Origin of the sequence: Rhodobacter sp. Har01 (genome assembly GCF_020564565.1) — a bacterium.
Classification (GTDB): Bacteria; Pseudomonadota; Alphaproteobacteria; order Rhodobacterales; family Rhodobacteraceae; genus Pseudogemmobacter.
In genome coordinates this window covers 110748-331987 of record NZ_JAJCTD010000002.1, presented here as the reverse complement: position 1 = coordinate 331987, position 221240 = coordinate 110748, and the positions used below count along the sequence as shown (strand labels likewise).

The window sequence follows — 221240 nt, the reverse complement described above, 5'->3', positions numbered from 1 at the left end:
CATGATGCACATGACCCGAACCGCCTATGCGCAGCCGGCCGCCCCGGTCCGCACGCCGCGCGCCATCGAATACGAGGTGATCGCCCGGATCACCCAGCGCCTGAACGCTGCCATCCGCAGCCGCAAGGAGAACTACCCCGCCTTCGTCGCGGCGCTGTCCGCCAACGAACAGCTTTGGTCCATGCTGGGCGCCGACGTCGCGCTGCCGGAAAACGGCCTGCCCCAGACCCTGCGGGCGCGGCTTTTCTATCTCTATCGCTTCACCTTCGAGCACAGCCGCAAGGTGCTGGCGGGCTCCGCCAATCCCGAGGTCCTGGTCGAAATCAACACCGCAGTCCTCAAGGGCCTGCGCGGCAACGGGGGGGCGGGCGCATGAGCGGTCTTGTCCTAAAGCTGGGTCCGCACGAACGGGTGCTGATCAACGGCGCGGTGATCGAGAACGGCGACAAGCGCTCGAAGCTGGCGATCATGACGCCGAATGCCAACATCCTGCGCCTGCGCGATGCCATCCACCCGGAAGAGGCAAACACGCCGGTCCGTCGGGTCTGCTACATCGCACAGCTGGTGCTTTCGGGCGACACGGATCCGACCGACGCACGCCACCAGCTTCTGCGCAGTATCGAGCAGCTGAGCCAGGTCCTGACCGACCCCGACAGCCGCCGCCTTCTGGCCGAGGCTAGCCGGGCCGTCCTGGCCGAGCAGCACTATCAGGTTCTGAAATCGCTGCGCGGCCTGCTTCCGCGCGAGGAGCGCCTGTTCGCGGCGGGCCGCGCATGAGCTTCCAGCCGGTCATACCGCTTGGCGGCTATGCCGGCTGGACCTTTCTCAAGCGGACCATGGCCACGCAGCAGGCCGCCTTGCAGGCTTCGCCCGCGAACCAGCGTGATGAGGCCTATTTCCGCGCCAACATCGGCAAGGTGAACAGCGCGAAAGAGCTGGTGGCCGACCGCCGCCTTCTGAAGGTGGCGCTCACCGCCTATGGGCTGGAATCCGACATCGACAGCAAGGCTTTCATCCAGAAGGTATTGCAGGACGGCACGCTGAAGACTGACGCGCTGGCGAACAAGCTGACCGATAAGCGATACCGCGATTTCTCGGCTGCCTTCGGCTTCGGCGATTTCTCCACGCCGCGTTCGAAGATGTCGGACTTCGCCGACAAGGTGTTGAAGCTCTACATCACCAAGACCTTCGAGACTGCCGTCGGCGAACAGGACGATACGATGCGGCTGGCCCTGAACGCCGAGCGGGAGCTGGGCAGCCTGGCCGCCAAGTCCTCCAGCGAGGACGTGAAGTGGTACACGATCCTCGGCAACAAGCCGTTGCGCAGCGCGATGCAAACGGCATTGGGCCTGCCGACCAGCATCGCCTATCTCGACATCGACAAGCAGCTGACCATGTTCAAGGCCAAGGCCCGCAGCACTTTTGGCAGCGACACGGTCAGCCAATTCGCCGACGCCGACAAGATGGCGAAACTTGTCCGCACCTACCTGGTGCGCAGCGAGATCGCGACGCAGGGCTCTGGCATGTCGGCCGCAAGCACGGCACTGCAGTTGCTGAGCCGATAGGGCGCGTCGCGCGCATCAGGCCCCCGGATCACGCTCCCAGACAGGCCCGCAGCCGCACGAAGCTGGCCTCGGGGCCACCTGCCGGCGCATCTTCGGCCAGGAATCCGTCCAGTACCGGAAACAGCCGGATCGACCGGTCGATGGCATGGTCGCTGCCGGAAACATACAGCCCCGCCTGGATCATCATCTCGGCCCGGTCATAGGCTGACAGCACCCGCCGCGCGTCGGCGATCAGCCCGTTCTCGGCCGATGAGGCCGCCTCGGGCAGGCTGCGCGAGACCGACCGCAAGAGATCGATCGCCGGATACCGGCCCCGCTCGGCAATCTTGCGGTCCAGCACCACATGCCCATCCAGCGTGCCGCGCACGATGTCGGCCACCGGCTCCTCCATGTCGGACCCCGCGACCAGGACGGTGAACACGGCGGTAATGTCTCCCGTCTCGCCGGCGCCCGGGCCGGCCCGTTCGGCCAGCGCCATGATCGCGTGGCTGACCGAGGGCGGATAGCCCCGCAGGCTCGCCTTTTCGCCCGAGGCCAGCGCCACCTCGCGGTGCGCTTCGGCAAAGCGGGTGACCGAGTCCAGCAAGAGCAGCACATGAAGGCCCTGGTTGCGGAAATGCTCGGCCACCGTCATTGCTGAAAGAGCGCAGCGCCGGCGCATCAAGGGCGACTGGTCCGAGGTCGCGGTGACCACGACCGAGCGCGCCATCCCGGCCGGACCCAGCACCCGGTCGGTGAAGTCGCGCAACTCGCGTCCGCGTTCGCCCACCAGGCCGATGACCACCACATCCGCCGCCACGCCACGCGCGAACTTGGCCAGAAGCGAGGATTTTCCGACGCCAGACCCCGCGAACAGACCGATCCGCTGGCCGCGCACCAGGGGCAGCAGCGTGTCGAAGACGGCCACCCCGGTCGACAGACGCTCACCCAGCGGTCGGCGGTCGGCGGGCGCCGGGGGCGGGGCATTCATCGAGGTGCGCTCGGTGCCGGGCAACAGCGGCCGCCCGTCCAGCGGTCGACCCAGCGGATCGACGATGCGGCCCAGCCAGCTGCGGTCCGGCGCCAGGGTCACCGGCCCGATCAGCTCGACCCGGGCATTGATTCCCAGACCCTCGGGATCGTCCTCTGGCAGCACGATGGCGCCGCGCGACGACATCTGCACGATCTCGCCGCCCAGGGGGCCGGCGCCGGTTTCGGCCGCCACGCGGTCGCCCAGCGCGGCCTCGGCCAGGCCGCGGACCAGGAAGGTGCCGCGCGAGCTTTCCGCCACCCGCCCGACGGCACGGGTGGGCTGGATCGTCTCGATCTCGGCCTGCAGGGATTCGAAGACTCCGGGCACGGCGATCTCACTTTGTTCTCTGAATACGGTTTCTAAAGGAATCGGTCTTAAGCCTTGGTGAAGCAGATCGAGGGAGAAGCCCCGATGTTCGAGAAACTGGAACTTACCCGCATGGCTCAGGGCCTCGCCGCCCATGCCGGCAGCCGCATGGGCGTGATCGCGAAGAACGTCGCGAACGCCGACACGCCTGGCTTCAAGGCCCAGGACATTCCTGATTTCGCCTCGGTCTATGCCGATCGCGGCCTGCCGCTGAAGACCACGCGCGCCGGCCACATCGCAGACCCCGCCCGTGCCACTGACCCGCGCCCGTTCACCGCTCCGGGCGCCGAATCGCCCAACGGCAACAGCGTCTCGCTGGAGCAGGAGATGGTGAAATCGGTCGAAGCCAGGCAAGAGCATGAGATGGCGCTGGCAGTCTATCGCGCCACCTCGGACGTGATCCGCGCCTCGTTGGGCCGGGCAAGGTAACGGGGGCACATCATGAATGATCTCACCACGTCGCTGTCCTTCGCCGCCTCGGGCATGCAGGCCCAGGCCAACCGCCTGCGCCATGTCTCGGAGAACATCGCCAATGCCGATACGCCGGGATACCACCGCAAGACCATCAGCTTCCACGAAGAGATGGACAGCGGTCTGGTCGAGGCCGGGCCGGTGCGGCTGGACAATGCCGATCTGGTGCGCATCTACGATCCCGGCAATCCGCTGGCAGACGAGACGGGCTTCTATGACGGCTCGAACGTCGATCTGGTGATCGAGATCGCGGACGCGCGCGAAGCCCAGCGCAGCTACGAAGCCAATCTCCGCATGTTCGACCAGGCGCGTCAGATGACGCAAAGCCTGTTCGATCTGTTGCGCCGCTGAAGGGGGCCGCCTGAATGGACGTGAGAACCTCCTTTGCGACGCAGACCTACGCGCAGGCCAGAACGGCCGCAGCGCCCAAGCCTTCCGAGGGGGAAGGCATCAACTTCGGCAAGCTGGCGGGAAACGTCGCCGAATCGCTTGTCCGGCACGAACAGACGGCCCGCGCTGCCATGACCGGCGGCGCGGACCCGCATGCCCTGGTCGAGGCGCTGGCCTCGTCGCAGCTGGCCGTGGAAACCGTGGCCACGGTCCGCGACAAGGTGGTCGAGGCCTACCAGGAAATCCTGAGGATGCCGATATGACCGATGCCGCGCTGTATGACGTGATGCGACACGGCCTTTGGGTCGCAGTGACGATCTCGGCCCCGCTTCTGCTGGTGGCGTTGGTGGCCGGCGTGGTGATCGGGCTGTTCCAGGCGCTGACCTCGGTGCAGGAAATGACGCTGACCTTCGTGCCCAAGGTCGGCGCGATGATGGCGGTCTTCTGGGTCTCGATGAGCTTCATGACCGGGTCGCTGGTCACCTTCTTCACCGACATGGTGATTCCGATGATCGCCGGAGGCTGAGCATGGATTCCGCAGGATATGTGGCGCTCAGCCGACAGTCGGGCCTGATGCGCGAGATGCAGGTGGTGGCCAACAACATCGCCAACGTCTCGACCAACGGGTTCCGGCGTGAAGGCGTGGTCTTCGCCGAACACGTCGCCCGGCTGGACCAGGAGCCATCGTTGTCGATGACCCATGGAAATGCCCGGATCGTCGATCTGTCCCAGGCCGGACTGACGCCCACCGGCGGCACCTTCGACCTTGGCATTCAGGGCGAAGGCTTCTTCCTTGTCGAAACCCCGCAAGGCAACCGACTGACCCGCGCCGGCGTCTTCACGCCCTCGGCCGAGGGCGAGCTGGTCACCGCCGACGGGTTCCGGTTGCTTGATGCCGGGGGAGCTCCGGTCTTCGTGCCGCCGGGTGGCGGCCAGGTGGCGGTGGCAGAGGACGGCACGATGTCGGCGAACGGCGTGCCGATCGCCCAAGTCGGTCTCTGGCGCCCGGTCGACCCGCTGGCGCTGCGCCACCAGTCCGGCACGCTGTTCGACGGCGGTGAGGTGGAGCCGGCCGAGACCGGCATCATCCGGCAGGGCTTCCTTGAGGAAAGCAACGTGCAGCCGGTGACCGAGATTGCCCGGATGATCGAGGTCCAGCGCGCCTACGAGATGGGACAGAAGTTCATGGAGGCCGAGGATGCCCGCGTGCGCGGCGTCATCCAGGCCCTTGGCCGGTGAGGAAACAGATGAAAGCGCTTCACATCGCAGCAACCGGCATGGCGGCCCAGCAAATGAAGGTCGACGTGGTCTCGAACAACCTCGCGAACATGTCGACCACCGGCTACAACGCCCGCCGCGCCGATTTCGCCGACTTGCACTACCAGCAGCTTGCCCGGCCCGGCACGATCTCGGCCCAGGACGGCACCATGCTGCCCACCGGCGTGCAGATCGGTCTGGGCGTGCGCCCGTCGTCCGTTTCCGTGGTGCTTGAGCAGGGCTCGCTTGCGTTGACCCATGGTGATCTTGACGTCGCCGTCGAGGGTGGCGGCTACCTTGAGGTCACTCTGCCTTCGGGCATGTCCGGATACACCCGCGACGGGGCGCTGAAGCGCTCGGCCGAAGGGCAGATCGTCACCGCCGACGGCTATCCGGTGGTGCCCGACATCACCATTCCCTCCGACGCGCGGTCGATCTCGATCAACGCCGCTGGCGAAGTCTATGCCTATTTCAGCGACCGGGTCGAACCCGAGCTTCTGGGCCAGTTCAGCCTGACCAACTTCACCAACGAAAAGGGCCTGGAAGCGATCGGTTCGAACCTCTTCCTCGAGACTGCCGCCTCGGGACCGCCGGTAGTGGGTACCCCAGGCACCGACGGTCTGGGCACTTTGCGGCAAGGCTATCTTGAGGAAAGCTCGGTTGATGCCGTGCGCGAAGTGACCGACCTGATCAAGGCGCAGCGCGGCTATGAGCTGAACGCCAAGGTCATCACCGCCGCCGACCAGATGCTGGCCGCCACCACGCAGGTCCGCTGATGCTGTTCCGGGTGCTCGCCCTGCTGATCCTGCCGATGGCCGCCCAGGCCGAAAGCCTGGTCGCGGCGCGCACCCTGCCGGCCGGCTCGGTTCTCGGCAAGGGCGACATCATGCTTGTCGATGCCGAAATTCCCGGCGCCTTGACCGACCTCGAGCCTGCACTTGGCCAACAGACCCGGATCGCGCTTTATGCCGGCCGCCCCTTGCATGCCAGCGACATCGCCGCACCGGCCCTGGTCGAGCGCAACGCCACCATCACGCTGGTCTATCGGGCCGGTGGCCTGACCATAACCGCCGAGGGCCGCGCCCTTGACCGCGCCGCCGAGGGCGAAGTCGCTCGCGCCCTCAACCTTTCGTCCAAATCCACCGTCTCCGGCCTTGTCGCCGCGGACGGCACCATCATCGTCGGAGGCTCCCCTTGATCCGCAGACTGCTGCTGGCCGCGCCCGGCCTCGCCCTTGTCCTCACCGCGTGCGGCGACCTCAGCCAGGTCGGTCGTGCGCCGGAATTCTCGCCTCTGGAAGGCAGCTACCAGCACCATGCGATGTATTCGACCCCGATGCCCGAGGTGTCTGATCCTTCGGGGCCCACCGATGCCTCATCGCTGTGGACGGCCGGCAGCGATTCGCTTCTGGGCGACCGTCGCGCCGCGCAGCGGGGCGACATCCTGACCGTGGTGATCGAGATCGACGACAGCGCCAAGATCTCGAATTCTTCCGACCGCTCGCGCACGGGGGCGCAAAGCATGGGCATCCCGTCGCTGTTCGGCATCCCGCAGCGGCTTGACGATGCAGTCATGCCCGAAGGGGCAAGCATGGCCGAGGCGGTGAAGACCCAGTCCTCTTCGACCTTCGCCGGGGAAGGCAACGTCACCCGGGCCGAGAAGCTGACCCTGCGGGTTGCCGCGACCGTGGTCGAGGAACTGCCGAACGGCGTCCTGCGGATCGAGGGCCAGCAGGAGGTGCGCGTCAACTACGAGTTGCGCGAACTGATCATCACCGGCTACGTGCGGCCCTCCGACATCTCGCGGCAGAACGAGATCACCTACGACAAGATCGCCGGCGCCCGGATCGCCTATGGCGGCCGCGGCCAGATCACCGAGGTGCAGCAGCCGCGCTATGGCCAGCAGGCCGCCGACATCCTGCTTCCGTTCTGATCATGATCCGCAAGCTTTTCCCCGTGCTGCTCGCGCTGCTCGGCCTTGGCCTCGGGCTTGCCGGCGGGCTGTTCCTGCGGCCGCCGCCAGAGGCACCGGCGGCCGTCGCAGACGAAGGCCACGCGCCGGCGGCCGAGGAATCGCCGCCTGACTATGTCAAGCTCAACAACCAGTTCGTCGTGCCGATCCTTGAGGGCGGCAAGGTGACGGCGATGGTCGTCTTGTCGCTCAGCCTCGAGGTGACGGCCGGCAACACCAATACGGTCTACGACCGCGAACCGAAAATCCGCGACGCCTTCCTGCAGGTCCTGTTCGACCACGCCAACACCGGCGGGTTCCGCGGGTCGTTCACCGACGGCTCGAACCTCGTCGTGCTGCGTGAGGCGCTGACGGAAAAGGCGATCGGCGTGCTTGGCCCGATCGTCACTGACGTCCTGATCACCGAAATCGCGCGCCAGGACAGCTGAGCGCGGGTTCAGCCGGACCTGCGGTTCCGCGTCGCCTGAAGCATCCGGTCCAGAACCTGAGCCCGGCCAAAGGCCTGGCGTGTCTCGTCCAGGTGCGACAGCCATTCCGCATGTTTCGCGGCGATCTTCAGGTTCAGCTCGGCCCGGCGTCGGCTGGCCCAGGTTTCGTAGTCGAACCGGACCTGGGCCGCCGCGGCCGGAGCAAGGCCCTCGGTCGCCCGGGGCGCATTGAGGGCGGCCAGTTGCGCCTTGAGGGCGTCGCGCTCGGCTGCAAGCCGGGACAGCGCGGCAGAGCGGACATCCAGCACCATGCCGGCCATCGCCGAAAGACGGAGCAGCTTTTCGTCGCCGCTCATCGGCCCATCCGCTTGCGGGCGCGCTTGCGCATGGCCTCGGCAAACCGGATGGCGGCAGCCACGGCTGCATAGTGTTCGGGCCGGACCTCCTGCCCGATCTCCAGCGTTGCGTGCAGGACACGGGCGGTGGGCGGGTCGCGACGGATCGGAACACCGGCCTCTTGCGCACGCTCACGGATGCGGGCGGCGATTTCGTCCACCCCTTTGGCCACGCAGACCGGCGCGCGGCCCTTGCCGCGCTCCCACTTCAGGGCCACGGCATAGTGGCTCGGGTTGACGATCACCACGTCGGCCTTGGGAACATCGGTCAGCATCCGCCGCGTCGCCACTTCCTGCGCCCGCCGCCGGCGGTCGGCCTTGAGATGCGGATCGCCTTCGCTATCCTTCATTTCGTCGGTCAGTTCCTTGCGGCTCATCCGGTTGCGCCGGGCGAATTCGAACCGCTGCCACAGGAAATCGGCGGCGCCGAAGGCCAGGCTGATCGCCAGGATCACGGTCAGGAAGCGCAGGGTTTCCTCGGCGACCAAGGCTGCCACCTGCCCGGCACCCAGGGCCGAGGCGAGGTTCAGCCGGGGCAGCTCGGCCTGCAGGTAAAGCCCCAGGATCAGCGCGACGACGATCAGCTTTGCCGTCTTGCGGGCGAAGTCCACCCAGGCCGCGCGGTTGAACTTCTGTCGGAAATTGGCGAGGATCGACAGCCGGGCCGGGTTCAGCGCAAGCTTTGAAGGGGCGAAGACCAGCGACCGTGTCGCCACGAGGTAGGCGACCACGAGACTGGCCGGGGCGACCAGCAGCAGCAGGAACGGGGCGGCCATGGCAACGGCCTGGCTGGCGACCCGGGCGATGGTGCTGCCGTCTTCCGAGCTTCTCGGCGCCAGGCCCTCAAGCAGGACCATGCCTGCCGTTCCGGAAACCGAAACCGCCCAGGGTCCAAGCGCAAGAGCCGCGAGCAGGAAACCGCCATAGGCGACGGCGGCCTGAAGGTCTTCGGATCGGGCGACGTCGCCTTGTTCGCGCGCCTGGTCAAGCTTGCGCTGTGACGGGTCGAATTCCTTGTCGGCTTCGTCGTCGTCGCGCCCGTCCATGTCTCAGCCTCCGTACGGCAAGGCCATGGCCTGCCGCATCGCGTCCAGCCAGATCGCCAGAAGCGCGGGCGACGCCAGCGCCAGCAATGCCAGGCCGCCCAACGTCAGCGCCGGAGCCCCGATCAACGCCACCATCAGTTGCGGCATCGCGCGGTTCATCACCCCAAGGGCCAGGTTGTACAGCAGAGCGGCAAGCACGAAGGGCGCCGCAAGCGAGAATCCCAGCGCAAAGACCATGGCCACGCGGTCCAACCCCCATTGCGACAGCAGCGACGCATCGGGAATCTGCCCGGGGGGCATAAGCTCATAGGACAGCACCAGAAGTTCGACCGAGCGGACCAGCCCGCCCATGGCCAGGAACAGGACAATCCCTGCCAGGGTGAACAGGTTGGCCACGATGGGTTGCGGTTCCGGTCCGGTGCCGTTGAACATCTGCGCCAGCGAGATGGATTGTGCGGCAATGGTCCCGGCCGTCTGCAGGCCCAGGATCATCAACCGCAAGCCGACGCCCAGAACCAGACCCGCCGCCGCCTCGATGGCGAGCGCGCCGAAGCCGGTTCCGGTCGGCGCCGGCACGGCGGGCACCACGATCGCCGTCAGCGCCAGCGCGACTGCAAGGCGGATGCGCTGCGGAACCATCTGCTCGCCCAGCCCCGGCAGCAGCGAAACCGCCGCGCCGACCCGCACGAAGACCAGTGCCACCTGCAGGATCAGGCTTTCGGCCACGCCCAGAAGCTGCGCCAGCGGGGCGGCAAAGTCCATCATGCCGCGACCTGGCCCAGCAGGGCGGGACGCACGTCCATCCCCAGCTCCTCATAGGACAGCACCGGCACCTGCAGGCCCTTGGCCATGACCACGGTGCGCAGGAACCGACGCCGCGGGGCCGAGGCGATCAGGGCCGGAAACGCGCCGTTTTCGGCGGCCTGGTTCATCCGCTCGGCGATGCCGTTCGCCAGCTTGGCGAAAAGGTCGGGCGGCAGGGCGACGTCGCGCAGGCCGCGGTCGCCGTCCATCTGGTGCGCCTGGAAGTTGCGCTCCCATTCCGGCGCAAGCTGGATCAGCGGAATCGAGCCATCCGGCCGCCGGAACTCGGCCACGATCTGGAAGCCCAGCCGCTGGCGGACATGCTCGGTGACCGTCTCGGGCGAGCCGAGACCCCGCGCCTCGGCCACGGCTTCCAGGATCAGCGGCAGGTTGCGGATCGACACACGTTCTTCCAGCAACAGCCGCAGAACGGCGTGCAGCAGGTCGAGCGGCACCTTGTCTGGGACCAGGTCGTCCAGCAGACGGCGATTGGCCTCGGCGCGGGCACGGTCGGAAAGCTGGGTGAATTCGTCCAGCAGGCGCCGCAGGCCGCGCAGGCTGAGCAGCCGGGAGAGGTTGCCCTTCAGCACCTCAAGGAGATGGGTCGCCAGAACCTCGGCCGGCGAGACCACGGTCAGGCCCGACAGCACCGCGTCTTCCTGAAGGTCCGGGCGCGTCCACCGGGCCGGAGCGCCGTAGACCGGTTCGCGGACATCCTCGCCCTCCGGCGCGGGCACGCCTTCGGCCAGAAGAACCAGCACCTTGTCGGGCACCAGGCGGTTGCTGACCCGCTCCACCCCCTGGATCCGGATGCGGTACTGGCCAGGCGGCATCGCGGCTTCGTCGGTCAGGCGGATTTCCGGCAGGATCACGCCAAAGCTCGCGGCGATGTGGTTGCGCATGTTGCCGATGCGGCCGTCAAGGCCGGTGGCCGGGTCCAGCGCCATTCCCACCAGGTTCGGCGCGAATTCGATGTGGATCTCGTCGAAGTCCAGAACGTCGCCGATCTGCCTGCGCGCCGGCAGATCGGCTGTCTGGGCCGGATCGACCGCCACTTCGACCTTGTGTCGCGCGCCGTACCAGGCCGCCGCGGCAAGTCCGATGGCGGCGGCGATGAACGGCAGGAAGGGCATTCCGGGCACCACTGCGAACAGCGCCATGAGCGATGCAACAGTGCCCAAGGCCGCCGGATAGCGGCCCAGCTGAGCAAAGAACGACACGTCGGCCGCCCCTTTCGCCCCGCCGCGCGACAACAGCAGCGCCGCCGCAACCGAGATCACGACCGCCGGAATCTGGCTGACTAGGCCGTCGCCGACCGTCAGGATCGAATAGGTCTCGAAGGCGCGCTGCAAGGGCAGGCCGTGCATGCCAACCCCGACCGCCAGGCCGACGATCAGGTTCAGCGCGGTGATCAAGAGGCCCGCCACCGCGTCGCCCTTGACGAATTTCGACGCCCCGTCGAGCGAGCCGAAGAAGTTTGTCTCGGCCAGTTCCACCTCGCGCCGGCGCTTCGCCTCTTCATGGGTGATCGCGCCGGCCGACATGTCGGCGTCAATCGCCAGCTGGCGGCCGGGCATCCCGTCCAGCGCGAAGCGCGCGCCCACCTCGGCCATCCGGCCGGCGCCCTTGGTGATGACGATGAAGTTGACGATCAGCAGGACGACAAAGACCACCAGGCCCAGCACGATGTTGCCGCCCATGATGAACTCGGCAAAGCCTTCGATCACGTGGCCGGCGGCGTCGGTGCCGGTGTGACCCTCACCGATGATCAGCTTGGTGGACGAGACGTTCAGCGACAGCCGCAACAGCAGCGAGGCGAGCAGGATCGTCGGGAAGGCCGAAAAGTCGAGCGGGCGTTCGATGAACAGCGCCACCGTCAGCATCAGGATCGCCAGCGCGAAGGACAGCGCAAGGCCAATGTCCAGAACGCTGGCGGGCACCGGCAGGATCATCATCGCGATGATGGCCATCAACGCCAGCGCCAGCAGGATCGTCGGTCGGAACAGCGCCTTCATGGTCATTGTGGGCACGGTTCAGGGCCCCCCGATCAGCGGAATTCCGGCGCCCGACATCGGCACCAGCGAGCCCGCGCTTTGCGGCGTCCCCGCCAGCAGCAGGGGGAAGCGGTTCTCGCGGACCGGGTCGGGCGCGCGGTCTTCGGGAAGCCGGCCATCCAGGGCGGCATAGATCGGCTCGAACCGGGCGAGATAGCGTTCGGCATATTCCGGCGTTCCGGAATGATAGGCTGCGGCCGCTTCGGTCCAGTCGCCGGTGTCCTGATACAGCCGGAACACGTAGCGGGCGGCGTAAAGCGCATTCTCTTCTGGGTCGAGCATGGCGGTCAGGCTGTCGAAGGATTGCGCATGCCAACGATGGTTCAGCTGGAAGCAGCCGACGTCGACATTCGTCGCGCCCTCGGCCAGAGCGGTTTCCAGGTGCGCCAGAGCGGTGTCACGGCTGTCGAACCACAGGCCCTCGCCGCCCTTGTTCAGGGTCCAGGGCCAGGGCAAGAGGGCGCCGTCACCGTCGGCCCGGCCGGTTTCGGTCAGCGTCAGGGCCAGAAGCACGCGCAGCGGAACCCCGGTTTCCGCCGCAGCGGACCTGGCGGCCGCAAGACAAAGATCGGCCGGAGATGCGCCCGCCGTGCCGGGGGCGGCAAGGACGCCAACAAGCGCGGCAGCCAGGCAAAGGCGATGGGGTTCGAGCAAGATCATTCTGATCCCGAATTGATGAGCCCGGCAGCTGGCCGGGGCCTCCTGCAGTTCTAGAGCCCGGACCGTTGAGAAAGCGTTACGGCCCGGCCTCGGCCTCGGCTGCGGCTGTGGCGTCGAGCAATGCCTCGATCGTGGCGCGGGCGCGGGCACTTTCTTCGACCAGCGCGGTGCCCTGTGCGATCGGGCCGGCAGGAGGCTCGGCGTCCGGGTCGGCAAGAGCAGGAACGACCAATGCCGCCGCCGCCTTCCAGGGGTCGGGTCCGGTTTCGGCGATGCGGGGCCAATCTGTGGTCCAGACATCGGCGCGGTCGCGGGCCTCGGTGTCGCCGGCACGATCCAGGGCTTCTGCCGCCCCGGCCGGATCGCCCAGCTGCAGAATGGCGGCCGCCCGCAGCGTTTCCGCCTCGGGGCTTGCAAGCCCCGACAAGACGGAAATCGCGGCGCGGGCGTCGCGCAGCCGCAACCTGGCACGGGCTGCCAGCAACCGGGTCGCTTCCGGCGCGGCCGCATCGACCGGCCCAAGCCAGGCCAGCGCTTCGCGGGCAAATCCGAGGGCTTCCAGCCGGGTGGCCACCTCAAGGGCCACCTCGTCCTTGACCGAAGGCGGCGAACTGGCGGCTGCGGCGACGGCCTGTTCCAGGAAGATCCCGTCGTCGGCCCCTTCGACCGCCAGGGTCCACAGGTCGGCCGCAGTCTCTTGCGCCTCCGGAAGCGTGGCAAAGGCGGTCACGAAGTCGCCGGCCATGGCAGTGCCAAGAATCAGCGCGCGGGTCAGCGCGGCCTCGCGCGTGCTGTCGCGGGCATCCTGGCGAAAGGCAGCCAGGGCCTCGGGAAGGTCGGCCGGGATCGAGAGGTCGCCGGAAAAGGCCGCCTCGACCAGGGTGATCGCCGCATCCTCCCGTCCCGGCCCGTTTTCCTTGCGAACCGTGTCGGCCAATGTGCCGGCCTCTGCCTCCTTGCCGGTGGCAAGGTGATAGTCCGCGTCCATCAACGTGACTTCGTGGCCGGCCTCGCCGGGCGCGCGCAGGGTGGCATCGCGCAGCAGGCGCGCCGTCGAGTCGTCCCCCTGGGCCAGGAACAGGTCGACCAGCGCCGGCCCCAGGTGACGGCGCAGGTGCACCGGCAGGGCCGAGAAGCTGCGGGCGACGGCGGCCTTGTTCAGCATGCCGAAATCCGCGTCCGAAACCGTGGTGGCCGCGGCCATGGCCACGGCCGCCCAAAGCGCCGCGGTGGTGTCGCAGGCCTCAAGCCCCGCAAAGGGATTTGGCTCGGCGGGCTCAAGGTCGATCAGGTGGGTCAGCGCAAGCAGGATGGCACGCCCGGGATCGTCGTCCGGTTCCAGGAACGCAAGGAACTGTCGGGCTTCGGCCCCGAATCCCAGCGAGACGTACAGCCGGGCGGCACGCAGCACCGCGGCCTCGACCGGAACGTCGAACTCTGCCAGAAGGCCCGACCGGCCGGGACCCAACTGTTCCGCCGGTGGCCCCGACAAGCCCCAGTCCTGCACGGCCAGGGTCTTCTCCGGCGGGCAGGCGGCGCCGCTTGCGGCCAGGGCAACGTCGGGGTCGCGCACGGTGGCGGCCTTGATCCCCGGCAATTCGCCCAGCGAGATGCGGACCCCGTCCTCCTCGACCCGTTTGGCCGTGCCGGCGCCGGGCAGATTGCCCGGCTCGGCAATCTCCAGCACGCCTTCGGCGACACCCTGGCTGATCTGACGCAGCAGGGCATCGCGCAGCGGGTCCAGTCCGGGGTCGGTTGCCGCCTCGGCCAGCGGGCTGTCGGGCTCCACCGCAATCGCGGGTCCGCCGCCGGGTCCTGGAACGGCGGCCTGACCGGCGCGGATCGCCAGCCAGTCATAGGCCGGAAGGGCCGGATCGGGCACCGCTGCCTTGGTCTCGGCATACGGGTCCGGCGCCGGCGCGGTGTCCTGAGTCGTCTGGGGGGTCGCCTCGGGGGCCACCTCGGGGGGCGACATGTCGGGTGGGACGGAGTCGCCCGCGACGGCAGTGCTGTCCGCAGTCTTGGCGGGCGGGTCGATCGGGGCTTCGAAGGCGGTGCTTTCGGGTGGGGCTCCGGTCTTGATGTCAACGACGACGATGCCTGGACGGAATTCGAAGGCGATGGCATGGCAGGCGCAGGACAGCGACAGCCGCAGCCGCCCGCTGTCCGGGTCGCGCCAGAGGCCCGAGACCCGGTCGCGCGGGATCTTCTCGAACGCCTGGCTCAGGTCGTATCCGGTCACCTCGGGGCCCAGCGCCAGTTCGTAGCCGTCCTCCGTGCGGCCAAAGCGCCAGTCGCCGGTGCCGCGCGCCTCGATCACGATGCGGGTGAACTCCGGATGCTCGCCGCCCTGCACCCGGGCAACTTCTGCCGAAGCTGCGCCGGTGGTCAGGATCAGGGCCAGAAGAGCGGTGCGGTTCATGCGGCATCCTGTTTCAGGGCGCGCAGCGCCTCTTCCAGGTCACTGAAACCGGGGCGGACCTGGTGCGGTGTATTCTGGCGGCCCACCTCGATGCAGATATTTGCCGGGTGGCGGTGCAGGTTCGCCACCAGCACCTCGCGGATCAGCTGGTAGAAATGTGCATCTTCATCCACCACCTGCTTGACCCGTGCCGAAAACGGACCGACCAGGCCATAGGCCAGGAACACGCCCAGAAAGGTGCCGACCAGCGCCGAGCCGATCATCGCGCCCAGCACTTCCGGCGGCTGGTCGATCGAGCCCATGGTCTTGATCACCCCCAGCACGGCCGCCACGATGCCCAGCGCGGGCAGGCCGTCAGCCACCGATTGCAGGGCATGGCTGGAGTGCATGGCGTGCTCCATCTGCGCCTCCATCCGCTTGTCCAGGACCTCTTCGACCTGATGCGGGTCGTCGTAGTTCATCGAGGCCGCGCGCAGGGTGTCGCAAATCAGTTCGACGGCGTCGTGATCCTTCTGGATCTTCGGGTATTTGCTGAAGATCGAGGAGCTTTCGGGGTTCTCGACATGCTCTTCCAGGCCGACCGGATTCGATTTCGACAGCCGGACCAACTCGAACAGCAGGCACAGAAGATCGCGGTAGTCGGCGGGCTTCCACTTCGTGCCCTTGAACACCTTGCCCACGTCCTTGAGCGTGTGTTTCACCGAGGCGAAGTCGTTCGAGATCAGGAACGCTCCGACTGCCGCGCCGCCGATCATGATCATCTCGAACGGCAGGGCGTGCAGGATGGGGCCGAGGTGGCCACCATGGATGGTGTAGCCGCCGAAAACCATGACGAGGATGACAACGATACCGATGATGCCGAACATCTTGCCTGTTCCGTCTTTTCCAGGGGCGGCAGTCTCGCCCGTTCCGTTGATTCGGCGCCGAAGTCAGTTCTTCGGCACCGAAGCGTTGCGTCCGGCCAGGATGGCGCTGACGGCATAGGCCTTCTCGGGGGCCATGCCGGCCAGAATGGCGGCGGCGGCGTCAGGTCGCATCCGGCCCAGGAAGCCGGCTGCGAATTCGGCGTCCATCGCGTCGAACAGCGGGGCCGCGCTCTTGGGTTTCATCGCCTCGTAGACCGTGGTTAGCCGCGCGAGGTCGTCCTCTGCGGCGCCGTCGGCCAGGGCGAGCGTCTTCTTCAGTTCGGCCTCTGCGGCCGCAAGTTCGACCAGGCGCGCGGTGATGGCCTGGTCGGCCAGGTCCAGCGCGGCGGTGCGGTCGGCGAGGGTGGCTTCCTGTGCCGCCAGCCGGTCCTCACGCTCATTCAGGGCGCGGGCCAGTTCTTCCGGTGCCGGCGGGCAGTCGGCAGGGGCCGACCCGGACGCAGGGTCGGTTTCGCCGGCCAGAGTGCCCTCGGCCGCGCGGGCCAGGCTGGCGCCAAACCCGTCGCCCAGCCGCAAGGCCCCGGACGAGGCGAACAGAAGCGCGATCACGATCAGCGCCCCGCGACTGCCCTGGCGTTTCATTCCGCCGCCTCCATCGGTTCACGCGGGCTCCGGCGCCGGACAAAGCGCAGCCGCCGAGGATCTTCCTCGGGCGCAGGCTCGGGTTCGGGGTCCTCGACCCGGCGCGGCGCGGCGGGGCCGGCTTCCGGCAGGTCGTGCAACGATGCCACCAGCAGCTCCAGCCGCTTGGCCATCACATCGGCGCGCGCGGTCAGGTCCTCCAGCCGTTTCTCAGAGCTTCCGGCCACGCCCTGCGCCTTTTCCAGCGCCTTGGTCATGTCGTCGACCTGGGCTGAAAGCACGGCAATGGCACCGCCCATGCCGTCCTCGAGCGTGGTGAACTTGCGCAGCCGCGACGCCAGGACATAGCAGTAGACCGCTGCGCCGACCGAGGCGGCCAGAAGCAGGGCGTCCGAGATCAGATCCATCGCGACCTCCTCAATCCAGCACGAATTCGGTGACCAGCAGGTCGCGCACGCGGCCCTCGCCGGTAACGATCTGCACCCGCCGCAGCATCTGCGCCCGCAGCCGCGCCATGGCCGCCGGATCCTCGATCTCGGCCACTTCGATCGCGCGCAGGTAGCTGTTCAGCACGTCCAGGATGCGCGGCATCAGCAGCGTCACCTCGTCGGCATAGGCCTTCGCCACCTCAAGCTGGGCGGTGAACTTCAGGTGCCGGCTGCCGGCGTCGGCGCCCAGCGTTACCACCACCGGATCGACCGCGACGAAGGCGATGTCAGGCAGCGGATCGGCCGCCTTGTCCTCTGCCGCATGCGAATCGGCTTCGGGTGCGGGCCCGAACAGCAGGCCCGAGAAGGTGGCATAGAATCCGCCCCCGCCCAGCAGCAGCGCCAGGACAAGCCCGATCAGCAGGGGCTTCTTGGATTTCTTCGGTGTCGGCTCCGCATCCTGCGGCGCATCGGCGGCTTCGGCCACGGCATCCTCCGTTCCGGTACAAGAACGAAACTAGACCGAAGGTCACTAACCGATTGTTAATCCAAGCCCTCCCATTGTGGGCCAAGGAGAAGGATTCTCCGCCGGAGTGGTGATGCTGCAGAATGTGATCTCGATCTGGACCGGCCTTTCACCCCGTCGCCGGCTTATCGTCGCCGGTGCGACGGTGGCCATGTTCCTGGCCGTCCTGGCCCTTGCCCGCATGGCGGGCGGCCCGCAGCTGGTGCTGCTTTACGCCGGACTCGACGGCCGCTCTGCCGGCGAGATCGTCAGCGCGCTGGACCAGCGCGGCGTCGCCTATGAGGTGCGGGGCGATTCGATCTATGTCGATGTCAACGCCCGCGATGCCCTGCGCATGTCGCTGGCCGGCGAAGGCCTGCCCGCGGCCGGCGGCCAGGGCTATGAGCTGCTCGATTCGCTGACCGGTTTCGGCACCACCTCGCAGATGTTCGACGCCGCCTACTGGCGCGCGAAAGAGGGTGAACTGGCCCGCACCATCCTGGCAGTCCCGGAAGTCCGGGCAGCCCGGGTGCATATCTCGCAAGGTCCGACCGACGCCTTCCGCCGTGACCAGACGCCCACCGCAAGCGTCACCGTCACCACTGCCTCGGGCAACCTGTCCGACGCCCAGGCGCGCGCGTTGAAGCATCTGGTGGCCTCGGCCATCACCGGCATGGCACCCGAGGATGTGCAGATCATCGACACCGTGGGCGGTCTGATTGCCGCCGGAGAGGATTCGGACGGCACCGCCGGCACCGCCGCTTCCGACCGGGCGGCCGAAATCCGCAGCAACGTCGAACGCCTGCTCGAGGCGAGGGTCGGCCCCGGCAAGGCCGTGGTCGAGGTTGCCGTCGATCTGGTGACCGAGCGCGAGTCGATCACCGAGCGCAAGATCGACCCAGAGGGCCGCGTCGCGATTTCATCCGAAACCGAAGAACGCAGCCAGCAGGCCACCGAACCGGGCGGCGACGTCACCGTGGCCTCGAACCTGCCCGAGGGCGATGCCGGCAACGGCGCGAACGGCCAGTCGCAATCCAGCGAGACGCGCGAGCGGGTGAACTACGAAGTCTCCGAGACCCAGCGCGAACTGACCCGTGGCCCCGGTGGCATCCGCCGGCTGACCGTGGCGGTGCTGGTGGACGGCCAGATGATCACCGCACCCGACGGCACCGTGACCTGGCAGCCGCGGACCGATGAGGAACTGACCGCGCTGCGTGAGTTGGTCGGTTCGGCCGTCGGTCTGGATGAGGCGCGCGGCGATGTGCTGACGCTGAAGTCGATGGAGTTCACCCTGCCGCCGGTCGAGGGGACCGAGGCGCCGACCAGCCTGATCCCGCCGCTGGGGCCGATCGACGTGATGTCGGCCATCCAGATCGCCGCACTTGCACTGGTGTCGCTGATCCTGGGGCTTTTCGTCGTCCGGCCGATCCTGGCTTCGGGCCGCGCGGCCGGGCAGCTGCCCGCGCCCGGCGGAACCCTCGCCCTGCCCGGCGCGGCTGGGGGGGCCTCAAACGCGCTGAACGGCGAGATTCAGGACGGCTTCTCGCTGCCCGACCTGCCGATGGTCGATTTCACTGCCGAGGGCGTCGAGGCAGAGCCGGCCGAAGACCCCGCCACCCGCCTGCGCCGTCTGATCGCAGAGCGCCAGACCGAGACCATCGAGATCCTGCGCGGCTGGCTTGAACCGGAAGAGGAGCGTGCCTGATGGCAATTCCGAGACTCGAAGTGTTCGAGCCGACCGGGCCGCTGAAGCGCGCGTCGACCATGGTGACGACCGAGATCGGCGCCATCGAAGAGGCCAAGCTTGCCGCCTACGAGACCGGCTACAAGGCCGGCTGGGACGATGCCGCCGCTGCGCAGTCGGAAGACCAGACCCGGGTGCGCGCCGACCTGGCGCGGAACCTGCAGCAGCTGTCGTTCACCTATCAGGAGGCGCGGTCGCATATCCTCAAGGCGCTTGAGCCGCTGCTGAGCGAGATGGTCAACCGCCTGCTGCCCGAGACCGCGCGAGAGACCCTGGCGCCGCTGGTGCTGGAACGGATCATGCCGATGGCCGAAGACCTGGCCGACCAGCCGGTGACCCTGGTGCTGAACCCTGCGGTCCGCCCGGCCGTCGAAGGCCTGATCGAACAGGCCACCGGCCTGCCGCTGACCATCGAGGAAGAGCCGACGCTGTCCGACGGCCAGGTCTATCTGCGCCTTGGCGGGACCGAGGCCAAGGTCGATCTCACCCGCGTCACCGCCGAAATCTCTGCCGCGGTGCGCGGCTTCTTCCAGCTGTCCGAGGAGACCCCGTCCAATGGATGACCTGACCGAATCCAGTCCCTTCGCCCAGGTCCCGATCGAGATCACCATCTCGGTCGGCCGCGCCCGCCCGATGGTGCGCGACCTGTTGCGTCTCAGCCGCGATGCCGTTCTGCCGCTGGATCGGCGGGTCGATGACCCGGTCGAGCTGTATGTCGGCGACCGCCTGATCGCCCGCGGCGAGCTGACCGAGCTTGAGGGCGACCAGTCCGGCCAACTGGCCGTGCGGTTGACCGAGGTCGCCAACCTGAAGGGCGGGCTGTGAAACACCGCGTCCTTCTTGCGGCCGTTGCGGCCCTGGCCCTGCTGGCCCTTCCGGCCGCGGCCCAGGACCTGACACTCAGCCTGGGTGACGGAGATTCCCTTGCCGCCCGGTCGATCCAGCTTCTGCTGTTGGTCACCGTGCTGTCCGTGGTGCCTGGCCTGGCGGTGATGGTCACCTGCTTTCCCTTCATCGTCACCGTGCTGTCGATCCTGCGCCAGGGCATCGGGCTGCAACAGGCCCCGCCGAACATGCTGATCATCAGCCTGGCGATGTTCCTGACCTGGTATGTCATGGACCCGGTCTTCACCGAGGCCTGGACGGCGGGCCTTGGCCCCTTCAGCCGCAATGAACTGGACATCGCCACCGCCTTCACCGAGGCGGCAAAGCCGTTTCGCCTGTTCATGTCGGCCCGGATCGACCCGGAAACCTTCGCCACCCTAGATGCCCTGCGCCCCCGTGCCGCCACCCCCATCCCCGACGCGCCGCTTTCGGTGCTGGTCCCCTCGTTCCTGCTGTCGGAAATCCAGCGGGCGTTCGAGATCGGCTTTCTGGTCTTCCTGCCCTTCCTGATCATCGACCTGGTGGTGTCCGCCATCCTGATGTCGATGGGCATGATGATGGTGCCGCCGGCGGTGGTCTCGCTGCCCTTCAAGCTGGCCTTCTTCGTGGTCGCCGACGGCTGGAGCCTGATCGCCAGCGCGCTGGTGCGCAGCTACACCGGCTGAGGCTTGTCCTTGGCCGTCGCTTGCGGCTAGCTGGGTCGAAACCCAGCGGCCCCGAGGTTCCCATGCCCTTCAACCAGCCCCTTGGCGGCAACGAGATGCCCCGCTTCGGCGGCCCCGCCAGCTTCATGCGCCTGCCCGTGGCCGCCACGGCAAAGGGGCTGGACGTGGCCATCGTCGGAATTCCGCTGGACATCGGCACCTCGAACCGGCCCGGCACCAGGCTGGGGCCGCGGCAGATCAGGGATGAAAGCCGGATGCTGCGGCCCTACAACATGGCCACCGGCGCGGCCCCGTTCGACCATTTGCAGATCGCCGACATCGGCGATGTGCCGATCAACACCTTCGACCTGAAGAAATCGGTCGACATCATCACCGCCTTCTATGACGGCGTGCTGGCTCAGGGTGCCCTGCCGCTGACGCTGGGCGGCGACCACACTCTGACCTGGCCGATCCTGCGCGCCATCAAGCAGAAGCACGGCCCTGTCGCGCTGATCCATGTCGACGCCCACGCCGACATCAACGACACCATGTTCGGCGAAAAGGTCGCCCACGGCTGCCCCTTCCGCCGCGCCTGGGAAGACGGCTGCCTGCTGAACGACAAGGTGTTCCAGATCGGCCTGCGCGGCACCGGCTATTCCCCCGACGATTTCGACTGGGGCCGCCGCAACGGCTGGACCGTGATCCAGGCCGAGGCGTGCTGGCACAAATCCCTGACCCCGCTGATGGCCGAAATCCGGGCCCGGATCGGCGATGCGCCGGTCTACCTCAGCTATGACATCGACAGCCTTGACCCCGCCTTCGCCCCCGGCACCGGCACCGTTGAACCCGGCGGGCTGACCATCTGGCAGGGGCTGGAGATCATCCGCGGCTGCGCCGGGCTGACCCTGGTCGGCGGCGACCTGGTCGAGGTCTCGCCCCCCTATGACCCCAGCGGCAACACCGCCCTGATCGGCGCCAATCTGATTTACGAGATGCTTTGCGTCCTGCCCGGCGTGCCGCAGGGCATCCGCCGCTAGCGCAGGCGCTGCCCCTCGGCGTCGAAATGGAAGGCGCGGGCGGCGACGGGCGTCAGGTACACCGTCTCATCCACCGCGAAATCCTGCTCGCCGAACAGCCGCGTGGTCAGCAGGCCGTGAACGTCCGAGCGGGCATAGACCAGCGTCTCGCCGCCCAGCTTCTCGACGTGGGTCACCTGTGCCGCGATCTGTCCCGATTGGCGGGAAATCTCCAGATGCTCGGGCCGGATGCCCAACGTCTGCCCCCGTTCGCCCAGCGCAGCGGCCTTGAGGAAATTCATCTGCGGGCTGCCGATGAAACCTGCGACAAAGACGTTGTCGGGATCATTGTACAGCGCCATCGGCGCCCCCACCTGCTCAACCCGGCCATCGCGCAACACCACGATCCGGGTCGCGAGTGTCATCGCCTCGACCTGGTCATGGGTGACGTAGATCATCGTCGCCCCCAACTCGCGGTGCAGCCGCGCGATCTCGATCCGCGTCGCCACCCGCAGTGCGGCGTCCAGGTTCGACAGCGGTTCGTCGAACAGGAACAGCTTCGGCCGCCGCACGATGGCGCGCCCGATGGCCACACGCTGCCGCTGCCCGCCCGACAGCTCGGCCGGCCGCCGGTCCATCAGTGGCCCCAGCGACAGCATCTCGGCCGCCTTGTCCGATGCGGCCTTGATCTCGGCCCGGCTCTTGCCTGCCTGCTTCAAGGCCAGCCCCATGTTGTCGCGCACCGTCAGGTGCGGGTACAGGGCATAGCTCTGGAATACCATCGCCAGTTCCCGTTTGGCTGGCGCCACGTCGTTCATCCGCTGCCCGTCCAGCACGATGTCGCCGGCCGAGGCATCCTCAAGCCCCGCGATGATGCGCAGAAGCGTGCTTTTCCCGCAGCCCGAGGGGCCGACGAAGACGCAGAACTCGCCGTCCTCGACCGTCAGGTCGACGTTGCGGATCACCTCGGTCTTGCCGAAGCTCTTCGAGACGCCCTTCAACTCCAGCGCGCGCATCATCCCCTCACAGCCTGACCGGTTGGCCAGAGCGGACGCTCTCATCCGCTGCCAGGCACACCGCCAGCGACCGCACCGCATCTTCCATGTGGCGCGTCAGGTCCAGATCCTCGGCAATCGCCCGGGCCATGAAGGCCTGCTCGCGCTCGCACAGCTCCTGGTGGCCCGGCTCATCGGCCATGCTCAGGTCTTCGTCCGGCTGGCCCACCCGATGCACCCGCAGCATGGACGTCTTCGTATGTGTGTCGTGGTCATCCGATTTCGCCGTCTCCGGCATCCGGATCGACACCGCCCCCCGGGGCGAGACCACATCCTTCACGAAAAAGGCAGTGTCGCTCATCATCGGCCCCCAGCCGGCTTCATACCAGCCCACGCTGCCATCCGCGAACAGCACCTGGAAGTGGCCGTAATTGTACATCCCCTCGGCAATCTCGTCCGACAGCCGCAGCCCCATGCCGCGCACTTCTACCGGGCGCGCATCGGTGATCTGGCACATCACATCGACATAATGCACCCCGCAATCGACCAGCGGAGAAGTCGTCTGCATCAGCGCCTTGTGCACCTCCCAGGTCGGGCCCAACGACTGCTGGTTCAGGTTCAGCCGGAACACATAAGGCCCGCCCAAGCTGCGCGCCTCGGCGATCAGCCGCATCCAGCTGGGGTGATGCCGCAGGATGTAGCCCACGACCACCTTGCGCCCGTTCGCCTTCGCACAATCCACCACCCGCCGGGCATCGGCCACCGAGGTCGCCAGCGGCTTTTCCACGAAAACATGTGCGCCCTGCTCCATCGCCGCGCAGGCATAGTCGGCATGGCTGTCCGAGTAGGTGGAGACGCAGACCAGACCCGGTTTCAGCCTTTTCAGAGCCTCATGGAAATCCGCCGTGATGGCGTAGCCGTCCAGTGCCGGGTCCAGCCGCGGCGCCGAGCGGTTCACCAGCCCCACCACCTCGAACGCCGGGTTGCGGTGATAGGCCAGCGCATGGCTGCGCCCCATGTTGCCCAGTCCCGCGACCAAAACCCTGATCATTTGACCGCTCCTGCCGTGATGCCGCGGATCAACTGCCGCGAGAAGACAAGGTACAGCACCAGAACCGGTACGATCGCCAGGCTCAACGACGCCAGCACCGCGTTCCAGTTCGTCACGAACTGCCCGATGAACACCTGCGCGCCCAGCGTCACCGTCTTGGTGTGCTCGGCCGGCGCCAGGATCAGCGGGAACCACAGGTCATTCCAGATCGGAATCATGGTGAACACCGCCACCGTCGCCATCGCCGGCCGCACCAAGGGCAGGACCAGCCGGAAGAAGATGGCGTATTCGCTCAACCCATCGATCCGCCCGGCGTTCTTCAGGTCGTTCGAGACCGACTTCATGAACTCGCTCAGGATGAAGATGCTCAGCGGCAGACCCTGCGCGGTATAAACCAGGATCAGCGCCGTCAGCGTGTTCACCAGCCCGCTCGCCACCATGATTTCAAGGATCGCCACCGTGCCCAGCCGGATCGGGATCATGATCCCCAGCGCCAGGTAAAGTCCCATCAGGCTGTTGCCGCGAAAGCGGTATTCACTCAACGCAAAGGCCGCCATGGCGCCGAACAGCAGCACGCAGAACAGGCTGGCGCAGGTCACCACCAGGCTGTTCTGGAAATACAGGAAGAAATCGCCCTGTTTCAGCACGGTCTGGTATCCCACCAGGTCGAAGTTCCCAGGCAAGGGCAGCGCCAGCGGATCGGCGAAAATCGCCTTGCGGCTTTTGAAGCTGTTGATGACGATCACAAAGACCGGAAACAGCGCGATCACCGTATAGGCGATCAGCACCGCATGCGCCGCCACCGTCCGCCCCCAGGATGCCCGTGCGGTGGCCATCAGAACTGATACCTCCGCAGCCGGGTCTGGATGCCGAACAGATACAGGCACACCCCCACCAGGATGATCCCGAACATGGCCCCCGCAATGGCCGACCCCATGTAGGGATCACCGATCTGCAACTGGAAACCGAAAAAGGTGCGGTAGAGGAACGTCCCCAGGATATCGGTGCTGAAATCCGGCCCCGCCAGCGCCCCCTGCGCCACATAGATCAGGTCGAAGGCATTGAAATTGCCGACGAAGGTCAGGATCGAGATGATCCCGATGCTTGGCAGGATCAGCGGCAGCTTGATCTTCCAGAACTGCGCGCCGCCGGTGATCCCGTCCATCTCGGCCGCCTCCAGCACCTCGTCGGGAATGCTCAGAAGCGCTGCATAGATCAGCATCATCGGAATGCCCACGAACTGCCAGACGCTGACCAACGCAAGCGCCGTCAAGGCATATTCCTCCTTGCCCAGCCAAGGCGCGAACAGGCTTTTCAGCCCCACCATGTCCAGCAGGCCCGGCGCAATGCCCCAGATCGGCGACAGGATCAGCTTCCAGACAAAGCCCACGATGACGAAGGACAGGATCGTCGGAATGAAGATCGCCGTCCGGTAGAACGCCGCCATCCGCAGGTTCGGAGACGACAGGATCGCCGCCAGCGCCACCCCGATCGGGTTCTGCACCAGCATGTGAATGACAAAGAACCACAGGTTGTTGCCCAGAGCGTTCCAGAAGGCATCCGACCAAAGCGCATCGCCGAACAGCGTCGCGAAATTCCGCAGGCCCACAAAGACCCGCGCCCCCGCCGCGTCCTCGTTGAACAGGGACTGCACCAGCGTCCCGAACAGCGGGATGATCATCAGCGCCGTATAGACCAGCACCGCCGGGGCCAGGAACACCGCGATATGCCAGCGAACCGGCCGCACAGATGCCATGCCTTTACCCCTTCATCTTGGTGAAAATACCCTGCAGGGGGTCCGGGGGGCGCAAAGCCCCCCGGTCCTGTCGGTTCAGATCACTTCTGCGGCTCGTACCAGCTGGCCAGGCCCTCCTGCAGCCGCTTGCCCGCGTCTTCCGGCGTCTCGGTGCCCTTGATCACGTTGGCGCTGGCGTTCCAGGTCTCGTTCTCCAGGTTCGGCGTCCCGCGCGACAGGATCTGATAGGTCGAGCGGATCGTCGACTGGCACTTCTGCCGCCAGGACACGAATTCCTGCGCCAGCGGGTCCTTCATCTCGACCGGGGTCGAGTTCAGGCTGAAGAACCCCGGCAAGGCGTTCGCATACAGCGTGGCGAACTCGGGCGAGCCCACCCATTCCAGGAACACCTTCGCCGCCTCGGCATTGGGCGAGGCCGCGTTCATCCCGATCGCAATGTCGGTGTGGTCGCTGATATAGCAGGTGTCCCCCGCCGCCGCGACCGGCGGCGCAAAGGCCCCCATCTTGAACCCCGCCTGCGCGTTGAAGCCCGAGATTTCCCACGACCCGGCCGGATAGATCGCCGCCCGGCCCAGGGTGAACAGGTTCTGGCTGTCGGGGTAGGTCTGCGCCTCGAAACCGTCGCCGAGATAGTCCTTCCACTTCGCCAGTTCCGCGTAAGGCGCAACCCAGCCTTCATCGGTCAGCTTCTGCTCGCCCTTGATCAGCGCCAGCCGGCCCTCTTCGCCCTTCCAGTAGTTCGGCCCGATGTTGTTGTAGCCCATCGTGGCCGCTTCCCACTGGTCGTTCGTCCCCATCGCCATGGGAATGTAGGTGCCGTCCGCCTTGATCTTGTCCAGCGCGGCAAAGAACTCGTCCCGCGTCGTCGGCACGGCAATGCCCAGCGCCTCGAAGGCATCGGCGTTGTAGATGAAGCCATGGATCACGCTTGCCATCGGCACGCAGAACGTCGCCGCCGCGTCATCGGTCTGCCAGGCGCTCTTCGCGACCGGGCTGAAGTTGGCCATCGCCGCCAGCCCCGACAGGTCGGCCAGATAGCCCTTGTTGTACAGCTCAAGACTGGCGTCGAAGGGCCGGCAGGTGATCAGGTCGCCGGCGCTCCCCGCCTCCAGCTTGCTGTTCAGCGAGGCGTTGTATTCGGTCGGCGCGCTGGGCGCGAAGACCACGGTGATATCGGGGTGTGCCGCGTTGAAGGCCGGAATCAGCACGTCCTGCCAGATCGTCAGGTCGTCGTTGCGCCAGCTTTCGATGGTCAGCGTGGTCTCCGCCAGCGCCGGCCCGGCCAGCAGGGTGCTGGCCAGCAGCGCCATCCGAACAGTCTTCTTCATCACTCATCTCCCTGGTTTCGGGCCACGTTAGACCCTGTTTCCGTCACTTCAGATGCGGCGCCAGATGCCCCGCACTCCGCTTCAAATCCGCTGCGGCCTCGACGGCGCTGCGGCCTTGTGCGACCAGCACCGCCAGCTTCACCGCCCCGCCCGACACCGCCAGCGCCGCTTGGGCGTCCGTCATCCCGACGCCGGCCAGCGCACAGATGATCCGCGCCGCCCGGTCTCTCAGTTTGGCATTGTCGGCGGTCACATTCACCATGAATCCGTCGTGCACATGGCCCAGCAGGATTCCCATCCGAACCGAGATCAGGTTCAGCGCCACCTTCTGCGCCGTCCCCGCCCCCAGTCGGGTCGATCCGGCCACCACCTCCGGGCCGGTATCCAGCAGCACCGGAATATCGGCCAGCTCCAGCAAGGCAGACCTGGCGACATTGGCGATCCCTGCCACCGTCACCCCCGCCGCCCGGGCCGCCCGGGCCACCTCCATAGCATAGGGCGTGGACCCAGAGGCCGAGACGCAGATCATCGCATCCCCCACCCGCAACCCCGCCGCCGCGAAATCCCTTGCGGCCAGCGCCGGGTCGTCCTCGACCGCACCCGTCATGTGCAACAACGCCGCTGCGCCGCCCGCGAACAGGACCGGCGTCCGCTCTGGCGCGATCCCGAAGGTTCCGGGCAGTTCCAGGCAATCCGCCAGCGCCATCAGTCCGGAAGACCCCGCCCCGGCATAGGCCAGCTTGCCGCCCCCGGCCAAAGCCGCCGCCACCGCCTCTGCCACCTTTTCCAATTGGGGAATCGCCGCCCGAACCGCCGCCAGGGCCGCCATTTGCGCATCCAGAAGCCCGCCCATCGCTTCGACGCCTGCCAGACGGTGCAGCCCGGCAGACAGCTCATGCAGCCCTTCCGTGGACCTTGCGGCCATCCCGACTCCCCCCGGTTGGCTCGATAATGCCAAACCAATACCAATTGTAAAGGAAGTTCTTTCCAAGGCCGCGAAAGGCGCCGAAAACCAAAGACCACTTTGCAAATGGTATTATCTTGGTATCCTTCTTCCCGAGGGGATTCGACATGGACACTGGGATCACAGTCACACGGGGCAAGGCCGCATGATGCAGCGCCTGTTCTCTCCCGACGGCTTTGACGACCCCCGCGCCGGCCCGCTGTACCTGCAACTCCAGCGCCGCATCGCCGAGGCGATGGCAACCGGCCGCCTGGCCCCCGGCGACAGCTTGCCGGCTGAGCGGGACATGGCCGCCATGACCGGGCTTTCCCGCGTTACCATCCGCAAGGCCATTCAGGCCCTTGTCGCCTCGGGCCAGCTGACCCAGCGCCGCGGCTCGGGCACTTTCGTCGCTCAGCGCGTGGAACGCCTGGAACAGGCTCTGTCCCTTCTCACCTCGTTCACCGAGGACATGGCCCGCCGTGGCCGTCGCGGTGACAGTCTCTGGCTGTCGCGCAGCATCGCCGCCCCGGTCCCCGAGGAAATCATGGCCCTTGGCCTGGGCGCCGGCGACCGTGTCGCCCGGCTGGAACGGGTCCGCCGCTCGGACGGCATCCCGCTGGCCATCGAGCGCGCCTCGCTGCCGCTGTCCGCCTTGCCAGACCCTGAATCGGTGGAAACCAGCCTTTACGCCGCCCTTCAGGCCCGCGGCCAGCGCCCGGTTCGCGCCGTGCAGCGCATCTCGGCCGCCAACCTGTCGCCGCGCGATGCCGAGCTTCTGGCCGTTCCCCCGGGCGCGGCTGGATTGCGGATCGAAAGGATCGGCTACCTGCCCGACGGCCGCGTCGTCGAATACACCCGGTCGCTCTATCGCGGTGACGCCTATGATTTCGCCGTCGAACTGAAACTCGCCCCGGAAGGAGGCCTGCCGTGACCAGCCACATGGCCCGCGAAGTGGCCGAGATCCCCGAAGCCGCCGCCCGCTTTCTGTCCCAAAGCGCGGCCGAGGTTGAAAAAGCGGCTCTGACATTGCGGAGAGCGAACCCGGGCCTGGTCGTCACCGTGGCCCGCGGATCATCCGACCACGCGGCGAACTACCTGAAATACGCCATCGAACTGCTTGCCGGCATCCCCGTGGCCAGCGTCGGCCCTTCGGTCGCCTCGATCTACGGGCGCCCGCTGCACCTCAAGGGCGCGGCCTGCCTGGGCATCTCGCAGTCGGGCCGCAGCCCCGACATTGTCGAGATGATGCGCGCCGCGGGGGCCGGTGGGGCAATCCCGATCGCCATCACCAACGATGCCGACAGCCCCATGGCCCGGGCCAGCGCCCACACCCTGCCGCTGAATGCCGGCGAAGAGAAAAGCGTTGCGGCGACCAAGACCTTTGTCTGTTCCGTCCTGGCCGGCCTGTGCCTTCTGGCCGAATGGCAGGACGATGCGCCCCTTCGCGCCGCCCTGCAAAAGGTGCCCGAATCCTTTGCGGCCGCCCTGGCGCTGGACTGGTCGCCGCTGGCGAACCGCCTGTCCCGTGCCAGTCAGGCCTATGTGCTGGGCCGCGGCCCGGCCTTCGCCATTGCCGCCGAGGCCGCGCTGAAGCTCAAGGAGACCTGCGGCCTGCACGCCGAAAGCTATTCCGCGGCCGAGGTGCTGCACGGCCCCTCGGCCATCGTCGCGGCCCACTTCCCCGTCCTCGCGCTGGGCGTTCAGGACGCCGCCCTGCCGCACGTCGCCGCCACCGCCGAGCGGCTTGCGGGACAGGGGGCCGATGTCTTCCTGACCGGCACCACCGCGCCCGGCGCGACGATGCTACCTTCGGTGCCCGACCTGCACCCCCTGGTCGCGCCTCTTGTTCTGATCGTCAGCTTCTATGCCTTTGCCGAGGCGCTGTCGCGGCGCCGCGGCTTCGACCCGGATACGCCGCCGCACCTTCGCAAGGTCACGGAGACCACCTGATGCCCACCACCTACACCGGTGCCACCGTCTTTGACGGCACCACTCTTCGGCCTGGCGCAAGCCTGACGGTGGATGGTGACCGGATCACCGATTCCGCAGGAACAGAGACGTTTTCGCTGCAAGGGGGATACCTTCTTCCCGGCCTTCTGGACCTGCAGGTGAACGGCGCCGGGGGCCAGATGGTCTCGGGCCGCACCACGGCGCAGGATCTGCGCGCCTTCTGCGACACCCACGCAAGGCTGGGCGCGACCGGAGTCCTTCCGACCCTGATCACCGACACGCCCGAAGCGACGGCCAGCCTGATCGACGCCGCCGTCCGGGCCGCGGGCACGCCGGGCCTGCTGGGCCTGCATCTGGAAGGCCCGCACCTGGACCCCCGCCGCAAGGGCGCGCATGACGCCGCACTGATCCGGCCGATGACCGATGAAGACTTGAACAGTCTCTGCGAAGGCCGAACACGCCTGCCAGCGCTGCTGGTCACCGTCGCCCCTGCCTCGGTCACCCCCGAGCAGATCGCCACCCTGACCCGCGCTGGCATCGTCGTGAGCCTTGGCCACGCCGACTGCACCCATGCCGAGGCCACCCGGGCCTTTGCCGCCGGGGCCACCTGCGTGACCCACCTCTTCAATGCCATGAGCCAGCTGACCAACCGCGAGCCCGGCCTTGCCGGGGCGGCGATGACCCCGGGCATCCACGCCGGTCTGATCGCGGATGGCCTCCACGTCCATCCCGCGGCCATGCGCATTGCCATGGCGGCGAACCCCGACGGTCTGTACCTGGTCTCCGACGCCATGGCCCCCGCGGGCAGCCCGATCACTGAATTCACTCTGGGCGGCCGGCGCATCCTGCGCCGCAACGGACGCCTGACGCTGGAAGACGGCACCCTGGCCGGGGCCGACCTGACCCTGCCGCAGGCGATCAGGACCCTGGTCGCCACCACGGGCACGCGCCTTGAGACCGCCTTCGCCATGGCGTCCAGCCGCCCCGCGGCAATCCTCAGCCGCCCCGACCTGGGCCACCTGCGCCCCGGCGCCCCGGCGGACTTCATCCACCTGGGCCGGGATTTCAGCCTGCAAGGCGTCTGGCGGGCCGGAGCGCGCCTGCTTTAGTGCGGCTGCGCGGTCTGGGCGCGGCGGGCCAGTTCCTGACGGTAAAGCGACAGGAAATCGACGTTGTCCACGTTCAGCGGCGGGAAGCCGCCGTCGCGCGTCACGTCCGAAATGATCCGGCGGACAAACGGGAACAGCATCCGCGGGCATTCGATCAGCAGGAAGGGGTGCATCTGGTCTTCCGGCACGCCCTCGATCAGGAACGTGCCGCCGTATTCCAGCTCAAGCAGGAACAGCATGTCGCCTGACACCTTGTTCTTGTTGGCGATCTTGAACTTCAACAGCACGTCATACTGGTTCTCGACCGACCGCTTGCGAGCGTCCAGGCTGACCGCCACCTGCACGTCGGGCTGGATCTCGGCCTGGCCCGCGCCTTTCTGGACCAGCACGTTCTCGAAGCTGAGGTCGCGCACATATTGCGCCAGCACCTGCATGCGCGGAGCGAATTGCGCGCCGGGTCCGGGGCTGGGTTGGGCGGGGGCTTGCTCGGCCATGTCTTCACTCCTGGGCAGCGGGCCGCATCCGGCGCCGCGCGAAACCTGCATCGCCGCCGTGCCTAGCAGAGCCGTGCCCGGCGCTCAATGACCCTCGTCGGTCCAGCCCGAGCGGCCCGGGCCGCGACCGGAGGGCGGCGGAACCTCTTCCCACTCGGCCTCGATCACCTCGGCCTCATGGTGTCCGGCGCGCGTGCCGGTCTGCACCACCTTGACCCGCGCCATCATCCGCGCGGACAACAGGTCTTGCAGCGGAGGAATCAGCAGAATCAGCCCCAGCGCGTCGGTCAGGAACCCGGGCAGGATCAACAGCAGCCCGGCCATCATCCGGAACATGCCTCGACCCATCCCGTCCTGAGGCCGGCCCAGCGCCGACAATCCTTCGCGCAGGCGCACCTGGTTCCGTGCCGCCTCGGCCCGCAGCACAAGCACCCCGGCAAACCCGGTCAGGATCACCCAGGCCAGGGTATTCAACAGCCCGATGCGCCCGCCGATCACAACGAACAGCCCGATTTCGATCATAGGCCAGGCCAGAATGGCCAACATGCCCCACATGAGACGGCCTCCTTTGCAGCCGTGAACCGCCCCAAGGTTTACTTGGCGCCGGCTCCTCCCTACATAGAGGCAAACGCGCGCCGACCCAAGGCGCATCGCGGAAGGGTATCTGATGAATTCGTCGCTGATCCAGCTTCTGGTTCTGGCCGGGATCGCCATCTTCCTGATCCTGAAATTGCGCTCGGTCCTTGGCACGAGGGACGGTTTCGAAAAACCTCCCTTGCCCCTGGACGATGTGAAACCCCGCGTCCGCCGGGACTTCGAAGTGATCGAAGGCGGGCCGGACCGTGACATCACCGATCATGTCCCCGACGGCTCCACCTCGGCCAAGGCGCTTGCCGCGATGAAGCAGGCCGAGCCATCCTTCACGGTCGGCCCCTTCCTGCAGGGCGCCCGTGGGGCCTATGAGATGATCCTGACCGCCTTCGAAAAGGGCGAGCTGGACCGCATCCGCCCGTTCCTGTCGGATGATGTCGAGGCGAGCTTCGCCGAAGGCATCGCCGCGCGCGAACGCGAAGGGCTGACGATCGAGTCGAACTTCGTCGGGCTGAAGGAAATGGTCTTGCAGGAGGCGACCTTCGACCGCGTCTCCGGCTTTGCCGAGATCACCGTCCGCTTCGTGGGCGAACTGACCTCGGTCGTGCGCAACAAGGCGGGCGAGGTGGTCGAGGGCGACCTAAAGTCGATCAAGCGCCAGCGCGACGTCTGGACCTTCGCCCGCAAGATGGGCGAGTCCGACCCGAACTGGCAGCTTGTGGCCACCGGCGACTGACCCTTGGCATGGCCGGCCTTCTCCGCAGCCTCGCGTTTCTGGTGGCGGTGATGGCCGCCGGGCCCACCCGGGCCGAGATTGTCGATTTCGAATCCCTTGCGGGCTGGCAGCAGGATGGCCAGGCGCAGGCGCTTGCGGCCTTTCTGGACACCTGTGACGGGCTGGACGCCCCCGACTGGCGCCCGCTCTGCGCGCTGGCCCGCGACGTGCCGGCCGACGACGACTCGGCCCGCGCCTTTTTCGAGCTGTTCTTCAAGCCGGTGATCCTGGGCGACCCGCCCGCCCTGTTCACCGGCTATTATGAACCCGAACTGACCGGCTCGCCTGTCCGCACCTCACGCTATGCCTGGCCGATCTACCGCCGCCCGCCCGAGTTGAAGGACGGCACCGTCTACCTGACGCGCCAGCAGATCGAATCCGGCGCGCTGCGCGGCCGCCGGCTGGAAATCGCCTGGCTGGACGATCCGGTTGAGGTGTTCTTCCTGCACATCCAGGGCTCGGGGCGCATCCGCATGCCCGACGGCGCGGTGATCCGCGTCGGCTATGCCGGGCGCAACGGCCACGCCTACCGCTCGGTCGGGCAGGAGCTGGTGCGCCGCGGGCTGATGTCCGCGCATGAGGTTTCGGCCCAGGTCATTGCCGCCTGGGTGCGCCGCAACCCGGGCCTCGGGGACGACCTTCTGAACCACAACCCGTCGTACATATTCTTCCGCAAGCTCAAGAACCTGCCGGCCGACAAGGGCCCCATCGGCGCCATGGGCCGCTCGATCACGCCGCTGCGGTCGCTGGCGGTGGACCCGGCCTTCACCCCCCTGGGCGCCCCGGTCTGGATCGAGAAGGCGGGCCGCCTGCCGCTGAACCGCCTGATGGTCGCGCAGGATACCGGCGGCGCGATCAAGGGTGCCCAGCGGGCCGACATCTTCTACGGCTTCGGTGCCGCCGCGGGTGAGGCGGCCGGCGAGGTCAAGGATGGCGGCCGCATGGTGCTGCTGCTGCCCATCGACCGCGCCTATGCCATGCTGACGGACCTTTGATCCATGCCGCGCCGGCGTCTCTTGCGGCCGGACGAAGCCGAGTTGTGGCAGGCCGTCGCCCGCACCGCGCGCCCGATGCACAACCCGCATCTGCCGCTGCCCGAGACGGCAACCCCACCCCTGGCGGCGGAGGAGCCGAAGCTTCCCGCGCAATCGCGGCTGCCGCACTTTCGTCTGGGAGAACGCGCACCGGCTGCCCGTCCGCACGACCTGGCGCCCCTTGCCACGACGCACGGCCTGAAGATGGACGCCAAGACACACGCCCGGATGACCCGCGGCAAGCTGGCCCCCGAGGCCCGGCTTGACCTGCACGGAATGACCCTGGCCGAGGCGCACCCCGAGCTGATCCGCTTCATCCTGAACGCCCAAGGCCAGGGTGTGCGCCTTGTACTGGTGATCACCGGCAAGGGCCGCGCCATGTTCGAGCCGATTCCCCGCCCGACCGGCGCGCTGCGCCACCAGGTGCCGCACTGGCTGCGCCTGCCGCCGCTGGGGCAGGCGGTGCTGCAGGTCGCCGAGGCCCACCTCAAGCACGGCGGCGAGGGTGCGTTCTACGTCTACCTCCGCCGCCGCTAGCGCCCGGTGGCCACCGCCTCGACCGGCGCCAGGATGATCCCGGTCGCGCTTCGCACCGTCAGCACCACGCCCGGCAACAGGCCCACCCGGCGGCTGGCTTCGGCCGAAAAGGCCGCGTCCAGGTTGGCGATCCCGCCCAGAAGCTTGATCAGCGCCGGCGAGGTGCCCAGGTTGAAATGCCCGGCGCCCTCGTTGTAGGCGGCCGTATCGAAATAGGTCAGTTCCAGATCGGCCAGCGGCGTCAGGTCCTTGAGGTTGCCCAACCGATCCGGCGCGCCCGCGATCTTGGACGAGATGTTCAGGATGGTGTCCTTCCGGCTGCCAAAGATCAGGAACGGCTGCGGCAGCGAACCCATCGCCCGCGCCTGGGCCCGGAACAGATCGACATCCAGATCGGGCGAGATCAGCACCACCCCGCCGATGTGGCTCATCACCCGCCTGTCGCCCCGGATGGCAGCTTGCCGCAGCGTCTCCATCGCCACAGCACCGCCCATCGAATGCGCCACGATGATGATGCGGTTCGCCCCTGCCTGTGCCACCTGGGCCATCAGGTCTTCCAGCCCGTCGCGGCCGAACAGCGCGGAATCGCGGTCATAGACATAGCCCAGCGCCGATCCGCGGCTGGGCCAGGCGTAATGCACCGCGATCCCCGGCACCTTCAGGTCATAGTGCATCTGCGCCACGCGATAGACGCTTTCGGCCATGGTGTTGTTGAAGCCGTGAACGTAGATCACCACGTCACGCTGCCCGCGCCGGGCCATGGCACCCTTCAACTCGGCCCGAAAGCCCTTGGCATCTGCGTATTCCACATCGGCCAGCGTCAGGAAGTCGGTCATCGGGTCGGCGCTGCGGGCGCTTCCGGGCCAGGTCACCTCGCCCACCGGGCGGTCGAAGGGCACCAGGATGTCATAGCGCAGGAAGCTTGCCGTATCCGACCGGCCAAAGCCGAATTCGCCGGCATCCTTCTCGCGCGAGGTTCCCACGAAGACCACTTCGCGCACCCCCGCATCCGAGGCCGTTGCGGCCTTCTCGGGCGGAATCTGGTCCAGTCGCACGAACTCTCCCCGAGGAGAGCAGGCGATCAGCGCCAGCGCGGTGAACAGCGGCAACAGCAGTCTCATGCGACCTTTCTCGCCCCGCAGCCGCCGCAAGGCAAGGCTCAGAGCACGTAGCGCGAAATATCCGCCGACCGTGACAATGCGCCGACGTTCTTTTCGACAAAGCCTTCGTCCACGACGACCTCTTCGCCGCCACGGTCGGGGGCGGTGAAGGACAACTCCTCGAACACCCGCTCCATTACCGTGTACAGCCGCCGCGCGCCGATGTTCTCGATGCTGCGGTTCACCTCGGCTGCGATCCGTGCAATCGCCGCGATGCCGCCTTCGGTGAAGGTCACCGCCACCGCTTCGGTGCCCATCAGCCCGGCGTATTGCCGGGTGAGCGCATTGTCGGTCTCGGTCAGGATGCGCACGAAATCGGCCTCGGTCAGGGGCTGCAGCTCCACCCGGATCGGCAACCGCCCCTGCAATTCCGGCAGCAGGTCCGACGGCTTGGCAATGTGGAACGCGCCGCTGGCGATGAACAGGATGTGGTCGGTCTTGACCGGCCCGTACTTGGTGGAAACCGTCGTCCCCTCGATCAGCGGCAGCAGGTCGCGCTGCACGCCTTCGCGCGACACATCCGCCCCCCGCGTCTCGGCCCGGGCACAGATCTTGTCGATCTCGTCCAGAAAGACGATGCCGTTTTCCTGCACTGCCTCCAGCGCCGCCGCGCGCACGGCCTCGTCGTCCAGAAGCTTGTCCGCCTCTTGCCCGATCAGCACGTCATAGCTTTGCGAAACCGTCATCCGCTTGCGGGTGCCGCGGTTGCCGAAGGCCTTGAACAGGTCTTGCAGGCCCTGCATCTGCATTTCCATCCCCGGCCCGCCACCGCCCATCATCGGCATCTGCGGCCCCGGCTCGATGACCTCGATCTCGATCATCGTGTCGTCCATCTCGCCGCGCTTCAGCTTGCCCCGGAACGACTCGCGCGTTCCCGGCCGCGCATCGGTGCCGGCCAGCGCTTCGATCACCCGGTCCTCGGCCGCCCGCCGCGCGCGGTCGCGCACCTCTTCGCGCATCCGGGCGCGGGTGTCGTTGATGCCGACATCCACCAGATCGCGGATGATGCTGTCCACGTCGCGGCCGACATAGCCCACCTCGGTGAACTTGGTCGCTTCCACCTTCAGGAACGGCGCGCGGGCCAGCTTGGCCAGCCGCCGGCTGATCTCGGTCTTGCCCACCCCGGTTGGTCCGATCATCAGGATGTTCTTGGGGTAAACCTCGTCGCGCAGATCGTCGCCCAGGCGCTTGCGCCGCCAGCGGTTGCGCAAGGCCACCGCGACGGCGCGCTTGGCGTCGTTCTGGCCGATGATGAACCTGTCCAGTTCCGAGACGATTTCCCGTGGCGTCAGATCAGTCATTCGGGCCTCGCATAGGGCGGCAAGCGGTCCTTGCCGGGAAAGTTCGGCAGCACCTTCATCACAAAGGCGCGCAACTGCACCCACCAGGTGCCGATGCCGGTGATCAGGGCGCCCAGCGCGATCAGGATGAAGATCCAGCTCCCGAAATCCTGCGCGTCGCCGGCAAACCAGCTGATCACCACCGCGATATAGACGATCGCCGCGGTCAGGAACGACCGACGGTCGATCACCAGCGCCAGGATGGTGATCACCACCAGCGCCAGGCTCAGCATCCCGATCCCCTGCCCGCCGCCGCTGTTGAGCAGCGTCACCGCCACCGTGTTCACCAAGGCCGGCGCCGCCAGCAGGTGGCACCAGAACGCCGTCGCCGCGTGCCGGCCCAGCCGGTGCGGATCGCGGGTGTCGAACCACATCCCCACCAGAAAGGCGCCAATCCCGAACACCAGTGTCGCCGTGGCAAAGGCCGGGCTTTCGCGCAGGTCGAACAGCCCGTCAAAGCCCGACGCCCCGCTCATCATCCCGGTCAGGTTCGCGGTGGATGCGGTGAAGGCATAGATCGCGCCCAGCACGAACCCTCCGGTCAGAAAGGCCGCAAACGGCAGCCGGAACCGCCGATACCACAGCACCATCCCGGCCGAGGGCAGCGCGAAGGCCAAGACCCCGGCCATCCGCGCGCCGACATCCATCTGCTCCAGCACCGTCACCGCAAAGATCGCCAGCCCCACGCCAAAGGCCGTGGCCAGCACCATCGACGGCAAGGTCATCCGCCGCCGCAGGGTGAAATACCCCGCCCACCACCAGGCAATGCCCGCCGTGATCAGCGGCACCGCCACCAGCAGGCCGAACCCGCCGAACCAGGCCAGCATCATCGTCACGCCCGTCAGCAGGATCACCAGGCCGATCGAGATGAAGATCTCGGAGAACCCGCGAAAGAACTCGAACGGCTCATCCTCGGACGGCATCGCCTGCCGGTGCCCCGCCCGCGCCTCGACCAGCACCCGCAGCTTTGCCGCCTGCGCCTCGTCCACGATCCCAGCCGCCACTGCGGCCCGCAGGTCTTCAGCGGTCATTTGCGGATGGTCTCCACCGTCAGATTGCCGTTGGTATAGACACAGATATCCGCCGCAATCGCCATTGCCTTGCGCGCCACCGCCTCGGCCGAAAGATCGCTCTCCATCAGCCCCCGTGCGGCCGCCAGCGCGAAATTCCCGCCCGACCCGATGGCGGCCACTTCATGCTCCGGCTCCAGCACATCGCCCGCGCCGGTGATCACGAACAGCGCCTCGCCGTCGGTGACAATCAGCATGGCCTCGAGATTGCGCAGGTACTTGTCCATCCGCCAGTCCTTGGCCAGGTCCACGCAGGCCCGCGCCAACTGCCCCGGAGCCGCCTCAAGCTTCTTTTCCAGCCGCTCCAGCAGGGTGAAGGCATCCGCCGTGCTGCCGGCAAAGCCGCAGACCACATCCTTGCCACCCGGAGACAGGCGCCGCACCTTGCGCGCCGTGCCCTTGATGACGGTCTGCCCCAGGCTCACCTGCCCGTCGCCGGCCACCACCACCTCGCCGCCCCGCCGCACCGCCAGAATCGTCGTGCCGTGCCAGCCGGGAAATTTGTCTTCGGCCATCCGCGCCTCCGTCGTTCCGCCCCTATATGGCCGGACCTTGGCCAAAACAAAAGGGCGGGCCTTCCGGACCCGCCCTTGGCACAGCCTTTGACTCGGCTCAGATCGCCGACTTGATCCAGGTCTCCAGCGCCGCCTTGGGCGCCGCACCGACCTTGTTCGAAACCACCTGGCCGTCCTTGAACAGGAACAGCGACGGGATGCCCCGCACGCCCAGCATTGCCGGGCTGTCCGGGTTCTCGTCCACGTTGACCTTCACGATCTTCACCTTGCCGGCGTATTGCTCGGCCAGTTCCTCCAGCGCCGGGCCGATCATCCGGCAGGGGCCGCACCATTCGGCCCAGAAATCCACCACCACCGGCACGTCCGATTTGCGGACCTCGGCATCGAAGGTGGCGTCGGTGACGGCGACGGTGGCAGCGCCCATGGCGGTTCTCCTGCGGGAAAGGGTCGGCTGCGAAACCTATGGACCGCCCCCGGACTCGTCAAGGGATAGCGGCTCGCCCCAGGGCCTCCCTCACGATGTCGCGATGAATGCGCATCAGTTGTGGCCCCCTGGTCCAAAGGATCGCCGTGTCGATCCGCCGCCCCGGATAGATGCCCTCCAGCGCCAGCGCATAGGCCCCCAGCTGCCTGAGATAGCTCTCTGGCACCTCCTCCGCCCGCGCCGGAATCGCCGCGTTCGACTTGAAGTCGACCACGGTCACCACGTCGGGCGTCACCACCAGCCGGTCGATGTTTCCGCTCAGCCGTGTTCCATTCCAGGGCACCAGAACCGACACCTCGGCCTGAGTCCCCGGCCCGAAAAGCCAGCACAGAGACGATTCCGACAGAATCCCCGCCGCCTCGGCCAGCACATCCTGTGCCCCGATCCGCTCGGCCAGCGCCGCCCAGTCGCCTTGCGGTCGCCCCGGCAGATGCTCCAGCAGCAGGTGCAGCAGGCTGCCGCGCAGCAACGGATCGCCCCCCGGCAGCACCGGCGGTTCCGCCGCCAGCACCTTGTCGCCCCCCAGGCCCGAGGGCGACAGCTCGACCACCCCCGCCGGTGGCGGCAAGGCCGGTCGCCCGACCCAGTCCGGCAGCGAAACGTCCTGCGGCGGTGGCGCCTCGACCCGGGCCTCTTTCGGCCAGTCGCCCACTTGCAACCGCCGCACGCCCCCGGCCCCTTCGACAAACGGCAGCATTCCGGCCGCCCTGTCGATCATCCCGTACCACGAGGGCGCGCCGCATTCCCCCGCACCGGCCACGATCAGCCAGCATTTCGGCCTTGTCAGAGCCACATAGAGCAGCCGCAGGTTCTCTTCCTCGCGCGCTGCCTTGCGGGCTTCCTTTGCGGCCGCCACCACCGGCGGATTGTCCGCCGCGCGCCCCGCCCAGACCGGCACCCCGTCCGGCAGCGTCAGGATCGCATCCCGATCCTCAAGCTTGCGGTCCGCCGTTTCGGGCAGAATCACCACCGGCGCCTCCAGCCCCTTGGCGCCATGCACCGTCATCACCCGGATCAGCCCGCCCTCGGCCTCGGGGCGCCGCTTCACCTCGACCTCGCCCGCCGCCATCCAGGCCAGGAATCCGGTCAGCGAGGGCGCCTCGGCGCGTTCATAGGCCAGCGCCTGCGCCAGCAACTCGTCCAGCGCTTCGGCTGCCTCGACGCCCATCCGCCCCAGGATCATCGGTCGCCGCCCATGCCGCGTCAGCAACCGCTCGATCAGCTCATAGGGCCGCAGGAACTCGGCCCGGTCGCGCAGGTCGTGCAGCACCGCGACGGTCTCGCCGCCGTCAGGATGGTTCCGCAGCGCCTCCCACAGCCAGCCTTTTCGACCCTGTGCAAGCTGAAACAGCCGTTTCTCCGACCAGCCGAACAGCGGAGACCGCAGCGCGGTGGCCAGCGCCAGGTCATCCTCGGGCGTGTTCAGGAACGCCAGCAGCGCCAGCACGTCGCGCACTGCCAGTTCCTTGGTCAGCACCATCCGGTCCGCCCCGGCGATCGGCAGGTCCTCGGCCTTGCAGGCCCGGATGATCTCGAAGAAGATGTCGTGCCGCCGCTGCACCAGGATCAGGAAATCCCCCGCCCGCACCGGCCGCACCGTCTCCTTGTCGGGGATCTGCACCCCCTCGCGGATCATCCGGCCGATCTCTGCCGCGATCCGCCGCGCCAGCACGACACTCGCGTCATCCTCGGCCTTCAGATCGACCGGATCGTACCAGACCCCCTTGTCCGGCTCGGCCGGCTTGGGCGCCACGGGCCAAAGGTCCACCCGCCCCGGCATCGCGTCATGGAACGCCAGATGCCGGAACGCCCCCCCCAGGGCCGCCGGGGGTGCCCCCTCGAACACCCGGTCCACCAGGCCCAGGATCGCCGAGGCCGACCGGAACGAATGCTGCAAGGGCAGTTCGACCAATGGCCCGCCCGCCGCCGCGAACCGCCCTTCGAATTCCGCCTTCACAGTGTCGAATGCGGCCACATTCGCGCCCTGGAAGGAATAGATCGACTGCTTCTTGTCGCCCACCACGAACAGCGACCGCGGGTCGCGCCGCGCGCCTTCGCCGGCGGTGAATTCCGCCGTCAGCGCCTCGACGATGCGCCATTGCCCGGGGCTGGTGTCCTGCGCCTCGTCCACCAGAACATGGTCCAGGCTGCCATCCAGCCGGTACAGCACCCAGGGCGCCACCCGTGGGTCGGTCAGCACGTCGGTCGCCCGCAGGATCAGGTCGTCAAAGTCCAGCCACCCCCGCGCCGCCTTCGCCGCCTCATATCGCCGCAGAAAGCCGCGCGCGAACCTATGCAGCCGCGCCGTGGCCCCCGCCGCCGCCAGCGCCAGCCGCAGCGGCCGCGCCGCCTCGACCCGAGTCATCAGGCCTTCCAGCGCCGCCATCCGCGCCGCGAACCGCGCCCGAGTGTCCTTTGTGGGAAAGTCCCCGATCTTGGCCGTGAAAGACTTTGCCGGGTCTTTCGTCGCCTTGAAAAGGAACGCGTCCTCAAAGGCCTGAATCGTCTCTAACGTTGCCGAAAATGGCCGAACCGGGCGCAAGACATCTGCCGCGCCCAGGTCCTTGGCCGAGCCGCCCGCAAGCACGGCGAGCAGGTCCTCGACCAGCGCCGCCTCGCCGCCCAGGAATACCTGCGCCAATAGGTCCGCCTCGCCAAACCCTGTCGGCAGGCCGAAGGCCGAGCGCAGCGCTGCCTCATCCGTCTCGCCGGCAAAGGCCACTTTCTTCCCGACGATCAGCTTCGTCAGCCGGTCGAGGTCTTCGCCAGACTCCTCCAGCACCGCGACCAGCAGCGCTGCATCGGGCCCCTCGGCCATTTCCTCCAACACATCGGCCCGCAATTGCGCGGCGCTGCGGTCCTCGATCTCCTGAAAGCCCGGGGCCACCCCGGCCTCAAGCGGAAACCGCCGCAGCAGACTGCCGGCAAAGCTGTGGATCGTCTGGATGCGAATGCCCCCCGGCGTCTCGATCGCCCGCGCGAACAATTGCCGCGCCCGCCGCAGCTGCTCTTCAGGCAATCCGCCTTCGCCCAAGGTTGCCAGACTGTCACGCAACGCGCCATCCGTGGCCATCGCCCATTCGCCCAGCCGCTTGAACAGCCGGTTCTGCATCTCGGCCGCCGCCGCCTTGGTATAGGTCAGGCACAGGATGTTCTGCGGATCCACCCCGCGCAGCAGCAGCCGCGCCACCCGGTCGGTCAGCACCCGGGTCTTGCCCGACCCCGCATTGGCCACCAGCCAGACGTTCGAGCCTGGGTCCGCCGCCGCGATCTGCGCGCGGGATGCGTCACTGGCAATGCTCAATCCACATCCTCCGGCTTGGGATCCTGGGTCGCGTCCCATTCGCCATGCCGGGCAAGATCGTCGTAGTCTCCCGGCCATTTCATGTCGAACGTCGCCCGCCGCGAGGTATATCCCTTGGCCGGGCTCTGGTAGGCCCGGATCAGCACCCGGAATTCCTCCAGGGCCGCCCTGATCAGGTCGTCGTCCAGATCCTTCGGCTCGGCCTTCAGCCCGCTTCCCAGACCCTGATAGACGATCTTCCGCACCGGACAGCCTTCCAGACCCGGAAAGCCCCCCAGGCTGGCCATCACCGCCGCCAGCAGCAGTTGCTTGGCGAAATGGTCCTGCTGCTTGGCCGATGGCGGAGCCCCGGTCTTGTAGTCAACGATCCGCAAGCCGCCGTCCGGCAACAGGTCAATCCGGTCCGGCTTGCCGACCAGCGTGAATCCCAGACCTGGCACCTCGATCCCGTGTTTCTCTTCCAGCAGAACCGGCGTGCCGCCGTCCTGCGCCAGCGCCTCGACCAGCGGCCGCGCAATCCGCGCGATCCGCGCGCGCCAGGCCGCACGCGCCACGGGAAATGGCACGGTTTCGGCAAGAACAGTGTCACAAATCGCCACCAGCCGGGCCACGGCCAGTTGCGTTTCGACGGGCAGCGGGCCGCCCTTCAGCAGGCGCTCCATCACCAGATGCATCACCTCGCCGCGCAGCCGCGCATCGGCTTCGGCCCGCAACGGGTTCAGCGGGCGCAGCCGCAGCAGGTGCTTGGCATAAATCGCGTAGGGGTCGCGGATCAGCGTTTCCACCTCGGTCAGCGACAGCTTCCTTGGCCGCAAAGGCACCGGAGGCCGTGGCGCCGGGCGATGCGCCGGTGCGCCCGGCAGCGGCCGCTCCGACGCGATGGCCAGCGCCAACAGCGCCTCGCCGCGCGCCCGCATCGCGGCCAGGGCCTGCGGCCCCTGCCCCTGCGGCAGCCCCGACAAGAGGTTCGCCACGCGGTTGAGCCAGCGTGAGGGCACCGTCTCTGCCTCGGCATCCCGCAGCGCACGGCTGAGAACCACCTGCGGCGCGGCGGCCGCCATCTGGTAGTCGTGCGCCGACAGTCCGATCCGCCGTTCCGGCAGCAACAAGCCCGCCTCGGCCCGCATCCGCCGGTTCAGCCAGGGGTCCGGCGCGGGCTGGGCGGGCCAGATGCCCTCGTTCAGCCCGGCCAGGATCACCAGGTCGGCGCCCTGCACCCGCGCCTCCTGCGGCCCCAGGATCTGCACCCTTTCATCAGCCAAAACAGTCTCTCGCACAGCCCTTTGGCCCAGCACACCGTCCAGCAGCGCCGCATAGTCGGCGGGCGTCAGCGCGCAGGCTTCCGGCGCCTCGGCCTGAAACTCCGTGATCGCCAGCAGCGCCTCGACACCGGCCGCCTTGTCCCAGGGCGAATCGCCGGCCGCCGCCCAATCCGCGCCGCGCGCCAAGGCCTCGGTTGCCGCCCGGTGGCGGGCGATCAGCAGCGGCAGCGGCGCCTCTGCGGCGTCGCGCAGCCCGTCCAGCACTGCCGCCACGGCCTCACCCCAGGCCACATCCCGCCCCGCCGCCCAGGCGCGCAGGAACCCCGCGTCGGGGAAGGCCGGGCCGTTCTGGCGCAACTCCAGTTCCAGGTCGCGGGTCAGCAGCAGGTGCGCGCCCCGCCCGGCGCCCGAAAACGCCAGCGGATGCTTGAGCAGCGCCATCAGGTCGTCGCCGCGCAACGCCCGCCCCATCGCCCGCGACACCAGCCGCAGCAAACGACCCGGAGGCGTATGCAACAGCGGCCGCCCGGCCGAATCGTCCGGCACCAGCCCCCAGCGGTCCAGCGCCGCGGCCACCCGGCGGGTCAGATCGCGGTCGGGCGAGATCAGGGCCGCGCTCTGGCCGTCTTCCACCGCCTGCCGCAGCCGCAGCGCAATCGCCTGCGCCTCGGCCCGCGGGTTCGGCGCCTCAAGCAGGGTCAGGCCGGCTGTCGCGCCCGGCAAGTCGGTCAGCCAGGCGCCTTCGGTGATCCACTGGTCGGTCACCGGTGCCGGCCGCAGGGAAAGCGAGATCAGCCGGTTCCGGGCCGGATCGGGCGCGGCGGCCTCGTCCCACGGCAAAATCCCCTGCGGCCCGATGCCCAGCGCATCCATCAGCCGCCGAAACCGGTACTGCGGGTGGTCCTCATGGCCCATCGCATCGGCCATGCCGTCCCAGACTTCGGGCGGAAGGTCGAAATCGAACCCCGGCAGCACCAGCGCCCCTTGTGGCAGCCCCGCCACCGCCCGCATCAACAAGGCCGTGGTGCCCCGAGACCCGGTAGAGCCGGCCAGGATCACCGGACCTTCGGGCGGACGGGTCTGCCATTCGGCAATCAGCGCTTCGGTCGCGGCGCGCAGACGGGCCTCGGCATCCGGCGGGCTGCCGGCCGCGAAATAGCGGTCGACCAGCGCCAGAAAGCGTTGGCTGCGGGCCCAGTGCTCGGCATGGCCTTGCACGTCCAGCCGCGCCACCGCCTCGGGCACAACGCCTTCGGCCCGCATCTCGTCCATCAGGGCGGCCAGGCTGTCGGCCAGGTCGAACATTGCCCGCCGCGGCGCCAGCGAGGCGTCGGCGCGCAGCATCCGGTCGATCAATACCACCAGCTCCAGCCGCCGCCCCAGTGACGAAACCCCCGGCGCCGTGCCGCACAGCAGCGGATCGCCGCCCAGTTCGGTGACCAGCCGCAGGCGGGGCAGGAAGGTGGCGCCCCTTGCGGCAAATGCCTCGCGCAGGCGGCGGCGCATGCGCTGGGTGTTCAGAAAGACCGTCACCCGCGCCAGCGCCTCGGGCGGCTGGCCGGCCAGGCGGCGCAGCAGGCCATCGGCCAGGCGCCGGGGAAAATCGGCGCCCGGCGGCAGGGCCAGCACATGCGGGCCATGGCCGGCGAACATCATGGCTCTCCCAGCAGGGCTTCGGCCTGCGCCAGGCCCTCGGGGCTGCCCACGTCGCACCAGTCGCCGGGATAGGGCAGGGCAAAGGCCCGGCCGGCGGCGATCATCCCGTCCCACAGGCGATTCAACGAGAAGACCTGCTCGGGGATCTCGGCTAGTCCTTCGGTCCGCAGGATCTGCGCGCCCAGGTAGACCACGCCCGTCTCATCGGCGGCGCGGGTGATCCGGCCGGTGGCGTCAACGGCGAAATCCGCCCGGCCGATGCGGCCGTGCACGGCCACCCGGTCCTTGACCATGAGCAGCGCATCCATCCGGGCGGGGTCCCAGGCCCGGCGCAGCAGGTGCAGCGGATTGGCCCCCCGCCAGACGGCATCGGGGTTCAGCGTCATCACCGGCCCGCCTCCCAGCATCGGCAGCGCGGCCCGCAGCCCGCCGCCGGTGTCCAGTATTTCGTCCCGCTCGTCGCTGATCTCCACCCCGGCCCGCCCGGCCAGGTGGTCGACGATCTGACCGCCGAGGTAATGCACGTTCACCACCACCGGCGCGCAGCCCGCCGCTTCGGCCAGATCCAGCGCCCGATCCAGCAGGGGCCGGCCGTTGACCGGGATCAGCGGTTTCGGCCGCGCAACGGTCAAAGCGCGCATCCGCGTGCCGAAACCCGCCGCGAACAGCATCAACGGAAGGCGGGACATTGCGACCTGATCCTTGCTAGGTTCTCCGGCGTGGCCGGCGGCAACAGCCGATCGCAGATCTGGCGCAGCCGGGCCAGCGCCGGATGCCCGAGGTTGCGCTGCAACTGGCCCCAGACCCGCGGCGCATGATCCAGGTACTGCGGTTTTCCCTCGGCCAGGCAAAGCCGCGCGAAGACCCCCAGAATCCGCAAGGCCCGCAGCGCGCCCAAGGCCGCATAGGCCGGCGCCAGATCGGTCACAAGGACACCTGCGCCCATGGCAAACCGGGCGATCCCTTCGGTCTCGACCGCGGGCAGGACATCGCGGCGAGCGTCCTGCAGCAGCGAGACCAGGTCATAGGCCGGCTGCCCCATCTGCGCGGCCTGGAAATCCAGCAGGCCCACCCGCGCCAGACCCCTCCGTTCTGGCAGCCAGATCAGGTTGCCGGCGTGGTAGTCGCGCAGGATCAGGATGCGGGGGCCGTCGGCCTCGGCCTGCAGAACCGCGGTCAGGGCGGCCGCAAAGGCCTCGGCTTCGGGCGCCAGGCCCAGGATGGCACCGGCATACCAGTCCAGCGCGAGGCCGGCCGACGCGGCCCAGTCCGCGGCCGCAAGATCGGCCACCGGCTGCGGCGGCGGGTGGCGCTGAAGATGCAGCAGCACCTCGACCGCCGCGGTGGCAAGTCGGGGCTCCAGCGCCGGGTCGTCTGCCAGCACGCGGGTGAAAAGGCTGTCGCCCAGGTCCTCCAGCAGCACGAAGCCCTGGTCCGGGTCGGCCGCCATCACCTTCGGCGCCGAAAGTCCGATCGACGACAGATGCGCGCCGATGCGCAGGAAATCGCGGGCGTCGTCGGCCGAACCGGGCGGGGCGTCCATCAGCACGGCCCGGCCGAGGCCGCCGGCCAGCCGTTCGTACCGCCGGGCCGAGGCATCTCCGGCCAGGTGGTGCCGCTCGGCCCGGTCCCAGCCCGCCGCGCGCAGGAAGGCCTGTTTCGCCGCGTCCCGCGCCTCGGTCATGGCCTGGCCTCCTGCATCAGGCAGGTCATCAGGCGGGCCGGCGCGCCGCTCAGCTGCGCCTCGCGGCCTTCGCCCCGCAGCACAAGCCTCAGGCGAATCGCCTCGGCCGGCTGCTCGAGGCCCAGCCGGTCGGGCCATTCGATCAGCACGATGTCGCGGCCCATGGCCTCGGCCAGGCCCAGTTCCGCGACCTCGACCGAACTGCTCAGCCGGTAAAGATCGGCATGCCAGATCTCGCAGCTTGGGCCGTCATAGGTCTGCACCAGGGTGAAGGTGGGTGACGGCACCTCGGTTGCCGCGCCGGCCAGGGCACGGATCGCGGCACGGGCGATGTGGGACTTTCCCGCGCCGACCGGGCCTTCCAGCAGCAGCGTGTCGCCCGGGCGCAGACACCGGCCCAGCCGCGCCCCGAACCGGCGCGCGGCTTCCTCGTCGTCAAGCTGGAACTCTGCAACCCCGGCCGCCGGCATGGCCGCGAGTCTAGCCGGGGCCGGGGCAAGCGCAAGACGAAAGCCTGGCCGGCGCGGCGCCCGGCCCGTCCTGAAGCCGCGCCAACGGCGGTCTGCCTCAGGCCACCATCACCGCCGTTGTGGCGCCGGTCTCGCCCAGGGCCGGCGTGGGTTGCGGCACCGTCCGGAAGGTGACCATCGTCGCCCCGTCCGGCAACGGTGCCACGCGGCATTCGACCAGCCGCCCGTCCTTGAGCCGGACTTCGCCATCCCAGGGCTCGCGCGCGCCCATCGTGCCGATATAATCGGCCAGGTCGTTCCACAGCAGCGTCGGCGCGGTCAGACTGCGCCAGGTGGCCACGGCATCGGGTTCGTGCAGGTCAAGCCCCAGGCCGTTCTGCGGCGGGCCCCACAGCGCCACCGCCGCGCGGTTTGCCATCGTCATGCTGCCGTCCTGGGCGAACACCACCACCGGCTGGTCGATCACGTCGATCACCGCGCGGCCCAGCGCGACATCGGCGCGATAGCGCCGGGTGCGGCTCATTTCCGAGGAGATGTCCTCGAACAGAAAGGCCAGCGCGCCGTTCGGGTGCGGTCGCCCGGTCACCCGGTAGGTCTGCCCCGAGGGCAGCGACCAGGTGTCCTCGAACAGACCCTTGGCGGCGGCCTCTTCCAGATCGACGATCTGCTTGCGCCAGCTGCGGTAATCCTTCGGCTCCGGCAGCATGGATTTCTCGCGCATGGCGTCCAGCAGCATCGACAGGGTGGGGCGGCCGATCAGGAATTCGGCCGGCAGGCCGGTCAGGTCGATCAGCGCGGGGTTGAAGATCTGCAGCACCCGGTTGCGGTCAAAGATCGCCAGGCCGATGGGCAGGTGGGCGAAAGTCTTGGTCAGGGTCTGCATGAAGTCGCGCAGCGACATTTCGGCCTGCACCAGCTTGTTCACCGGCTGCGCAACGTGCAGTCTGCGGCCGTCCAGCGGCGTCGTGGTCAGTTCGTACCAGCGCAACTCCTCGCCCAGACGCAGGCTGCGCCGGAACGGAGCGGCCAGGTCCTCGGTCACCGGGTCGAACAGGGCCGGCAGCGGCCAGTTCAGGTCTTGCCCCGGCTCCAGCCGTTCGATCGCGGTCTGGATATAGGCGCCGTTGGCCCAGGTCACCTGGCCGTCGGGCGCGGTATGCCAGATCAGCAGCGGCAGATGGGTCAGGGTGTCGCGCATCGAGGCGGCTTCCTCGCGCAGCGCAAGTTCGGCGGCCGCATCCGGGCCGGACTGGCGCTGCTCGGCATCGGAATCGACCAGGGTCAGCCGGGTCAGCCCGCCCAGGTTCTCGGCCCGCAGGACCAGCGGCGGTTCGATGTCCTCGCGAGAGCACAGGACGAACCGGCCTTCCCGCTGCAGGCCTTCCAGCCGCAAGGTCAGACCGGGGAACATCGGCTCCAGCCGGGCCAGCGCCTGCAGCCAGGCCTTGCCGCCCGCCAGCCCGGCGGCAAGCAAGGCGCGGCCAGAGGCGGTGGCATCGACAAGACGGTCGCCGTCGAACAGCAGGACAGTCGCCGGGGTGGCCTGGGTAAAGATCGAATCGGCCGGCTTCCGGCCTTGCCGCGAAAGCGCCGAGACGACGGTGACAGAGGCAAGCGCGACCAGGCTGGCGGTCAACACCATTCCGAAGGCAAAGGTCCAGTCAAACACGATCCGTCCGTCCCGCTAAGGCTTTCGGGCAGACTAGCCCGCGGTCGGTTAACGCATCGTTAATCCATTAACCCTGTGACACCGCAGCGGCGGTTCAGACCTCGATCCGGGCATTCTGTGCCCCGGTCGATCCGGCAGGGGCCAGCAGGTCGACGGCAAGCCAGATCGCCTCGATCACCGCGCCGCAACGTTCGGGCCGCTCGTCGGGCGCCAGGAACGGATCCGAGGCATTGGCGAAGGTCAATTGCGCGCCCGAGCGTTCCAGCAGCGTCTTGGCGATGAACAGGCCCAGGCCCATGCCTTCGTATTCCGGGCGCTTGGTCAGGTCCTGCTCGGACCGGCGCGAGCGGACAAAGGGGTCGCCGATGCGGCCGATGACGTTGGGCGGATAGCCCTCGCCGTCGTCGACGATGCGCACCAGGATGTTGCGCTCGGCCCATTCGGCGTCGATCCAGACCGTGGTGCGGGAAAAGTCCACCGCATTCTGAATCAGGTTGCGCAGGCCATGAATGATCTCGGGCCGGCGCAGCACGGTGGGCTGGCGGTCGGCGCCGCCGGGGCCGGGCTGCAGGTTGAACACCAGCGTCTTGCCACGCGCCGAATGCGGCTCGGCGGCCTCGCGCAGCACGGCCCCCAGCGGGGCCTGGCGCAGTTGCAGGTCGTCCTTCCCGGCGCGGCCCATGCTGCGCAGGATGTCGCGGCAGCGGTCGGCCTGTTCGCGGATCAGCCGGGCGTCGTCGAACAGCTCCGACCCCTCGTCCAGTTCCTCCATCAACTCGCCGCTGACCAGCTTGATGGTGGCCAGCGGCGTGCCCAGCTCATGTGCCGCCGCGGCGACCACGCCGCCCAGGTCGGTCAGCTTCTGTTCCCGCGCCAGCGCCATCTGGGTGGCCAGCAGCGCATCCGCCATCGCCCGCATCTCGGTTGCCACGCGGCGCGAATACAGGCCCAGGAACAGGATGCCGACGATGATCGCGATCCAGTAGCCGAACTCCAGGATCGGCGGAATCTCAAGCACGCTGCCGTCGGCATTGCGCAGCGGCAGGTTGAAAAAGCCGGTGACCGAGATGAACAGCACCGCCATGGCGCCCAGGAACAGCGTCGTGCGCAGGCCAAGCGCGCTGGCCGAGATCGTCACCGGCGCCAGGATCAGCAGCGCGAAGGGGTTGGTCAGCCCGCCGGAAAGGTAGATCAGCGAAGACAGCTGCGTCAGGTCGAACAGCAGCATCAACAGCGTCTCGAACTCGGTCAGGCGCTTGTTTTCCGGGAAGACAAAGACCGAAACCAGATTGGCAATGATCGAGGCCCCGACCGCCATGAAGCTCAGGCCCAGCGGCAGTTGCAGATGAAGGAACCGGTCTGCCACGGCAATCGCCGCCAGCTGGCCCACGATCGCCATCCAGCGCAACTGGATCAGCGTGCGCAGGCGCACCCCGGTGCTGCGGGCTTCGGCGAAGAGAAAGCCCTGACTGTCGTCTTGTTGCATGCACGTCCAGCCGTTAAGAGCTTGTTGGCCCTTGTTAAGGGTGCGCGGCGGCGCGATCAATGCCGGGCGGGTGCGGGGAGAGGGAAGAACGCATGTCCAGACTCTATGCTTTGGCGGCTGCCGCAGTGGCGGCGGCGGCGCTTGGGGCAATGGCCGGCTATGCCCTCTGGCCGCGCGGCGGCGACGACGCCTTTGCCCAGTGCCGCTCGGGCGCGGCCGGCGGCGATATCGGCGGACCCTTCACCCTGATCGACAAGGACGGCCGCACCGTCACTGACACCGACGTGATCACCGCGCCGACGCTGGTCTACTTCGGCTATACCTTCTGCCCCGACGTCTGCCCGCTGGACATGTCGCTGAACGCCGAGGCCGTCGATATCCTGGAAGAGCAGGGCCACAAGGTTAACCTGGTCTTCGTCTCGATCGACCCGGCCCGCGATACCGCCAAGGTGGTGGGCGATTTCGCTTCCAACATCCATCCGCGCGCCATCGGTCTGACCGGATCGGAAGCGCAGGTCGCCGCCGCCGCCAAGGCCTACCGGGCCTACTTCAAGAAGCAGGACGGTGACCCCGAGTTCTACCTGGTCGATCATTCGGCCTTCACCTACCTGGTGCTGCCGGGGCTTGGCTTCATGGATTTCTTCAAGCATGACACACCGGCCGACCAGCGTGCCGCCGGCGTCAGTTGCTTCCTGGAAGCGGCCGCGCAGTAAAATTGACCAGTCTCAATAATATCTTTACGCTTGATGCGGAATAGCAAAGGAACCGCGCCGATGGCCGAAGACCTGCAAGCCGACCTGGGCGCCGACCGGACCCTGCTCCTGGTCGATGACGACGAACCCTTCGTCAAGCGACTGGCCAAGGCGATGGAGAAGCGCGGCTTCCTGACCGAGACGGCGGAAAGCGTCGCCGCCGGCAAGCTGATCGCCCAATCCCGCCCGCCGGCCTATGCCGTGGTCGACCTGCGGCTGGAAGACGGCAACGGCCTTGACGTGGTGGAAACCCTGCGCGAGCGGCGCCCCGATTGCCGCATCGTCGTGCTGACCGGCTATGGCGCCATTGCCACCGCCGTTGCGGCCGTCAAGATCGGTGCCATCGACTATCTGTCGAAACCCGCCGATGCGAATGACGTGATGAATGCATTGCTTGCGCGCGGCGAAACCCTGCCGCCGCCACCGGAAAACCCGATGTCGGCCGACCGCGTGCGTTGGGAACACATCCAGCGCGTCTATGAAATGTGCGACCGCAACGTTTCGGAAACCGCGCGCCGTCTGAACATGCACCGCCGCACGTTGCAGCGCATTCTTGCCAAGCGCAGCCCGAAATAGGTATTTCCATTGCGCCTATTCGGCGATTGGATTATCACCTCTGCAAACCAAGCAGAGGAAGCCAAGGCATGGACATCAACCTCAACTCCCTGTCGCTGAAAGAGTTGAAGGATTTGCAATCGCAAGTGGCGAAAGCCGTTGCGTCGTTCGAAGACCGCAAGAAGAAGCAGGCCCTGGCCGAGTTGCAGGAAAAGGCCCGTGAAATGGGCTTCTCCCTGGAAGAATTGACCGGCGCTCCGGCCACGCGCAAGCGGACGCCCTCGGCGGCGAAATATGCCAATCCGGCCAACAGGTCTGACACCTGGACCGGCCGTGGCCGCAAGCCGCGCTGGTTCTCCGAGGCGCTGGCCAAGGGCAAGAAGCCCGAGGATATGGCGGTCTGATCGTCAGGCCGACAGGAACAGCCATTTGAGAAATGCCCGGGTCGCTGCCCTTTGCGGCCCGGGCGTTGTGACCACGAAATACGCCGGCAATTGCGCCCGGCTGTCGTGGATCAGCACCAGCCGGCCCTCGCGGATATCTTCCTCCATCAGCGCCAGGCTTTCGACGATCAGCCCCAGCCCCTGCCGCGCCGCCGCCAGCGACAATTCCTCGCCGGGAAACTCGCTGCGGCTCAGCGTCGCCGGTTCCAGGCCCAGGCTTGCCAGGTAATTCTCCTGCTCGGGCCAATCCCGGGTCAGCAACCAGTCCATCCCCTGCATCTCGGCCGCGGTCAGGGTCTTGCGGCCCGCCAGCAATTCCGGCGCGCAGGCCACCGCCATCCGCGCCGGGGCCAGGAATCTGGCCTCGACCCCCGGCCAATTGCCGTTGCCATAGCGCAGGCCGATATCCATTCCGTCGCGCCGCAGGTCCGACACCCGCGCGTCCGGATGCAGCGACAGCGCAATGTCGGGGTGCCGGTCCCAGAACTCCTTGAGCCGCGGCATCAGCCATTGCGTCGCAAAGCTGGGCGTCAGCGTGATCCGCACCGGCCGCGCCGCGCCGCCTGCCCGCAGCGCCTCGACCCCGGCCTGGATTGTGCCGAACCCCTCGGACAGCGCCCGCGCCAGATCGGCCCCTTCGGCCGTCAGCGCCATGCCGCGCCCCTGCCGCAGCACCAGCGCCAGGCCCAGCAGCTTTTCCAGCGACCGCACCTGTTGGGCCACCGCAGCATGGGTCACGTTCAGCGCCCGGGCGGCCTGCGAATAGCCGCCACCCTCTGCCACCGCGTGAAAGGCGCGCAGAGCGGACAGCGACGGAAGGCGGGACCAGGTGATGCTCATATGATAGCCTGTCTAACATTATGGAAGAATTGCTGATTGGGCAAGATGCCATCCTTCGGCTAGAAACAGCCTCAGAAACCGGCACCCAAAGGAGAAGGACATGTTAAGCATTTTCGCAGATGCCCTGCTCATCGCCGCCCGCGGAGTTCCGTTGCGGCCTGATGAACCGGCCCGCCGGGCCGACCCGGAACGCGACCGCGAAACGATGCGCCGCTGGATGGCCTCGATCGGCGGGCGGGACTGACCGGCCCGGTCGCTTACCCGCAGGCCGCCAGCAGGTCTGCATGACGCTGCACATACTCCGCCCGCACCACCGCGGGCGGACGCAGCCGAATCTCCAGCCCCCGCACGGTCCCTGCTTCCGGCTTGCCAAAGAACCGGTCCGCCTCGGGGATCGAAAATCCCGCGATCTGCACCGCCTCCAGCCAGGCGCTGACCTTGTCCGCCGCCTTGATCTGCTTCTTGATCGGCACCGGCAGCACCGCCGGCAGCCCGAACCGCAGGTGCACCGCCGCCGTCAGCCGTTCGTCCAGCGCGCCGTATCCCGGCCCCACCGCCGCCTTTACCGGGCTGATCATGTCGCCGATCACGTATTCCGGCGCATCATGCAGCAGCGCCGCCAGCCGCCACTTCGCCGGCACCCCGGCGTTGGCCCGGGCAAAGATCTCCTCCACCAGCAGCGAATGCTCGGCGACAGAATAGGGCCAGTCGCCCCGAGTCTGCCCGTTCCAGCGCGCCACGAACGCCAGCCCATGCGCGATGTCCTCGACCTCGATGTCCATCGGCGTGGGGTCCAAGAGGTCCAGCCGCCGCCCCGACAGCATCCTCTGCCACGCCCGCGGCTGTTTCATCCCCGTCCCCTCAGTTGTCTCGCCGCCGCTTCGATGCTATCTGCCCCGCCATCAAGGGATCAAGGAGTGCGCCGGGATGGCTGCGGATTACATCGTCAAAGACATTGCCCTTGCGGAGTTCGGCCGCAAGGAACTGACCATTGCCGAGACCGAGATGCCGGGCCTGATGGCCTGCCGTGAAGAATTCGGCGCCTCGAAGCCGCTGAAGGGCGCCCGCATCTCCGGCTCGCTCCACATGACGATCCAGACCGCCGTCCTGATCGAAACCCTCAAGGCGCTGGGCGCCGACGTGCGCTGGGCCTCGTGCAACATCTTCTCGACCCAGGACCACGCCGCCGCCGCCATCGCCGCCACTGGCACCCCGGTCTTCGCCATCAAGGGCGAGTCGCTTGAGCAATACTGGGACTACACCGACCGCATCTTCCAGTTCGGCGGCGAAGGTGGCACCTGCAACATGATCCTCGACGACGGCGGCGACGCCACCCTCTACATCCTGCTCGGCGCCCGCGTCGAAGCCGGCGAGACCGATCTGATCGCCGTGCCGACCAGCGACGAAGAGGTTTGCCTGTTCAACCAGATCCGCAAGCGCCTTGCCGCCAGCCCCGGCTGGTTCACCAAACAGCGCGCCGAGATCAGGGGCGTCTCCGAGGAAACCACCACCGGCGTCCACCGCCTCTATGACCTGCACAAGCGCGGGCTGCTGCCCTTCCCGGCGATCAACGTCAACGACAGCGTCACCAAGTCGAAGTTCGACAACAAGTACGGCTGCAAGGAATCGCTGGTCGACGGCATCCGCCGCGCCACCGACACGATGATGGCCGGCAAGGTTGCCGTGGTTTGCGGCTATGGCGACGTGGGCAAGGGCAGCGCCGCCAGCCTCCGCGGCGCCGGCGCCCGCGTGAAGGTCACCGAAGTCGACCCGATCTGCGCCCTGCAGGCCGCGATGGACGGCTACGAGGTCACCCTTCTGGAAGACGAAGTCGCCAGCGCCGACATCTTCATCACCACCACCGGCAACAAGGACGTGATCCGCATCGAGCATATGCGCGCGATGAAGGACATGGCCATCGTCGGCAACATCGGCCACTTCGACAACGAGATCCAGGTCGCCGCGCTTAAGAACCACAAGTGGACCAACATCAAGGACCAGGTGGACATGATCGAGATGCCCTCGGGCGCCCGCATCATCCTGTTGTCCGAAGGCCGCCTCCTGAACCTCGGCAACGCCACCGGCCACCCGTCCTTCGTGATGAGCGCCTCGTTCACCAACCAGGTGCTGGCCCAGATCGAGCTTTTCACCAAGGGCAAGGACTACGCCCCCGGCGTCTACATCCTGCCCAAGGCGCTGGATGAAAAGGTCGCCCGACTGCACCTCAAGAAGATCGGCGTCAAGCTGACCGAGCTGCGCAAGGACCAGGCCGATTACATCGGCGTCGCCGTCGACGGCCCGTTCAAAAGCGATCACTATCGCTACTGACCGCCCGCCTGGCGCAAATGCTTCGCTTCGGTCCGCGTCTGCCCTGACGCGGGCCGAAGGATTTTCCCCATTGCCAGACGACGCTCATGTCCTAAGCTGCCGGGCGTCCCTCCGCCGGGTGGGGGATCTGTGACAAGGAACGAGGGAAAAACATGGGCAAGCGCGACGAACTGATCGCCAGATACGCCGACGACCTTACGAACAAATGCAAAATGACGCCCGACATGGGCCTTCTGACCAAGGTCACCATCGGCTGCGGCCCGTCGATCTATGACAACGACGCGTCCACCGTCGCCGCCTCCGACAAGGATGAGCTTGAGCGCATCAAGACCAACTTCCTGATCAAGAAGCTGGGCCTCAAGGACGGCCCCGCGCTGATGGAAGGCATCAACGCCGCCATCGAGACCTACGGCAAGTCGGAACGCAGCAAGTTCCGCGCCGTGTTCTACTACATGCTGGTCAAGCATTTCGGCCGCGAAGCCGCCTACAAGTAAGCGCCGCTCCGGCCTTTCAGACGCCCGCGCCGGGCTGCGGCGCGGGCTTTCTCATGCCTGCATCACCTCGACCGCCAGCACCGTGGGCAGGTGCCGCGCGATCTCGTGCCAGGTCTCGCCCTCATCGGCGCTGTGAAAGACCGACCCGCTGTTGGTGCCGAAGAACAGCCCGGCATCCGGGGCCACCGCCATGCCCTGCCGCAGCACGGTGAAAAAGCAGCCCTCCTGCGGCAGGCCGTTGCGGCAGGCCTGCCAGCTTGCACCGCCATCGCGCGACCGCCAGACCGCGGCCGCCGCATCGGGCGGGAACCGGCCCGCCATGTCGCCGTTCAGCGGGATCACCCACAGTGTCTCGGGGTCGGTCGGATGCACCGCGACGGGAAAGCCAAACGTCGAGGGCAGGCCTTCCGTGATGTCATCCCAGTTGCGCCCGCCGTCCGGGCTGCGGAACACCCCATGGTGGTTCTGCTGGTACAGCCGACCCCCCGACCCGCGGCCCAGGTTGTGCACGCAATGGCCGATCTCGTGCCCTTGCGGGGCCGCCGGGTGGTCATGGCCGTGATGCGCCGCCGCATTCGACAGCCGGTTCCGCCTCTCCCAGGTCGCCCCGCCGTCCTCGCTGGCAAACACTCCCGCGGCAGAGATGCCCAGCCACAGATGCGCCGGGTTCCCGGGGTCGCTGACGATGGAATGCAGCACCAGTCCCGCCGCACCCGGTTGCCACTCGGGCGCGCTGGGGTGGTCGTTCAACCCGTCCAGCCGGGTCCAGCCGGCGCCGCCGTCGTCGCTGGCGTAAAGCTGCGCCGGTTTCACCCCGGCCAGCAGCCGCTTGCCGGCATGGTGCAAGGACCAGACAGATTCGACCGAGCCGGTGAACGGGGCAGGGGGATTCGGCCCATGGCCGACGAATTCGATGAAGGACGGATCGTTGGTCAGGAACTCGTCGAATTTTCCATTCGACAGCTGCGCCAGCGTCCAGCTTTCGCCGCCGTCGCCGGACCGCCAGACCCCCGCGCCGGTCCAGTCGTTGCCGCCGCCGGCCCAGATCGTGCCGGTCTGCGGGTCGCCGATCACATGGTTGATCGGCCAGCCGTCGCAGAACGGCCCGCGTGCGCGCCAGCGCCCGGCCTCTTGCACCAGCAGGAAGGTGCCCTTCGTGGTTCCCAGCAAAACCGTCGTCGCCACCATCTGGCGCCTCCTCTCCTTGCATTTGGCTCAAGTTCTTCGGGCTTCGGCTTTGCGGTGAACCGCGCAGTCGGCTATGTCTTCTCTCGTCAGGGCAGAAGCGCCCGGGACCCTTATCAGAACACGTGCGGTGCTAGGGGAGCACGTGGGGTGGATGGAGGGTCCCGTAGGGGTGCGGGACCCTCCATTTTGTTTTCCGGCTTCAGAACAGGTTCAGCACGGCGCCCATCAGGGTGCAGCCGATCACGCTGTTGACTCCGTCAATCACCGTCAGCCCCGGCTTCCGCATCGAAAAGGCATAGTTCATCGCCACCCAGGGCGTGATCAGGAAGGCGCCGATCCCCAGGCCCGCCACCGCGCCGCCGCCGACCGAGGTGACACCCGACGTCACGAAGCTGTGCCGCATCATCCCCGCCACCAGGATCATCGCCAGGATGCCCACCACGAAGGGCATCGCGCCGCCGCCCTGTGGCTTGCCATCCGGTCCGACGGGGATTTCCGCCGCCGCGATCCAGGCCCGCGACATCGACATGTACCAGACTGCGCCAAAGGCGAAGGCCGCGGCAGCGGCGGCCAGGACGCTGAGAAACTCCATTCCGGCTCTCCCTGAAATCCTTTGCGGCGAGTTTGCCGCAAATCATGGGGGCAGGATATTTCTTTTTCGGCGATCTGGGGCAAAGCGTCAACGAAACAGGAACGACAACCGGCGGCCGGTCCTGCCGAGGCCCCTTCCCGGGTCTCCTGCGGCCTGGTATTCAGGCGTCCAGGCCGCCAAGCCTGCAGATGATGTCCCATTCCGCCGCGCTGACCGGCTGTACCGAAAGCCGGGTGTTGTTGACCAGCACCATCCCTTCCAGCCCCGGCGTCACCTTGCAGTCCTCAAGGCTGATCGCCCGCTGCAACGGCCGCACCGCCCGCACCCAGACGCAATCCCAGCGCGGGTCGTCGGTGGTGCTGTCCGGCGCGCTTTCGCGGCAGACCTCGACGATGCCGACGATCTCTTTGCCGACGTTCGAGTGGTAGAAGAACCCAAGGTCCCCCAGCCGCATCGCCCGCATGTTGTTGCGGGCCTGATAGTTGCGCACCCCGTGCCATTCCTCGCCCGCATCGCCGCGGGCGACCTGATGGTCCCAGCCCCAGACGTCCGGCTCGGACTTGAACAGCCAGAAGTTCATCCGATCACCTTCTTCCACTCCCGGATCTCGACGCTCTCGAACAGCCCCGCCATCGCATAGGGGTCGGCCTCCGCCCAGTCTTCACCGTCGCTCAGCCGCGCCACGTCGAGAATCACCAGTGATCCCACCATCTCGCCCGAGGGCGACAGGAACGGCCCCGCCATCTCGACCACGCCGCTGGCCTCGATATAGGCCAGATGCGCCTCGCGCTTGGCTTTGCGCAGTTCCAGCTGCCCCGGTTTGTCGATGCAGATCAGTGCCACGTGCATGGTCTTACTCCTGTTTCAACGGGCGGGTCATCAGCGCCTTCACGGCCTCGCCCACCCCGATTTCACCTGCCACCAGTCGCGCCACCATGGCCGCGACCGGCATATCCACCCCCCGCTCGGCCGCCAGCCGACCCACCGCCCGCGCGGTGGCGATTCCCTCGACCGTCGCCTGCGGCGGAACCTTGCCGGCCCCCAGCGCCAGCCCGTGGGCAAAATTCCGCGACTGCGCGCTGGTGCAGGTCAACAGAAGATCGCCCAAGCCCGACAGCCCTGCCAGCGTTTCGGCCCGCGCCCCCAGCGCCAGGGCGAACCGCCCCATCTCGGCATAGCCGCGCGTCACCAGGGCCGCCCGCGCGCTGTCACCCAGGCCGGCGCCGATCACCACCCCGGCGCCGATGGCGACGACGTTCTTCAAGGCTCCGCCCAGTTCGGCCCCGACCACATCGTCGGTGCGGTAGATCCGCAGCGTTGCGGTGGACAGCGCCGCCTGCAACGCCTCGGCCTGCGGTCCGGCGCAAGCCAGCGTCAGCGCCGTCGGCAGCCCGCGCGCAATGTCAGCGGCAAAGCTCGGCCCGGTCAGCACCGCCATTGCCGCCCGCGCGCCCGCCGCCGCGATCACGTCGGCCGGGCCTTGCAGGGTGGCCAGGTCGATGCCCTTGCAGCAGGCGACCAGGTCTTCGCCCAGCAGCGGTTGCCCGTCGGACCCCAGGAAATCGCGCAGCGCCTGCATCGGCATTGCCAGCAGCACCGGCCCGTTTTCCGCCAGGTCAGAGACGCTTTCGACCACATCCACCGTCGCCGGCAGCGCCACGCCCGGCAGCTTGGGGCTTTCCCGCAGCGCCGCCAGCCTGGGGTCGCGGCCCCACAGCCGCACCCGCCGCCCGTCGGCGGCAAAGGCCACCGCCAGCGCCGTGCCGAAGGCGCCCCCGCCCGCAATCGCGATCATGCCTTCGCCCCCCGCTTGCCCGACCCGATCAGGGGCACCGCCGTCGCATCCAGCGGCCAGCGCGACCGCGCCGCCAACTCCGGCCCGTCGCAATGGCCCAGCCGGAACCGCTCGATCCCCGCCCAGGCGATCATCGCCGCATTGTCTGTGCACAGCTTCAGCGGCGGCGCCAGGAACTGCACCCCCGCCGCACGGGCCACGGCTTCCAGCCGCGCCCGGATCATCCCGTTCGCCGCCACGCCCCCGGCCACCGCGATCACCGGCACCGGGCACAGCGCCAGCGCGCGCCCGGTCTTCTCGGCCAGCACATCGGCCACCGCCGCCTGGAACCCGGCGCACAGATCGCGCCGGTCCTGCACCGTCAGCCCGCCCTTTGCCGCCACCACCTCGTCACGCGCCCGCAGCACCGCCGTCTTCAGCCCGCTGAACGACAGGTCGCACCCCGGCCGGTCCAGCAGCGGCCGCGGCAACCGGAACCGCAGCGGATCGCCCGCCGCCGCCTCGGCCTCGACCGCCGGCCCGCCCGGTTGCGGCAGGCCCATGAGCTTGGCCACCTTGTCAAAGGCCTCGCCCGGGGCATCGTCGATGGTGCTGCCCAGCCGGTGAAACTCTTCCGGCCCGCGCACCATCAGAAACTGGCAATGCCCGCCCGAGACCAGCAGCATCAGATAGGGAAACCCGATCCCGTCGGTCAGCCGCGGCGTCAGCGCATGGCCGGCCAGATGGTTCACCCCCACCATCGGCAACCCGGTCGCCGCGCACAGCCCCTTGGCCAGCATCAGCCCCGAGAGAATCCCCCCGATCAGCCCCGGCCCGGCGGTCACGGCGATGCCGTCCAGATCGGACAGCGTCACCAGGGCCGCAGAAAGCGCCGCCTCGATCGCATGGTCCAGCTTCTCGGCATGGGCGCGCGCGGCGATCTCGGGCACCACGCCGCCAAAGGGGGCATGCAGCGCCGCCTGGCCCTCGACCACCGAAGACAGGATCGCCCCGCTGCCATCCGGCGCCAGCCGCACGACCGCCGCTGCGGTGTCATCGCAGCTGGATTCGATCCCCAGGAATGTCAGCGCCTTGCCCATCGCAGCTTGTAGCCCCCTGCGCCCCGCAGGTAGCATCGCGCCCATGACCAGACAATCCGCAATCCCGACTGCCGTTCCCGTGCTGATCACCCGACCCGAGCCGCAAGCCAGCCGCTTTGCCGAAGACCTCTGCGCCGCGTTCGGTGCTGCGGTGACCGCGCTGAAGACGCCGCTGATGGCCGAGGTGCTGCTGACCCCCGACCTTCCGGCCGGCCCTTTCGGGGCCGTCATCCTGTCGTCGGAAACCGGTGTGCGGGCGGCCGCACGGCTGCGCGACGCCGGCCAGCCGCTGCCCGGCCGCGCCTTTTGCGTCGGCGACCGCACCGCCGAGGTGGCCCGGGCAAGCGGTTTCGACGCCATCTCGGCCGGCGGGGCGGTCGAGAATCTGGCGGCACTGATTCTCTCGCGGCCCGACGAAGGTCCGCTTCTCTGGCTTCGAGGTCAGGATCGGGCCGGCGACTTGTTGTCGCTGCTGCCGGGCCGGCAGGTCGCCGAAGCCGTGGTCTACGCGCAGAAAGAGTGTCTTCCAACCGCCGAAGCGATGGCCGTGATCGCCGCTCCGGGGCCGGTCGTCGTGCCGCTGTTTTCGCCGCGAACAGCCCGTTTGTTCGTGCAGGCATTGCCTGAAACGCGATCTGCCACGCTTTTGCCGGTGGCGATGAGCGGCAATGTCGCGGCCGCCCTGCCGCCCGATCTGGCCCGCCTTGCGGTGGTGGCCGAGCGGCCCGACGCGCCCGCCATGATTGCAGCAATCTCCCGCGCGATCTCGCTCGGCGTGCCTTGAAGCTTCCTGCGGCAAGCGGTTAGTCTAAGGGCCAGCCAAATCCGGGGATGCAAATGCCCAACGATGATCTCACGATCCCGGACTCCGGCCCCGAGTCTGCGCCAGAACCAGAGCGCAAGCCGGAGCCGATTCCCCGCAAACAGCGACCGACACCGCCGCCAAGAAAAGCTGGATTTATCGCACCTCTTTTGGGCGGCGCTCTGGCTGCCGGGCTGGGCTTTGGCCTGTCGCACTTCGACCTGCTGAAACTGCGGCCCGCGGCGGATGACGAGGCGCTGAAGCAGCAGATCGGCACCCTTGCCACGGACATCGTCACCCTGCGCACCGACCTGACGGATCGCACCGCCGCGCTGGACGGCGCCCTTGCCGCCGCCCGGACCGAGGTGGCGACGGCAACGGCGGACCTTGACGCGCGCACCACGGCGGCGCTTGCCGGCCTGACCGGCTTGCCCGACCAGATGACGGCGCTGAGCGCGCGCATCGACGCGCTCGACACCGCGCTGGCCTCGGCGGCCACGCAAAGTTCGGACGGGTCGGTGTCGCAGGCCGGCCTCGCGGCGCTGACCGCCGCGGTCGAGACGGTGAAGGCAGACCTGGCCACGCTCAAGGCCGCGCCGGTCGAAACCAGCGACCCCGAAACCCTGCGCCAGATCGCCCGCGACGAGATGGCGGCCTGGGAATCGGCCAACATGGAACGCGTGCGGGCCGAAGAGGCCGCGGCCGAAGCCGCCGTCAAGCGCGCGGCGACGCTGGCGGCGTTGCACCAGGCGGCCGAAAGCGGGGCGCCCTATGCCGCCGAACTGGCGGCGCTGGGCGATGTCGCGGTGCCCGAGATCGTCAAGAAATACGCCGACGCCGGCATGCCGACGTTGGCCCGGCTGACCGACGCCTTTGCCGAACCGGCCCGCGCGGCCCTGGATGCCTCGTTGCGGGCGCAGGGCGGCGGCGGTGGCATGGGCGACCGCCTGTGGTCCTTCCTGCGGGTGCAGACCGGCGCCCGCTCGCTGACCCCGCGCGAAGGCAGCGACCCCGACGCCGTGCTGTCGCGCGCCGAGGCCGCGCTGCGCGAGGGCCGGGTGACCGATGCTCTGACCGAACTGACCGGCCTGCCGCCCGAAGGCCAGGCCGCCTTGGCCGACTGGATGACGCTGGCCAAGGACCACCTTGCCGCGACAGACGCTCTGGCAACCCTGAAAACGCCCTGAGGAGAAGCAGATGCTCTGGTCTCTTACCAAGGTTGTCATCTTCCTCGCCGCGATTGCGGGGCTTGCGATCCTGGCCGAAACCCTGCTGGAAAGCAGCGGCGAAGTCCGCATCTGGGTCTTCGGACAGGAATTCACCCTGGGCCCGCTGCAGGCGGCAATCGCCGCCGTGGGGCTGGTGCTGGGGATCTGGCTCTTCCTTCGCCTGCTGGGCCTGCTGGTCGCGGTGTTCCGTTTTCTGAACGGCGATGAGACGGCAATCACCCGCTACTTCGACCGCAACCGCGAACGGCGCGGCTTCACCGCCCTGAGCGAGGGCATGGTGGCGCTGGCATCGGGCGAGGCGAACCTGGCGCTCAGCCGGGCGCGGACGGCGGAAAAGCTGTTGAAGAAGCCGGAACTGACCACGCTTCTCACCGCTCAGGCGGCCGAGGCCGCGGGTGACGGCAAGACGGCGATGTCGGCCTACAAGTCGATGCTGGCCTCGGACAAGACCCGCTTCGTGGCGATCCGTGGCCTGATGCGGCAGAAGCTGGCCACCGGCGACACCGCCACCGCGCTGAAGCTGGCCGAAAAGGCGCTGGCGCTGCGTCCAAGGCACAGCGAGACACAGGACGTGCTGCTGAAGCTGCAGACCGACACGGCCGACTGGAAAGGTGCGCGCGCCACGCTGAACGAAAAGCTGCGCACGGGTGAACTGCCGCGCAGCGTCTATCGCCGGCGCGACGCGCTCCTGGCGCTGCAAGAGGCCAAGACCGTGCTGGACGAGGGCAGCACGATCGAGGCCCGCGAGGCCGCGATCGAGGCCAACAAGATGTCGCCCGACCTGATCCCGGCCGCCGTCATCGCTTCGCGGGCGCTGGTCGAGAAGGGCGACAAGAAGAACGCGATGCGGGTGCTGAAAAAGGCCTGGGAGGCCCGTCCGCACCCCGATCTGGCCGCCGCCTTCGCCGCCATCGAGCCCAACGAATCCGCCTCGGCCCGCCTGCGCCGGTTCAAGCCGCTGCTCACCACCCGTACCAGCGACGAGGAAACCCGCCTTCTGCAGGCCGAACTGATGCTGTTGAACGAAGATTTCCGGGGCGCCCGCCGCATTCTGGGCAGCCTGGCCGAAAAGCATCCGACCCAGCGCACGCTGGCGATCCTGGCTGCGGCGGAACGCGGCCTGGGCACCGACGACGCCGAGGTGCGGGCGATTCTGGCCCGGGCGCTGACCGCCTCGCGCGGGCCGCAGTGGTGCTGCGACAAGTGCGAAGCCGTCCAGGCCGAATGGAACCCGGTCTGCCGGTCCTGCGGCAGCTTCGATACGCTGACCTGGCGCGAGCCGGTCGCCTCGCGGCAGTCGCATACCGCCGTGGTTGCCGACATCTCTCCGATCCTGACCGGGGCCCCGCAGCGAGCACCAACGGCGCTGCTGCCAGGCATTGCCGAGGAAGTCGTCGAGATCCGGCCAGAGGACATCACCCGAAGTCCGTCGTGAAGGCGGGCCAGAGGCAAGCCCGCGCGCCCGTCCCGGACCGGGTCTTGCGGCGACTTGCATATCCGAACGGGCCATAGTAGGGGCTTGCCGAAGAAGGTTGCCGCTGTAGCTCAGCTGGTAGAGCACGTCATTCGTAATGATGGGGTCGGGGGTTCGAGTCCCTTCAGCGGCACCAATTCCGTTCTTGGCAAGAGATCAGGCCGTCGGCAGAACCCCGCGCCATCGGTCGGCAGGGTTCTGCTCTGCTGTCCGCTCGTCGGTCGCCGTCAGCCCTTCAGCGGCAGGCAGATTTCGGTGACCAGCTTGTCGGGCGGCGTGTCCACAGGCGAGTTGAGATAGACCTCGAACGGCGGCACGTCAGCAGGTTCCTCGCCCGATTTCGGCAACCAGATCGAATAGAGCTGGTCATAGCCGGCCTGCAGCCCGGCATAGGGGCCAGTGTGTGTCAACACGGCGCGTCGGCCGGCGGGCAGGTTGACGGTCTCGATCGGCGCGGCCATCCGGGGGGCCTGCGGCGACAGCTCAAAGCCGGCATGGCTGCGCAGCTTGTCGGACGGGGTGGCCGAGGGGTCGTCGTAATAGACGGCGATCATGGCGCCGACGTAAGGGAACAACTTGCGCGTCGCCATCAGGGCCGAAAGCCTTTCGAAGGCGTGGCCGATGGCGTGGTAGGGGCCGCTGTGCGGCAGGGCGGCCAGCTTGCGGGCCGGCTCGGAACGGATCTCGACAGGAAACATGATCAGGATCTCCGGTATGGTCAGGGGGGTAAAGGGGCGCAGTTCGCCCCGGTTGCGGAAGGCCCGCGGCGTCATTCCGAAGCTTTCGCTGAAGGCCCGGGTAAAGCTGGCGAGGCTGTCGTAGCCCACATCGCGCGCAATCTGCGCCACCGGCTGGTCAGTCTGCACCAGGGCCGCCGAGGCGTGGAACATCCGCAGCCGGCGCACCGCCTGGGCCGCCGTTTCGCCGGTCAGCGCGCGGAACACGCGGTGCCAGTGGAACCGGCTCATCGCGGCAACATCGGCCAGCGCGTCCAGCGACAGATCGGCCGCCGGATTGGCGTGGATGTAGTCCAGCACCCTGAGAATGCGCTTTTCCTGTGGAGTCTTCATCGCTCTTCGGTCCTTTCGGAGGGCGTCGCGGGGCCTCCGCGCAGAACGTCGCACGGGGCCCATCCGCAAATCTTGCCGAGTTGCACTTTGTTCGGCCGGCGGCCATATAGGAACCCTGTCCGGACGAGGATGCGTGATGATCTATCTCGACTTCGAGAAGCCCCTCGCCGAGATCGAGGGCAAGGCCGAAGAACTGCGGGCGATGGCGCGGACCTCGCCGGGAATGGATGTCTCGAAAGAGGCGGAGGGTCTGGACCGCAAGGCGGAGCAAGCGCTGCGCGACCTCTACAAGAGCCTGACCGCCTGGCAGAAATGCCAGGTCGCGCGGCACCCGGACCGGCCGCACTGCAAGGACTACATCGACGGGCTGTTCACCGAATTCACCACGCTGGCCGGCGACCGCGCCTTTGCCGATGACCATTCGGTGATGGGCGGCCTCGCGCGGTTCGAGGATCGCCCGGTGGTGGTGATCGGCCACGAAAAGGGCAACGACACCAAAAGCCGGATCGAGCGCAACTTCGGCATGGCGCGGCCCGAGGGCTATCGCAAGGCCATTCGCCTGATGGACCTGGCCGACCGCTTCCGGCTGCCGGTGATCACCCTGGTCGACACCCCCGGCGCCTATCCCGGCAAGGGCGCGGAAGAACGCGGCCAGGCCGAAGCCATCGCGCGCTCGACCGAAAAGTGCCTGACCCTGGGCGTGCCGCTGATCGCCGTGGTGATCGGCGAGGGCGGCTCGGGCGGGGCGGTGGCCTTCGCCACGGCCAACCGCGTGGCGATGCTGGAGCATTCGATCTATTCCGTCATCAGCCCGGAAGGCTGCGCCTCGATCCTGTGGAAGGACGCCGAGAAGATGCGCGAGGCGGCCGAGGCCCTGCGGCTGACGGCGCAGGATCTGGCCAAGCTGGGGATCATCGACAAGGTGGTGCCCGAGCCGGTGGGCGGCGCGCAACGGTCTCCCAAGGATGCGGTTGAATCGGTCGGCAAGGCGATTGCGGCCATGCTGGCTGATCTGACAGCCAAGACCCCGGCCGAACTGATCGCGGACCGGCGGAAAAAGTTCCTGAGCATGGGGTCGAAGGGCCTGGCGGCGTGAACCCCTGGGCCATCGTCGCCATCGCCGGGCTGATGGAGACCGGCTGGGCGCTGGGGCTGAAATATTCCGACGGGTTCTCCAGGCTCTGGCCCTCGGTCGCCACGCTGGTCATGGCAGTGGCCTCGTTCTGGCTGCTGAGCATCGCCATGCGGACCCTGCCGGTGGGCACGGCCTATGCCGTCTGGGTGGGCATCGGCGCGGTCGGCACGGCGGTGGCGGCGGTGTTCCTGTTCCAGGAACCGGTGAACGCGCTGCGGGTGGCCGGGATCGGGCTGATCCTGGCCGGGATCGTGGCGCTGAAATTCGCATGATCAGGGCCGCGGTTCTGGCGGCGCTGCTGGCGCTGCCGGCAGGGGCCGGCACGCTTGAGGGCCGGCTGGTCACCTTTACCGTGATGACCTGGGACGATCCGGCGGCACCCTTCCTGCAGGCCCGGGGGCGCACGGTCACGGTCGGCGCCGGGATCGAGTTTGGGCTTGGGCCAGAGGGCCTGACCGGCGGGCTGGACGTGGTGCCGGTGACGGTCGAGATCGGGCCGTCGCGGGTTGAGATGACCTATCCCAAAGGGATGGGGCAGTTCTTCACCGCCGGGTTCAACGGCTATGTGCTGCGCTTTGAAACCGATTGCGCGCTGTTTTCCGGCTGGAAGGTGGACAAGGCGTTCACCACCATGCCCGTGACGGACGCCGACATCTTCACCGACAGAGGCGCGCTTTACATCAACGTCTCGGGCCGCGACTACGGGCCTTCGGCGCGGCTGGCGGTCGACCTTGACGTGACCGACTGCCCGCTCAGCTGACCGGCCTTTTCGGCCGCTTCGGTTTTGGCGGCGGCAGGTCGGCGGCAATGGCACGCAAGGCGCGGCTCACGCGGTCCGGGTCGTCCAGCGCATCGGTGACCAGAAGGTGCTGCTTCGCACCCGGATAGGGATGGCCGGTGGCGCAGCCCGGCAGGGCAGCAAGTGCCCCGGCGGTGGGTTTCAGGAACAGCTGGTCGTCGCAGACCAGCGCCACCACCTTGTCCTCCAGATACAGCGCGTATTCGCCGAACATCTTGCGCGACGAAAGCGGCAGGTCCGACAACAGGTCGAGCAGGTGGTCGATGGTTTCGGCGCGGGTGGCCATCAGGGCGCCCGGAACCCGGCCTCGGCCATCAGCCGGTTCGAGGCGGTCTCGATCTCGGTCTCGATCCGCCGCATGAATTCGGGCACGCGCAGGCCCGGCTCGATGGCGGGCAGGAATTCCACCACGGCAAGACCGGGCTTGCGCAGGATGCCGTGGCGGGGCCAGAACACGCCGACATTGGTGGCGGCGGGCACGCAGGGCTGGCCAAGCTGGTCGTACAGAAGGCCGGTGCCCACCTTGTAGGGTTTCTTCGCGCCCGGGGCGACGCGGGTGCCCTGCGGGTAGATGATCAGCTGGCCGGGCAGGCCGGATGTTCTCTCGACATCGGCCTTCATCTTGGCGATGGCGGCGCCGCGCTTGCCGCGATCCACCGGCACACAGCCCATGCGCAGGGCGTATTGGCCCAGGAACGGCGCGTAAAGCAGTTCCCGCTTCATGATGAACTTGCCACGGGGAACGGCGGAAAAGATCATGATGATGTCGAAAAAGCTTTGGTGCTTGGCGGCGATCACCACCTCGCCGGTGGGCGGCGTGCCGCGGATCTCGGACCGCAGGCCGCACAGCACGCGGGCGGTAAAGCGCACCCAGCGGCAGTAGGCATGCGCCGCGGCAAAGGCGCCCTCGCGCGAGACCAGCGCCCAGGGGGCAAAGGCCAGCGCGATGGCGGCCAGGGCCAGATACATCTGCACCACGAAGACCAGCGATAGCACCCAGCGGACAGCGATCATGGCAGCTCTTTCAGTTTCTGGTGGGCGGCGCGGTGGGTGGCGGCAAAGGCCACGGCCCCGGCCAGCGGCGGCAGAAGAAGGGGAAGAAGCCAGCCCCAGCCGGTGAATCCAAGGCCGGTCAGGAACCCTCCGGCGGCATCGGCGCGCGGCAACAGCGCCACCCCGATCAGCCCGGCCAAGGCGCCTGCGGCGGCCCCGGTCAGCGCCCGCAGGGTGAACCGGCGCACGAAGGCGCGGGCGATGTAGCCATCGCGTGCGCCCACCAGCCGCAAGACCCGGATCACCTGGGCATTCGCGGCCAACGAGGCATTTGCAGCCAGCGTGATCATCGCCGCCATGGTCGCGCCGATCAGCACGATCGACAGCCAGCCCAGCAGGCGCAGCCGCCCCGCCGCCTCGGCCAGGGGGCGGCGCCAGCGGGTGTGGTCATCCAGCACCGCGCCCGGTGCCTCGGCCGCCAGGCGCTGGCGCAGGCCCTCGCCGTCATAGCCGGGCTCGGCCTCGACCAGTTCGATCAGGCGTGGCAGCGGCAGGGCCTCCACCGGCAGGTCGGGGCCGAACCACGGCTCCAGCAGGGCGCGCTGCTCGTCGTCGGTCAGCGCGCGGGCGCTGGCGACACCGGGGGTGGTGGCCAGCAGCGCCAGCACGGCGTCGGTCTGGGCCTGCATCTGGTCTGGCGGAGCGGCCAGCCGGATCGTCGCTGTCCGCGCCAGCGCATCCGACCAGCGATTGGCCAGCCGCCCCGAGGCCAGCGCCAGGGCCAGCGCGAAGACGCACAGAAAGGTCATCGCGCCGGCGGTGAACGTGGTCAGCCATGCGGTATGGCCTGAAGGCGGCACCACGCGGTCGGCGTTGCGCTCGGGGTTGACGAAGGCGGTCAGGGCCAGCGGCAGCTTCACAGGTCGGCCCCCGCCAGCTGGATGCGCCGCTTCGAGATCCGCAGCACCCGGGCCGAAACCTGCGATTTCGCCTGCCGGATCAGGTTCAGGTCGTGGGTGGCAACCAGGATCGTCTTGCCCATCCGGTTCAGCTCGACCAGCAGCTTCAACAGCCGCAGCGACATCTCCCAGTCCACGTTGCCGGTCGGCTCGTCAGCCAGCACCACGTCCGGCCCCATGATGATGGCCCGCGCCAGCGCGGCCCGCTGCCGCTCTCCCCCCGACAGCGACGGCGGGCGGGCGTCCGCCAGATGCCCCAGGCCCACCCAGTCCAGCAGGTCGGTCAGGTCGCGCGGATCACCGGCCCGCCCCGAGACGGTCAGCGGCAGCTGCACATTGGCCGTCAGCGGCAGGTGGTCCAGGAACTGCACGTCCTGATGCACCACGCCGATGCGGCGGCGACTGTTGGCGATGTCGTCCCGGGTCAGCGTCCGGACCTCGCGGTCGAACAGCGTCACATGGCCCGATGTGGGCATCAGCTCGGCATAGGCCAGCTTGAGGAAGGTGGTCTTCCCCGAGCCGGACGGGCCGGTCAGGAAATGGAACGACCCCGCCGCAAGCCGCAGCGAGACTTCGGAAAGAAGCTCGCCCCCGCCATAGTTGTAGGCCACGTTCTCGAACGAAATCACTCGCGCATTCCCCGGCGCCGGCGCCCAGACCCCGCCGACGCTGGCCCGAAGCTTTCGTGCTGTCAATTGCACGCCGCCGCGGGCCTGCACAAGGGCGCGATGGCCGGCGGGCCAGTCCCGCCCGGGCGCTGCCTCGGGCTGCACGCCCGACCCGAGCGTCCTGCCTCAGCGGCAACGGGGCCGTCTGTCACACCCGCCCCCGCCTGCGCCTCAGGTGCGCCGACATCCGCGCGCGCCCCCGCAACCCCGCCTTAACCCCGCCCAAGGCCTCCTGCCCAAAACCGGAAGGCTCCCCATGCGCATCCGCCTCAGCCAGATCGACCCCGCCGCCCTCCTGCGCGACCGCTCCACCCTCGACCCCGACGCCCTCGCCGCCCTGCAAGCCTCCATCGCGGCCGAGGGCCTGCGCACCCCGATCGAGGTCTGGCGCCTCACCATCCCGCGCCCGCCCTTCCGCTACGGCCTCATCGCCGGCCTCCGCCGCCTCACCGCCTTCCGCGCCCTCGCCGCCACCAACCCCGCCTTCGCCACCATCCCCGCCACGCTCCGCACGCCCGCCACCCTCGCCGCCGCCATGGCCGCCATGGTCACCGAGAACGAGATCCGCGCCCAGATTTCCCCCTGGGAGAAGGGCCGCCTCATCACCGACGCCGTGCACGAAGGCCACTTCGACACCCCCGACGCCGCCGTCGCCGCCCTCTACCCCGCGCTCACCCGCCAGGCCCGCGCCCGCATCCGCGCCTTCGCCGCCGTGGTCGAGGCACTCGACGGCACGCTGACCACCCCCGAGGCCCTGACCACCCCGCAGGTCGAGCGCCTCGCCGCCGCCCTCCGCGCCGGCTTCGACGGGTTGATCCACGCCACCCTCGCGCCCCTGCGCCGCGAAAGCCTCGCCACCCAGTGGTCCGCCCTGGCACCCGTGCTGGCCGAGTCCCTCAGCCCCCGCCCCGAGCCGCCCGGCCCCCCCGGCCGCCCCCGCCGCCTGCTGCACCTGAAACAGGGCCTGACCATCCGCCGCGAGATGACCCGAACCGGCTGGATCCTCCGCTTCTCCGGCCCCGAAGCCCGCAGCGGAGCCCTCATCGACGACGTGCTGGACCAGGTGGAGGCGTGGTTTCAGGTGAAGGGGTGAGGGGACCGCTCCGAACTCAACTGGTGCGCACGTACGAAACCCGATCGCGAGGTTCTCGCAAAATCTTGTGGCCCGGCCCATAAGTTGCTTCTACTTCAGAAATGGCCACCATATAAGGGATTGACAAACGGCAAGGAACGAAGCAGGAACAAATGAGCAAGTATGTGCCACAGCGGGTTCGGGACCCGCTACACGACTTGATAGAGTTTCGTCCAAATGCCTTCGAGGACGCAATGTGGCGGGTCATTCAGACGCGCCCCTTCCAGAGGTTGCGGCGCGTCAAGCAGCTTGCGTTTTCTGAACTCGTCTATCCGGGTGCGACCCACACAAGGTTCATTCATAGCATCGGTGTTTTCCATACTGCCCGATTGCTGATGGCTAACATTGAGAGACAGCTTGGAAAGGAAGACGCTTACTCGGAACCCAAGGCTAAGATCGCACTTGCAGCAGCATTGGTTCACGACGTTGGCCATGGACCTTTTAGCCACTCGTTTGAGACCGTTGGAAAGCGGCTTTCGCTGCCGAATCTCAGCCATGAAGCAATTAGCGCTAAGCTAATCAAGGAAAGTGAAATTGCGGAATCTCTGAATATTTTGGGTGGTGGATTTGCAAACGATGTTGGAAACCTTATTGCTCAAGATGGTCCGACCGATATATATAGTTCGGTGGTGTCGAGCCAGTTTGATGCTGATCGCTTGGATTACATGCGTCGGGACAAATTGATGACTGGGACACAGCACAGTGAAATTGATTTCACTTGGCTCATGGCGAATTTAAAGATCGGCTCCGTTGCGTATGGAGTGGACGAAGCAAAGGTCGGCGACATTGAAACTCTAGTTTTGGATTCGAAGGCGAGATTTGCCGCTGAAACCTACGTCCTAGGACTATTTCAACTCTATCCCACCGTTTACTTTCATAAGGCCACACGAAGCGCAGAGAAGGTTTTTACGGAGCTTTTTTTAAGGGTCATTAAAATCGTCCAAGAGGGTGATTACAGAAGATCAGGACTCGCGTTAAATCATCCGATTGTCAAGTTTGCTAGAAAGCCAGAGTCGATTGACAATTTTCTGAGTCTAGACGATACTGTAATTTGGGGGGCGATACACTCGTTTTGTGACGCCAACGATAATGTGGTTGCGAACCTCGCGATCCGCCTTCGAGACCGTAAATTGCTGAAATCATATGATATTCGGAATAGATTAAGGGAAATTTGTCCCGAATTAGGCGAGGATTCGAGGGACAGAGTTGTTAAGCTTGCAGGCTCAGGAATTGAGGAGTGGTCTGATGAGAAATCAAAGGATGTTCCAAGACTTATTCTAGACGATGCAAAGCGTAGCCCATACAAGAAGCTTGAATCCAGTTCTGGACCACTGGGAAAGATGTTGATTGAAGACAACGGGCAGCTGGTTGACTTGGGGGATATTTCCGATGTGGTTCGAGCAGCTCAGGTATTTAAGCTAAATCGAGTTTACTTTGATGAGGATGACCAGGAAGCGAAGCGCCACGTTGAAGCGGCCTTGACGAAAGCAATAGCGGAGGAGAAAGAATGACACATAAGAACATCACCTCAGAAATCGATGAGATTGTTGACATCGTTGCTACCGCGAACGGAAACCTAATTGGAAGAACGCGCCTTCAGAAGACGGCCTGCCTTCTGACAATGGCAGGGCTCAGTGATCGCTTTTCGTTTATCTACAAGCATTATGGTCCATTTAGTCAGGACTTAGCAGATGCGACTGAGTTGGCGACGCTTTTTTCTAATCTTTCCGAAGAGCAAAGGCGTACGCAATGGGGCAGCACCTATTCGGTGTTTACAACCTGCACAAAGGCCACAACTAGAATCGACAGCCCTCGCGCAAGGATGATATCAATCGCGAACGCTGCAGATCCTATTGAACTGGAACTTGCCACGACTGCGGCATTTCTGGCGAAGCAAGGTTTCAATGACCCTTGGGCCGAAACGGCAAGCCGAAAGCCGGAAAAGATCGCTAACGGTCGTCTTGATCGGGCAAAATGTCTTTATAAGCGCCTCTTGGCGATAGATACTCCGAAACCGCTTCCCGCGATTTAGGAAGTGAGGCTGCAGGGAACCTCATCCGACGACTGCGGCATTGAGGGCTTGATCAGCCAGCCACAGCGCCCTGTTGCCCGGCGACGATCTCGCTCACCCGGTTGGCCGGCACCCCCAGGCTGCGGGCCAGCGCCGACGCGCTCAGGCCCAGCGGGGCCAGGAACTCCTCGCCCAGCACTTCGCCGGGGTGCACCGGGTCAATGTCCGTCACAGCTTTCAACCTCATGCCCGTCGCCCCCGTCCCATCTGAAACAGACCCCAAACCCGGCCCCACGGGGTAATCCTTTGCGGCACCCAAAACCCCCAATCCCTGAACCGGCTCTCCAACCCGGTGGAGTCCTTTGCGGCCAAAGGGTCCCCAGCGTCGCCCCGGGACCTCCCGTCACGCCACCCGTTCCTACCCACCACACCCTGACCCCAAATCGCCGCATCGGCCCGGCGCCAAGCCTTCCGCTCACACGGCCGCCGAAACCTCCGATCCTCAACAAATCCTCAGACCGGCTCTGACCCATCGGAGTCCTTCGCAGCCAATCCCGGCCTCGCCCGGACCGCCCGCCCCGCCTCCGGGTCGCAGGCTGAGGCTCCACCCCACCTCGCCCACACCCCCGAATGGCCACATCGGCCCGGCGCCAGGGCCTCCACTCACACGCCCCCCAAAACCCCCCAATCCTTAACAACTCCCTAAAACGTCCTCGTAACCCATTGGAATCCCTTGCGGCAAAAGGTGTCCCATCATGGGACACTACCCGATGGCCCCCCGCACCCCCCCGGTCTGCCCCCGGTCCAGCAGCCAGTGGTCCAAAATCACGCAGGCCATCATCGCCTCCCCCACCGGCACCGCCCGGATCCCCACGCAAGGGTCATGCCGCCCCTTGGTCACCACCTCCACCGCCTCGCCGGAGAGGTTCACCGAGGCCCGCGGCGTCAGGATCGAGGAGGTCGGCTTCACCGCGAACCGGCACACCACCGCCTGCCCCGTGGAAATCCCCCCCAGGATCCCCCCCGCGTGGTTCGACCCGAACCGCAACCCGTCCTCCCCCATCCCCATCTCGTCCGCGTTCTCCACCCCCGTCAGCCCCGCCGCCGCCATCCCCGCCCCGATCTCCACCCCCTTCACCGCGTTGATCGACATCATCGCCCCCGCCAGGTCCTGGTCCAGCTTGCCGTAAAGCGGCGCCCCCAGCCCCGCCGGCACACCCTCCGCCACGACCTCGACCACCGCCCCCACCGAATTCTGGTCCTTCCGCACCTGGTCCAGATGCTCCGCCCACTCCCCCGCCGCGACAGCATCCGGGCACCAGAACGGGTTCCTCTCGACCTCGGCCAGATCGAACCGCGACCGGTCGATCCCCAGCTTCCCCAGCTGCACCATGTAGCCGGTGATCCGCACCTCCGGCGCCAGCACCGCCAGCACCGCCCGCGCCACCCCCCCCGCCGCCACGCGGGACGCCGTTTCCCGCGCGCTGGACCGCCCGCCGCCGCGCGGGTCGCGGACACCGTATTTCAGGTGGTAGGTCACGTCGGCATGCCCCGGACGGAATGCCTGCGCGATCTCGCCATAGTCCTTGGACCGCTGGTCGGTGTTCTCGATCATCAGCGAGATCGGCGTGCCCGTCGTCACCCCTTGGTACACCCCCGACAGGATGCGCACCGCGTCCGCCTCCTGGCGCTGGGTGACGAACCGCGACCCCCCCGGCTTCCTCCGGTCCAGCCAGGGCTGCAGGTCCGCCTCGCTCAACGGCACGCCCGGCGGGCAGCCATCCACCACGCAGCCGATCGCCGGCCCGTGGCTTTCGCCCCAGGTGGTGACCCGAAACAGATGGCCGAAGGTGTTGAGGCTCATGTCACTCTCCCTGATCCCGCTTGGGTCTAGGCAAGCCCAAGGCCCGCATCAAGCCCCTCTTGAAATCCGAACTCTCGTTCCCAAGTTAGCCAAGCGGGCCGGGCCCCTCTGACGACGCTTGTCGTGATGTCGGACCGCATCGAGAACGCGCTCGATGTCCGCCCGGCACCTTGCCTTTCACGGCAGACCTCTCGGCGCCCCAAACAGAGAGGCAATTGGGGTGGAATTTCTGTACCTGCTGTTTCTGGGCAAGCCCGTGTGGATGTGGCTTGTCTTCATCGGCATCGTGATCGCCCTGTTGATCCTGGACCTTGGCGTCCTGAACAAGAAGGACCACGAGATCGGCGTTGCCGAAAGCCTCAGGCTCTCGGCCCTGTACATCACCCTCGGCGTGGCCTTCTCGGGCTTTGTCTGGTGGCAGATGGACGTCGAATCCGCAAAGCTCTATCTGACCGCCTTCGTGGTGGAAAAGACCCTGGCGATGGACAACGTCTTTGTCATTGCGCTGATCTTCACCTACTTCGCCATCCCCCGCGTCTATCAGCATCGCGTGCTGTTCTGGGGCATCCTGGGCGTGATCGTGCTGCGCGGCATCATGATCGGCGCCGGCGCGGCGCTGGTCACCAACTATCACTGGGTCCTGTATCTTTTCGCGGCTTTCCTGGTCTTCACCGGAGTCAAGATGCTGGTCACCGACGACCAGCACATCGACATCAGCCAGAACCCCATCCTCAGGTTCATTCGACGTCGTCTGAACGTGACCGACAAGCTGCACGGCAACGCCTTCTTCGTGCAGGAACCGCATCCGCGCAGCGGCAAGCTGACGACCTTTGCAACGCCGCTGTTCCTGGCCCTGGTGATGGTGGAATTCGCCGACCTGGTCTTCGCGGTCGACTCGGTGCCGGCGGTCTTTGCCATCACCACCGACCCGTTCATCGTCTACACCTCGAACATCTTCGCTATCCTGGGCCTGCGCGCGCTTTACTTCGCGCTGGCGGCGATCCTGCACCGCTTCCACTACCTGAAATACGCGCTGGCGATCCTGCTGGTGTTCATCGGGTCCAAGATCTTCGTCGCCGATGCGCTGGGCTGGGAGAAGTTCCCCGCCAACTGGTCGCTGGCCATCACGCTTGGCATCCTGGGCGCGGGCGTGGCCTGGTCGCTGTGGAAGACGCGCGGCGACAAGGCCGTGGCGGGCTGACCCCTTCGCATCGGCGGCCCTTGCATGTGCCGCCGATGCGCCTATTCTGGCCGATACCTCGGGGTGTCTGGGCAACCAGGCTGAGATGCGAAAGCGAACCCGTTGAACCTGAACCGGATCATACCGGCGGAGGGAAGGTGCATCGGATCTCTCCATGCCCGGCCACCCGTCGCCCCCATGGAGGACCCTATGAAGCCCCCCCTTCTTGCGGCGACTGTCGTTTCCCTTGCGGCCGGTGCCGCGGTTGCGGAAACGCCTGTCCTGACCGTTCTGACCTATGACAGTTTCACCAGCGAATGGGGGCCCGGCCCGGCGGTGGAACAGGCCTTCGAGGCCATCTGCGGCTGCGATCTTCGCTTCGTCACCGGCGGCGACGGTGCCGCGCTGCTGGCCCGGCTGAAGCTGGAGGGGGCGGCAAGCGAGGCCGACGTGGTGCTGGGGCTGGACACCAGCCTTGCGGCCGAGGCGGCGGCGACGGGGCTGTTCGCCCCGCACGGCCAGGCGGCCGCAAAGGGCTTGCCGGTTCCATACGACGACCCGTTGTTCCTGCCGTATGACTGGGGCTGGTTCGCCTTTGTCCACGACAAGACCAGGCTGCCCGCGCCGCCCGCGTCCTTCGAGGCGCTGGCGGCAAGCGAGGTGAAGGTGGTGATCCAGGACCCGCGCTCCTCGACCCCCGGGCTGGGGCTGCTGCTGTGGGTCAAGGCGGCCCATGGCGACAGGGCCGCCGCGCTTTGGGCGGAACTCGCCGACAACATCGTCACCGTTACCCCCGGCTGGTCGGAAGCCTATGGCCTGTTCCTTGAGGGCGAGGCAGACATGGTGCTGAGCTACACCACCTCGCCCGCCTATCACCGGATTGCCGAGCAGGACGCCGGCAAGGACTGGGCGCCGTTCGCCGAGGGGCATTACCTGCAGGTCGAGGTGTCGGGCGTGCTGGCGGCCAGCGACCAGCCCGACCTGGCGCGCGCCTTCGTGGCCTTCACGCAAGGTTCCGAGTTCCAGTCGGTGATTCCGACGACGAACTGGATGTATCCCGCGGCCGAGATGCCGCTGCCGGAAGGGTTCGAGACGTCGCGGCCGGAAGTGTCGCTGCTGATGACAGCGGATGAGGCGCAGGCGGCCCGCGGGCCGGCGCTGGCGGAATGGCAAGCGGCGCTCGGGCAATAGGGGCGCTTGCGCTTCTGCTGGTCGCCGCGCCCCTGGTGGCGGTGGCCTGGGCGGCGGGGGGCGTCAGCCTGTCCGCCGCCGACTGGGCGGCGCTGCGCTTCACCGTGCTGCAGGCCACCGTGTCGTCGGTGGTTTCGGTGCTGCTGGCGGTGCCGGTGGCCAAGGCGCTGGCGCGGCGGCGGTTTCCGGGCCGGGGGGCGCTGATCACGCTGATGGGGGCGCCGTCCCTGCTGCCGGTGATCGTGGCGGTGCTGGGGCTGGTCGCGGTCTATGGCCGGGCGGGGTGGCTGAACGACGGGCTGGCGGCGGCCGGGCTGCCCCGGGTGCAGGTCTACGGCTTGCAGGGCGTGGTGATGGCGCATGTGTTCCTGAACCTGCCGCTGGCGACGCGGATGCTGCTGCAGGGCTGGCAGGCGATCCCGGCCGAGCGGTTCCGGCTGGCCGAGAGCCTGTCGTTCCGGCCGGCGGACGTGGCGCGCCACCTTGAGCGGCCGATGCTGGCCGAGGTGGTGCCGGGTGCGCTGGCCACCGTCTTCGCGGTCTGCCTGACCTCATTCGCGGTGGCGCTGGTGCTGGGCGGGGGGCCGCGGGCCACCACACTGGAGCTGGCGATCTACCAGGCGGTGCGGTTCGACTTCGATCTTGGCCATGCCGCCGGGCTGGCGCTGGTGCAGACGGCCCTGGGCGCCGCGGCGGCGCTGGCGGCCTGGCGGATGGCGCAGGCAGCTGGGTTCGGCGCGGGGCTGGACCGGGCGCCGATGTGGCGGGGTCCGGACGGCTGGCGGCGCGGGGCGGATGTGTTGGCGCTTGGGCTGGCTGCGGCGTTCCTGCTGGTGCCGATGGTGGCAATCCTGCTTCGGGGCCTGCCGGGGCTGGCGGACCTGCCGCCCGAGGTATGGGCGGCGGCCGGGCGTTCGGTCACGGTCGCGCTGGTGTCGACGGCGGCCACGATGACCGCCGCGCTGACCCTGGCGGTGGCGGTGGCGCGCGGCGGGGCGCGGTGGCTGGACCTGGCGGCGGCGCTGCCGCTGGCGACCAGCGGGCTGGTGCTGGGGACCGGCCTTTTCCTGATCGCCCAGCCCATCGTGCCGCCGACGCGGCTGGCCCTGCCGGTGACGGTGCTGGTCAACGCGCTGCTGGCGCTGCCCTTCGCCTTCCGGCTGCTCTTGCCCGAGGCGCGGGCGCTGCACGCGGGTTACGGGCGGCTGGCGGAAAGCCTGGGGCTGCAAGGCCCCGCCCGCCTGCGCCTGCTGACGCTGCCGCGGCTGGCCCGGCCGCTGGGCTTTTCCGCCGGGCTGACGGCGGCCTTGTCGATGGGCGACCTGGGGGTGATCGCGCTGTTTGCGGCCGATCAGGGCGCCACCTTGCCGCTTATGGTGCAGCGGCTGATGGGCGCCTACCGGACCGAGGCGGCAGCGGGGGCCGCGCTGCTGCTGGTGGGCCTGAGCTTCGCTCTGTTCTGGGCCTTTGACGCAGGGGGACGCCGTGCTGCAGCTTGACCGGGTGGAACTGGCGCAGCCGGGGTTCCGGTTGACGGCGGATTGGTCCGTGCCCAAGGGCGCACGGGTGGCGCTGATCGGGCCGTCCGGCGCCGGCAAGTCGTCGCTGCTGTCGGCCATCGCCGGGTTCTTCCCGCCGGTCGCCGGCCGCATCCTTTGGGCCGGAACCGACATCGGCGCCATGCCCCCCGGCGCGCGGCCGCTGTCGATCCTGTTCCAGGACCAGAACCTGTTTCCGCACCTGACGCTGGCGCAGAATGTCGCCATGGGCCTGCGCGCCGACCTGCGGCTGTCAACCGACGAACGCGCCCGGGTCGCTGCCGCCCTGGCACGGGTGGGGCTGCAGGGCCTGGACGACCGCCGGCCCGGAGAGCTTTCGGGGGGTCAGCAGGGACGAGCGGCCTTGGCCCGCGTGCTGCTGCGCGCGCGGCCCCTGCTCTTGCTGGATGAGCCCTTTGCCGCCCTTGGCCCGGCGCTCAAGGGGCAGATGCTGGGCCTGGTGGCCGAGGTCGCCGAAGACACCGGGGCGACGGTGCTGATGGTCACCCACGACCCCGCCGACGCGCGGCGCTTTGCAGAGCTGACGGTGCTGGTGGCCGAGGGTGTGGCCCACCGCCCGCACCCGACCGAGGCGCTGTTCGCCGAGCCGCCGCCGCCGCTGGCGGACTATCTGGGAGGCGCCTGAAATGCAAAGACCCCCGCCCGGGGTGCGGGCAGGGGTCCTGGATGTCACGTCAGACTGGCGTCAGGCGTGCTTTTTCTTGTTCTTCGCCGCAGCCCAGATCTGCTTGTTGGTGAAGTAGAGCAGCACCGTCAGCACGAACAGGAAGCCGACCGCGATGAAGCCGGCCTGCTTGCGCGCCATCATCTTCGGTTCGGCCGCCCACATCAGGAAGGCGGCCACGTCTTCGGCCATCTGGTCCATGGTGGCGGCGGTGCCGTCCTCATAGGTCACCAGATCGTCGAACAGTGCCGGAGGCATCTGCACATAGCTGCCCTTGATGGTCGAGACGCCATGTTCGTCCTTGCAGCTGTCCGGGATGCCGCCCACCGCGAAGACGGTGTTGTAGTAGTAGCCGTCGATGCCGTCCGGCGCGCAGTCCGGGTTCGCCTCGGCGAAGTGGGTCAGGTACGAGTAGATATACTCAGGCCCGCCCATCCCTTTGGTCAGCTGGTTGATCCCGGAGCCATAGGGCCCGTGGAAGCCGGCGCGCGCCTTGGCCATCAGCGAAAGGTCCGGACCCATGCCGTCGCCGGCGCGGATCGGGAAGGGATCAGTCCATTCGCGGGTGCGCTCGCTGCCATCCGGCAACACGACCGAATCCAGACCGGCGGCATATTCCCGCACTTGCTCGGGCGGCAGTTGCGGGCCACCCGGATCGGCCAGCGTGCGGATCGGCACGTACCGCATGCCGTGGCAGGCCGAACAGACTTCGGAGAAGACCTGAAGCCCGCGCTGCAACTGCGCCTGGTCGAACTTGCCCATCGGCCCTTCAAAGACGAAGGCCTTGTCGATCATGTCGGATTCCGGGCCGCCCGCGGCCAAAGCCACCCCGGACGAAAGGACCAGCGCCGAGACTGCCGAGAGTGCGATTTTCCTCATCATGGTCATCACCTTTCTCACTCGGCCGGGGTCGATTTGATGCCGTAGTGGGCATTGAAGTCTTCTTCGATCGACGCCGGCAGCGGGGTCGGCTTCTCGATCACGCCCAAGAGCGGCAGGATCACCAGGAAGTAGGCGAACCAGTAGGCCGAGGCGATCAGCGAGATCGTGGCGTAGGGCTCTTCCGCGGGCATGGCGCCGCACCACATCAGGACGATGAAGTCGACCACCAGAAGCGCAAACCACCAGCGGAACATCGGCCGGTAACGGCCCGACTTGACCGAAGAGGTGTCAAGCCAGGGCGCCAGCGCCAGAACCAGGATCGAGCCGAACATCGCCAGCACGCCGAAGAACTTGGCGTCGACGATGCCGAAGGTCAGCCAGTTGGTCGCGATCACCACCCAGACGTCGGCGGTAAAGGCGCGCAGGATCGCGTAGAACGGCAGGAAGTACCATTCCGGCACAATGTGGATCGGCGTCGAAAGCGGGTTCGCCTCGATGTAGTTGTCGGGGTGGCCCAGGTAGTTGGGCATGAAGCCCACCACCGCGAAGAACAGGACCATGATGACGCCCAGGGCGAACAGGTCCTTCATCACGAAGTAGGGCCAGAACGGCAGGGTGTCGCGCTCGGCCTCTTCGCGCGAGGTGCGGCGCACCTCAACCCCGGTGGGGTTGTTGTTGCCGGTGGTGTGGAAGGCCCAGATGTGCACCGCGACCAGCGCCGCGATCACGAAGGGCAGCAGGTAGTGCAGCGAGAAGAAGCGGTTCAGCGTGGCATTGTCCACCGCAGGGCCGCCCAGCAGCCAGGCCTGGATCGGCTCGCCGATGCCGGGGATGGCGCCGAACAGGCCGGTGATCACGGTCGCGCCCCAGAACGACATCTGACCCCAGGGCAGGACATAGCCCATGAACGCGGTGGCCATCATCGCCAGGTAGATCAGCATGCCGATGATCCAGGTCACCTCGCGCGGGGCCTTGTGGCTGCCGTAGTAGAGGCCGCGGAAGATGTGCAGATACACTGCAAAGAAGAACAGCGAGGCGCCGTTGGAATGCAGGTAGCGCAGCATGTGGCCGCCGTTCACGTTGCGCATGATGTGCTCGACGCTGGCGAAGGCCAGGTCGACATGCGGCGTGTAGTGCATCGCCAGCACCACGCCGGTGACGATCTGAAGCACCAGGCAGAAGGTCAGGACGATACCCCAGATCCACATCCAGTTCAGGTTGCGGGGCGTGGGGATCATGATGGTGTCGTACAAGAGCCCGATGATCGGCAGCCGCTTGTGCAGCCAGGTTTCGGGTGCCGTTTTCGGCTCGTAATGGTCGTGCGGAATTCCTGACATGTGTCTCGACCTCAGCCCAGCAGGATGGTTGTGTTGGTTTCGTCGGTGAATTTCACCAGCGGAATGTCAAGGTTGCGCGGGGCAGGTCCTTTGCGGATGCGTCCGGCGGTATCGTAGTGCGAGCCGTGGCAGGGGCAGAACCAGCCGCCGAATTCACCCGCGCCGTTGCCCATCGGCACGCAGCCAAGGTGGGTGCAGACGCCGATCATGATCAGCCATTCGCCGGCTTCGTCCAGCGTCCGGTTCTGGTCGCTGGCATCGGCGCCGGGCTTGTTGAGGTTCTCGGCGGTCTTGTCGATCAGCGTGTTCACATCAACCGCGCGGCCGGCCTCGATCTCTTCCGGGGTGCGGCGGCGGACGAACACCGGCTTGCCGCGCCATTTCACGGTCAGTTGGGTGCCGACCTCGACCGCCGAGACGTCGACGAAGATCGAAGACATCGCCTGGACATCGGCCGAGGGGTTCATCTGGTCGATCAGCGGCCAGACGGCGGCGCCGGTCGCAACGACCCCGGCCCCGGCAGTGGCGTAGTAAAGGAAATCCCGGCGTGTGCCTTCGTTGTCTGCAGCGTGGGACACGGTCATTTCTCCCTTGCACGGCCGCCAGGGACGGGCAGCCAAAAAGACTCGGGGCCTGTGGTTACCCATAGGCCTGCGGGCGCGCTTGTAGCCAAGGGCGGGCGCAGCGTCCAGCGGACAAAGACGCACATATGCAAGATTCCGGATGGCTTCAGCGGGAAAATGCAGTCCGGGCACCACCATCAGCCAACCGGCTGGGTCGCCGTCATCGACGGCCGGGCTGAAAACTCGGCCTCCCAGGCGGCCAGATCGGGATGAGCCGCCCGCCAGGCCCGGGCCGAGTGGCGGAAATCCAGGTACCCCAGGGCGCAGGCCACCGCGACCTGACCCATGTCCAGCGGCCCTTCCAGGTGGTCCATCCAGCGTTGTTCCAGTGCGTCGAGGGCGCGGGCGATCTTGGCCCACTGGCCTTCGGTCCAGGGGTCGTAGCGGCGATCCTCGGGCCGGATGCGGGCCTCATAGACCATCAGGACCGCCGCCTCCAGGATGCCATCGGCGGTGGCCTCCAGCGTCAATGTGTCCCACAGCCTGGGCGGCGCGGGGTAAAGCCCGGCACCGGCCAGCGAATCAAGATAGCGGCAGATCACCCGGCTGTCGTAGATCGCGTGGCCGTCGTCGGTGACCAGGGCGGGGATCTTGCCCAGCGGGTTATGGTCCACCGGCATGGTGCCCGGATCGACCGGGGTGCCCGAGGCATGCACCAGCTCGACACCCGAAATCCCGGCCTCGGCGACCAGAACCATGACCTTTCGCACGTAAGGCGAGGTGGTCGAGTGATAGAGTTTCATTCCGGCACCTCCCGCAACGCATCCGCTTGCGCAAGGCCGATGGTAGGGGTGCGGTCCGGCACTGTCCATCCGGACCACCAGCCAGCTCAGGGCGTCCTTGCCGCCAACATCAGTGCGGCGATCTGCTCCGGGCGGCCTGGCTCCGGCAAGCCGGTCAGGGCCGCCGCCGCCCGGACACGTACCTCCGCGGGTTTGTTCTGGTTCAGCTTCCAGGTGCCGTCGACCTGTTCGATCTGCAACCGGAACGGCAGGATGGCCCGCATCATCCTTTGCATCGCCCCATCGCTCATCTTCGCGCTGGTCCAGGGCGTCTTGGGCCGCAGCCTGCCCTCATGCTCGGCGCTGATCGCGTCAAGATGCGGCTCCAGCGCCACGGGCGGCAGGGAGTGCAGCGTGCCGCGCAGGTGGACGGCGACGTAGTTCCAGGTCGGCACCTGATCGGGCACCTGCTCATGCGGCCCGTACCAGTCGGGCGAGACATAGGCCCAGGGCCCCTGCACCGCCAGCAGCGCCGGCACCGGCAACCCGGCCCGCGCGATCGGGTTCGACCGCGCCAGATGCACCTCGGCCGACAGCCCGTCACCGGCCAGCAGGAACGGCACATGCGCCGCCAACGGTCCTTCGCCACCGTTGACCGTCAGCATCCCGAATCCGTTGGCCCGGGCGAAAGCCAGGTTTTCCTGCGCCGATGCCTGGCGGAAGGCGGGGTTGGGGTGCACGGCGCGGCTCCTTTCCGGCAAGAGAAAGGCCGCCCCGGTGTCCCGCGGGCGGCCCTTTGGTGATCCGGCTTGCCGGAAGCGTGCTCAGCCCTGGCGGGCCTTGTAGCGCTTCTGCGTCTTGTTGATCACGTAGACCCGGCCCTTGCGGCGCACGACCTGGCAATCGCGATGACGCGTCTTCAGCGAGCGGAGCGAGTTGGCAACCTTCATGGTCGGTCCTCCCTACTTTCGCGGCGCAGCCTCGCGCCAGATGAAAACCCTTGCCCCTGCTGCCAGAGGCGGTGAATGGTGGGCGGTACTGGGATCGAACCAGTGGCCACTACGATGTCAACGTAGTGCTCTACCGCTGAGCTAACCGCCCGCCTGTCCTTGCGAATTCCCGTACGTCCCCGTCGCGCAAACGAAAAGGACGCGGGATGTCCGCGTCGGCGTGGGCGGTCTATACTGAGAGTCGCCTGCCGCCGCAAGAGGTTTTGGCTTTGCCGCGAATGCCGCTATATCATGGCTGACGAAGTCCCGGGCCGCGCTGCGACCCCGATCCCGAGGTGACCTTGCCCGCGGCCCCACCGTCCGACGTCTATGCCCTGCACCGGCCCGCGCGGCAAACCACGGCCGTGGTGTTTTCCTCGCCGCATTCCGGGTCGGACTACCGGCCCGAGTTCATTGCCCGGTCGGCCCTGGACCGGCGCACGATCCGCAGTTCGGAAGACGCCTTCGTTGACCGCCTGTTCGACATGGCGCCACAGTTGGGGGCGCCCTTGCTGGCCGCCCGGGTGCCAAGGGCCTTCATCGACCTGAACCGCGCGCCCGACGAGCTGGACCCCGCGGTGATCGAGGGGCTGGCGCGCACGCCGCACAATCCGCGGGTGTCCTCGGGGCTGGGGGTGATTCCGCGCGTGGTGGCGGGGGGCCGCGCGATCTATTCCGGCAAGTTGCCGCTGGCCGAGGCCGAGGCGCGGATCGCACGCTTCTGGCATCCCTATCACCGGGCGCTGCACGGGCTGGTCGAACAAACCCACCGGCAGTTCGGTGAGGTGCTGCTGATCGATTGCCATTCGATGCCGCACGAGGCGATCGACGCCCATGTGCGGCCGGGTCAGGCCCGCCCCGAGGTGGTGCTGGGAGACCGGTTCGGCGCCGCGGCGGGGCGCGACATGATGGACCGGGTTGAGGCGGCCTTTTCCGGCGCCGGCCTTCGGGTGGCCCGCAACGCGCCCTTTGCCGGCGCCTACATCGCCCAGGCCTACGGGCGACCGTCGCGCAATTCCCATGTGGTGCAGATCGAGATCGACCGTGCGCTTTACATGGACGAACAGCGGATCCTGCCGAGGTCGGATTTCGCAACCTTCCGGGCGTTGATGGCCGGTGTGATGGCCGAAATCACGGTCGGTCTGCGCGGCGCGATGCCGCTGGCGGCGGAATAGCGCTACCGCAGGGCACGGCCCTTGATGATGGCATCCTTGCCGAACCTTTCGCGGATGCGGTCGGTGGCACGTTCCGCCGCGGCGCGCTTGTCGGCATCGGGGTCCAGCAGGTCTGCTTCCCGGTCGGCCGCGGTTTCCGGCACGATGTCGGCGATGCCGACGCCGATCAGGCGGAACGGGCCTTTCGTCCCGGACTGGTCATAAAGGGCGCGGGCGGCGCGGTAGATCCGGTCTGCCAGCTGGGTGGCGCCCGACAGGGCGTGGCGGCGGGTGACCAGCTGGAAATCGCCGCGCTTCAGCTTCAAGGTAACGGTCCGGCCGGCCAATCCCTTGGCCTTGGCGCGGTCGGCCACCTGTTCGGCCAGCCGCCACAGGTGCCCGTCCAAGAGGTCGGGGTCAGAGGTGTCTTCGAAAAAGGTCGTCTCCTTCGAGATCGACTTCGGCCGCTCGTCGCGGTTGACTTGGCGGCTGTCCTCGCCGCGGGCGAGGTGGAACAGGCGTTCCCCCATGTGGCCGAAGCGGGCCACCAGATCGGCGCGGTCCCAGCGAAGGAGGTCGGCAATGGTCCGGATGCCGGCGGCATCGAGGGCGGATTGCGTCGCGGTGCCGACGCCCCAGATGATGCGGACCGGTTTTGAGGTGAGGAAGGCCTGCGTTTCGGCCTTTCCGATGACGGAAAAGCCGCGCGGCTTGTCCAGGTCGCTGGCGATCTTGGCGAGGAACTTGTTGTGCGACAGACCGATTGATCCGGTAAGGCCAAGTTCCGTCTCCATCGCCTTGGTCAGCCGGGCCAGCAACACGGCGGGCGGCGCGCCGTGCAGGCGGGCGGTGCCGGTCAGGTCGAGAAAGGCCTCGTCGAGGGAAAGCGGCTCGATGGCGGGGGTCAGTGCCTCCATCATCGCCCGGATCGCACGCGAGGCTTCGACATAGACCGTCATCCGGGGCTTCACCACCGCGGCGTCGGGGCAGAGCTTCAGGGCCTGAAACATCGGCATGGCCGAGCGGACGCCCTGGATGCGGGCCAGATAGCAGCAGGTGGAGACGACGCCCCGGGTGCCGCCGCCGACGATGACAGGGCGGTCGCGAAGTGCCGGGTCATCGCGTTTCTCGACGCTGGCGTAGAAGGCGTCGCAGTCCATGTGGGCGATGGAAAGGCGGTCCAGCTCGGGGTGGGCCACGATGCGGGGGGACCGGCAGGCGGGGCAGCGCGCGCCGGTCTCGAAACGGGTCAGGCAGTCGCGGCAGAGGGCGGGCATGGCGCAAGGATAGCGGTGCGCGCTTGGGTCGCAAAGGACAAAGGGCCGGGGGGCCGCGTCGCGCAAGACACGGCGCGACCCCCGGATATTGATCGGGCCGGACGGCCTGCCGCGCGCGGGTTGGCCCTTTCGCGCCGATCAGCTGCGCGGCTTCTTCGGCGGGGTGAACCGCTTCGAGGTATCCTTCGGGTCCGTCTTCGGGGCCGTCGGCTTCTTCGTCGCGAAGGGGCGTTTTTCGGCGCTGGCGTTGCTTTTCGTGCCCCAGCTCTTGCCGGCCGGCTTGGGCCCGCCCGGCTTGCGCGGGCGGTCGCCGTCTTCGGCCCGCGCCTCGCGCGGCTTCCAGTCGCCCTTGGGCGCCGGCCGGTCGCCCTCGGCGCGCGGCTTGAAGCCGGTGCCTTCGGCAGCATGGCTCTTGTAACCCGCCGCGCGGGCCGGCTTGCCGGCTGCACCACCATGCGACTTGAACCCGGTCGAGCGATAGGGCGCCTTGGCCGGGGCGCTGCCTTCGCCGCGCTCGGCCCGATCATCCGGCGTCCAGCGCGGCTTTTTCGCTGCCGCGCCTTCGGCGCCCTCGCGGGCGACCCAGGGCTTGCGCGGGGCATCGCCGTCCCGCGGCGCATAGGGCTTGCGCGGAGCATCCCCGTCTCGCGGCGCGTAAGGCTTGCGCGGGGCATCGCCATCGCGCGGCGCCCAGGGCTTGCGCGGGGCGTCAGCGTCGCGAGGCGCGTAGGGTTTGCGCGGCGCGTCGCCATCCCGCGGCGCGTAGGGCTTGCGTTCCGCGGTCGCTTCGCGCGGTTTCCACGGCTTGCGGTCCTCGCCCTCGGCCTTCTTCACCCAAGGCTTGCGCGGCGCAGCTTCCGGCGCCGCGCCCGCTTCACCCTCATCGACAAAGCGTGAAGGCTTCGGGCTGTAGGGCGGCTTTTCCCGCTCGTCCCGTCGCGGCGGACGGGCCTCGGCCCGGGGCGCGCCGCGCTCGGGGCGGGCAAGGTCCGGCTCGCCTTCGATCCGCTCCATCACCAGGCCCGGCTCGATCTCCAGGCTCTGCCCGAACCGCGGCGCCGCGGCTTCGGCGATCTGCATGAAGGTCACCTCCTGCTGCACCCGGATCGCGCCGATCGAATCCTTCGACACGCCGCCCGCCTCGCAGACCTTTGGCAAGAGCCAGCGCGCCTCGGCCCGGCCGGTGTGGCCGACCGACAGCCGGAACCACACCGCCGCCCCGAACTCGCCCCGCGGCCGCACCGGCGGCGCCGCCGCCGGCATCGGCTCGTCCGACAACACCTCGGGCGCCGCGCGACCCTTGCGCCACATCCGCACGAAGGCCGCCGCCAGCGCTTCGGGCGCGTGCTTGTCCAGGATCGCCTCGACCAGCGCCTCTTCCTCGGGCGCGGGCGCGGCCAGCACCGCATCGGACATCAGCCGCGAATCCTCGCGCGCCTGCACCTCTTCTGCCGTGGGGGCCTTGCCCCATTCCGCCGTCACCTTCGCCCCCTGCAGGATGCGGTTGGCCTTGCGGAACTCGGCCGAGGGCACCACCAGCACCGACAGGCCCTTGCGGCCCGCCCGCCCGGTGCGCCCCGACCGGTGCAGCAGGGTGTCGGGGTTGGTCGGCAGGTCGGCGTGGATCACCAGTTCCAGCCCCGGCAGGTCGATGCCGCGCGCCGCCACGTCAGTCGCGATGCAGACCCGCGCCCGGCCGTCGCGCAGCGCCTGCAGGGCATGCATCCGCTCGCCCTGGCTCAACTCGCCCGACAGCGCCACCACCTGGAAGCCCCGGTTCACCATCCGTGCGAACAGGTGGTTCACGTTGGCCCGCGTCTTGCAGAACACGATCGCCGTCTGCGCCTCATGGAAGCGCAGAAGGTTGAAGATCGCCGGTTCCTTGTCGCGGCTGGCGACGCTGACCGCCTGATATTCGATGTCAGCGTGCTGTTGTGCCTCGCCCTGTGCCACCACCCGCAGCGCCTCGCGCTGATAGGTCCGCGCCAGCTTTTCGATCTCTTTCGGCACCGTGGCCGAAAACATCAGCACCCGCTTTTCCGCAGGGGCCGAACCGAGCAGGAACTCAAGGTCCTCGGCGAACCCCATGTCCAGCATCTCGTCGGCCTCGTCCAGCACCACGGCCTTCAGCGCCGACAGGTCCAGCGACCCGCGCTCGACGTGGTCGCGCAACCGGCCCGGCGTGCCCACCACGACATGCGCCCCGCGGTCCAGCGCCCGGCGTTCGGTGCGGTAGTCCATGCCCCCCACGCAGGAGGCCAGCTGCACCCCGGCCTCGGCATACAGCCACTCGAATTCGTGCTTCACCTGCAGGGCCAGTTCGCGCGTCGGCGCGATCACCAGCGCCAGCGGCTTCTCCGCCGGCATCAGCCGCTCGACGCTGCCCAGCACCTCGGGCGCCATCGCCAGGCCAAAGGCCACCGTCTTGCCGCTGCCCGTCTGCGCCGAAACCAGCAGGTCGCGCCCCGCCGCCTCGGGCACCAGCACAGCCTCTTGCACCGAGGTCAGCGCCGCATAGCCCTTTGCCGCCAAAGCCGCGCGCAGCGGCCCGGCAATCGCCAGATCGTCCATATTCTGTCCTGTCCGGGGCCTTGCCCCGCCAATGAAGCCACAAGATCGGCCTCATCGCCCCCGCCGCGCCCCTCCCATTGGGCACGACCCGGGAATCCTCAGGCCATGCGCGGGCCCTACACCGGTTTAGCCGCCCTGTATAGCCCGCCCAGCCGACGCGGGCCACCGCCCGAAGCCGCCCGAAAGAAACTTCCCAACGTTCCCCTCGCCCTGCGCGATACTTGCCGGGCCGCCCTCGTTCTGCCGCCCCCGAGTCCCCATATGTGATCAAGCTGCAGGGTATTTCCCTATGGCATCATGGAGGACCCCGACATGGGATCCGATTCCAACAAGGCCGGCCACGACACGTCGAAGGCCCCGAACACGATGCCGCAAACCGACCCCGGCACCAATCGCGCCCCGAATGCGGACGAACCCGGGCAGCATCAGGCTGGCGACATGCCCGCCAACCTGCCCCGCGCACCCGTTCAGCGCAGCCCGTCCTGATGCCCGTCCTCATCCCGAACACATTGCCCGGCCTTCGGCCCGGTGATGGGGCGCTGGCGTCGGCTGGCATCGGTATCCTGCGCCCGCCGGACGAAGGCTGGCCGCAGGTCTTCATTCGCCTCGGCGAAGGCGCGCTGGGGACCGGCTATGCTGCCGTGCCACAGTCGACCGTGGCCTGACGATTCGATACGCGCGTGTCTCGACGCGCAAAGGTTTCCCGGCGGTAGGGACGGACAAGGCGGTTCAGCAATTGGAACGGCCGGCACCGGCTCGCATCACCCGCCGGAAAGTCAGGCGGCGGGGAAATCCCGCCGCTTTTCCCGTTTTCCTCTTGCAGGCAAGGGCCAGCGCATCATGGGCTACAACGTCTCGAAACCCCCGTTCAACCTGACCGAGTTTCTCAGCCAGAAGGCCACCAAGCGCCCCACCAAGCGCCGTTTCGCCAGCTTCACGCGGCTTGGCTCTCAGGCCGTCACCGACAAGCCGGAAGACGACCGGCCCCAAACCCCCGAGGGCCCTCTCACCGACAAGACCTGACGCGCCGACAGACGGGCGCAGTCGACTGCCCGCCGGCGCCGATGCGTTCGGGGTCAGTGCGGCCGCCCCGGACGACGCTCAAGGACCTGACCGAGACCGCGCCATCCATTTCCGGGCGCAAGGGCTGTCGCCGGCGTTGCCCGGAACGAGAGCGTTGTGCGCAATCTCCTTGCGGCCGCGACACGGGCACTGCGGCCAAAGCGCAACCTTTGCTCAAGGCTACCCTGGCTGCACGGGTTGCAGCCCGGCCAGACCCCGTTCCAGCGCCGCTTCGAACCTGCGGGCAAAGCCGGCGGAGTCGCCCAGCGTCCGGCTCCAGGCCCCGCCGGCAAGATGCGCCTTCAGCCGGGCATGCAAAGCCGGATCGGTGGCGATCCGTACGGCGCGGCTCTCATAATCGGCGGGCGAGGTGGCAATGCCTTCGGGCAGGCCCACCGCGGCCAGCAGGCTGGATGCCATCCGGGCCGAGAACGCCCGGCCCTGCAGCGTGACCAGCGGCAGCCCCATGCGCAGCGCGTCCGACGCGATGGTTCCCGCGTTGTAGGGCGAGGTGTCCAGGAACAGGTCGGCCAGCGCCAGCCGGGCGCGGTAACGGTCGGGGTCCACCCGGGGCGCGAAGACCAGCCGCTCGGGCGCCAGCCCGGCTTCGGCCCAGCGGGCGGCCAGCGTGGTGCGGCTTTCGGGGTTGTCGTCGATCAGCCACAGCACCGAGTCCGGCACCGCGGCAACGATGCGGCACCAGCTGTCCCACATCGCCGGCGTCAGCTTGTAGTGATGCGAGACGCAGGTGAAGACGAAGGCCCCCTCGGGCAGTCCCTCGGCCACGCGCGACACCGCGGGCAGCGCGGGCGGCGTGCTGTCGTTGGCCTGGTAGCAGCCCTCGATGCGCAGCGGGCGGGGGTGGTAGGCCGCTTCTTCCTTGGGCGGGATGGTGACGGCATCGCACAGGATGTAGTCCAGTTCCGGCAGCGGCACCGGGCCGATGTAGCCCAGATAGGTGGCCTGCATCGGCGCCGGCTTCCAGCGCAGGATTTCCAGCCGGGCACCCTTGGTCAGGCCGTTCAGGTCGATCAGGATGTCGATCTCGTCAGCGCGGATGCGTGCGGCGGCCTCGGCATCGGTCAGGCCATGGATCGGCACGTGGCGGTCCAGCGCCGCCAGCACGCGGGCGCGGATGTCGCTGCCATCCTCGGGCGAAGCGTCGTAGCCCCAGACCTGGAACCGGCTGCGGTCGTGCCGCTCGAGCAGTTCGGCGATCAGGAAGCTCATGGCGTGGCGGCAGAAGTCGGTGGAGAGATAGCCGATGCGGATCCGGTCGTGCCGGTAGCCGCCTGAAGGTGCCAGCGGGCCGCCCGGCAGCGGCACCTTGCGCGCGATCCACAGCGCGGCGGCGGCGGCCTGCTCGAGCGGGTCATCGAACAGAGCCAGAGCGGCGAGTGGCCCGCAGTTGCGCGCGGCGGCGGCGTCGGTCAGACCCGGAACGGCGAGGACCTCGGCCGGCCAGGCGGTCATCCGCTGGCGGGCGTGGATCAGGTGTTGCTGCACATCGGGTTGCTCGGGGGTGATCAGCAGCGAGGCACGCAATTCCACGGCCGCGGGGCCAATGCGGCCCTGGGTTTCCAGGACGCGGCCCAACTGGTTGTGCAGGATCTGGCGCAGCGCCGGCGCAGGCAGCGCGGCACGCCAGGCAGCCAGCGCGGCCTCGGCATCGCCGGCAGCCTCAAGCGCGGTGCCCAGATTGACGGCGGCTTCGGCCAGGTCGGGCTTCAGCGCCAGCGCCTTGCGGTAGGCGGTGATCGCCGAGCCAGGATCGCCCAGCCGCATCCGCAGCACGCCCAGGTTGAACCATGCCGCACAGGCCGCGGGCGCGGCGCCGTTCGCGGACAGCCAGAGGTCATAGAGCAGCGCGGCATCGCCGGGACCGGCGGCCTCGGCCAGATGGACGAGGGGCATCAGGTCAAGCCCCTGCACCGCGCGCAGGAAATGCGGGAATTCGGCAGGGGGAACGGCCGGAATGCCGCCATTTGCGGCCAGTGCCGTGGCAACCCGGTCGGCATCGCCGGGCAGCGGAAGGGAAGGCGAGAAGGGCATGTTCATCCAGGATTCTCCGGGGCCGGCGCGGGGTTGACCGCCTTGGCGACAGATCAGTCGAAGTTCCTTCAGAAAGGGTAAATTCCGCCCGGCGCCTTGGGTCCGGTGTCGCTGACGACCGGGCCAATCTTATGAGAATTTGATGAGACTTCCGCGATCATGCCGCCGTCCGGCTGCAGATGCCGGGGTATTTTTCACCGATTGCTAAGCCTCCGCTGCAAGGCTGGCGGCGAAAGAACTGGCCAGAACAGGCCGGTATTGCGCCTGCCGCTCAACCGGCGGTTTGGCGCGCACGCCGCCTTTTTCCGGAGCCAGCGATGACCACGATCTCGACCCTGACGACCGCCCAGATTGCCGCCCTGTCCACAGCCGCCATCGCGGCGCTGACAACGGCAGACATCGTCTCGCTGACCACGGCGCAGATCCCTGCGCTGACGACGACCCAGGTCGCGGTGCTGACCACGACGCAGACCGCCGTGCTGACCAGCGGGCAGGTCAAGGCGCTGACCACGGCACAGGTGGCTGCGCTGACGACGGCGCAGGTCGCGGCCTTGGCGACAAAGGCCCTGGTCGGGCTGGAATCGGCAGACCTTGTTGCGCTGTCCACCGCGCAGGCGGCGGCGCTGAACAGCGCGCAGGTGGCGGCGCTGGGCACCGCGGTGATCTCGAAGATCGAGACCGCGGACCTTGCCGCGCTGACCTCTGACGCGGTCCGCGGACTGACCTCGGCGCAGGCGGCGGCGCTGACCACCGCACAGGTGGCCGTGCTGACGACGGGCCAGATGGCGGCGCTGTCCACCGCCGCTGTCGCCAAGCTGACCACGGCCGGGATCGGCGCTTTGTCCACAGCACAGGTCGCTGCGCTGTCCACCGCCCAGATCAAGGCGCTGAACAGTGCGCAGGTGACGGCGCTGACTTCGGATCACGTCGCGGCGCTGACGACGGCACAGGTCGCCGCGATCGGAGCGACAGCCTTCGCCGGGCTGGCCTCCAACGACATTGCGGCATTGACGACGGCGCAGGCGGCGGTGCTGGGCAGCGCACAGGTGGCTGCAATCACGGCGCCCGCCTTCGCGCGGATCGAGACGGCGGATATCGCGGCGCTGACCACCACGGCGGTCGCCGGGATGACGACGGCGCAAGCCGCGGTGTTGACCAGTGCGCAGGCGGCGGCGCTGAGCACGGCGCAGATCGCCGCGCTGCAGCCCACGGCCCTGTCCAAGCTGTCCACTGCGGCGATGGCCGCCCTTTCGACGACACAGGTGGCGGCGCTGACCACCGCCCAGGTGGCGCAACTGGGCTCGGCCCAAATGGCCGCGCTGACCACGGCGCAGGCGGCGGCGCTGACCACCGCGCAGGTGGCGGCGCTGTCGGCCACAGCCATGCGCGGGCTTGAAAGCGCCGATCTTGCGGCCCTGACCACGGCGCAGGCGGCGGCGTTGACCAGTGCCCAGGTTGCGGCGATCAGCACCGCCACGATCCGGGCGATCGAGACGGCGGACCTGGCCGCGCTGGGAACGGCGGCCGTGCAGGGGCTGACCAGCGCCCAGGCCAAGGCCTTGCTTGGCACCCAGGTGGCGGCCTTGACCACGGCGCAGATCGCCGCGTTGGCGCCGGCCACGCTGGCGGGAATCGACCCGGCCGATCTTGCCAGCCTGTCCACCGCCCAGGTGGCGGCCCTGACCACCAAGCAGATCGCGGTGCTGACCAGCGCCCAGGTTGCGGCGCTGACCACGGCGCAGGTCGCGGCGCTGACCACGGCGCAGGTGACTGCGCTGACTGCAGCGGCCCTGGTTGGTCTGGAAAGCGCTGACCTTGCGGCGCTGACCACAGCACAGGCAGCCGCCTTGACCAGCGGGCAAGTGGCCGCGCTGGGAACCAACGTCATCGGAGCAATGCAGACAGCAGACCTGGCCGCGCTGGGAACGGCGGCGGTTCGCGGCTTCACGGCCGCGCAGACCAAGGCGCTGACCGGCGCACAGGTGGCGGCCCTGACCACGGCGCAAATCGCTTCGCTGCAGGCCGGAGCGGTGGCAGGCATCGACCCGACCGATCTGGCCGGACTGTCCACGGCGCAGGTGGCGGCGCTGACCACGGCACAGGTGGCGCTGCTGCGCAGTGCGCAAACGGCGGCCCTGACCACGGCGCAGATCGCGGCGCTGTCCACCGCCCAGGTCGCCGCTTTGGCCGCTGGTGCGATCACCGGCCTTGGCAGTGCCGCAATTGTCGCGCTGACCACCGCGCAGGCGGCGGTGCTGAGCAGCGCACAGGTTGCAGCACTTGGCAGTGGCGCCATTGGGGCGATGCAGACCGCCGACCTGGCCGCGCTTGCAACGGCGGCAGTCCGCGGACTTGGCAACGCACAGGCGAAGGCCCTGACCAGCGCTCAGGTGGCGGCGCTGACCACGGCGCAGATCGCCGCGCTGTCGACCTCCGCCGTCGTCGGGATCGAGGCGACGGACCTTGCTGCGATGAGCACCGCTCAGCTTGCTGCGCTGACCACGGCGCAGACGGCAGTGCTGACCAGCGCCCAGATCGCGGGATTGACCACGACGCAGATCGCGGCCCTTGGCTCGGCCCAGCTGACCGGCCTGTCGCCCGCCCAGATCGCGGGCCTTTCCACAGCGGCCATCGCGGCGCTGTCTACCGGCCAGGTGGCCGGCCTGACCACGGCGCAGGTCGCCGCGCTGACCAGCGCCCAGGTGGCGGCGCTGACCACCGCGCAGGTGGCGGCTCTGTCCACCGTGCAGGTCGCCAAGCTGTCGGCGGCGGCGCTGCCAGGCCTTGAATCGGCCGATCTTGCTGCGTTCACCACACAGCAGGCGGCGGTGCTGTCCAGCGCGCAGCTGGCTGCGCTGACGACGGCATCGCTGGCAGCGATGGAAACCTCGGACCTTGCCGCGCTGGGAACGCTGGCGCTGCGAGGGCTGACCACCGCGCAGATGGCGGCGCTGACCAGCGCGCAGGCGTCGACCTTGACCACGGCGCAGGTCGTGGCGCTTTCCAGCGCGCAATTGTCGAAGCTGTCCACCACCGCAGTGGCGGCCTTGACCGCAACGCAGGCGGCGGCGCTGACCACATCGCAGCTGGCCGGCCTGACCACCGCACAGGTTGCCGCCCTGGGCACCGGCGCCGTCGCCGCGCTGTCCACCGCGAAGCTTGCGGCACTGAACGTCTCGCAATTCGCTGCCCTGTCCTCGACCCAGCTGGCCGCGCTGACCACGGCGCAGATTGCGGCGCTGAGCACGGCACAGCTGGCCACACTCAGTTCGGCCGAGGTGGCCGCCCTGACCACAGCGCAGGTCGCGGAGCTTTCGACGGCCCAGTTCGCCGCGCTTTCGACAATGCAGATGCAGGCACTGACCTCGGATCAGGTGGCGGCGTTGACCACGGCGCAGGTCGCCTCGATCACCACCGGCGACCTTGCCGCCTTGCAGGCCGAGGATTTCACCGCCCTGACGTCGGCCCAGGTGGCGGCCCTGGGAACGGCCCAGATGGCCGGGCTTGGGACAGATGACATCGGGGCGCTGGAGGCTGCGGATCTGACGGCGCTGTCGACCGCGGCACTGCGGGCCATGACCACAGCCCAGGTGGCGGCCCTGACCCCGACCCAGGTTGCCGGATTGACCACGGCGCAGGCGGCGGCCTTGACCGCGGCGCAGGTGGGCGCGGTGTCGACCGCGGCGATCGCGGCGCTGACGACGGCGCAGGTTGCAGGGCTGACCGCAGCGCAGGTTGCAGCGCTGAGCAGCGGCCAGGTGGCCGCCCTGACCACCGATCAGGTCGCCGCACTGGCGACGACGCGCGTGCCGTCGCTGACCTCGGCCGCGCTGGCCGGTCTTGGCTCGGCGCAGGCCGTGGCGCTGACCACGGCGCAGGCCGCCGCGCTGACCAGCGGTCAGGTCGCGGCGCTGTCCACCGCGACGCTGGCCGCGCTTGAGACGGCCGACCTTGCGTCGCTGTCCTCCGCGGCGATCCGCGGGCTGACCACGGCGCAGGCCGCCGCGCTGACCAGCGGCCAGGTGGCCGCGCTGACCACGGCGCAGATCGGCGCGCTGAGCACCGCGCAGGTGGCCCGGCTGGCGGCCGAGGGCATCGGTGGGCTGACCACCGCGCAGGTTGCAACCCTGACCACGGCGCAGATGGCGGCGCTGACCAGCGCCCAGATCGCCGCGCTGACCACTGCCCAGGTGGCTGCACTGACCACTGCGCAGGTCAGCGGCCTGACCACTGCCGCCCTTGCCGGGCTTGAAACCTCCGACATCGCGGCACTGACCACCGCGCAGGCCGCCGTGCTGACCAGCGCCCAGATCGCCTCGCTCAGCCCCGCCGCTCTGGCGGCGATGGAGACGGCGGATCTTGCCGCGCTTTCCACCGCCTCGGTCCGGGGCCTGACGACGGCGCAGGTCGCCGCGCTGACCACCGCGCAGGCGGCGGCGCTGACCACGGTGCAGGTGGCCGCGCTGACCACCGCCCAGGTGGCCGCCCTGTCCACCACAGCGATCGAGGCGCTGACCACCGTCCAGGTGGCCGCCCTGACCACCGCGCAGGTGCCGGTCCTGAGCGGGCCGCAGATCGTCGCGCTGACCACCGCCCAGGTGGCTGCCCTGACCACCGCGCAGGTGACGCGGCTGTCCACGGCCGCGCTGGCGGCGCTTGAGACGGCGGATGTTGTTGCGCTGACCACCGCCCAGGCGGCCGCGCTGAGCAGCACGCAACTGGCCGCCCTGTCGCCCACGGCGGTCGCCGCGCTGGAAACGGCAGACCTTGCGGCGCTGGGCACGGCAACGATCCGGGCCCTTACGGCGGCCCAGGCCACGGCGCTGTCGTCGGCGCAGGTGGCGGCGCTGACCACTGCACAGGTCGCCGCGCTGTCGACCGCGGCGATAGCCGCGCTGGATGCGGCCGATGTCGGGGCCATGGGCACGGCGCAGCTGGCCGCACTGACCCCCGCGCAGGCGGCGGTGCTGACCAGCACCCAGCTTGATGCCTTGTCAACCACCCAGGTGGCCGCGCTGACCACGGCGCAGGTCGCCGCCTTGGACGCCGAAGCCCTGGCCGGGCTGGCCGCAGCGGATATCGTCGCGCTGACCACCGCCCAGGCGGCGGCGCTGAGCAGCACGCAACTGGCCGCGCTGGGCACCGCGCAAGTCGCCGCGTTCGAGACCGCCGATGTCGAGGCCCTGACCACTGCCGCCCTGCGCGGCCTGGGTTCCGACCAGGCGGCGGCGCTCACAACCGCTCAGGCAGCGGCGATGACCTCTGATCAGGTGGCCGCGCTCGCCACGGCGGCAGTCGAAGGCCTTGCGACGGCGGTCGTTGCCGCACTGACCACCGCGCAGGCGGCGGCGCTGACCGGCGCCCAGGTCGCGGCGCTGACCAGCGCCCAGGTCACCGCGCTGACCACCGCGCAGGTGGCCGCGCTGACCACTGCGCAGGTCGCCGCGCTGGACGCCGGCGCGCTGGCCGGGCTTGAGACGGCGGATGCCGTGGCCCTGACCACCGCACAGGCGGCGGCGCTGACCGGCACCCAGCTGGCCGGACTGACCACTGCCGCGGTGGCGGCGCTGGAGACGGCGGACCTTGCCGCCATGGGAACCGCGGCCCTTCGCGGCCTGACCACCGCGCAAGTGGCCGCGCTGACCACCGCACAGGTGGCCGCGCTGACCACCGCGCAGACGGCCGCGCTGACCACCGCACAGGTCGCCACCCTTGGCACCGCCGCGGTTGCGGCGCTGACCACCGCGCAGGCGGTGGCGCTGACCACCGCGCAGGTGGCGGCGCTGGACAGTGCCCAGGTCGCTGCGCTGACCACCGCCCAGCTGGCCGCGCTTTCGGCGGCCCAGGTTGCGGCCTTGACCGCGGCTGGCCTGGCCGGCCTTGGCTCGGCCGCGGCCGTGGCGCTGACCACGGCGCAGGCCGCGGCGCTGACCAGCGCCCAGATCGGCGCCCTGTCGCTGGATGCGGTGGGCGCGCTACAGACCGCCGACCTTGCCGCCATCACCTCGGCAGCATTGGCCGGACTGACCACCGATCAGGCAGCGGCCCTTACCTCTGACCAGGTCGCGGCGCTGACCACGGCGCAACTGACCGGCCTTGCCGCCGACCGCATCGCCGCGCTGGATGCGGCGGATGTCGCCGCCATGACCACCGCACAGGTCGCTGCGCTGACCACGGCGCAAGCCGCCGCGCTGACCTCGGCGCAGGTCGAGGCGCTGACCACCGCGCAGGCGGCGGCGCTGACCACCGCGCAGGTCGCGGCGCTCAGCCCGGCCGCGCTGGCGGGGCTGGAAACCGCCGACATCGCTGCCTTGGGCACCGCCCAGGCGGCGGCGCTCGCCAGCACTCAGATTGCAGCGATCTCGCCCACCGCCCTTGCGGCGATGGAGACGGCGGACCTTGTCGCCGTGACCACCTCGGCGCTGCGCGGCCTGACCACGGCGCAGGTTGCCGCGCTGACCACCGGCCAGGCTGTGGCGCTGACCACCGCGCAGGTCGTGGCGCTGACCACCGCTCAGGTGGCCGCTCTGGAGGCCGAGGATGTCACCGCCCTGACCACCGCGCAGGTGGCCGCGCTGACCACGGCGCAGGCGGCCGCCCTGACCTTCGACCAGATTGCCGCGCTGACCTCTGGCCAGGTGGCCGCGCTGACCACCGCGCAAGTGGCCGCACTGACGGTGTCGGCTCTGGCCGGTCTCGACTCGGCCGATGCTGCGGCGCTGACCACCGCGCAGGCGGCGGTCTTGTCTTCGGCGCAGCTGCAATCGCTGGCGGCCGAGACCTTGGCGGCGATGGAAACGGCGGACCTTGCCGCGGTGACCACGGCGGCGCTGAAGGGCCTGACCACCGCGCAGGTCGCCGCGCTGACCACCGAACAGGTGGCCGCGCTGACCACCGCCCAAGTGGCGGCGCTGACGGTGCAGCAGGTGGGTGGGCTGACCACCGACGGGATCGGCGCGCTGTCCACCGCCCATCTTGCGGCGCTGACCACCGCGCAGATCGCGGCGCTTTCGACTGACCAGATCGGTGCGATCACGGCCGCCCGGATCGGCGCCCTGACCACCGCACAACTGGCCAAGCTGACCACCGCCCAGGCCGAAGCGCTGTCCTCTGACCAGGTCGCTGCGCTGACCACGGCGCAAATAGCCGGGCTGACCACGGCGCAACTGGCCACCTTCGCCGCCGAGGACATCGCCGCGCTGACCACCGCGCAGGCGGCGGCGCTGACCACCGTGCAGCTGTCAAAGCTGACGACTGCGCAGATCGCCGCCCTTGAAACGGCGGATCTTGCCGCACTGACCACCGCGCAAGTGTCAAAGCTGACCACGGCGCAGGTCGTGGCATTGGACAGCGCCCAGGTGGCCGCCTTGACCACCGCGCAGATCGCCGCCTTGACCACCGCGCAGCTTGCCGAAGTCGAGACGTCGGACATCGCCGCGCTGTCCAGCGCGCAACTGGCCGCGCTGACCACCGCGCAGGCCGTCAAGCTGACCACGGCGCAGATCGCTGCGCTGGATTCGGCCGCGCTGGCCGGTCTGACCACCGCGCAGGCGGCGGCACTGACCACGGCCCAGATCGTTGCGCTGGACACCGCGCAGGTCGCGGCCCTGGGCACCGCGCAGGTCGCGGCGCTGACCACGGCCCAGATCGCCCGGCTGGAAACCTCCGACATCGCCGCGTTGTCCAGCGCGCAACTGGCCGCGCTGACCAATGCGCAGGTCGCGGCGCTGACCACCGATCAGGTCGCAGCGATCTCGACCGCGCAGATCGCCGGCCTGTCGACCGCCCAGGTTGCGCAGATGACTACGGCGCAGATCGTCGCCCTGTCCTCTGACCAGGTGGCCGCACTGACCACCGCCCAGCTGGCCGGCATGACCCCCGCCCAGGTGGCCAGGCTGGAGGCTGAGGATATCGCCGCTCTGGCGACCGACCGGATTGCTGCCCTGACCACGGCGCAGGCGGCGGTGCTTACCTCGGCCCAGGTCGAGGCGCTGACCTCTGACCAGATCGCGGCGCTGACCCCTGCGCAGGCGGCAGCGCTGACCGCGGCGGCGCTGCGGGGCCTTGAGGCCTCGGATGTGGCCGCGCTGACCGAAGACCTGGCGGCGGCGTTCAGTTCCGCGCAGCTCGCGGCGCTGACCACGGCGACCCTGGCAGCAATGGAGACCGCCGACCTTGCCGCGCTCACGACCGCGGCGATCCGCGGCCTGACCACGGCGCAGGTCGTGGCGCTGACCTCGGATCAGGCGGCGGCGCTGACCACCGCCCAGGTGGCTGCGCTGACCACCGCCCAGGTTACCCGGCTTGAGACCGAAGATCTGACCGCACTGACCGCCGATCAGGTCGCCGCGCTTACCACCGCCCAGGTCGTGGCGCTGACCACCGCCCAGGCGGCCGCGCTGACCACCGGCCAGGTCGCCGCGCTGACCACCGCGCAGGTGGCCCGCCTGACGACGGCGCAGATCACCGCGCTGTCGTCGGATCAGGCCGCGGCCCTGACCCTTGACCAGCTTGAGGCGCTGGGCGCCGCCCAGATCGCCGCCCTGGCGACCGAGGATGCCGCGGCGCTGACGGTGGATCAGGTCTCTGGCCTGTCGACCGGGCAACTGGTGCTGTTCTCGACCGCGCAGGTCGCGGCCCTTGGCGCCGACCGGGTGGCGGCGCTGACCACCGATCAGGTGGCCGCCCTGACCACGGCGCAGATTGCCGCGCTGACAACCGATCAGGCCGTTGCTCTGACGGCCGAGCAGGTGGCGGCGCTGACCACCGCGCAGGTGTCGCGGATCGTCACAGCCGACATTGCCGCCCTGTCCACCGGGCAACTCGCGGCGCTGACCTCGGCCCAGGTGGGCGTTCTCACCTCGGCCCAGATCCACGCGCTGACCACCGACCAGGTTGCCGGGTTGACGCCCGAGCAGATCGCGGCCCTGTCCACCGGGTCGCTGCTGGGGCTGACCACGGAAGGCGCCGTCGCACTGACCGTCGAACAGGCCGCGGCGCTGACCACCGCGCAGGCGGGCAACCTGACCACTGCCATTCTTGCGGCGATCGAGGCGCAGGATGTGGCCGCCCTCTCGACGGCGGCGATCCAGGCGCTCACCACCGCGCAGGTGGTGACGCTGACCACCGCGCAGGTTGCCGCCCTGACGGCCGAGCAGCTTGCCGCGCTGACCACCGCGCAGATCGGCGCCGTGGAAACGGCCGATCTTGCGGCGCTGACCACCGACCAGCTGGCGGCGCTGACCACGGCGCAGGTGGCGGTCCTGGGCTCGACCCAGGTCGCGGCGCTGGGCTCTGACCAGATCGCCGGGCTGACACCCGACCAGGTCGCGGCGCTGACCACGGCCGCCATGCAGGGTCTGGGCAGCGATGACGTCGTCGCGCTGACCTCGGACCAGGCGGCAGCGCTGACCGCCGCTCAGGTCGCGTCGCTCTCCACTGGCCACATTTCGGTGCTGGAGGCCGAGGATTTGGCCGCAATGACCACTGATGCTGTGCAGGGCCTGACCACCGCGCAGGTGGTGGCGCTGACCACCGCGCAGGTGGCGGGGCTGACGCCCGACCAGCTGGCGGCCTTGACCACCGCGCAGGTCATCCGGCTGGAAACCGCGGACTATGCGGCGCTCAGCACCGACCAGATCGCCGCGCTGACCACCGCGCAGGTGGCGGCGCTGGGCTCGGCCCAGGTCGCAGCCCTCTCCAGCGACCAGGTGGTTGGCCTGACCACCGCACAGGTGGCGGCGCTGACGGCGGCGGCCATCCTTGGCCTTGGCACCGATGACGTCGTGGCGCTGACGGCCGACCAGGCCGGCGCGCTGGGCTCAGCCCAGGTGGCGGTGCTGTCCACCGCTGCCATCGCTGCGATGGAGACCGAGGATCTGGCCGCGCTGGCCACCTCGGCGGTGCGCGGTCTGACCACGGCGCAGATCGCTGCCCTGACCTCGACCCAGACGGCGGCGCTGACCTCGGATCAGGTGGCGGCGCTGACCACCACGCAGATCGCCCGCCTGTCCACAGCGCAGATCGGCGCGCTGTCGAATGATGCGATCACCGCCTTGACCACGGCGCAGATGACGGCGCTGACCACGGCGCAGATCGCAGGGCTGACGCTGGACCAGATCCCGGCGTTGGAGACCGAGGATATCGTGGCGCTCAGCACTGCGCAGACCTCGGCTTTCACCACGGCGCAGGTTGCGGTGATGAGCACCTCGCAGATCTCGGCGCTGTTCCTCTGATCGGTCCGGGCGCGGGGCGGTTGCCCCGCGCCCCACCCCTGCACGAAAATCAAAAGGCCCGCCGGAAAGGCGGGCCTATCGTTTCGGCCACGTCGTGCCCGGCTCAGGCCGGCTTGACCGCGGTGGCCCAAAGCGCATAGCCGCCGTCGCGCTGAACCCGGACATCGGCAAAGCCCGCCGCCTGCAGGTGCGCGGTCAGAGAGACGGCGGTAAAGCCGCAACGGTGGCCCATGAAGGCATTTCCCTCCGCCAGTGCGGGGCGAAAGCCGTACAGCATGTCGATGGCCGCGATCGGCCCAAGCGCCGACATGTAGGCCGGGCCTTCAAGGTTGCCCTCGGCCACCAGCGCCGCCACCTGCTGCAGGTCGGGCATGGTCACCAGCGCAAAGCCGCCGGGCCGCAGCACCCGCAGGAACTCGGCCAGGGCGAGGCGCACTTCATGCGCCCAGAGGTGTTCCAGGTTGTGCGCCGACCAGACCGCATCGACCGAAGCCGTGGGCACCACCGCCATGTCGGTGATCGAGGCCACGATGTCGGGCGCGACGCCCGGGTCGATGTCGAGGCGGACCTCGGCCCAGACGCCGCGCGGAAAGAACGCCTCGGGCAGCTTGTCGGGGTGGGCCGCGCCGCAACCCACATGGAGGACGCGGGGCTGCGCGACCGGGCTGGCGGCGGCGGTCGAGATATCGGTGGCAAGGGTCATGCTGGGGGCCTTTCTGGCAGTGGTGTCGGGTCAGGGTTCGCGAAGGGATTCGGTCAGCCCGCGCAGCAGCGGGTCGAGGAAGAACTGCAGCACCGTGCGGGTGCCGGTCCGGATTTCCGCTGTCAGCGTCATGCCGGGCAACAGTGCCGCGCCTTGGGGCAGGGCATCGGGCGCCGTGGCCAGGGTCACCCGCGCCGGGTGGCTGGCGGCGGTGCCTGCCGCGGCGGCCAGCGTCGCCGGGCTGATGCTGTCCAGCCGTCCCGTCGCCTCGCCGTTGCGGCGCCAGGGAAAGGCGTCGATCTTGAGCGCCACGCGGTCGCCCGGGGCAACGCGGCCGACCTCGGAGGAGGGAATCTCGATCTCGGCGATCAGCGTGGCGTCGCTGGGGATCAGCGCGATCAGCGGTTCGCCCTCGGCGATCACCGCGCCCACGCCGCCGGGTGCGACCGAGATCACCACCGCATCGCGCGGCGCCAGAATGGTCGACAGCTCCATCAGCCGGTTGGCCTTGGACAGAGCGTCATCCAGCTGCGCCAACTGCAGGCGCAAGGGCGGCAGGGCCTCGGTCGCCTCTTGCCGCAGCGATAGGTCGAACTCGGCCACCTGGCCGCGGGCATCGGTCAAGGCGCGGCGAATCTCGGCCAGCCGGGCGTGATGTGCGGCCAGCTCGCCCTCGGCGGCCAGCCGGGCCGAGCGGGCGGCCAGGGCCTCGGTGGCGGGTGCCAACTGGCGGGCGGCCAGATCCTCACGGCCCGCCTCCAGCTCGCGCGCGATGGCAAGCCGGTCTTCCAGCGCCGAGGTCTGGGCCTCGAACGCCGCCAGCGTTTCCTCAAGTGCCAGGACCGCCTCGGCCAGCCGCGCTCGCCGCGCCCGGGCCACGTCGGCCCGGCTGGCCAGCACCGGCCCCTGCAAGGAGTCCTCGGCGCTGCCCTCTGCCAGCGGGGTGCCGGCCAGTTCCGCCTCAAGCCGTGCAATCCGGGCGGCAACATCGTCGCGTTCCACCTGTAGCGTAGCGCGGTCGGCGTCGGGCAGCGTCGGGTCCAGCCGGGCCAGCACCTGGCCCTCTCGCACCCGGTCGCCGGGGCGGACCAGGAGTTCGGCCAGCACTGCGCGTGCCATCGGCTTCAGCACCACCGGAGGCGCGTCGGCGGCCAGCTCGCCACTGGCGCTGACCACGATGTCCAGCGGCAGCAGCGCCGACAGGCCGACCAGCGCCGCCAGCAGCCCGGCGCTCAGCACCGGCCAGGCGCGCAACGCCCGCGGCGGCGGCTCGACGATCAGCCGGTCCAGGTCGCCCTGGAAGGCCAGCGCCTCGGGGGCCACGCGCGGCGGGCGGAAGGCGGCACTCATCCCATGTGCTCCGTCTGCGCGGCCCAAAGCTGGCGGTAGACGTCGCAGCGCGTCAGCAGCACGTCATGCGGGGCGATGTCCAGCACGCGGCCCTGGTCCATCACCACGATCCGGTCGGACCGCACCAACGACGACAGCCGGTGCGACACCACGATCACCGTGCGGCCGCGCGCGATGGCGGCCAGGTTGCGGTTCACCACCTGCTCGGATTCCGGGTCCAGTGCCGAGGTGGCTTCGTCGAAGATCAGCACCCGCGGCGCGCTCATCAGCGCCCGCGCGATGGCGATACGCTGGCGCTGCCCGCCCGAGAAATTCGACCCGCCCTCCTCGATCTTCGTCTCGAAACCCAAGGGCAGGCGGCGGATGAAATCCTCGGCCCCGGCCAGGCGGGCCGACAGCGCCACCTCCTCGGGCGCGGCGCTGGGGCGGGCCATGGCAATGTTGTCGCGGATGGTGCCGCGGAACAGCAGATTCTCCTGCAGCACGACGCCGATGTTGCGGCGCAGGTGGTCCAGGTCGATCTGGCGGATGTCCACCCCGTCCACCCGCAAGAGCCCGGTCGAGGGCGTCTCGATGCCCTGGATCAGCCGCGTCAGCGTGGTCTTGCCCGACCCCGACCGACCGACCACGCCGACAATCTCGCCCGGCTGGATGTCCAGCGAAACGCGGTCCAGCGCCGGGCTTGTGGTTCCCGGATAGCTGAAGGTCACCTGGTCAAAGGCGATCCGGCCGGTGATCTCATGCCGGGCGGGGCGATTGTGGGCGCCCTTTTCGGGACGGTGGTCCATCACGCCTTTCAGCATCCGCACCGAAAGCGCGGCCTCCTGGTATTCGTTGATCAGCCCGACGATCTGCACCAGCGGCCCCGAGACGCGGCCCGCCAGCATCAGAAACGCCACCAGCCCCCCCACCGTCAGCGCGCCGTCCAGCACCTGCACGGCGCCGTAAGCCACGACCGAGATCTGCATCAGCTTTTCCAGCCAGCCCGTCGCCGCGCCAGCCAGTGCACCTATCGCCCCCACGTCCCATTGCCGCCGCAGCGACCCGGCAAGGCTGTCTTCCCAGACCTTGCGGCGGGCGCCCTCCAGTACCAGCGACTTGACGGCGCGCATGTTGTGCAACGTCTCGACCAGATGCGCCTGCCGTTCGGCTTCGGCCGCGTAAAGCGCATTCAGGCGTTTGCGGAACACCGGCAGCAGCGCCCCGATGCAGCCCGCGATGGCCAGCGCGAAGCCCAGTACGATGGCGGTCAGCGTGGGCGAGATCATCGCCAGCAGCAGCAAGAGCAGCGGCAGAAAGGCCGCGTCCAGAACGGTCTGAAACAGCCGCCCGGTCAGAAAGGCGCGAATCTTCTCTGTCTGCTGGATGTGGCGGGTCAGCACCCCGGCCGGGATGGTCTCGAACACCGACAGCGGCAGCGACAGGAGGTGCGCGAAGGTGCGCCCGCCGACAATGGCATCGACCTTGCCGCCCGCGATCAGCATCAGGCGCTGGCGGACATAGGTGAAACCGGCGTCAAAGCTGGCCAGCACCACGAAGACGGCGGTGATGGTCCACAGCGTGTTCCAGGCCGAATGCGCGATGACCCGGTCGACGATCGACTGGAACAGGAGCGGCAGCCCGAACGAGATCAGGTTGCCCGCAAGCACCGCGACCGCCACCCCCGCCAGCGCCGCCTTCTGCGCGGCCAGGGCAGGCAGGAACCACGCCAGACCGAACGGCCGCTCGTCGCTGGCGGGCGGCGGGGCGGGCTGCACCAGCACCAGCCGGTATTGCCACAATGCCAGGAACTCGGCCCGCGGGATCAGGCGAATGCCCTCGGCCTCACGCGCGGGGTCCAGCACGGCGGCCATCGGCGCGCCGTCCTTGCTGACCACCAGGACCAGGATCAGCCAACTGTCATCGTCCAGCGGCACCAGCGCCGGGTAGGCAGTGCCCAGATCGGCCGCGGTGTCCCAGGTGCAATCCTCGATCACGCGGGTGCGGAACCCTGCCTTGCGCAGCGCCGTGACGACGCTAGTCTCCATGTCGTCGGTCAGGTCGGGCAAGTCTTCCGGGCGCAGCGCCACGCCGTGATGGCTGGCCACCAGAAAGGTGGCCCGCAGCGCGCTGAGCCTGCGGCCCTGCGCCCCCATCGCGCGCATCTGCTTCGGGTTCTCGGCGGTCATGCCGGACCCTAGCCGCAGCAGGATTAACGCGCGGTGAAGGCCGTCGCCTGGGCCGCGAAGCGTGCCAGCATTGCCGGCATCCCTGGAAGGTCGCTGTCGGTTTCTAGCCCAGCATCGGGGCGGGCGCGACCCACCAGTCGGGCTGGGCGGCCTGGATCGCCAGGGCAGCGGACCGCGCCGGGGCTTCGGTGGCGAAAAGGCCGAAGCAGGTGGCGCCCGAGCCGGACATGCGGGCGACCAGGCAACCGGCTTGCGCGGCGAGCGCGACCTTGACCCTGGCGATGACCGGGGCAAGCGCGATGGCCGGCTCTTCCAGGTCGTTGCGCTGGGTGGAAAGGAAAGCCGCAAGGGATTGCGCGTCGGGCAACGGCGGCAGGGGGGTCGGCATTGCCGGGTTGTCGCGGCGGGTCAGGGCGCGAAACACTGCCGGGGTCGAGACGGCGACACCGGGGTTGACCAGAACCAGCCAGGCGGCGGGGACTGGGACGCGCATCAATCCCTCACCCACGCCGGTCATCCGCACGGCCCGGCCGGCCAGGCAGACCGGCACGTCTGCCCCCATGTTCACCACCGCTTCCGCATCGGGCAGCGGCCGGCCCATCCGGGCCAGCGCGCGCAGCGTCGCTGCGGCGTCGGCCGAGCCGCCGCCGATGCCCGAGGCGACGGGCAGCACCTTTTCCAGCGTGACCGCGACGCCCCCGCCCATGGCACGGGCGGCCCGCAGGCACAGGTTGTCATCCGAAGCGGGCAGCGCGGCGGCTTGCGGCCCGGTGACCACGAACCCCTCGCCGGGCGAGACGCTGACGTGGTCACCCACACCTGCAAACACGACAAGGCTGTCCAGCAGGTGATAGCCATCGTCGCGCCGCCCGGTGACGTGCAGCGTGAGGTTGACCTTGGCCGGGGCGAATTCGGTCTCAGTTGCCATTTGCGGCGGCTTCGACCTCTTCCAGGGGCTTGGCGCCTTCCTCGGCCAGCACCGCATCAAGGCCGACCTCAAGCTTGCGGCGAATGCGGATGGCGTCCTTTTCCTGCGGCCCGAACGACAGCGCGCGGCGCCACTGGAATTCGGCCTCGCGCTGGCGCCCCACCGCCCAGTAGACATCGCCCAGGTGGTCGGTGACGATGGGATCGACCGGCTCCAGCAGCGAGGCTTTCTCCATCGGCGCCAGCGCATCGGCATAGCGGCCCAGGCGGAAATAGACCCAGGCCAGGCTGTCGATGATGTAGCCCGACTCCGGTTCGGCCTTGACCGCGCGTTCGATCATCGACAGCGCCTCGTCCAGGTTCACGCCGCGGTCGACAAAGCTGTAGCCAAGGTAGTTCAGCACCTGCGGCTGGTTCGGGTTCAGTTCCAGCGCCTTGCGGAAATCGGCCTCGGCCTTGTCCCAGTTCTTGAGGCTGTCCTCGCAGACGGCGCGGCTGAAGAACAGCGGCCAGTGCTCTGTCCGCACCTCGGGCAGAAGCGCGATGGCGGCGTCATAGGCCGGTATGGCCTCGGCCCAGCGCTCCTCGCGGCGAAGCATGTCGCCCAGCGCACTTTGTACCAGCACGATCTGGCCATGGCTGCGCGCCAGCACCTGAAGCGCCTCGATGGCGGCATCCTTCTTGCCAGCGGCATGAAGTGCGTCCGCGCGGCCGATCTCGGCGCTGTAATAGTTGGGGTTGTCGGGCGCGAAAGTGGCGTAGGTCTCCACCGCCAGATCGTATTGCTCAGTGTTTTCCAGCATCGCCGCGGTCAGCAGAAGCGCCTCGGCGTGGTCTGGGCGCAGGATGGTGGCAATACGGGCATGCAGCAGCGTGTAGATCGGATCGCTTTCCGAATTCAGCACGGTGGCGACCGAGAAGAACACTTCGGCAATGCCGTCTCGGGCAGTGCGGGCGGTGTCGAAGGCCAGCGGCTCGCCAGCCTTCAGCCTGGCGCGGATGCTGTCGAGGTAGGGTTCCGGCTCGGTTCCGAAGGCCTGGTCGATCAACGCCAGAGCTTCCGGATTGCGCTCCAGTTGGCTGAGAATCTGCACATGGGCCAGGATGCCGCGGCGGTTTAGGTTGATCGGCCCGGCCACCTTGCCAGAGAGGATCGCGTCAGCGCCTTCGAAATCGCCCGCCTGCGCCAGGGCCAGGGCCTTGTGATAATAGCCGAAGGCCTCGAACCCCTTGGTGGCGGCGACCTTGTCGAAATCGGCCAGCGCGTCGGACATGCGGCCTTCGCCCAGCTTGGCCCAGGCCAGCGCAAGTTCGTCAAGCAGCGGGCCGACGCTGCGGCCATTTTCGCCGGCGGCGACAAGGGCGGTGTAGTCTTCCCGCAGCGCTTCGTCCGCGACCAGCGCCATGGCGGCCACGGCGCTTTCCACGCCGCCGGCTTGCAGTCTGGCGGCGACCTGGGCCGCAAGATCCACCTTGCCGAGGCTGAGGTTGGCGAACATCGAGCCTTCCAGGATGCGAAGGTTCGACGGATCGGCCAGCGCGGCGCGGGCATACCAAGCGGCGGCCGCACGGAAATCTCCGTTGGCCTCGGCATTGCGGGCGGCAAGATAGGCACCGGGATCGCCGTCATCATCGGCCGCCTCGGCCAGCACGGCGGGCGCGGAAAGGCCCAGCGACAGGGCGGTCAGGGCGGCAGTCAGCAACAGGCGGGGCATCGGCGGGCTTCTCCTCGGGGCAGCCTTGGCCGACAAGCTAGCGGCCCCGGCGTCCACAGGCAATGCGGGCCGCCGACGCCCTTCGCCACGGCGCTGAAATCTTCGTGATGCAGCCGGCCGCGCCCTCCGTCACCTGGCAGCGCCCAAGAAATGGGCAATCGCGAGGGCATAGGCTGGAAAACGTGCAGGCCGGCCTTGCCAGCCGGCAAGGCGAAGGCTCAAGATCAGGCCATGAGCGAGACTGCGATCTTTGACGAGATGCATGGGCACGACGGTGCGCTGCGCCCGCCTTATGCCGCCTTCGATGGTTGGCTGAAGGATGAGGACGCCGCCCGGCTGCGGAAAAAGCAGCGCGAGGCGGAGGAGATCTTTCGCCTGACCGGCATCACCTTCAACGTTTATGGCCGGGCCGAGGCGGCCGAGCGGCTGATCCCCTTTGACATCATCCCGCGCATCATATCGGGCCGCGAATGGAGCCGGCTGAGCCGCGGGATCGAGCAGCGGGTGCGGGCGCTGAACGCCTTTCTGCACGACATCTATCACCGGCAGGAAATCCTGCGGGCCGGGCGGATTCCGGTCGAGATGATCGCCAAGAACGCGGTCTTTCTGCCGCAGATGATGGGCGTAGCGCCGCCGGGGGGCGTCTACACCCACATCGTCGGCATCGACATCGTGCGCACCGGCGAAGACGAATTCTTTGTGCTGGAAGACAACGCCCGGACGCCCAGCGGGGTCAGCTACATGCTGGAAAACCGCGAGACCATGCTGCAGATGTTCCCCGAACTGTTCGCCAAGAACCGCGTGCAGCCGGTGTCGAACTATCCGCAGGCGCTGCGCCGCAGCCTTGCGGCCTGCGCGCCGGCCTGTGCGGCGGATGAGCCGGTGGTGGCGGTGCTGACGCCGGGGCTGTTCAACAGCGCCTATTACGAGCACAGCTTCCTGGCCGACAAGATGGGGGTCGAGCTGGTGGAAGGCCACGACCTGCGGGTGGTGGATGGCAAGGTGGCGATGCGGACGACCCAAGGCTATCGGCCGATCGATGTGCTGTATCGCCGGGTGGACGACGATTACCTGGACCCGCTGAATTTCCGCGCCGACAGCGCCTTGGGCGTGCCGGGCATCTTTGACGTCTACCGCGGGGGCGGGATCACCATCGCCAACGCCCCCGGCACCGGGATCGCCGACGACAAGGCGATTTACAGCTACATGCCGGAAATCGTGGAATTCTACACCGGCGAAAAGGCGCTGCTGCAGAACGTGCCGACCTGGCGCTGCAACGACCCCGAGTCGCTGAAATATGTCTGCGACAACCTTTGCGACCTAGTGGTCAAGGAGGTGCATGGCTCTGGCGGCTACGGGATGCTGGTGGGGCCGACGGCCAGCAAGCGCGAGATCGCCGAGTTCCGCACCAAGCTGGAGGCGAAGCCCGCGAACTATATCGCCCAGCCGACGCTGGCGCTGTCGACGGTGCCGATCTTTACCAACGCCGGGCTGGCGCCGCGGCATGTGGACTTGCGGCCCTATGTTCTGGTGTCGCCCGAAGGGGTGACGATCACGCCAGGGGGGCTGACCCGGGTGGCGCTGAAGAAGGGGTCTCTGGTGGTGAACTCGTCGCAGGGCGGGGGCACCAAGGACACCTGGGTGCTGGACGAATGACCATGCTGGGCAAGACGGCGGGCGGGCTGTACTGGATGTTCCGCTACCTTGAGCGCAGCGAGAACACCGCGCGGCTGGTCGAGGCCGGGCAGCGCATCGCGCTGACGCGCAGCCGGTCGGACGACGAATGGCAAAGCGTGCTGATGACGGCGGCCAGCCTGAACAGCTATGGCGCCAAGTATCCCACGGTGACCAAGGAAGCCGCCATCGACTGGATGCTGCGCGACCGCGACAACCCGTCGTCGGTGCTGTCGGTGGTGGAAGCGGCGCGCAACAACGCGCGGCTGGTCCGCACCGCGCTGACGCGCGAGGTCTGGGAAAGCGTCAACGAAAGCTGGATGCAGTTGAAGGAAGCGCTGGCCCGCCGGGTGCCGGAACGCGACCTGCCGCAGGTGCTGACCGGCATCCGCCAGCGCAGCGCGCATGTGCGCGGCGCCATGGCCGGCACCATGCTGCGCAATGAGATCTACAACTTTGCCCGCATCGGCAGTTTCGTCGAACGCGCCGACAACACGGCGCGGCTCTTGGACGTGAAATATTACGTCCTGCTGCCCTCGGCCCTGTCGGTGGGGTCTTCGCTGGACAACGTGCAGTGGGAATCGCTGCTGCGGTCGGTCAGCGCCGAGGGCGGGTTCCGCATGACCCACGGCCAGACGGTGCGGCCCTTGGAAATAGCGCAGTTCCTGATCCTGGACCGGCGGATGCCGCGCAGCCTGGCCTTCTGTGTGGACAAGATCGCCGACAACCTGCGCTATCTGGCGGTTGACTACGGCGCGCGGTCGCAGACGCTGGAACTGACCGAGGCGCTGATCGAGAAGCGCCTGTCGCGGCCGATCCAGACGATCTTTGACGCCGGCCTGCATGAGTACATCCAGGATTTCCTGCGCGAGATCTTTGCCGTCGGCCGGCAATGCGAGATCGACTTCCGGTTCTCGGAGTAGACCGGATGCGCCTGCGGATCACCCATACCACGACCTACGACTATGACGCGCCGGTGCCCTATGCGCTGCAACAGGTTCGGCTGACGCCGAAGGACGGGCCGACGCAAGAGGTGCTGGCCTGGGAAACGCGGGTGACCGGGGGCCGCAAGGAGCTGTCGTTCGACGACGCGCACGGCAACCGGGTGGACCTGATCAGCTTTGAGTCCGGCACCCGCCGGATCAGCCTGGTGATCGAGGGCGAGGTGGAAAGCCGCGATACCGCGGGCGTGATCGGCGCCGAGGCCGGCTTCATGCCGCTGTGGATGTTCCTGCGGGCCACACCGCTGACCCGGCCCGGCACCGGTTGCCGGAAGATGGCCGCGCAGGTGCCGCCCGGCCCGCCGCTTGAGCGGTGTCATGCCCTGATGGCGGCGGTGCACGAAAGCCTGGCCTACGAGACCGGCGTCAGCCATGTCGGCTGGACCGCCGAGGACACCCTGGCCGCGGGCCATGGCGTCTGCCAGGACCTGGCGCATGTCTTCGTGACGGTGGCGCGGCTGCTGGGTCTGCCGGCGCGCTATGTCTCGGGCTATCTGATGATGGACGACCGGGTGGCGCAGGATGCCACCCACGCCTGGGCCGAGGCGCATCTGCCAGAACTGGGCTGGGTGGCCTTCGACCCCACGCACAACATCTGCCCCGATGCCCGCTATGTTCGCATTGCAACCGGGCTGGACTACAGCGAGGCTGCGCCTGTAACTGGCACCCGTTTCGGGCGCGCCGACGAACGGCTGTCGGTCGCGGTCGAGGTGCAGCAGATGCAGCAGTAAGGGCGGGCGATGACCTATTGCGTGGGCCTGAAGATGAACCGGGGCCTGGTGTTCATGTCGGACACAAGGACCAATGCCGGCGTCGACAACATCTCGACCTTCCGCAAGATGTTCACCTGGACCGATGACGGCGACACCGTGGTGACGCTGATGACGGCCGGCAACCTGGCCACCACGCAGGCGGTGATTTCCACCATCGACGAGCGGATGAAGGCGCCGGGCGACCGTGCGCCTTCGATTCTGGGCCTGCCGTCGATGTACCAGGTCGCCCGGCATGTCGGGCAGCTGCTGGTCGACGTGATTGCGGAACGCACCGGGGGCGGCATGAAGGGCGAATCCGCCTTCAACGCCACCATCATCCTGGGCGGGCAGGTCAAGGGATCAGAGCCGCGGCTGTTCCTGATCTATCCCGAAGGCAACTTCATCGAGGCGGGCGACGACACGCCCTTCCTGCAGATCGGCGAAACCAAGTATGGCCGGCCGATCCTGGTGCGGGCCTTTGACCCGGACATGAGCTTTGAGGCGGCGGTTAAGCTCTTGCTGGTCAGTTTCGATTCGACCATCAAGGCCAACCTTTCGGTGGGCCTGCCGCTGGACCTGCACATCTACGAACGCGACAGCCTGAAGCGTGGCATGGAGCGGCGGGTGAAGGCCGACGACGCCTATTTCCAGACCATCTCGCTGGGGTGGGGCGAGGCGCTGAAGCGCGCCTTCGACAGCCTGCCGGACATTACCTTCTAGGTTTTCGCGATGCCCGGTTTTCGGGCAGGATGCGTGAGGATTGGGCCTGGGGCGCCTGCTTTCGCGGCAACCGGGCCTTGAGGACGCCAGAGGCGCTGTCGTTGCAGGGTTCCCGGGGCAGGCTTGCCCCATGATTCATCATCCCGTCCTTGCCCTGGAACGATCGCGCGGCGTCGCCCGCGTGGAGTTTGCCTTGCGCGACGGGCGGGCGGCGCTGGCCGATCTGGCGCAGTCCAGCTCGGCCAAGGTGCTGTTGCCGCAGGGGGCGGGGGCGCCCGAGGCGGTGTTCCTCAACACCTCGGGCGGGCTGACCTCGGGCGACCGGTTGGGCTATGCGGTCGACCTTGGCGCAGGCGTGACGGCCACCGCGACAACGCAGACGGCCGAGCGGGCCTATCTGGCGCGTGACGGCGCGGCGCGGGTTGAGCTTACGGCGTCGGTCGGGGCCGGGGGGCGGCTGTGCTGGTTGCCGCAAGAGACGATTCTGTTCGAGGGCAGTCATCTGGACCGCGAGACGGTGGTCGATCTGGCGCTGGGGGCTTCGGTCGTGCTGACGGAAAGCGTGGTGCTGGGGCGCCGGGCAATGGGCGAGGCGCCCCAGCGCGCGCGGCTAAGCGACCGTCGGCGGGTGACGCTGGCGGGGCGGCCCCTGTGGGCCGAGGCGCAGCGGCTGGATGAGGGGATTCTGGCGGCCGCGGGTCGCCCGGCGGGGCTGGGGCCGAACGTGGCCTTTGCGGTGGTGGCGTTTTGCGGCGCGGGGGCCGAGGCGGCAGTGCCGGGTCTGCGCGAGGTGGCGGTGCCTGATGGCGTGCAGGCCGCCGTCACCGGCTGGAACGGGCGCTGCCTGGCCCGGGCGATGGCGCGCGACGGCTGGCCGTTGAAATTGTGGCTGGGGCGCGTGGTCGCCCGGCTGACCGGGGCGCCGCTGCCCCGCACCTGGGCGATGCAAGGGATGACCGCATGAACCTGACGCCGCGCGAGAAGGAGAAGCTGCTGGTCAGCCTGGCCGCGATGGTGGCCCGCGCCCGGCTGGCGCGGGGGGTGCGGCTGAACCACCCCGAGGCGATCGCCCTGATCACCGATTACGTGGTCGAGGGCGCCCGCGATGGCCGGTCGGTCGCCGACCTGATGCAGGCGGGGGCGCATGTCATCACCGCCGCGCAGTGCATGGAAGGCGTGCCCGAGATGATCCACTCGGTCCAGGTCGAGGCGACCTTTCCCGACGGCACCAAGCTTGTCACCGTTCACCATCCGATCCGTTGAAAGGCCGCCCATGACCCGCATCCTCCTGCCCGCCCTGCTGCTGCCCGGTGCCGCCTTCGCCCATACGGGCGACCACTCCGGCGCCGGCTGGTTCCACCTGCTGACCGAGCCGGACCATCTGGCGATGGTCGCCGCTGCGGTTGGCGCGGTCTGGCTGCTGCGCCGCTGGGTGCGGCGATGATCCCCGGCGAGGTCTTCGCGGCCCCCGGCGAGATCGTGCTGAACGATGGCGCACCGGTGACGGTGCTGATGGTGGCGAACACCGGCGACCGGCCGGTGCAGGTGGGCAGCCACTACCACTTTGCCGAGACCAACCCCGGGCTGGCCTTTGACCGGGTGGCGGCGCGCGGCCAGCGGCTGGATATCCCAGCCGGCACCGCCGTCCGCTTCGAACCGGGCCAGACCCGCGAGGTGCGGCTGGTGCCTTTGGCCGGCGCGCGGCGGGTGTTCGGCTTCAACGCGCAGGTGATGGGAGAGCTTTGAGATGCCTGCACGGATTTCCCGCGCCGACTATGCGCTGATGTTCGGCCCCACCACGGGGGACCGCGTGCGGCTGGGCGACACCGATCTGATCATCGAAGTCGAGCGCGACTTCACCACCTATGGCGAGGAGGTGAAGTTCGGCGGCGGCAAGGTCATCCGTGACGGGATGGGGCAAAGCCAGGTCTCCCGCGCCGGCGGAGCGATGGACACGGTCATCACCAATGCGCTGGTGCTGGACCACAGCGGCATCTTCAAGGCCGACATCGGGTTGCGCGACGGCCGCATCGCCGGGATCGGCAAGGCCGGGAACCCGGACACCCAGCCGGGCGTGACGATCATCATCGGGCCGGGGACCGAGATCATCGCGGGCGAGGGGCGCATCGTCACCGCCGGCGGCATGGACGCGCATATCCACTTCATCGCGCCGGGGCAGATCGAGGATGCGCTGCATTCCGGCATCACCACCATGCTGGGCGGAGGCACCGGCCCGGCGCATGGCACCCTGGCCACCACCTGCACCCCCGGCCCCTGGCATCTGGGCCGGATGCTGCAGGCGCTGGATGCCTTCCCGATCAACTTCGGCCTGTCGGGCAAGGGCAATGCCAGCCAGCCCGAGGCGCTGGTGGAAATGGTGCGCGGCGGGGCCTGCGCGCTGAAGCTGCATGAGGACTGGGGGACCACGCCCGCCGCCATCGACTGCTGCCTGTCGGTGGCCGACGAGATGGACGTGCAGGTGATGATCCACACCGACACGCTGAATGAGTCCGGCTTCGTCGAGAACACCTTGGCGGCGATCAAGGGCCGCACGATCCATGCCTTCCACACCGAAGGCGCGGGCGGCGGCCATGCGCCCGACATCATCAAGGTGGTTTCGGCGCCGAACGTGATTCCGTCTTCGACCAACCCGACAATGCCCTACACGGTGAACACCATCGAAGAGCATCTCGACATGCTGATGGTCTGCCATCACCTGGACCGGCGGGTGCCGGAAGACGTGTCCTTTGCCGAAAGCCGCATCCGGCGCGAAACCATCGCGGCCGAGGATATCCTGCACGACATGGGGGCGTTCAGCATCATCTCGTCGGACAGTCAGGCCATGGGCCGGGTGGGCGAGGTGATCACCCGCACCTGGCAGACCGCGCACAAGATGAAGCAGCAGCGCGGGCGGCTGGCCGAGGAGACGGGGGACAACGACAACCTCCGCGCCCGCCGCTATTTGGCGAAATACACGATCAACCCGGCGATCGCGCAGGGGATGGCGGCCGAGATCGGCAGCGTCGCGGTGGGCAAGCGGGCCGATCTGGTGCTGTGGTCGCCGGCCTTTTTCGGCGCCAAGCCCGAGATGGTGCTGGTCGGCGGGACCATCGCGATGGCGCAGATGGGGGACACGAATGCCTCGATCCCCACGCCGCAGCCGGTGTATTCGCGGCCCATGTTCGGGGCCTTTGGCCGGTCGGTCGAGCGCGGGGCGGTGCTGTTCGTGTCGCAGGCGGCGCAGGCCGAGGGGCTTCGCGGCGCGCTGGGGCTGGCGAAGGAGACGGTGGCGGTGGCGGGCACGCGCGGCATCGGCAAGGCCGACATGGTGCTGAACAGCGCCATGCCGCAGATCGAGGTGCATCCCGAGACCTACGAGGTGCGCGCGGATGGCGAGTTGCTGACCTGCGCGCCGGCCAGCGAACTGCCGCTGGCGCAACGCTATTTCCTGTTCTGAGGCCGCGATGGGATTCCCGCTTCCCGCCCGCAAGGTGCTGCGCGCCGGAGAATGGTCGGGCCCCGTCGCGGGCCGCGTGACACTGAGCTATGATGAGCGCTTCCTGCGCCGCAAGCGGTTGGTCTGCGATGATGGCCGGGGCGTGCTGGTGGACCTGGCCGCCACCACCAGCCTTGAGGCCGGGGACGCGCTGGAGACCGACGACGGCCAGCGGATCGAGGTGGCGGCGGCGGATGAGCCGGTGGTGCAGGTGCGCGGCACGGCGCTGGCGCGGCTGGCCTGGCACATCGGCAACCGGCATACGCCCTGCCAGGTGGCGGGGGACCATCTGGTGATCCGGCAGGACCATGTGCTGGAGGCGATGCTGCTGCAACTGGGGGCGCAGCTGGTGCATGTGATCGCTCCGTTCCGGCCAGAGGGCGGGGCCTACGGGCACGGCCGGACGCTGGGGCACGACCACGGGCCGCATGGTTTTCCGCATGTATAGAGACGAAATCGTCGCGCGGCTGCGGCTGGCGCAGATGCTGTCGCCGGCCTTTCCCATCGGCGCCTTCGCGCATTCGCAGGGGCTGGAATGGGCGATCTCGTCCGGACAGGTCGGCAATTCCGACGACCTGCGGGACTGGATCGAGGCTGTGCTGACGCTGGGTTCGGCGCGGGTGGATGCGGTCTTCCTGTCGATGGCTCGGCGCCCGGGGGCTGATCTGGACGCCCTGTCGGACCTGTTCGACGCCTACCTGCCTTCGGCAGAGCGGGCGCTCGAGGCGGCCGAGCTGGGGCGGGCATTTCAGGCTCTGACAAGGCCGGAAATGGCCCCGCTGCCCTATCCGCTGGCCGTCGCCGAGGCGACCCGCGACCTGCCCTTGCCGGAAGCCGAGGTGCTGGCGCTGTTCCTGCAGGGGGTGGCGGCGCAACTGGTTTCGGTGGCCGTGCGGTTCCTGCCCTTGGGCCAGACCCAGGGGCAGCGGGTGCTGGCCCGGCTGGCGCCGCTGATCTCCGAGGTGGCCCGGGCGGCGGTGGGTGCGGGGGAAGACGAACTTTGGGCCTTTGCCCCCGGCGCCGATCTGGCGGCGATGGCGCACGAGACGATGGAGACGAGGATCTTCCGCACATGACATCCCCCAACGGCCCCTTGCGGGTGGGCATCGGCGGCCCGGTGGGTGCCGGCAAGACCACGCTGACGGAACAGCTGGCGCGGGCGCTGGGGCCGCGGTGCTCGATGGCCGTCATCACCAACGACATCTACACCCGCGAGGATGCCGAATACCTGATGCGGGCGCAGGTCCTGCCGCTGGACCGCATCCGCGGGGTGGAAACGGGGGGCTGCCCGCATACCGCGATCCGCGAGGATGCCAGCATCAACCTGGCCGCCGTGGCCGACCTGTGCCGCACGCACCCCGACCTGGACCTGATCCTGATCGAAAGCGGCGGCGACAATCTGGCGGCGACCTTCAGCCCCGAACTGGCGGACCTGACGGTCTATGTGATCGACACCGCGGCGGGGCAGGACATTCCGCGCAAGAAGGGGCCGGGGCTGGTGCGGTCCGACCTGCTGGTGGTGAACAAGACCGACCTGGCGCCGCATGTGGGGGTGGACCTCGCGCTGCTGGAAAGCGACACCCGGGCCGCAAGGGGCAGCCGGCCCTATGTTCTGGCGAACCTGCGGCGCGGGCAGGGGGTGCCCGAGATCGTGGGGCACCTGGTGCAGATGGGCGGGCTGACCCTGCGGGACCAGGCTTAGGCCTGCAACCAGCGGATCAGGGTCTGCAACGGGCGGGCGGGGTCGCGCAGGTGGGGCCAGACCAGGAAATAGGTGCCCTCGGCAGGGGAATAGTTGGGGTAGGCCGGCACCAGACGGCCGCGGCGGAATTCGGCCTCGGCCAGGAAGTCGGGCAGCAGCGCGACGCCGAAGCCCAGTGCCGCGGCCTCGGCCATCTGGGCGAACTGGTCGAACAGCATGCCGCGCAGGCGGGCGGCGGGGCTGCCGGCGCGGTCGAACCATTCCTCCCAGGCGCCGGGGCGGCTTTCCAGGTGCAATAGCGGCAGCGTCAGCAGGTCTTGCGGGGTGACGGGGCCGTTCGGCACCAGCATTGGCGCGCAGGCCGGGATCACACGCTCGCCCGCCAGTTCCAGGAAATCGACCCCCTGCCAGTTGCGGGCGCCGAAGTGGATGGCGGCATCCAGCTTGTCGCGGCTGAAGTCGAAGGGCGAAAGGCGGGTGGACAGGTTCACCGTGATCTCGGGGTGCGCATCGGCGAAGGCCCGCAGACGCGGGCTGAGCCAGTGAATGCCGAAGGCGGGCAGGATGCCCAGGTTCAGGGTGCTGCGCGACCCGCTGGCGCGGATCTTGAGGCTGGCGCGGGCCAGGTCGTTCAGGCAGCCGCGCACCGACTGGGCGTAGTCGGCGCCGGCGGGCGTCAGCGCCAGACCCTTGCCTTCGCGCCGGAACAGGGTGACACCGATCTGATCTTCCAGCGACCTGAGCTGGCGGCTGACGGCGGAATGCGTCAGCGACAGTTCCTGCGCGGCAGCAGTGGCGGTGCCAAGGCGTTCCACCGCCTCAAGCGCCTGCAGCGAAGCGATTGAGGGGAGGAAGCGGCGCGGCGCGATCATGTGAGTTTTCCTCCAACATAATGACGCAGAATTCGCTCATTGTTCCAGGAAATTCCAGATAGTCTGGCGAAATAGGCACACGAACGCTTGGACCTTGCCGATGACAGCCCACACCGGATCTTGCCGTGCCAGCCGGATTGCCGGGACGAGGAGTTGGCAAGTCATGCCGGCCGTGGGGGGCTGAGCGATGGACCGCTGCGAGATCGTGCATGAGAACTTCCTGCGGCGTGTGGCGGCTGGTGACTTGCCATCGGGCCGGGCGCCGGCCGGGCCGCTGAGCGCCGAGCAGGCGGTGGCGGCGTTTCGCGCCGGTTGCCTGACGCGGGTGCTTGACCGGCAAAGCCGGTCAATGCAGCGGGTGGGGCAGGGGTTCTATACCATCGGCTCTTCGGGGCATGAGGGGATGGCGGCGGTGGCGCTGGCCTTGCGACCGGGCGACATGGCCTTCCTGCACTACCGCGATGCGGCGTTCCAGATTGCCCGCGCGGGGCAGGTGCCGGGGCAGAACCCGGCCTGGGATATCCTGCTGTCGTTTGCCTCGTCCTGCGAAGACCCGATCTCGGGCGGGCGGCACAAGGTGCTGGGGTCGCGCGCCTTGATGATTCCGCCGCAGACCTCGACCATCGCCTCGCACCTGCCCAAGGCGGTGGGGGCGGCCTATGCGGTGGGCGCGGCGCGGCGGCACCGGCCGGAGCACGCGCTGCTGGCCGACGCCTCGGTGGTGCTGTGCAGCTTTGGCGATGCCAGCGCGAACCACTCTACCGCACAGGGGGCGTTCAATACGGCGGGCTGGACCAGCTACCAGTCGGTATCGCTGCCGCTGCTGTTCGTGTGTGAGGATAACGGCATCGGCATTTCGACCAAGACACCGAAGGGCTGGATCGAGGCCGGGTTTTCCACGCGGCCGGGACTGAAGTACTATCAGGCCGACGGGTTGGACCTGTACGACACCTACCGCGTGGCGCTTGAGGCGGCGGAGTATGTCCGCACCCGCAAGAAGCCCGCCTTCCTGCATCTGCGCACCATCCGCCTGTATGGCCATGCCGGGGCGGATGTGCCGACCACCTATCTGTCGCGCGAAGAGGTCGAGGCCGAAGAGGCGCAGGACCCGCTGCTGCATGCTGTGCGGCTCTTGGCCGAGGCCGGCGTGATGCGGCCCCCCGAGGCGCTGGCGGTGTATCAAGAGACGGTTGACCGGGTGGCCCGCGTAGCGGGAGAAGCGGTGACGCGGCCGCGCCTCAAGACCGCCAAGGACGTGATGGCAAGTCTGATCCCGCCAAAGCGGCTCTGCAAAAGCACAAATGGCCCTTCGGCCGAGGCGCGGGCGGCCGCCTTCGGGGCGGACCTGAAGGCGATGGAAGAGCCGCAGATCATGTCGCGCCTGATCAACTGGGCGCTGACCGACCTGATGCTGGCGCACCCCGAAATCGTGATGATGGGCGAGGATGTCGGCCGCAAGGGCGGCGTCTATGGGGTGACGCAGAAGCTGACCGCGCGGTTCGGGCCGGACCGGATGATCGACACGCTGCTGGATGAACAATCGATCCTGGGCCTCGCCATCGGCATGGCGCAGAACGGGTTCGTGCCGATGCCGGAGATTCAGTTCCTGGCCTATCTGCACAATGCCGAGGACCAGATCCGTGGCGAAGCGGCGACGTTGCCGTTTTTCTCGAACGGGCAGTTCACCAATCCGATGGTGCTGCGGATTGCGGGGCTGGGGTATCAAAAGGGCTTCGGCGGGCATTTCCACAACGACAACTCGGTCGCCGTGCTGCGCGACATTCCGGGGGTGATCCTGGCCGTGCCTTCGAACGGCGCCGACGCGGCCCGGATGCTGCGGGAATGCGTGCGGCTGGCGCGCGAGGAGCAGCGGGTGGTGGTGTTCCTGGAACCCATTGCCCTTTACCCCATGCGCGACCTGCATGCCGACAAGGATGGCGGCTGGTTGCGGCTCTATCCCGGCCCGGATCAGGTGATTCCGTTTGGCGAGGTGGGGGTTCAGGGCGACGGCACGGATCTGGCCATCGTGACCTTCGGCAATGGCGTCTATCTGTCCAACCAGGCGCTGCCGGCGCTGGAAGCTGCGGGGATCAAGGCACGGATCGTCGATGCGCGCTGGCTATCACCCCTGCCGAAAGCGGCTCTGACAAAGGCGCTTTCGGGCTGCGAGCGCATTCTGGTGGTGGACGAGACCCGCCATTCCGGCGGCGTGGCCGAGGCGTTGATGGCGCATTTTCACGAAGCCGCGCCCGGCGCGAACCTGGCCCGGATCACCGCCGAGGACAGCTTCATCGCCACCGGCCCGGCCTATGCGGCCACGATGCCATCGAAGGACAGCATCGCCGCCGCCGCGCTGGAGCTGTGCAAATGAAGACCGCCGTGGTGATCTGCCCCGGTCGGGGCACCTACAACGCGGCCGAGTTGGGCTATCTGGGCCGGCATTTCCCCGATGCCGCCCTGCTGGTCCGGTTCGATGCCCTGCGGACCGAGGCCGGGCAGGAAACGCTGACGGCGCTGGACGGGGCGGCGAAGTTCTCGCTTTCGCAGCACAGCCGGGGCGACAATGCCAGCGGGTTGATCTTTGCGGCGTCGCTGGGGGATTTCCTGGCGCTGGACGGCGTAGAGGTAGTGGCCGTCACCGGCAATTCGATGGGCTGGTACACGGCGCTGGCCTGCGCCGGGGCGACCACGCCCGAGGACGGGTTCCGCGTCGCCAACACGATGGGCACCTTGATGCAGAAGGCACTGATCGGCGGGCAGCTGGTCTATCCCTGGATGGCCGAGGACTGGGTGCCCGACCTGGCCCGAAAGGCAGATCTTCTGGCGCTGCTGAGCAGGATCGCGACCCGACCCGACCACGCCCTGGCCTTGTCGATCGACCTGGGCGGGCTCTTGGTGCTGGCCGGGAACGAGGCGGGCCTCAGCGCTTTCGAAGCGCAGGTTCCGCCTGTGCAGAGCCGCTTTCCGATGCGGTTGGGCAATCATGCAGCGTTTCACACGGTCTTGCAGGCGCCGGTGGCAGCGCAGGGCCGCGCCCGGCTGCCTCTGGCGCTGTTCCGGCAGCCGATGTTGCCTTTGATCGACGGACGTGGGCATGTCTGGTGGCCGGGGACCGCGCCCATCGCCGAACTGCGGGACTATACGCTGGGTTGGCAGGTCACACAGACCTACGACTTCACCGCCGCCATCCGTACCGCCGCCCGTGAATTCGCGCCGGACCTTTTCGTTGTCACCGGCCCGGGAAACACCCTTGGCGGGGCCGTGGCGCAGGCCTTGATCCTGGCGCATTGGCGCTGCATGGCCAGCAAGGCCGATTTCCAGACCCAACAGTCCACAGCCCCCGTCCTTGTCTCGATGGGGCTGCCAGACCAGCGCGGCTGCGTCACCTGACCGACCCGGAAGCATGCCATGCGGAAGCAGACGGCCCTGACTTTCGCCGGGCGGCGCTTTCGGATTCTGAATGTGGGTCCTGACACCACCCGGGCGTGCCGGGCGACAATCGCGGTCCGCGGGATGGCGTCCGTTACGAACGGGCGAGGTGCACGGCCAGGATGCCGGCCATGGTGATTGCGACGCCAAGCGCATCCCAGCGGCTGATGTCTTCGCCAAGGAGACCCGCCGCGATCAGCACGCCGAAGAACGGGTTGAGGAAATGGAACGTCGAGGCGCGCACCGCGCCGATCCGGCCGACCAGAGCGAACCAGATCAGTGTCGCGGCCAGGCCGGGGCCGGCGATCTGCCAACTGAACGCCGCAAGCAGCCGCCAGGTCGGCTCATACCGGAACGGCTCGGCCGCGATGGCCACCACGCCAAGCGCCGCCGCGCCGACCAGCATCTGCAGCCCGACCACCATCAGCAGGTTGTCGCCCCCGGCCGCCGCACCGCGCAGCGTCAGCGTGGCCACGGCCAGCGCCAGCGCCCCCAGCGCGCAAAGCGCCAGCCCGAGGGGATCGACCCCGCCGTGCAGCCGCGTGCCCATCGCCAGCGCCACGCCGGCGAAACCGGCGACCAGCCCCGCCACCGCGAGGCCGGACAGCTGTTGCCCGCGAAAGACCCAGCCCAGCGCCGCGACCAGCAGCGGCATGGCGGCCGCAATGATCACTGCAGCCGAGGCGGGGACCCACTGCATGGCGACGAAGTTCAGCCCAAGATAAAGCCCGTTTTGGCACAGCCCGAAGACCAGCACCAAGACCGCCTGCGCCCGGGTCAGGCGCCAGCCCTGCCCCAACGCCAGCGCCACAGCCACTGCCAACCCGCCCGAGACCAGAAAGCGCAGCGCCAGGGCGTGCAGGGGCGCTGCATCGGCGACGATGATCCGGGCGGTGGCAAAGGCCGAGGACCAGAGCACGACGAAGCCAAGGCCCATCAGCAGCGACCGACCGTCCATCGCCACCTGCCCCATGCCCGCCCCCTATGCCCCGCGCAAAGAAGAAGGGCCGCCCGAAGGCGGCCCGCATCGATTTCCGGTCCGAAAACCTGTCAGGTCAGCCGTTCGCCAGATCCTTGAGCGTCTTGGCGATGGCGAACTTGACCTGCTTGTCGGCCGGCTTGGTCATCGTTTCGCCGGTGGCGGGGTTGCGCACCTGGCGTTCGGGGCGGGCCTTGCAGACCACCTTGCCCAGACCCGGCAGCGCGACGGCACCGCCCGAGGCGACTTCCTTGGCGACGACGGCCGCCACGGCATCCAGCGCCGAGGAAGCGGTCTTGCGGTCCGATCCCATGGCCTCGGCCACTGCGGCGACGAGCTGGGTCTTGGTCATCGGCTTGGACATTGTTGTGTTCCCCTTGTTGTTCCGCATGTCTCGGGGCCCGCCGGTTCGCGGGCTGTCCCCTGTCTCTGGGGCCGCAGCCCAAAAGCCCGCTTTCGAGGACGAAATCAAGCCCTCATTGCGGAGATTGGCCCAGAAACAGGCTGAATTGCGCGTATGTCGCGGGGTCAGAGGAAGGCGGTTTCCTCGAAGCTGCGCAACTTGCGGCTGTGGATGCGTTCCAGCGGCATGTCGCGCAGGCGTTCCATGGCGCGCACCCCGATCAGCAAGTGGCGGCTGACCTGGGTGCGGTAGAACTGGCTGGCCATGCCGGGCAGTTTCAGTTCTCCGTGCAGCGGCTTGTCGCTGACACACAGCAGCGTGCCATAGGGCACCCGGAAGCGAAAGCCGTTGGCGGCGATGGTGGCGGATTCCATGTCCAGCGCGACGGCGCGGGATTGCGACAGGCGGCGGACCGGGCCGGACTGGTCGCGCAGCTCCCAGTTGCGGTTGTCGATGGTGGCGACGGTGCCGGTGCGCATGATGCGCTTCAGCTCGAACCCTTCCAGCTGGGTGACCTCCTCGACCGCGTCTTCCAGCGCGATCTGGATTTCCGCCAGCGCCGGGATCGGCACCCAGACCGGCAGGTCGTCGTCCAGCACGTGGTCCTCGCGCAGGTAGGCGTGGGCAAGGACGAAGTCTCCCAGCGCCTGGGTGTTGCGCAGGCCGGCGCAGTGGCCGACCATCAGCCAGGCATGCGGACGCAACACGGCGATGTGGTCGGTCGCGGTCTTGGCGTTGGAGGGGCCGACGCCGATGTTGACCAGCGTGATGCCCTGCGAATTCGCCCGTTTCAGGTGGTAGGTCGGCATCTGCGGGGTCTTGGCCGAGGGCGCCAGCACGCCGTCGGGCGTGGTGATCTGGGCATTGCCCGTGGCGACGAAGGCGGTGTAGCCCGAGTCCGGGTCGGCCAGGGCCGCACGGGCGAAGGCTTCGAATTCGTCGACGTAGAACTGGTAGTTGGTGAACAGGACGTGGTTCTGGAAATGGTCCGCGTCGGTGGCGGTGTAATGCGACAGCCGGGCAAGCGAGTAATCCACCCGTTGCGCGGTGAAGGGCGCAAGGGGCATCGACCCGTCGGAAAAGTGCGACAGGGTGCCGTTGACGATGTCGTCGTTGGTGGTGGCAAGGTCCGGCACATCGAACACGTCGCGCAGCGAGAAATCCAGCACGCCATCCTGCGGGACCGAGACGCCGGGGTTGCCGGCCACCGCGAAATGCACCGGGATGGGGGTGGTCGAGGGGCCGACGGTCAGCGGCACGCCGTGGTTCTGGATCAGCAGGCCCAGCTGCTGGATCAGGTAGTGGCGGAACAGGTCCGGCCGGGTGATCGTGGTGGCATAGGTGCCGGGCTGCGAGACGTGGCCGAAGGACAGCCGCGAGTCGATCTTGTCGAAGCTGGTGACGGTCAGGCGCACCTCGGGGTAGCAGGCGCGGATGCGGCTGGCGGGGCGGCCATGGCGCAGGGCGGCGTTGAAATGCTGCGACAGATGCGCGGTCGCCTCGGCGTACAGCTGTTCCAGCCGGGCCACGGCGGGTTCGGCCTCGGTGAAGATTTCGGTGACGGCGTGGCTAGGCAGAAGGAAAGCGGAATGGTCGTCCATCGCGGCATTTAAGCCGGAACCGGCGCGGCGGCGCAAGTGACGGCTTGATGACGTGGTCAGGCGGCGCGGAACAGCACCACCTGCGCGCGGTCTGCGGCATGGTCGGGGTCCAGCGTCGTGGCGGCGGGGCCGTAGACCTGCACCTCGATGATCTGCAGAGCGGTGATGCGGCCCTGCGCGGCCAGCGCGTCGAAGGCGCGGTCGAAGCCCTGCGCCGTCCAGACCCTGCGGTTGACCGACAGGGCGAACTGCGCGCCGGGAAGGGCAACGTCCAGAAGGCTGGGCAAGGCTTCGGGGCCGACGTGGCCGGCGGTGAAGGTGCCGGAGGAGACAAGGCCGGCGTAGCGGCGCGGCAGGGCCAGCGGACGGGTGATGTCGGCCTGCGCCAGGTGGGTGTAGAGGCCCTTGCCGGCGGCGCGCTCCAGCATCTCGGCCGAGAAGTCGGCGGCGTCGATCTCGCCCGCGAACCCCATCTCGCGCAGGGATTGGGCCAGAAGGCCGGTGCCGGCCCCGACATCCAGCACCGGGCCCTGGGCGCCGGTGGACATGTAGGCGGCGGCGACATGGGCCGGCAGGCGGTAGTCCATCGTCTCGGCAAAGCCGCCGTCATAGCGGGCGGCCCAGTCGCGGTAATAGGCCAGGCAGGCCTCGGGGCCGTTCAGTTCCAGCGCGGCTTTCAGTCCGGGGTCGGGCATGGCCGCAGGATGGCGGGACGCCAGCACGGGATCAAGCCCTTGCGGGCGGAGCGGGGGCCGGGGATAGTTGCCGCCATGAACACGCTGCTTTGTCTGGGATACGGGTATTCCGCCGCCGCGCTGGCCCGCCGGCTGCTGCCGCAGGGCTGGGCGGTGATCGGCACGGTCCGCAATGCCGCCCGCGCCGATGTGCTGCGGGCCGGTGGGGTGGAGCCGCTGGCCTGGCCGGGCGACCTGGCGCCGGCGCTGGCGCGGGCGACGCATGTGCTGGATAGCGCCGCGCCGGATGCGGCGGGCGATCCGTTCCTGCGCGCGGCTCCGGAGATTGGAGGCTCGGCCGCCAGATGGGTGGGGTATCTTTCCACCACCGGGGTCTATGGCGACCATCAGGGCGGATGGGTGGATGAGGCAACGCCGGCCACCCCGGCCAGTGACCGCGGCCGCTGGCGGGTGCTGGCCGAGGACCAGTGGCGCGCGACCGGGCTGCCGGTGCATGTGTTCCGGCTGGCCGGCATCTACGGGCCGGGGCGCGGGCCGTTCGAAAAGGTGCGCGACGGCAGCGCGCGGCGGATCCTCAAGCCGGGGCAGGTGTTCTCCCGCATCCATGTCGAGGACATCGCGCAGGTGCTGGAGGCCAGCATCGCGCGGCCGAACCCCGGCGCGGTCTACAACGTCTGCGACGACGACCCGGCCCCGCCGGAGGATGTTCTCAGTGAAGCCGCGCGCCTGCTGGGCCTGCCCGAGCCGCCGGCGGTGCCTTACGATGCGGCGGCGATGTCGCCGATGGCGCGCAGTTTCTATGCCGAGTCGAAGCGGGTGCGGAACGACCGGATCAAGGATGAACTGGGGGTAAGGCTGCGCTACCCCGACTATCGCAGCGGATTGCGCGCAGTGCTGGAGGCAGAATGAGACGCTTGGCCCTGGCCGCGATGGTCGCGCTGCTGGCCGGTCCCCTGCTGGCCAATGCCCGCGAGGACGGCGAGGCGAAGCTGGCATCTCTGGCGGAGGCGATCGTCCCGGCGCTGGCGGCGGCTATGCCGCAAGTGGAGGGGATGGTCTGTGGCCCGGACACGCCCGACCCCAGCCCCACGAACCGCCTTCTGCTGCCGAACTGGCGGGGCCTCTGCCGGTGGCAGGGCGGAGAAGCCCGCGTCGTTCTGGTGCTGTCGCCCTCGCTGGCCGAAAGCCATCGGCAGGATCTGGCCGCACTGGCAGAGGCGCCGCCCGTGGGGATGCTGTTTCACCCGGCTGAGGCACCGCGCGCCCTTGCAACGGCCGACCGCATCGAGGCCGCCCCGTCGCCCAGCCTCGCGGCGCTGGCCGAGGCCACGGGCCCGGGCGCCGAGGCGGCCATGAACCGGCTTGCCGAAGCGCTGGCCGGTATGGGCACGGCGACCTTGGAGGAGATGCCGGAGGTGCCGGCGCAGGCCGCGGCTCTGGTGGCGCACCGGCAGCTGCTGACGGCGCAGCGGGCCGATCTGGACGCGGTTCTGACGGCGGCAGGGGGCGCCACCACGGTTCCCCTGCCCCCAGAGGAGGATTACCCCGACCACCTGTTCTTCGGCGCCCAGCCCTTGGTGCAGTCGGATCTGGTCGAGGCCGGGGTGGCGATGACGGCGACGCTGACCACCAGTTCCTTTGCCCTGGAAAATGCCGCGTCCGAGGGGCTGATGGCCCTTAGAAAAGGCGAGATGGGGCCGCGAGGGGTGCTGAACGACCGCGGGCGGGTGCAGGTGCATCTGCAGGAAACCAGCCTGACGGCGGTCATCGACGGGCGGGCGATGCTGATGCTGTATGTGCCCGAGGTGGCGCCCGGCACCGATCCGCTGGCCGCGATGGAGGCGGTGCTGGCGCGGATCGCGGCGACCGATTTCAGCGGCTACTGAGCGGCGATGTCGCGGGCGGCGGGGGCGAGAAGGCCTTCGGTCACCGCGGACAGGGCCAGCGCCGCGGCGCCGTGGGCCCAGAGCAGGTCGCCCCAGGCGTGAATCTCGATCGGCGGGCGGGGGCGGCCGGTGTCGATGGCCAGGCTGTCCATCTCGGCCAGGGTCTCGGCGGCGTAGAGGTAGTCGTAGCGCATCCGTTCCCCGGACAGGATGATCAGCGCGGGGTCGAAGAGGTTGATCACGTTCGACAGGCCCACCGCCAGGTAGCGGCCGGCGCGGCGGAAGATGCTGCGGGCAGTGGCATTGCCGGCCTTGGCGTGGTCATAGAGGCTTTCCAGCAGGACGTTGATCGGCTGGCCTTCCTTGTGGCCCCAGTTCAGCGCGGTCGAGGCCTCGCGCGCCAGGGCGTAGTCGGCGATATAGGCCTCAAGGCAGCCGCGCTGGCCGCAGCGGCACAGCGCGCCATCGAGTTGCACCTTGGTATGGCCCAGTTCCAGCCCCACCCGCTGGGCACCGCGATAGACGCGGTGGTTCATCACGAAGCCCATGCCGACGCCATGTTCGATGGTGACGACGGCAAAGTCGGACAGCGCGCGGCCGGCGCCGAACCATTGTTCGGCCAGCGCGACAAGGTTGGCGTCGTTGTCGATGGTGACGGGCAGCGACAGCCGGGCCGAGGCGGCGGCGGCCAACGGCACCGGGCGCTCGGACAGGACCGAGGACCACAGGACCATGCCTTCGGCCGTGTCGACGAAGCCGGGGACGCCGATGCCGACGGCGGACAGGTCGGCGCGGGAAAGGCTGGCCTTGGCGCAGACGCGGTCAAGCAGGGCCTCGACAGCGTCCAGCAGGTCGGACAGGGCCATCGGGCCGGGGCGGCGGGGGATGACGTCGTCGGCGATCAGGTTGCCGGCGAAATCGACGATGACGGCGGTGTGTTCGCGGTCGGACAGCTTCATTCCCGCCACGCGGTGGGCGCTTTGGCGCACGCCCAGTGCCACGGCGGGGCGGCCGCGGCCGGCGGATTCGGCATCGCGGGGGGCGGGCAATTCCTCGATCAGCCCGGCCTCGATGAGTTCCTGGGTGATCGTGGTGACGGAGGCGGGCGAGACGGCAAGTTCGCGCGCCAAAGTCACGCGGGGAATCAGCCCGGCGGCGCGGACCCGTTCGAACACCTGCTGGCGCAGCGGGCGCTGGCCTTCCGACAGGGGCGGAATCAGCGGCCCGACGCCGCGGCGCGGCGTGGAATTCCCCTCCTTCAGCCTGGATGGCGCCATTTATTCAGTCTCCGAAGCAATAATCCCCCGAAATCTTGTTTGTATGCCTGCGAATTGCTGCATGGCAGCGAAAAGCGGGCCAGATATCGGGCAGCGCCAAGATTGCCGACCATTTTTATTTTGACAACTGAAATTATTGGCGGCACTTTCCCCGCGTATCGGCGAATCTGCCGGTCCGGCCTGCACGGGCCGTATCCAACGGGAGGTTACATATGCAGAAGACATTCCTCGCCGCGATCATCGCGGCGGCCGGCTTTTCCTCGGCGGCACTGGCGGAAGGCCTGACCGTCGGCGTGTCGTGGTCGAACTTCCAGGAAGAGCGCTGGAAAACCGACGAAGCCGCCATCAAGGGCGCGCTGGAAGCGGCCGGCAACACCTATGTCTCGGCCGACGCGCAAGGCTCGGCCGCCAAGCAGCTGACCGATGTGGAAGCGCTGATCGCCCAGGGCGTGGATGCGCTGATCATCCTGGCGATGGACAAGGATGCCATCGGCCCGGCGGTGGACAAGGCCGCGGCAGAGGGCATTCCGGTCGTCGGCTATGACCGCCTGATCGAGGACAACCGCGCCTTCTACCTGACCTTCGACAACAAGGGCGTCGGCAAGATCATCGCCGAAACCGTCAAGGCCGCCAAGCCCGAGGGCAATTACGCCATCATCAAGGGTGACCCGGGCGACCCGAACGCCGCCTTCCTGCTGGAAGGCATGATGGAAGTGATCGGCGCCGATGTCGAAGCCGGCAAGATCAAGATCGTCGGCGAGGCCTTCAGCGAAGGCTGGAAGCCGGAAAACGCCCAGGCGAACATGGAGCAGATCCTGACCGCCAATGCCAACGCCGTTGACGCGGTTCTGGCCGAGAACGACGGCATGGCGGGCGGCGTGATCGCAGCCCTGTCGGCGCAGGGCCTGGTCATTCCGGTCGGCGGCCAGGACGGCGACCTTGCGGCGCTGAACCGGGTGGCGCGCGGCAGCCAGACCGTTTCTGTTTGGAAGGACAGCCGCCAGCTTGGCGCGGCGGCGGCGGATATCGCCTCGGCCCTGGCGGGCGGTGCGGCGATGGACGCGGTGCCGGGCGCGGTGAAGTGGTCGGGCGGCGAGAAGGGTGTTGAGATGAACGCCATCTTCCTGGCCCCCACGCCGATCACCAAGGACAACCTGAACGTCGTGATCGACGCCGGCCATATCTCGAAGGAGCAGGCTTGCGAAGGCGCGATGGAAGGCGTCGCCGCCTGTCAGTAAGTGACGAGTGCCCCGGTGCCGGGTTTTCCCGGCGCCGGGTTTTCATCGGCTGCCGGCCCTTGCGGCCGCAAATGACCTGTGCCGCGCGGCTGGGCCCCTTGGTCCTTGCGCGGCTCATTCAGGCGCCATGACGCCCCTCATCTGCTGGACGAGGACATGACCCAGACATCCACCAATCCCCCCGTGCAGGAGCCTTCGGTCGGCCCCTTTGCGCGGTTCCTCAGGGCCACCGAGATCGACACCCGCCTTCTGGGCATGGTCGGCGCGCTGGTGGCGATCTGGGTCGGCTTCCATTTCTACCCGGGCCTGCGCGGCTTTGTCGAAGCCTTGCGCACCGGCCAGGACGGCGCGTTTGCCCTGCTGTCGCCCGCGACGCTGTGGGATGCCGGCGCCTTTCTGACCCCGCGCAACCTGTGGAACCTGTCGGTGCAGACGGCATCGGTGGGGATCATGGCCTGCGGCATGGTGCTGGTGATCATCACCCGGCACATCGACTTGTCGGTCGGCTCGGTCCTGGGCTTTGCGGCCATGGTGATGGGCATCGTGCAGGTCTGGATCCTGCCCGACGGGTTTGCCCTGAACCTGCCGTTCGGGCCGCAGGTTTCGGTGCCCGGCATCGGCTTTGGCCACCCGCTGATCTGGGTCATCACCGGCATTGCCGGCCTGGCCGTCGGCACCGCGGTCGGGGCCTTTCACGGCTGGCTGGTGGCCTATCGCGGCATTCCGGCTTTCATCGTCACGCTGGGCGGCCTTCTGGTCTGGCGCGGCTCGGCGTTCCTCCTGGCGCGGGGCGAGACGATCAGCCCGGTTGACAGCACCTTTGCGCTGCTGGGCGGCGGGCCTTACGGATCGGTCGGCGCGACGGGCAGCTGGATCGTCTGCGGGCTGGCCTGCGCGGGCATCCTGTGGCTTCTGGTCAGCGGCCGCCGTGCGCGGCAAAGCCATGATTTCCCGATGCGCCCGATGTGGGCCGAGGTCTCGCTGGCCGCCTTGGGCTGCGGGCTGGTGCTGGGGGCGACGCTGATCGTCAACGCCTATCCCTGGCCCAAGGGCATTGTGCAGCAATACGCCACCGCGAACGGCATCACCGTGCCGGAAGAGGGCATGTTCGTCAGCCACGGCTTTGCCATTCCGGTGCTGATCCTGGTGGGCGTGGGCCTGGTGATGACCATCCTGATGACCCGCACCCGGTTTGGCCGCTATGTCTATGCCATCGGCGGCAACCCCGACGCGGCGGAACTGTCGGGCATCAACACCCGGCGGATGGTGGTCAAGATCTTTGCCCTGATGGGGTTTCTGGCCGGTCTGTCGGCAATCGTCGCCAGCGCCCGCCTGAACAGTGCCACGAACAGCCTTGGGGAACTGGACGAGCTTTACGTCATCGCAGCGGCGGTGATCGGCGGGACGTCCCTCGCCGGCGGCATCGGCACCATCTATGGCGCCATCCTGGGCGCGCTGGTGATGCAAAGCCTGAAGACCGGCATGGTGCTGATCGGCTTTGACGCGGCGGTGCAGAACATCGTCGTCGGCATGGTGCTGGTGCTGGCCGTCTATGTCGACATCGTCTACCGCAAGCGTTCCAAATGACGGAGGGCGCCATGAAAGACACCCGCGGAACCCCCCTGGTCGAGATGCGCGACATCTCGATCGCCTTTGGCGGCATCAAGGCGGTGGACCACGTCTCGGTCGACCTGTACCCCGGCGAGGTGGTGGGCCTTCTGGGCCACAACGGCGCCGGGAAATCGACGCTGATCAAGTGCCTGTCGGGCGCCTATCACGCCGACAGCGGGGATATCCTGATCAACGGCGAGAAGGTCACGATCAACAACCCGCGCGATGCCCGCGCGCTGAACATCGAGACGATCTACCAGACGCTTGCGCTGGCCGACAACCTGGACGCGGCGTCGAACCTGTTTCTGGGCCGCGAACTGGTGGGGGCCGGCGGGTTCCTGGACGATGCCACGATGGAGGCCGAGACGCGCAAGATCATGGGGCGGCTGAACCCCAACTTCCGCAAGTTCAACGTGCCGGTGAATGCCTTGTCGGGCGGGCAAAGGCAGTCGGTCGCCATTGCGCGGGCGGTGTATTTCAACGCCAAGATCCTGGTGATGGACGAGCCGACCGCCGCCCTGGGCCCGCATGAGACGCAGATGGTGGCGGAGCTGATCCAGGAGCTGAAGAAGCAGGGCCTGGGGATCTTCCTGATCGAGCACGACATCCACAACGTGATGAAGCTGTGCGACCGCGCCGTGGTGATGAAGAACGGCCAGCGGGTGGGCTGCGTGGACGTCAAGGACGTGACCGACGATGACATCCTGGGGATGATCATCATGGGCAAGAAACCCCCGCAGGCCTACTGATGTTCATCGGGCTTGATCTGGGCACCTCGGGGCTGAAGGGCGTCCTGATGACCGAAGGCCAGCAGGTGCTGGCCGAAGCGACCGCGCCGCTGACCGTGCAGCGCCCGGCCGAAGGCTGGAGCGAGCAGTCGCCGGCCGACTGGATCGCCGCGGCCGAAGCGGTGCTGGACGGGCTGGCGGCGCACGGGCTGGGCGCGGTGCGGGGCATCGGGCTTTCGGGGCAGATGCACGGCGCCACGCTGCTGGACAAGGCGGATGAGGTGCTGCGGCCCTGCATCCTGTGGAACGACACCCGGTCCCATCAGGAAGCCGCCGAACTGGACGCTGACCCGATGTTCCGGCGGGTGTCGGGGAACATCGTGTTCCCGGGCTTTACCGCGCCCAAGGTGATGTGGGTGGCCCGGCACGAACCGGCGCTGCGGGCACGGCTGGCGCGGGTGCTGCTGCCGAAGGATTACCTGCGGCTGTGGCTGACCGGAGAGCATGTCGCCGAGATGTCGGACGCGGCGGGGACAAGCTGGCTGGATACCGGCGCGCGGGACTGGTCGGATGATCTGCTGGCGGCGACAGGGCTGAGCCGGGCGAACATGCCGCGGCTGGTCGAGGGGTCGCAGGTTTCCGGCGCCCTGCGCCCGGCCCTGGCGGCGCGCTGGGGCTTGCCCAAGGGCGTGGTGGTGGCCGGCGGTGGCGGCGACAATGCGGCCTCGGGCGTGGGCGTGGGCGTGGTGCGCGCGGGCGAGGCCTTTGTCTCGCTGGGCACCAGCGGCGTGCTGTTTGCGGCGAACGACGGCTATCAGCCCGATCCGGCGACGGCGGTGCACACCTTCTGCCATGCCCTGCCGGGCACCTGGCACCAGATGGGGGTGATCCTGGCCGCCACGGATGCGCTGAACTGGTATGCGCGGTTGGTGGGGGCCGAGGCTTCGGCCCTGACCGGGGAACTGGGGGCGCTAAAGGCGCCGGGGCATACGGTGTTCCTGCCCTATCTGGGGGGAGAGCGGACGCCGCTGAATTCCGCCTCGGTGCGCGGTGCCTTTGCCGGGCTGGAGCACGCGACCGACCGCGCGGCGGCGACGCGGGCGGTGCTGGAGGGCGTGACCTTCGCCATCCGCGATTGCCGCGATGCGCTGGCGGCGACGGGGACAACGATCGGATCGCTGCTGGCGGTGGGCGGCGGGTCGCGGTCGGACTACTGGCTGAAGCTGATTGCCACCGCACTGGGGGTGCCGGTCAGCCTGCCGGTGGCCGGCGATTTCGGCGGCGCCTTTGGCGCGGCACGGCTGGCGCTGATGGCGGCCACCGGGGCGGGGGCGGAAATCGCCACCCTGCCCAAGATCGCGCGGGTGGTGGAACCCGATGCTTCCCTTATGGCGGCCTTCGATGCGGGCCACGCCCGTTTTCGCGCCGCGCAAACCGCACTCAAGGATCTGACATGACCGATTTCTTCAATGGCATCCCGGCCATCCGCTACGAAGGCCCCGAAAGCACCAACGAATTCGCCTTCCGTCACTACAACCCCGACGAGGTGGTGCTGGGCAAGCGGCTGGAGGACCATCTGCGGTTCGCGGTGGCCTGGTGGCACAGCTTCGCCTGGCCGGGCGGCGACCCCTTCGGCGGGCAGACCTTCCAGCGGCCCTGGTTCGGCGACACGATGAATCTGGCGCGGCTCAAGGCCGACGTGGCCTTCGAGATGTTCGATCTTCTCGGCGTGCCGTTCTACTGCTTTCACGATGCCGATGTGCGCCCCGAAGGGGCGACCTTCGCCGAGTCGCTCAAGAACCTGAACGCAATGGCCGATTACCTTGAGGCCAAGCAGGCCCGGCACAAGGCCAAGCTGCTGTGGGGCACGGCGAACCTGTTCAGCCACCGGCGGTTCATGTCGGGCGCGGCAACCAACCCCGACCCGGATGTCTATGCCTATGCCGCCGCCACGGTGAAGGCGAACATGGATGTCACCCACCGCCTGGGCGGTCAGAACTATGTGCTGTGGGGCGGGCGCGAGGGCTATGAGACGCTGCTGAACACCGACCTGCGGGCCGAACGCCAGCACGCCGGGCGGTTCCTGCAGCAGGTGGTCGAGTACAAGCACAAGATCGGCTTCAAGGGCAGCATCCTGATCGAGCCGAAACCGCAAGAGCCATCGAAGCACCAGTACGATTACGACGTGGCCACGGTTTACGGGTTCCTCAAGGACTTCGGGCTTGAGGGTGAGGTGAAGACCAACATCGAGCAGGGCCACGCGATCCTGGCGGGGCACAGCTTCGAGCACGAGATCGCACTCGCCTCGGCCCTGGGGATTTTCGGGTCGATCGACATGAACCGGAACGACTATCAGTCGGGCTGGGACACCGACCAGTTTCCGAACAACCATGCGGAAAAGGCGGTGGCCTTCTACGAGATCCTGCGGGCGGGCGGCTATACCACCGGCGGCACCAATTTCGACGCCAAGATCCGCCGCCAGAGCCTGGATCCGGAAGACCTGATCCTGGCCCATGTCGGCGGCATGGACACCTGCGCGCGGGCGCTGAAATGCGCGGCGGCGCTGCTGGAATCGGGTGAGATGGAGACGGCCCGGAAGGTTCGCTACGCCGGCTGGCTGACGCCGGCGGCGCAGGCGATGCTGAAGGGATCGCTGCAGGACGCCGCTTCGCGGGTGACGGCGGAAGGGCTTGAGCCGCAACCGCGGTCAGGTCGGCAGGAGCGGCTTGAGAACCTGTGGAACCGGTATCTCTAGTCCGCTCTAGCGCCAGCGACGGCCCATCTGGCGGAAAAGGCGGGCGCGGTTGTGCAACTCGGCATTGATCGCGCCGCCGACCAGCACGGCCCAGACCGACAGGTATAGCCACATCATCAGGATCACCACGGCTCCGATCGAGCCGTAGATGCGGTTGTAGCTGTTGAAGTTGGCCAGGTAGAGCGAGAAGCCGATGGAAACGCCGGCCCAGGCCAGCGCCGCAAAGGTGACGCCGACGCTGATGAAGGGCGAGCGGAACCCGCCCGGCACGTTGGGGCCGAAGCGGTACAGGATCGCGAGGCAGGTCAGCACGAAGACGAACATCGCCGCCCAGGGCAGGATGTGGGTCAGCCAGGCCTCGAACGGCCCAAGCGTCAGGTAGTTCAGCACGATGGGCACGATGACGACCGTCGCCAGCGCCACGAACAATGCGCCGATCAGGGCGGCGGTCAGGATGAAATCGACCGCATAGCCGGCGATCCAGCCGCGGGGCTGCGCGCGGTGGACCACATCCAGCCCCTGCACCAGCGCCGACACGCCGGCGCGCGCGGAATAAAGCGCGATGGCCAGCGAGACGAAGGTCGTCCAGCCCAGCGCGGCGCGGGGGGCGGCCAGCAATGCGGCAACCTGGTCGTGGACCAGCGCCGCGGCCTCGGCAGGCAGGAAGCGCTCGGCCACCGAGAGGTAGCCGGCGATCACCGAGGGGTCGGCCATTATGCTCCAGATCGCCACCACGGCGGCAAGGCCGGGAAAGACGGCGAACAGGGCGTAGAAGGCCACGCCGGCGGCGATCAGGCCGAAGTGGCCGTCACCCACCCGTGTCAGGACCGCGATCAGGAAGCGCTGGAAATGCCGGAGAAACCTCATGCGGGGCAGTCTGGGGCGAATTGCAGCGCGGCGCAACTTGAAGGCGGGGGCGGCGCATGGGACATTCCGCCCGAACGAGGAGGACGCGCCGATGCCCTATACCCCCGCCGCCGACCGATATGACCGGATGACCTATCGCCGCTGCGGGCGGTCGGGACTGATGCTGCCGGCGATCAGCCTGGGGCTGTGGCACAACTTCGGCCACGACACGCCGCATGGGGTGAAGCAGGCGATCTGCCGCACGGCCTTCGACCACGGCATCACGCATTTCGACCTGGCCAACAACTATGGCCCGCCGCCGGGCAGCGCCGAAGAGGCCTTCGGGGACATCCTGCGCACCGATTTCGCCGGCTTTCGCGATCAGTTGATCATCAGCAGCAAGGCCGGATACCTGATGTGGGACGGCCCCCATGGCGAATGGGGCAGCCGCAAGTACCTGATCGCCAGCTGCGACCAGAGCCTGAAACGGATGGGGCTGGATTATGTGGACATCTTCTATTCCCATCGGGTCGACCCCGACACGCCGCTTGAGGAAACCATGGGCGCGCTGGATCACATCGTGCGCAGCGGCCGGGCGCTGTATGTCGGCATCTCCAGCTACAACAGCGCGCGGACGCGCGAGGCGGCGGCGATCCTGAAAGAGCTGGGCACGCCTTGCGTGATTCACCAGCCCAGCTATTCGATCCTGAACCGCTGGGTCGAAGACGACGGGCTGAAAGAGACGCTGGACGATCTGGGAATCGGGTCCATCGCCTTTACCCCGTTGGCGCAGGGGATTCTGACCTCGAAGTATCTGGGCGGCATTCCAGCCGGAAGTCGGGCGGCACAGGGCAAAAGCCTGGACCCGGGGACCATCACGCCGCGGGCGCTGGCCTCGGTGCGGGCGCTGGCCGACGTCGCCGCGGCGCGCGGGCAGACGCTGGCACAGATGGCGCTGGCCTGGGTGCTGCGGCCCGGCAAGACCGGCCCCGGCATCACCAGCGCGCTGATCGGCGCCAGCCGGCCGGAGCAGGTGACCGACTGCGCCGGCGCCATCCGCAACCTGGACTTCAGCGCCGCAGAACTGGCGGCCATCGATGCCATCGCGGAAGAACCCGAGATCAACCTCTGGGCACAGTCGTCCTCAGCCTGAGCCGGACGCGGCCTGGCACAGCAAGACGGTCATGGCGTCAAGGTGACGCTCGGCCAGACCGCTGCGGCGCAGGGTGGTGGCGGGGTAATCCTCGGTCAACAGCCGGGCGGGGTGGAAATCCGGCTCGGCCCGGACCAGCGCGGTCAGCACGCGGCGGGCCTTTGCGGGCGCTTCGGCTTCGAGGTAGAGATAGGCCAGATGGCGCATCGCGGCGCGGAAGCTGGGCGCGCGGTAATGCGCGGCCTCGTAATGCGCGATGGCCGGGGCGATCAGGCCGCCACGCAGCGCGGCAAGGCCCGACAGCGCCTCCCACCAGTGGCCGATGGAACTGCGCGAGGCGATGGCGGCGCCGCGGCGGGCCGAGGCCAGCGCCTCGGGCAGGCGTTCGTGGCGGATGTTGGCGGCCGCCTCGGACCAGTAGCCAAAGGCGTTGAACGGCGACAGGCGCACCGCATCGCGGGCCAGCACGGTGCCGGCCTCGGGGTTCTCGTCCACCATCACCCTGGCGTGGCTGACCAGTGCCAGCACCAGAGGGTTGCCGGCGGTGTGCTCCAGCGCATTGCGGGCAAAGGCGTCGGCTTCGGACTGCAGGCGGCGGGGGTCATCCTCGGTGCGCTCGACGAACATGATCTGCCGCACCAGGCTGCGCCAGGCACAAAGCCGGGCCGATGGCAGGATTTCCTGCGCTTCGGCCAGAAGCAGGTCGGCGGCGCGCAGACGGGCGCCGTCATAGCTGAAGATGTCGGTCATCGCCCGGGCAATCCGGGCATTCACCGCCAGCGCGGCAGTGCACAGGGGTTCCTCGGCCAGCCGGGGCATCTGCAAGAGCGTGGCCTCGGCGGCCTGAAAGACCAGCGGCGGCACTTCGCCCAGGCCCAGGGCGACTTCGTCGGGCTCGCTGACCGCCAGGCGCTGGCTCCAGACCGTCTGCCGGTTCGACCGGGCGACAAGGCTGGCCATCATGTGCACGCGGCCCTGGATTTCGGCGCCTTCCAGGTGCAGGACCAGACCGCCGGCGGGAATCTGCGCCGGCACGGCGGTGCCATCGACGCCGTAAAGGTCAAGATGCGAGAACTCGGCGGCCAGCCGGGCGATGCCCAGCGCCAGTTCGCGCGCGGCGAAGTTGCCCACCCCGTCGGGAAGGGCGCCATATTGCACGACAAAGGGGGGCCGGTCCGCCGCCGTGCCGGCCAGGGCCGGCGCCGCCGTGCCCGAAGGCAAAAGCGCCACGGCGATGCGCCGGCGCTCCTCGCGCAGCCAGTCCAGAAAGGCGGGATCGACGATGTCGATGCCCTCCAGGAACTCGCGCCCCAGCCGCATCGCCGCGATGGCAGCGGCGGCGTCGCCGTCCAGATCGGTGGACATCTCTGCCAGTTGTACCGAATCGCGGTCGGTCAGCAGGGTGGCAGACGCTTCGCCCAGGGACTTGCGCAATTCCATCAGCGATTGACGCAGGCTGCCCGAGGCCTGCTCGGCGCCGCGGTCGGACCAAAGCTTGCCTTCCAGCCAGCGGCGCGGGCGGCGGCGGTCCGGGGTTTGGCAAAGCATGGCGATCAGGGCGCGCGTCTTCGCCCCGCGCGGGGTGCAATCCCGGCCGGAGTCGTCACGCATCTCGAAGGCGCCGATTAGGCGCACGAACATTCCGATTGCCCCCAGATACCGTTGCGCAACCTTACCGAAGGTTTTCAGATGTTCAAGAATCGTGAATTTCTCGTCAAATCAGATTCGGTCTCCGTCTGACCGCTAGGCGCGGCCCCAGATCAAGGGCAATCTTGGCGAAAGTCGCGGGGGGAGACAGCCATGACGACGCTAGGTTCGCACGGATCACACGGTTCCCACGGCTCGCATGGGTCCCACGGTTCCCACGGCTCGCATGGGTCTCATGGCTCGCACGGTTCGCATGGCTCGCACGGTTCGCACGGCAGTGGCGACTCTCCGCTGATGGCCTCGGCACTGGCGCTGACGGCCGAGGGGCTGATGGGTTACTGGGACGGCTCGGTTCCGGTGCCTGCCGACTCGCGCGCCGACGACCTGACCCGGCTGATGCGGCTGGACCCGTTCCCGCGTGCCGTGGTGCTGGCGCAAGAGGGTGGCCGGCTGTTCTCGGTGGTGCCGAAGGCGGCGGCCCACGTGCTGCGGGGCGAGGATGAGCTGCTGACTCTGCAACGGCCTGGCCCGCAGAAGATTGCAGAGCAGATGGCCGAGGTTCGCACGGCAATGGACCTGCGGGCCGACCGGCTGCCCGAAATCCTCGCCCAGCAAGGCGATCTCTTGCGGTTCTTCGCCGCCCAGCAGCCGCTGGGGTTCGATCGCAAGCGCATGAGCAACGGGCTGATCGCAGCGATGCATGACACGGTGGTGGCGCAGGAACAGCGGATCAAGCATTTCTGCTCGGTCTTGCGGCCTTGCGACCTGTCGCCGCAAATCCAGCCGGTGATCGCCACGCCGGGGCATTCGGCCTATCCGTCCGGCCATGCCACCGAAGCCTTTGCCCTGGCCACGCTGATCGCGGCGCTGCGGCTTTCCGGGCAGGGCACGCCGGACGCGGGGTTGGTCGACGCCCTGCTGACCCACCTGACCCCGGTGGCCGAGGCGGCCCCCGACGTGGACGCGACGGTGCTGCTGTATCGCCTGGCGGCGCGGATCGCCGACAACCGCACGGTGGCGGGGCTGCATTTTCCGGTGGACAGCGCGCATGGGGCGCTGCTGGGCCTGTCGCTGGGCCTGGGCTTCGTGGCGCATTGCCTGGGCGGTGGCGGCACCTTCCCGGTGCCCGAGTTTTCTGCCCGCGGCGACGACTGGCAGGGCGATTTCACCCTGGCCAAGTGGTGCGCCCACCTGGGCCTGGGAACCGGCACCGGCTGGAAGCGCGACAGCGGCACGGTGGCGGCGGCGCAGGACTGGTCGGTCCTGCCGCAGCTTTGGCGGGCTGCGGTGACCGAATGGGGACCCGGCCCGGCGGCCTGAGGCCGCAGGCGCGTCAGGTCCCGGCCAGAACCCCGGCGCCAAGCTGCGGATCGACAGGCGGCGACGCGGCCGGGGCCGGGCCCAACAGCGCCGCGCGTTCGGCGGCGGGGGTTCGGCGGCCCTGGGGCACGGTCCGGAAATAGTCCAGCAGCCGCCGCGCCACCGCTGGCGCCGCCATCGAACTGCCAGCCAGCCGGGCCTGGCTGCCGGTCAGCGTGCCTGCCGCGCGAACCCCGGTCAGCACCGCTCCGTCGTCGCCACGCGCCGCCAGAGCCGGCCCGAGGGATTCGCCGGGCCGGCGCAACTGCACCACACCTTCGGCCGCATAGAGCGACGGCCGCGACGCTGCCGGCTGACCAGGAACCGGCCGAGCGGCCCCGACCAGCACCACGCCCGGATCATCCGCTCCGCCAAAGGCGACATGGGTGCCTTCCCGCGTGACCGGGCAATCCGCTCCGCCGCTGCCGGCCCGCGGTGCGGTGTAGCTGTGCGACTGCGCTTCCCAGACCCAGCCTTCGGGATGGTCCAGCCAGCTTTGCCGGCCGAAAGGTGGGTGGCCGAAGGGCGTATCGTCGCGCTGCACCTTGGCCGTCAGAAGCACCGGCTCGTTTTCGGTCGTGGCGATGTCCACCTGCCAGCGCCCCGGCGGCGCCACCGCAAGCCCGCCAAAGGCGACCGTGGGCGCCAGCGCCAGATGCAGCAGAAGCTGGCCGCTGGCCTCTGGCACCGCCTGCACGGCGGCAAGTGGCCCATGCGGTGTGTCCAGCCGCCAGCCCTGACCCGAAACACCGGGCCAGTCGATTGTCAGCGGGGGCCGCCCGGCGGCGGGTGGCGGCGTCAGCCGCAGCCGCAGGCCGCGCGCCAGGGTGCTTTCGACCCGCAGTTCCAGAAAGCTCGAGGTCCGGTCGTCCGGCAGCACTCGCCAATCCAGCCGCAGCGGGCGGTCGATTCGCAACTCGGCCCGCGCCACCAGCCGCGACAGCCGGGCATTGCCATAGGCGCCGGTCACCCGCACCTCGGCCCCCGGTGCCAGCCGGGCGTGGCGGGAAACCTCATAGGCCAGCCATTCGGCCAGGAACTCGCTGGCATCGCCCGGTCCGCCCAGAGACCCCAGCGACAGGTTCACCACCAGCGGCGGCACGGCGATTCCGTCCGACTGCCGCAAGAGCTCGGCCAGGCACCAGCGCAGACCCTGCACCAGATGCGCCGCCATCCGCCGTCCGGCGGATTCGCGGATCGAGGCCGGCGGCAACTGCACCGCCAGAATCGGCACCGCGGCCATCGGCTCGGCAAAGCGCGCCCCGGCGGCCAGGTCCAGCACATGGGTGCCGTGGGTGACCCGGCGATCGGTCGCCGCCCGCTCGGTCCGCGGGTATAGCGCGCGGTTGGCCTGGCGGTAGAGATCGGCCTCGGGCAGGCCCGAGGCAAGCTGGGCGTCGATCTCGGCCGCGGTCAGCACCCGCCCCATCCGGATATCACGAGACGGCGCCAGCGGACCCTGCGCCCGACGCTCGGCGGCCTGCAGCCAGACGCCCAGCACGCGAGTCCGGTCCAGGCCGGCACGAAAGCGGACATTCAGATAGCCGATGCCGTCGTCGAGGATGGCCAGCACGGGCACGGCGGGGTCAAGCCGGCCCCGGGTGGCGCAAAGATCGCAGGGGGCGAAGCGGGCCATCGGCTCGGCCGGAACAAAGCCCGGCCCGGCCGCCAGCACCACCCAGGCCGCGGGCAGCCGGTCCAGGTCGGACCTTGCCACAAAGGCGACGAAACGCACCTCGTGCGGCCAGCCGGGGCCGGCGTGCAGGCGCTCGGTCTCCAGCAGGTCGCGTTCATGCGCCGCGAAATCGACGAAGGGCAGGGTCAGGGCCTGAGCCAGCGCGGCGACAAGATCGGTGCCATCGCCCGGATCGACCAGCCGCACGAACAGCGGCACCCGGCGCGGTGGTCCACCCTCGGCCGCCTCGACCGCGGCCTCCCAGTCGGCATAGGGACCAAGGCCCGAGTAAGACGTCGCCGCTGTCCAGTGCAAATCCATCGGGTCCCCGTGCAAATCCTGCGGAAGGAAATTGCACGCATGCTGCCACATGCCGGCAGCAGGGGAAGGCGGAACCTGCACCGCCGCCTGGCTTTAACGCCGATTTCACGCCCGGACCGCCCCCAGGCCGGTTGTCGCGTGCAAGCGCGCGACGCAGGCAAGAAAAACGGCCCGCAACCGCGCTCGCGCGGGCGCTCCGCCGTGTGATCGCCGGTTCAGTCCCGCCGCACGCTGGCCGTGACGTAGTTCACCGACAGGTCGCGGTCCGACAGACTCCAACGCCAGCTGACCGGGTTGAACACCATGCCCTTGCGGTCCACCGGGTCCAGCCCGGCGCCGCGGATCAAGTCGTGCAATTCGTCCGGGGTGATGAACTTCTTCCAGTCGTGCGTGCCCTTGGGCAGCCAGCGCATGACATATTCCGCCCCGACGATGGCCATGGCAAAGCTCTTCGTGTTGCGGTTCAGGGTCGAGCAGACCATCAGCCCGCCGGGTTTCAGCAGGTCATGGCAGGCGGTCAGATAGCGCAGCGGCTCGGAGACATGCTCGACCACCTCCATGTTCAGCACCACGTCGAAACGCTCGCCCGCAGCGGCCAGGTCTTCGGCGGTGGTGTGGCGGTAGTCGATCTCCAGCCCGGACTGCGCGGCATGGACCTGCGCGACGGGGATGTTGCGCGCAGCGGCATCGGCGCCCACGACGGTTGCCCCCAGCCGCGCCATCGGTTCCGATAGCAATCCCCCGCCGCAGCCGATGTCCAACAGCCGCAGCCCGGCGAACGGGCGCTGCGTCGTCAGGTCGCGGCGGAACTCGGCGGCGATCTGGCGGGTGATATAGTCCAGCCGGCAAGGGTTCATGGCGTGCAACGGCTTGAACTTGCCGTTCGGATCCCACCATTCGGCAGCCATCGCCTCGAACTTGGCGACTTCGGCGGCGTCCACGGTGCCCTGCGGCGCCGTCCCGGTCTTCACTTCCTTGGCCATGCCTTTAGACATTGGTTTCGACTCCGTCAGCCTGCGGCGTTATATAGAACGCGATGGACCACAGATCAGGCCAAAGACGCGCTTACGACATGCTTTATCCGCCGATCGACCCGTTCGATCAGCGGATGATCGACGTCGGCGACGGCCATCGCGTCTATGTCGAACAATGCGGCCACCCGCAAGGCGAACCGGTGATCCTGTTCCATGGCGGCCCCGGCGGCGGCTGCAGCCCGGCGATGCGGCGCTACTTCGACCCGGACCACTACCGGGTGATCCTGTTCGACCAGCGTGGCTGCGGTCGCTCTCGCCCGCATGCCAGCGTGGCGAACAACACCACCTGGCACCTGGTCGCCGACATCGAACAGATCCGCAAACTGTTCGGCATCGAGAGGTTCATCGCCTTCGGCGGCAGCTGGGGCGCCACCCTGGCGCTGATCTACGCGCTGACCCACCCCGACCGCGTCCGCCACCTGGTGCTGCGCGGCATCTTCCTGATGACGCGAAGAGAGCTGGACTGGTTCTATGGCGGCGGTGCTGGGGCCTTCTTCCCGGAAATCTGGAACCGCTTCGTCAACGCCATCGCGCCGGACGAACGCGGCGACCTGATCCGCGCCTATCACCGCCGGCTGTTCTCGGGCAACCTGATCGAGGAAACCCGTTTCGGCCGGCTCTGGGCGCATTGGGAAAACGCGCTGGCCTCGATCCACCATGACGGCCATGTCGGCGAAAGCCCGGCCGAATACGCCCGCGCCTTTGCCCGGCTTGAGAACCACTACTTCCAGAACGGCGGCTTTCTGCAATGCGACGGCTGGATCCTGCGCGAACGCAAGCGCATCCAGCACATCTCGGCCACGGTGATCCAGGGCCGGTACGATATGGTCTGCCCGCCGGTCTCGGCCTGGAAGCTGGCCGAGGGCTGGGACCATTGCCAGATCCGCATGGTGCCGATGGCCGGCCACGCCTTGTCGGAACCCGGCATCAGCGAGGGGCTGGTGCGCGCCATGGACGGCCTGCGGGGCTGAGGCAGCTGCCTCAGCCGGCTTTGCCCAGCACGTCGTCCTGATGCTCTCCCAAACGCGGCGCGGCGCGGCCCAGCGCCAGGTCGGCCCCCGAAAACGTCATCGGGCTGCGCACGCCGGGCACGCCGTCGGCCGTGATCTGCATGCCGCGCGCCACCACCTGCGGGTCGGCGAAGACGCCGGCCATGTCATTGATCGGGCCGGCGGGCACGCCCTCGGCTTCGCAGGCGGCCAGCAGGTCGGCCATCGCCCAGCCCTTGGTGGCTGCAGTGATCCGCGCGGTCATCCCGGCCCGGTGGGCGATGCGGTCGGCGTTGGTCAGGAATTCGGGCGCCTCGGCCATGTCGGACAGGCCCAGAACGCCGCACAGCTTGCGGTACTGGCTGTCGTTGCCGGTGGCCAGGATCACCCAGCCATCGGCGCAGTCGAACACGGCATAGGGCGCCAGGTTGGGATGGGCATTGCCCATCTTCTTCGGCGCAACCCCGGTGGCAAGGTAGTTCATCGCCTGGTTGGCCATGATGCTGGTGGCCACATCCATCAGCGCCATGTCGATGTGCTGGCCCTGCCCGGTGCGGCCGAGTTGCACGATCGCGGCCAGGATCGCCGTGGCGGCGTAGATGCCGGTGAAGACATCGGTGACCGCGACACCCACCTTCTGCGGCTGGCCTTCCGCCTCACCCGTGACGCTCATCAACCCGGCCATGCCCTGGATGATGAAGTCATACCCCGCGCGGTGCGCATAGGGCCCGTCCTGGCCGAAGCCGGTGATGGAACAGTAGATCAGCCGGGGGTTCACCTTGCGCAAGGACTCCCAGTCCAGCCCGTATTTCGCCAGACCGCCGACCTTGAAGTTTTCGATCACCACGTCGGCATCCGCCACCAGGCGGCGGACAACCTCTTGCCCCTCTGGCGTGCGGAAATCGCAGGTGATGCCCTTCTTGCCACGGTTGCAGCTGTGGAAATAGGCGGCCGACCGGTCGGTGCTGCCGTCTGGGTTCGGGCGCTCGATGAAGGGCGGCCCCCAGCGGCGGGTGTCGTCGCCTTCGGGCGCCTCGACCTTGATCACCTCGGCGCCGAGGTCGGCCAGGGTCTGCCCGGCCCAGGGGCCGGCCAGGATCCGCGCCAGTTCGATGACGCGGATCCCTTCCAGCGGGGCGGTCATGGATCAGCCCGCCAGCAAGGGATCGAGGATCGCCTTCAGCTCGTCATAGGACATGTTCGGGTGCTTTTCGCCGTTGATCATCAACGACGGCGTGCCTTCGATGCCGTCGGCCTTCATGTTGGTCTCGAACCGCTTGACCATGGCGTCCACCATGGCCGCATCGGACAAGCAGACGTCCAGCTGTTCGTTGGTCAGCCCCGCCGCAATGCCAAAGGTGCGCAGGCTGGCGATCACCACGTTCGGGTCTTGCGAGGCGGCCCATTCGGCCTGCTGGCTGAAGATCATGTCGCTGATGCCGAAATAACGCAGGTCGCCGCCGCAGCGGGCCACCAGCGCGGCCCACAGGCCGTAGCGGTCGAAATAGACCTCGCGCAAGGTGAAGTATACCTTGCCGGTGTCGATGTATGCGGCCTTGAGCGGCTTGAAGACGGTTTCGTGGAAATGCGCGCAGTGGCCGCAGGTGTAGCTGGCGTATTCCACGATCTTGACCGGCGCGACGGGATCGCCCAACGAGAAATCCTTGACGTCCGGCACGACCGCCGACCCGGTGGCGGGGTCCGCGGTGGTGGTCTCTTGCGCCCAGGCCGGCAGTCCGGCAGCGGCGGCGGCCAGCGCCAGCAGCGCCCGTCGGTGAATCGTCGTCATCGCATGGTCCTCATTCAGCCTTCCGGCGAGTTAAGATGTTTTGCGCCAACCGTTCAAGGGCGGCACGCAGGTCCGGGTCGCCGACGCCTTCAGCGCTGGCCGAGGCAGCCGCGACCAGCGCAGGGTCGGGCAAGGGTGGGGTCGTGGGGGCCGGCACGAACTGCGCCTGGCCTTCGGCAAAGCCGCTGGCAGAGGTCTGTGTCAGCAACACGCGCGAAATCGCGTTGTAGCCGTAGACGGCGTTCACCTTGGCGCGGATCGCTTCCTTCTGCATCTCGACCATCGGCGCCGCGGCGCCCTGCACCAGCAGCGTCAGCGTGCCGCCCATGCCTTCGCGCCCGTGCCCCACCTTGACCGGGCGGGTGATGCGGGCCAGGTCGGCGCCCACCACCTCGGGCCAGTGGGTCACCAGGCGGGCGACGGCAAAGCCCCGCGCCTCGCCGGCGCGGCGCACCTGGCCCTGCATCAGCGCGAAGGCCGGCTCGAACCCGCGCATGCGGTGGTCGGGGCTGGGCGGTTTCGGGGCCGGGGTGCGGGCCATCTGGTCCTTGCCTTGTTCGTCGCTATCTTAGCGAAACGTCTTGGGCCTGCCACCGAATCCCAAGGCCCGGAGCATAAAGATTGCGTGACGCGCCCCAGACACCTGACCTGAGCGGCCTGCTGCTGCACTGGTATGACCGCCACGCCCGGGTGATGCCCTGGCGGGTGGGGCCGGCCGAGCGGGCGGCGGGGGTGCGGCCCGATCCCTATCGTGTCTGGCTGAGCGAGGTGATGCTGCAGCAGACCACCGTGGCCGCGGTGCGCGACTACTTTCGCCGGTTCACCGACCGCTGGCCGGACGTGGTCGCGCTGGCGGCCGCGCGGGATGCGGACGTGATGGCCGAATGGGCGGGCCTTGGCTACTACGCCCGCGCCCGCAACCTGCTGAAATGCGCCCGCGCCATCGCCGCGCTTGGCGGGTTCCCCGACAGCCGTGACGGCCTGCTGTCCCTGCCCGGCATCGGCCCCTACACCGCCGCCGCCGTGGCAGCCATCGCCTATGACGAAGCGGCCACCGTCGTGGATGGCAACGTCGAGCGGGTGGTGGCGCGGCTGTTTCTTGTCGAAACGCCGCTGCCGCAGGCCAAGCCGGAGTTGGTCCGTCTGGCCGCAACGCTGACGCCACAGGACCGCCCTGGCGACCATGCCCAGGCGATGATGGACCTGGGTGCCACGATCTGCACGCCGAAATCACCGGCCTGCGGGATTTGCCCCTTGTCGCAGACCTGCCGCGCCCGCGCCGAAGGGTTGCAGGCCAGCCTGCCGCGCAAGACGCCGAAAGCCGCCAAGCCGGTGCGGCAGGGCACGGTCTGGGCCTTGCACACGCCGGAGGGCTGGGTGCTGGAACGGCGGCCGGACCGGGGCCTGCTGGGCGGCATGTGGGGCCTGCCCGGCGATGGCTGGGACGGCAGCCCCGGCGGCCCCGCCCCCGCCGATGCCGACTGGCAGGACGCGGGCGAGGTGCGCCACACCTTCACCCATTTCCACCTGATCCTGCGGGTGCAGGTGGCCACGGGCCAGCCGCCCTTGCGGCGCGGAGAAGCGGTGCCGCCCCCCGAGTTCAGCCCGGCCAGCCTGCCGACCGTCATGCGCAAGGCCTTTGACTTGGCCCGTGCGGCATTGCCGCCCGTTTGAGGTCGCGTCCCGCGCGCGTAGACTGCGCCCGGCAAGGAGGCCGCCGATGACCACTCTTTCGCCCGAAACCGTCGCCGAACCCCGCAGTGCCCTGCCGTATTTCCTGTCGTTCGGCACCATTCCCATTGCCCTGCTGGGCGCAGGACTGGGCGGCCTGTGGGTGCTGGCGTTGCCGGTCTATTGCTGGTGCCTGTTTCCCGCACTGGACGCGGTGCTGGGGCTGAACCTTGACGATGCCAGCCTGGACACCACCGACGATCAGCTGCGCCTGTATCGGCTGCTGACCATGGCCTGGTTCCCGCTGCAATTCACCATGCTGTGCTTCATGCTGTGGTATGTGCCGCAGGCGGCGCATCTGACGCTGGCCGGGAAGATCGGCCTGTTCTTCGGCATGGGGGTGATGACCGGCACCATCGGCCTGCCCTATGCGCATGAGTTGATGCACCAGAGCCCGCGGATCGAACGCTGGCTGGGCGATCTGTTGCTGGCCAGCGTGCTCTACTCCCACTTCCGAACCGAACACCTGCGGGTGCACCACCTGTACGTCGGCACCCCGCGTGATGCGGTGACGGCGCGCTACAATGAGGGCTTTCACCGGTTCTATCCGCGGGTGCTCCGCGATTGTCCGCGGTCGGCCTGGGCGGCGGAAAAGGCCATGCTGGCGCGGCGGAACCTGCCGGTCTGGCACTGGTCCAACCCGTTCTGGCGCTATGGTGCGCTGCAACTGGCGATGCTGGCGCTGGCCCTTTGGCTGGGTGGCTGGGCCGGGCTGGGGCTGTTCCTGCTGCAAGCCGGAGTGGCGGTCTGGCAGTTGGAACTGGCGAACTACGTCGAGCATTACGGGCTGACCCGCCGGCACAACGGCGAGGGGCGGTATGAACATGTGATGCCCCGGCACTCCTGGAACGCCGCGCACCGGGCGACGAACTGGCTCTTGATCAACCTGCAGCGCCATTCCGACCACCACTACAAGCCCGACCGCCGGTTCCCGCTGTTGCAGAACCACCCCGCGGACGAGGCGCCGCAACTGCCCTTCGGCTATCCGGTGATGACCTTCGCGGCGATGATCCCGCCCTTGTGGCGGCGGGTGATGAACCCGCGGGTTCGGGCCTGGCGCAAGCAGTTCTACCCCGACATCGCCGACTGGCACAGCTACAACAAGGCGCTGAACCCGCTGCCCCACGGGGCACCCTGAACGGGTGCCAAGGCGAAAAGGCCCCGCCATGACGCGCATGGCGGGGCAGGTGCATCCCGGGCGGTCCGGGGTGCAGGCGTAAGGAAGACCCCGTTGCCGGGGTCAGTTCGGGCGAGCGGCCTCTGCTTCCATCTCGGCCCGGATCTGCTGTCGAAGGATGTCGATCGGCACCATCTTGCCGTCGCGCTTGAAATGCCAGTAGGTCCAGCCGTTGCAGCTGGGCGCGCCTTCCATGGCGGCGCCGACCTGGTGGATCGAGCCGGTCATGTCCTTGCCGGCCAGCGTGCCATCGGCCCGCACCTTGACGACATGGCCGCGCAGGCCGACCAGTTCCTCGCCCGGGCGCAGCATGCCGCGTTCGACCACCTGGCCGAAAGGCACCCGCGGTTCCGACCGTTTCGAGCCGGTGATTTCCAGCGCGCTGGCGTCGAACTTGCGCACCCGGGCCAGGCGTTCGGCGGCGGCGCGGCGGTAGGCTACTTCGCGCTCGATCCCGATGAAATCGCGGCCCAGCATCTTGGCCACCGCGCCGGTGGTGCCGGTGCCGAAGAACGGGTCCAGCACCACGTCGCCGGGGTTGGTGGTGGCCAGCAGGATGCGGTGCAGCAACGCCTCGGGCTTTTGCGTCGGATGGGCCTTGTCGCCGTTTTCGTCCTTCAGCCGTTCGTGCCCGGTGCAGATCGGCAGCACCCAGTCGGACCGCATCTGGATGCCCTCGTTCAGGGCCTTCAGCGCCTCATAGTTGAAGGTGTATTTCGCGGCCTGGTCGCGGCTGGCCCAGATCAGCGTCTCATGCGCATTGGTCAGCCGCTTGCCCTTGAAGTTCGGCATCGGGTTCGACTTGCGCCAGACCACATCGTTCAAGAGCCAGAAGCCCTGGTTCTGCAACTCGGCGCCCAGGCGAAACACGTTGTGATAGCTGCCGATCACCCAGATCGCGCCATGCGGTTTCAGCAGGCGCTTGGCGGCCTTGAGCCAACGCCGGGTGAAGTCGTCATAGGCCTGGAACGACGAGAACTGGTCCCAGTGGTCATCGACCGCGTCGACGCGGCTCATGTCGGGGCGATGCAGCTCACCCTTCAGCTGAAGGTTGTAGGGCGGGTCGGCGAAGATCAGGTCGATGCTGCCTGCGGGCAGGCTGTCCATCACTTCGACACAGTCGCCCGCAAGGATATGGTTCAGCGGAAGGGTGACCTCCGCCGCAGTCTTTCGGATCGTCATGTTCTGCCTCTGCCCCCGGCATCTTGGTGTGCCGATCTTGGGCCACAGCATGAGTCAGACCTGATTCGCCGTCAAATTCTTTTTTGAATCAAGAGGTTAGAGAAATCGCTTGGCACAAGATGTTGTGGACGGGGGCAAACGAACGCCTATGCCAAGGGGTGACCCCAAAATCTAGAAGCGCCCGGAGATGGGCCTTTGTCGGGTAGCCGGCGTTCCTTTCCCAGCCGTACTGGGGGTGCTGTTGCGCCAAATCCACCATGATCCGGTCGCGCGCCACCTTGGCCACGATCGAGGCGGCGGCGATCGACAGGCAGCGCGCGTCGCCCTTGACCAGGGCCGTCGCGGGGCAGGTCAGGCCGCGCGGGATCAGGTTGCCGTCGATCAGGGCGAAATCGGCGGGCAGCGCGGCGACGGCCCGCTGCATGGCCAGGTGGCTGGCACGCAGGATGTTGAGGGCGTCGATCTCCTCGACCGAGGCATGGGCGATCGAGACCGCCGCGTTCTCGTGCAGCCAGGCCGCAAGCGTTTCCCTCGCGCGCGCGGGCAGGGTCTTGCTGTCGGCCAGGCCTTCGGGAATGCAGGCCGGGTCCAGCCGGACGGCGGCGGCGGTGACCGGGCCGGCCAGAGGGCCGCGGCCCACCTCGTCAACGCCGACGACGTAGGCGGCCCCGGCGGCAAGGCAATCGGCTTCCGCGCCGAAGTCGGCAACCGGCCGCATGGTCACGATGGCCGGATCGCCGCTGGCGGCAGCAGCGGCAGGTAAGACCCGTCCAATCCCAGGATGGTCTTTTCCAGCAACTTCGCCGCGGGCAGGACGGGCTGGTCCAGCCGGCGCACCAGAAACCAGTGCCGCTCCACCGGCAGGCCGGGGGCCGACAGCGTGACCAGACTGCCGTTGCGCAACTCGTCGGCCACCGTGTGCAGCGACAGGAACGAAATCCCCAGGCCCGCCATCACCGCCTGCTTGATCGTCTCGTTCGACCCCATCTCGACCACCGCGTGCGGCGCGCCTTCGACCAGCCGTTCGATGTAGCGCATCATAAGGATGCGGGTGCCCGACCCGCGCTCGCGCGCGATAAAGGTCTCGCCGGCGAAATCCCCGGCGCCCAGGCCGTTGATCCCGGCCAACTGATGGTCCGGCGGCGCGATCAGCCCGTGCGGATGCGGGCCGATGGGCCAGGCCTCGTTCGGCGGCGTCCGCGGCGGGCGGCCCATGATCGCCAGATCAAAATGCATCCGTTCCATGTCGGCCAGGATTTCCTCGCGGTTGCCGACCTGCAGGACGACCTCGATCTCGGGGTGCAGGGTGCGCAGGATCTTGACCAGGCGCGGGGCAAAGTACTTGGCGGTCGAGACCACGCCCAGGGTCACCCGACCGGCCCGGCCGTCGCGGAACGCCAGCACCTGCTGTACCGCCTGCTGAAGCGCGGCATCCATGCGCGCGGCGGCCGTCAGCATGACTTGCCCGGCCAGCGTGGGGCCGGTCCCCGACGCATCGCCGTGCCGATGAATCAGCGGCAGGCCCAGCGCCTCTTCCAGCGTCCGGATCTGGCTGTGAACGGCGGGGGTGGTCAGCCCCAGTTCGCGCCCCGCGGCGGTCATTGACCCGGTGCGAACGACAGAAGCCAGGGCGCGCAACTGGCGGAGCGAAACCAGATCGGCAGGGTTCATTAGATTTCCTTTAATCAGGACATAGGCGATTTAAATTCCGTTTCACCTCAAAGCAAGTATGTAAGTCACGCTAGACAGTCATCGGGGATAGATATGTCAACCCGTCCAGCACTACCCGACCAGCTTATTCCAGAAAACATGCGCCCGCTGATGCAAAGCATCGCCGAGGCGTCCATCGGCCTTGCCCGGCTGATTGCCCGCAACGGCATCGAGCACAAGCTTGGCGCCGAGGCCGACGCCACCAACGCCGGCGGCGATTCGCAAAAGGCGCTGGACGTCTGGGCGGACGAACATTTCGCCGCGGCGGTCCGCAAGGGCGGCGTGCGCTACTACGCCAGCGAGGAGCAGGATCACGTCGTGACCCTGGCCGAGACCGGCGACTGGGCACTGGCCATCGACCCGCTGGACGGATCGTCGAACATCGACACCAACGTGTCGATCGGCACCATCTTCTCGATCTTCCCGGCCGAGGCCACCGCCGACGCCAGCTTCCTGCGCCCGATGACCGAACAGGTCGGCGCGGGCTACGTGATCTACGGCCCGCAGACGGCGCTGGTGGTCACTCTGGGCCAGGGCGTGCAGCGCTATGCGCTTGACCTTGATCTGGGCGTCTTTGTCCTGGTCGAACCACAGGTGTCGATCCCGGCCGAATCGAACGAGTTCGCGGTGAACGCCTCGAACTACCGGCACTGGCCCAAGCCGATCCGCGCCTACGTCGATGACTGCGTGGCCGGCGTCGACGGGCCGCGCGGCAAGAACTTCAACATGCGCTGGATCGCCAGCCTGGTCGCCGAAGCGCACCGCATCTTTGCCCGCGGCGGGGTGTTCCTGTACCCGGCCGACGACCGCAAGGGGTATGAGCGCGGCCGCCTGCGGCTCTTGTACGAATGCGCGCCCATCGCCTTCCTCTGCGCCCAGGCCGGCGGCGGGGCGACGGACGGCACCGACCCGATCCTGTCGATGCGCTGCCAGACGTTGCACCAGCGCACGCCCTTCATATTCGGCACCAAGGCCAAAGTGGCCCGGATTGCCGCCTACCACGACATGCCTGAAATCGAGTCGGCCCTGTTCGGGCGGCGCGGCCTGTTCCGGAGCTGAGAGACCATGAGCAAGAAACACCCCATCATTTCCGTCACCGGATCGTCCGGCGCGGGCACCAGCACGGTCAAGCACACCTTCGACCAGATCTTCCGCCGCGAGGGCATCAAGGCGGTCACCATCGAAGGCGACGCCTTCCACAAGTACAACCGCGCCGACATGAAGGCCGAACTGACCCGCCGCGCGGCCTCGGGCGAGACCACCTTCTCGCACTTCAGCTATGAGGCGAACGAGCTGGGCGAGCTGGAGCGCGTCTTCCGCGAATACGGCGAGACCGGCAAGGGCCGCACGCGGACCTATGTCCACGATGAGGCCGAGGCGGCGAAGACCGGCGTCGCGCCGGGCCATTTCACCGACTGGGCGCCGTTCGACGACGGCTCGGACCTGTTGTTCTACGAAGGCCTGCACGGCAGTGTCGTCAACGACACGGTGAATCTGGTCAAACTGGCCGACCTGAAGATCGGCGTGGTGCCGGTCATCAACCTGGAGTGGATCCAGAAGATCCATCGCGACCGCGCCACCCGCGGCTATTCGACCGAGGCCGTGACCGACACCATCCTGCGCCGGATGCACGCCTATGTGCATTGCATCACCCCGCAGTTCACCCAGACCGACATCAACTTCCAGCGGGTGCCGGTGGTGGATACCTCGAACCCCTTCGTCGCGCGCTGGATTCCGACGCCGGACGAAAGCCTGATCGTGATCCGCTTCAAGAACCCTCGCGGCATTGACTTCCCCTACCTGGTGTCGATGATCGCCGGGTCCTGGATGACCCGGGCGAATTCCATCGTGATCCCGGGCAACAAGCAGGATCTGGCAATGCAGCTGATCCTGACGCCCCTGATCGAACGCCTCGTCCGCGAAGCCAAGCGCGCCTGACCTCTGGGAGAGACCCTTATGAACGCCCCCACCAAACCGGTGTCTGAAAAAGACATGGCCAATGCGATCCGCGCCCTGGCGATGGACGCGGTGCAAAAGGCGAACTCGGGCCACCCCGGCATGCCGATGGGCATGGCCGATGTGGCGACGGTTCTGTTCAACCGCTTCATCACCCTGGACCCGGCAGATCACCGCTGGCCCGACCGTGACCGCTTCGTGCTGTCGGCCGGTCACGGCTCGATGCTGATCTATGCGCTGAACCATCTGCTCGGCTATGCCGACATGCCGATGGAGCAATTGAGCAGCTTCCGGCAGATGGGCGCGCGCACCGCGGGCCACCCGGAATACGGCCATGCCCAGGGCATCGAGGTGACGACCGGCCCGCTGGGCCAGGGCATCGCCACCGCCGTCGGCCTGGCCCTGGCGGAACGCATGGCGGCGGCCCGTTTCCCGGGCCTGGTGGACCACTGGACCTATGTCATCGCCGGCGACGGCTGCCTGATGGAGGGCATCAGCCACGAGGCGGGCGACCTGGCCGGCCACCTGGGCCTGGGCCGGCTGATCGTGCTGTGGGACGACAACAAGATCACCATCGACGGCGATACCGCGCTTTCCACCTCGACCGACCAGAAGGCGCGCTTTGCGGCCTATGGCTGGCACGTGGGCGAATGCGATGCGCATGAACCGGAAAGCGTTGCCACGGCCATCGCGGCGGCCAAGGCCGACCCGCGGCCCAGCCTGATTGCCTGCCGGTCGATCATCGGCTTTGGCGCGCCGAACAAGCAGGGCAGCCATGACGTTCACGGCGCGCCCCTTGGGGCCGACGAGATCGCCGCGGCCCGGGCAAACCTGGGCTGGACCGATGCGCCCTTCGTGGTGCCTGACAGCATCCGTGCCGCCTGGGCCAAGGTCTCGGCCCGCGGCGCCGTTGCACGGGCTGACTGGCTGAAAACGCTGGCCGCCTCGCCCGACAAGGCGGCGTTCGAGGCCGCGCAGGCCGCCGACCCGGCCCCGCTGGCCCCAGCGATGGCCGCGCACAAGGCCAAGCTTCTGGCCGACAAGCCGAAGGTTGCCACCCGCAAGGCCAGCGAGATGGCTTTGGAAGTGGTGGCGGGTGCGCTCCCGTTTGTCGTCGGCGGCTCGGCCGACCTGACCGGGTCGAACCTGACCAAGGCCAAGTCGCAGCGGCCGGTGAAGCCGGGCGATTTCGGCGGTGCTTACATCCACTACGGCATCCGCGAACACGGCATGGCGGCGGCGATGAACGGCATCGCCCTGCACGGCGGGTTCCGCACCTATGGCGGCACCTTCCTGGTCTTTGCCGACTACTGCCGCCCGTCGATCCGCCTGGCCGCGCTGATGGGCGTGCCGGTGACCTATGTCATGACGCATGACAGCATCGGCCTGGGCGAAGACGGCCCGACCCACCAGCCGGTCGAGACCATCGCCAGCCTGCGCGCCATCCCGAACCTGACCGTCCTGCGCCCCGCCGACGCGGTGGAAACCGCCGAGGCCTGGGAGATTGCGCTGAACTCGACCTGCACGCCCACGCTTCTGGCGCTCAGCCGGCAGAACCTGCCGCTGGTGCGCACCGATGCCGGCGAGAACCTGACCGCGAAGGGCGCCTATGTCCTGCGCGAGGTGGCCAAGCGCGACGTGACGCTGATCGCTACCGGCTCGGAAATCGAGATCGCGCTGGCCGCGGCCGACATTCTGGCGGCCGAGGGCATTGCCGCTGCGGTGGTGTCCGCGCCGTCGTTCGAACTGTTCGCCGCTCAGCCGGCCGATTACCGAACGGCCGTTCTGGGCACCGCCCCCCGCGTCGGCATCGAGGCGGCAATCCGGCAGGGCTGGGACGCGGTGCTGCGTGAGGGCGACGCCTTCATCGGCATGACGGGCTTTGGCGCCTCGGCGCCCGCCCCGGCGCTGTACGCGCATTTCGGCATCACCAAAGAGGCCGCTGCGGAAGCGGCCCGCAAACTGACGGGAAAATGAGATGACTGTTAAGGTAGCCATCAACGGCTTTGGCCGGATCGGCCGCAACGTTCTGCGCGCGATCATCGAATCGGGCCGCACCGACATTGAGGTCGTGGCGATCAACGACCTGGGCCCGGTCGAGACCAACGCCCACCTCTTGCGCTTCGATTCTGTGCATGGCCGGTTCCCCGGCACCGTGACCACGGGCGAAGACTGGATCGACGCCGGCCGCGGCAAGATCAAGGTCACCGCGATCCGCAACCCGGAAGACCTGCCTTGGGCCAATGTCGACATTGCGATGGAATGCACCGGCATCTTCACCGCCCGCGACAAGGCCGCGCTGCACCTGAAGAACGGCTCGAAACGCGTTCTGATCAGCGCGCCGGGCGAAGGCGCGGACAAGACCATCGTCTATGGCGTGAACCACGGCACCCTGACCAAGGATGACCTGGTGGTGTCGAACGCAAGCTGCACGACCAACTGCCTGTCGCCGATGGCCAAGGCCATCCATGACGCGATCGGCATCGAGAAGGGGATGATGACCACCATCCACTCCTATACCGGCGACCAGCCGACGCTGGATACCATGCACAAGGACCTGTACCGCGCCCGCGCCGCGGCGCTGAGCATGATCCCCACCAGCACCGGCGCCGCCAAGGCCGTGGGCCTGGTGCTGCCCGACCTCAAGGGCAAGCTTGACGGCTTCGCCATCCGCGTTCCCACGCCGAACGTCAGCGTCGTGGACCTGAAGTTCATCGCCAAGCGCGCCACATCGGTCGCGGAAATCAACGCCGCCATCAAGGCCGCGGCCGATGGCCCGCTGAAGGGCATCCTGGGCTATACCACGTTGCCGAACGTCAGTTCGGATTTCAACCATGACCCGCATTCGTCGGTCTTCCACATGGACCAGACCAAGGTCATGGACGGCACCTTCTGCTCGGTCCTGTCCTGGTACGACAACGAATGGGGCTTCTCGAACCGCATGGCGGATACCGCCGTCGCGATGGGCAAACTGATCTGAGAAAGGCCGCGAAATGGCACTGATTACCCTGAGACAACTTCTGGACCACGCGGCCGAACACGGCTACGGCGTCCCCGCCTTCAACATCAACAACATGGAACAGGGTCTGGCGATCATGGAGGCCGCAAAGGCCACCGACGCGCCGGTCATCATCCAGGCCAGCCGCGGCGCCCGCAGCTATGCCAACGACATCATGCTGGCCAAGATGATCGAGGCGCTGGCGCAGATCTATCCGTCGATCCCGCTTTGCATGCACCAGGACCACGGCAACAGCGAAGCCACCTGCATGTCGGCCATCAAGCACGGTTTCACATCGGTCATGATGGACGGCAGCCTTGAGGCCGATGCCAAGACCCCGGCCAGCTACGACTACAACGTCGCGATCACCGAGCGCGTCAGCCGCATGGCGCATTGGGTCGGCGCCTCGGTCGAGGGCGAACTGGGCGTGCTGGGGTCGCTGGAAACCGGCCATGGCGAGGCCGAGGACGGCCACGGTGCCGAAGGCGTGCTGGACCACAGCCAGCTTCTGACCGACCCGGATCAGGCCGTGGACTTCGTCAGGAAGACGCAAGTCGACGCGCTGGCCATCGCCTGCGGCACCTCGCACGGCGCCTACAAGTTCAGCCGCAAGCCGACCGGCGACATCCTGGCGATGAGCGTGATCGAGGCGATCCACAAGAAGCTGCCGAACACCCACCTGGTGATGCACGGCTCTTCTTCCGTGCCGCAGGATCTGCAGGACATCATCAACGAATACGGCGGCGAGATGCCCCAGACCTTTGGCGTCCCGGTCGAGGAAATCGTCCGCGGCATCAAGATGGGCGTGCGCAAGGTCAACATCGACACCGATTGCCGGATGGCGATGACCGGCCAGTTCCGCAAGATCGCCACCCAGAACAAGGCCGAGTTCGACCCGCGCAAGTTCCTCAAGCCTGCGATGGACGCCATGCGCGACCTGTGCAAGCTGCGGCTCGAGGCTTTCGGCACGGCCGGAAATGCCAGCAAGATCAAGGTCATCTCGATGGACGAGATGGCCAAGCGTTACGCCAGCGGCGCCCTCAAGGCCGTGTGAGAGGAAAAGAGATGGACCAGTCGAACCGTTACGCCAGGCTTGACCTGAAGGAAGCCGACCTGATGGCCGGCGGCCGCCATGTGCTTGTCGCCTACATCATGAAGCCGAAGGCCGGCTACGGCTTTCTGGAAACCGCCGCGCACTTTGCCGCGGAAAGCAGCACCGGCACCAATGTCGAGGTTTCGACCACCGACGATTTCACCCGCGGGGTGGACGCGCTGGTCTATGAGATCGACGAAGCCTCGGGCCTGATGAAGATCGCCTACCCGGTGGAACTGTTCGACCACAACATCACCGACGGCCGGGCGATGATCTGCTCGTTCCTGACGCTGACCATCGGCAACAACCAGGGCATGGGCGATGTCGAATATGCCAAGATGCACGACTTCTGGCTGCCCCCGGTCTATCTGAACGCCTTCGACGGCCCGTCGACCACGATCAGCGACCTGTGGCGCGTGCTGGGGCGGCCGGCGGTGGATGGCGGCTTCATCGTCGGCACCATCATCAAGCCGAAGCTGGGCCTGCGGCCCAAGCCCTTTGCCGATGCCTGCTATGACTTCTGGCTGGGCGGCGACTTCATCAAGAACGACGAACCGCAGGGCAACCAGATCTTCGCACCGATGCGCGAGACGGTGAAACTGGTGCGCGACGCGATGTGCCGCGCCCAGGACACCACCGGCAAGGCCAAGCTGTTCTCGTTCAACATCACCGCGGACGACCCGTGGGAAATGGTCGCCCGTGGCGAATACATCCTTGAGGTCTTTGGCGAGAACGCCCGCCACGTCGCCTTCCTGGTCGATGGCTACGTCACCGGCCCGGCGGCGATCACCACCGCCCGCCGCCGCTTCCCCAGCCAGTACCTGCACTATCACCGTGCCGGCCACGGCGCCGTGACCTCGCCCCAGTCGATGCGCGGCTACACCGCCTTCGTGCTGTCGAAGATGGCCCGCCTGCAGGGCGCCAGCGGCATCCACACCGGCACCATGAGCTTCGGCAAGATGGAGGGCGAGGCGTCGGACAAGCTGATGGCCTTCATGATCACCGATGACGTCGCGACCGGCCCCTACTTCCGCCAGGAATGGAACGGCATGGCTCCGACCACGCCGATCATCTCGGGCGGGATGAACGCGCTGCGGATGCCGGGGTTCTTCAAGAACCTGGGCCATTCCAACCTGATCATGACGGCCGGCGGCGGGGCCTTCGGCCACATCGACGGCGCGGTTGCCGGGGCCACCTCGCTGCGGCAGGCCGAACAGTGCTGGAAGGCCGGCGCCGACCCGGTGGAATTCGCCAAGGACCACCGCGAATTCGCGCGGGCGTTCGAAAGCTTCCCGGGCGATGCCGACAAGATCTATCCCGGCTGGCGCGAAAAGCTGATGGTCGCCGCGTGACGCATCCCCCGGGCGCGTGCTAAACGCGCCCGGGACCGAATCCGAAGGAGACAGGCCATGTTCGACCGCAGCCTCAAGATCGCCCCGTCGATCCTTTCCGCCGACTTCGCCGATTTCGGCCGCGAGATCCGCGCGATCGAGGATCAGGGCGCCGACTGGGTGCATGTCGACGTGATGGACGGCCATTTCGTGCCGAACCTGACCTTCGGACCGCCCGCCGTTGCGGCCTTCCGCAAGCACGTCAAGACGGTGATGGACGTCCACCTGATGATTTCCCCGGTGGACCCCTACATCGACGCCTATGCCAAGGCCGGCGCCGACATCCTGACCGCGCATGTCGAGGCCGGGCCGCACGCCCACCGCACCATGCAGGCGATCCGCGCCGCCGGCATGAAGGCGGGCGTCGCCATCAATCCGGGCACCCCGGCCGAGGCGGTCGAGCACCTTCTGGACATGGTCGACCTGATCTGCGTGATGACGGTGAACCCCGGCTTCGGCGGGCAGAAATACATCGACATGACCGCCAAGGTCCGCAAGCTGCGGTCCATGATCGGTGACCGGCCGGTGCATATCGAGATTGACGGCGGGATGGATCCCACCACCGCGCCGCTGATGGTGGCGGCAGGGGCTGACGTGCTGGTCGCCGGCTCGGCGGTGTTCAAGGGCGGCTCCGTTTCGACCCCCGAGGTTTACGGCACCAACATGCGCGCCATCCGCGATGCGGTCTCTGCCGCCAAGGCCGCCTGATGGCCGTCGCGGCACCGGTCTGCGATTTCGGCTGGAAGGCGCCGGGGTTCCAGCTTCCCGGCACCGACGGCAAGCTGTGGCGGCTTGAGGACGTGGCGGGGCCGAAAGGCACCCTCATCGTCTTCATGTGCAACCATTGCCCCTATGTGAAGGCGATCCTTGACCGGCTGATCCGCGACGCCATCGAGTTGCGGGCGCATGGCATCGGCGTGGCGGCGATCAACTCGAACGACGCCGCGGCCTACCCGGAAGACAGCTTCGAGGGGATGAAGACCCTCACCCTGCCCTTCCCCTATCTGCATGACGAAACGCAGCAGGTCGCCCGCGCCTGGGGCGCCGCCTGCACGCCGGATTTCTTCGGCTTCAACGCGGCTGGCGAGCTGCAATACCGCGGCCGGCTGGATTCCAGCGGCAAGCAGGCCGCCCCCGACGCCCGTCGGGAACTGTTCGATGCCATGGTGCAGATCGCCACCACAGGGCAAGGCCCGCGGGACCAGGTGGCCGCCATGGGCTGCTCGATCAAGTGGAAGGCCGAATGACGGCGCTGATCTTCGATCTGGACGGCACGCTGATCGATTCCGCGCCGGCTATCCACTCGGTTTCCAATGCCGTCCTGACGGCGCGCGGCTACCCGGCGCTAAGCCTGGACGAGGTGCGCGGCTATGTCGGCAAGGGCGCGCCGCATCTGGTGCGATGCCTGCTGCAAAGCGTGGGCGAGAACCCGGACGGTCCGCTGTTCCAGCCGCTGCATGACGACCTGATCACCCGCTACGAGACCGAGGTCGAGGGCAATACCCTCTATCCCGGTGTGGTGCAGGCACTGGAGGCGCTGGCCGCCATGGGCTGTGCGCTGGCGATCACGACGAACAAGCCCTACCGCCCCGCGCTGGCCGCGATTGCCCATGTCGGCCTTGACCGGCTGTTTCCCGTGGTGATCGGCGGCGACAGCCTGCCCACCCGCAAGCCCGCGCCGGAAATGGTGCATGAGGCGCAACGCCTGCTGGGCCACGACCGCGCGCTGTATGTCGGCGACAGCGAGATCGACGCCGAGACGGCGGTGAACGCCGGCCTGCCGTTCCTGATCTATACCGAGGGCTATCGCAAGACCCCGCTGGATGCCCTGCCCCACGCGGCCAGCTTCAGCGATTTCAAGGCCCTGCCGGGGCTGGTGGAGCATTGGACATGGCCCTGAAGGCGCTGATCTTCGACGTCGACGGCACCCTGGCCGAAACGGAAGAGGCCCACCGTCAGGCCTTCAACGCCACCTTCGCGGCGCATGGGCTGGACTGGCACTGGAACCAGCAGGACTATGCAAGGCTCTTGAAGGTGACCGGCGGCAAGGAACGCATGGCGGCCCACCGGGCGGCGGTCGGGCATGGCCCCGACGACGCCACCATCGCCGCGATGCACAAGGAAAAGACCGCGGCCTATGGTGACATCCTCGCCCGCGGCGGGTTGCAGGCCCGCCCGGGCGTGCTGCGCCTGATCGAAGAGGCGCGGGCGGCGGGCCTGCTGTTGGCAATCGCCACCACCACCTCGCCCGGCAATGTCGAGGCGCTGGCGGCCTGTCTCTGGGGCAAGCCTGCCGGGCAGGTCTTCGACGTGATCGCGGCGGGCGATGTGGTCAAGGCCAAGAAGCCGGCGCCCGACATCTATCTGTTCGCGCTGGAACACCTGGCCCTGCCCGCCGCGCAGGCGCTGGCCTTCGAGGACACCTGGAACGGCCTGCACTCCGCCAAGGGCGCAGGGCTGAAGGTGGTCGCTACGCCCTCGGTCTATTCGGCAGGGGAAGACTTCGCCGCCGCCCACCGGGTTCTGCCCGACCTGGGCTGCTTCCGGCTGGTGGACGCCCTGGCGCTGGCCTGACCCCGGGCCCTACGCCTCGGGGATCAGGATCTCGCGCTTGCCGACGTGGTTCGCCGGGGTGACGACGCCCTGGTCCTCCATCTGCTCGACCAGCCTTGCGGCCTTGTTGTAGCCGATGCCCAGCTTGCGCTGAATGTAGCTGGTGCTGCATTTGCGGTCCTTGGCCACGATCGCCACCGCCTGATCATACAGCGCGTCGTCGCTGCCGTCGCCGCCCAGGCCCAGCACCATGTCAATGTCCGAGGCCACGTCGTCCTCGGGGCCCTCGACCACGCCCGACATATAGGCCGGCGGGCCGAAGCTCTTGAGGTGGTTGACGATTTCCTCGACCTCTTCGTCGGAAACGAAGGGTCCGTGGATGCGGGTGATCCGCGCGCCGTTGCCCATGTACAGCATGTCGCCCTGGCCCAGCAGCTGCTCGGCGCCCTGTTCGCCCAGGATGGTGCGGCTGTCGATCTTGGAGGTGACCTGGAAGGAAATCCGGGTGGGGAAGTTGGCCTTGATGGTGCCGGTGATCACGTCCACCGACGGGCGTTGCGTCGCCATGATCAGGTGAATGCCGCTGGCCCGCGCCATCTGGGCAAGGCGCTGGATGCAGGCCTCGATTTCCTTGCCGGCGACCATCATCAGGTCGGCCATTTCGTCCACGATCACCACGATGTAGGGAATGGCGACGGGGGCGAATTCCTCGGTCTCGAACACCGGATCGCCGGTTTCGTCGTCAAACCCGGTCTGGATGGTGCGCTTGAACATCTCGCCCTTGGCCAGCGCCTCGCGGACGCGGCCGTTGTAGCCCTCGATGTTGCGCACCCCCATCTTGGACATCTTGCGATAGCGTTCCTCCATCTCGCCCACCACCCATTTCAGGGCGACCACCGCCTTCTTCGGGTCTGTGACGACGGGGGACAGCAGATGCGGGATGCCGTCATAGACCGACAGTTCCAGCATCTTCGGGTCGATCATGATCAGCCGGCACTCCTCGGGCGTCAGCTTGTAAAGCAGGCTCAGGATCATCGTGTTGATGGCCACCGACTTGCCCGATCCGGTGGTGCCGGCGATCAGCAGGTGGGGCATCTTCGACAGGTTGGCGATGACCGGCCCACCGCCGATGTCCTTGCCCAGGGCCAGCGGCAGCCGCATGTTGGTATCGCCAAACTCGCGGGCCGAGAGGATTTCCTTCAGGAACACCTTCTCGCGGTGCGCATTCGGCAGTTCGATGCCGATCACGCTGCGGCCCGGCACAGTGGAGACGCGCGCCGACAGTGCCGACATGCTGCGGGCGATGTCGTCGGCCAGGCCGATCACGCGGCTGGCCTTCAGGCCCGGCGCCGGTTCCAACTCGTACATGGTGACGACGGGGCCGGGGCGGACGCTGACGATCTCGCCCTTGACGCCGTAATCGTCCAGCACGCTTTCCAGCATGCGGGCGTTTTCCTCCAGTGATTCGTCCGACAACTGGCTGCGAGCGATGGTGACCGCGCTGGCCAGCAGTGACAGCGGCGGAAGCTCATAGACGGGCTGAGGCTCTTCAAAGCGCAGCCGGGGCTGCGCCTCGGCCAGCGCGCGGGCCGAGGGCTGCACGGGTCTTGCGGGCGCCTGCACCAGCGGGCGGCGGTCGGTGGAAAGCGGCATCGGGCGGGACGACACGAAGGGCACCGGGTCAAGGTCGATGTCCGCCTCGTCTTCGGCTTGCCAGTCGTCGTCCAACTCGGGGCTGGCGTCAAAGGCCGGAACGGGCGGAATCGCCCGCGGGGTGGCGGTGACCGGCGGTTCGGGCGGCAAGGCGTCGGGGTAAAGGTCCGTCGTCAGCAGGGCCGGGCCGGGATAGGCGGATTTCTGGCGCAACACCGGCGGCTCGGCCCGGCGGGCGGCGACGGCGGCCTGGACAGCGGTCAGGCCGGTGGTCGCTGCGGCAGCGGCCGGGGCCAATCCGCTGCGGGCGCGGATCACGTCCGAGATGCGGGCGCGGATGCGGTCTTCCTGCGGCAGGTCGGCGGCAAAGGCCGCCGCGGAAAGGGCGGGTTCCACCAGCTCCGGCTCCGGGTCCACCACGCGGCGCATCCGGGCAAGGAACCCCAGCTTCTCTTTCGGCAGGTCGATGGGCGCATCGAAGCGGCGCGGCTCGGCACGCAGTGTCGAGGGCGCGTTCCAGGCCGGCGCGGCCGCAAGCGGCTCGGGCGCAAGGCTGTCCGAGATCCCCTGCGGCGGCGCGCGGCGAACCAGCCCGGCGCGCGCGGCGGCGGCAGACGAGGCCAGCGGGTCGGCCGCGGAAAAACCGGTCGCGGCGGCCCGGGCGCGGCGGCGCTCGGCCAGGTCGCGGGCGGTGCCCAGGGCGCCCGAAGCGCCGCGACCGGCCAGCGTGGCGGCTCCGGCATAGGCGGTGACAGAGCCGACCAGCATCGCGCGGGCGATGCCGCGCAGTTCGGCGCGGTCAAAGCCGGTGACATACAGCATCATGGCGACCAGGGCGAGAAAGCTCAGCAGCGACACCAGTTTCAGCGCAAGGCCGATCGGGCCGGGGATGACCCCGACCAGCGCCCCGGCAACCGTTTCGCCGAACAGCCCGCCCAGTCCGAAGGCATGCGGCCATCCGGCAGGCGTGGCCAGCGTGGCGGCATAGGTTGCCGCCACGGCGACGGCAATCACGGCAAAAACCACCCGGGCCAGCGCTCTCTCGCCGCCGCGATGGATCAGGAACCGCACCCCCCAGGCCAGCAGGACCAGCGGAATCGCCCAGGCGCCGCGGCCGATCAGGATCACCAGCGTCGAGGCGCCTGCGGCGCCGAAGCGGCCCAGCATGTTGCGGGCCGGCTCTTCGGTGGCGACCATCCAGCCCGGGTCTTCCGGCGAATAGGTGCCCAGCGTGGCCGTGAAGGCCAACGCCAGGAAGATCAGCACGACGCCGAAAAGTTCCCGCCCCCGGCGTTCCAGCATTGCCTGGGTGGTCTGGTCCAGAAGCGGATCACGCTGCCGTGCCTGATAGGATGCCATGCTGCCCTGCCCTTCAATCGTACAAGCAGTCGCGAAGCTGCGTCAGCCCGCGCTGCGTTTCTTGCCTTGGGGCCACCAATGCGACCCGGATGTATCCCTTGCCGGGGTTTTCGTCCCCGACGTCGCGCGACAGATAGGCGCCGGGCAATACCCGCACGCCGGTCTCGCGCCACAGTTTCAATGCGGCCGCCTCGCCGTCTTCCACCGGAAGCCACAGGAAAAAGCCGCCGTCTGGCAGGGCAATGCCCTGGTGGCCGGCAAAGACCTGCGCCGCGTCGTGGAATTTCTGCTGATACAGCGCGCGGCTGGCCTCGACATGCGCTTCGTCCTGCCAGCAGGCCTCGGCCACCCGTTGCAGCGGCAAGGGCAGCGGCGCGCCGGCAAAGGCGCGCAGCTGGCGGATGCGGGCCATGGCCTCAAGGCCGGCGGCAACGAAACCGGACCGCAGGCCCGGCAGGTTCGACCGCTTTGAAAGCGAATGGAACACCGCGACGCGCTCGGGGTCGGCGCCCTGCGCCTGGGCCACGGCCAGCAGGCCGGGCGGCGCCGTCTTGCGCCAGATCTCCGAATAGCACTCGTCGGCGAAGACGCGGAAGTCATGGCGTTCGGCCAGTGCCAGCAGGTCAGCCAGGTAATCGGCCGAAGCGACCGCCCCCTGCGGGTTCGCGGGCGAGCAGATATAGGCGATGGCGGTGCGGTCAAGAATGTCCTTCGGCAGTCTGCCATAGTCGGGCAGAAAGCCGGTGGCGGCGGTGGCGGGCACATAGACCGGCTCGGCCCCCACGGCCAGGGCGGCCACGGCATAGACCTGGTAGAACGGGTTCGGCATCAGTACCACGGGGCGCTTTCCGGCCTTTTCCTCGGGGCACAGCGCGATGGCGGCGTTGAACAGCCCCTCGCGGGTGCCGTTAAGCACCATCAGGCGGTCTTGCGACAGCTCCACCCCGTACCGGCGCGCGATCCAGCCCGCGATGGCGGCCAGCAGTTCCGACGTGCCGTCGTTCGGGGGATAGACCCCGAAGCCGGCCAGGTTCTCGGCCAGGATGCGGCCGACGAAATCCGGCATGGCATGGCGCGGCTCGCCGATGGTCATGGCGATGGGCTCGCCCCCCGGCGCATGTTTGTCCAGCAGCTTCCGCAGGCGCGGAAACGCATAGTCAGGCAGGTTCGAAAACCGCTCTGGGAACGCCATTGCTGCCTCAAGCCGCGGGATCGTTGCGCCCCGTTCACCGCAAGGATAGCCGCAGGTTTCGCATCGGTCCAGAATTTCGCAGCCAGACCTTGGGGTTGATCCCCCCGGATGTGGCTTTTTTGTCGGCGGGCACTGCTCCCGATCCGGCGCCGGCGCGGTGCATCCCGTCGTCCTGGCGGTCCGCGCCCGCCCTTGTCCGCAACCCGCGCTGCGGGCTAGGCTGGCGAAAGCAACGTCCATCGGTTCCAACATGATCCTGACGCGCCGCCTTGCCCTGACGGTTGGCCTCTGGCCGCTGATGCCGCTTCAGGTCCGGGCCGCGGCCGACTCCGCCGAGGTGGTCGCCGCCGCCGGCGGCGCCGTCGCGACGCTGCCCGACGCGACCGTCATCGCGCTGCGCCCAGGTCAGCGCCTGCCCGCAGGCAGCAGCCTTGACACCGGCCCCGAGGGTCCGGTCGAACTGGCCCTGCCCGATGGCACGCGGCTTCACGCCGGCCGGCAGACGCAGATGGCGCTGCAGGTGGTGACGCATGACCGCGGTGGCAGCCTTGCCGTCTCGGGCACCCTGGTGGTGGATCGCCGCGCCTCCGATCCGGCCAGCGTGATGGCCGTGAACAGCGCCGAGTTCCAGGTGCTTCTGGCCGATGCCCAGGTTTTCATCGAAAGCCTGAAGGGCAGCGCCGTCTTCGTGCGCGACGGCAAGGCCCGCGTGGTGGCGCCCGCGACCGAGGTCGTTCTGGCCGCGGGCGAGGGCATCGACCTGCCGTCTCCGTTTCCGCTGCAGCCGGGCGCCGCGATCCTGCCCGAGGCGGACCCCTCGGATGGTCTGCTTGCGCCTGCGCCGGCCCTGCCGCCTGCGGTGGCACGCTGGTCCGACAACCGCGTGGCCGAGGCCTTCGCCAGCGTCGGATTGTCGGCCTGAGGGTCCGTGTTCCCGCCGTTGCCGGGCGGGTTGCGCTTTGCTAGCTTTGCAGCACACCTTTGTCCGTCAGATTGCCCGGAGAATTGCTCATGGTCCGCCTCACCCGCCGTGCCGCCCTTCTAGCCGCCGGTGTGCTGCCCTTTCTGCCCCGCCGCGCCCAGGCCCAGACCCCCATCGGCTCGGTGGCCGAGGTGACGGGCGAGGCGACCCTGGTGCATGACGACGCCCCGGCCCCGATGTCGGCGGGCATGGCCCTGGCCGAGGGCGACACCGCGCTGACCGGCGAGAACGCGCTGGCGCTGCTGATCCTGGAAACCGACACGCGGGTGAACATGGGCGCGGCGACCACGGTGGTGCTGTCGCGCTATCTGGCCGATGTGGGCGGCGAAATTCAGGTCGGCGGGGCCATCGTCTTTGACCGGCCCGAGGGGCTGGCCCCGGTGGACCTGACCTTTGACACCGGTTTCGGCCAGATCGGCGTGCGCGGCACGCGGTTCTTCGTCGGCCCAAGCCGTGGCGAGTATGCCGTCTTCTGCGACCGCGGCCGCGTGGTGGTGACCAATGCCGGCGTGACCCGCGAGTTGGGGCCGGGCGACGGGGTGAACCTGACGGCCGACGGCCCGCCTTCCGAGGTGGCGCAATGGGGCGCGCCGCGGGTGCAAGAGGCGTTCGAGAGCGTGGGCCTGACGCCCTGAGCGCCATGGCCGGGCGCGGGTTCTGGAAATCGTTCCGCATGTTCGCGGGCCTTGACGGGGCCGCGCTGGATGCGGTGGCCGCCGCCGCGCAGGCGCGGCGCTGGGGGCCGGGCGAGGTGCTGTTCCAGCGCGGCGATCCGGGCGACTGGCTGGTGGCGCTTGAAACCGGCCGGGTGAAGGTGTCGCTGCTGACCGCCTCGGGTCGCGAACTGGTGCTGCGGCAGGCCGAGGCTGGCGAGATGCTGGGCGAACTGGCCGTCTTCGACGCCCAGCCGCGGTCGGCCGATGCCACGGCGGCGGGGCCGGTGACCGGCTGGGTGCTGACCCGCCGCGGCTTCCGCCAGATCGCCGCGGCGCATCCGGGCCTGAGCGAGGCGGCGCTGGCGCATCTTTGCGCGATGCTGCGCGGCACCACGGGGCAGCTGGAATCGATCGCGCTTTACCAGTTGCGCGCCCGGGTGGCGCGGTTCTTCCTGTTCGCGCTGGGGCAGTTGCACGGCGACGACATCCCCGAAGGGGCGCGGATCGCCCATGGCCTGAACCAGGGCGAGTTGGCGGCGCTCTTGGGCGCCAGCCGGCCCAAGGTGAACCGGGTGCTGCAGGATTTCCGCGACGAAGGCGTGCTGCGCGACGAAGGCGGCGTCTGGGCCTGCGATCTGGCGCTCCTCAGGGCCGAGGCGGCGGCGGATGACTAAGCCGCCGCGCCGCTGGCGCCGGGTGCAGGCCGGGCTGGTGGCACTGGCGCTGTGCCTGGCCGGCGCGGCGGGGCTGGCGTGGCGCCCGGCGGTGCTGGCCGCGGCGCAAGAGCGGGTGTTCGACGCGCTGCTGCGGCCCGGCGCGGGCGGGGCGGTGGTCGTCGTCGACATCGGCGCGGTCGATCAGGCCGGCCAGCCCTGGGACCGGGCCGCCAGCGCCCGTCTGGCCGAGGCCTTGGCGCTGGCCGGGCCGAAGGTGGTGGCCTGGGACGTGGTCTTTGCCGGCGGTTGCGACGGCGCGGCGACCACGGCGCTGGCAGCGGCCGTCGCCAAGTCGCCCACGGTGCTGGGGTTCCTTCTGTCGGGCGCCGCGGGGCCGGCGCCGCAACCGCCTCCGGTTCTGGCGGTCTCCGCGCCGGCGCTGACGCGCCTTTGGGCGGCCCCGGCGGCCGAGGTGCCTTGCCCGGCGCTGATGGCGGCGGCCACGCTGGGGTCGGTCTCGCTGCCCGGCGACGGCACGGCGCGGGTGCGCAGCGTGCCGGCGGCGGTGACGGTGGGCGGCGTCGCCTGGCCCTCATTGCCCATCGAGGCGCTGCGGCGGGCGGGCGCGCTGGAAATGCCGGTGATCGCCGCCGAAGACGGCCGCAAGGGCATGACCCTGCGCGCCGGGGCGGCGACCTTCCCGCTGGACCTGGCCGGAACGCTGCGCTTCGTGCCGCGCGATACGGCGGCGCGGCTGGCCCGCACGGTGCCGGCCGAGGCGGTGCTGGCCGGCCGTGTGCCGCCCGAGCGGCTGGCGGGGGCGGTGGTCTTCGTCGGCTCGTCCCTGCCGCAACGCGGCGGCCTGCGGCCGGTGGCGGGCGATCCGCTCTACCCGTCGGTCCAGATCGCGGCCGACCTGGCCGAGGGGCTGCTGGCCGGCCGCCTGCCCTGGCGGCCGGGTTGGGCCGTCTGGGCCGAGGCCGCGGGGCTGGCCTTGGGCGGCCTGCTGTTGGCCTTGGCGCTGGCGCGGCTGGCACCGCTCCGGGCCTTTGCGACGGCCCTGGGGCTGGGCGCCGTCTGGGCCGGGGGCGCCGTGGCGGCACAGCGGGCGACCGGGGCGCTGGTCGATCCGGCCGTCCCGGCGGCGGCGCTGGTCGGCGCGGCGCTTCTGGCGCTGGTGGTGCAGGCGGCGGCCTCGGCGCGGGCCGAGCGGGCCTTGCGCGCGCGGATGGGGCAGCTTCTGCCCGGGCCTGTGGTGGCCCGCCTGGCCGACGACCCGCGGCTGTTGCGGCTGGCCGGAGAGCGGCGCGAGGTGACGGCGCTGTTCACCGACCTTGAGGGCTTTTCGACCCTGGTCGCCAGCCTGCCGCCCGAACAACTGATCGCCACGCTGGACCGCTATTTCGCGGCGGTGACGGCGGCGGTGCTGCGGCACGGCGGCATGATCGACAAGATCGTCGGCGATGCCGTGCACGCGCTGTTCAACGCGCCGCTGGATCAGCCGGGGCATGTCGATGCCGCCCTGGCCGCCGCCTTCGAGATCAGCGCCGCGACCGAATCCCTGCGGCCCGCGCTGGGGCTGGGGCGCACCCGGATCGGGGTGGAAACCGGCCCGGCGATCCTGGGCGACGTGGGCGGCGGGGCAAGGATCGACTATACCGCGCACGGCCCGGCGGTGAACCTGGCCGCAAGGCTGCAAGAGGCCGGCAAGGTGCTGGGCCCCGATGTCATCATCGGCCCGGCAGCGGCGGCGGCGGCCCGGCGTCCGCTTCGGCCGCTGGGCGAGGCCGAGGTGCGCAGTTTCGGCCGGATGCAGCTTTTCACCCTGCCCTGACGCCTGTTCCGCGCGGAACAGCCGGGGCCGCGCCCCTCCTCTAACCTGTCTCTCATCGGGGCCGCTGCGGATGATCCGCCCGGCCGACCGCCCCCGCTGACAGGAGACACGACATGTTCCGCACCCTCGCCACCGCCGCGCTGATCGCCGCCACCCTGCCCGCCGCCGCCATGGCCGCCAGCCACTGGACGACCGGCGGCGTGAACTTCCGCACCGGCCCGGGAACGTACTACGACGTCATCGGTTACCTGCCGAAATGCGCCGCACTTGACAGCTATGGCTGGCAGGACGGCTGGGTCGAGATCTCCTGGGAAGGCCAGCGCGGCTGGGTCTCGGGCAAGTATCTGGCGGAATCGAACGCCCACTGCGGCTATGGCAAGAAGAAGGCCTACGAAGGCGGCGACACCTATTCCAGCGGCTACTGAACCCCGCCCCCCTGCATTTCAGCACCTGATCCTTTGCAGCCTGCTCGGCGCCGCAGTCCCCTTGCGGCGCCGGTTTTCGGTCACAGATCGAAGGTGGCAAAGACCGGCACATGGTCCGAAGGCTGGTCCCAGCCGCGGGCGGCGCGCAGGATGCGGCTGGAATGCGCGGCCCCGGCGATGTCGGGGGTGGCCCAGACGTGATCCAGCCGGCGGCCCTTGTCGGCGCTGTCCCAGTCGGGGGCGCGATAGCTCCACCAGCTGTACAGCAGGCCCTGCGGAATGTCGGCGCGGGTCACGTCAACCCATTTTCCGGCGTCCTGCGCATCGGCCAGGTGGGCCACCTCAACCGGCGTGTGGCTGACGATCTTGAGCAGCGCCTTGTGGTTCCAGACGTCATCCTCGCGCGGGGCGATGTTCAGATCGCCCACCAGAATGGCGCGGGCGGGCCGGTCGGCGCGGAAGGCGTCGCGCATGTCGGTCAGGAAATCCAGCTTCTGGCCGAACTTCACGTTCTGGTCCCGGTCGGGAATGTCGCCCCCGGCGGGGACATAGAAGTTGTGGATCACCACGCCGTTTTCCAGCCGGGCCGCAACGTGGCGGGCATGGCCAAGGCGGGCATAGTCGCTGTCGCCGGCGTCTTCGATGGGCAGCTTGGACAGGATCGCGACGCCGTTATAGCCCTTTTGCCCGCGCGCCACGAGGTGGCGGTAGCCCAGCGCCGCAAACCCCTCGGCCGGGAACTTGTCCAGTGGGGTCTTGATCTCTTGCAGGCACAGGACATCGGGCGCCTCTTGCCCCAGCAGCCGTGTGACCAACCCTTCGCGCAGGCGGACGGAATTGATGTTCCAGGTGGCAAGGGTAAAGGCCATGGCGCGCTCCGCAGGTCGGCGCGCGAACCTAAGGGCAGGCCGGCCAAAAGAAAAGCCCGGGTCCTACAAGGGCGCCGGGCCTAGTCCAACAGGGAGGTGAACCCTGCATACCACGGAATTCCCGGCGGCAGAATTGAGGTAGGTCAAATCTTCCGATGCATGGCTTTTTGGCCACAACCCCGGGTTGCTTGACCCCGGTTGCGGCCTGCGACAGGGTCGCGCGCATGTTCGACTCAACGCTGTGGCGGACCCGCAATTTCCGCCTGCTGTTCGCCTCGTCCACGGCCACCAACCTGGGGGATGGCGTGGTGGCGGTGGCCATCCCCTGGCTTGCCACCCTGCTGACGCGCGATCCGCTGCTGATCGGGCTGGTCGCGGCGGCGCGGCAGGTGCCCTGGCTCTTGTTCGCCCTGCCGGCGGGCGTGCTGACCGACCGTTTCGACCATGTCCGGGCGCTGGTTGCCGCCGATCTGGCCCGTGTCGGGGTGGCGGCGGCGCTGCTGGCGCTGGCCCTGCTGGCCCCGCCCGGCACGGGTGCTGCGATGTTGCTGGCCGCGCTGGCCTTTGCCCTGGGCACGGCCGAGGTCTTGCGCGACAACACCGCGCAAAGCTTCCTGCCCGCCGTGGTGCCGAAAGACCGGCTTGAAGATGCCAACGGCCTGTTGTGGAGCGCCGAGCAGGTGGCGGGTCAGTTCGCCGGGCCACCGCTGGCGGGCCTGCTGATCGGCGTCGCGGTGGCGCTGCCCTTCGGGCTGCAGGCGGCAATGCTGGCGGGCGCGGTGGCGCTGACGCTGCGGATGGCGCTGCCCCCGGCGCGCAAGGCGGTACCGCAGCCCTTCGGGCCGGCGCTGCGCGAGGGGCTGGTGTTCCTGTGGCGGCATCCGGTGCTGCGGCGGATGGCGCTGGCGCTGGGGGCGTTCAACTTTGCCGCCTCGATCTTCTGGGCGCTGGTGGTTCTGTATGCGCAAGAGGTGCTGGGCATGGGGCCGGCGGCCTATGGCGTGATGATGGCCGCGGTGGCGGGCGGCGGGCTGGCGGGCAGCCTGATCGGCCCCGCCGTGCTGCGGCGCACCGGGCCGAAGGCCGGGCTGGTGATCGGCGTGGCGGGCTTTGCGCTGGCCGCGGCGACGCTGGGTTTCACCCGCAGCCCCTGGGCCGCCGGCACCGCGATGGCGGTCGAGGCCTTCACCGCGCTGTTGTGGAACATCGCCACCGTCAGCTATCGCCAACGCCACATCCCGGCGCCGCTGCTGGGCCGGGTGAACGCGGCCTACCGGTTCTTCGGCACCGGGCCCTCGGCCTTTGGCAGCCTGACCGGGGGCGCGATCGTGGCCCTGGGCGCGCCGCTTGGCCCGGTGGCCGCGCTGCAACTGCCCTATGCAATCTGCCTGGGCGCGGCCGTGCTGATCCTGGCCTACATCACCCTGCGCCTGCGGATGGACTGAAAAAAAGGCCGGGCACGAAGCCCGGCCAGGTCCAACAGGGAGGAGCCGTGTCATAACCCCGGCACGGCAAGGGGAACCCGTCGCAAGAGACTACATCACCTCTCTCGCACGTTTCAGTTAATAGACCGTGAATCCGGCGAGATTCCGGCGCTCAGGCGACCAATCTGTAGCCGCCGCTTTCGGTGACCAGCAGCCGCGCGTTGGAAGGATCGGGCTCGATCTTCTGGCGCAGGCGGTAGATGTGGGTCTCAAGCGTGTGGGTGGTGACACCCGCGTTGTAGCCCCAGACCTCATGCAGCAGCACGTCCCGTGCGACCACGCCCGACTGCGCGCGATACAGGAATTTCAGGATGTTGGTCTCTTTCTCGGTCAGCCGGATCTTCTTTTCCCGCTCGTCCAGCAGCATCTTCTGGGCCGGCTTGAAGGTATAGGGACCAAGCTGGAAGATCGCGTCTTCCGACTGTTCATGCGTGCGCAATTGCGCCCGGATTCGGGCCAGCAGGACCGGAAACTTGAACGGCTTGGTGACATAATCATTGGCGCCCGAATCAAGGCCCAGGATGGTGTCGCTGTCGGTGTCATGGCCGGTCAGCATCATGATCGGGCATTTCACGCCCACCTTGCGCATCCGGCGGCACAGCTCGCGGCCGTCGGTATCGGGCAGGCCCACGTCCAGGATCACCAGGTCGTAGATCGCGGCCTTGGCCTTCTCCATGCCCTCGGCGCCGGTGCGGGCCTCGAACACGTCGAAGTCCTCGGTCATCACCAGCTGTTCCGAAAGCGCCTCGCGCAGGTCGTCGTCATCGTCGACCAGAAGGATTTTCCGCAGGGTTGCCATGGGGGCCTCCGTTTCTTGTGAGGTTCACATGCGCCCGGGTCACGCAACCCGCAAGAATTGCAACGGCCCCGTCACGCGGACGTGTCGCCGGCGCGGCGAATGTTTCAATCCTGTCATCGCGCGGGTATGCAAGGGGGCAGGAGAGCGCCATGACCCTTGCCCCCAGCATCGTCGAACGGATGACCCGCGCGCGGGGCGATCTGCGCATGGGCGTGCCGGTGGTGCTGACCGGGGCGGGTGAGGCGGCGCTGGCCGTGGCGGTCGAGGCGTTGACCCCGGCGCGGCTGGCCGACCTGCGGCGGTTCGGTCTGCCTGAACTGGCGCTGACGGCGCGCCGGGCGGTGACGCTCAAGACGGCGGCCTATGATACAGACCTTGTGCGGGTGGCGGTGCCGGCCGAAGCCGACGTGGACTGGATCGCCGCGCTGGCCGACCCGGTTGATGACCTGCGGGTGCCGATGAAGGGGCCGTTGCGGGCCATGCGCGGCGGCGGGGCCGGGCTGCACCGGGCGGCGCTGGCGCTGGCCAAGTCGGCGCGGCTGCTGCCGGCGGCGCTCTTGGTGCGGGTGGACCATCCACTTGTGCTGGCCGCAGAGAACGCGCTGACGCTGTTGCGGCTGGACGAGATCGCGCCCGAACTGGCCCGGCTCTCGCCCCTGGATGAGGTGGTTGCCGCCCGCCTGCCGATCGCCGCGGCGGGCCTGGGCCGAGTGCACATCTTCCGCCCCGAGGACGGCGGGGATGAGCATTACGCCATCGAGGTGGGCCAGCCCGACCGCGCCCGCCCCGTTCTGGCCCGGCTGCACTCGGCCTGTTTCACCGGCGATGTGCTGGGGTCGCTGAAATGCGACTGCGGCCCGCAGCTGCGCGCAGCTCTGGCCCAGATGGGCGAGGCAGGCGCCGGCGTGCTGCTCTACCTGAACCAGGAGGGGCGGGGGATCGGCCTTGCCAACAAGCTGCGCGCCTATGCCTTGCAGGATCAGGGGTTCGACACGGTCGAGGCCAACCACCGGCTGGGCTTTGAAGACGACGAGCGCGATTTCCGCATCGGCGCCGAGATCCTGCGCAAGATGGGTTTTTCCGCGGTGCGTCTGTTGACCAACAACCCGCGCAAGGTGGCGATGCTGGAATCCTGCGGCCTGACGGTGGCCGAGCGGGTGCCGCTCAAGGTCGGCCACACGCCACAGAATGCCGGCTATCTGGCGACCAAGGCCGCCAAGTCGGGGCATCTCTTGTGAGCGTCGAAGATATCGTCGTCACGCCGATGGGCGCGCGTTTTGCCGGCCGGCGGTTTCCCTGCACGCTGGGCCGCGGCGGCATCACCCGGCACAAGCGCGAGGGCGATGGCTGCACCCCCGCCGGCATGCACCGCATCGTCGGTTGCCTCTTTCGCCCCGACCGGCTGGCGCGCGGGCAGGTGCCCGGATGGGCCGTTCCCATCGGGCCCGGCGACCTGTGGTCGGACGATCTGCGCGACCCCGACTACAACCTGATGGTCCGCGCCCCGCACCGGTTCTCGCACGAAAGCCTGCGGCGGGCCGATCCGCTGTATGACCTTGTGCTGATCACCGACTGGAACTGGCCCTATCCCGAGAAGGGCCGCGGCTCGGCCATCTTCCTGCACGCCTGGCGGCGGCCCGGGTTCCCCACCGCCGGCTGCGTGGCGTTCTCGCGGCCTGACCTTCGGTGGATCGCCAATCGCCTGTCGCCCGGCGGCCGGCTGATCGTGCCTGGCTGATTCTGCTTTCCAAACCGCTTTGGCTTTCCTAACCTGTGCGCAAAACGGGGGGACGACCATGGCCAAGCCGCTTTCCGCGGAAGACGAGATCTTCGCGCTGCGGCTGGAACGCTCGGCGCCCGACCTCTGGCCGATGCTCGAGGCGCTGTATGGCGCGCGGGCCGAGTATCCGGCGTTCCGGGCGGCGCTGCTCAAGGCGCTGCGCCGGGCCTGGGCGGACCGTCCGGCCGACCTCAAGCACCTTGACCTGAAGCGCGACCTTGAACCCGACTGGTTCCAGCGCCCCGACATGGCGGGGTATGTGTTCTACATCGACAGGTTTGCCGGCACGATCCCCAAGGTGCTGGAAAGGCTGGATTACCTGCAGGACCTGGGCATCAGCTACGTGCATTTCATGCCCTGCCTGAAGCCGCGCCCCGGCGACAGCGACGGCGGCTATTCGGTGATGGACTACCGCGCGGTGAACCCCGCGCTGGGCACGATGGCCGATCTGGAAACCGCCGCCCGTGCCCTGCGCGACCGCGGCATCTCGCTTTGCGTCGATCTGGTGCTGAACCACACCGCCAAGGAACACGCCTGGGCGAAAAAGGCCGCTAAGGGCGAGCGCAAGTATCAGGACTACTACCTGATGTTCGATTCGGAGACGATGCCAAAGCGGTTTGAGGAAACCCTTGTCGAGGTCTTCCCCGACAACGCGCCCGGCAACTTCACCCATTACCCGCAGATCGGCAAATGGGTCTGGACCACCTTCAACGAACATCAGTGGGACCTGAACTGGGCCAACCCGCAGGTCTTTCTGGAAATCGTCGAGGTGATGCTGCACCTGGCCAACAAGGGCGTTGACGTGCTGCGCCTGGACGCCGTGGCCTTCATGTGGAAGCGCCCGGGTACCCGCTGCCAGTCGGAACCCGAGGTCCACATGATCCTGCAGGCGTTGCGGGCCTGCAGCCGCATCGCGGCGCCGGCGGTCATTCATCTGGCCGAGGCGATCGTCGCGCCCGCCGAGATGCTGCCCTATCTCGGCCGCGGCCGGCATGACGGGCGCGAGGGCAACCTCGCCTACCACAACAGCCTGATGGTGCAATTCTGGAGCGCGCTGGCCACCCGCGATACGCGGTTGATGACGCATGTGCTGGGCACGCATTTCCCCGACCGGCTGACCAACGCGACCTATGCCACCTACATCCGCTGCCATGATGACATCGGCTGGGCGGTGACGGACGAGGACGCGCGCGCCCTGGGCTTCTCGGGCCACGCTCATCGCGCCTTCCTGTCGGATTTCTACGACGGCAGCTTTCCCGGCAGCTTCGCCCGGGGCGCGTTGTTCCAGGTCAACCCGGCCACCGGCGACAAGCGGGTATCGGGCAGCTTTGCCAGCCTGGCCGGGCTGGAGAAGGGCCTTGCAGACGCCGACCCCGCCGAGGTGGACCTTGCCGTGCAGCGCATCCTGCTGGGCCACGCGCTGATCGCCAGCTTCGGCGGCATCCCCTTGATCTATATGGGAGATGAACTCGCGTTCACGAACGACCATTCGTATCTGAGCGATCCCTCCCATGCCCATGACAGCCGCTGGGTGCATCGCCCGCGCATCGACTGGGCACTGGCGGCGACGCGCCACACCGCCGAGACCCCGGCGGCGCGGGTGTTCCGGGGAACCAAGGCCATCCTCGCCCGTCGCCGCACCACGCCGGGGCTGCATGCCGCGCACCCGACGCAGGTGCTGCAAACCGGCGTGCCGGGCGTCTTCGCCTTTCGCCGGGCCGCGCCGATCGGGGCGATCCTGGGCCTGTTCAACTTCACCGAAGGTTGGACGCAGCTCTCCGAAACCTGGGCGCGGGCGGAAGGCGCCAGCCTGATGCACGACGCGCTGTCGGACCACCCGGTTGCCGCGCCTCAGGGCCAGATCGCCCTGCCGCCCTATGCGCGCCTCTGGCTGACCTAGGCGCGTCCGCCGTAGTCGCGGTCGCCGAAGATCGCGCTGCCGACGCGGACATGGGTGGCGCCCGCCGCGATGGCGGCTTCGAAATCCGCGCTCATGCCCATCGACAACCCGGTCAGGCCGTTGCGGGCGGCCAGCGCCGCCAGCATCGCGAAATGCGGGGTGCTGTCCTGCCCTTCGGGCGGAATGCACATCAGGCCCTGCACCGGCAGGCCCATGCCGCGCACCGCGGCCACGAAGCCATCGGTCTCATCCGGCAGAACGCCCGCCTTCTGCGGCTCGGCCCCGGTGTTCACCTGCACGAAAAGCTGCGGGCAGGCCCCCCGGGCCTCGGCCAGCCGGGCCAGCCTTTCCGCCAGCGAGGGCCGATCGACGGTGTGGATCGCGTCGAACAACTCGACCGCGACCTTGGCCTTGTTGGTCTGCAACGGCCCGATCATGTGCAGCTCCACCCCCGGAAACCGTGCCTTCCAGGCCGGCCATTTCGCTGCCGCCTCCTGCACGTAGTTCTCGCCGAACACCCGGTGGCCGGCGTCCAGCACCGCCCGGACCCGCGCCTCGGGCTGCACCTTCGACACCGCGATCAGCCGGACGCTGCCCTCGGGCCGCCCCGCCGCCCGTTCCGCCGCGCGCACCCGTGCGTTGATCTCTGCCAGTGCCATCACGTCAGTCCTTGATGTGCCCGTCGGCGCGCAGCCGGTCGATCATCGGGGCCAGCCGGTCGGCATACCGCTCCCACGCGCGGACCGAACCGCTGGAGATCGGCTGCCGCACCTGCCAGACGCTCAGCGTTTCCACCTTGCGGGTGTTCTGGTGGAAATTCAGGCAGGCCTCCTCCCAGTCCAGCCCGCAGGCGGCGATCAGGGCGCGCGATTGCGGCTCGGGGTCGGCGACCAGATCCTCATACTGGATCTCGTGGAACCAGCCGGGCACGCGGGCACGCCAGAAATCGACCATGCGGACGAAGGTCGAATAGGTGCGGGCGAGGTCGACCTGATCATAGGCGTAAAGGTGGGTGCCTTCAGGGAAGACGTTCTTGTAGATCGACAGCAGGGTGTCGCGCGGATCGCGGCGCACCACAATGAAGCGGGCCTTGGGCATCGCCAGCCGGGCAAGGCCCAGCGTCAGGTAGGTCTGGATCGACTTGTCGGTGATGCGGTCGGCCTGCGGAAACCGGCTGCGGATCATCGCGGCATAGTCGTAGCCCAGCCGGGCGAAATCGGCCGGCGGAATGCCCGGGGCGCGGCGGAATCCGCCGCCAGACCCGCCGACCAGCAGCCTTAGCGCGGACACTGTGCCATCGGCCAGTTCGCCCGCGCCGGTGACGCGGGAATGGCTGGCGATGATCTGCTCGACCAGGGTCGTTCCCGACCGCGGCATCCCGGTGACAAAGATCGGCGCGGCCGCGGTCGGGTCGGGGACGCGCGTCCCCTCCCAGTCCATCCCCTCCATCGCCTCGATCAGGCGCGACACCTGATCCTCGCGTTCGGCAATGTCATAGGGGTGCAGCTTGCGCATCAGCGCATTCGCCGGGTCAAGATAGTCGAACACGCGGGCGTGGTCCTTCACATCCTCCAGCGCCTTGGCCAGGGCAAAGCCCAATGCCATTCGGTCGCGGTCGGGCGTGGCGGGGTCGGCAAAGCGGGCCTGCATCTGGGCCAGCATCGGCTCATCCGCGCGCGCCTTGTGCGAGGCGTAGTACAGCCGATACGGCTCGCCCGCGGCAGGGTCGCCGGCGATCGCGTCCAGAAAGCGGGCCTCGGCTTCGGCAAACCGCCCAAGGCCCTGCAGAAAGACGCCGTCGGCGCCCAGGATCACCGCGTTCTTCGGCTCCAGCGCGCGGGCGGCGGCGAAATCGGCTTCGGCGCGGGCGTCGTCGCCGACATGGGCCCTGGCTTGCGCCAGCATCATCAGCGGCAGCGCGGCCTTGCGGCGGGTCAGCCGCACGGCGCGGTCAAAGGCCGCAACGGCAGCGGGGTAGTCGCGCAGCACGGTCAGGGCATTGCCCTGGGCCTGGGCGATGTCGGCCCGGTCGGGGGCCAGGGCGGCGGCGCGGTCCAGCCAGTGCAGCGCGGGCTTGGGTTGGCCCTGGGTCAGCAGCAACTGGCCCAACCCGTTCAGCGCCGTCAGCAGGTCGGGCGCGCGGGCGATGGCGGCGCGATAGGTCGCAATCGCCTCGGGCAGCCGGCCCAGGTGGGCCAGCACCGGGGCCATGTTGGCATGCGCCTCGGCATAGCCGGCGTCGATGGCCAGCGCGCCGCGATAGGCCGCCAGCGCTTCGTCTGGACGGCCCAGGGCGGCCAGCGCGGCGCCGCGAACATTGGCGGCCAGCGCGCAGCCGGGGTGTGCCGACAGGATGCGGGCCGCCTCGGCCTCGGCCTCGGCGTGCTTGCCGGCACTGACAAGGGCCAGCAGCGCCTTGAGTGCCGGTGCCGGCGCCCCGCCGGTGGCGGGCCGCGATTGCGCGGCCGCGGGGCCAAAGCGGGCAGCCAGGGTCTGGCGCAGGTCGGGCGGCAGGGGGGCGGCTTTCAGCGCCGCGAGACAGGCCTTGCGCGCCGGGGCACGGCCGTCCAGCGCGGCGGTTTCGGCCCAGGCTGTCCAGACCGCCGGTTGGGCGGGGGCCAGCGCGGCCGCGGCCTCGGCATGGGTCAGGGCGCGGTCGAAGCGGTCGAATTCGGTGAACAGCCGGGCGATCTGGTATTCGACCTCGGCGATGCGCGGGTTGGCGGCGTGGATTGCCCCGAACAGCTCCAGCGCCTCGGCCTTGCGGCCGGCTTGCAGACGGGCCATCGCCGCTGCATAGGCGGTCTTCAGGCCAGTCTTGGCGGGGTCGGCCATGGCGCGCTCCGGTCAGTCATCAACGACGCGCGCACCCTAGCGCCGGGTCCGGGCAAAGGGAAGAAACCCGCGCCCGCAAAAGGAAAGGGCGGGCCGAAGCCCGCCCTTCCGTGATGTGCCTGATCGTCAGATCAGAACGACATGCCCAGGCCGAGCGACCACTGTTCGCCCGAGCCAGCCACGCCGTCGATGTCGACGTCCGAGCCGTAGCCGAACTGCACCGCAGCGCCGCCGCCCAGATCGTAGTTGACGGCCACGCCGAACGAGTCGACCGACACGCCAGCGGTATCTTCCAGATCGCCATAGTTCGCGTGAACCGACAGCGCACCGGTGGTGTAGGTCAGGCCAACGCCGAGGTGGGTGTCACGCAGAGCGGCGTCGTTGTCGTAGGCCAGGTAGCCGATCATGCCCGAGAAGCCACCGGCGAGTTCGGCACCAGCCGACACACCGATCACCGAGCCGTTGTTGCCGGCATCCTGGTAGCCGAGGCCCAGGTTCAGAGCGGTGCCGCCCAGATCGGCGGTGTACTTCACACCGACGCCGATGATGTCGTCAACCGCGCCGATGCCGTCGTCGCCCTGTTCGGCCGAGATCGCGAAGCCGATGGCACCAAAGGTGTTGTCGTAGCGAACGATCTGACCGTCGCCCGGGCCCGGATCATACGCGTTGGCGTTGAAGTAGGCGATGTGCGTGGTGTGGTCGTCGGCGATCGAGGTCAGCGAACCGGCATCCTGCACGGCCCAGTCAAGCGCGCCGTCGGTGTCGCCCATGGTCAGGTTGCCGAAGGCGCCCTTGACGTAGACGGTGGTGCCGTCATCATCAGAGCCGTCGCCACGGGTCAGTTCAGCTTCGTCGAGATCGACGACCGCGCCGAATTCCAGACCGCCGTCGGTGGTGCCGGACATGGTGAACTTGACTTCGACTTCCTGCCAGAAGGCGATGTCGCCGAGCTCGTTCGACCAGATACCCATTTCAGCCGAGCCGCTCAGCGCGACTTCGGCAGCGGCCAGACCCGCCGAACCGGCCAGGAAGGTGGTCGCAAGAAGAAGTTTTTTCATCGTTTCCCTCGTTTGACTCAAGGATGTAGCCCAACTCAGGGGAATCCGAATTGGGTATGGATCGTATTTCGGCCGTCAGAGGTTCAATTGCAACGGCATCGGCACCCCGCCGGGCAAACGGGCGGTTCATGGTGCAGGGATGCCACAGTCAGGATCGCTGCCCCCGGTCGGGCCGCCGTCGCGCGCAAGCCCGTGCCGCTCCGGGGGTTTTCGCCGTCAAAGACCTTGTTCCGCTGTCATGGCTCGGCTACAGAACCCCTGTAGCCGACCGGAGAGCTTCATGTCGCCGTCCGTCCTTCTGCGCGCCTCGCTTTGCCTTGGCCTCTTGACGCCGCTTGCCGGATGCGGGGGGTTCGCCAGCGGGGATTCGGGTCTGTTCGGCGGTGCCCGTGACGGTGTGATCACCGAAGCCGAGTTCGAGCAACGCCAGCGCTCGGAAGCCAAGATCGCCGCGATGGACGCCGCCCAGAACGACGGCAAGAAGCGCAAGGGCACGATCTGGGACCTGTTCAAGAACTCGGACGATCCGAACACCACGGTCGAGGTGAACAAGTATCTCTGGCAGGCCAGCCTTGAAGTGCTGAACTTCCTGCCGATCGAGTCGGTCGATCCGTTCACCGGCGTGATCGTCACCGGCTATGGCGTGCCGCCCGGCGGCGGGCGGGCCTACCGTGCCACCGTCTATGTGCAGGACCCGGCCCTGGACGCGCGCAGCCTGAAGGTGTCGCTGCAAAGCCGTGGGGGCGGGGCGGTCTCGCCGGAAACGCATCGGGCGGTGGAAGACGCCATCCTGACCCGCGCGCGCCAGTTGCGGGTGCGTGACAGCAAGCTGTGACGCCGCGACGCGGGGGTTTTGCACCCCCGCACCCCCGCAGGGTATTTCGGCCAAGATGAAGGGGTGGACGTTCCGGTCCGGGCCGGTGTAACTCCGCGCCGAATGTCCTGCATGAGGCCCCAAGATGTCGCGCTATGACCCTTCGGTGATCGAACCCCGGTGGCAGACGGCCTGGGACGAGGCGGGCGTCTTCGCGGCCCGGCATGACCCGGCGCGGCCGAAGTACTACGTGTTGGAGATGTTCCCCTATCCGTCGGGGCGCATCCACATGGGCCATGTGCGCAACTACACCATGGGCGACGTGGTGGCGCGGTTCAAGGCGGCGCAGGGGTTCTCGGTGCTGCATCCGATGGGCTGGGATGCCTTCGGGATGCCGGCCGAGAATGCCGCGATGGAACGTGGCGGCCATCCCAAGGACTGGACCTACGGCAACATCGCCGACATGAAGGCGCAGATGCGGCCCCTTGGCCTGTCGATCGACTGGAGCCGGGAGTTTGCGACCTGCGATCCGGAGTATTACGGCCAGCAGCAGGCCTTGTTCATCGACATGCTGGCGGCGGGGTTGATTACTCGGAAAGCCGCCGTGGTGAACTGGGACCCGGTCGACATGACGGTTCTGGCCAACGAGCAGGTGATCGACGGCAAGGGCTGGCGGTCGGGGGCTGCGGTCGAACGGCGCGAGCTGGTGCAGTGGTTCTTCAAGATCAGCGACTATTCAGAAGAGTTGCTGAGCGCGCTGGACGGGCTGAAGGACTGGCCGGAAAAGGTGCGCCTGATGCAGGCGAACTGGATCGGCAAGTCGCGGGGGATCGAGGTTGATTTTCCGCTGACCTCGCCCTTTGCCGGGCAGACCGCGCTGACCTGCTATTCCACCCGTCCTGACACGCTGCGGGCCGCGACCTTCATGGCGATTGCGCCGGAGCATCCCATTGCCCGCGCGCTGGCCGAGGCTGACCCCAAGGTCGCCGCCTTCTGCGAGGAGGCCCGCCGCGGCGGCACCAGCGAAGAGGCCATCGAGACGGCGGAAAAGCTGGGCCACGACACCGGGCTGACGGTCCGCCATCCAGTCTACCCCGACAAGACGCTTGCGGTCTGGATCGGCAACTTCGTCCTGATGGAATACGGCACGGGGGCGATCTACTGCTGCCCCGGCCACGACCAGCGCGACCTTGATTTCGCTCGCAAATACCGACTGCCGGTGGTCAACGCCTTCCATATGCCGGGCGAGACGAATGTCATCGGGACCGAAGCTCTGGTGCCGGCCAAGGACGTGACAGTTGCCTATGACCAGCACTTCACCGGCATCACCCTTTCAACGGCTTATGACGCAATCGAGCGATCGATCGACTGGATGGAGGCGCAGGGCCTGGGCAAGGGCCAGGTCAAATACCGCCTGCGCGACTGGGGCCTGTCGCGGCAGCGCTACTGGGGCTGCCCGATTCCCGTGGTGCACTGCGCGACGTGCGGTGTGGTGCCCGAGAAGAAGGAAAACCTGCCGGTCGAACTGCCGTATGACGTCAGCTTCGACAAGCCGGGCAATCCCCTGGACCGCCACCCGACCTGGCGCGACGTGCCCTGCCCGACCTGCGGCGCGCCCGCCAAGCGCGAGACGGACACGATGGACACCTTCGTCGATTCGTCCTGGTATTACGCCCGCTTCACCGCGCCCCGGTCGAAGACCCCCACCGACGCGGCCGAGGTCGACTACTGGATGAACGTCGACCAGTACATCGGTGGCATCGAGCACGCGATCCTGCACCTGCTGTATTCCCGCTTCTTTGCCCGCGCGATGCACAAGACCGGCCACCTGCCGGCCAAGGCCATCGAGCCGTTCAGCGCGCTGTTCACCCAAGGCATGGTGACGCACGAAATCTACAGGACCACCGACGCGCAGGGCCGCCCGGTGTTCCACCTGCCGGAGGACGTGATCCGCTCCGAAGCCGGGGCCACGCTCAAGGACGGGACGGCGGTCGAGGTGATCCCTTCGGCCAAGATGTCGAAGTCGAAGAAGAACGTCGTTGACCCGATGAACATCATCGCGGCCTACGGCGCTGATACGGCGCGGTGGTTCGTGATGTCGGACTCTCCGCCCGAGCGGGACGTGGAATGGACGGCCAGCGGCGCCGAGGCGACGTTCAAGCACCTGAACCGGGTCTGGGCGCTGTGCGACCGGATCGGCCAAATGCCGGCCGACCACCGGGGCGAGGGCGACGACGATCTGGCCCGGGCCACCGCAAGGGCCATCGACGAGGTGACCCGCAGCATCGAGGGCTTTGCCTTCAACAAGGCCATCGCGGCGCTTTATGGCTTCACCAACACGCTGGCGAAGGCCAATGCCTCGACCGCCGTGATGAAAGAGGCCATCCGCACCTTGGCCAGGCTGATGTCGCCGATGACCCCGCACATCGCCGAATCGATCTGGAGCTATCAGGGCGGTGACGGCCTGTGTGCCCAGGCAGAATGGCCCAAGGCTGACCCGGCGCTGCTGGTCGATGACACGGTGACCCTGCCGATCCAGATCAACGGCAAGCGGCGGGCGGAAATCAGCGTGGCGAAGGACATGGCCGTGCCAGAGATTGAAAAGATCGCGCTGGCGAACGAGGATGTGCTGCGCTTTCTGGCCGGGCAGCCGGTCAGGAAGATCATCGTCGTTCCGGGGCGCATCATCAATGTCGTCGTGTAACCGCCGCGTCGTCCTGCTGCTGCCGCTGGCCCTTGCGGCTTGCGGCTTCTCCCCGGCCTATGCGCCGGGCGGGGCGGCCACGGTCTTGCAGGGCAGGGTGCGGGCCGCGGACCCGACCGACAAGAGCGGCTTTGATTTCGTGGAGCGGATCGAAGAGCGCCTTGGCCGGCCGGAAGACATCCGCTATGCCCTGGCCTATACGATCCAGACCGAGACGGTGGGCGTCGGCAAGACCACCGACAACCAGATCACCCGCTTCAACCTGAAGGGCGTGGTCGACTACACCCTGTCGGACGAGGCCGGCCAGCGCGTCACCGGCGGGCGGGTGCAAAGCTTCACCGCCTATGCGGCGACGGGGTCCACCGTGGCCGGGCTGGCGGCCGAGGAAGACGCGGCGACGCGGCTGATGCGCATCCTGGCCGACCAGATCGTGACGCGGCTGATCGCCGACATGGCGGCGCGATGATCCTGAAGGGGGCCGAGGCCGCGCGCTATTGCGCCAGGCCCGACCCGGGGCGCGCGGGCCTGTTGATCTTTGGCGCCGACGCCATGCGGGTGGCGCTGAAGCGGCAAGAGGCGATTGCGGCGCTGATCGGCCCGCAGGGCGAAGGCGAGATGCGGCTGACCCGCCTGCCCGCCGCCGACCTGCGCAAGGGCACCGCGATCCTCGGCGATGCCATCCGCGAGGCGGGCTTCTTCCCCGGCCCGCGCGTGGCCTTTGTCGAGGACGCGACCGACAGCCTGACCGACACCATTGCCGCGGCGCTGAAGGATTGGCGCCCGGGCGATGCGAGCATCGTCGTCACCGCGGGCGGGCTGACCGGGAAATCCACCCTCAAGACGCTGTTCGAAAAGGCCCCGAACGCCATCTGCATCGGCCTCTACGACGAACCGCCGACGCGCGACGAGATCGAGGCCGAGCTTGCCCGCGCCGGGCTGGCCCGGATCGACCCGGCGGCGATGGCCGACCTGGGCGTGCTGGCCCGCGCCCTGGACCCGGGCGATTTCCGCCAGACGCTGGAAAAGATCGGGCTGTACAAATGGGGCGACGCAACGCCCCTGACCCCGGCCGAGGTGGCGGCCCTGGCCCCCGCCACCATCGAGGCCGAGGTGGACGATCTTCTGCACGCCGTCGCTGAAGGCCAGGGCAAGGCCATCGGCACCCTGATGCGGCGGCTGGAAGGGCAGGGCGTGCTTCCGGTCACGCTATGCATCCGCGCGCTGCAGCATTTCCGCGCGCTGCACATGGCCTCGGTCGACCCCGGCGGGCTGCAGGCGGGGCTGGTCCGCGCCCGCATCTTCGGCCCGCGCCGCGACCGGATGCAGCGGCAGGTGCAATCCCTGGGCACGCGGTCGCTTGAGGCGGCGATTTCGGCCCTGCTGGACACCGACCTCACCCTGCGTTCGGCCAGCCGGGCGCCCGGCATGGCGCTGATGGAACGCGCGCTGATCCGCATCGCGATGACCCGGCGCTAAGGAAAACCCCCGGCACCGGGGGGGAGGGACCGGGCCGGGGGGGGGCGATGCGGCCGCAAGGGGAAAAGCGACCGCGATCAAAGGGGAAAAGGATTGGGAGATGAAAACCTTTGATGCCCCGGAGGATGCGGCACGGCGGCCCCGCGGTCCAATGACAAACCCTGTCACCAAAACGAAAAACCCCGGGCGCGATGGCCCGGGGCTTGGTCTGCGGCAGATGGGTGGCCTCAGCGGCGGCGGCCGTCGTCTTCCTCGTCCTCGTCGTCGTCACCGGCGTCGGGCAGGTTGAAGAAGCTGTCGGCGTCGGAAAAGTCGCCTGCCGGCGTTTCGTCCTTTTCCTCGTCGCCAAAGACCTCAAGCCCCGTCAACGCGCCCGGCACCTTGGGCGCGTCCGGCGCCATCGACAGCGACCGGTCGGTCGGGAACAGCTTGCGGCGTTCGTCATCGCTCATCACCGCGCCCTCGGCGGCCTTCTTGCGCGCCGCCGCCTGCACGGCGGTATCCAGTTCCGACTGCCGGCACAGGCCCAGCGCCACCGGATCGATCGGCGTGATGTTCGAGATGTTCCAGTGCGAGCGCTCGCGGATCGACTGGATCGTCGGCTTGGTGGTGCCCACCAGCTTGCCGATGGTGCCATCGGACAGCTCGGGGTGGAACTTGACCAGCCAAAGAATCGCCGCCGGCCGGTCCTGCCGCTTGGACAAGGGCGTGTAGCGCGGGCCGCGGCGCTTTTCCTCGCCCACCGCGGCGGCGTTGAACTTCAGCTTCGGCTTGTACAGCGGGTCGGCCTGGCCGCGCTCGATCTCGATCGGGTCCAGCTGGTTCGACGCGATGGGGTCGAACCCCTTGACCCCGCCGGCCACATCGCCATCGGCGATGCCCTGGACCTCAAGCTCGTGCATGCCGCAGAACTCGGCAATCTGCTTGAAGGTCAGGGTTGTGTTCTCCACCAGCCACACGGCCGTGGCGCGCGCCATCAGGGGCTTGGTCATCGGACGTCCTTTCGCCTTTACAATTCTCTCCCGCGCCGGGAAAACGGCTGCGGGCAGGGCCCGCGTTCCTCGGATGTCGGGGAATTGGGCGTTCGTATAGTGCCTTTCCGGGGCAAGGGGAAGGGAAAATGAAGTCGCTTCTGACGGCCGCCCTTCTGGCCCTGGCCGCCCTGCCCGCAAGGGCCGAGGGCGAACGGGCGGGCGCCTTCGACTACTACGTGATGTCGCTGTCGTGGTCGGCCGCCTGGTGTGCGCTGGAAGGCGATGCGCGTGAAGACCCGCAATGCGATGCCGGGCGTGGGCTGACCTTCGTGCTGCACGGCCTCTGGCCGCAATACGAAGACGGCTGGCCGTCCTGGTGCCGCACCGGCGAGCGCGACCCGACCCGCGGCGAGACGGCGGCGATGGCCGACATCATGGGCGGCGCAGGCCTGGCCTTCTACCAGTGGAAAAAGCACGGCCGCTGCTCGGGCCTGTCACCTGCAGACTATTACGCCACGGCCCGGCAAGCCTTTGAAAGCGTGACGATCCCGCCCGTCTTCGCGCAGATGTCCAAGACCCTTGAAGTGCCGGCCGATGTGATCGAAGGCGCCTTCCTGGAGGCCAACCCCGGGCTGACCCGGGACCAGATCACCGTCACCTGCAAGGATGGCCTGATCCAGGAAGTGCGGCTTTGTCTGACCCGCGACCTGCAGCCGCGGCGCTGCGGCGCGGACAGCATCCGCGACTGCCGGCTCAAGGATGCGGTGCTGGAAGCGGTCAGATAGGGGCCGCCTGGCCATGACGACGGCAGTCGAAGGCCCGACTGCGGCGCCGGATGATCTGGCTTGCCGGTGGGGCGGGACCGGCACAGTGAGAAAGTCGATCGAGGGGAAGATCGAGAAAACGTCATGGTCCAAGCAATGGGCCCTGGGAACCTCTGGGGAAGCACCTTCGGGTAAGGGATGGATGAAACACCCGGTCCCGCCTTAACCTTTTGATAACAAATCGTCCCGCGGGAAGCGCGTGAAAGAAGCGTTAATCTGTTGACGCAACGTCAATAGTGCGTATCGGATTCAGTCTTCGATCTTCAGCACGATCTTGCCAACGTGGCCGGGCGTCTCGATCCGCCAGTGCGCGGTGGGGGCCTGGTCCAGCCGGTACTCGCTGTCCATCACCACCTTGAAGGCGCCGCGCGCGATCATCGGCCAGACGTGGGTTTCCACCTCGCGGGCGATGCGGGCCTTCATCAGGTCGCTTTGCGGCCGCAGGGTGGACCCGGTGATCGTCAGCCGGCGCATCATCACCTCGGCAAAGTTCACCTCGGCGCGGGCGCCCTGCAGAAAGGCGATCTGCACCAGCCGGCCGTCATCGGCCAGGGCCTTGATGTTGCGCTCGATGTAGCCGCCGCCGACCATGTCCAGGATGACGTCGGCGCCGCCCGCCTTGCGCATCAGGTGCGACCAGTCGCGGGTGCGGTAGTTCCAGGCCTCTTCCGCGCCCAGGTCCGTGCAGACCTTGCACTTCTCGTCCGACCCGGCGGTGGCAAAGACCCGCGCCCCCAGTGCCTTGGCGATCTGGATCGCGGTGGTGCCGATGCCGCTGGTGCCGCCATGCACCAGGAACCGCTGGCCGGCCTTGAGCTGCCCGCGCATCACCACGTTCGACCAGACGGTGAAGCAGGTCTCCGGCAGGCAGGCGGCTTCGCGCAGGCCCATTCCCTCGGGCACCGGCAGGGCGTGGCTTTCGTGGCAGACCGCGTATTCGGCATAGCCGCCGCCGGGCAGCAGCGCGCAAACCTTGTCGCCGATCTCCCAGCGGGTGACGCCTGGCCCCAGGTCCACCACCGTGCCCGCGCCTTCCAGCCCGGGCAGGGCCGAGGCGCCGGGCGGCGGCGCATAGGCCCCCGCGCGTTGCAGCGCATCCGGCCGGTTCACACCGGCCCAGGCCAGGCGAATGACGATCTGGCCGTGGCTGGCCACCGGCACCGGCACCGAGCAAGGCTTCAGCACGTCGGGGCCACCGGGGGCGACGATCTCCATCGCCAGCATCGAGTGCGAAAGCGTCATCTCGCGAGGCCTTTCAGTTCGCGTTGCCACCGGGCAGGTCTGACGGCATCCTTGGCGCGCGAATCCTTTCCAGAATCTTGAAGGGCCCCGCCATCATCGCCTTTCCAAGCGGATTTTCGCGGCAGGCGGCCTTGGCCTTCTCGAATCGCATCACGCCTTCGATGCGGCGATCCAGGAAATCCCAGGTCGTCTGGTGGTCGGGGCTGTCGTCGCCCAGCCAGAACAGCACCGTGGCGCCATAGACGGCCGACAGGCTGGCGCGCTTGGTGTACCAGGCCAGGTCTTCCGAGGTGTCGCCCAGCGCGGTCCAGATCGCATCCGCCGTGCCCCAGATCGCCCGTGCCCCGTCGGCGGCATAGATCGGCAGTGAAAACAGCGTGCTGCCGCGGCGCACCAGCTCGCGGTCGGCGGCAGCAAGCCGCAGCCGCACCGCGTGTGCCACCCGGTCGCGAAACCGCATCGCCAACAGGTCGGAGGCGGCCAGCGCCCGGATCATCTCGCGGTCGCCGCGGGCATGATAGGCCAATGCCAGATCGACGCCACCACGCGGATACAGCGCACGCGCCAGCGCCAGCGGCGTGTCCGAATCGGCCGCGGCCGCGCGCAGCGTGCCCTCGGACCAGCCGTCGAAGGGCACATGCACCAGCGCCGCGTCCAGAATCCGCTCTTTCCGCTCGTCTTCGCCCATCGTTGCCTCCTGTTCCTGCCGCAAAGGTAGACAGTCCCGTCCCCCTTTGCTATAGGGCGCCGGCCTGCACATCAGTGCAACTCTAGCTTAGGAAGGTGGTGACAACCACATGCAGGTCAGCGTCCGCGACAACAACGTCGAACAGGCCCTTCGGGCCCTGAAGAAAAAGCTGCAGCGCGAAGGCGTGTTCCGCGAAATGAAGCTCAAGCAACATTTCGAGAAACCGTCGGTCAAGCGAGCCCGCGAACAGGCCGAGGCGATCCGCCGCGCCCGTAAACTCGCTCGCAAGAAGGCCCAGCGCGAAGGCGCTATCTAAATCAGGCCCGCGAAGGCGCCCGCCAAGGCGTTTCTGCGAACACTGGGGCCGGCAACGGCCCGCGATTGGTCAACCCCTGTCCGCAAGGCCGGGGGTTTTCCTTTTCCGCGCCGAGGCGCCCGAGGTCATCCACCCCGGCATCGCCGCGGCCTGGGCGATCCAGTTCGCCAGCAGCGCCTCGTCCAGCGCCTCGCTCTCGCGGATGTCCAGATAGCGCACCTCGCCCTGTTTGGAATTTCCGGGCGGAACCGGGTCCAGTGCTGCGCCGCGAAAGAAGGTCAGCTTCACGGAATGGGTGAAGCAGTGAAAGCTGAGAAACCAGCCCTGGCCATCGACCCCGTAGAAGGGCGAATTCCACTTCACCGCCTTGCGCACGCCCGGCACCGTCTGGCCCACCAGCGCATCGACCCGCCGCCCCACGGCCGATTTCCAGCCCGGCATGGCGGCGACATAGGCCTGCACCGGGCCATCGCCCTCGGCCTTGGCGATCTGCGGGTTGCCGCCACTCAGCAGCTTCGGCGTTTCGCTCATGGTCTGTCTCCCTTCCTCTGGTCAAACCGGCAGCGCGGTGGTCTTCAGCACCTCGCGCAGGGCAAAGCTGGATTGCATCTGCCGCACGCCGGGCAGGCGGCTCAGGAACCGGCGGTGGATGCGGGCGAAATCCTCGGTATCTTCGGCAACGATCTTCAGCAGGTAATCCGCCGACCCCGCCATCAGGTGGCATTCCAGAATGTCGGGCACCCGCGCCACTTCACGCTCGAAGGCATCCAGCAACTCTTCGGCCTGGCTTTCCAGGGTGATTTCCACGAACACCGTCGTCGGCTTGCCCAACCGCCGGGCATCGACCAGCGCCACGTAAGCAGCGATGAAGCCCTCCTCCTCCAGCCGCTGCACCCGGCGGTGGCAGGCCGATGGCGACAGGTTCACCCGGTCCGACAGCTCGGCATTGGTGATGCGGCCTTCCTTCTGCAATGCAGCAAGAATGCGCCGGTCGGTTGCGTCCAGATCGGAAGGCACGGAGAAATCTCCTGCACATGCGCCATTTCTTCGAAGAATCTACCAGAAAGGCGCATCCGGGCCAGAGAGAATTCAAAGCATCTTCGCCGATTCTGCCGCAGCCTGTGGCGACAGGGCCGAAGGGCCGACAGGGAGACAGCCAGAATGAAGATCGGATGCCCGAAAGAGATCAAGCCGCAGGAGTTCCGCGTCGGCATGACCCCCGACGCCGCGCGCGAAGCCATCGCCGCCGGCCATGAGGTGCTGGTCGAGACCCAGGCCGGGCACGGCGCGGGGTTCGAGGATGACGATTACCGCGCGGCTGGCGCGCAGATTGTCGGCACCGCCGAAGAGGTCTTCGCCAAGGCCGGGATGATCGTCAAGGTCAAGGAACCTCAGGCGATCGAACGCAAGCGCCTGCGCGAAGGCCAGATCCTGTTCACCTACCTGCACCTCGCGCCCGACCCGGAGCAGACCGCCGACCTGCTGGCCTCTGGCGCCACCTGCATCGCCTATGAAACCGTCACCGATGACCGCGGCGGCCTGCCGCTTCTGGCCCCGATGTCCGAGGTCGCCGGCCGTCTGGCCCCGCAAGTCGGCGCCTGGACGCTGCAAAAGGCCAATGGCGGCCGCGGCGTGCTGCTGGGCGGCGTGCCTGGCGTGGCCCCGGCCAAGGTGCTGGTCATCGGCGGCGGCGTGGTCGGCACCCATGCCGCAAAGATCGCCGCCGGAATGGGCGCCGATGTCACCGTGATCGACCGCTCGATCCCCCGCCTGCGCTATCTGGACGACGTCTTCGGCCACCAGTTCAAGAATGCCTACGCAACCGCTGGCACCACCATCAAGCTCGCGCGCGAGGCCGACATGATCATCGGCGCGGTGCTGATCCCCGGCGCGGCCGCCCCCAAGCTGATCTCGCGCGCCCAGTTGAGCGAACTCAAGCACGGCGCCGCGCTGGTGGATGTGGCCATCGACCAGGGCGGCTGCTTCGAGACCAGCCGCGCCACCACCCACCAGGACCCGATCTACGAAGTGGACGGGATCATGCACTACTGCGTCGCCAACATGCCCGGCGCGGTGGCCCGCACCTCGACGCAAGCCCTGGGCAACGCCACGCTGCCCTTCCTGCTGGCGCTGGCCGGCAAGGGCTGGAAACAGGCCTGCGCCGACGACAGGCACCTGCTGAACGGGCTGAACGTCCATGCCGGCAAGCTGACCTATGAAGCTGTCGGCACTGCCCTGGGCCTGCCCAGCATCCCGGCGGCAGAGGCGCTGACGATCTAAGCCACAATTCACGACGGAATGCCGTCGCTGCGGCGTAGCATGGGGCACCCGACGTAAAGGTGCCCCATGGCTTCCCGTACACGTTCTTCCTACATCCTCTGGGCCGTGATGGCCTTGCCCGCGCTGGGCATGATCGGTCCGCTGCTTGGCGACGACGCCCGCGCCTTCCACCATCTGCTGCACCCGACAGGCGAATGGTCGGCCCGGCTGATGATCATCGGCATGATGGCCTCGGGCCTGATGCTGCTGTTCCGGGGCCGGTCCTGGCCGCGCTGGCTGCTGCATCATCGCCGCGACATCGAGGTGGCGGCCTTCCTTTACGCCGCCGTGCACACCTGGGTCTATGTCGTCGACCGCGGTACGCTGGAACGCATCCTCGCCGCCCTGCCGCACACCGACATCTGGACCGGCTGGCTGGCCTTCCTGATCTTCATCCCGCTTGCGGTGACCTCGAACGATGTCTCGCAGCGCTGGCTCAGCGCGGGGTGGAAGCGGCTGCAGAAGCTGGCCTATCCGGCGGCGGTGCTGGTGCTGATCCACTGGGCGGCGCTGCACAATTGGGGCAGTTGGCCGCCGGCCGCAATCCACTTCGGCCCGCTGATCGCGCTTTGGGCCTATCGCGTCTGGTATTGGTATCTGCGGCCGCGGTCGCCGCAGGCGCCGGCCTGAAACGCGAACGGCCCGCGGGGCGATCCGCGGGCCGTTGCCTGTTCCGGGGCCGCGATCAGGCGGCGGGCGACTTCTTCAGCTCGGCCAGGATTTCCTTCAGCAGATCGGTCTCGCTGGGGCCGGTCGGGGCCGGCGGGGCTGGCGGCGCTTTCGGCATCATCTTGTTGACCGCCTTCACCAGCAGGAACACCACCCAGGCGACGATCAGGAACTTGATCACCGCCGTGATGAAGTTGCCGATGGCGAATTTCGCGTCGCCGATCGAGAATCCCCAGGCCGAGAAGTCGACCCCGCCAATGATCATGCCGATCAGCGGTTGGATCAGGTCATCGACCAGCGAGGTGACGATAGCAGTGAAGGCCGCGCCGATGATGATACCAACGGCGAGGTCCAGGACATTGCCTTTGGAAATGAAGGCCTTGAACTCATTGAGCATTCCACGGTTCCCTTGTTCCGCCCGATGTGCTGCCCGGGCCGGTTTGCTGCGCGCATTTGTCTCGGCGCGGGAAGACTATGCACAAGATCGAACATTTTCGCACGGGGAATTATTTGCGGGATGACTACAATACCGCGTCCTGCCGCCGGATTGGGCAATCATCCGCGCGGCGCCGCCGCCCGCCGCAGCCGGTCATTGATGGCGCGGCCCAACCCGGTCTCGGGCACCGGGGCAAAGGCGATGCGGCCCTGCGGTCCGGCCAGCGCATCGGCCTCGCGCAGGGCGTGGAACAGGGCCGCCGCCGCCTCGACCAGGTCGCCGGTCTCGCTCAGCGTCAGGTCACCCCGGACCGGGTCAAAGCCGACCAGGATTTCCCCGGTCTCGGCCGCATGGGCGTTCAGCCGCACCGCCGCCGCCGGCGCATAGTGGCTGGCCAGTTGCCCCGGCGCGCTGGGTCTCTCGGCGCTGCCGCCGCTGGCGATGGGCTGGCGCAGCGCAGCCTCCAGCGCCTCGACCGGCAGGCCGCCGGGCCGCAGCAGGCGCGGTTCCTCCTCGGCCAGGCCCAGGATGGTGGATTCCACCCCCACCTCGCAGGCCCCGCCATCCAGCACCGCCGCCACGCGGCCCTGCAACCCCGCCAGCACATGCACGGCGCGGGTGGGCGACACCCGGCCCGACGGGTTGGCCGAAGGCGCCGCCAGCGGCCCGCCGAACGCCTGCAGCAAGGCCCGCGCCAGGGGGTGCGCCGGCACCCGCACCGCCACCGTCCCCAGCCCGGCTGTCACCAGCGGCGACAGCCCCGCCCCGGGCCGCAACGGCAGCACCAGCGTCAGCGGCCCCGGCCAGAACGCCCCCGCCACCGCCCTGGCACGGTCGTCGAACAGCGCCACCTTCTCGGCCTCACCCAGCGAAGGCACGTGCACGATCAAGGGGTTGAACCGCGGCCGCCCCTTCGCCTCGAAGATCCGCGCCACCGTCTCGTCGCGCCGCGCGTCGCCGCCCAGCCCGTAGACCGTCTCGGTCGGAAACGCCACCAGCCGCCCCGCGCGCAGCAGTGCCGCGGCCCGCGCGACGCCCGCATCCGTTGCGGCCAGGGTCTCGGTCAATTCCATCTGACGCAGCGTCCGGGTTGCAGGGGCGGGGGCTTAGGCTAGCCTTGGTGCCTAGTCGACGCTGCCCTTGCAGACAAGCCCGAGGTTTTTCATGCCCCCCCGCGCCCCCGCCGCCGATCAGCGCTTCATCCTCGATCACGTCGTGGGCTTTGCCGAGATCGCCGCCACCCCCCGCTTTGCCGAGGCCACCCCCGACACCGTCACCGCCATCCTGACCGAAGCCGCCCGCCTGTCCGACGACATCGTCGCCCCGGTCAACCGCGACGGCGACAAGCATCCTGCCCGGCTGGAAAACGGCATCGTCCGCGCCTCGCCCGGCTTCGACCGCGCCTACCGCGCCATAGCCGACGGCGGCTGGATCGGCGCCTCCGCCAGCCCCGACCACGGCGGCATGGGCCTGCCCCACACGCTGGCCACCTGCGTCAACGAGATGCTCTCGAGCGCCTGCCTGTCGCTGCAACTGAAACCCCTGCTCACCCAGGGCCAGATCGAGGCGCTGGAACACCACGCCTCCGATACCCTCAAGGCCCTCTGCCTGCCCAAGCTGATTTCCGGCGAATGGTCCGGCACGATGAACCTGACCGAGCCGCAGGCCGGCAGCGACGTCGGCGCCCTGAAGACCAGGGCCGAACCGCTGGGCGACGGCACCTACGCCGTGACGGGGCAAAAGATCTTCATCACCTGGGGCGACAGCGATCTTGTGTCGAACGTCTGCCACCTGGTGCTGGCCCGTCTGCCCGATGGCGCCCCGGGCACGCGCGGCATCTCGCTGTTCCTGGTGCCGAAATTCCTGCCCGATGCGGCCGGAAACCCCGGCATCGCCAACAGCCTCAAGGTGGTCAGCCTGGAACACAAGCTGGGCATCCACGGCAGCCCCACCTGCGTGATGCAGTTCGACGGCGCCACCGGCTGGCTGGTGGGCCCCCCGCACAAGGGCATGGCGGCGATGTTCACCATGATGAACAACGCCCGCCTCGGCGTTGGCGCGCAGGGCGTCGGCGTGGCCGAGGCGGCGCTGCAACAGGCCGCCGCCTTCGCGGTCGACCGCGTGCAGGGCCCCACGGCGGCCGAGCCCGGCATTATCGGCCACGCCGACGTGCGCCGCATGCTGGCCGAGGCCCGCGCCCAGGTCTTCGCCGCCCGCGCCATCGCGCTGGCCTGCGCCAAGGCCATCGACATGGCCACCGCCACCGGCGAGGCGTCGTGGCAGGCCCGCGCCGCGCTGCTGACCCCCATCGCCAAGGCCTTCGGCACCGACACCGGCATCGAGGTGGCCGACATGGGCGTGCAGGTCCACGGCGGCATGGGCTACATCGAAGAAACCGGCGCCGCGCAATATCTGCGCGATGCCCGCATCACCGCGATCTACGAAGGCACCAATGGCATCCAGGCGATGGACCTGGTCGGCCGCAAGCTCGCCGACGGCGGCGAGGCCGCCTTCCGCCTGATCGGCGAGGTCGAGGCCGATGCCAAGGCCGCCCGCACCACCCTGCCCAAGCTGGCCATCGAGGTCTGGCAAGCCGCCGAAACCCTGCGCGAGGCGACCGAGGCGCTGCTGGCCATGTCCCCGAACGACCGCTTCGCCGGCGCCGTGCCCTACCTGCGCGCCTTCGCGCTGGTGCTGGGGGCCGATGCCCACCTCAAGGCCGCCGGCGCCGACCCGGCCCGCACCCCCCTGGCCGCGGTGATGATCCACCGTCTGCTGCCCATGCACGCGGCCCTGCTCGACCGCGCCCTGACCGGCGCCGCCGACCTTTACGCCGTGCCCCTGCCCGATCTGCTGGGCTGACGTCACCGCCGCCCCCTTGCATTTGCCCTTTGACAAATACTCCACGGGGGTGCGGGGGTGTGAAACCCCCGCTGCGGCTTGCGCTGCCGGCCGGCATCGCGCATCCCTTCGCAATGCGTGATGCCATCGCCCACCCCTTCCCCGATGCCCCGCCCGAAGGCCAGGCCACCGAAGTCGCGCCCGGCGTCCTCTGGCTAAGGCTGCCGCTGCCGATGGCGCTGGACCACGTCAATGTCTACGCGCTGGATGACGGCGACGGCTGGACCGTGGTCGACACCGGCCTGAACACCCGCCGCACCGTCGCCCTTTGGGAAAGCCTGCTCGCCGGCCCGTTGCGCGGCCGCCCTGTCCGCCGGCTGATCGTCACCCATCACCATCCTGACCATGTCGGTCTGGCCGGCTGGTTCCAGGCCCGCGGCGCCGAACTGCTGACCCCCCGCACCGCCTGGCTTTACGCCCGCATGCTGACGCTCGACGTCCAGCCCGTTCCCACGCCGCAGGCGCTGACCTTCCTGCGCCGCGCAGGCCTGTCCGAAGACGCTCTCGCCCGCCGCGCCACCGAACGCCCGTTCAACTTTGCCGATGTCGTCCACCCGATGCCGGTCGGCTTCTCCAGCCTGACCGAAGGTCAGACCCTGCGCCTTGCCGGGCGTCCTTGGGTGGTGCGGCTGGGCAACGGCCATGCGCCCGACCATGCCACGCTGTGGACCGATGGCCTGATCCTGGGCGGCGACCAGCTGCTGCCCGGCATCTCGGCCAATATCGGCGTCTATCCGTCGGAACCCGAGGATGACCCGCTGACCGGCTGGCTGCAGAGTTGCGCCGCGCTGGCCGCCCATGCCCGCGACGATCACCTCGTCCTGCCCGGCCACAAGCTGCCCTTCACCGGCCTGCCGTTCCGGCTGCCGCAGATGGCCGAGAACCACGCCTCGGCACTGGCCCGGCTGCTCGATCACCTTGCCAGCCCGCGCACCGCGATCCAATGCTTCCTGCCCCTCTTCCGGCGTGAGATCGGCGCGGCCGAGGAAAACCTTGCCCTGGCCGAGGCGGTCGCCCACCTCAACCACCTCTTGCACAAGGGCCTGGTTTGCCGTTCCCTGACCGCCTCGGGCGCCTGGGCCTGGCAGAGGACAGACCGATGACGGCGGAAAAGCCCAAGCCAAGGCCGCGCAAGCGGGCGGCGGCCCGGCAGAAAAGCCCGGCCGAATGGGCCTATGACCGGCTGGTGCTCTACATCCGCGACTTCGAGAAGGACCTCGACGCCAGCCAGGAAATCGCCATGGGCTTCGCCGGCGGCGAGGCGGGTGTGTTGCAGATCGAGGGCCTGGGTTACGACGCGCCCGACATCCTGACCTTTTACGGCCGTGACGAGGCGGGGTTGAAGACCCAGCTCGTGCAGCACGTCAGCCAGTTGTCGGTGATCCTGCAGGCGGTGCCGAAGCTGGCGCCGGAAGACCCGCCGCGGCGGATCGGCTTTCATCTGGCGGCCGGCTGGTCGGGCGGGGAATCCGGCGATGCCTCGGCCGAGGGCGCCCGGACACAGGCCGTCGCCTCGCCCGACCGATCGCGTGACAGCGGCGGCTGAATCGGCTATCAGTCTGGAACACGCGCGCAGAACACAGGGAACCGGACGCCATGGCCGATCACGCCCAGACCTCCCACCAGCACGGCTCGATGGACATTCGCCAGCAGGAAAAGACCTTTGGCAGGTTCATCCGGATGACGGTCACTGCGCTTGCCATCATCTTTGCCATCCTGGTCATCCTGGCCCTGTCGAACGCCTGACCCCCAGCTTACGGACCTGCCCCCGATCATGATGCCGCGCGCTTTTTCAGCCCTCGCCGCTGCCCTGTTCCTTGCGGCCTGCGGGGCCGACAAGACCTTTGCCCCCCAGGAACAGGTCGAGGCCGCGCGCCACGTCGCCGGGCCACCGGCTTCGGTGACGCTGCTGACCACGATCAACACCGCGAACGGCAGCGGCGCGCATTCCGCGCTGCTGGTCAACGGGTCCGAACGGGTGCTGTTCGACCCGGCCGGCACCTGGCAGCACCCCAAGGCTCCGGTCCGCAACGACGTGCACTTCGGCATGACCGACGATCTGGTGCTGTTCTACCTCGACTACCACACCCGCGACCATTTCGCGGTGATCGAGCGCACCCGCATCGTGTCGCCCGAAGTGGCGGAACTGGTGCTGCAGAAGATCCAGAGCAACGGCGCCGTGCCCAAGGCCATGTGCGCCGATTCGATCTCGCTGATCCTGCGCGACGTGCCGGGGTTCGGCTCGATCCGCTCGACCTGGTTCCCGATCAACCTGGGAGAGCAGTTCGGCGCATTGCCCGGCGTGACCGAGCGCTACCTGACCGACGAGGATGTGCCGAACACCCACGGGGTCATTCTGGTCGACAGGCAAGGCAATCGGGTGAACTGAGCGCCAGTTGGGCGGGACGGGGCCGATGGTCAGCATCCGCAAGGGCCTTGCCGCCGCACAGCACGCCGCCGCGGCCCGGCTCTACTGGGAAGCCTTCGGCGGCAAGCTTGGCACCGTGCTGGGGCCTGACGACCGGGCGCTGGCCTATCTGGCCCGGGTGATCCGCGCCGACCATTGCTTCACCGCGGTAACCGAGGACGGCGCGCTTCTGGGCATTGCCGGCTTCAAGTCGCCCTTCGGCAGCTTTGCCGGCGGCAGCATGGCCGACCTTCAGGCTGCCTATGGCCGCATCGGCGCGCTCTGGCGCGGGCTGGCCCTGCGCGCGCTGGGCAACGAGGTGGACAACCAGCGCTTCCTGATCGACGGCATTGCGGTGGCCCGCAGCGCGCGCAGCCAGGGCATCGGCAGCGCGCTCATGGCTGCCTTGTTCGACGAGGCCCGCGCCCGCGGCTACGGCGCCATCCGGCTTGAGGTGATCGACAGCAACTGGCGGGCGCGGGCGCTGTACGAGCGCCTGGGCTTCGTCGCCACCGACCGGGTCCGGCTGGGCCTGCTGCAACCGATCTTCGGCTTTGCCGCGGCCATCACCATGGTCCGCCCGCTGTAGCGCTTTAGTCGAACACCCCCGCCACCCGGCCGAACAGCATGAAGGCCCGCGCCGTGCGGGTATCGGCCAGTTCGGCCAGCTCGGCATCGCTGGCGGTCTTCTCGAACACCTGGAACACCTTGTCGAAGGTGCGCAGGAAATGGTGTGCGGCGTCGCGGAACACCGTGTCCTCGCGCATCCGTGCCGCCGTCAGCGCCAGCGAGGCGCGGTCGCGGATGCCGCCCACCGCGGCGATGGCCCGCCCCCGCTCGCCCGCCGCAAAGCGCCGCCACAGGTCGGGCCGCGCCATCTCGGGCCGCAGGTCGTCCATGTAGATGCCTTCCTGCGACAACAGCGTCAGCACGTCCTGCGCCGCCCGGATCAGCCGCGCCACCGTGCGGTCCTCCAGCGCCATCCGCAACGCGCGAAAACCCTCCTTGTCCTCGGGGGTTTCCGGGAACTGCAGCGCCCGGACGAACTCGGCCACGCTCAGCGGCGGCCGCATCTCGTCGGTCGGAGTGCCCAGCGCCAGTCCCGGCTGTTCCGCCTCGGGGTCGGGCCGGGCCGGGGCCAGCGCCGCCTTGCGGTCGGCCGAGGGCACGCTGAGGCTGGCGTCGCGGCGGCTGGAAAAGGTGGCCAGCACGGTGCCGGTCTCTTTCGCGACCGCCGCGATCTCGTCCAGCTTCTTCTCGACCGATGGCTTGATCGCCGCCGCCTGCACCTGGGCCGAGGTCTGCACATAGCTGGTGCGCATCGCATCCACCGCCGCCTGCAGCCGCGCCGCCTCGCCGCGCAATTCGCGCACCGAGCGCAGGGTGATCACCGCCACCCAGATCATCGCCAGCGGCAGGAAGACGATCAGCAGCGTCATCGCCAGCCCCATCGTCTGCGCTTCGGTGCCGGGCGGCGAGATCAGGATATAGGCCAGCACGGCCACCACCCAGACCACGCTGAGCAGGCCGCCGACGATTTCGGTGGTGCGGCCGCCCGCAGCCGGCTCGGGCCGGGCCGAAAGACCAAGCGGATCGGGCGGCATGTCCGGCGGGCGGGCCATGGCGGTCAGACGAACCGGATCGACAGCACTTCATAGCTGCGCGGGCCGCGGGGGGTGACGACCTCGACGCTGTCGCCTTCCTCCTTGCCGATCAGCGCGCGCGCCAGCGGCGAGCGCACGTTCAAGAGGCCCGCCTCGATGCGCGCCTCGACCTCGCCGACGATCTGGTAGGTCTTCTCTTCGTCGCTGTCCTCATCGACGATGGTCACCGTCGCGCCGAACTTCACCGGTCCCGACAGCCGGGCCGGGTCAATCACCTCGGCCAGCGAGATGACGCTCTCCAGTTCCTTGATCCGGCCCTCGATGAAGCCCTGCTTTTCCCGCGCCGCGTGGTATTCGGCGTTCTCCGACAGGTCGCCATGCGCCCGCGCCTCGGCGATGTCCTTGATGATCGCCGGGCGGTCCACGGTCTTCAGGTGCCGCAACTCGGCGTCCAGCACCTCAAAGCCGCGGCGGGTCATCGGGATCTTGTCCATCGGTCTACCGTTCAAGTGAAAAAACAAGGCCACGGGCCGGTTTCCCGGTCCATGACTGCCTGCGTCGGTCTTCGTCAAATCACCCGATGCCCTGCCCAATTGCAAGTGGAATGGCGGGCCTTCGGCGGAATCCGTCGCCGCCGGACAAGAATATTTCGCCAGCCGGCGCGGCAACCTCTGCAATGTTGCTTCGCGGTTGACCTTGCCCTGACCATGGGGCAACACAGCCCGGTTGGCGGGATGCGAAGGGAAAGTCGATGTCCGAGATCGTGCGCGAGTCGATGGACTATGACGTCGTGATTGTCGGAGCGGGCCCTTCCGGGTTGGCCGCCGCCATCCGGCTCAAGCAGATCGACCCCGATCTTACCGTGCTGGTACTGGAAAAGGGCTCTGAGGTTGGCGCCCACATCCTGTCCGGCGCGGTGCTCGATCCCTCGGGGCTGAACCGGCTGTTGCCGGACTGGCAGACGATGGGCGCGCCGATCCGCAATGCGGTCAAGTCCGACAACTTCCTGGTGCTGGGCGCCTCGGGCAAGGTGCGCGTGCCGAACTGGCCGATGCCGCGGCTGATGTCGAACCACGGCAACTACATCGTCTCGATGGCCAATGTCTGCCGCTGGCTGGCCGGCGTGGCCGAAGGCATGGGGGTCGAGGTTTTCGCCGGCATGGCGGCCTCGGAACTGGTGTTCGACGGCGACCGGGTGGCGGGCGTTGTGGCCGGCGAATTCGGCCGTGATCCGGCCACGGGCGAACCGGGGCCGTCGTATGAGCCGGGGATGGAACTGCGCGGCAAGTATGTCTTCCTCTGCGAAGGCGTGCGCGGCTCGCTGGCCAAGCAGGTGATCGCGAAATACGACCTCTCGGCCGGGAAATGCCCGCAGAAATTCGGCCTGGGCATGAAGGAGATCTGGGAGATCGACCCCGCCAGGCACAAGGAAGGCACGGTCACCCACACCATGGGCTGGCCGCTGGGCAAGAACGCCGGCGGCGGGTCTTTCATCTATCACCTTGAGAACAATCAGGTCGCCGTCGGCCTGGTCGTCCACCTGAACTACGAGAACCCCTATCTCTACCCCTACATGGAGTTTCAGCGCTTCAAGCACCATCCGGTGGTGGCCGAGCTGCTCAAGGGCGGCAAGCGCATCGCCTATGGCGCGCGGGCCATCTCCGAAGGCGGCTGGCAGTCGATCCCCAAGATGGTGGCGCCCGGCGTGGCGCTCTTGGGCTGCACCGCCGGTCTGGTGAACGTGCCGCGGATCAAGGGCAACCACAACGCCATGTTGTCCGGCATCGCGGCGGCGGATGCGGCGGCGGCCGCCATCAAGGCCGGCCGCGCCGGCGACGAGTTGACCGAGTATGAGACCGACGTGCGCACCGGCGCCATCGGCCAGGACCTGAAGAAGGTGCGCAACGTCAAGCCGCTGTGGTCGCACTACGGGCTGGCCGCCAGCCTGGTGGGCGGCGGGTTGGACATGTGGCTCAACACCATCGGGCTGACCGCCTTCGGCACGCTCAAGCATCACAAGACCGATGCCCAGCACACCGGCAAGGCGGCGGACTTCAAGCCGATCGACTACCCCAAGCCCGATGGCGTGCTGTCCTTCGACCGGCTGACCAACGTCGCCTACAGCTTCACCAACCACGATGAGGCGCAGCCGGCGCATCTCAAGCTCAAGGACCCGGCGATCCCGATCGCGGTGAACCTGCCGGAATATGCCGAGCCGGCGCAGCGCTACTGCCCGGCAGGGGTGTATGAAGTGGTCTCCGATCCGGGCAAGGAGCCGCGGTTCGTGATCAACTTCCAGAACTGCGTGCACTGCAAGACCTGCGACATCAAGGACCCGTCGCAGAACATCGTCTGGACCACGCCGCAGGGCGGCGGCGGGCCGAATTATCCCAACATGTGATGCGCCCCGGAGGGGGAAAATCTTGACAATTCGTTAAAACGGGCCGCCAAGCCCTTGAAAAGGCTTGTGCGCAGGAATGTCCCATCATGGGACACGCCTCAGTCCCAGTCGTCGATCGCCGCGACCGCCTCTTCGGCGGTCTCGACCATGCGGAACAGGTCCAGGTCCTCGCGGCCGATCACGCCGGCCTGGGCCAGCCGGTTCCAGTCGACGATCTGTTCCCACCACTCGCGGCCGAACATCAGGAACGGGATGCGCTTCATCCGCCCGGTCTGGATCAGGGTCAGCGCCTCGAAGGTCTCGTCCAGGGTGCCGAAGCCGCCGGGAAACACGCAGATCGCCGCGGCCCGCATCAGGAAATGCATCTTGCGGATCGCGAAATAGTGGAAGTTGAACGCCAGGTCCGGCGTGACATAGCCGTTCGGCGCCTGTTCGTGCGGCAGGACGATGTTCAGCCCGATCGACTGGCCGCCGGCGTCGTCCGCGCCACGGTTGCCCGCCTCCATCACCCCCGGCCCGCCGCCAGTGCAGATCACCCACTGCCGGCCATAGCTGTCCAGGCTGCGCTCGGTCATCAGCCGGGCAAAGCGCCGGGCCTCATCGTAATAGTGCGACAAGGCCGCCAGCGTCGGTGTCTTGGCCTGGTCGCGATGCTCTGGCGCCGGAATCCGCGCCCCGCCGAACATCACCACCGTCGATTCGATCCCGCGCTCATCCATGATCAGCTGCGGCTTCAGAAGTTCCAGCTGCAGCCGCACCGGCCGCAGTTCCTCGCGCATCAGAAAATCGCGGTCGGCAAAGGCCAGCCGGTAGGCCGGCGCCCGGGTCTGCGGCGTGTCGGGAATGCGCTTGGCGGTCTCGACGTCCTGCGTGCTGTCGCGGAACGGGTGGCTGCGGGTGTCGTCGGCCATGATCTTTCCTTGCACGTCGGGGGCAAGGGCAGTCATAGGCTGGGGGCCGGGACTTGGCCAGTGGCGGCAGAGGTGCGGAATGGATTGGGTGCCAGAGATCGATGCGGCCGCGGCACGGATCGCCGGCCATGTGCGGCAGACACCGGTGCTGGCGCTGGACCTGCCCGGGGCGGGGCCGGTCGAGGTCAAGCTGGAGAACCTTCAGCACACCGGCAGCTTCAAGGCCCGCGGTGCCTTCAACACGCTCTTGTCGCGGTCGCTGCCCGCGGCAGGGGTGACGGCGGCCTCGGGCGGCAACCATGGCGCGGCGGTGGCCTTCGCCGCGGCCCGGCTGGGCGTGCCGGCCCGGGTCTTCGTGCCGGACATCGCCGGGCCGGCGAAGATCGCCCTGATCCGCGAACAGGGCGCCCAGCTAGAGGTTGTCCCCGGCCTCTACCAGGATGCCGCCGTCCGTTCGGCGGAACATGCGGTGGCGACAGGCGCGATGCCGGTGCATCCCTATGATGCCCCGGCCACCGTGGCCGGGCAGGGCACCCTGCTGCGGGAATGGGAAGCGCAGGGGCTGGCCGCCGACACCGTGCTGATCGCGGTCGGCGGCGGCGGGCTGATCGCCGGGTCGCTGGCCTGGCTGGGCGGCCGCCGCAAGGTGGTGGCGGTCGAGCCGGAACTGGCGCCCACCCTGAACCGCGCGCTGGCCCTTGGCCCCGACACCGAGGTGCAGGTCGGCGGCATTGCGGCGAATGCCCTGGGGGCCACCCGGATCGGGCGGCTTTGCTACGACCTCGCCGTGGCGAACCGCGTGACCTCGGTTCTGGTCCCCGATGCCGCCATCGCCGAGGCGCAGCGGGTGCTGTGGCAAGCGCTGCGGCAATACGTGGAACCCGCCGGCGCCGCGGCGCTGGCCGCCCTGCTGTGCGGCGCCTATGTCCCCGCCCCCGGCGAACGCCTTGCCGTGCTTGTCTGCGGTGCCAACCCCGCGCCTGACCCGTTTGCCTGAGGCACGTTGCGCGGCGCGCCGCCAGCCGCTATGACCCCGCACCACCAAGAGGAGGGTCCGACATGCCTTATGCCGCGCTGGAAACCGCCATCGAAGCCGCCTGGGAGGCCCGCGAAAGCATCAGCCCGCAGACCCGGGGCGAGGCGCGCGACGCCATCGAGGCGACGCTGACCGCGCTGGACAGCGGCAGCCTGCGGGTGGCCGAGAAGCGCGGCGCCGACTGGCATGTGAACCAGTGGGCCAAGAAGGCGGTGCTGCTGTCCTTCCGCCTGTCCGACGTGGCCGAGATTTCGGGCGGCAACGGCGGCAGCAACTGGTGGGACAAGGTCCCGTCCAAGTTCCAGGGCTGGACCGCCGCCGACTGGCGCGCCGCCGGCTTCCGCGCGGTTCCCGGCAGCATCGTCCGCCGCTCGGCCTTCATCGGCAAGGGCGTGGTGCTGATGCCCAGCTTCGTGAACATCGGCGCCTATGTCGACGAAGGCAGCATGGTCGACGGCTGGGCCACGGTGGGCAGCTGCGCCCAGATCGGCAAGAACGTGCACCTCTCGGGCGGCGTCGGCATCGGCGGCGTGCTGGAGCCGATGCAGGCCGGCCCGACCATCATCGAGGACAACTGCTTCATCGGCGCCCGCTCCGAAGTGGTGGAAGGCTGCATCGTGCGGGAAGGGTCCGTCCTCGGCATGGGCGTCTTCATCGGCAAGTCGACCAGAATCGTCGACCGTGAGACCGGCGCCGTGATGTATGGCGAGGTTCCCGCAGGTTCGGTCGTGGTGGCGGGCTCGATGCCGTCGAAGGGGGGCGTCAGCCTTTACTGCGCCGTGATCGTCAAGAAGGTGGATGCCCAGACCCGGTCGAAGACCAGCATCAACGAATTGCTGCGCGACTGACCTCAGTCGACCGGGCAGCCGGTGCCGCCGATGCCGTCATCGTCGCCCGGCAGGCAGCTGCCGCGGTCGGGTGCCGCCGCATAGGCGGGCTCGGTGGCGACCTCCGACTCTGCCAGCGGCTGCGGCGCGGCACAGGCGGTCATGAGGGCAAGGGCCAGCAAGGCGGCAAGGCGGTGCATCAGTCGTCTCCGGTCCGGAAGAAGTAGCCTCCGGCGCGAAAGCGCATACGCCCGGGGGGCTGGTTCGACCGCTTCATCTGCGCGGCAGTCTGGCTGATTTCGGCGAACAGCGCCATCTCGGCAGCGGTAAAGCGCGCGGCCAGGGCGGCCACCTGCACGTCGGTCAGGCCGGTGTAGTGGACGGCGCGCTCGAAATGCGGCGGCTCGCGGCCCTGCACGTTCTCGAACGCCGCCTGGGCGTGATCGCCCAGGTTGCGGGCCAGATAGGCCAGCTGGTCGTCGGACCCGGCCAGCGGCTGGTAGGACGGTTGCGCCAGCCGCACCGTCTGGCCGTCCGCCGACAGCGCCACCGTGCCCGCGGCGACCAGGGCATCAAGCATGGTCCGCGCATGCACGTCGCGGCGGACCGCCAGCGCCAGCGCCTCGAACGAGGGCGCAGGACCGCCGCGGGGCAGAGTGAGCGGCGGGTCGGTCGCCCAGGCCGGATCGGTCTGCCACAGCGCCACCAGCCGCGACAGGTGGCCCGGCCGCTGGTCCTTGACATCGGCGCCGCGCAGCCGCGCCACGTCGCGGCGCTGCAGCCCGGTCAGCACCGACACCCGGCTGTCGGTCGCCCGGCCTTCGGACTGCGCCAGCGCGGCCTGCACGTAATGCGCCTTCATCCGCTCGGCCAGGGCCGGGAACAGCACGCCGCGCGCGACCAGCAGCCTGGCGACGGGGGCGAAGAGGGCGTCGAACAGATCCATCATGTGCAATATGCACATTTCCTTTGACAGGTCCAGCGCGCGTGTGTATGTGCAAATTACACATTTCCACATGGAGCCTGCCATGCGCCTGTCCCTGCTTCCCCCCGCCCTGTCGCTGATCGCACTGGTTGCGGCCTGCATGCCCGCCGGCCCCGCGCGACCGGTTTCCGAAACGGCCCCCGAACCGGTAGCCGTGGTGATGGAATCGGCGGTGGCGGACGCCGCCCCTTCCGTGCCTGGCCGGGCCTATGCGGGCGGCGCGCGACGCGGCGTGCTGACGGCCGGCGACATCGACGATGTGCTGAACCTGGACGCCTTCACGCGCTATGTCGCCCGCACGGCGCCGGCGCTGGGCCTGCCGAAACTGGGCCTGGGCGCGCCGGTGCTTGCGCGGCTTGCCGGCCCGGGCGGCGACAGTGCCCCCGGCGCGCGCTATACCCTGCGCCGCCCCGGTGCGGCCCAGCCCTTCCACGAAGGCTATGCCGGCCCCGACGGCCGCATCGCCGATTTCCCGACCGTGCTGGGCGCCGGCGCGCTGGGACAGGTGGAACTGCGGGTGTTCTCCGACGACGGCCAGGAAGTGGCGCGCCGGACGCTGGCCACCGGCTCAAGGCAAACCGTCGTGCTGCCGGAAAGCCAGGCCTGGACCCCCGACTTCCTTGACCTCGTGCTGGTCGTCGACACCACCGGCAGCATGGCCGACGAGATCGCCTTCCTGCAGAAGGAACTGGTCGGCGCCACCCGCGCGGCAGCCCGCAAGGCCCCGGGTGTGTCTATCCGCTATGGCCTGGTGGCCTATCGCGACCAGGGCGACGACTACGTGGTGAAGAGCTACGGCTTCACCGGCGACGGCGGCACCATGGCCGGCTGGCTGCGCGGCCTGACTGCCGACGGCGGCGGCGACTATCCGGAAGCCGCCGCCGCCGCCCTGCGCGCCGGCCTGGGCCTGGACTGGCGGCGGGGAAAGGGCGAGCGTCTGCTGATTCATGTCGCCGACGCGCCGCCGCACGACAGCGACGCCGGCGCCTACCTGCGGGCGGCGAAGTCAGCGGCGGGCGAGGGCGTGCAGATCTTCACCCTGGGCGCCAGCGGCGTGGCGGCGGAATCGGAATTCCTGATGCGCCAGGCCTCGGCCGCGACCGGCGGGCGCTACCTGTTCCTAACCGACGACAGCGGCGTCGGCAACGCCCATGCCGAACCGACCATCCCCTGCTACCGGGTGACAAGGCTCTCGGCCCTGCTGACCAGCGTCCTGGCCAGCGAGTTGTCCGGCCACCGGCAGGAGCCCGGCGGCGTGCAGCGCCAGGTGGGCAGCCCCCGCGCCGGGGTCTGCGCCGACTAGCCCCGGTTGCACCGGGCGGGCGGCGGCCCTAGGGTCTGCCCGTCCGCCACGGAGCCCGCGAATGACCGAGACCCCCGAGAAGCCCAAGCGCCCGCAGCAGGTGTTCACGCTGGTGGTCGAGGTCGGCCGCAAGGCCGGCGACGGGCTGCCCGACAAGGCCACCGGGGCGGCGCTGATGTGCTACGCCAGCGGCGTTGACGAGGCCGAAGCGGTGCGCGAGACGGTGGCCATCCTGAAAGAGGCCGACCTGGCGCCGCTGGAGGTGCAGGGCCTGGGCACGCTGGAGGAACGCCGCAAGGCGGGGGAAAAGATCGACGCCGAGGAAGAGGCGCTGATGGAGCGGGCATTGAAAGAAAACTCGGTCGTCGTGGCGCAGATGACGCCATTCTACGAATGAGCCCGGAGGTGCCGCGCATGATCCCCGTCAATCCCGTCGACCTGACCGCCCGCCTGATCCGCTGCCCCTCGGTCACCCCGGCCGAGGGCGGCGCGCTGGCGCTGCTGCAAGAGGTGCTGGCGGCGGTCGGGTTCGAATGCCACCGGGCGGATCGCAACGGCATTGCCAACCTGTTTGCCCGCTGGGGCGCGCGCGGCGCGAACCGCAGCTTCGGCTTCAACGGCCACACCGATGTGGTGCCGGTGGGCGATGCAGCCGCCTGGACACAGGACCCGTTCGGCGCGGCGGTGGTCGACGGCTGGATGTATGGCCGCGGCGCCACCGACATGAAATCCGGCGTGGCGGCCTTTGTCGCGGCGGCGGTGGATTTCGTCCGCGAAACGCCGCCCGACGGCGCCGTGATCCTCACCATCACCGGAGATGAAGAGGGCGACTCGGTCGACGGCACCACGGCGATCCTCGACTGGATGGCGGCCCACGGCGAACGCATGACGCATTGCCTGGTCGGCGAACCCACCTGCCCCGAGCGGATGGGTGAGATGATGAAGATCGGCCGCCGCGGCAGCCTGACCGCCTGGTTCACTGCAACGGGCGTGCAGGGCCATTCGGCCTATCCGCATCGGGCGAAGAACCCGATGTCTGCCTTGGTGAAGCTGATGGCCCGGCTCGAGGCGGCACCGCTGGACGAAGGTACGGCGCATTTCGACGCCTCGACCCTGGCGATCACCACCATCGACTGCGGCAACCCGGCGACCAACGTGATCCCGGCGCGCGGCGCGGCCACGGTGAACATCCGCTTCAACGACCTGCACTCCGGCGCCTCGCTGGGTGACTGGATGCGGCGCGAGGCGGCCGCGGTCCAGGCCGAGACCGGGGTGCGGATCGAGATGCGGCTCTCGGTCTCGGGCGAAAGCTTCCTGACCCCGCCGGGCGAGTTCTCTGCCCTGGTGCGCCGCTCGGTGCAGGCGGAAACCGGGGTGGAGCCGGTCTATTCCACCTCGGGTGGCACCTCGGACGCGCGGTTTGTGAAGTCGCATTGCCCGGTGGTGGAGTTCGGGTTGGTCGGCAAGACCATGCACCAGGTGGACGAGCGGGTGGAGGTGGCGCAGATCGGCCAGCTGAAGGCGATCTACGGCCGCATCCTGCGGGACTATTTCGCGTGACCGAGATCGCGACAACGGCGGACATCGCCACCTGCCGGGCGCTGCGGCGGGCGGTGTTCATCGAGGAACAGGGCGTCAGCGAGGAGGACGAGCTGGACGGCCTGGACGGCGCGGCGATCCACCTGCTTGCGCGGCAGGACGGCCGCCCGGTCGGCTGCGCGCGCCTTCTGGTGCAGGGCGAGGTGGGCAAGGTCGGTCGCGTCTGCGTGCTGCCGCAGGCGCGGGGCACCGGCCTGGGCGCTGCCCTGATGCGCGCGGCGGTGCAGGAGCTCCGCCGCATCCCCGGCATCCGCAAGGTCAAGCTGGGCGCCCAGACCCACGCGCTGGGCTTCTACGAACGCCTCGGCTTCACCGCCACCGGCCCCGAGTATCTGGACGCCGGACTCCCGCACCGGGACATGTTGCTCGTGCTGTGACCGTCGCCGCGGGGGTTTCACACCCCCGCACCCCCGTGGGATATTTTTGGACAGATGAAAGGAAAGGCACGCCTTTGCCCCATTCATCTGTCCAAGAAATATCCCGGGGGTGAGGCCGCAGGCCGAGGGGGCAGCGCCCCCTGACCCGGTCAGCCGTCTCGAAGCGCGGCCAGCACGTCGGGGCTGGGATAGCCATCGGGCACATCGCCACGCGCCTTCTGCCAGGCCTTCACCGAAGCGATGGTCTTCGGCCCGATCCGGCCATCCACCCCGCCGGTGTCGTGGCCCAGGGCGACCAGCAGGGATTGCAGGTCCTTGCGCTCCTCCAGCGTCAGCGCGCGCCACTGGCGGGGCCAGGGGGCGGCGATGGCGGGGCCTCCGGCCAGCCGGTCGGCGAGGTGGCCGATGCCGATGACATAGGCGTCGGCAAGGTTGTAGCGCTCGATCACCTGGAAGTTCGGGAAGATCAGGAAGGCCGGGCCGGTGTGGCCGGCGGGGAGAATGATGCTGCCCTCTGGGCCTTCGGGCAGGGTGCCGCCGGCCATCGGGGCGACGCCCATTGCGCGCCAGTCGGCGACCGGCTTCTTCACCCGCTCGGTGGTCTGGTCATAGTCGAAACCTTCGGGCAGGCGGACCTCGAGGCCCCAGGGCTGACCCTTCGTCCAGCCCCAGTGCGCCAGGTAGTTCGCCGTCGAGGCCAGGGCGTCTGCCGGATCGTCGCCCCAGATGTCGCGCCGGCCGTCGCCGTTGAAATCCACCGCGAACTCGGCCCAGCTTGAGGGCATGAACTGGGTATGCCCCATGGCGCCCGCCCAACTGCCCAGCATGTCCTCGGGCGCGACGTGGCCTTCGTCCAGAATCTTCAGGGCCTGGATCAGTTGCGTCTCGAAGAACGCCGCCCGCCGTACGTCATAGGCCAGCGTCGCCAGCGCCGAGACGGTGGGCGTGGTGCCGCGATACGCCCCATAGGCGGATTCCAGGCCCCAGATGGCGGCGACGACTTCGCGGTCGACGCCATAGGCGGCTTCGATGCGGTCGAACAGGGCTGCGTTGGCCGCAAGGGCCGTTTGCCCCAGCGCCACCCGGTCCTCGCTGACTGCCACATCCAGATAATCCCAGATCGTCTTGGTGAATTCGGTCTGGCGGCGGTCGCGCTCGACCACCTCGGGCAGGAAATGCGCTTCGCGCAGGGCGCGGTCCCAGGTGGCGGCGGGGACGCCGGCCTGCAGCGCCTTGCCCCGGAAGTCCGTCACCCACTGTCGGAAACCGGCTTCCGATCCGTCCTTGCGCCCTTCGCCCAAGATCGTGCCCTCCGGGTCTTCAAGTGTCTGCGCGGCGGCCGGCGCAATGGCCAGCAGCAGCGCCAGCGCGGCCGCCTTCACCGTGGTCTTCACCGGCGCCTCCGCACCACGCGGCGCTTGACCTCGGCCCGGACGGCGGCGCGGCGGGGGGATTTGCCGCGCGCGGGCTTGCCGCCGGGCAGGGCGCGGTCTTCGATCTCGATGAGGTCGAGGATCAGCCCGCCGGTCACCGGCACCGCCTCGGTCAGCCGCACCGTCACCTTCTGGCCGATGCCGATGGTCAGGCCGGTGTCGGCGCCCATCAGGGTCTGGCTGTCAGGGTCGTAGTGAAAGAACTCGCGCCCGACGCTGCGGATCGGGATCAGGCCATCGGCGCCGGTCTCGTCCAGCTTGACGAACAGGCCAAAGCGCTGCACGCCCGAGATGCGGCCCTGGAAGATGGCGCCCACCCGGTCGGACAGGTAGGCGGCAAGGTAGCGGTCGATGGTGTCGCGTTCGGCCGCCATGCTGCGGCGCTCGGCGTCCGAGATCAGCTTGGCGGTCTCGTCCAGGTTCTCGATGTCCCAGGCCGACAGGCCATCGTCGCCCGCCTTTAGGCCGCGGATCAGGGCACGGTGCACGACCAGGTCGGAATAGCGGCGGATGGGGCTGGTGAAATGGGCGTAGTTGCGCAGGGCCAGCCCGAAATGGCCGAAGTTCTCGGCGTTGTAATAGGCCTGCGTCATGCTGCGCAGGGTCGAGATGTTCATCAGCTCGTCGAACTCGCTGCCCTCGGCCTGGGTCAGCAGCCGGTTCAGGTGCGCGGTCTTCAGCACCTGCCCCTTGGCCAGGGTGAAGCCCGAGGCTTCGGCGACCTCGCGCAGGGTGTCCAGCTTTTCGGGGCTGGGTTCCTCATGCACGCGGTACAGCAGCGGCTGCTTCAGGCGCTGCAGGTCCTCGGCGGCGGCGACGTTGGCCAGCACCATGAACTCCTCGATCAGCTTGTGCGCATCAAGGCGTTCCTTGAAGGCGACCGAGGTGACTTTGCCCTCGTCCGACAGCACGATCTGGCGTTCGGGCAGGTCCAGGTCCAGCGGCTGGCGGTCGGCGCGGGCCAGTTTCAGGCAGGCATAGGCGGCGTAAAGCGGGCGAAGGACAGGGTCCAAGAGCGGCGCGGTGCGGGCGTCGGGGGTGCCGTCGATGGCGGCCTGCACCTGGCCGTATTCCAGGGACGCGCGCGACCGCATCAACCCGCGGACGAAGCGGTGGCTCAGCTTGTGGCCCTGGGCGTCGATGTGAATCCGCACCGCCAGACAAGGCCGGTCGACGTGTTCGTGCAAGGAGCACAGGTCGCCCGACAGCACGTCGGGCAGCATCGGGACCACGCGGTCGGGGAAATAGGTGGAATTGCCGCGCCGCCGGGCCTCGCGGTCCAGCGCGCCACCGGGGCGGACGTAATGGGCGACGTCGGCGATGGCGACCCAGAGGATGTGGCCGCCGGGGTTGGCGGGGTCACGGTCCGGTTCGGCCAGCACGGCGTCGTCGCGGTCGCGGGCATCGGCGGGGTCGATGGTGACCAGGTTCAGGTCGCGCAGGTCTTCGCGGCGGTCCAGCGTGGCCGGGCGGGGGGCGTCGGCTTCGGCGATGGCGGCGTCCGGAAACTGGTCGGGGATGCCGTGCTGGTGGATGGCGATCAGCGACACGGCGCGCGGGCCGCTGGGGTCGCCAAGGCGTTCGGTCACGCGGGCCTGCGGCAGGCCAAGCCGGCGGTTGCCGACGGCTTCGGCCTCGACCAGTTCGCCGTCGCGGGCGCCCAAGTCGTCTTCGGCCCGCACGCGCCATTCCTTGTCCTGGCCCTTGTCGATGGGCATGATCCGGCCGCCCTCGGACCCCTTGCGGAACACGCCCAGTACCTTGAGCGGGTTCGACCCGATGCGGCGGATCAGCCGCGCCTCCCAGGTGTAGTCGTCAAGCTCGACCTTGCTAAGGCGGGCGAGGATGCGGTCGCCCTCGGCCAGCGCCGGGTCGCCCTTCGCGGCGATGATCAGGATGCGCCCGGCGTCCGGATCGACGCCCTCTTCCATCGGTTCGGCGAAGAGGTCGCCGGCGGCGTCAGGCTTCAGCACCCGCAGCAGTGCGACGGGCGGCAGGTCGCCCTTGGGGCGGAACCGGCGGGCCGCCCTGGTGACAGTGCCCTCGCCCTCAAGCTCGGCCAACAGGCGCCGCAGCTCGGCGCGTTGGTCGCCCTTCAGCCCGAAGGCCTTGGCGATGTCGCGTTTCGAGGTGAGGCCGGGGTTCTCGGCGATCCACTGGCGGATCTGGTCTTTGGAGGGAAGGGGGGTCATGCGCCAGACCTAGCACGACGCAGGGTGCGCGGAAACCCGACCGGTGATCCAATTGCGCGGCTTCGCCGCAAGCCTTTTGTCTCGTCGTCGCGGTTCCCGCTCCTCCTCGGCGCCGGGGGCGCTGCCCCCGGACCCCCGGGATATTTGCAGACAGATGAAATCAGCGCTTCGGCGCCCCTTTCATCTGTCCAAAAATATCCCACGGGGGTGCGGGGGTGTGAAACCCCCACTATGCCGCTTCCGCGCCGCGCGGCGTCAGGAAGGGGCGCAACAGGGCCATCGGGTGGCTGCGCAGGGTCAGGCGCAGGCTGACGTAGTCTTCCACCACCTGCTCGCCTTCGGTCATGGTGCAGAACACCACCGCCGGCTCGACAATGCCCTCGCCGTCGATGTCGCCGGCGAAGAGCGGCAGGTCCGGGCCCGGGGCCAGGGCGCGCGCTTCCCAAAGCGCGGTGCGGCGGTCAAGGCCCAGGCTGGCGAAGCAATCCGCCTCGGCCAACCTTGTGACGGTGGTCGCGGGCACCCCCGCCCGGCGCCAGACGTCGCGCACTGCCGCATAGCCGTTGCCGCGGGCGGCGGCGATCCACTCGGCCTCGCCTTCGGCCACACCGCGCACCTGGCGAAAGCCCAGCCGCAGGGCAAGGCCGCGCTCGGTGTCCTCCATCGCGTTGTCCCACTGGCTGCGGTTGATGCAGGGGGGCAGCACGGTGACGCCATGTTCGCGCGCATCGCGCACGATCTGCGCCGGCGCGTAGAAGCCCATGGGCTGGGCGTTCAGCAGGGCACAGGCGAAGATGCCGGGATGGTGACGCTTCAGCCAGGCGCTGGCATAGACCAAGAGCGCGAAGCTGGCGGCGTGGCTTTCGGGGAAACCGTAGCTGCCGAAGCCCTCGATCTGCGCAAAGCAGCGGGCCGAGAAGTCTTGGTCATAGCCGTTCCGGCCCATGCCTTCCATGAACCGGTCGCGGAATTCGCTGACCGAGCCGTGCTTCTTGAACGTCGCCAGCGAGCGCCGCAGCCTGTCGCTTTCCTCGGGCGAGAACCCCGCGCCGACGATGGCGATCTGCATCGCCTGTTCCTGGAACAAGGGCACGCCCAGGGTCTTGCCCAGGACCGCTCCCAGGGCATCGGACGGGAAGGTCACCACCTCCTGCCCGTTGCGGCGGCGCAGGTAGGGGTGGACCATGTCGCCCTGGATGGGGCCGGGGCGGATGATCGCCACCTGGATCACCAGGTCATAGAAGCTGCGCGGCCGCATCCGCGGCAGGAAGTTCATCTGCGCCCGGCTTTCCACCTGGAAGACGCCCAAGCTGTCGGCCTTGCACAGCATGTCGTAGGTGGCCGGGTCCTCGGGCGGCAGCGTCGCCAGCGTCAGCTGCCGGGCGTGGTGTTTCTCCACCAGGTCGAAGGCCTTGCGCAGGCAGGTCAGCATTCCCAGCGCCAGGATGTCGACCTTGAGGATCTTCAAGGAATCGATGTCGTCCTTGTCCCAGGGAATGACGGTGCGGTCCTCCATCGTGGCGTTTTCCACCGGCACCAGTTCGTCCAGCCGGCCTTCGGTGATGATGAAGCCGCCGACGTGCTGGCTGAGGTGGCGGGGAAAGCCCTGGATTTCCTCGATCAGCTCCAGCACCAGCCGCAGCCGGCGGTCGGCGGGGTCAAGGCCGATCTCGCGCAGCCGCGCCTCGGTCATCCCCTTCGGCCCGCCGAAGCCCCAGATCTGGCTGGACATGGCCGAGAGGACATCGGCCGACAGCCCCATCGCGCGGCCCACCTCGCGCACGGCGCGCTTGCCGCGGTAGTGGATCACGGTGGCGCAAAGCCCGGCGCGGTGGCGGCCGTAGCGGGCATAGATGTGCTGGATCACCTCCTCGCGCCGCTCATGCTCGAAATCGACGTCGATGTCGGGGGGTTCGTTGCGAGCCTCGGAGACGAAGCGCTCGAACACCATGGTGCCGATTTCAGGCGAGACGGAGGTGACGCCCAGCGCGTAGCAGACCACCGAATTGGCGGCGCTGCCGCGGCCCTGGCAGAGGATGCCTTGGGCGCGGGCAAAGGCCACGATGTCGTGGACGGTCAGGAAATACGGCTCGTAGGCCAGCTTGCCGATCAGCGCCAGCTCATGCTCCATCTGCGCCCGCACCTTGTCGGACGCGCCCTGCGGATAGCGCCAGTCCAGCCCGGCGTGGGCCAGCCGCGCCAGACGCCCGGCGGCGGTCTCGCCCCCGGTGACCTCGGAGGGGTATTCGTAGCGCAACTCGTCCAGCGAGAAGGCAAGGCGCGCCGCGATCTCTCCGCTGCGGTGGACGGCGGCCTCATGGCCCTGGAACAGGCGCAGCATCGCCGCCTCGCTGCGCAACCGCTGCTCGCCATGCGCCAGTGCCCTGCGGCCCAGATCATCGATCCGGCACCCCAGCCGGATTGCCGTCAGGACATCAGCCAGACGGCGGCGGCGGGCGGCATGCATCAGCGGCAGGGCCGAGGCGACGGGAGCAATCCCCAGGCTCTCGGCCAGCCGGGAAAGGCGAGTGAAGCGCGGCCCGTCCTGGCCATCATAGCGCGGGGCCATCAAGAGATGGATTTGCCCTTCAAGGCGGCGCGTCAGCCGTTGCGCGAGTTTCGCCCAGGTGCCCGCGCCGCCCTGTACCTTCGGCGCTTGTGGCACCCGGGACGGGGGGTGAAGCAGCAGCTCCAGGCCCTCCCCCCACTCCAGCAGATCGTCCAGCCCCAGGTCGCACTGCCCCTTCGGCGCCCGCCGGCGCCCCAGGGTCAGCAGCCGGCAAAGCCGCCCCCAGGCAGCGCGGTCCTTGGGCAGGGCGGTGACCGCCAGCCCCTCGCGCAACACCAGCCGCGCAGCGGGGAGAAGCCGCACCAGTGGCCCGCCATCCCGCGCCAACTCGCGCGCCTTCGTGTGGGCGCGGACAATCCCGGCGACCGAGTTCACATCGGCCACCGCCAGCGCCGGCATCGCCAGCTCTGCCGCCTGCCGCATCATCTCCTCGGGATGCGAGGCGCCGGTCAGGAAGGTGAAGTTGGTGGTGGCAGAAAGCTCGATGAAGGCCATCGCCTAGCCCCGGACGCTGCGGGGGCAGAGGCCGCAGACCCTCCGGGGGGAGTATTTGGAAAAGGGCAAATGCAAGGAGAGGTGCGCCCCGACCGACGGCACCGCTACAGTGCGCAGGGAGGAAAGCCCACGCGGCCGGGACGACTTGCCCTCTGCGGTCATCGGGACTCCTCCCTGTACCGCAGAGCAAGCCTTCCACAGTCCTGGTTAAGAAAGCCCTTACAGGCTTGCCCTTTGCCAAATACTCCCGCCGGAGGCCCCGGTCGATGCCGGGCGCCAAGGCCGCAGGTGAAGCGCAACCCAGATGCCTGCACGGGCGCAAGTCCCGTGCGGGCGACAGAAAAGCCTTGCGTCCGCGCCCCTTGGCGCGGGCGCGCCGCTGGATCACCGCCGGTGTCAGGCAAATCGGCCATGGCAGAACCAGCCCCCCGAGACCTCGGAGCCGTGCGCGTAGAACAGCCACAACCGGGCGCCGCCCTGAGCTTCAAGCCGCCAGTAGTCGCGCGGGCCGGACCGCCAGGCGGGATCGTCGAACCACCATTCCGGCAAGATCCGCTCGGGGCCCACCGCCACCCGCGTCGCCATCTCTTGTCGGCGCCAGCGGAAGCGAGCGGGCGGCATCGGGTCCTCGGGGGCGTCCACCGGCTCGGGCGTCAGCAACACCAGCGGGCGCGGGCCGCGCGGGGCGGGCCAGGGGCCTTGCCACGGCGAACACCAGGCCGCAGCCATGGGGGTGGAGGATTTCTCGGGGATGTGGCTGTCGGCCGGGTGCAGCCGCGTCACCTGCTCGGTGCCCAGGCGCACGCCCAGCCGGCCGATCAGGTCGGCCAGCGCATGATCCTCGCCGCCGCGTGTCGCTGCCGCGTGTCCGGCCTCGATCTGGCCGCGGTGTTGCACCGCATGCAGCGGCTCGGTCTCGACCGCCTCGATGCGCAGGCGGTCGATGCCGAAGCCGGCCTCGACCGCGTCGAGCTTCAGGTCCAGGAGTCGTCGGATGCCGTCGGGCTGGTCGGCGGCCCGCGCCAGCCCGACCTCGACCGTCGACACCCCGCCATCCGCCCGGAACGCCATCAGCCGCACCCGCCGCGCGCCGCGGCCCTGCGCACGCAGCCTTTCGCACAGCGCCGGCAGCAGCCGGTCGATCCCGGCCTCGACGTCCGCCCGCAGGCCGATCGGCTCGGGCAGGGTCAGCCGCACGGCAAAGTGCAAAGGCGCGCGGGCCGGGCTGACCGGCTCGGACTCCAGCCCCAGGGCCTGGTCCAGCCGCTTCAGCACCGCGGCGCCAAATCGCCGCGCCAGCGCCGCCCGCGGCAGGCCCAGGATGTCGGCCACCCGGCGCAGGCCCAGCCGGGCCAGCCCCTCCACCGCCGCCGGCTCCAGCCGCAGCGCGGCCAGCGGCAGCGGCGCCAGCACCTCGCGCAGACGGCCCGGCGGAGCGATCACCCCCGAACCGGTCGCCACCGGCGCCGCCTTTTCCCACCCCGGCCGCCGGGCCGCGCGGGACCGCGTCGCCCGCGCCTCCTGCTTGACCGCGTCGCCGTCACGCGAGGGTCGCACCTCCTGCCCGGCGAAGCGCGCCAGCGCCCAGGCCGCGCCTGGCGTGTCGGCGATGCCCGCCCGCACCGTCAGCCCCAGCCCGGTGCAATCCTCGGCCACCTGCGCCAGCAGTGCCGCCTCGCCGCCGAACAGATGCGCACAGCCCGTCAGGTCCACCATCAGCGCGCTGGGCGGTTCCTCGGCCACCCAGGGGCTGAACTTGCCCGCCCAGCGCCGCAGCACCGTCAGGAACACCGCTTCGGCCGCGGGGCTTTCCGGCCGCGTCAGCAGGCCCGGGCACAGCGCCGTGGCATCGGCCAGCGGCTGGCCTTCGCGCAGGCCCGCCGCCTCGGCCAGCGGATTCAGCGACACCAGCACCTGCGCACCGCCGCGTTCGCCTGCCACCGCAAAGGGCATCGGCAGCACGTCGCGCCGCTGGCGCAGCACGCGCTCGGCGGCCAGGCGCGGGAACCAGAGCGAGAGGATTCGGCGGTGGGTCATGGGCAGCGGCACGGAATGTTCACTTTATGTTCACATTAGGCCAGCCGCCCGGCCGAGTCGAGTCCGGCAAAGGGGGCGTCTCTCACGCAGCTGTGAACCGGATCAGACCAAAGGCCGTATTCGGTTGCGCAGACCCATGTTTAACTCGCCCGACCTTCACCCAGCCCGGGAGTATCTGTCATGAAGTTTACCAAGCTTGTCCTCGTCGGCGCCCTGCTTGCCGCCGGTGCAGCCTTTGCCGAAGGCGAAGCCACCGACCCCGCCGCAAAGGCCCGCGAAGCGGTGATGCAGGCCGTCGGCATGAACGTCGGCACGCTGGGCAAGATGGCCAAGGGCGAGATGCCCTATGACGCCGCCGCGGCCGAAGCCGCCAAGGCCGCCATCGTCACCGCCGCCGGCGGCATCGCCGCGGCCTTCGAGGCTCAAGGCGGCGAAGACCCCACCTCGGAGGCCAAGCCCGAGATCTGGGCCAACTGGGACGACTTCCTGAAAAACGCCGATGCGCTGAAGGTGGCCGCCGAAGGCGCCGACGTCAGCTCGGCCGAGGCGATCGGCGCCTCGATGGGCACCCTGGGCGGGGCCTGCAAGGACTGCCACACCGACTATCGCAACATGAAGATGTGACCGCCGCCAAGGCGCGCAGGCACCGGCCCCTGGCCCCCCGGGGGCCTTTGTCATTCCGGCTTCGGATCAGCCGCAATAGACCCGGGTGATCCTGCCCGCCGCGTCCAGCTCGATGTTCAGCCGCGACGGGCTGTAGTCCATCGTCACCGCCATGCCGGGTTCGATCACCCGCACCGGCCCCTTGAAGGTCATCGCCGCCAGCACGCCGCGGTACTGGCCGACCAGGCCCTGCAGGCCCTCGGCGCCGCAGCTTTGTTCCATCGGATCGGGCGGGCCAGGCATCTCGGTCACGCAGGCCGCCAGAATCAGCGGCACCAGGGCGGCACACAGGACAAGCGGGCGCAGGGGCGAGATCATGCCAGGTCTCCTTCGGTCAGCCGCAAGTCAGGGCGGCGATGATGTCGTTTCCGTCCAGCGTGACGTTCAGGCGGCCGGCACTGTAGTCCTCTGTCACCGGATCGCCCGGGCGCAGCAGCCGGACCGCCTGCGCCTTGGTGACAACAGGCAGACGGGCCAAAGGTTCCCCGATCAGAGATTGCAGACGGTCCGCCCCGCACGGGGCAAGGTCCAGACCCTGCCCAGGCGGCGGTGCCGGCATCGGCCCAGGCGGTGAAGGCGATACGCATCCGCAGACCAGCAGAACGGCAAGACCCCGGCACAGGGCCGGGCCGGGCAGGGCGCTGGGATGGGGTGCGAAACCGGGCATCGAAAGGTCGCTTTCCACGTTGCTTTCGAAGAGAGTTTCGCACAGCTTTGCCGGCAACGAAAAGGGGAAGGGAAACAACATGCGCACCCGTGCCGCCGTGGCCCTGCAGGCCGGCAAGCCGCTGGAAGTGATGGAGGTCAACCTCGAAGGCCCGAAGGCTGGCGAGGTTCTGGTCGAGATCAAGGCCACCGGCATCTGCCACACCGACGAATTCACCCTGTCCGGCGCCGACCCGGAAGGCGCCTTCCCGGCGATCCTGGGCCACGAAGGCGCGGGCGTCGTGGTCGAAGTGGGGCCGGGCGTGACATCGCTGAAACCCGGCGACCATGTGATCCCGCTTTACACACCGGAATGCCGCCAGTGCCCAAGCTGCCTGAGCCGCAAGACCAACCTCTGCACCGCGATCCGCGACACGCAAGGCAAGGGCCTGATGCCCGACGGCACCACCCGGTTCAGCATGCTCGATGGCACGCCGATCCTGCACTACATGGGCTGCTCGACGTTTTCCAACTACACCGTGCTGCCGGAAATCGCCCTGGCGAAGATCCGCCCCGACGCGCCCTTCGACAAGGTCTGCTACATCGGCTGCGGCGTCACCACCGGCATCGGCGCGGTGATCAACACCGCCAAGGTGGAAATCGGCGCCAAGGTCGTTGTCTTCGGTCT

General features: G+C 68.6%; 216 protein-coding genes, 2 tRNA genes, 1 pseudogene and 1 riboswitch (1 of these 220 only partly in view). Of the genes and pseudogenes, 117 read left to right on the top strand and 102 right to left on the bottom strand.

The features are described 5' to 3' along the window. Position 1: 1 nt before the first annotated feature. The 3 genes from flaF to LHP98_RS07385 are packed head-to-tail and all read left to right on the top strand — an operon-like array spanning position 2 to position 1565. Positions 2-376 (top strand): flagellar biosynthesis regulator FlaF, encoded by a 375-nt coding sequence (gene flaF / locus LHP98_RS07395; protein WP_319638923.1) that lies wholly within the window; start codon positions 2-4, stop codon positions 374-376. Beyond that, on the top strand, positions 373-777 hold the full coding sequence (gene flbT, locus LHP98_RS07390) for a flagellar biosynthesis repressor FlbT (protein WP_227251876.1): 405 nt from the start codon (positions 373-375) through the stop codon (positions 775-777). Before flaF ends, flbT begins: the two co-directional genes overlap by 4 nt. Beyond that, entirely contained in the window at positions 774-1565 is a 792-nt protein-coding gene (locus LHP98_RS07385; RefSeq protein WP_227251875.1) for a DUF1217 domain-containing protein, read from the top strand. The genes flbT and LHP98_RS07385 overlap by 4 nt, the downstream gene beginning before the upstream one ends. Positions 1566-1593: 28 nt before the next feature. On the opposite strand, the gene LHP98_RS07380 is transcribed toward LHP98_RS07385, so the two are convergent. After that, positions 1594-2904 carry a FliI/YscN family ATPase gene (locus LHP98_RS07380; protein ID WP_227251874.1) on the bottom strand — a complete coding sequence of 437 codons (1311 nt, stop codon included), beginning with the start codon at positions 2902-2904 and terminating at the stop codon, positions 1594-1596. Between the two features lie 84 nt (positions 2905-2988). On the opposite strand from LHP98_RS07380, the gene LHP98_RS07375 reads away from it, so the two are divergent. Genes LHP98_RS07375 through LHP98_RS07335 form a run of 9 tightly spaced genes read left to right on the top strand, consistent with a single transcriptional unit; the run spans position 2989 to position 7460 of the window. Beyond that, a complete protein-coding gene (locus tag LHP98_RS07375) occupies positions 2989-3372 on the top strand; it encodes a FlgB family protein (protein WP_227251873.1) in 384 nt (127 codons plus the stop codon). A 12-nt stretch (positions 3373-3384) separates the two neighbouring features. Beyond that, positions 3385-3765 carry a flagellar basal body rod protein FlgC gene (gene flgC, locus LHP98_RS07370; RefSeq protein ID WP_227251872.1) on the top strand — a complete coding sequence of 127 codons (381 nt, stop codon included), beginning with the start codon at positions 3385-3387 and terminating at the stop codon, positions 3763-3765. A 14-nt stretch (positions 3766-3779) separates the two neighbouring features. Beyond that, complete coding sequence (gene fliE / locus LHP98_RS07365; protein WP_227251871.1) at positions 3780-4067, top strand: flagellar hook-basal body complex protein FliE; 288 nt, start codon at positions 3780-3782, stop codon at positions 4065-4067. Continuing rightward, positions 4064-4330: a flagellar biosynthetic protein FliQ gene (locus LHP98_RS07360; protein ID WP_227251870.1), complete on the top strand. Its 267-nt coding sequence runs from the start codon at positions 4064-4066 to the stop codon at positions 4328-4330. The genes fliE and LHP98_RS07360 overlap by 4 nt, the downstream gene beginning before the upstream one ends. A 2-nt stretch (positions 4331-4332) precedes the next feature. Then, on the top strand, positions 4333-5043 hold the full coding sequence (locus LHP98_RS07355) for a flagellar hook-basal body complex protein (RefSeq protein WP_227251869.1): 711 nt from the start codon (positions 4333-4335) through the stop codon (positions 5041-5043). An 8-nt stretch (positions 5044-5051) separates the two neighbouring features. Then, on the top strand, positions 5052-5837 hold the full coding sequence (gene flgG, locus LHP98_RS07350; protein ID WP_227251868.1) for a flagellar basal-body rod protein FlgG: 786 nt from the start codon (positions 5052-5054) through the stop codon (positions 5835-5837). Next, positions 5837-6259, top strand: coding sequence for a flagellar basal body P-ring formation chaperone FlgA (gene flgA, locus LHP98_RS07345; protein WP_227251867.1), 423 nt, complete (start codon positions 5837-5839; stop codon positions 6257-6259). The genes flgG and flgA overlap by 1 nt, the downstream gene beginning before the upstream one ends. Next, positions 6259-6993, top strand: a complete 735-nt coding sequence (gene flgH / locus LHP98_RS07340; protein ID WP_227252080.1) for a flagellar basal body L-ring protein FlgH — start codon at positions 6259-6261, stop codon at positions 6991-6993. Before flgA ends, flgH begins: the two co-directional genes overlap by 1 nt. Positions 6994-6995: 2 nt before the next feature. Continuing rightward, a complete protein-coding gene (locus LHP98_RS07335) occupies positions 6996-7460 on the top strand; it encodes a flagellar basal body-associated FliL family protein (RefSeq protein WP_227251866.1) in 465 nt (154 codons plus the stop codon). A gap of 8 nt (positions 7461-7468) precedes the next feature. Here LHP98_RS07335 and LHP98_RS07330 read toward each other — a convergent pair whose 3' ends face one another. The 10 genes from LHP98_RS07330 to fliL all read right to left on the bottom strand — a co-directional run bounded on the left by LHP98_RS07330 (position 7469) and on the right by fliL (position 17264). Further along, the gene (locus tag LHP98_RS07330) at positions 7469-7816 is read right to left on the bottom strand and encodes a hypothetical protein (protein WP_227251865.1); all 348 of its coding nucleotides are present in this window, start codon (positions 7814-7816) and stop codon (positions 7469-7471) included. Continuing rightward, the gene (locus LHP98_RS07325; RefSeq protein WP_227251864.1) at positions 7813-8901 is read right to left on the bottom strand and encodes a flagellar biosynthesis protein FlhB; all 1089 of its coding nucleotides are present in this window, start codon (positions 8899-8901) and stop codon (positions 7813-7815) included. The genes LHP98_RS07330 and LHP98_RS07325 overlap by 4 nt, the downstream gene beginning before the upstream one ends. 3 nt (positions 8902-8904) lie before the next feature. Beyond that, positions 8905-9666, bottom strand: coding sequence for a flagellar biosynthetic protein FliR (locus LHP98_RS07320; protein WP_227251863.1), 762 nt, complete (start codon positions 9664-9666; stop codon positions 8905-8907). Next, positions 9663-11726, bottom strand: a complete 2064-nt coding sequence (gene flhA, locus LHP98_RS07315; protein ID WP_227251862.1) for a flagellar biosynthesis protein FlhA — start codon at positions 11724-11726, stop codon at positions 9663-9665. Before flhA ends, LHP98_RS07320 begins: the two co-directional genes overlap by 4 nt. Before the next feature lie 12 nt (positions 11727-11738). Continuing rightward, positions 11739-12419: a transglycosylase SLT domain-containing protein gene (locus LHP98_RS07310; RefSeq protein WP_227251861.1), complete on the bottom strand. Its 681-nt coding sequence runs from the start codon at positions 12417-12419 to the stop codon at positions 11739-11741. Positions 12420-12495: 76 nt separating this feature from the next. Then, positions 12496-14841, bottom strand: coding sequence for a hypothetical protein (locus tag LHP98_RS07305; RefSeq protein ID WP_227251860.1), 2346 nt, complete (start codon positions 14839-14841; stop codon positions 12496-12498). Further along, positions 14838-15707, bottom strand: a complete 870-nt coding sequence (motA, locus tag LHP98_RS07300; protein ID WP_227251859.1) for a flagellar motor stator protein MotA — start codon at positions 15705-15707, stop codon at positions 14838-14840. The genes LHP98_RS07305 and motA overlap by 4 nt, the downstream gene beginning before the upstream one ends. Positions 15708-15770: 63 nt before the next feature. Next, the gene (locus tag LHP98_RS07295; RefSeq protein WP_227251858.1) at positions 15771-16349 is read right to left on the bottom strand and encodes a MotE family protein; all 579 of its coding nucleotides are present in this window, start codon (positions 16347-16349) and stop codon (positions 15771-15773) included. After that, a complete protein-coding gene (locus LHP98_RS07290; protein ID WP_227251857.1) occupies positions 16346-16756 on the bottom strand; it encodes a hypothetical protein in 411 nt (136 codons plus the stop codon). The genes LHP98_RS07295 and LHP98_RS07290 overlap by 4 nt, the downstream gene beginning before the upstream one ends. Positions 16757-16766: 10 nt before the next feature. Beyond that, a complete protein-coding gene (gene fliL, locus LHP98_RS07285) occupies positions 16767-17264 on the bottom strand; it encodes a flagellar basal body-associated protein FliL (RefSeq protein WP_227251856.1) in 498 nt (165 codons plus the stop codon). Between the two features lie 112 nt (positions 17265-17376). Here fliL and fliF point away from each other — a divergent pair, with 112 nt between their 5' ends. The 5 genes from fliF (at position 17377) to speB (ending at position 21592) form a co-directional block, all read left to right on the top strand. Further along, positions 17377-18987: a flagellar basal-body MS-ring/collar protein FliF gene (gene fliF / locus LHP98_RS07280; protein ID WP_227251855.1), complete on the top strand. Its 1611-nt coding sequence runs from the start codon at positions 17377-17379 to the stop codon at positions 18985-18987. Then, positions 18987-19589: a flagellar biosynthesis protein gene (locus LHP98_RS07275; RefSeq protein WP_227251854.1), complete on the top strand. Its 603-nt coding sequence runs from the start codon at positions 18987-18989 to the stop codon at positions 19587-19589. Before fliF ends, LHP98_RS07275 begins: the two co-directional genes overlap by 1 nt. Then, positions 19582-19851, top strand: a complete 270-nt coding sequence (locus tag LHP98_RS07270) for a FliM/FliN family flagellar motor switch protein (protein ID WP_227251853.1) — start codon at positions 19582-19584, stop codon at positions 19849-19851. The genes LHP98_RS07275 and LHP98_RS07270 overlap by 8 nt, the downstream gene beginning before the upstream one ends. Then, a complete protein-coding gene (fliP, locus tag LHP98_RS07265) occupies positions 19848-20576 on the top strand; it encodes a flagellar type III secretion system pore protein FliP (RefSeq protein WP_227251852.1) in 729 nt (242 codons plus the stop codon). The genes LHP98_RS07270 and fliP overlap by 4 nt, the downstream gene beginning before the upstream one ends. A gap of 62 nt (positions 20577-20638) precedes the next feature. Further along, positions 20639-21592 carry an agmatinase gene (speB, locus tag LHP98_RS07260; protein ID WP_227251851.1) on the top strand — a complete coding sequence of 318 codons (954 nt, stop codon included), beginning with the start codon at positions 20639-20641 and terminating at the stop codon, positions 21590-21592. Here the strand turns inward: speB and LHP98_RS07255 are convergent. From LHP98_RS07255 to LHP98_RS07230, 6 genes are all read right to left on the bottom strand, one after another. Then, positions 21589-22587: an ABC transporter ATP-binding protein gene (locus tag LHP98_RS07255; protein ID WP_227252079.1), complete on the bottom strand. Its 999-nt coding sequence runs from the start codon at positions 22585-22587 to the stop codon at positions 21589-21591. The genes speB and LHP98_RS07255 overlap by 4 nt on opposite strands. A gap of 7 nt (positions 22588-22594) precedes the next feature. Then, positions 22595-23617 (bottom strand): Gfo/Idh/MocA family protein, encoded by a 1023-nt coding sequence (locus LHP98_RS07250; RefSeq protein ID WP_227251850.1) that lies wholly within the window; start codon positions 23615-23617, stop codon positions 22595-22597. Continuing rightward, positions 23614-24453: a carbohydrate ABC transporter permease gene (locus tag LHP98_RS07245; protein ID WP_227251849.1), complete on the bottom strand. Its 840-nt coding sequence runs from the start codon at positions 24451-24453 to the stop codon at positions 23614-23616. Before LHP98_RS07245 ends, LHP98_RS07250 begins: the two co-directional genes overlap by 4 nt. Further along, positions 24453-25373 (bottom strand): carbohydrate ABC transporter permease, encoded by a 921-nt coding sequence (locus LHP98_RS07240; protein ID WP_227251848.1) that lies wholly within the window; start codon positions 25371-25373, stop codon positions 24453-24455. Before LHP98_RS07240 ends, LHP98_RS07245 begins: the two co-directional genes overlap by 1 nt. Before the next feature lie 80 nt (positions 25374-25453). Next, positions 25454-26701: an ABC transporter substrate-binding protein gene (locus LHP98_RS07235; RefSeq protein ID WP_227251847.1), complete on the bottom strand. Its 1248-nt coding sequence runs from the start codon at positions 26699-26701 to the stop codon at positions 25454-25456. Positions 26702-26744: 43 nt separating this feature from the next. Further along, complete coding sequence (locus LHP98_RS07230; RefSeq protein ID WP_227251846.1) at positions 26745-27626, bottom strand: N-acetylmuramic acid 6-phosphate etherase; 882 nt, start codon at positions 27624-27626, stop codon at positions 26745-26747. Between the two features lie 187 nt (positions 27627-27813). Between LHP98_RS07230 and LHP98_RS07225 the strand changes: the two genes are divergently transcribed. Genes LHP98_RS07225 through nagA form a run of 3 tightly spaced genes read left to right on the top strand, consistent with a single transcriptional unit; the run spans position 27814 to position 30706 of the window. Continuing rightward, complete coding sequence (locus tag LHP98_RS07225; protein WP_227252078.1) at positions 27814-28578, top strand: GntR family transcriptional regulator; 765 nt, start codon at positions 27814-27816, stop codon at positions 28576-28578. An 8-nt stretch (positions 28579-28586) separates the two neighbouring features. Then, positions 28587-29597, top strand: a complete 1011-nt coding sequence (locus LHP98_RS07220; RefSeq protein ID WP_227252077.1) for an SIS domain-containing protein — start codon at positions 28587-28589, stop codon at positions 29595-29597. Continuing rightward, complete coding sequence (nagA, locus tag LHP98_RS07215; protein ID WP_227251845.1) at positions 29597-30706, top strand: N-acetylglucosamine-6-phosphate deacetylase; 1110 nt, start codon at positions 29597-29599, stop codon at positions 30704-30706. The genes LHP98_RS07220 and nagA overlap by 1 nt, the downstream gene beginning before the upstream one ends. On the opposite strand, the gene secB is transcribed toward nagA, so the two are convergent. Both secB and LHP98_RS07205 read right to left on the bottom strand, forming a co-directional pair. After that, the gene (gene secB / locus LHP98_RS07210) at positions 30703-31200 is read right to left on the bottom strand and encodes a protein-export chaperone SecB (RefSeq protein ID WP_227251844.1); all 498 of its coding nucleotides are present in this window, start codon (positions 31198-31200) and stop codon (positions 30703-30705) included. The two genes, nagA and secB, sit on opposite strands and share 4 nt — an antisense overlap. 84 nt (positions 31201-31284) lie before the next feature. Next, positions 31285-31755 (bottom strand): FxsA family protein, encoded by a 471-nt coding sequence (locus tag LHP98_RS07205; protein WP_227251843.1) that lies wholly within the window; start codon positions 31753-31755, stop codon positions 31285-31287. 112 nt (positions 31756-31867) lie between these two features. On the opposite strand from LHP98_RS07205, the gene LHP98_RS07200 reads away from it, so the two are divergent. The 3 genes from LHP98_RS07200 to LHP98_RS07190 are packed head-to-tail and all read left to right on the top strand — an operon-like array spanning position 31868 to position 34137. Then, the gene (locus LHP98_RS07200) at positions 31868-32527 is read left to right on the top strand and encodes a Tim44/TimA family putative adaptor protein (protein WP_227251842.1); all 660 of its coding nucleotides are present in this window, start codon (positions 31868-31870) and stop codon (positions 32525-32527) included. An 8-nt stretch (positions 32528-32535) separates the two neighbouring features. Next, the gene (locus LHP98_RS07195; RefSeq protein WP_227251841.1) at positions 32536-33561 is read left to right on the top strand and encodes a murein transglycosylase A; all 1026 of its coding nucleotides are present in this window, start codon (positions 32536-32538) and stop codon (positions 33559-33561) included. A 3-nt stretch (positions 33562-33564) separates the two neighbouring features. Continuing rightward, positions 33565-34137 (top strand): Smr/MutS family protein, encoded by a 573-nt coding sequence (locus LHP98_RS07190; RefSeq protein WP_227251840.1) that lies wholly within the window; start codon positions 33565-33567, stop codon positions 34135-34137. On the opposite strand, the gene LHP98_RS07185 is transcribed toward LHP98_RS07190, so the two are convergent. From LHP98_RS07185 to regB, 12 genes are all read right to left on the bottom strand, one after another. Beyond that, positions 34134-35258 (bottom strand): alpha/beta hydrolase, encoded by a 1125-nt coding sequence (locus tag LHP98_RS07185; RefSeq protein ID WP_227251839.1) that lies wholly within the window; start codon positions 35256-35258, stop codon positions 34134-34136. The genes LHP98_RS07190 and LHP98_RS07185 overlap by 4 nt on opposite strands. Positions 35259-35296: 38 nt before the next feature. Next, the gene (gene hslU, locus LHP98_RS07180) at positions 35297-36598 is read right to left on the bottom strand and encodes an ATP-dependent protease ATPase subunit HslU (RefSeq protein ID WP_227251838.1); all 1302 of its coding nucleotides are present in this window, start codon (positions 36596-36598) and stop codon (positions 35297-35299) included. Beyond that, complete coding sequence (locus LHP98_RS07175) at positions 36595-37668, bottom strand: hypothetical protein (protein ID WP_227251837.1); 1074 nt, start codon at positions 37666-37668, stop codon at positions 36595-36597. The genes hslU and LHP98_RS07175 overlap by 4 nt, the downstream gene beginning before the upstream one ends. Then, the gene (hslV, locus tag LHP98_RS07170) at positions 37665-38222 is read right to left on the bottom strand and encodes an ATP-dependent protease subunit HslV (RefSeq protein WP_227251836.1); all 558 of its coding nucleotides are present in this window, start codon (positions 38220-38222) and stop codon (positions 37665-37667) included. The genes LHP98_RS07175 and hslV overlap by 4 nt, the downstream gene beginning before the upstream one ends. 97 nt (positions 38223-38319) lie before the next feature. Further along, entirely contained in the window at positions 38320-38646 is a 327-nt protein-coding gene (gene trxA / locus LHP98_RS07165; RefSeq protein WP_227251835.1) for a thioredoxin, read from the bottom strand. 58 nt (positions 38647-38704) lie between these two features. Further along, complete coding sequence (gene addA, locus LHP98_RS07160) at positions 38705-42049, bottom strand: double-strand break repair helicase AddA (protein ID WP_227251834.1); 3345 nt, start codon at positions 42047-42049, stop codon at positions 38705-38707. Further along, the gene (gene addB, locus LHP98_RS07155; RefSeq protein ID WP_319638922.1) at positions 42007-44928 is read right to left on the bottom strand and encodes a double-strand break repair protein AddB; all 2922 of its coding nucleotides are present in this window, start codon (positions 44926-44928) and stop codon (positions 42007-42009) included. Before addB ends, addA begins: the two co-directional genes overlap by 43 nt. Further along, positions 44925-45617, bottom strand: a complete 693-nt coding sequence (locus LHP98_RS07150; RefSeq protein WP_227251833.1) for a nucleotidyltransferase family protein — start codon at positions 45615-45617, stop codon at positions 44925-44927. Before LHP98_RS07150 ends, addB begins: the two co-directional genes overlap by 4 nt. Continuing rightward, a complete protein-coding gene (locus LHP98_RS07145; protein ID WP_227251832.1) occupies positions 45599-46612 on the bottom strand; it encodes an aminoglycoside phosphotransferase family protein in 1014 nt (337 codons plus the stop codon). Before LHP98_RS07145 ends, LHP98_RS07150 begins: the two co-directional genes overlap by 19 nt. Continuing rightward, entirely contained in the window at positions 46609-47082 is a 474-nt protein-coding gene (gene tsaE / locus LHP98_RS07140) for a tRNA (adenosine(37)-N6)-threonylcarbamoyltransferase complex ATPase subunit type 1 TsaE (RefSeq protein ID WP_227251831.1), read from the bottom strand. Before tsaE ends, LHP98_RS07145 begins: the two co-directional genes overlap by 4 nt. Positions 47083-47179: 97 nt before the next feature. Continuing rightward, positions 47180-48751 carry a PAS-domain containing protein gene (locus tag LHP98_RS07135; RefSeq protein ID WP_227251830.1) on the bottom strand — a complete coding sequence of 524 codons (1572 nt, stop codon included), beginning with the start codon at positions 48749-48751 and terminating at the stop codon, positions 47180-47182. Between the two features lie 94 nt (positions 48752-48845). Continuing rightward, positions 48846-50237, bottom strand: coding sequence for a sensor histidine kinase RegB (gene regB, locus LHP98_RS07130; RefSeq protein ID WP_227251829.1), 1392 nt, complete (start codon positions 50235-50237; stop codon positions 48846-48848). A 92-nt stretch (positions 50238-50329) separates the two neighbouring features. On the opposite strand from regB, the gene LHP98_RS07125 reads away from it, so the two are divergent. The 3 genes from LHP98_RS07125 to LHP98_RS07115 all read left to right on the top strand — a co-directional run bounded on the left by LHP98_RS07125 (position 50330) and on the right by LHP98_RS07115 (position 51948). After that, a complete protein-coding gene (locus tag LHP98_RS07125) occupies positions 50330-50950 on the top strand; it encodes an SCO family protein (protein ID WP_227251828.1) in 621 nt (206 codons plus the stop codon). A gap of 60 nt (positions 50951-51010) precedes the next feature. Next, on the top strand, positions 51011-51565 hold the full coding sequence (locus tag LHP98_RS07120) for an ActR/PrrA/RegA family redox response regulator transcription factor (RefSeq protein ID WP_227251827.1): 555 nt from the start codon (positions 51011-51013) through the stop codon (positions 51563-51565). A 68-nt stretch (positions 51566-51633) separates the two neighbouring features. Further along, complete coding sequence (locus LHP98_RS07115) at positions 51634-51948, top strand: H-NS family nucleoid-associated regulatory protein (protein WP_227252075.1); 315 nt, start codon at positions 51634-51636, stop codon at positions 51946-51948. 3 nt (positions 51949-51951) lie between these two features. On the opposite strand, the gene LHP98_RS07110 is transcribed toward LHP98_RS07115, so the two are convergent. Then, on the bottom strand, positions 51952-52827 hold the full coding sequence (locus LHP98_RS07110; RefSeq protein WP_227251826.1) for a LysR family transcriptional regulator: 876 nt from the start codon (positions 52825-52827) through the stop codon (positions 51952-51954). A gap of 100 nt (positions 52828-52927) precedes the next feature. Here LHP98_RS07110 and LHP98_RS07105 point away from each other — a divergent pair, with 100 nt between their 5' ends. Continuing rightward, entirely contained in the window at positions 52928-53071 is a 144-nt protein-coding gene (locus tag LHP98_RS07105; RefSeq protein ID WP_227251825.1) for a hypothetical protein, read from the top strand. A 13-nt stretch (positions 53072-53084) separates the two neighbouring features. Here the strand turns inward: LHP98_RS07105 and LHP98_RS07100 are convergent, their stop codons facing one another. Next, on the bottom strand, positions 53085-53678 hold the full coding sequence (locus LHP98_RS07100) for an HD family hydrolase (protein WP_227251824.1): 594 nt from the start codon (positions 53676-53678) through the stop codon (positions 53085-53087). A gap of 76 nt (positions 53679-53754) precedes the next feature. Between LHP98_RS07100 and ahcY the strand changes: the two genes are divergently transcribed. Further along, positions 53755-55155 carry an adenosylhomocysteinase gene (gene ahcY / locus LHP98_RS07095; protein ID WP_227251823.1) on the top strand — a complete coding sequence of 467 codons (1401 nt, stop codon included), beginning with the start codon at positions 53755-53757 and terminating at the stop codon, positions 55153-55155. A 152-nt stretch (positions 55156-55307) separates the two neighbouring features. Next, positions 55308-55649, top strand: coding sequence for a DUF2853 family protein (locus LHP98_RS07090; protein WP_227251822.1), 342 nt, complete (start codon positions 55308-55310; stop codon positions 55647-55649). Positions 55650-55700: 51 nt separating this feature from the next. Here the strand turns inward: LHP98_RS07090 and LHP98_RS07085 are convergent, their stop codons facing one another. From LHP98_RS07085 to tsaD, 6 genes are all read right to left on the bottom strand, one after another. Further along, positions 55701-56837 carry a sialidase family protein gene (locus LHP98_RS07085; protein ID WP_227251821.1) on the bottom strand — a complete coding sequence of 379 codons (1137 nt, stop codon included), beginning with the start codon at positions 56835-56837 and terminating at the stop codon, positions 55701-55703. Positions 56838-57036: 199 nt separating this feature from the next. Beyond that, positions 57037-57429, bottom strand: a complete 393-nt coding sequence (locus LHP98_RS07080; protein ID WP_227251820.1) for a DUF1761 domain-containing protein — start codon at positions 57427-57429, stop codon at positions 57037-57039. Positions 57430-57589: 160 nt separating this feature from the next. Beyond that, the gene (locus LHP98_RS07075) at positions 57590-58009 is read right to left on the bottom strand and encodes an EVE domain-containing protein (protein ID WP_227251819.1); all 420 of its coding nucleotides are present in this window, start codon (positions 58007-58009) and stop codon (positions 57590-57592) included. Beyond that, positions 58006-58278 carry a YciI family protein gene (locus tag LHP98_RS07070; RefSeq protein ID WP_227251818.1) on the bottom strand — a complete coding sequence of 91 codons (273 nt, stop codon included), beginning with the start codon at positions 58276-58278 and terminating at the stop codon, positions 58006-58008. The genes LHP98_RS07075 and LHP98_RS07070 overlap by 4 nt, the downstream gene beginning before the upstream one ends. Before the next feature lie 4 nt (positions 58279-58282). Beyond that, the gene (locus LHP98_RS07065; RefSeq protein ID WP_227251817.1) at positions 58283-59224 is read right to left on the bottom strand and encodes an NAD(P)H-dependent glycerol-3-phosphate dehydrogenase; all 942 of its coding nucleotides are present in this window, start codon (positions 59222-59224) and stop codon (positions 58283-58285) included. Further along, a complete protein-coding gene (gene tsaD / locus LHP98_RS07060) occupies positions 59221-60303 on the bottom strand; it encodes a tRNA (adenosine(37)-N6)-threonylcarbamoyltransferase complex transferase subunit TsaD (RefSeq protein WP_227251816.1) in 1083 nt (360 codons plus the stop codon). Before tsaD ends, LHP98_RS07065 begins: the two co-directional genes overlap by 4 nt. A 175-nt stretch (positions 60304-60478) precedes the next feature. Here tsaD and LHP98_RS07055 point away from each other — a divergent pair, with 175 nt between their 5' ends. The 4 genes from LHP98_RS07055 (at position 60479) to LHP98_RS07040 (ending at position 63944) form a co-directional block, all read left to right on the top strand. Continuing rightward, entirely contained in the window at positions 60479-61087 is a 609-nt protein-coding gene (locus LHP98_RS07055; RefSeq protein WP_413687547.1) for a uroporphyrinogen-III synthase, read from the top strand. Between the two features lie 188 nt (positions 61088-61275). Next, complete coding sequence (locus LHP98_RS07050; protein ID WP_227251814.1) at positions 61276-62292, top strand: COG4223 family protein; 1017 nt, start codon at positions 61276-61278, stop codon at positions 62290-62292. A 10-nt stretch (positions 62293-62302) separates the two neighbouring features. Beyond that, positions 62303-63769, top strand: a complete 1467-nt coding sequence (locus LHP98_RS07045) for a heme biosynthesis protein HemY (protein ID WP_227251813.1) — start codon at positions 62303-62305, stop codon at positions 63767-63769. Positions 63770-63868: 99 nt separating this feature from the next. Beyond that, positions 63869-63944 (top strand) — tRNA-Thr (locus tag LHP98_RS07040). A gap of 91 nt (positions 63945-64035) precedes the next feature. Here LHP98_RS07040 and LHP98_RS07035 read toward each other — a convergent pair. Next, positions 64036-64878, bottom strand: coding sequence for an AraC family transcriptional regulator (locus LHP98_RS07035; RefSeq protein WP_227251812.1), 843 nt, complete (start codon positions 64876-64878; stop codon positions 64036-64038). Positions 64879-65014: 136 nt separating this feature from the next. Between LHP98_RS07035 and LHP98_RS07030 the strand changes: the two genes are divergently transcribed. From LHP98_RS07030 to LHP98_RS07020, 3 genes are read left to right on the top strand one after another with little or no spacing between them, the layout of a single operon-like run. After that, the gene (locus LHP98_RS07030; protein ID WP_227251811.1) at positions 65015-65974 is read left to right on the top strand and encodes an acetyl-CoA carboxylase carboxyltransferase subunit alpha; all 960 of its coding nucleotides are present in this window, start codon (positions 65015-65017) and stop codon (positions 65972-65974) included. Then, positions 65971-66285, top strand: coding sequence for a DMT family transporter (locus LHP98_RS07025; RefSeq protein WP_227251810.1), 315 nt, complete (start codon positions 65971-65973; stop codon positions 66283-66285). The genes LHP98_RS07030 and LHP98_RS07025 overlap by 4 nt, the downstream gene beginning before the upstream one ends. After that, positions 66282-66773 carry a hypothetical protein gene (locus LHP98_RS07020; RefSeq protein WP_227251809.1) on the top strand — a complete coding sequence of 164 codons (492 nt, stop codon included), beginning with the start codon at positions 66282-66284 and terminating at the stop codon, positions 66771-66773. Before LHP98_RS07025 ends, LHP98_RS07020 begins: the two co-directional genes overlap by 4 nt. Here LHP98_RS07020 and LHP98_RS07015 read toward each other — a convergent pair. From LHP98_RS07015 to LHP98_RS07000, 4 genes are read right to left on the bottom strand one after another with little or no spacing between them, the layout of a single operon-like run. After that, a complete protein-coding gene (locus LHP98_RS07015; RefSeq protein ID WP_227251808.1) occupies positions 66766-67098 on the bottom strand; it encodes a TfoX/Sxy family protein in 333 nt (110 codons plus the stop codon). The two genes, LHP98_RS07020 and LHP98_RS07015, sit on opposite strands and share 8 nt — an antisense overlap. Beyond that, positions 67098-67826: a lysophospholipid acyltransferase family protein gene (locus LHP98_RS07010; RefSeq protein ID WP_227251807.1), complete on the bottom strand. Its 729-nt coding sequence runs from the start codon at positions 67824-67826 to the stop codon at positions 67098-67100. The genes LHP98_RS07015 and LHP98_RS07010 overlap by 1 nt, the downstream gene beginning before the upstream one ends. After that, positions 67823-68725, bottom strand: coding sequence for a cell division protein FtsX (locus LHP98_RS07005; protein ID WP_227251806.1), 903 nt, complete (start codon positions 68723-68725; stop codon positions 67823-67825). Before LHP98_RS07005 ends, LHP98_RS07010 begins: the two co-directional genes overlap by 4 nt. Further along, positions 68722-69393, bottom strand: coding sequence for a cell division ATP-binding protein FtsE (locus LHP98_RS07000; RefSeq protein WP_227251805.1), 672 nt, complete (start codon positions 69391-69393; stop codon positions 68722-68724). Before LHP98_RS07000 ends, LHP98_RS07005 begins: the two co-directional genes overlap by 4 nt. 295 nt (positions 69394-69688) lie before the next feature. Between LHP98_RS07000 and LHP98_RS19475 the strand changes: the two genes are divergently transcribed. The 3 genes from LHP98_RS19475 (at position 69689) to LHP98_RS06985 (ending at position 72596) form a co-directional block, all read left to right on the top strand. Next, positions 69689-70525: a ParB/RepB/Spo0J family partition protein gene (locus tag LHP98_RS19475; protein WP_264473682.1), complete on the top strand. Its 837-nt coding sequence runs from the start codon at positions 69689-69691 to the stop codon at positions 70523-70525. Positions 70526-70677: 152 nt separating this feature from the next. Further along, positions 70678-72075 carry an HD domain-containing protein gene (locus LHP98_RS06990; protein ID WP_227251804.1) on the top strand — a complete coding sequence of 466 codons (1398 nt, stop codon included), beginning with the start codon at positions 70678-70680 and terminating at the stop codon, positions 72073-72075. Then, positions 72072-72596, top strand: coding sequence for a hypothetical protein (locus LHP98_RS06985; RefSeq protein ID WP_227251803.1), 525 nt, complete (start codon positions 72072-72074; stop codon positions 72594-72596). The genes LHP98_RS06990 and LHP98_RS06985 overlap by 4 nt, the downstream gene beginning before the upstream one ends. Positions 72597-72648: 52 nt before the next feature. On the opposite strand, the gene LHP98_RS06980 is transcribed toward LHP98_RS06985, so the two are convergent. Both LHP98_RS06980 and aroC read right to left on the bottom strand, forming a co-directional pair. After that, positions 72649-72822, bottom strand: a complete 174-nt coding sequence (locus LHP98_RS06980) for a HigA family addiction module antitoxin (protein WP_264473681.1) — start codon at positions 72820-72822, stop codon at positions 72649-72651. A 516-nt stretch (positions 72823-73338) separates the two neighbouring features. Continuing rightward, a complete protein-coding gene (gene aroC / locus LHP98_RS06975; protein WP_227251802.1) occupies positions 73339-74439 on the bottom strand; it encodes a chorismate synthase in 1101 nt (366 codons plus the stop codon). 220 nt (positions 74440-74659) lie between these two features. On the opposite strand from aroC, the gene LHP98_RS06970 reads away from it, so the two are divergent. The 4 genes from LHP98_RS06970 to LHP98_RS06955 all read left to right on the top strand — a co-directional run bounded on the left by LHP98_RS06970 (position 74660) and on the right by LHP98_RS06955 (position 78994). After that, the gene (locus LHP98_RS06970; protein ID WP_227251801.1) at positions 74660-75640 is read left to right on the top strand and encodes a TerC family protein; all 981 of its coding nucleotides are present in this window, start codon (positions 74660-74662) and stop codon (positions 75638-75640) included. A 49-nt stretch (positions 75641-75689) separates the two neighbouring features. Further along, positions 75690-75792: riboswitch (TPP riboswitch) on the top strand. Between the two features lie 37 nt (positions 75793-75829). Continuing rightward, positions 75830-76810, top strand: coding sequence for a thiamine ABC transporter substrate binding subunit (gene thiB / locus LHP98_RS06965; protein WP_227251800.1), 981 nt, complete (start codon positions 75830-75832; stop codon positions 76808-76810). Further along, positions 76786-78309, top strand: a complete 1524-nt coding sequence (locus LHP98_RS06960) for a thiamine/thiamine pyrophosphate ABC transporter permease ThiP (protein ID WP_227251799.1) — start codon at positions 76786-76788, stop codon at positions 78307-78309. The genes thiB and LHP98_RS06960 overlap by 25 nt, the downstream gene beginning before the upstream one ends. Beyond that, entirely contained in the window at positions 78296-78994 is a 699-nt protein-coding gene (locus LHP98_RS06955) for an ATP-binding cassette domain-containing protein (RefSeq protein ID WP_227251798.1), read from the top strand. The genes LHP98_RS06960 and LHP98_RS06955 overlap by 14 nt, the downstream gene beginning before the upstream one ends. Before the next feature lie 60 nt (positions 78995-79054). On the opposite strand, the gene LHP98_RS06950 is transcribed toward LHP98_RS06955, so the two are convergent. The 7 genes from LHP98_RS06950 to LHP98_RS06920 all read right to left on the bottom strand — a co-directional run bounded on the left by LHP98_RS06950 (position 79055) and on the right by LHP98_RS06920 (position 83698). Then, positions 79055-79921: a cytochrome c1 gene (locus LHP98_RS06950; RefSeq protein ID WP_319638921.1), complete on the bottom strand. Its 867-nt coding sequence runs from the start codon at positions 79919-79921 to the stop codon at positions 79055-79057. Positions 79922-79929: 8 nt separating this feature from the next. Next, positions 79930-81252, bottom strand: a complete 1323-nt coding sequence (gene petB / locus LHP98_RS06945) for a cytochrome b (RefSeq protein WP_227251796.1) — start codon at positions 81250-81252, stop codon at positions 79930-79932. 11 nt (positions 81253-81263) lie between these two features. After that, positions 81264-81830: a ubiquinol-cytochrome c reductase iron-sulfur subunit gene (gene petA / locus LHP98_RS06940; RefSeq protein WP_227251795.1), complete on the bottom strand. Its 567-nt coding sequence runs from the start codon at positions 81828-81830 to the stop codon at positions 81264-81266. A 182-nt stretch (positions 81831-82012) separates the two neighbouring features. Then, the gene (locus LHP98_RS06935) at positions 82013-82618 is read right to left on the bottom strand and encodes a glutathione S-transferase (RefSeq protein WP_227251794.1); all 606 of its coding nucleotides are present in this window, start codon (positions 82616-82618) and stop codon (positions 82013-82015) included. A gap of 86 nt (positions 82619-82704) precedes the next feature. Continuing rightward, positions 82705-83337: an FMN-binding negative transcriptional regulator gene (locus LHP98_RS06930; protein WP_227251793.1), complete on the bottom strand. Its 633-nt coding sequence runs from the start codon at positions 83335-83337 to the stop codon at positions 82705-82707. Between the two features lie 84 nt (positions 83338-83421). Further along, entirely contained in the window at positions 83422-83547 is a 126-nt protein-coding gene (gene ykgO, locus LHP98_RS06925) for a type B 50S ribosomal protein L36 (RefSeq protein ID WP_023666132.1), read from the bottom strand. Between the two features lie 76 nt (positions 83548-83623). Further along, positions 83624-83698: transfer RNA gene (locus LHP98_RS06920), tRNA-Val, on the bottom strand. 184 nt (positions 83699-83882) lie between these two features. Here LHP98_RS06920 and LHP98_RS06915 point away from each other — a divergent pair. After that, positions 83883-84761 carry an N-formylglutamate amidohydrolase gene (locus LHP98_RS06915; protein WP_413687543.1) on the top strand — a complete coding sequence of 293 codons (879 nt, stop codon included), beginning with the start codon at positions 83883-83885 and terminating at the stop codon, positions 84759-84761. A 2-nt stretch (positions 84762-84763) separates the two neighbouring features. On the opposite strand, the gene LHP98_RS06910 is transcribed toward LHP98_RS06915, so the two are convergent. Both LHP98_RS06910 and LHP98_RS06905 read right to left on the bottom strand, forming a co-directional pair. Then, on the bottom strand, positions 84764-86017 hold the full coding sequence (locus LHP98_RS06910) for a DNA polymerase IV (protein WP_227251792.1): 1254 nt from the start codon (positions 86015-86017) through the stop codon (positions 84764-84766). A 138-nt stretch (positions 86018-86155) separates the two neighbouring features. Beyond that, a complete protein-coding gene (locus tag LHP98_RS06905; protein WP_227251791.1) occupies positions 86156-88588 on the bottom strand; it encodes a DEAD/DEAH box helicase in 2433 nt (810 codons plus the stop codon). A 312-nt stretch (positions 88589-88900) separates the two neighbouring features. Between LHP98_RS06905 and LHP98_RS06900 the strand changes: the two genes are divergently transcribed. The 3 genes from LHP98_RS06900 to LHP98_RS06890 all read left to right on the top strand — a co-directional run bounded on the left by LHP98_RS06900 (position 88901) and on the right by LHP98_RS06890 (position 89611). Beyond that, positions 88901-89074: a hypothetical protein gene (locus tag LHP98_RS06900; RefSeq protein ID WP_227251790.1), complete on the top strand. Its 174-nt coding sequence runs from the start codon at positions 88901-88903 to the stop codon at positions 89072-89074. Continuing rightward, positions 89074-89253 carry a hypothetical protein gene (locus tag LHP98_RS06895; RefSeq protein WP_227251789.1) on the top strand — a complete coding sequence of 60 codons (180 nt, stop codon included), beginning with the start codon at positions 89074-89076 and terminating at the stop codon, positions 89251-89253. Before LHP98_RS06900 ends, LHP98_RS06895 begins: the two co-directional genes overlap by 1 nt. A 175-nt stretch (positions 89254-89428) precedes the next feature. Beyond that, positions 89429-89611 (top strand): hypothetical protein, encoded by a 183-nt coding sequence (locus LHP98_RS06890; protein ID WP_227251788.1) that lies wholly within the window; start codon positions 89429-89431, stop codon positions 89609-89611. A 219-nt stretch (positions 89612-89830) separates the two neighbouring features. On the opposite strand, the gene LHP98_RS06885 is transcribed toward LHP98_RS06890, so the two are convergent. Continuing rightward, the gene (locus LHP98_RS06885; protein WP_227251787.1) at positions 89831-91708 is read right to left on the bottom strand and encodes a tetratricopeptide repeat protein; all 1878 of its coding nucleotides are present in this window, start codon (positions 91706-91708) and stop codon (positions 89831-89833) included. Between the two features lie 311 nt (positions 91709-92019). On the opposite strand from LHP98_RS06885, the gene LHP98_RS06880 reads away from it, so the two are divergent. Then, a complete protein-coding gene (locus LHP98_RS06880; protein WP_227251786.1) occupies positions 92020-101937 on the top strand; it encodes a beta strand repeat-containing protein in 9918 nt (3305 codons plus the stop codon). 103 nt (positions 101938-102040) lie between these two features. On the opposite strand, the gene LHP98_RS06875 is transcribed toward LHP98_RS06880, so the two are convergent. The 5 genes from LHP98_RS06875 to LHP98_RS06855 all read right to left on the bottom strand — a co-directional run bounded on the left by LHP98_RS06875 (position 102041) and on the right by LHP98_RS06855 (position 108800). Beyond that, positions 102041-102640 (bottom strand): class I SAM-dependent methyltransferase, encoded by a 600-nt coding sequence (locus LHP98_RS06875; RefSeq protein WP_227251785.1) that lies wholly within the window; start codon positions 102638-102640, stop codon positions 102041-102043. A 30-nt stretch (positions 102641-102670) separates the two neighbouring features. Then, positions 102671-103990, bottom strand: coding sequence for an HlyD family type I secretion periplasmic adaptor subunit (locus LHP98_RS06870; protein WP_227251784.1), 1320 nt, complete (start codon positions 103988-103990; stop codon positions 102671-102673). Then, positions 103987-106158: a peptidase domain-containing ABC transporter gene (locus tag LHP98_RS06865; RefSeq protein WP_227251783.1), complete on the bottom strand. Its 2172-nt coding sequence runs from the start codon at positions 106156-106158 to the stop codon at positions 103987-103989. The genes LHP98_RS06870 and LHP98_RS06865 overlap by 4 nt, the downstream gene beginning before the upstream one ends. A 103-nt stretch (positions 106159-106261) precedes the next feature. Beyond that, positions 106262-107086: a 4-(cytidine 5'-diphospho)-2-C-methyl-D-erythritol kinase gene (locus LHP98_RS06860; protein ID WP_227251782.1), complete on the bottom strand. Its 825-nt coding sequence runs from the start codon at positions 107084-107086 to the stop codon at positions 106262-106264. Continuing rightward, the gene (locus LHP98_RS06855) at positions 107076-108800 is read right to left on the bottom strand and encodes a tetratricopeptide repeat protein (protein WP_227251781.1); all 1725 of its coding nucleotides are present in this window, start codon (positions 108798-108800) and stop codon (positions 107076-107078) included. Before LHP98_RS06855 ends, LHP98_RS06860 begins: the two co-directional genes overlap by 11 nt. Before the next feature lie 231 nt (positions 108801-109031). Here LHP98_RS06855 and LHP98_RS06850 point away from each other — a divergent pair, with 231 nt between their 5' ends. The 12 genes from LHP98_RS06850 to ureG all read left to right on the top strand — a co-directional run bounded on the left by LHP98_RS06850 (position 109032) and on the right by ureG (position 118145). Next, positions 109032-110456: a circularly permuted type 2 ATP-grasp protein gene (locus tag LHP98_RS06850; protein ID WP_227251780.1), complete on the top strand. Its 1425-nt coding sequence runs from the start codon at positions 109032-109034 to the stop codon at positions 110454-110456. A 2-nt stretch (positions 110457-110458) separates the two neighbouring features. Then, on the top strand, positions 110459-111397 hold the full coding sequence (locus LHP98_RS06845) for an alpha-E domain-containing protein (RefSeq protein ID WP_227252073.1): 939 nt from the start codon (positions 110459-110461) through the stop codon (positions 111395-111397). Between the two features lie 5 nt (positions 111398-111402). Then, a complete protein-coding gene (locus LHP98_RS06840; protein ID WP_227251779.1) occupies positions 111403-112206 on the top strand; it encodes a transglutaminase family protein in 804 nt (267 codons plus the stop codon). 9 nt (positions 112207-112215) lie between these two features. Then, complete coding sequence (locus tag LHP98_RS06835; protein ID WP_227251778.1) at positions 112216-112947, top strand: proteasome-type protease; 732 nt, start codon at positions 112216-112218, stop codon at positions 112945-112947. A 130-nt stretch (positions 112948-113077) separates the two neighbouring features. Continuing rightward, a complete protein-coding gene (locus LHP98_RS06830) occupies positions 113078-113911 on the top strand; it encodes an urease accessory protein UreD (protein WP_227251777.1) in 834 nt (277 codons plus the stop codon). Further along, positions 113908-114210, top strand: coding sequence for an urease subunit gamma (locus tag LHP98_RS06825; protein ID WP_227251776.1), 303 nt, complete (start codon positions 113908-113910; stop codon positions 114208-114210). The genes LHP98_RS06830 and LHP98_RS06825 overlap by 4 nt, the downstream gene beginning before the upstream one ends. A gap of 10 nt (positions 114211-114220) precedes the next feature. Beyond that, on the top strand, positions 114221-114391 hold the full coding sequence (locus LHP98_RS06820) for a hypothetical protein (protein ID WP_227251775.1): 171 nt from the start codon (positions 114221-114223) through the stop codon (positions 114389-114391). Beyond that, the gene (locus tag LHP98_RS06815) at positions 114388-114693 is read left to right on the top strand and encodes an urease subunit beta (protein ID WP_227251774.1); all 306 of its coding nucleotides are present in this window, start codon (positions 114388-114390) and stop codon (positions 114691-114693) included. The genes LHP98_RS06820 and LHP98_RS06815 overlap by 4 nt, the downstream gene beginning before the upstream one ends. Position 114694: 1 nt before the next feature. After that, positions 114695-116404, top strand: a complete 1710-nt coding sequence (gene ureC, locus LHP98_RS06810; protein ID WP_227251773.1) for an urease subunit alpha — start codon at positions 114695-114697, stop codon at positions 116402-116404. Positions 116405-116411: 7 nt separating this feature from the next. Beyond that, complete coding sequence (ureE, locus tag LHP98_RS06805; protein ID WP_227251772.1) at positions 116412-116891, top strand: urease accessory protein UreE; 480 nt, start codon at positions 116412-116414, stop codon at positions 116889-116891. Continuing rightward, positions 116884-117519, top strand: a complete 636-nt coding sequence (locus LHP98_RS06800; RefSeq protein ID WP_227251771.1) for an urease accessory protein UreF — start codon at positions 116884-116886, stop codon at positions 117517-117519. Before ureE ends, LHP98_RS06800 begins: the two co-directional genes overlap by 8 nt. Beyond that, positions 117516-118145: an urease accessory protein UreG gene (ureG, locus tag LHP98_RS06795; RefSeq protein WP_227251770.1), complete on the top strand. Its 630-nt coding sequence runs from the start codon at positions 117516-117518 to the stop codon at positions 118143-118145. Before LHP98_RS06800 ends, ureG begins: the two co-directional genes overlap by 4 nt. Here the strand turns inward: ureG and LHP98_RS06790 are convergent. Next, entirely contained in the window at positions 118142-119017 is an 876-nt protein-coding gene (locus tag LHP98_RS06790) for a LysR substrate-binding domain-containing protein (RefSeq protein WP_227251769.1), read from the bottom strand. The genes ureG and LHP98_RS06790 overlap by 4 nt on opposite strands. Before the next feature lie 187 nt (positions 119018-119204). Here LHP98_RS06790 and LHP98_RS06785 point away from each other — a divergent pair, with 187 nt between their 5' ends. After that, on the top strand, positions 119205-121388 hold the full coding sequence (locus LHP98_RS06785) for a thiamine pyrophosphate-dependent enzyme (RefSeq protein ID WP_227251768.1): 2184 nt from the start codon (positions 119205-119207) through the stop codon (positions 121386-121388). After that, positions 121385-122407: an ACP S-malonyltransferase gene (locus LHP98_RS06780; RefSeq protein ID WP_227251767.1), complete on the top strand. Its 1023-nt coding sequence runs from the start codon at positions 121385-121387 to the stop codon at positions 122405-122407. Before LHP98_RS06785 ends, LHP98_RS06780 begins: the two co-directional genes overlap by 4 nt. 133 nt (positions 122408-122540) lie before the next feature. Here LHP98_RS06780 and LHP98_RS06775 read toward each other — a convergent pair whose 3' ends face one another. The 4 genes from LHP98_RS06775 to LHP98_RS06760 all read right to left on the bottom strand — a co-directional run bounded on the left by LHP98_RS06775 (position 122541) and on the right by LHP98_RS06760 (position 126151). After that, positions 122541-123404: a DMT family transporter gene (locus LHP98_RS06775; protein WP_227252072.1), complete on the bottom strand. Its 864-nt coding sequence runs from the start codon at positions 123402-123404 to the stop codon at positions 122541-122543. A 97-nt stretch (positions 123405-123501) separates the two neighbouring features. Next, on the bottom strand, positions 123502-123789 hold the full coding sequence (locus LHP98_RS06770) for an HU family DNA-binding protein (RefSeq protein ID WP_227251766.1): 288 nt from the start codon (positions 123787-123789) through the stop codon (positions 123502-123504). A 164-nt stretch (positions 123790-123953) separates the two neighbouring features. Beyond that, complete coding sequence (locus LHP98_RS06765; protein ID WP_227251765.1) at positions 123954-125429, bottom strand: AMP nucleosidase; 1476 nt, start codon at positions 125427-125429, stop codon at positions 123954-123956. A gap of 56 nt (positions 125430-125485) precedes the next feature. Further along, positions 125486-126151, bottom strand: a complete 666-nt coding sequence (locus LHP98_RS06760; protein ID WP_227251764.1) for a class I SAM-dependent DNA methyltransferase — start codon at positions 126149-126151, stop codon at positions 125486-125488. A gap of 48 nt (positions 126152-126199) precedes the next feature. Here LHP98_RS06760 and LHP98_RS06755 point away from each other — a divergent pair, with 48 nt between their 5' ends. Both LHP98_RS06755 and LHP98_RS06750 read left to right on the top strand, forming a co-directional pair. Then, the gene (locus LHP98_RS06755) at positions 126200-127033 is read left to right on the top strand and encodes an SDR family oxidoreductase (RefSeq protein WP_227251763.1); all 834 of its coding nucleotides are present in this window, start codon (positions 126200-126202) and stop codon (positions 127031-127033) included. Next, positions 127030-128010: a hypothetical protein gene (locus tag LHP98_RS06750; protein ID WP_227251762.1), complete on the top strand. Its 981-nt coding sequence runs from the start codon at positions 127030-127032 to the stop codon at positions 128008-128010. Before LHP98_RS06755 ends, LHP98_RS06750 begins: the two co-directional genes overlap by 4 nt. On the opposite strand, the gene LHP98_RS06745 is transcribed toward LHP98_RS06750, so the two are convergent. Beyond that, positions 128004-129287, bottom strand: coding sequence for an ROK family transcriptional regulator (locus LHP98_RS06745; RefSeq protein WP_227251761.1), 1284 nt, complete (start codon positions 129285-129287; stop codon positions 128004-128006). The two genes, LHP98_RS06750 and LHP98_RS06745, sit on opposite strands and share 7 nt — an antisense overlap. Positions 129288-129499: 212 nt before the next feature. Between LHP98_RS06745 and LHP98_RS06740 the strand changes: the two genes are divergently transcribed. The 5 genes from LHP98_RS06740 to xylA all read left to right on the top strand — a co-directional run bounded on the left by LHP98_RS06740 (position 129500) and on the right by xylA (position 135619). Next, a complete protein-coding gene (locus tag LHP98_RS06740) occupies positions 129500-130525 on the top strand; it encodes a substrate-binding domain-containing protein (RefSeq protein ID WP_227251760.1) in 1026 nt (341 codons plus the stop codon). Between the two features lie 156 nt (positions 130526-130681). Then, positions 130682-132112 (top strand): sugar ABC transporter permease, encoded by a 1431-nt coding sequence (locus LHP98_RS06735; protein ID WP_227251759.1) that lies wholly within the window; start codon positions 130682-130684, stop codon positions 132110-132112. An 11-nt stretch (positions 132113-132123) separates the two neighbouring features. Further along, positions 132124-132885: an ATP-binding cassette domain-containing protein gene (locus tag LHP98_RS06730; RefSeq protein ID WP_227251758.1), complete on the top strand. Its 762-nt coding sequence runs from the start codon at positions 132124-132126 to the stop codon at positions 132883-132885. Then, positions 132885-134321, top strand: coding sequence for a xylulokinase (gene xylB / locus LHP98_RS06725; protein ID WP_227251757.1), 1437 nt, complete (start codon positions 132885-132887; stop codon positions 134319-134321). Before LHP98_RS06730 ends, xylB begins: the two co-directional genes overlap by 1 nt. After that, positions 134318-135619, top strand: a complete 1302-nt coding sequence (gene xylA / locus LHP98_RS06720; RefSeq protein ID WP_227251756.1) for a xylose isomerase — start codon at positions 134318-134320, stop codon at positions 135617-135619. Before xylB ends, xylA begins: the two co-directional genes overlap by 4 nt. Before the next feature lie 6 nt (positions 135620-135625). On the opposite strand, the gene LHP98_RS06715 is transcribed toward xylA, so the two are convergent. Further along, positions 135626-136486 (bottom strand): YihY/virulence factor BrkB family protein, encoded by an 861-nt coding sequence (locus LHP98_RS06715; RefSeq protein ID WP_227251755.1) that lies wholly within the window; start codon positions 136484-136486, stop codon positions 135626-135628. Positions 136487-136577: 91 nt separating this feature from the next. Between LHP98_RS06715 and mgrA the strand changes: the two genes are divergently transcribed. Beyond that, the gene (mgrA, locus tag LHP98_RS06710; RefSeq protein ID WP_227251754.1) at positions 136578-137618 is read left to right on the top strand and encodes an L-glyceraldehyde 3-phosphate reductase; all 1041 of its coding nucleotides are present in this window, start codon (positions 136578-136580) and stop codon (positions 137616-137618) included. Here mgrA and LHP98_RS06705 read toward each other — a convergent pair. Further along, positions 137610-139259 carry a hypothetical protein gene (locus LHP98_RS06705; RefSeq protein ID WP_227251753.1) on the bottom strand — a complete coding sequence of 550 codons (1650 nt, stop codon included), beginning with the start codon at positions 139257-139259 and terminating at the stop codon, positions 137610-137612. The two genes, mgrA and LHP98_RS06705, sit on opposite strands and share 9 nt — an antisense overlap. Before the next feature lie 159 nt (positions 139260-139418). Between LHP98_RS06705 and LHP98_RS19685 the strand changes: the two are divergent. Further along, positions 139419-139532 (top strand): annotated as a pseudogene (locus LHP98_RS19685) (hypothetical protein); the annotation flags it as partial. Between the two features lie 27 nt (positions 139533-139559). Further along, positions 139560-140585, top strand: coding sequence for a phosphatase PAP2 family protein (locus LHP98_RS06695; RefSeq protein WP_227252071.1), 1026 nt, complete (start codon positions 139560-139562; stop codon positions 140583-140585). A 13-nt stretch (positions 140586-140598) separates the two neighbouring features. Here the strand turns inward: LHP98_RS06695 and LHP98_RS06690 are convergent, their stop codons facing one another. Next, positions 140599-142620, bottom strand: a complete 2022-nt coding sequence (locus LHP98_RS06690) for a hypothetical protein (protein WP_227251752.1) — start codon at positions 142618-142620, stop codon at positions 140599-140601. Positions 142621-142835: 215 nt separating this feature from the next. Continuing rightward, entirely contained in the window at positions 142836-143615 is a 780-nt protein-coding gene (gene ubiG, locus LHP98_RS06685) for a bifunctional 2-polyprenyl-6-hydroxyphenol methylase/3-demethylubiquinol 3-O-methyltransferase UbiG (protein WP_227251751.1), read from the bottom strand. A gap of 41 nt (positions 143616-143656) precedes the next feature. On the opposite strand from ubiG, the gene pip reads away from it, so the two are divergent. Continuing rightward, on the top strand, positions 143657-144625 hold the full coding sequence (gene pip / locus LHP98_RS06680) for a prolyl aminopeptidase (RefSeq protein ID WP_227251750.1): 969 nt from the start codon (positions 143657-143659) through the stop codon (positions 144623-144625). Positions 144626-144635: 10 nt separating this feature from the next. Here pip and LHP98_RS06675 read toward each other — a convergent pair whose 3' ends face one another. Genes LHP98_RS06675 through LHP98_RS06665 form a run of 3 tightly spaced genes read right to left on the bottom strand, consistent with a single transcriptional unit; the run spans position 144636 to position 146973 of the window. Beyond that, positions 144636-145787: a CaiB/BaiF CoA transferase family protein gene (locus tag LHP98_RS06675; protein WP_227251749.1), complete on the bottom strand. Its 1152-nt coding sequence runs from the start codon at positions 145785-145787 to the stop codon at positions 144636-144638. A gap of 3 nt (positions 145788-145790) precedes the next feature. Further along, on the bottom strand, positions 145791-146432 hold the full coding sequence (locus LHP98_RS06670) for a DsbA family protein (RefSeq protein WP_227251748.1): 642 nt from the start codon (positions 146430-146432) through the stop codon (positions 145791-145793). A gap of 10 nt (positions 146433-146442) precedes the next feature. Then, positions 146443-146973 carry a DUF721 domain-containing protein gene (locus LHP98_RS06665; protein ID WP_227251747.1) on the bottom strand — a complete coding sequence of 177 codons (531 nt, stop codon included), beginning with the start codon at positions 146971-146973 and terminating at the stop codon, positions 146443-146445. A gap of 80 nt (positions 146974-147053) precedes the next feature. On the opposite strand from LHP98_RS06665, the gene LHP98_RS06660 reads away from it, so the two are divergent. Both LHP98_RS06660 and LHP98_RS06655 read left to right on the top strand, forming a co-directional pair. Further along, the gene (locus LHP98_RS06660) at positions 147054-148106 is read left to right on the top strand and encodes an A/G-specific adenine glycosylase (protein WP_227251746.1); all 1053 of its coding nucleotides are present in this window, start codon (positions 147054-147056) and stop codon (positions 148104-148106) included. Positions 148107-148152: 46 nt separating this feature from the next. After that, complete coding sequence (locus tag LHP98_RS06655; protein ID WP_227251745.1) at positions 148153-149301, top strand: alkane 1-monooxygenase; 1149 nt, start codon at positions 148153-148155, stop codon at positions 149299-149301. Positions 149302-149403: 102 nt separating this feature from the next. On the opposite strand, the gene LHP98_RS06650 is transcribed toward LHP98_RS06655, so the two are convergent. The 3 genes from LHP98_RS06650 to LHP98_RS06640 all read right to left on the bottom strand — a co-directional run bounded on the left by LHP98_RS06650 (position 149404) and on the right by LHP98_RS06640 (position 152193). Further along, the gene (locus tag LHP98_RS06650) at positions 149404-150522 is read right to left on the bottom strand and encodes a site-specific DNA-methyltransferase (RefSeq protein WP_227251744.1); all 1119 of its coding nucleotides are present in this window, start codon (positions 150520-150522) and stop codon (positions 149404-149406) included. A gap of 88 nt (positions 150523-150610) precedes the next feature. Further along, on the bottom strand, positions 150611-151240 hold the full coding sequence (locus LHP98_RS06645; RefSeq protein WP_227251743.1) for a ribonuclease HII: 630 nt from the start codon (positions 151238-151240) through the stop codon (positions 150611-150613). A gap of 2 nt (positions 151241-151242) precedes the next feature. Then, the gene (locus LHP98_RS06640) at positions 151243-152193 is read right to left on the bottom strand and encodes a LysR family transcriptional regulator (protein ID WP_227251742.1); all 951 of its coding nucleotides are present in this window, start codon (positions 152191-152193) and stop codon (positions 151243-151245) included. 93 nt (positions 152194-152286) lie between these two features. Here LHP98_RS06640 and LHP98_RS06635 point away from each other — a divergent pair, with 93 nt between their 5' ends. The 10 genes from LHP98_RS06635 to LHP98_RS06590 are packed head-to-tail and all read left to right on the top strand — an operon-like array spanning position 152287 to position 162244. Further along, entirely contained in the window at positions 152287-153291 is a 1005-nt protein-coding gene (locus LHP98_RS06635; protein WP_413687528.1) for a class 1 fructose-bisphosphatase, read from the top strand. Positions 153292-153297: 6 nt separating this feature from the next. Beyond that, the gene (locus LHP98_RS06630; RefSeq protein ID WP_227251740.1) at positions 153298-154170 is read left to right on the top strand and encodes a phosphoribulokinase; all 873 of its coding nucleotides are present in this window, start codon (positions 153298-153300) and stop codon (positions 154168-154170) included. An 18-nt stretch (positions 154171-154188) separates the two neighbouring features. Next, positions 154189-156165 carry a transketolase gene (tkt, locus tag LHP98_RS06625; protein WP_227251739.1) on the top strand — a complete coding sequence of 659 codons (1977 nt, stop codon included), beginning with the start codon at positions 154189-154191 and terminating at the stop codon, positions 156163-156165. 1 nt (position 156166) lies between these two features. Continuing rightward, positions 156167-157168: a type I glyceraldehyde-3-phosphate dehydrogenase gene (gene gap / locus LHP98_RS06620; protein ID WP_227251738.1), complete on the top strand. Its 1002-nt coding sequence runs from the start codon at positions 156167-156169 to the stop codon at positions 157166-157168. Between the two features lie 13 nt (positions 157169-157181). After that, entirely contained in the window at positions 157182-158240 is a 1059-nt protein-coding gene (gene fba / locus LHP98_RS06615; protein WP_227251737.1) for a class II fructose-bisphosphate aldolase, read from the top strand. A gap of 11 nt (positions 158241-158251) precedes the next feature. Then, positions 158252-159631 carry a ribulose-bisphosphate carboxylase gene (locus LHP98_RS06610; RefSeq protein ID WP_227251736.1) on the top strand — a complete coding sequence of 460 codons (1380 nt, stop codon included), beginning with the start codon at positions 158252-158254 and terminating at the stop codon, positions 159629-159631. 57 nt (positions 159632-159688) lie between these two features. Further along, positions 159689-160378 carry a ribulose-phosphate 3-epimerase gene (gene rpe, locus LHP98_RS06605; protein ID WP_227251735.1) on the top strand — a complete coding sequence of 230 codons (690 nt, stop codon included), beginning with the start codon at positions 159689-159691 and terminating at the stop codon, positions 160376-160378. Further along, on the top strand, positions 160378-160917 hold the full coding sequence (locus tag LHP98_RS06600; RefSeq protein ID WP_227251734.1) for a thioredoxin family protein: 540 nt from the start codon (positions 160378-160380) through the stop codon (positions 160915-160917). Before rpe ends, LHP98_RS06600 begins: the two co-directional genes overlap by 1 nt. Continuing rightward, complete coding sequence (locus LHP98_RS06595) at positions 160914-161570, top strand: phosphoglycolate phosphatase (RefSeq protein ID WP_227251733.1); 657 nt, start codon at positions 160914-160916, stop codon at positions 161568-161570. Before LHP98_RS06600 ends, LHP98_RS06595 begins: the two co-directional genes overlap by 4 nt. After that, complete coding sequence (locus LHP98_RS06590; RefSeq protein ID WP_227251732.1) at positions 161561-162244, top strand: HAD-IA family hydrolase; 684 nt, start codon at positions 161561-161563, stop codon at positions 162242-162244. Before LHP98_RS06595 ends, LHP98_RS06590 begins: the two co-directional genes overlap by 10 nt. Positions 162245-162253: 9 nt before the next feature. Here LHP98_RS06590 and LHP98_RS06585 read toward each other — a convergent pair whose 3' ends face one another. Together LHP98_RS06585 and LHP98_RS06580 are read right to left on the bottom strand one after the other, a co-directional pair. Next, entirely contained in the window at positions 162254-165235 is a 2982-nt protein-coding gene (locus LHP98_RS06585; protein WP_227251731.1) for a DNA translocase FtsK, read from the bottom strand. Positions 165236-165248: 13 nt separating this feature from the next. After that, positions 165249-166427 carry an aminotransferase class I/II-fold pyridoxal phosphate-dependent enzyme gene (locus LHP98_RS06580; protein ID WP_227251730.1) on the bottom strand — a complete coding sequence of 393 codons (1179 nt, stop codon included), beginning with the start codon at positions 166425-166427 and terminating at the stop codon, positions 165249-165251. A gap of 250 nt (positions 166428-166677) precedes the next feature. Between LHP98_RS06580 and LHP98_RS06575 the strand changes: the two genes are divergently transcribed. The 5 genes from LHP98_RS06575 to LHP98_RS06555 all read left to right on the top strand — a co-directional run bounded on the left by LHP98_RS06575 (position 166678) and on the right by LHP98_RS06555 (position 170980). Next, positions 166678-167349: a hypothetical protein gene (locus LHP98_RS06575; protein ID WP_227251729.1), complete on the top strand. Its 672-nt coding sequence runs from the start codon at positions 166678-166680 to the stop codon at positions 167347-167349. Positions 167350-167438: 89 nt separating this feature from the next. Continuing rightward, positions 167439-168044, top strand: a complete 606-nt coding sequence (locus LHP98_RS06570) for a FecR domain-containing protein (RefSeq protein WP_227251728.1) — start codon at positions 167439-167441, stop codon at positions 168042-168044. Between the two features lie 38 nt (positions 168045-168082). Then, entirely contained in the window at positions 168083-168739 is a 657-nt protein-coding gene (locus LHP98_RS06565) for a Crp/Fnr family transcriptional regulator (RefSeq protein ID WP_227251727.1), read from the top strand. Beyond that, a complete protein-coding gene (locus LHP98_RS06560) occupies positions 168732-170555 on the top strand; it encodes an adenylate/guanylate cyclase domain-containing protein (protein WP_227251726.1) in 1824 nt (607 codons plus the stop codon). Before LHP98_RS06565 ends, LHP98_RS06560 begins: the two co-directional genes overlap by 8 nt. 113 nt (positions 170556-170668) lie before the next feature. After that, positions 170669-170980: an SH3 domain-containing protein gene (locus LHP98_RS06555; RefSeq protein ID WP_227251725.1), complete on the top strand. Its 312-nt coding sequence runs from the start codon at positions 170669-170671 to the stop codon at positions 170978-170980. Positions 170981-171060: 80 nt separating this feature from the next. Here the strand turns inward: LHP98_RS06555 and LHP98_RS06550 are convergent, their stop codons facing one another. Then, entirely contained in the window at positions 171061-171849 is a 789-nt protein-coding gene (locus LHP98_RS06550) for an exodeoxyribonuclease III (protein ID WP_227251724.1), read from the bottom strand. A gap of 224 nt (positions 171850-172073) precedes the next feature. Between LHP98_RS06550 and LHP98_RS06545 the strand changes: the two genes are divergently transcribed. Then, positions 172074-173294, top strand: a complete 1221-nt coding sequence (locus LHP98_RS06545; RefSeq protein ID WP_227251723.1) for an MFS transporter — start codon at positions 172074-172076, stop codon at positions 173292-173294. A 151-nt stretch (positions 173295-173445) separates the two neighbouring features. Here LHP98_RS06545 and LHP98_RS06540 read toward each other — a convergent pair whose 3' ends face one another. Then, positions 173446-174132, bottom strand: a complete 687-nt coding sequence (locus LHP98_RS06540) for a response regulator transcription factor (RefSeq protein WP_227251722.1) — start codon at positions 174130-174132, stop codon at positions 173446-173448. A 149-nt stretch (positions 174133-174281) separates the two neighbouring features. Here LHP98_RS06540 and ribA point away from each other — a divergent pair, with 149 nt between their 5' ends. From ribA to LHP98_RS06525, 3 genes are read left to right on the top strand one after another with little or no spacing between them, the layout of a single operon-like run. Continuing rightward, positions 174282-175370, top strand: coding sequence for a GTP cyclohydrolase II (gene ribA / locus LHP98_RS06535; protein ID WP_227251721.1), 1089 nt, complete (start codon positions 174282-174284; stop codon positions 175368-175370). Next, entirely contained in the window at positions 175367-175870 is a 504-nt protein-coding gene (locus LHP98_RS06530; protein ID WP_227251720.1) for a L,D-transpeptidase family protein, read from the top strand. The genes ribA and LHP98_RS06530 overlap by 4 nt, the downstream gene beginning before the upstream one ends. A 58-nt stretch (positions 175871-175928) precedes the next feature. Beyond that, complete coding sequence (locus tag LHP98_RS06525) at positions 175929-177812, top strand: alpha-amylase family protein (protein WP_227251719.1); 1884 nt, start codon at positions 175929-175931, stop codon at positions 177810-177812. On the opposite strand, the gene LHP98_RS06520 is transcribed toward LHP98_RS06525, so the two are convergent. From LHP98_RS06520 to LHP98_RS06510, 3 genes are all read right to left on the bottom strand, one after another. Further along, complete coding sequence (locus tag LHP98_RS06520; RefSeq protein ID WP_227251718.1) at positions 177809-178471, bottom strand: YggS family pyridoxal phosphate-dependent enzyme; 663 nt, start codon at positions 178469-178471, stop codon at positions 177809-177811. The two genes, LHP98_RS06525 and LHP98_RS06520, sit on opposite strands and share 4 nt — an antisense overlap. Positions 178472-178475: 4 nt before the next feature. Beyond that, on the bottom strand, positions 178476-180647 hold the full coding sequence (locus tag LHP98_RS06515; RefSeq protein ID WP_227251717.1) for a tetratricopeptide repeat-containing sulfotransferase family protein: 2172 nt from the start codon (positions 180645-180647) through the stop codon (positions 178476-178478). 131 nt (positions 180648-180778) lie between these two features. After that, a complete protein-coding gene (locus LHP98_RS06510) occupies positions 180779-181705 on the bottom strand; it encodes a porin (RefSeq protein ID WP_227251716.1) in 927 nt (308 codons plus the stop codon). Between the two features lie 280 nt (positions 181706-181985). Here LHP98_RS06510 and LHP98_RS06505 point away from each other — a divergent pair, with 280 nt between their 5' ends. From LHP98_RS06505 to LHP98_RS06490, 4 genes are all read left to right on the top strand, one after another. After that, complete coding sequence (locus LHP98_RS06505; RefSeq protein WP_227251715.1) at positions 181986-182540, top strand: DUF3576 domain-containing protein; 555 nt, start codon at positions 181986-181988, stop codon at positions 182538-182540. Positions 182541-182664: 124 nt separating this feature from the next. Then, a complete protein-coding gene (leuS, locus tag LHP98_RS06500) occupies positions 182665-185223 on the top strand; it encodes a leucine--tRNA ligase (protein WP_227251714.1) in 2559 nt (852 codons plus the stop codon). Beyond that, entirely contained in the window at positions 185210-185689 is a 480-nt protein-coding gene (gene lptE, locus LHP98_RS06495; protein ID WP_227251713.1) for an LPS assembly lipoprotein LptE, read from the top strand. Before leuS ends, lptE begins: the two co-directional genes overlap by 14 nt. Continuing rightward, complete coding sequence (locus LHP98_RS06490; protein WP_227251712.1) at positions 185686-186699, top strand: DNA polymerase III subunit delta; 1014 nt, start codon at positions 185686-185688, stop codon at positions 186697-186699. Before lptE ends, LHP98_RS06490 begins: the two co-directional genes overlap by 4 nt. 227 nt (positions 186700-186926) lie before the next feature. On the opposite strand, the gene LHP98_RS06485 is transcribed toward LHP98_RS06490, so the two are convergent. After that, positions 186927-187691 (bottom strand): DUF1013 domain-containing protein, encoded by a 765-nt coding sequence (locus LHP98_RS06485; RefSeq protein WP_227251711.1) that lies wholly within the window; start codon positions 187689-187691, stop codon positions 186927-186929. A 128-nt stretch (positions 187692-187819) separates the two neighbouring features. Here LHP98_RS06485 and LHP98_RS06480 point away from each other — a divergent pair, with 128 nt between their 5' ends. Continuing rightward, complete coding sequence (locus tag LHP98_RS06480; protein ID WP_227251710.1) at positions 187820-188458, top strand: ribonuclease T2; 639 nt, start codon at positions 187820-187822, stop codon at positions 188456-188458. Positions 188459-188746: 288 nt separating this feature from the next. Here the strand turns inward: LHP98_RS06480 and LHP98_RS06475 are convergent, their stop codons facing one another. Beyond that, a complete protein-coding gene (locus LHP98_RS06475) occupies positions 188747-189739 on the bottom strand; it encodes an NAD(P)H-quinone oxidoreductase (protein ID WP_227251709.1) in 993 nt (330 codons plus the stop codon). Positions 189740-189752: 13 nt separating this feature from the next. After that, positions 189753-190427, bottom strand: a complete 675-nt coding sequence (locus LHP98_RS06470; protein ID WP_227251708.1) for a COQ9 family protein — start codon at positions 190425-190427, stop codon at positions 189753-189755. 109 nt (positions 190428-190536) lie between these two features. Here LHP98_RS06470 and rpsU point away from each other — a divergent pair, with 109 nt between their 5' ends. After that, positions 190537-190743 carry a 30S ribosomal protein S21 gene (gene rpsU, locus LHP98_RS06465; protein WP_227251707.1) on the top strand — a complete coding sequence of 69 codons (207 nt, stop codon included), beginning with the start codon at positions 190537-190539 and terminating at the stop codon, positions 190741-190743. A 69-nt stretch (positions 190744-190812) separates the two neighbouring features. Here the strand turns inward: rpsU and LHP98_RS06460 are convergent, their stop codons facing one another. Together LHP98_RS06460 and LHP98_RS06455 are read right to left on the bottom strand one after the other, a co-directional pair. Continuing rightward, positions 190813-191274: a DUF1801 domain-containing protein gene (locus tag LHP98_RS06460; RefSeq protein WP_227251706.1), complete on the bottom strand. Its 462-nt coding sequence runs from the start codon at positions 191272-191274 to the stop codon at positions 190813-190815. A 21-nt stretch (positions 191275-191295) separates the two neighbouring features. Further along, positions 191296-191760, bottom strand: a complete 465-nt coding sequence (locus LHP98_RS06455; RefSeq protein WP_227251705.1) for an Lrp/AsnC family transcriptional regulator — start codon at positions 191758-191760, stop codon at positions 191296-191298. 144 nt (positions 191761-191904) lie between these two features. Between LHP98_RS06455 and ald the strand changes: the two genes are divergently transcribed. Both ald and LHP98_RS06445 read left to right on the top strand, forming a co-directional pair. Beyond that, a complete protein-coding gene (ald, locus tag LHP98_RS06450) occupies positions 191905-193023 on the top strand; it encodes an alanine dehydrogenase (RefSeq protein WP_227251704.1) in 1119 nt (372 codons plus the stop codon). A gap of 66 nt (positions 193024-193089) precedes the next feature. Beyond that, positions 193090-193692: a sulfite oxidase heme-binding subunit YedZ gene (locus tag LHP98_RS06445; RefSeq protein ID WP_227251703.1), complete on the top strand. Its 603-nt coding sequence runs from the start codon at positions 193090-193092 to the stop codon at positions 193690-193692. A gap of 55 nt (positions 193693-193747) precedes the next feature. Here LHP98_RS06445 and mscL read toward each other — a convergent pair whose 3' ends face one another. Together mscL and LHP98_RS06435 are read right to left on the bottom strand one after the other, a co-directional pair. Next, positions 193748-194128: a large conductance mechanosensitive channel protein MscL gene (gene mscL / locus LHP98_RS06440; RefSeq protein WP_227251702.1), complete on the bottom strand. Its 381-nt coding sequence runs from the start codon at positions 194126-194128 to the stop codon at positions 193748-193750. 158 nt (positions 194129-194286) lie between these two features. After that, positions 194287-195240: an L-threonylcarbamoyladenylate synthase gene (locus tag LHP98_RS06435; RefSeq protein ID WP_227251701.1), complete on the bottom strand. Its 954-nt coding sequence runs from the start codon at positions 195238-195240 to the stop codon at positions 194287-194289. 91 nt (positions 195241-195331) lie between these two features. Between LHP98_RS06435 and LHP98_RS06430 the strand changes: the two genes are divergently transcribed. From LHP98_RS06430 to LHP98_RS06405, 6 genes are all read left to right on the top strand, one after another. Further along, positions 195332-197029, top strand: coding sequence for an acyl-CoA dehydrogenase (locus tag LHP98_RS06430; RefSeq protein WP_227251700.1), 1698 nt, complete (start codon positions 195332-195334; stop codon positions 197027-197029). 113 nt (positions 197030-197142) lie between these two features. After that, positions 197143-198171 carry an MBL fold metallo-hydrolase gene (locus LHP98_RS06425; RefSeq protein WP_227252070.1) on the top strand — a complete coding sequence of 343 codons (1029 nt, stop codon included), beginning with the start codon at positions 197143-197145 and terminating at the stop codon, positions 198169-198171. Continuing rightward, positions 198168-198614: a DUF6173 family protein gene (locus tag LHP98_RS06420; RefSeq protein ID WP_227251699.1), complete on the top strand. Its 447-nt coding sequence runs from the start codon at positions 198168-198170 to the stop codon at positions 198612-198614. Before LHP98_RS06425 ends, LHP98_RS06420 begins: the two co-directional genes overlap by 4 nt. 50 nt (positions 198615-198664) lie before the next feature. Next, positions 198665-198814, top strand: a complete 150-nt coding sequence (locus LHP98_RS06415; RefSeq protein WP_227251698.1) for an aa3-type cytochrome c oxidase subunit IV — start codon at positions 198665-198667, stop codon at positions 198812-198814. A 28-nt stretch (positions 198815-198842) separates the two neighbouring features. Next, complete coding sequence (locus LHP98_RS06410; RefSeq protein ID WP_227251697.1) at positions 198843-199457, top strand: hypothetical protein; 615 nt, start codon at positions 198843-198845, stop codon at positions 199455-199457. A 25-nt stretch (positions 199458-199482) separates the two neighbouring features. Beyond that, on the top strand, positions 199483-200064 hold the full coding sequence (locus LHP98_RS06405) for a GNAT family N-acetyltransferase (RefSeq protein WP_227251696.1): 582 nt from the start codon (positions 199483-199485) through the stop codon (positions 200062-200064). A 4-nt stretch (positions 200065-200068) separates the two neighbouring features. On the opposite strand, the gene LHP98_RS06400 is transcribed toward LHP98_RS06405, so the two are convergent. Continuing rightward, a complete protein-coding gene (locus LHP98_RS06400; protein ID WP_227251695.1) occupies positions 200069-201097 on the bottom strand; it encodes a hypothetical protein in 1029 nt (342 codons plus the stop codon). Positions 201098-201102: 5 nt separating this feature from the next. Beyond that, positions 201103-201573: a transcription elongation factor GreA gene (gene greA / locus LHP98_RS06395; RefSeq protein WP_227251694.1), complete on the bottom strand. Its 471-nt coding sequence runs from the start codon at positions 201571-201573 to the stop codon at positions 201103-201105. Positions 201574-201830: 257 nt separating this feature from the next. On the opposite strand from greA, the gene LHP98_RS06390 reads away from it, so the two are divergent. Next, positions 201831-203480 carry an electron transfer flavoprotein-ubiquinone oxidoreductase gene (locus tag LHP98_RS06390; RefSeq protein ID WP_227251693.1) on the top strand — a complete coding sequence of 550 codons (1650 nt, stop codon included), beginning with the start codon at positions 201831-201833 and terminating at the stop codon, positions 203478-203480. 98 nt (positions 203481-203578) lie between these two features. Here LHP98_RS06390 and LHP98_RS06385 read toward each other — a convergent pair whose 3' ends face one another. After that, a complete protein-coding gene (locus LHP98_RS06385) occupies positions 203579-204391 on the bottom strand; it encodes an LOG family protein (RefSeq protein ID WP_227251692.1) in 813 nt (270 codons plus the stop codon). Positions 204392-204470: 79 nt separating this feature from the next. Between LHP98_RS06385 and LHP98_RS06380 the strand changes: the two genes are divergently transcribed. Both LHP98_RS06380 and dapD read left to right on the top strand, forming a co-directional pair. Continuing rightward, positions 204471-205388 (top strand): threonine/serine dehydratase, encoded by a 918-nt coding sequence (locus LHP98_RS06380; RefSeq protein ID WP_227251691.1) that lies wholly within the window; start codon positions 204471-204473, stop codon positions 205386-205388. Positions 205389-205450: 62 nt separating this feature from the next. Next, on the top strand, positions 205451-206275 hold the full coding sequence (gene dapD, locus LHP98_RS06375; protein ID WP_227251690.1) for a 2,3,4,5-tetrahydropyridine-2,6-dicarboxylate N-succinyltransferase: 825 nt from the start codon (positions 205451-205453) through the stop codon (positions 206273-206275). Positions 206276-206277: 2 nt separating this feature from the next. Here dapD and LHP98_RS06370 read toward each other — a convergent pair whose 3' ends face one another. Together LHP98_RS06370 and LHP98_RS06365 are read right to left on the bottom strand one after the other, a co-directional pair. Further along, a complete protein-coding gene (locus LHP98_RS06370) occupies positions 206278-206454 on the bottom strand; it encodes a hypothetical protein (RefSeq protein ID WP_227251689.1) in 177 nt (58 codons plus the stop codon). Then, positions 206454-207203: a DUF6502 family protein gene (locus LHP98_RS06365; RefSeq protein ID WP_227251688.1), complete on the bottom strand. Its 750-nt coding sequence runs from the start codon at positions 207201-207203 to the stop codon at positions 206454-206456. Before LHP98_RS06365 ends, LHP98_RS06370 begins: the two co-directional genes overlap by 1 nt. A 79-nt stretch (positions 207204-207282) precedes the next feature. Here LHP98_RS06365 and LHP98_RS06360 point away from each other — a divergent pair, with 79 nt between their 5' ends. The 4 genes from LHP98_RS06360 (at position 207283) to LHP98_RS06345 (ending at position 210518) form a co-directional block, all read left to right on the top strand. After that, positions 207283-208542, top strand: a complete 1260-nt coding sequence (locus tag LHP98_RS06360; RefSeq protein ID WP_227251687.1) for a vWA domain-containing protein — start codon at positions 207283-207285, stop codon at positions 208540-208542. A 61-nt stretch (positions 208543-208603) separates the two neighbouring features. Continuing rightward, complete coding sequence (locus tag LHP98_RS06355; protein ID WP_227251686.1) at positions 208604-208939, top strand: hypothetical protein; 336 nt, start codon at positions 208604-208606, stop codon at positions 208937-208939. Between the two features lie 20 nt (positions 208940-208959). Further along, positions 208960-210102, top strand: coding sequence for a succinyl-diaminopimelate desuccinylase (gene dapE / locus LHP98_RS06350; protein WP_413687619.1), 1143 nt, complete (start codon positions 208960-208962; stop codon positions 210100-210102). Next, positions 210099-210518: a GNAT family N-acetyltransferase gene (locus LHP98_RS06345; RefSeq protein WP_227251684.1), complete on the top strand. Its 420-nt coding sequence runs from the start codon at positions 210099-210101 to the stop codon at positions 210516-210518. Before dapE ends, LHP98_RS06345 begins: the two co-directional genes overlap by 4 nt. Positions 210519-210667: 149 nt before the next feature. Here LHP98_RS06345 and LHP98_RS06340 read toward each other — a convergent pair whose 3' ends face one another. The 4 genes from LHP98_RS06340 to LHP98_RS06325 all read right to left on the bottom strand — a co-directional run bounded on the left by LHP98_RS06340 (position 210668) and on the right by LHP98_RS06325 (position 219244). Beyond that, positions 210668-211912: a lytic murein transglycosylase gene (locus LHP98_RS06340; RefSeq protein WP_227251683.1), complete on the bottom strand. Its 1245-nt coding sequence runs from the start codon at positions 211910-211912 to the stop codon at positions 210668-210670. Further along, positions 211909-214143 (bottom strand): ribonuclease R, encoded by a 2235-nt coding sequence (gene rnr / locus LHP98_RS06335; protein ID WP_227251682.1) that lies wholly within the window; start codon positions 214141-214143, stop codon positions 211909-211911. The genes LHP98_RS06340 and rnr overlap by 4 nt, the downstream gene beginning before the upstream one ends. Positions 214144-214372: 229 nt before the next feature. Further along, positions 214373-217207 carry an error-prone DNA polymerase gene (locus LHP98_RS06330; protein WP_227251681.1) on the bottom strand — a complete coding sequence of 945 codons (2835 nt, stop codon included), beginning with the start codon at positions 217205-217207 and terminating at the stop codon, positions 214373-214375. Positions 217208-217603: 396 nt separating this feature from the next. After that, positions 217604-219244: a Y-family DNA polymerase gene (locus LHP98_RS06325; protein WP_227252069.1), complete on the bottom strand. Its 1641-nt coding sequence runs from the start codon at positions 219242-219244 to the stop codon at positions 217604-217606. A 180-nt stretch (positions 219245-219424) separates the two neighbouring features. Between LHP98_RS06325 and LHP98_RS06320 the strand changes: the two genes are divergently transcribed. Beyond that, positions 219425-219868: a c-type cytochrome gene (locus LHP98_RS06320; RefSeq protein ID WP_227251680.1), complete on the top strand. Its 444-nt coding sequence runs from the start codon at positions 219425-219427 to the stop codon at positions 219866-219868. Positions 219869-219934: 66 nt separating this feature from the next. Here the strand turns inward: LHP98_RS06320 and LHP98_RS06315 are convergent, their stop codons facing one another. Beyond that, the gene (locus LHP98_RS06315) at positions 219935-220225 is read right to left on the bottom strand and encodes an I78 family peptidase inhibitor (RefSeq protein WP_227251679.1); all 291 of its coding nucleotides are present in this window, start codon (positions 220223-220225) and stop codon (positions 219935-219937) included. A gap of 16 nt (positions 220226-220241) precedes the next feature. Beyond that, positions 220242-220466 (bottom strand): I78 family peptidase inhibitor, encoded by a 225-nt coding sequence (locus LHP98_RS06310; RefSeq protein ID WP_227251678.1) that lies wholly within the window; start codon positions 220464-220466, stop codon positions 220242-220244. A 187-nt stretch (positions 220467-220653) separates the two neighbouring features. Between LHP98_RS06310 and LHP98_RS06305 the strand changes: the two genes are divergently transcribed. Further along, on the top strand, positions 220654-221240 hold the 5' portion of the coding sequence (locus LHP98_RS06305) for an S-(hydroxymethyl)glutathione dehydrogenase/class III alcohol dehydrogenase (RefSeq protein WP_227251677.1). It continues 544 nt past the right edge of the window; the window shows 587 of its 1131 coding nt (coding positions 1-587); it begins with the start codon at positions 220654-220656; its stop codon lies off the right edge, out of view.

Excerpts from the sequence above, each read along its gene's own strand:
- LHP98_RS06880 (WP_227251786.1), top strand. The coding sequence starts at position 92,020 with ATGACCACGATCTCGACCCTGACGACCGCCCAGATTGCCGCCCTGTCC.
- xylA (WP_227251756.1), top strand. The coding sequence starts at position 134,318 with ATGACCGATTTCTTCAATGGCATCCCGGCCATCCGCTACGAAGGCCCC.
- LHP98_RS07080 (WP_227251820.1), bottom strand. The coding sequence starts at position 57,429 with ATGGAGTTTCTCAGCGTCCTGGCCGCCGCTGCCGCGGCCTTCGCCTTT.
- LHP98_RS06740 (WP_227251760.1), top strand. The coding sequence starts at position 129,500 with ATGCAGAAGACATTCCTCGCCGCGATCATCGCGGCGGCCGGCTTTTCC.
- LHP98_RS07245 (WP_227251849.1), bottom strand. The coding sequence starts at position 24,453 with ATGGCCACCGCACGGGCATCCTGGGGGCGGACGGTGGCGGCGCATGCG.
- LHP98_RS07150 (WP_227251833.1), bottom strand. The coding sequence starts at position 45,617 with ATGTCCCGCCTTCCGTTGATGCTGTTCGCGGCGGGTTTCGGCACGCGG.
- LHP98_RS07075 (WP_227251819.1), bottom strand. The coding sequence starts at position 58,009 with ATGAACTTCTGGCTGTTCAAGTCCGAGCCGGACGTCTGGGGCTGGGAC.
- LHP98_RS07090 (WP_227251822.1), top strand. The coding sequence starts at position 55,308 with ATGGGCAAGCGCGACGAACTGATCGCCAGATACGCCGACGACCTTACG.
- LHP98_RS06315 (WP_227251679.1), bottom strand. The coding sequence starts at position 220,225 with ATGATCTCGCCCCTGCGCCCGCTTGTCCTGTGTGCCGCCCTGGTGCCG.
- LHP98_RS06365 (WP_227251688.1), bottom strand. The coding sequence starts at position 207,203 with ATGATGGATCTGTTCGACGCCCTCTTCGCCCCCGTCGCCAGGCTGCTG.
- fliE (WP_227251871.1), top strand. The coding sequence starts at position 3,780 with ATGGACGTGAGAACCTCCTTTGCGACGCAGACCTACGCGCAGGCCAGA.
- LHP98_RS06480 (WP_227251710.1), top strand. The coding sequence starts at position 187,820 with ATGAAGTCGCTTCTGACGGCCGCCCTTCTGGCCCTGGCCGCCCTGCCC.
- LHP98_RS06790 (WP_227251769.1), bottom strand. The coding sequence starts at position 119,017 with ATGATCGCGCCGCGCCGCTTCCTCCCCTCAATCGCTTCGCTGCAGGCG.
- LHP98_RS06935 (WP_227251794.1), bottom strand. The coding sequence starts at position 82,618 with ATGAAACTCTATCACTCGACCACCTCGCCTTACGTGCGAAAGGTCATG.
- LHP98_RS07105 (WP_227251825.1), top strand. The coding sequence starts at position 52,928 with ATGTTAAGCATTTTCGCAGATGCCCTGCTCATCGCCGCCCGCGGAGTT.
- LHP98_RS07190 (WP_227251840.1), top strand. The coding sequence starts at position 33,565 with ATGCCGCGCCGGCGTCTCTTGCGGCCGGACGAAGCCGAGTTGTGGCAG.
- flbT (WP_227251876.1), top strand. The coding sequence starts at position 373 with ATGAGCGGTCTTGTCCTAAAGCTGGGTCCGCACGAACGGGTGCTGATC.
- LHP98_RS06330 (WP_227251681.1), bottom strand. The coding sequence starts at position 217,207 with ATGGCCTTCATCGAGCTTTCTGCCACCACCAACTTCACCTTCCTGACC.
- LHP98_RS06850 (WP_227251780.1), top strand. The coding sequence starts at position 109,032 with ATGAGCGAGACTGCGATCTTTGACGAGATGCATGGGCACGACGGTGCG.
- LHP98_RS07045 (WP_227251813.1), top strand. The coding sequence starts at position 62,303 with ATGCTCTGGTCTCTTACCAAGGTTGTCATCTTCCTCGCCGCGATTGCG.
- LHP98_RS06635 (WP_413687528.1), top strand. The coding sequence starts at position 152,287 with ATGTCAACCCGTCCAGCACTACCCGACCAGCTTATTCCAGAAAACATG.
- LHP98_RS07020 (WP_227251809.1), top strand. The coding sequence starts at position 66,282 with ATGATCAGGGCCGCGGTTCTGGCGGCGCTGCTGGCGCTGCCGGCAGGG.
- mgrA (WP_227251754.1), top strand. The coding sequence starts at position 136,578 with ATGCCCTATACCCCCGCCGCCGACCGATATGACCGGATGACCTATCGC.
- LHP98_RS06895 (WP_227251789.1), top strand. The coding sequence starts at position 89,074 with ATGCCCGTCCTCATCCCGAACACATTGCCCGGCCTTCGGCCCGGTGAT.
- LHP98_RS06545 (WP_227251723.1), top strand. The coding sequence starts at position 172,074 with ATGTTCGACTCAACGCTGTGGCGGACCCGCAATTTCCGCCTGCTGTTC.
- LHP98_RS06750 (WP_227251762.1), top strand. The coding sequence starts at position 127,030 with ATGAGACGCTTGGCCCTGGCCGCGATGGTCGCGCTGCTGGCCGGTCCC.
- LHP98_RS06670 (WP_227251748.1), bottom strand. The coding sequence starts at position 146,432 with ATGACGACGATTCACCGACGGGCGCTGCTGGCGCTGGCCGCCGCCGCT.
- LHP98_RS06385 (WP_227251692.1), bottom strand. The coding sequence starts at position 204,391 with ATGGCCGACGACACCCGCAGCCACCCGTTCCGCGACAGCACGCAGGAC.
- regB (WP_227251829.1), bottom strand. The coding sequence starts at position 50,237 with ATGCAACAAGACGACAGTCAGGGCTTTCTCTTCGCCGAAGCCCGCAGC.
- LHP98_RS06870 (WP_227251784.1), bottom strand. The coding sequence starts at position 103,990 with ATGAGTGCCGCCTTCCGCCCGCCGCGCGTGGCCCCCGAGGCGCTGGCC.
- LHP98_RS07290 (WP_227251857.1), bottom strand. The coding sequence starts at position 16,756 with ATGGATCTGATCTCGGACGCCCTGCTTCTGGCCGCCTCGGTCGGCGCA.
- thiB (WP_227251800.1), top strand. The coding sequence starts at position 75,830 with ATGAAGCCCCCCCTTCTTGCGGCGACTGTCGTTTCCCTTGCGGCCGGT.
- LHP98_RS06445 (WP_227251703.1), top strand. The coding sequence starts at position 193,090 with ATGGCTTCCCGTACACGTTCTTCCTACATCCTCTGGGCCGTGATGGCC.
- LHP98_RS06400 (WP_227251695.1), bottom strand. The coding sequence starts at position 201,097 with ATGGCCCGCCCGCCGGACATGCCGCCCGATCCGCTTGGTCTTTCGGCC.
- LHP98_RS06645 (WP_227251743.1), bottom strand. The coding sequence starts at position 151,240 with ATGCGGCCGGTTGCCGACTTCGGCGCGGAAGCCGATTGCCTTGCCGCC.
- LHP98_RS07030 (WP_227251811.1), top strand. The coding sequence starts at position 65,015 with ATGATCTATCTCGACTTCGAGAAGCCCCTCGCCGAGATCGAGGGCAAG.
- gap (WP_227251738.1), top strand. The coding sequence starts at position 156,167 with ATGACTGTTAAGGTAGCCATCAACGGCTTTGGCCGGATCGGCCGCAAC.
- LHP98_RS19475 (WP_264473682.1), top strand. The coding sequence starts at position 69,689 with ATGCGCATCCGCCTCAGCCAGATCGACCCCGCCGCCCTCCTGCGCGAC.
- LHP98_RS06705 (WP_227251753.1), bottom strand. The coding sequence starts at position 139,259 with ATGTTCGTGCGCCTAATCGGCGCCTTCGAGATGCGTGACGACTCCGGC.
- LHP98_RS07375 (WP_227251873.1), top strand. The coding sequence starts at position 2,989 with ATGTTCGAGAAACTGGAACTTACCCGCATGGCTCAGGGCCTCGCCGCC.
- LHP98_RS06715 (WP_227251755.1), bottom strand. The coding sequence starts at position 136,486 with ATGAGGTTTCTCCGGCATTTCCAGCGCTTCCTGATCGCGGTCCTGACA.
- LHP98_RS06875 (WP_227251785.1), bottom strand. The coding sequence starts at position 102,640 with ATGACCCTTGCCACCGATATCTCGACCGCCGCCGCCAGCCCGGTCGCG.
- LHP98_RS07330 (WP_227251865.1), bottom strand. The coding sequence starts at position 7,816 with ATGAGCGGCGACGAAAAGCTGCTCCGTCTTTCGGCGATGGCCGGCATG.
- LHP98_RS06990 (WP_227251804.1), top strand. The coding sequence starts at position 70,678 with ATGAGCAAGTATGTGCCACAGCGGGTTCGGGACCCGCTACACGACTTG.
- LHP98_RS06355 (WP_227251686.1), top strand. The coding sequence starts at position 208,604 with ATGACCGAGACCCCCGAGAAGCCCAAGCGCCCGCAGCAGGTGTTCACG.
- LHP98_RS06910 (WP_227251792.1), bottom strand. The coding sequence starts at position 86,017 with ATGCCCGCCCTCTGCCGCGACTGCCTGACCCGTTTCGAGACCGGCGCG.
- LHP98_RS06695 (WP_227252071.1), top strand. The coding sequence starts at position 139,560 with ATGGCCTCGGCACTGGCGCTGACGGCCGAGGGGCTGATGGGTTACTGG.
- LHP98_RS06590 (WP_227251732.1), top strand. The coding sequence starts at position 161,561 with ATGGCCCTGAAGGCGCTGATCTTCGACGTCGACGGCACCCTGGCCGAA.
- LHP98_RS06655 (WP_227251745.1), top strand. The coding sequence starts at position 148,153 with ATGACCACTCTTTCGCCCGAAACCGTCGCCGAACCCCGCAGTGCCCTG.
- LHP98_RS06840 (WP_227251779.1), top strand. The coding sequence starts at position 111,403 with ATGCGCCTGCGGATCACCCATACCACGACCTACGACTATGACGCGCCG.
- LHP98_RS07360 (WP_227251870.1), top strand. The coding sequence starts at position 4,064 with ATGACCGATGCCGCGCTGTATGACGTGATGCGACACGGCCTTTGGGTC.
- LHP98_RS07385 (WP_227251875.1), top strand. The coding sequence starts at position 774 with ATGAGCTTCCAGCCGGTCATACCGCTTGGCGGCTATGCCGGCTGGACC.
- LHP98_RS07120 (WP_227251827.1), top strand. The coding sequence starts at position 51,011 with ATGGCCGAAGACCTGCAAGCCGACCTGGGCGCCGACCGGACCCTGCTC.
- flaF (WP_319638923.1), top strand. The coding sequence starts at position 2 with ATGATGCACATGACCCGAACCGCCTATGCGCAGCCGGCCGCCCCGGTC.
- ykgO (WP_023666132.1), bottom strand. The coding sequence starts at position 83,547 with ATGAAGGTTGCCAACTCGCTCCGCTCGCTGAAGACGCGTCATCGCGAT.
- nagA (WP_227251845.1), top strand. The coding sequence starts at position 29,597 with ATGCCCACCACCTACACCGGTGCCACCGTCTTTGACGGCACCACTCTT.
- LHP98_RS06755 (WP_227251763.1), top strand. The coding sequence starts at position 126,200 with ATGAACACGCTGCTTTGTCTGGGATACGGGTATTCCGCCGCCGCGCTG.
- ald (WP_227251704.1), top strand. The coding sequence starts at position 191,905 with ATGAAGATCGGATGCCCGAAAGAGATCAAGCCGCAGGAGTTCCGCGTC.
- LHP98_RS06855 (WP_227251781.1), bottom strand. The coding sequence starts at position 108,800 with ATGCCCCGCCTGTTGCTGACTGCCGCCCTGACCGCCCTGTCGCTGGGC.
- motA (WP_227251859.1), bottom strand. The coding sequence starts at position 15,707 with ATGTTCGGCATCATCGGTATCGTTGTCATCCTCGTCATGGTTTTCGGC.
- LHP98_RS06800 (WP_227251771.1), top strand. The coding sequence starts at position 116,884 with ATGTATAGAGACGAAATCGTCGCGCGGCTGCGGCTGGCGCAGATGCTG.
- LHP98_RS06675 (WP_227251749.1), bottom strand. The coding sequence starts at position 145,787 with ATGACCGCCCCGCTGGAAGGGATCCGCGTCATCGAACTGGCGCGGATC.
- flgG (WP_227251868.1), top strand. The coding sequence starts at position 5,052 with ATGAAAGCGCTTCACATCGCAGCAACCGGCATGGCGGCCCAGCAAATG.
- LHP98_RS06435 (WP_227251701.1), bottom strand. The coding sequence starts at position 195,240 with ATGGAATTGACCGAGACCCTGGCCGCAACGGATGCGGGCGTCGCGCGG.
- LHP98_RS07295 (WP_227251858.1), bottom strand. The coding sequence starts at position 16,349 with ATGAAACGCCAGGGCAGTCGCGGGGCGCTGATCGTGATCGCGCTTCTG.
- LHP98_RS06650 (WP_227251744.1), bottom strand. The coding sequence starts at position 150,522 with ATGACGATCCGAAAGACTGCGGCGGAGGTCACCCTTCCGCTGAACCAT.
- LHP98_RS06510 (WP_227251716.1), bottom strand. The coding sequence starts at position 181,705 with ATGAAAAAACTTCTTCTTGCGACCACCTTCCTGGCCGGTTCGGCGGGT.
- LHP98_RS07310 (WP_227251861.1), bottom strand. The coding sequence starts at position 12,419 with ATGATCTTGCTCGAACCCCATCGCCTTTGCCTGGCTGCCGCGCTTGTT.
- flgA (WP_227251867.1), top strand. The coding sequence starts at position 5,837 with ATGCTGTTCCGGGTGCTCGCCCTGCTGATCCTGCCGATGGCCGCCCAG.
- LHP98_RS07195 (WP_227251841.1), top strand. The coding sequence starts at position 32,536 with ATGGCCGGCCTTCTCCGCAGCCTCGCGTTTCTGGTGGCGGTGATGGCC.
- ureE (WP_227251772.1), top strand. The coding sequence starts at position 116,412 with ATGGGATTCCCGCTTCCCGCCCGCAAGGTGCTGCGCGCCGGAGAATGG.
- LHP98_RS06820 (WP_227251775.1), top strand. The coding sequence starts at position 114,221 with ATGACCCGCATCCTCCTGCCCGCCCTGCTGCTGCCCGGTGCCGCCTTC.
- mscL (WP_227251702.1), bottom strand. The coding sequence starts at position 194,128 with ATGCTCAATGAGTTCAAGGCCTTCATTTCCAAAGGCAATGTCCTGGAC.
- addA (WP_227251834.1), bottom strand. The coding sequence starts at position 42,049 with ATGGGACGCGACCCAGGATCCCAAGCCGGAGGATGTGGATTGAGCATT.
- LHP98_RS07320 (WP_227251863.1), bottom strand. The coding sequence starts at position 9,666 with ATGATGGACTTTGCCGCCCCGCTGGCGCAGCTTCTGGGCGTGGCCGAA.
- LHP98_RS07250 (WP_227251850.1), bottom strand. The coding sequence starts at position 23,617 with ATGATCAGGGTTTTGGTCGCGGGACTGGGCAACATGGGGCGCAGCCAT.
- LHP98_RS07100 (WP_227251824.1), bottom strand. The coding sequence starts at position 53,678 with ATGAAACAGCCGCGGGCGTGGCAGAGGATGCTGTCGGGGCGGCGGCTG.
- LHP98_RS06310 (WP_227251678.1), bottom strand. The coding sequence starts at position 220,466 with ATGCCGGCACCGCCGCCTGGGCAGGGTCTGGACCTTGCCCCGTGCGGG.
- flgC (WP_227251872.1), top strand. The coding sequence starts at position 3,385 with ATGAATGATCTCACCACGTCGCTGTCCTTCGCCGCCTCGGGCATGCAG.
- LHP98_RS06520 (WP_227251718.1), bottom strand. The coding sequence starts at position 178,471 with ATGGCACTGGCAGAGATCAACGCACGGGTGCGCGCGGCGGAACGGGCG.
- LHP98_RS06890 (WP_227251788.1), top strand. The coding sequence starts at position 89,429 with ATGGGCTACAACGTCTCGAAACCCCCGTTCAACCTGACCGAGTTTCTC.
- LHP98_RS07185 (WP_227251839.1), bottom strand. The coding sequence starts at position 35,258 with ATGAGACTGCTGTTGCCGCTGTTCACCGCGCTGGCGCTGATCGCCTGC.
- LHP98_RS06485 (WP_227251711.1), bottom strand. The coding sequence starts at position 187,691 with ATGACCAAGCCCCTGATGGCGCGCGCCACGGCCGTGTGGCTGGTGGAG.
- LHP98_RS06745 (WP_227251761.1), bottom strand. The coding sequence starts at position 129,287 with ATGGCGCCATCCAGGCTGAAGGAGGGGAATTCCACGCCGCGCCGCGGC.
- greA (WP_227251694.1), bottom strand. The coding sequence starts at position 201,573 with ATGGACAAGATCCCGATGACCCGCCGCGGCTTTGAGGTGCTGGACGCC.
- LHP98_RS06425 (WP_227252070.1), top strand. The coding sequence starts at position 197,143 with ATGCGTGATGCCATCGCCCACCCCTTCCCCGATGCCCCGCCCGAAGGC.
- LHP98_RS07015 (WP_227251808.1), bottom strand. The coding sequence starts at position 67,098 with ATGGCCACCCGCGCCGAAACCATCGACCACCTGCTCGACCTGTTGTCG.
- tsaE (WP_227251831.1), bottom strand. The coding sequence starts at position 47,082 with ATGCCGGCGGCCGGGGTTGCAGAGTTCCAGCTTGACGACGAGGAAGCC.
- LHP98_RS06780 (WP_227251767.1), top strand. The coding sequence starts at position 121,385 with ATGAAGACCGCCGTGGTGATCTGCCCCGGTCGGGGCACCTACAACGCG.
- LHP98_RS06885 (WP_227251787.1), bottom strand. The coding sequence starts at position 91,708 with ATGAACATGCCCTTCTCGCCTTCCCTTCCGCTGCCCGGCGATGCCGAC.
- rpsU (WP_227251707.1), top strand. The coding sequence starts at position 190,537 with ATGCAGGTCAGCGTCCGCGACAACAACGTCGAACAGGCCCTTCGGGCC.
- rnr (WP_227251682.1), bottom strand. The coding sequence starts at position 214,143 with ATGACCCCCCTTCCCTCCAAAGACCAGATCCGCCAGTGGATCGCCGAG.
- LHP98_RS07225 (WP_227252078.1), top strand. The coding sequence starts at position 27,814 with ATGCAGCGCCTGTTCTCTCCCGACGGCTTTGACGACCCCCGCGCCGGC.
- LHP98_RS07205 (WP_227251843.1), bottom strand. The coding sequence starts at position 31,755 with ATGTGGGGCATGTTGGCCATTCTGGCCTGGCCTATGATCGAAATCGGG.
- LHP98_RS06370 (WP_227251689.1), bottom strand. The coding sequence starts at position 206,454 with ATGCACCGCCTTGCCGCCTTGCTGGCCCTTGCCCTCATGACCGCCTGT.
- LHP98_RS06630 (WP_227251740.1), top strand. The coding sequence starts at position 153,298 with ATGAGCAAGAAACACCCCATCATTTCCGTCACCGGATCGTCCGGCGCG.
- LHP98_RS07220 (WP_227252077.1), top strand. The coding sequence starts at position 28,587 with ATGGCCCGCGAAGTGGCCGAGATCCCCGAAGCCGCCGCCCGCTTTCTG.
- LHP98_RS06730 (WP_227251758.1), top strand. The coding sequence starts at position 132,124 with ATGAAAGACACCCGCGGAACCCCCCTGGTCGAGATGCGCGACATCTCG.
- fba (WP_227251737.1), top strand. The coding sequence starts at position 157,182 with ATGGCACTGATTACCCTGAGACAACTTCTGGACCACGCGGCCGAACAC.
- LHP98_RS07275 (WP_227251854.1), top strand. The coding sequence starts at position 18,987 with ATGGCAATTCCGAGACTCGAAGTGTTCGAGCCGACCGGGCCGCTGAAG.
- pip (WP_227251750.1), top strand. The coding sequence starts at position 143,657 with ATGGACCACAGATCAGGCCAAAGACGCGCTTACGACATGCTTTATCCG.
- LHP98_RS06430 (WP_227251700.1), top strand. The coding sequence starts at position 195,332 with ATGCCCCCCCGCGCCCCCGCCGCCGATCAGCGCTTCATCCTCGATCAC.
- ahcY (WP_227251823.1), top strand. The coding sequence starts at position 53,755 with ATGGCTGCGGATTACATCGTCAAAGACATTGCCCTTGCGGAGTTCGGC.
- LHP98_RS06470 (WP_227251708.1), bottom strand. The coding sequence starts at position 190,427 with ATGGGCGAAGACGAGCGGAAAGAGCGGATTCTGGACGCGGCGCTGGTG.
- LHP98_RS06505 (WP_227251715.1), top strand. The coding sequence starts at position 181,986 with ATGTCGCCGTCCGTCCTTCTGCGCGCCTCGCTTTGCCTTGGCCTCTTG.
- leuS (WP_227251714.1), top strand. The coding sequence starts at position 182,665 with ATGTCGCGCTATGACCCTTCGGTGATCGAACCCCGGTGGCAGACGGCC.
- LHP98_RS06830 (WP_227251777.1), top strand. The coding sequence starts at position 113,078 with ATGATTCATCATCCCGTCCTTGCCCTGGAACGATCGCGCGGCGTCGCC.
- LHP98_RS06515 (WP_227251717.1), bottom strand. The coding sequence starts at position 180,647 with ATGGCCGACCCCGCCAAGACTGGCCTGAAGACCGCCTATGCAGCGGCG.
- lptE (WP_227251713.1), top strand. The coding sequence starts at position 185,210 with ATGTCGTCGTGTAACCGCCGCGTCGTCCTGCTGCTGCCGCTGGCCCTT.
- trxA (WP_227251835.1), bottom strand. The coding sequence starts at position 38,646 with ATGGGCGCTGCCACCGTCGCCGTCACCGACGCCACCTTCGATGCCGAG.
- LHP98_RS06555 (WP_227251725.1), top strand. The coding sequence starts at position 170,669 with ATGTTCCGCACCCTCGCCACCGCCGCGCTGATCGCCGCCACCCTGCCC.
- LHP98_RS06460 (WP_227251706.1), bottom strand. The coding sequence starts at position 191,274 with ATGAGCGAAACGCCGAAGCTGCTGAGTGGCGGCAACCCGCAGATCGCC.
- LHP98_RS06525 (WP_227251719.1), top strand. The coding sequence starts at position 175,929 with ATGGCCAAGCCGCTTTCCGCGGAAGACGAGATCTTCGCGCTGCGGCTG.
- fliF (WP_227251855.1), top strand. The coding sequence starts at position 17,377 with ATGCTGCAGAATGTGATCTCGATCTGGACCGGCCTTTCACCCCGTCGC.
- LHP98_RS06735 (WP_227251759.1), top strand. The coding sequence starts at position 130,682 with ATGACCCAGACATCCACCAATCCCCCCGTGCAGGAGCCTTCGGTCGGC.
- ubiG (WP_227251751.1), bottom strand. The coding sequence starts at position 143,615 with ATGTCTAAAGGCATGGCCAAGGAAGTGAAGACCGGGACGGCGCCGCAG.
- LHP98_RS06570 (WP_227251728.1), top strand. The coding sequence starts at position 167,439 with ATGGTCCGCCTCACCCGCCGTGCCGCCCTTCTAGCCGCCGGTGTGCTG.
- LHP98_RS06690 (WP_227251752.1), bottom strand. The coding sequence starts at position 142,620 with ATGGATTTGCACTGGACAGCGGCGACGTCTTACTCGGGCCTTGGTCCC.
- LHP98_RS07035 (WP_227251812.1), bottom strand. The coding sequence starts at position 64,878 with ATGAAGACTCCACAGGAAAAGCGCATTCTCAGGGTGCTGGACTACATC.
- LHP98_RS06950 (WP_319638921.1), bottom strand. The coding sequence starts at position 79,921 with ATGACCATGATGAGGAAAATCGCACTCTCGGCAGTCTCGGCGCTGGTC.
- ribA (WP_227251721.1), top strand. The coding sequence starts at position 174,282 with ATGACCCTTGCCCCCAGCATCGTCGAACGGATGACCCGCGCGCGGGGC.
- LHP98_RS06960 (WP_227251799.1), top strand. The coding sequence starts at position 76,786 with ATGGCAAGCGGCGCTCGGGCAATAGGGGCGCTTGCGCTTCTGCTGGTC.
- LHP98_RS06985 (WP_227251803.1), top strand. The coding sequence starts at position 72,072 with ATGACACATAAGAACATCACCTCAGAAATCGATGAGATTGTTGACATC.
- rpe (WP_227251735.1), top strand. The coding sequence starts at position 159,689 with ATGTTCGACCGCAGCCTCAAGATCGCCCCGTCGATCCTTTCCGCCGAC.
- LHP98_RS06320 (WP_227251680.1), top strand. The coding sequence starts at position 219,425 with ATGAAGTTTACCAAGCTTGTCCTCGTCGGCGCCCTGCTTGCCGCCGGT.
- ureG (WP_227251770.1), top strand. The coding sequence starts at position 117,516 with ATGACATCCCCCAACGGCCCCTTGCGGGTGGGCATCGGCGGCCCGGTG.
- tsaD (WP_227251816.1), bottom strand. The coding sequence starts at position 60,303 with ATGGGCAAGGCGCTGACATTCCTGGGGATCGAATCCAGCTGCGATGAC.
- addB (WP_319638922.1), bottom strand. The coding sequence starts at position 44,928 with ATGATGTTCGCCGGCCATGGCCCGCATGTGCTGGCCCTGCCGCCGGGC.
- petB (WP_227251796.1), bottom strand. The coding sequence starts at position 81,252 with ATGTCAGGAATTCCGCACGACCATTACGAGCCGAAAACGGCACCCGAA.
- LHP98_RS06835 (WP_227251778.1), top strand. The coding sequence starts at position 112,216 with ATGACCTATTGCGTGGGCCTGAAGATGAACCGGGGCCTGGTGTTCATG.
- LHP98_RS07010 (WP_227251807.1), bottom strand. The coding sequence starts at position 67,826 with ATGATCGCTGTCCGCTGGGTGCTATCGCTGGTCTTCGTGGTGCAGATG.
- LHP98_RS06815 (WP_227251774.1), top strand. The coding sequence starts at position 114,388 with ATGATCCCCGGCGAGGTCTTCGCGGCCCCCGGCGAGATCGTGCTGAAC.
- LHP98_RS06825 (WP_227251776.1), top strand. The coding sequence starts at position 113,908 with ATGAACCTGACGCCGCGCGAGAAGGAGAAGCTGCTGGTCAGCCTGGCC.
- speB (WP_227251851.1), top strand. The coding sequence starts at position 20,639 with ATGCCCTTCAACCAGCCCCTTGGCGGCAACGAGATGCCCCGCTTCGGC.
- LHP98_RS06540 (WP_227251722.1), bottom strand. The coding sequence starts at position 174,132 with ATGGCAACCCTGCGGAAAATCCTTCTGGTCGACGATGACGACGACCTG.
- LHP98_RS06380 (WP_227251691.1), top strand. The coding sequence starts at position 204,471 with ATGGATTGGGTGCCAGAGATCGATGCGGCCGCGGCACGGATCGCCGGC.
- LHP98_RS06405 (WP_227251696.1), top strand. The coding sequence starts at position 199,483 with ATGGTCAGCATCCGCAAGGGCCTTGCCGCCGCACAGCACGCCGCCGCG.
- LHP98_RS06420 (WP_227251699.1), top strand. The coding sequence starts at position 198,168 with ATGACGGCGGAAAAGCCCAAGCCAAGGCCGCGCAAGCGGGCGGCGGCC.
- LHP98_RS06900 (WP_227251790.1), top strand. The coding sequence starts at position 88,901 with ATGGGATCCGATTCCAACAAGGCCGGCCACGACACGTCGAAGGCCCCG.
- LHP98_RS06775 (WP_227252072.1), bottom strand. The coding sequence starts at position 123,404 with ATGGACGGTCGGTCGCTGCTGATGGGCCTTGGCTTCGTCGTGCTCTGG.
- LHP98_RS06665 (WP_227251747.1), bottom strand. The coding sequence starts at position 146,973 with ATGGCCCGCACCCCGGCCCCGAAACCGCCCAGCCCCGACCACCGCATG.
- LHP98_RS06785 (WP_227251768.1), top strand. The coding sequence starts at position 119,205 with ATGGACCGCTGCGAGATCGTGCATGAGAACTTCCTGCGGCGTGTGGCG.
- LHP98_RS07070 (WP_227251818.1), bottom strand. The coding sequence starts at position 58,278 with ATGCACGTGGCACTGATCTGCATCGACAAACCGGGGCAGCTGGAACTG.
- LHP98_RS06640 (WP_227251742.1), bottom strand. The coding sequence starts at position 152,193 with ATGAACCCTGCCGATCTGGTTTCGCTCCGCCAGTTGCGCGCCCTGGCT.
- LHP98_RS07055 (WP_413687547.1), top strand. The coding sequence starts at position 60,479 with ATGGCCGAGGTGCTGCTGACCCCCGACCTTCCGGCCGGCCCTTTCGGG.
- LHP98_RS06980 (WP_264473681.1), bottom strand. The coding sequence starts at position 72,822 with ATGAGGTTGAAAGCTGTGACGGACATTGACCCGGTGCACCCCGGCGAA.
- LHP98_RS06560 (WP_227251726.1), top strand. The coding sequence starts at position 168,732 with ATGACTAAGCCGCCGCGCCGCTGGCGCCGGGTGCAGGCCGGGCTGGTG.
- LHP98_RS06765 (WP_227251765.1), bottom strand. The coding sequence starts at position 125,429 with ATGGACGACCATTCCGCTTTCCTTCTGCCTAGCCACGCCGTCACCGAA.
- LHP98_RS07335 (WP_227251866.1), top strand. The coding sequence starts at position 6,996 with ATGATCCGCAAGCTTTTCCCCGTGCTGCTCGCGCTGCTCGGCCTTGGC.
- LHP98_RS06610 (WP_227251736.1), top strand. The coding sequence starts at position 158,252 with ATGGACCAGTCGAACCGTTACGCCAGGCTTGACCTGAAGGAAGCCGAC.
- LHP98_RS07115 (WP_227252075.1), top strand. The coding sequence starts at position 51,634 with ATGGACATCAACCTCAACTCCCTGTCGCTGAAAGAGTTGAAGGATTTG.
- LHP98_RS07270 (WP_227251853.1), top strand. The coding sequence starts at position 19,582 with ATGGATGACCTGACCGAATCCAGTCCCTTCGCCCAGGTCCCGATCGAG.
- LHP98_RS06860 (WP_227251782.1), bottom strand. The coding sequence starts at position 107,086 with ATGGCAACTGAGACCGAATTCGCCCCGGCCAAGGTCAACCTCACGCTG.
- LHP98_RS07325 (WP_227251864.1), bottom strand. The coding sequence starts at position 8,901 with ATGGACGGGCGCGACGACGACGAAGCCGACAAGGAATTCGACCCGTCA.
- LHP98_RS07255 (WP_227252079.1), bottom strand. The coding sequence starts at position 22,587 with ATGCGCGCGCTGGAGTTGAAGGGCGTCTCGAAGAGCTTCGGCAAGACC.
- LHP98_RS06415 (WP_227251698.1), top strand. The coding sequence starts at position 198,665 with ATGGCCGATCACGCCCAGACCTCCCACCAGCACGGCTCGATGGACATT.
- LHP98_RS06845 (WP_227252073.1), top strand. The coding sequence starts at position 110,459 with ATGCTGGGCAAGACGGCGGGCGGGCTGTACTGGATGTTCCGCTACCTT.
- LHP98_RS07065 (WP_227251817.1), bottom strand. The coding sequence starts at position 59,224 with ATGATCGCGATTGCGGGCGGGGGCGCCTTCGGCACGGCGCTGGCGGTG.
- xylB (WP_227251757.1), top strand. The coding sequence starts at position 132,885 with ATGTTCATCGGGCTTGATCTGGGCACCTCGGGGCTGAAGGGCGTCCTG.
- LHP98_RS06770 (WP_227251766.1), bottom strand. The coding sequence starts at position 123,789 with ATGTCCAAGCCGATGACCAAGACCCAGCTCGTCGCCGCAGTGGCCGAG.
- LHP98_RS06865 (WP_227251783.1), bottom strand. The coding sequence starts at position 106,158 with ATGACCGCCGAGAACCCGAAGCAGATGCGCGCGATGGGGGCGCAGGGC.
- LHP98_RS07355 (WP_227251869.1), top strand. The coding sequence starts at position 4,333 with ATGGATTCCGCAGGATATGTGGCGCTCAGCCGACAGTCGGGCCTGATG.
- LHP98_RS06585 (WP_227251731.1), bottom strand. The coding sequence starts at position 165,235 with ATGGCATCCTATCAGGCACGGCAGCGTGATCCGCTTCTGGACCAGACC.
- LHP98_RS07085 (WP_227251821.1), bottom strand. The coding sequence starts at position 56,837 with ATGGTGGCGACGACGGTTTTGCTGGGAACCACGAAGGGCACCTTCCTG.
- LHP98_RS06595 (WP_227251733.1), top strand. The coding sequence starts at position 160,914 with ATGACGGCGCTGATCTTCGATCTGGACGGCACGCTGATCGATTCCGCG.
- LHP98_RS06565 (WP_227251727.1), top strand. The coding sequence starts at position 168,083 with ATGTTCGCGGGCCTTGACGGGGCCGCGCTGGATGCGGTGGCCGCCGCC.
- hslU (WP_227251838.1), bottom strand. The coding sequence starts at position 36,598 with ATGACTGATCTGACGCCACGGGAAATCGTCTCGGAACTGGACAGGTTC.
- LHP98_RS06575 (WP_227251729.1), top strand. The coding sequence starts at position 166,678 with ATGATCCTGACGCGCCGCCTTGCCCTGACGGTTGGCCTCTGGCCGCTG.
- secB (WP_227251844.1), bottom strand. The coding sequence starts at position 31,200 with ATGGCCGAGCAAGCCCCCGCCCAACCCAGCCCCGGACCCGGCGCGCAA.
- LHP98_RS06490 (WP_227251712.1), top strand. The coding sequence starts at position 185,686 with ATGATCCTGAAGGGGGCCGAGGCCGCGCGCTATTGCGCCAGGCCCGAC.
- LHP98_RS07175 (WP_227251837.1), bottom strand. The coding sequence starts at position 37,668 with ATGACCGCTGAAGACCTGCGGGCCGCAGTGGCGGCTGGGATCGTGGAC.
- LHP98_RS06580 (WP_227251730.1), bottom strand. The coding sequence starts at position 166,427 with ATGGCGTTCCCAGAGCGGTTTTCGAACCTGCCTGACTATGCGTTTCCG.
- LHP98_RS07200 (WP_227251842.1), top strand. The coding sequence starts at position 31,868 with ATGAATTCGTCGCTGATCCAGCTTCTGGTTCTGGCCGGGATCGCCATC.
- LHP98_RS07240 (WP_227251848.1), bottom strand. The coding sequence starts at position 25,373 with ATGGCATCTGTGCGGCCGGTTCGCTGGCATATCGCGGTGTTCCTGGCC.
- ureC (WP_227251773.1), top strand. The coding sequence starts at position 114,695 with ATGCCTGCACGGATTTCCCGCGCCGACTATGCGCTGATGTTCGGCCCC.
- flhA (WP_227251862.1), bottom strand. The coding sequence starts at position 11,726 with ATGACCATGAAGGCGCTGTTCCGACCGACGATCCTGCTGGCGCTGGCG.
- LHP98_RS07305 (WP_227251860.1), bottom strand. The coding sequence starts at position 14,841 with ATGAACCGCACCGCTCTTCTGGCCCTGATCCTGACCACCGGCGCAGCT.
- LHP98_RS06410 (WP_227251697.1), top strand. The coding sequence starts at position 198,843 with ATGATGCCGCGCGCTTTTTCAGCCCTCGCCGCTGCCCTGTTCCTTGCG.
- LHP98_RS06360 (WP_227251687.1), top strand. The coding sequence starts at position 207,283 with ATGCGCCTGTCCCTGCTTCCCCCCGCCCTGTCGCTGATCGCACTGGTT.
- LHP98_RS06550 (WP_227251724.1), bottom strand. The coding sequence starts at position 171,849 with ATGGCCTTTACCCTTGCCACCTGGAACATCAATTCCGTCCGCCTGCGC.
- dapD (WP_227251690.1), top strand. The coding sequence starts at position 205,451 with ATGCCTTATGCCGCGCTGGAAACCGCCATCGAAGCCGCCTGGGAGGCC.
- LHP98_RS07235 (WP_227251847.1), bottom strand. The coding sequence starts at position 26,701 with ATGAAGAAGACTGTTCGGATGGCGCTGCTGGCCAGCACCCTGCTGGCC.
- LHP98_RS06600 (WP_227251734.1), top strand. The coding sequence starts at position 160,378 with ATGGCCGTCGCGGCACCGGTCTGCGATTTCGGCTGGAAGGCGCCGGGG.
- LHP98_RS07145 (WP_227251832.1), bottom strand. The coding sequence starts at position 46,612 with ATGACCGAGGCGCGGGACGCGGCGAAACAGGCCTTCCTGCGCGCGGCG.
- LHP98_RS06475 (WP_227251709.1), bottom strand. The coding sequence starts at position 189,739 with ATGACGCTTTCGCACTCGATGCTGGCGATGGAGATCGTCGCCCCCGGT.
- LHP98_RS06905 (WP_227251791.1), bottom strand. The coding sequence starts at position 88,588 with ATGGACGATCTGGCGATTGCCGGGCCGCTGCGCGCGGCTTTGGCGGCA.
- hslV (WP_227251836.1), bottom strand. The coding sequence starts at position 38,222 with ATGGCCGAAGACAAATTTCCCGGCTGGCACGGCACGACGATTCTGGCG.
- LHP98_RS06390 (WP_227251693.1), top strand. The coding sequence starts at position 201,831 with ATGTCCGAGATCGTGCGCGAGTCGATGGACTATGACGTCGTGATTGTC.
- LHP98_RS07230 (WP_227251846.1), bottom strand. The coding sequence starts at position 27,626 with ATGGCCGCAAGGTCCACGGAAGGGCTGCATGAGCTGTCTGCCGGGCTG.
- LHP98_RS07110 (WP_227251826.1), bottom strand. The coding sequence starts at position 52,827 with ATGAGCATCACCTGGTCCCGCCTTCCGTCGCTGTCCGCTCTGCGCGCC.
- LHP98_RS06325 (WP_227252069.1), bottom strand. The coding sequence starts at position 219,244 with ATGACCCACCGCCGAATCCTCTCGCTCTGGTTCCCGCGCCTGGCCGCC.
- aroC (WP_227251802.1), bottom strand. The coding sequence starts at position 74,439 with ATGAGCCTCAACACCTTCGGCCATCTGTTTCGGGTCACCACCTGGGGC.
- LHP98_RS07125 (WP_227251828.1), top strand. The coding sequence starts at position 50,330 with ATGTCCAGACTCTATGCTTTGGCGGCTGCCGCAGTGGCGGCGGCGGCG.
- tkt (WP_227251739.1), top strand. The coding sequence starts at position 154,189 with ATGAACGCCCCCACCAAACCGGTGTCTGAAAAAGACATGGCCAATGCG.